This window comes from Zhengella sedimenti, from assembly GCF_046506625.1.
Lineage (GTDB): Bacteria > Pseudomonadota > Alphaproteobacteria > Rhizobiales > Rhizobiaceae > Zhengella > Zhengella sedimenti.
Genome location: NZ_JBKFFP010000002.1, coordinates 496,699 through 726,235, shown reverse-complemented (window position 1 = coordinate 726,235; position 229,537 = coordinate 496,699). Strand labels below are relative to the sequence as shown.

At 64.6% G+C, this 229,537-nt stretch carries 207 protein-coding genes, 1 tRNA gene and 1 pseudogene (2 of these 209 running past the window's edge); 115 read left to right on the top strand and 94 right to left on the bottom strand.

Going from position 1 to position 229,537, the window contains the following annotated elements; genetic code table 11:
* On the bottom strand, positions 1–320 hold the start of the coding sequence (katG, locus tag ACLB6G_RS09090) for a catalase/peroxidase HPI (RefSeq protein WP_410355823.1). Its footprint begins 1,858 nt before the window's first position; the window shows 320 of its 2,178 coding nt (coding positions 1–320); its start codon is at positions 318–320; its stop codon lies off the left edge, out of view.
* A 272-nt stretch (positions 321–592) separates the two neighbouring features.
* Between katG and ACLB6G_RS09085 the strand changes: the two genes are divergently transcribed.
* The gene (locus tag ACLB6G_RS09085; RefSeq protein WP_410355822.1) at positions 593–1,558 is read left to right on the top strand and encodes a LysR substrate-binding domain-containing protein; all 966 of its coding nucleotides are present in this window, start codon (positions 593–595) and stop codon (positions 1,556–1,558) included.
* Here ACLB6G_RS09085 and ACLB6G_RS09080 read toward each other — a convergent pair.
* The 6 genes from ACLB6G_RS09080 to eutB form a co-directional block, all read right to left on the bottom strand.
* Entirely contained in the window at positions 1,542–3,047 is a 1,506-nt protein-coding gene (locus tag ACLB6G_RS09080; RefSeq protein ID WP_458543557.1) for a thymidine phosphorylase family protein, read from the bottom strand. The genes ACLB6G_RS09085 and ACLB6G_RS09080 overlap by 17 nt on opposite strands.
* A gap of 89 nt (positions 3,048–3,136) precedes the next feature.
* The gene (locus tag ACLB6G_RS09075; protein WP_410355821.1) at positions 3,137–4,507 is read right to left on the bottom strand and encodes an aspartate aminotransferase family protein; all 1,371 of its coding nucleotides are present in this window, start codon (positions 4,505–4,507) and stop codon (positions 3,137–3,139) included.
* A 22-nt stretch (positions 4,508–4,529) separates the two neighbouring features.
* Positions 4,530–6,008 carry an NAD-dependent succinate-semialdehyde dehydrogenase gene (locus tag ACLB6G_RS09070; protein WP_410355820.1) on the bottom strand — a complete coding sequence of 493 codons (1,479 nt, stop codon included), beginning with the start codon at positions 6,006–6,008 and terminating at the stop codon, positions 4,530–4,532.
* Positions 6,009–6,127: 119 nt separating this feature from the next.
* The gene (locus ACLB6G_RS09065; protein ID WP_410355819.1) at positions 6,128–6,625 is read right to left on the bottom strand and encodes an Lrp/AsnC family transcriptional regulator; all 498 of its coding nucleotides are present in this window, start codon (positions 6,623–6,625) and stop codon (positions 6,128–6,130) included.
* Between the two features lie 15 nt (positions 6,626–6,640).
* The gene (locus ACLB6G_RS09060; RefSeq protein ID WP_410355818.1) at positions 6,641–7,633 is read right to left on the bottom strand and encodes a cyclodeaminase; all 993 of its coding nucleotides are present in this window, start codon (positions 7,631–7,633) and stop codon (positions 6,641–6,643) included.
* Positions 7,623–8,630 (bottom strand): hydroxyectoine utilization dehydratase EutB, encoded by a 1,008-nt coding sequence (eutB, locus tag ACLB6G_RS09055; protein ID WP_410355817.1) that lies wholly within the window; start codon positions 8,628–8,630, stop codon positions 7,623–7,625. Before eutB ends, ACLB6G_RS09060 begins: the two co-directional genes overlap by 11 nt.
* Positions 8,631–8,890: 260 nt before the next feature.
* Here eutB and doeA point away from each other — a divergent pair, with 260 nt between their 5' ends.
* Both doeA and argE read left to right on the top strand, forming a co-directional pair.
* A complete protein-coding gene (gene doeA, locus ACLB6G_RS09050) occupies positions 8,891–10,075 on the top strand; it encodes an ectoine hydrolase DoeA (RefSeq protein WP_410355816.1) in 1,185 nt (394 codons plus the stop codon).
* 4 nt (positions 10,076–10,079) lie between these two features.
* On the top strand, positions 10,080–11,240 hold the full coding sequence (argE, locus tag ACLB6G_RS09045) for an acetylornithine deacetylase (protein WP_410355815.1): 1,161 nt from the start codon (positions 10,080–10,082) through the stop codon (positions 11,238–11,240).
* Positions 11,241–11,261: 21 nt separating this feature from the next.
* On the opposite strand, the gene ACLB6G_RS09040 is transcribed toward argE, so the two are convergent.
* Together ACLB6G_RS09040 and ACLB6G_RS09035 are read right to left on the bottom strand one after the other, a co-directional pair.
* Entirely contained in the window at positions 11,262–11,642 is a 381-nt protein-coding gene (locus ACLB6G_RS09040) for a VOC family protein (RefSeq protein WP_410355814.1), read from the bottom strand.
* A gap of 64 nt (positions 11,643–11,706) precedes the next feature.
* Entirely contained in the window at positions 11,707–12,930 is a 1,224-nt protein-coding gene (locus tag ACLB6G_RS09035) for an MFS transporter (protein WP_410355813.1), read from the bottom strand.
* Positions 12,931–13,117: 187 nt separating this feature from the next.
* Here ACLB6G_RS09035 and ACLB6G_RS09030 point away from each other — a divergent pair, with 187 nt between their 5' ends.
* The 3 genes from ACLB6G_RS09030 (at position 13,118) to ACLB6G_RS09020 (ending at position 16,336) form a co-directional block, all read left to right on the top strand.
* Entirely contained in the window at positions 13,118–14,098 is a 981-nt protein-coding gene (locus ACLB6G_RS09030; RefSeq protein ID WP_410355812.1) for an MBL fold metallo-hydrolase, read from the top strand.
* Positions 14,099–14,307: 209 nt separating this feature from the next.
* Entirely contained in the window at positions 14,308–15,810 is a 1,503-nt protein-coding gene (gene guaB, locus ACLB6G_RS09025; protein ID WP_410355811.1) for an IMP dehydrogenase, read from the top strand.
* A 106-nt stretch (positions 15,811–15,916) separates the two neighbouring features.
* The gene (locus ACLB6G_RS09020) at positions 15,917–16,336 is read left to right on the top strand and encodes an MAPEG family protein (RefSeq protein WP_410355810.1); all 420 of its coding nucleotides are present in this window, start codon (positions 15,917–15,919) and stop codon (positions 16,334–16,336) included.
* Positions 16,337–16,346: 10 nt separating this feature from the next.
* Here the strand turns inward: ACLB6G_RS09020 and ACLB6G_RS09015 are convergent, their stop codons facing one another.
* Complete coding sequence (locus ACLB6G_RS09015) at positions 16,347–17,669, bottom strand: adenylate/guanylate cyclase domain-containing protein (RefSeq protein WP_410355809.1); 1,323 nt, start codon at positions 17,667–17,669, stop codon at positions 16,347–16,349.
* A 158-nt stretch (positions 17,670–17,827) separates the two neighbouring features.
* On the opposite strand from ACLB6G_RS09015, the gene ACLB6G_RS09010 reads away from it, so the two are divergent.
* The 4 genes from ACLB6G_RS09010 to ACLB6G_RS08995 all read left to right on the top strand — a co-directional run bounded on the left by ACLB6G_RS09010 (position 17,828) and on the right by ACLB6G_RS08995 (position 20,873).
* A complete protein-coding gene (locus ACLB6G_RS09010; RefSeq protein ID WP_410355808.1) occupies positions 17,828–19,117 on the top strand; it encodes an RsmB/NOP family class I SAM-dependent RNA methyltransferase in 1,290 nt (429 codons plus the stop codon).
* 96 nt (positions 19,118–19,213) lie between these two features.
* Positions 19,214–19,666, top strand: a complete 453-nt coding sequence (locus ACLB6G_RS09005; RefSeq protein ID WP_410355807.1) for a TspO/MBR family protein — start codon at positions 19,214–19,216, stop codon at positions 19,664–19,666.
* A gap of 85 nt (positions 19,667–19,751) precedes the next feature.
* Positions 19,752–20,210 (top strand): PaaI family thioesterase, encoded by a 459-nt coding sequence (locus tag ACLB6G_RS09000; RefSeq protein ID WP_410355920.1) that lies wholly within the window; start codon positions 19,752–19,754, stop codon positions 20,208–20,210.
* A gap of 24 nt (positions 20,211–20,234) precedes the next feature.
* Entirely contained in the window at positions 20,235–20,873 is a 639-nt protein-coding gene (locus ACLB6G_RS08995) for a 5'-methylthioadenosine/S-adenosylhomocysteine nucleosidase (protein WP_410355806.1), read from the top strand.
* 244 nt (positions 20,874–21,117) lie between these two features.
* On the opposite strand, the gene ACLB6G_RS08990 is transcribed toward ACLB6G_RS08995, so the two are convergent.
* Both ACLB6G_RS08990 and ACLB6G_RS08985 read right to left on the bottom strand, forming a co-directional pair.
* Positions 21,118–21,849, bottom strand: a complete 732-nt coding sequence (locus tag ACLB6G_RS08990; RefSeq protein WP_410355805.1) for a cytochrome b/b6 domain-containing protein — start codon at positions 21,847–21,849, stop codon at positions 21,118–21,120.
* A complete protein-coding gene (locus ACLB6G_RS08985; protein WP_410355804.1) occupies positions 21,849–23,489 on the bottom strand; it encodes a tetrathionate reductase family octaheme c-type cytochrome in 1,641 nt (546 codons plus the stop codon). The genes ACLB6G_RS08990 and ACLB6G_RS08985 overlap by 1 nt, the downstream gene beginning before the upstream one ends.
* Positions 23,490–23,677: 188 nt before the next feature.
* Between ACLB6G_RS08985 and guaA the strand changes: the two genes are divergently transcribed.
* A complete protein-coding gene (gene guaA, locus ACLB6G_RS08980) occupies positions 23,678–25,240 on the top strand; it encodes a glutamine-hydrolyzing GMP synthase (RefSeq protein ID WP_410355803.1) in 1,563 nt (520 codons plus the stop codon).
* Between the two features lie 202 nt (positions 25,241–25,442).
* Here guaA and ACLB6G_RS08975 read toward each other — a convergent pair whose 3' ends face one another.
* The 9 genes from ACLB6G_RS08975 to ACLB6G_RS08935 form a co-directional block, all read right to left on the bottom strand.
* The gene (locus tag ACLB6G_RS08975; protein WP_410355802.1) at positions 25,443–26,204 is read right to left on the bottom strand and encodes an SDR family oxidoreductase; all 762 of its coding nucleotides are present in this window, start codon (positions 26,202–26,204) and stop codon (positions 25,443–25,445) included.
* Between the two features lie 7 nt (positions 26,205–26,211).
* On the bottom strand, positions 26,212–27,102 hold the full coding sequence (locus tag ACLB6G_RS08970) for a 2-oxo acid dehydrogenase subunit E2 (RefSeq protein ID WP_410355801.1): 891 nt from the start codon (positions 27,100–27,102) through the stop codon (positions 26,212–26,214).
* Position 27,103: 1 nt separating this feature from the next.
* Positions 27,104–28,534: an NAD-dependent succinate-semialdehyde dehydrogenase gene (locus tag ACLB6G_RS08965; RefSeq protein WP_410355800.1), complete on the bottom strand. Its 1,431-nt coding sequence runs from the start codon at positions 28,532–28,534 to the stop codon at positions 27,104–27,106.
* Positions 28,535–28,549: 15 nt separating this feature from the next.
* A complete protein-coding gene (locus ACLB6G_RS08960; protein WP_410355799.1) occupies positions 28,550–29,899 on the bottom strand; it encodes a biotin/lipoyl-containing protein in 1,350 nt (449 codons plus the stop codon).
* Complete coding sequence (locus tag ACLB6G_RS08955) at positions 29,889–30,887, bottom strand: alpha-ketoacid dehydrogenase subunit beta (RefSeq protein ID WP_410355798.1); 999 nt, start codon at positions 30,885–30,887, stop codon at positions 29,889–29,891. The genes ACLB6G_RS08960 and ACLB6G_RS08955 overlap by 11 nt, the downstream gene beginning before the upstream one ends.
* Positions 30,884–31,918: a thiamine pyrophosphate-dependent dehydrogenase E1 component subunit alpha gene (locus ACLB6G_RS08950; protein ID WP_410355797.1), complete on the bottom strand. Its 1,035-nt coding sequence runs from the start codon at positions 31,916–31,918 to the stop codon at positions 30,884–30,886. Before ACLB6G_RS08950 ends, ACLB6G_RS08955 begins: the two co-directional genes overlap by 4 nt.
* A 70-nt stretch (positions 31,919–31,988) precedes the next feature.
* A complete protein-coding gene (locus tag ACLB6G_RS08945; RefSeq protein ID WP_410355796.1) occupies positions 31,989–33,287 on the bottom strand; it encodes a M24 family metallopeptidase in 1,299 nt (432 codons plus the stop codon).
* A 68-nt stretch (positions 33,288–33,355) separates the two neighbouring features.
* On the bottom strand, positions 33,356–34,165 hold the full coding sequence (locus ACLB6G_RS08940; protein ID WP_410355795.1) for an SDR family NAD(P)-dependent oxidoreductase: 810 nt from the start codon (positions 34,163–34,165) through the stop codon (positions 33,356–33,358).
* 21 nt (positions 34,166–34,186) lie between these two features.
* Positions 34,187–35,923: an ABC transporter substrate-binding protein gene (locus ACLB6G_RS08935; protein ID WP_410355794.1), complete on the bottom strand. Its 1,737-nt coding sequence runs from the start codon at positions 35,921–35,923 to the stop codon at positions 34,187–34,189.
* Between the two features lie 323 nt (positions 35,924–36,246).
* Between ACLB6G_RS08935 and ACLB6G_RS08930 the strand changes: the two genes are divergently transcribed.
* From ACLB6G_RS08930 to ACLB6G_RS08900, 7 genes are all read left to right on the top strand, one after another.
* Positions 36,247–37,203, top strand: coding sequence for a sugar ABC transporter substrate-binding protein (locus ACLB6G_RS08930; RefSeq protein ID WP_410355793.1), 957 nt, complete (start codon positions 36,247–36,249; stop codon positions 37,201–37,203).
* An 83-nt stretch (positions 37,204–37,286) separates the two neighbouring features.
* A complete protein-coding gene (locus tag ACLB6G_RS08925; protein ID WP_410355792.1) occupies positions 37,287–38,084 on the top strand; it encodes an SDR family NAD(P)-dependent oxidoreductase in 798 nt (265 codons plus the stop codon).
* Between the two features lie 64 nt (positions 38,085–38,148).
* Entirely contained in the window at positions 38,149–39,123 is a 975-nt protein-coding gene (locus ACLB6G_RS08920) for an ABC transporter permease (RefSeq protein WP_410355791.1), read from the top strand.
* Between the two features lie 10 nt (positions 39,124–39,133).
* Entirely contained in the window at positions 39,134–40,135 is a 1,002-nt protein-coding gene (locus tag ACLB6G_RS08915) for an ABC transporter permease (protein ID WP_410355790.1), read from the top strand.
* Positions 40,132–41,649, top strand: a complete 1,518-nt coding sequence (locus ACLB6G_RS08910) for a sugar ABC transporter ATP-binding protein (RefSeq protein ID WP_410355789.1) — start codon at positions 40,132–40,134, stop codon at positions 41,647–41,649. Before ACLB6G_RS08915 ends, ACLB6G_RS08910 begins: the two co-directional genes overlap by 4 nt.
* Before the next feature lies 1 nt (position 41,650).
* Positions 41,651–42,520, top strand: coding sequence for an NAD(P)-dependent oxidoreductase (locus tag ACLB6G_RS08905; RefSeq protein ID WP_410355788.1), 870 nt, complete (start codon positions 41,651–41,653; stop codon positions 42,518–42,520).
* Positions 42,517–43,227 (top strand): ThuA domain-containing protein, encoded by a 711-nt coding sequence (locus ACLB6G_RS08900; protein ID WP_410355787.1) that lies wholly within the window; start codon positions 42,517–42,519, stop codon positions 43,225–43,227. The genes ACLB6G_RS08905 and ACLB6G_RS08900 overlap by 4 nt, the downstream gene beginning before the upstream one ends.
* 5 nt (positions 43,228–43,232) lie before the next feature.
* Here ACLB6G_RS08900 and ACLB6G_RS08895 read toward each other — a convergent pair whose 3' ends face one another.
* The 7 genes from ACLB6G_RS08895 to ACLB6G_RS08865 form a co-directional block, all read right to left on the bottom strand.
* Entirely contained in the window at positions 43,233–43,577 is a 345-nt protein-coding gene (locus tag ACLB6G_RS08895) for a hypothetical protein (RefSeq protein ID WP_410355786.1), read from the bottom strand.
* Positions 43,578–43,678: 101 nt separating this feature from the next.
* On the bottom strand, positions 43,679–44,485 hold the full coding sequence (otsB, locus tag ACLB6G_RS08890; protein ID WP_410355785.1) for a trehalose-phosphatase: 807 nt from the start codon (positions 44,483–44,485) through the stop codon (positions 43,679–43,681).
* Complete coding sequence (locus ACLB6G_RS08885) at positions 44,482–45,135, bottom strand: hypothetical protein (protein ID WP_410355784.1); 654 nt, start codon at positions 45,133–45,135, stop codon at positions 44,482–44,484. Before ACLB6G_RS08885 ends, otsB begins: the two co-directional genes overlap by 4 nt.
* Before the next feature lie 191 nt (positions 45,136–45,326).
* Complete coding sequence (locus ACLB6G_RS08880) at positions 45,327–45,512, bottom strand: DUF3008 family protein (RefSeq protein ID WP_410355919.1); 186 nt, start codon at positions 45,510–45,512, stop codon at positions 45,327–45,329.
* A 16-nt stretch (positions 45,513–45,528) separates the two neighbouring features.
* Positions 45,529–45,990: a BON domain-containing protein gene (locus ACLB6G_RS08875; RefSeq protein ID WP_410355783.1), complete on the bottom strand. Its 462-nt coding sequence runs from the start codon at positions 45,988–45,990 to the stop codon at positions 45,529–45,531.
* Between the two features lie 243 nt (positions 45,991–46,233).
* Entirely contained in the window at positions 46,234–46,485 is a 252-nt protein-coding gene (locus ACLB6G_RS08870) for a hypothetical protein (protein ID WP_410355782.1), read from the bottom strand.
* 104 nt (positions 46,486–46,589) lie between these two features.
* The gene (locus ACLB6G_RS08865) at positions 46,590–48,068 is read right to left on the bottom strand and encodes an alpha,alpha-trehalose-phosphate synthase (UDP-forming) (RefSeq protein WP_410355781.1); all 1,479 of its coding nucleotides are present in this window, start codon (positions 48,066–48,068) and stop codon (positions 46,590–46,592) included.
* Positions 48,069–48,339: 271 nt separating this feature from the next.
* On the opposite strand from ACLB6G_RS08865, the gene ACLB6G_RS08860 reads away from it, so the two are divergent.
* The 4 genes from ACLB6G_RS08860 (at position 48,340) to ACLB6G_RS08845 (ending at position 51,183) form a co-directional block, all read left to right on the top strand.
* Positions 48,340–48,582 carry a hypothetical protein gene (locus tag ACLB6G_RS08860; protein WP_410355780.1) on the top strand — a complete coding sequence of 81 codons (243 nt, stop codon included), beginning with the start codon at positions 48,340–48,342 and terminating at the stop codon, positions 48,580–48,582.
* 63 nt (positions 48,583–48,645) lie between these two features.
* The gene (locus tag ACLB6G_RS08855) at positions 48,646–49,035 is read left to right on the top strand and encodes a DUF427 domain-containing protein (RefSeq protein WP_410355779.1); all 390 of its coding nucleotides are present in this window, start codon (positions 48,646–48,648) and stop codon (positions 49,033–49,035) included.
* A gap of 91 nt (positions 49,036–49,126) precedes the next feature.
* Entirely contained in the window at positions 49,127–50,203 is a 1,077-nt protein-coding gene (locus ACLB6G_RS08850) for an AI-2E family transporter (RefSeq protein WP_410355778.1), read from the top strand.
* Positions 50,200–51,183, top strand: a complete 984-nt coding sequence (locus ACLB6G_RS08845; protein ID WP_410355777.1) for a putative bifunctional lysylphosphatidylglycerol flippase/synthetase — start codon at positions 50,200–50,202, stop codon at positions 51,181–51,183. The genes ACLB6G_RS08850 and ACLB6G_RS08845 overlap by 4 nt, the downstream gene beginning before the upstream one ends.
* On the opposite strand, the gene ACLB6G_RS08840 is transcribed toward ACLB6G_RS08845, so the two are convergent.
* From ACLB6G_RS08840 to ACLB6G_RS08820, 5 genes are all read right to left on the bottom strand, one after another.
* Positions 51,133–52,626, bottom strand: coding sequence for a phospholipase D-like domain-containing protein (locus ACLB6G_RS08840; protein ID WP_410355776.1), 1,494 nt, complete (start codon positions 52,624–52,626; stop codon positions 51,133–51,135). The genes ACLB6G_RS08845 and ACLB6G_RS08840 overlap by 51 nt on opposite strands.
* Positions 52,627–52,718: 92 nt before the next feature.
* On the bottom strand, positions 52,719–53,492 hold the full coding sequence (locus ACLB6G_RS08835) for an endonuclease/exonuclease/phosphatase family protein (protein WP_410355775.1): 774 nt from the start codon (positions 53,490–53,492) through the stop codon (positions 52,719–52,721).
* 147 nt (positions 53,493–53,639) lie between these two features.
* Positions 53,640–53,882 (bottom strand): hypothetical protein, encoded by a 243-nt coding sequence (locus ACLB6G_RS08830; RefSeq protein ID WP_410355774.1) that lies wholly within the window; start codon positions 53,880–53,882, stop codon positions 53,640–53,642.
* Positions 53,883–53,955: 73 nt separating this feature from the next.
* Entirely contained in the window at positions 53,956–54,534 is a 579-nt protein-coding gene (locus ACLB6G_RS08825) for an exopolysaccharide biosynthesis protein (protein WP_410355773.1), read from the bottom strand.
* An 86-nt stretch (positions 54,535–54,620) separates the two neighbouring features.
* Positions 54,621–54,872, bottom strand: a complete 252-nt coding sequence (locus ACLB6G_RS08820; protein WP_410355772.1) for a YMGG-like glycine zipper-containing protein — start codon at positions 54,870–54,872, stop codon at positions 54,621–54,623.
* Between the two features lie 169 nt (positions 54,873–55,041).
* On the opposite strand from ACLB6G_RS08820, the gene ku reads away from it, so the two are divergent.
* From ku to ACLB6G_RS08775, 9 genes are all read left to right on the top strand, one after another.
* The gene (gene ku / locus ACLB6G_RS08815; protein WP_410355770.1) at positions 55,042–55,896 is read left to right on the top strand and encodes a non-homologous end joining protein Ku; all 855 of its coding nucleotides are present in this window, start codon (positions 55,042–55,044) and stop codon (positions 55,894–55,896) included.
* A 178-nt stretch (positions 55,897–56,074) separates the two neighbouring features.
* On the top strand, positions 56,075–56,554 hold the full coding sequence (locus ACLB6G_RS08810; protein ID WP_410355768.1) for a formate dehydrogenase subunit gamma: 480 nt from the start codon (positions 56,075–56,077) through the stop codon (positions 56,552–56,554).
* The gene (locus tag ACLB6G_RS08805; protein WP_410355767.1) at positions 56,551–58,107 is read left to right on the top strand and encodes a formate dehydrogenase beta subunit; all 1,557 of its coding nucleotides are present in this window, start codon (positions 56,551–56,553) and stop codon (positions 58,105–58,107) included. Before ACLB6G_RS08810 ends, ACLB6G_RS08805 begins: the two co-directional genes overlap by 4 nt.
* A gap of 38 nt (positions 58,108–58,145) precedes the next feature.
* Positions 58,146–61,016, top strand: a complete 2,871-nt coding sequence (fdhF, locus tag ACLB6G_RS08800) for a formate dehydrogenase subunit alpha (RefSeq protein WP_410355766.1) — start codon at positions 58,146–58,148, stop codon at positions 61,014–61,016.
* 1 nt (position 61,017) lies between these two features.
* Entirely contained in the window at positions 61,018–61,827 is an 810-nt protein-coding gene (gene fdhD, locus ACLB6G_RS08795) for a formate dehydrogenase accessory sulfurtransferase FdhD (protein ID WP_410355765.1), read from the top strand.
* Positions 61,817–62,035, top strand: a complete 219-nt coding sequence (locus tag ACLB6G_RS08790) for a formate dehydrogenase subunit delta (RefSeq protein ID WP_410355764.1) — start codon at positions 61,817–61,819, stop codon at positions 62,033–62,035. The genes fdhD and ACLB6G_RS08790 overlap by 11 nt, the downstream gene beginning before the upstream one ends.
* Positions 62,036–62,130: 95 nt before the next feature.
* Positions 62,131–63,252 (top strand): fumarylacetoacetate hydrolase family protein, encoded by a 1,122-nt coding sequence (locus ACLB6G_RS08785; protein WP_410355763.1) that lies wholly within the window; start codon positions 62,131–62,133, stop codon positions 63,250–63,252.
* 115 nt (positions 63,253–63,367) lie between these two features.
* Positions 63,368–64,294, top strand: coding sequence for an ABC transporter ATP-binding protein (locus tag ACLB6G_RS08780; RefSeq protein ID WP_410355762.1), 927 nt, complete (start codon positions 63,368–63,370; stop codon positions 64,292–64,294).
* Entirely contained in the window at positions 64,291–65,052 is a 762-nt protein-coding gene (locus ACLB6G_RS08775; RefSeq protein WP_410355761.1) for an ABC transporter permease, read from the top strand. Before ACLB6G_RS08780 ends, ACLB6G_RS08775 begins: the two co-directional genes overlap by 4 nt.
* Positions 65,053–65,066: 14 nt before the next feature.
* Here the strand turns inward: ACLB6G_RS08775 and ACLB6G_RS08770 are convergent, their stop codons facing one another.
* Together ACLB6G_RS08770 and ACLB6G_RS08765 are read right to left on the bottom strand one after the other, a co-directional pair.
* Positions 65,067–65,303 (bottom strand): hypothetical protein, encoded by a 237-nt coding sequence (locus ACLB6G_RS08770; RefSeq protein ID WP_410355760.1) that lies wholly within the window; start codon positions 65,301–65,303, stop codon positions 65,067–65,069.
* Positions 65,304–65,405: 102 nt separating this feature from the next.
* A complete protein-coding gene (locus ACLB6G_RS08765) occupies positions 65,406–66,503 on the bottom strand; it encodes a YeeE/YedE family protein (RefSeq protein ID WP_410355758.1) in 1,098 nt (365 codons plus the stop codon).
* Between the two features lie 297 nt (positions 66,504–66,800).
* Between ACLB6G_RS08765 and ACLB6G_RS08760 the strand changes: the two genes are divergently transcribed.
* Positions 66,801–68,426 (top strand): BCCT family transporter, encoded by a 1,626-nt coding sequence (locus tag ACLB6G_RS08760; RefSeq protein ID WP_410355757.1) that lies wholly within the window; start codon positions 66,801–66,803, stop codon positions 68,424–68,426.
* A gap of 85 nt (positions 68,427–68,511) precedes the next feature.
* Here the strand turns inward: ACLB6G_RS08760 and ACLB6G_RS08755 are convergent, their stop codons facing one another.
* On the bottom strand, positions 68,512–68,922 hold the full coding sequence (locus ACLB6G_RS08755; protein WP_410355756.1) for an MAPEG family protein: 411 nt from the start codon (positions 68,920–68,922) through the stop codon (positions 68,512–68,514).
* 157 nt (positions 68,923–69,079) lie between these two features.
* Here ACLB6G_RS08755 and ACLB6G_RS08750 point away from each other — a divergent pair, with 157 nt between their 5' ends.
* Entirely contained in the window at positions 69,080–70,246 is a 1,167-nt protein-coding gene (locus tag ACLB6G_RS08750; RefSeq protein ID WP_410355755.1) for a YbfB/YjiJ family MFS transporter, read from the top strand.
* A gap of 13 nt (positions 70,247–70,259) precedes the next feature.
* Here the strand turns inward: ACLB6G_RS08750 and ACLB6G_RS08745 are convergent, their stop codons facing one another.
* On the bottom strand, positions 70,260–71,249 hold the full coding sequence (locus ACLB6G_RS08745; protein ID WP_410355754.1) for a polysaccharide deacetylase family protein: 990 nt from the start codon (positions 71,247–71,249) through the stop codon (positions 70,260–70,262).
* Positions 71,250–71,352: 103 nt separating this feature from the next.
* Positions 71,353–71,688 (bottom strand): TraR/DksA family transcriptional regulator, encoded by a 336-nt coding sequence (locus ACLB6G_RS08740; protein WP_410355753.1) that lies wholly within the window; start codon positions 71,686–71,688, stop codon positions 71,353–71,355.
* 85 nt (positions 71,689–71,773) lie between these two features.
* Here ACLB6G_RS08740 and ACLB6G_RS08735 point away from each other — a divergent pair, with 85 nt between their 5' ends.
* From ACLB6G_RS08735 to ACLB6G_RS08695, 9 genes are all read left to right on the top strand, one after another.
* The gene (locus ACLB6G_RS08735) at positions 71,774–72,349 is read left to right on the top strand and encodes an NnrU family protein (RefSeq protein WP_410355752.1); all 576 of its coding nucleotides are present in this window, start codon (positions 71,774–71,776) and stop codon (positions 72,347–72,349) included.
* A gap of 136 nt (positions 72,350–72,485) precedes the next feature.
* On the top strand, positions 72,486–73,151 hold the full coding sequence (locus ACLB6G_RS08730) for a tetratricopeptide repeat protein (protein ID WP_410355751.1): 666 nt from the start codon (positions 72,486–72,488) through the stop codon (positions 73,149–73,151).
* A gap of 17 nt (positions 73,152–73,168) precedes the next feature.
* Positions 73,169–74,611 carry a ribosome biogenesis GTPase Der gene (gene der, locus ACLB6G_RS08725; protein ID WP_410355750.1) on the top strand — a complete coding sequence of 481 codons (1,443 nt, stop codon included), beginning with the start codon at positions 73,169–73,171 and terminating at the stop codon, positions 74,609–74,611.
* A gap of 166 nt (positions 74,612–74,777) precedes the next feature.
* Complete coding sequence (locus ACLB6G_RS08720; RefSeq protein WP_410355749.1) at positions 74,778–75,959, top strand: cell wall hydrolase; 1,182 nt, start codon at positions 74,778–74,780, stop codon at positions 75,957–75,959.
* A gap of 270 nt (positions 75,960–76,229) precedes the next feature.
* Positions 76,230–76,622, top strand: a complete 393-nt coding sequence (locus tag ACLB6G_RS08715) for an AtpZ/AtpI family protein (protein WP_410355748.1) — start codon at positions 76,230–76,232, stop codon at positions 76,620–76,622.
* An 84-nt stretch (positions 76,623–76,706) separates the two neighbouring features.
* The gene (locus tag ACLB6G_RS08710; RefSeq protein WP_410355747.1) at positions 76,707–77,468 is read left to right on the top strand and encodes a F0F1 ATP synthase subunit A; all 762 of its coding nucleotides are present in this window, start codon (positions 76,707–76,709) and stop codon (positions 77,466–77,468) included.
* A 75-nt stretch (positions 77,469–77,543) separates the two neighbouring features.
* A complete protein-coding gene (locus ACLB6G_RS08705) occupies positions 77,544–77,768 on the top strand; it encodes a F0F1 ATP synthase subunit C (protein ID WP_099306389.1) in 225 nt (74 codons plus the stop codon).
* An 82-nt stretch (positions 77,769–77,850) separates the two neighbouring features.
* Complete coding sequence (locus ACLB6G_RS08700) at positions 77,851–78,441, top strand: F0F1 ATP synthase subunit B (protein ID WP_410355746.1); 591 nt, start codon at positions 77,851–77,853, stop codon at positions 78,439–78,441.
* A 12-nt stretch (positions 78,442–78,453) separates the two neighbouring features.
* Positions 78,454–78,945 carry a F0F1 ATP synthase subunit B gene (locus ACLB6G_RS08695; protein ID WP_410355745.1) on the top strand — a complete coding sequence of 164 codons (492 nt, stop codon included), beginning with the start codon at positions 78,454–78,456 and terminating at the stop codon, positions 78,943–78,945.
* A 165-nt stretch (positions 78,946–79,110) separates the two neighbouring features.
* On the opposite strand, the gene ACLB6G_RS08690 is transcribed toward ACLB6G_RS08695, so the two are convergent.
* Together ACLB6G_RS08690 and ACLB6G_RS08685 are read right to left on the bottom strand one after the other, a co-directional pair.
* The gene (locus tag ACLB6G_RS08690) at positions 79,111–79,767 is read right to left on the bottom strand and encodes a ribonuclease HII (protein WP_410355744.1); all 657 of its coding nucleotides are present in this window, start codon (positions 79,765–79,767) and stop codon (positions 79,111–79,113) included.
* Between the two features lie 148 nt (positions 79,768–79,915).
* Positions 79,916–81,070, bottom strand: a complete 1,155-nt coding sequence (locus ACLB6G_RS08685) for a PA0069 family radical SAM protein (protein ID WP_410355743.1) — start codon at positions 81,068–81,070, stop codon at positions 79,916–79,918.
* A gap of 204 nt (positions 81,071–81,274) precedes the next feature.
* Between ACLB6G_RS08685 and ACLB6G_RS08680 the strand changes: the two genes are divergently transcribed.
* The gene (locus ACLB6G_RS08680; RefSeq protein ID WP_410355742.1) at positions 81,275–81,817 is read left to right on the top strand and encodes a glycosyl transferase family 2; all 543 of its coding nucleotides are present in this window, start codon (positions 81,275–81,277) and stop codon (positions 81,815–81,817) included.
* A 10-nt stretch (positions 81,818–81,827) separates the two neighbouring features.
* Here ACLB6G_RS08680 and moaB read toward each other — a convergent pair whose 3' ends face one another.
* The 6 genes from moaB to ACLB6G_RS08650 all read right to left on the bottom strand — a co-directional run bounded on the left by moaB (position 81,828) and on the right by ACLB6G_RS08650 (position 85,471).
* Positions 81,828–82,388, bottom strand: coding sequence for a molybdenum cofactor biosynthesis protein B (moaB, locus tag ACLB6G_RS08675; RefSeq protein ID WP_410355741.1), 561 nt, complete (start codon positions 82,386–82,388; stop codon positions 81,828–81,830).
* Entirely contained in the window at positions 82,375–83,277 is a 903-nt protein-coding gene (locus ACLB6G_RS08670; protein ID WP_410355740.1) for a 4-(cytidine 5'-diphospho)-2-C-methyl-D-erythritol kinase, read from the bottom strand. The genes moaB and ACLB6G_RS08670 overlap by 14 nt, the downstream gene beginning before the upstream one ends.
* A gap of 6 nt (positions 83,278–83,283) precedes the next feature.
* Positions 83,284–83,469 carry a hypothetical protein gene (locus ACLB6G_RS08665; RefSeq protein ID WP_410355739.1) on the bottom strand — a complete coding sequence of 62 codons (186 nt, stop codon included), beginning with the start codon at positions 83,467–83,469 and terminating at the stop codon, positions 83,284–83,286.
* A 76-nt stretch (positions 83,470–83,545) separates the two neighbouring features.
* On the bottom strand, positions 83,546–84,397 hold the full coding sequence (locus tag ACLB6G_RS08660) for a S49 family peptidase (protein WP_410355738.1): 852 nt from the start codon (positions 84,395–84,397) through the stop codon (positions 83,546–83,548).
* 74 nt (positions 84,398–84,471) lie between these two features.
* Positions 84,472–85,281, bottom strand: coding sequence for a methyltransferase (locus tag ACLB6G_RS08655; protein ID WP_410355737.1), 810 nt, complete (start codon positions 85,279–85,281; stop codon positions 84,472–84,474).
* A complete protein-coding gene (locus ACLB6G_RS08650; RefSeq protein WP_410355736.1) occupies positions 85,247–85,471 on the bottom strand; it encodes a putative signal transducing protein in 225 nt (74 codons plus the stop codon). Before ACLB6G_RS08650 ends, ACLB6G_RS08655 begins: the two co-directional genes overlap by 35 nt.
* Positions 85,472–85,710: 239 nt before the next feature.
* Between ACLB6G_RS08650 and ACLB6G_RS08645 the strand changes: the two genes are divergently transcribed.
* The 5 genes from ACLB6G_RS08645 to ACLB6G_RS08625 all read left to right on the top strand — a co-directional run bounded on the left by ACLB6G_RS08645 (position 85,711) and on the right by ACLB6G_RS08625 (position 92,962).
* Positions 85,711–86,667, top strand: a complete 957-nt coding sequence (locus tag ACLB6G_RS08645; RefSeq protein WP_410355918.1) for a polyprenyl synthetase family protein — start codon at positions 85,711–85,713, stop codon at positions 86,665–86,667.
* 150 nt (positions 86,668–86,817) lie between these two features.
* Positions 86,818–88,593 (top strand): tetratricopeptide repeat protein, encoded by a 1,776-nt coding sequence (locus tag ACLB6G_RS08640; protein WP_410355735.1) that lies wholly within the window; start codon positions 86,818–86,820, stop codon positions 88,591–88,593.
* 93 nt (positions 88,594–88,686) lie between these two features.
* A complete protein-coding gene (locus ACLB6G_RS08635) occupies positions 88,687–89,394 on the top strand; it encodes an ABC transporter ATP-binding protein (RefSeq protein ID WP_410355734.1) in 708 nt (235 codons plus the stop codon).
* The gene (locus tag ACLB6G_RS08630; protein WP_410355733.1) at positions 89,388–91,760 is read left to right on the top strand and encodes an ABC transporter permease; all 2,373 of its coding nucleotides are present in this window, start codon (positions 89,388–89,390) and stop codon (positions 91,758–91,760) included. Before ACLB6G_RS08635 ends, ACLB6G_RS08630 begins: the two co-directional genes overlap by 7 nt.
* Before the next feature lie 5 nt (positions 91,761–91,765).
* Positions 91,766–92,962: an efflux RND transporter periplasmic adaptor subunit gene (locus tag ACLB6G_RS08625; RefSeq protein ID WP_410355732.1), complete on the top strand. Its 1,197-nt coding sequence runs from the start codon at positions 91,766–91,768 to the stop codon at positions 92,960–92,962.
* 4 nt (positions 92,963–92,966) lie between these two features.
* Here the strand turns inward: ACLB6G_RS08625 and ACLB6G_RS08620 are convergent, their stop codons facing one another.
* The 6 genes from ACLB6G_RS08620 to purD form a co-directional block, all read right to left on the bottom strand.
* Positions 92,967–93,329: a SpoIIAA family protein gene (locus ACLB6G_RS08620; RefSeq protein ID WP_410355731.1), complete on the bottom strand. Its 363-nt coding sequence runs from the start codon at positions 93,327–93,329 to the stop codon at positions 92,967–92,969.
* A 61-nt stretch (positions 93,330–93,390) separates the two neighbouring features.
* Positions 93,391–94,155: an enoyl-CoA hydratase/isomerase family protein gene (locus ACLB6G_RS08615; protein ID WP_410355730.1), complete on the bottom strand. Its 765-nt coding sequence runs from the start codon at positions 94,153–94,155 to the stop codon at positions 93,391–93,393.
* A complete protein-coding gene (locus tag ACLB6G_RS08610) occupies positions 94,152–95,462 on the bottom strand; it encodes a phenylacetate--CoA ligase family protein (RefSeq protein WP_410355729.1) in 1,311 nt (436 codons plus the stop codon). The genes ACLB6G_RS08615 and ACLB6G_RS08610 overlap by 4 nt, the downstream gene beginning before the upstream one ends.
* Positions 95,459–96,175: a TetR/AcrR family transcriptional regulator gene (locus ACLB6G_RS08605; RefSeq protein WP_410355728.1), complete on the bottom strand. Its 717-nt coding sequence runs from the start codon at positions 96,173–96,175 to the stop codon at positions 95,459–95,461. The genes ACLB6G_RS08610 and ACLB6G_RS08605 overlap by 4 nt, the downstream gene beginning before the upstream one ends.
* A 101-nt stretch (positions 96,176–96,276) precedes the next feature.
* A complete protein-coding gene (gene arsC / locus ACLB6G_RS08600) occupies positions 96,277–96,624 on the bottom strand; it encodes an arsenate reductase (glutaredoxin) (protein WP_410355727.1) in 348 nt (115 codons plus the stop codon).
* 5 nt (positions 96,625–96,629) lie between these two features.
* Positions 96,630–97,913 carry a phosphoribosylamine--glycine ligase gene (gene purD / locus ACLB6G_RS08595; RefSeq protein ID WP_410355726.1) on the bottom strand — a complete coding sequence of 428 codons (1,284 nt, stop codon included), beginning with the start codon at positions 97,911–97,913 and terminating at the stop codon, positions 96,630–96,632.
* Positions 97,914–98,050: 137 nt separating this feature from the next.
* Between purD and ubiA the strand changes: the two genes are divergently transcribed.
* Entirely contained in the window at positions 98,051–99,034 is a 984-nt protein-coding gene (gene ubiA / locus ACLB6G_RS08590) for a 4-hydroxybenzoate octaprenyltransferase (protein WP_410355725.1), read from the top strand.
* 12 nt (positions 99,035–99,046) lie between these two features.
* Here the strand turns inward: ubiA and ACLB6G_RS08585 are convergent, their stop codons facing one another.
* From ACLB6G_RS08585 to ACLB6G_RS08575, 3 genes are all read right to left on the bottom strand, one after another.
* Positions 99,047–99,607: a DUF6101 family protein gene (locus tag ACLB6G_RS08585; RefSeq protein ID WP_410355724.1), complete on the bottom strand. Its 561-nt coding sequence runs from the start codon at positions 99,605–99,607 to the stop codon at positions 99,047–99,049.
* Between the two features lie 222 nt (positions 99,608–99,829).
* Positions 99,830–101,236: an FAD-binding oxidoreductase gene (locus tag ACLB6G_RS08580; RefSeq protein WP_410355723.1), complete on the bottom strand. Its 1,407-nt coding sequence runs from the start codon at positions 101,234–101,236 to the stop codon at positions 99,830–99,832.
* Between the two features lie 6 nt (positions 101,237–101,242).
* Positions 101,243–102,232 carry an L-threonylcarbamoyladenylate synthase gene (locus tag ACLB6G_RS08575; protein WP_410355722.1) on the bottom strand — a complete coding sequence of 330 codons (990 nt, stop codon included), beginning with the start codon at positions 102,230–102,232 and terminating at the stop codon, positions 101,243–101,245.
* A 158-nt stretch (positions 102,233–102,390) separates the two neighbouring features.
* Between ACLB6G_RS08575 and ACLB6G_RS08570 the strand changes: the two genes are divergently transcribed.
* Positions 102,391–102,840, top strand: a complete 450-nt coding sequence (locus ACLB6G_RS08570; RefSeq protein WP_410355721.1) for a hypothetical protein — start codon at positions 102,391–102,393, stop codon at positions 102,838–102,840.
* Positions 102,841–102,927: 87 nt separating this feature from the next.
* Here ACLB6G_RS08570 and glyS read toward each other — a convergent pair whose 3' ends face one another.
* The 3 genes from glyS to ACLB6G_RS08555 all read right to left on the bottom strand — a co-directional run bounded on the left by glyS (position 102,928) and on the right by ACLB6G_RS08555 (position 106,283).
* Positions 102,928–105,204: a glycine--tRNA ligase subunit beta gene (gene glyS, locus ACLB6G_RS08565; protein WP_410355720.1), complete on the bottom strand. Its 2,277-nt coding sequence runs from the start codon at positions 105,202–105,204 to the stop codon at positions 102,928–102,930.
* Entirely contained in the window at positions 105,204–105,704 is a 501-nt protein-coding gene (locus ACLB6G_RS08560) for an endonuclease domain-containing protein (protein ID WP_410355719.1), read from the bottom strand. The genes glyS and ACLB6G_RS08560 overlap by 1 nt, the downstream gene beginning before the upstream one ends.
* Positions 105,705–105,794: 90 nt before the next feature.
* A complete protein-coding gene (locus tag ACLB6G_RS08555) occupies positions 105,795–106,283 on the bottom strand; it encodes a fasciclin domain-containing protein (RefSeq protein WP_410355718.1) in 489 nt (162 codons plus the stop codon).
* Positions 106,284–106,647: 364 nt separating this feature from the next.
* Here ACLB6G_RS08555 and ACLB6G_RS08550 point away from each other — a divergent pair, with 364 nt between their 5' ends.
* Positions 106,648–106,818: a hypothetical protein gene (locus tag ACLB6G_RS08550; protein WP_410355717.1), complete on the top strand. Its 171-nt coding sequence runs from the start codon at positions 106,648–106,650 to the stop codon at positions 106,816–106,818.
* A 53-nt stretch (positions 106,819–106,871) separates the two neighbouring features.
* Here the strand turns inward: ACLB6G_RS08550 and ACLB6G_RS08545 are convergent, their stop codons facing one another.
* Entirely contained in the window at positions 106,872–107,801 is a 930-nt protein-coding gene (locus ACLB6G_RS08545; protein WP_410355917.1) for a glycine--tRNA ligase subunit alpha, read from the bottom strand.
* A 76-nt stretch (positions 107,802–107,877) separates the two neighbouring features.
* Positions 107,878–109,278: a GH25 family lysozyme gene (locus ACLB6G_RS08540; protein WP_410355716.1), complete on the bottom strand. Its 1,401-nt coding sequence runs from the start codon at positions 109,276–109,278 to the stop codon at positions 107,878–107,880.
* Positions 109,279–109,525: 247 nt separating this feature from the next.
* Between ACLB6G_RS08540 and ACLB6G_RS08535 the strand changes: the two genes are divergently transcribed.
* Positions 109,526–111,298 (top strand): acyl-CoA dehydrogenase, encoded by a 1,773-nt coding sequence (locus ACLB6G_RS08535; RefSeq protein WP_410355715.1) that lies wholly within the window; start codon positions 109,526–109,528, stop codon positions 111,296–111,298.
* A gap of 89 nt (positions 111,299–111,387) precedes the next feature.
* Positions 111,388–112,140, top strand: a complete 753-nt coding sequence (locus ACLB6G_RS08530) for a crotonase/enoyl-CoA hydratase family protein (RefSeq protein WP_410355714.1) — start codon at positions 111,388–111,390, stop codon at positions 112,138–112,140.
* Between the two features lie 54 nt (positions 112,141–112,194).
* Here the strand turns inward: ACLB6G_RS08530 and ACLB6G_RS08525 are convergent, their stop codons facing one another.
* Together ACLB6G_RS08525 and pdxH are read right to left on the bottom strand one after the other, a co-directional pair.
* Positions 112,195–113,634 carry a DEAD/DEAH box helicase gene (locus tag ACLB6G_RS08525; protein ID WP_410355713.1) on the bottom strand — a complete coding sequence of 480 codons (1,440 nt, stop codon included), beginning with the start codon at positions 113,632–113,634 and terminating at the stop codon, positions 112,195–112,197.
* A 287-nt stretch (positions 113,635–113,921) separates the two neighbouring features.
* Positions 113,922–114,539 (bottom strand): pyridoxamine 5'-phosphate oxidase, encoded by a 618-nt coding sequence (gene pdxH / locus ACLB6G_RS08520; protein WP_410355916.1) that lies wholly within the window; start codon positions 114,537–114,539, stop codon positions 113,922–113,924.
* Between the two features lie 81 nt (positions 114,540–114,620).
* Here pdxH and ACLB6G_RS08515 point away from each other — a divergent pair, with 81 nt between their 5' ends.
* From ACLB6G_RS08515 to ACLB6G_RS08500, 4 genes are all read left to right on the top strand, one after another.
* Positions 114,621–115,028: an RT0821/Lpp0805 family surface protein gene (locus tag ACLB6G_RS08515; RefSeq protein ID WP_410355712.1), complete on the top strand. Its 408-nt coding sequence runs from the start codon at positions 114,621–114,623 to the stop codon at positions 115,026–115,028.
* 84 nt (positions 115,029–115,112) lie between these two features.
* Positions 115,113–116,051 carry a DnaJ C-terminal domain-containing protein gene (locus ACLB6G_RS08510; RefSeq protein WP_410355711.1) on the top strand — a complete coding sequence of 313 codons (939 nt, stop codon included), beginning with the start codon at positions 115,113–115,115 and terminating at the stop codon, positions 116,049–116,051.
* Between the two features lie 99 nt (positions 116,052–116,150).
* Positions 116,151–116,963, top strand: a complete 813-nt coding sequence (fabI, locus tag ACLB6G_RS08505; RefSeq protein ID WP_410355710.1) for an enoyl-ACP reductase FabI — start codon at positions 116,151–116,153, stop codon at positions 116,961–116,963.
* A 65-nt stretch (positions 116,964–117,028) separates the two neighbouring features.
* Entirely contained in the window at positions 117,029–117,619 is a 591-nt protein-coding gene (locus ACLB6G_RS08500) for a histidine phosphatase family protein (protein WP_410355709.1), read from the top strand.
* A gap of 64 nt (positions 117,620–117,683) precedes the next feature.
* On the opposite strand, the gene ACLB6G_RS08495 is transcribed toward ACLB6G_RS08500, so the two are convergent.
* Positions 117,684–117,944 (bottom strand): DUF1344 domain-containing protein, encoded by a 261-nt coding sequence (locus ACLB6G_RS08495; protein WP_410355708.1) that lies wholly within the window; start codon positions 117,942–117,944, stop codon positions 117,684–117,686.
* 215 nt (positions 117,945–118,159) lie between these two features.
* Between ACLB6G_RS08495 and aroC the strand changes: the two genes are divergently transcribed.
* From aroC to ACLB6G_RS08455, 8 genes are all read left to right on the top strand, one after another.
* Positions 118,160–119,260: a chorismate synthase gene (gene aroC, locus ACLB6G_RS08490; protein ID WP_410355707.1), complete on the top strand. Its 1,101-nt coding sequence runs from the start codon at positions 118,160–118,162 to the stop codon at positions 119,258–119,260.
* Positions 119,261–119,295: 35 nt separating this feature from the next.
* Positions 119,296–120,222 carry a hypothetical protein gene (locus ACLB6G_RS08485; protein WP_410355706.1) on the top strand — a complete coding sequence of 309 codons (927 nt, stop codon included), beginning with the start codon at positions 119,296–119,298 and terminating at the stop codon, positions 120,220–120,222.
* 72 nt (positions 120,223–120,294) lie between these two features.
* Positions 120,295–121,221 carry a histone deacetylase family protein gene (locus ACLB6G_RS08480; protein WP_410355705.1) on the top strand — a complete coding sequence of 309 codons (927 nt, stop codon included), beginning with the start codon at positions 120,295–120,297 and terminating at the stop codon, positions 121,219–121,221.
* Positions 121,222–121,223: 2 nt separating this feature from the next.
* Complete coding sequence (locus ACLB6G_RS08475) at positions 121,224–121,478, top strand: exodeoxyribonuclease VII small subunit (RefSeq protein WP_410355704.1); 255 nt, start codon at positions 121,224–121,226, stop codon at positions 121,476–121,478.
* A gap of 116 nt (positions 121,479–121,594) precedes the next feature.
* Positions 121,595–122,515 (top strand): pirin family protein, encoded by a 921-nt coding sequence (locus tag ACLB6G_RS08470; protein WP_410355703.1) that lies wholly within the window; start codon positions 121,595–121,597, stop codon positions 122,513–122,515.
* A gap of 147 nt (positions 122,516–122,662) precedes the next feature.
* The gene (locus ACLB6G_RS08465) at positions 122,663–122,989 is read left to right on the top strand and encodes a hypothetical protein (protein ID WP_410355702.1); all 327 of its coding nucleotides are present in this window, start codon (positions 122,663–122,665) and stop codon (positions 122,987–122,989) included.
* A 45-nt stretch (positions 122,990–123,034) separates the two neighbouring features.
* Complete coding sequence (locus ACLB6G_RS08460; RefSeq protein WP_410355701.1) at positions 123,035–123,802, top strand: TlyA family RNA methyltransferase; 768 nt, start codon at positions 123,035–123,037, stop codon at positions 123,800–123,802.
* Positions 123,799–125,040, top strand: coding sequence for a class I SAM-dependent RNA methyltransferase (locus ACLB6G_RS08455; RefSeq protein ID WP_410355700.1), 1,242 nt, complete (start codon positions 123,799–123,801; stop codon positions 125,038–125,040). Before ACLB6G_RS08460 ends, ACLB6G_RS08455 begins: the two co-directional genes overlap by 4 nt.
* A gap of 6 nt (positions 125,041–125,046) precedes the next feature.
* Here the strand turns inward: ACLB6G_RS08455 and ACLB6G_RS08450 are convergent, their stop codons facing one another.
* The 4 genes from ACLB6G_RS08450 to ACLB6G_RS08435 all read right to left on the bottom strand — a co-directional run bounded on the left by ACLB6G_RS08450 (position 125,047) and on the right by ACLB6G_RS08435 (position 128,199).
* The gene (locus ACLB6G_RS08450) at positions 125,047–125,748 is read right to left on the bottom strand and encodes an NAD-dependent deacylase (RefSeq protein WP_410355699.1); all 702 of its coding nucleotides are present in this window, start codon (positions 125,746–125,748) and stop codon (positions 125,047–125,049) included.
* 12 nt (positions 125,749–125,760) lie between these two features.
* Complete coding sequence (locus tag ACLB6G_RS08445; protein ID WP_410355698.1) at positions 125,761–126,147, bottom strand: DUF302 domain-containing protein; 387 nt, start codon at positions 126,145–126,147, stop codon at positions 125,761–125,763.
* A 77-nt stretch (positions 126,148–126,224) separates the two neighbouring features.
* On the bottom strand, positions 126,225–127,640 hold the full coding sequence (gene tldD / locus ACLB6G_RS08440; protein ID WP_410355697.1) for a metalloprotease TldD: 1,416 nt from the start codon (positions 127,638–127,640) through the stop codon (positions 126,225–126,227).
* 82 nt (positions 127,641–127,722) lie between these two features.
* Positions 127,723–128,199 (bottom strand): invasion associated locus B family protein, encoded by a 477-nt coding sequence (locus ACLB6G_RS08435; RefSeq protein WP_410355915.1) that lies wholly within the window; start codon positions 128,197–128,199, stop codon positions 127,723–127,725.
* 420 nt (positions 128,200–128,619) lie between these two features.
* On the opposite strand from ACLB6G_RS08435, the gene coxB reads away from it, so the two are divergent.
* From coxB to ACLB6G_RS08375, 12 genes are all read left to right on the top strand, one after another.
* Positions 128,620–129,504 (top strand): cytochrome c oxidase subunit II, encoded by an 885-nt coding sequence (coxB, locus tag ACLB6G_RS08430; RefSeq protein WP_410355696.1) that lies wholly within the window; start codon positions 128,620–128,622, stop codon positions 129,502–129,504.
* A gap of 26 nt (positions 129,505–129,530) precedes the next feature.
* Complete coding sequence (ctaD, locus tag ACLB6G_RS08425) at positions 129,531–131,183, top strand: cytochrome c oxidase subunit I (protein WP_410355695.1); 1,653 nt, start codon at positions 129,531–129,533, stop codon at positions 131,181–131,183.
* 109 nt (positions 131,184–131,292) lie between these two features.
* On the top strand, positions 131,293–132,243 hold the full coding sequence (locus ACLB6G_RS08420) for a heme o synthase (RefSeq protein WP_410355914.1): 951 nt from the start codon (positions 131,293–131,295) through the stop codon (positions 132,241–132,243).
* Positions 132,240–132,392 carry a hypothetical protein gene (locus ACLB6G_RS08415; RefSeq protein ID WP_410355694.1) on the top strand — a complete coding sequence of 51 codons (153 nt, stop codon included), beginning with the start codon at positions 132,240–132,242 and terminating at the stop codon, positions 132,390–132,392. The genes ACLB6G_RS08420 and ACLB6G_RS08415 overlap by 4 nt, the downstream gene beginning before the upstream one ends.
* Before the next feature lie 8 nt (positions 132,393–132,400).
* A complete protein-coding gene (locus ACLB6G_RS08410) occupies positions 132,401–133,003 on the top strand; it encodes a cytochrome c oxidase assembly protein (RefSeq protein WP_410355693.1) in 603 nt (200 codons plus the stop codon).
* 18 nt (positions 133,004–133,021) lie between these two features.
* Positions 133,022–133,906, top strand: coding sequence for a cytochrome c oxidase subunit 3 (locus ACLB6G_RS08405; protein ID WP_410355692.1), 885 nt, complete (start codon positions 133,022–133,024; stop codon positions 133,904–133,906).
* Between the two features lie 107 nt (positions 133,907–134,013).
* Positions 134,014–134,400, top strand: coding sequence for a DUF983 domain-containing protein (locus ACLB6G_RS08400; RefSeq protein WP_410355691.1), 387 nt, complete (start codon positions 134,014–134,016; stop codon positions 134,398–134,400).
* On the top strand, positions 134,397–135,143 hold the full coding sequence (locus ACLB6G_RS08395; protein WP_410355690.1) for an SURF1 family protein: 747 nt from the start codon (positions 134,397–134,399) through the stop codon (positions 135,141–135,143). Before ACLB6G_RS08400 ends, ACLB6G_RS08395 begins: the two co-directional genes overlap by 4 nt.
* Positions 135,144–135,197: 54 nt before the next feature.
* Positions 135,198–136,199 (top strand): 4-hydroxy-3-methylbut-2-enyl diphosphate reductase, encoded by a 1,002-nt coding sequence (gene ispH / locus ACLB6G_RS08390; protein WP_410355689.1) that lies wholly within the window; start codon positions 135,198–135,200, stop codon positions 136,197–136,199.
* Positions 136,199–137,167 (top strand): homoserine kinase, encoded by a 969-nt coding sequence (locus ACLB6G_RS08385; RefSeq protein WP_410355688.1) that lies wholly within the window; start codon positions 136,199–136,201, stop codon positions 137,165–137,167. The genes ispH and ACLB6G_RS08385 overlap by 1 nt, the downstream gene beginning before the upstream one ends.
* Positions 137,164–137,646 (top strand): ribonuclease HI, encoded by a 483-nt coding sequence (gene rnhA / locus ACLB6G_RS08380; RefSeq protein WP_410355687.1) that lies wholly within the window; start codon positions 137,164–137,166, stop codon positions 137,644–137,646. The genes ACLB6G_RS08385 and rnhA overlap by 4 nt, the downstream gene beginning before the upstream one ends.
* On the top strand, positions 137,630–137,827 hold the full coding sequence (locus ACLB6G_RS08375) for a hypothetical protein (RefSeq protein ID WP_410355686.1): 198 nt from the start codon (positions 137,630–137,632) through the stop codon (positions 137,825–137,827). Before rnhA ends, ACLB6G_RS08375 begins: the two co-directional genes overlap by 17 nt.
* 198 nt (positions 137,828–138,025) lie before the next feature.
* Here ACLB6G_RS08375 and ACLB6G_RS08370 read toward each other — a convergent pair whose 3' ends face one another.
* Together ACLB6G_RS08370 and ACLB6G_RS08365 are read right to left on the bottom strand one after the other, a co-directional pair.
* Positions 138,026–138,529 carry a peroxiredoxin gene (locus ACLB6G_RS08370; protein ID WP_410355685.1) on the bottom strand — a complete coding sequence of 168 codons (504 nt, stop codon included), beginning with the start codon at positions 138,527–138,529 and terminating at the stop codon, positions 138,026–138,028.
* 92 nt (positions 138,530–138,621) lie between these two features.
* A complete protein-coding gene (locus ACLB6G_RS08365; RefSeq protein WP_410355684.1) occupies positions 138,622–139,374 on the bottom strand; it encodes a protein-disulfide reductase DsbD domain-containing protein in 753 nt (250 codons plus the stop codon).
* Positions 139,375–139,622: 248 nt separating this feature from the next.
* Here ACLB6G_RS08365 and ACLB6G_RS08360 point away from each other — a divergent pair, with 248 nt between their 5' ends.
* Positions 139,623–140,201, top strand: a complete 579-nt coding sequence (locus ACLB6G_RS08360) for a YqgE/AlgH family protein (RefSeq protein WP_410355683.1) — start codon at positions 139,623–139,625, stop codon at positions 140,199–140,201.
* 44 nt (positions 140,202–140,245) lie between these two features.
* Here the strand turns inward: ACLB6G_RS08360 and ACLB6G_RS08355 are convergent, their stop codons facing one another.
* The 4 genes from ACLB6G_RS08355 to thrC form a co-directional block, all read right to left on the bottom strand.
* Entirely contained in the window at positions 140,246–143,095 is a 2,850-nt protein-coding gene (locus tag ACLB6G_RS08355; RefSeq protein WP_410355913.1) for an EAL domain-containing protein, read from the bottom strand.
* Between the two features lie 32 nt (positions 143,096–143,127).
* A complete protein-coding gene (locus ACLB6G_RS08350) occupies positions 143,128–143,727 on the bottom strand; it encodes a GNAT family N-acetyltransferase (RefSeq protein WP_410355682.1) in 600 nt (199 codons plus the stop codon).
* 11 nt (positions 143,728–143,738) lie between these two features.
* Entirely contained in the window at positions 143,739–145,034 is a 1,296-nt protein-coding gene (locus ACLB6G_RS08345) for a M16 family metallopeptidase (protein ID WP_410355681.1), read from the bottom strand.
* 114 nt (positions 145,035–145,148) lie between these two features.
* Complete coding sequence (gene thrC / locus ACLB6G_RS08340; RefSeq protein WP_410355912.1) at positions 145,149–146,546, bottom strand: threonine synthase; 1,398 nt, start codon at positions 146,544–146,546, stop codon at positions 145,149–145,151.
* 144 nt (positions 146,547–146,690) lie between these two features.
* On the opposite strand from thrC, the gene ACLB6G_RS08335 reads away from it, so the two are divergent.
* Complete coding sequence (locus tag ACLB6G_RS08335; protein WP_410355680.1) at positions 146,691–147,248, top strand: hypothetical protein; 558 nt, start codon at positions 146,691–146,693, stop codon at positions 147,246–147,248.
* A 45-nt stretch (positions 147,249–147,293) separates the two neighbouring features.
* On the opposite strand, the gene ACLB6G_RS08330 is transcribed toward ACLB6G_RS08335, so the two are convergent.
* The gene (locus ACLB6G_RS08330) at positions 147,294–147,983 is read right to left on the bottom strand and encodes an HAD family hydrolase (RefSeq protein WP_410355679.1); all 690 of its coding nucleotides are present in this window, start codon (positions 147,981–147,983) and stop codon (positions 147,294–147,296) included.
* Positions 147,984–148,201: 218 nt separating this feature from the next.
* Between ACLB6G_RS08330 and ACLB6G_RS08325 the strand changes: the two genes are divergently transcribed.
* On the top strand, positions 148,202–149,335 hold the full coding sequence (locus ACLB6G_RS08325; RefSeq protein WP_410355678.1) for a site-specific DNA-methyltransferase: 1,134 nt from the start codon (positions 148,202–148,204) through the stop codon (positions 149,333–149,335).
* Between the two features lie 97 nt (positions 149,336–149,432).
* On the opposite strand, the gene ACLB6G_RS08320 is transcribed toward ACLB6G_RS08325, so the two are convergent.
* Together ACLB6G_RS08320 and mutY are read right to left on the bottom strand one after the other, a co-directional pair.
* Entirely contained in the window at positions 149,433–150,044 is a 612-nt protein-coding gene (locus ACLB6G_RS08320; RefSeq protein ID WP_410355677.1) for an HAD family hydrolase, read from the bottom strand.
* Between the two features lie 8 nt (positions 150,045–150,052).
* Positions 150,053–151,171: an A/G-specific adenine glycosylase gene (gene mutY / locus ACLB6G_RS08315; protein WP_410355676.1), complete on the bottom strand. Its 1,119-nt coding sequence runs from the start codon at positions 151,169–151,171 to the stop codon at positions 150,053–150,055.
* 63 nt (positions 151,172–151,234) lie between these two features.
* Between mutY and ACLB6G_RS08310 the strand changes: the two genes are divergently transcribed.
* The 5 genes from ACLB6G_RS08310 to ppdK all read left to right on the top strand — a co-directional run bounded on the left by ACLB6G_RS08310 (position 151,235) and on the right by ppdK (position 160,325).
* On the top strand, positions 151,235–151,732 hold the full coding sequence (locus tag ACLB6G_RS08310) for a DUF721 domain-containing protein (protein WP_410355675.1): 498 nt from the start codon (positions 151,235–151,237) through the stop codon (positions 151,730–151,732).
* A 163-nt stretch (positions 151,733–151,895) separates the two neighbouring features.
* Positions 151,896–152,654 carry a DsbA family protein gene (locus ACLB6G_RS08305; protein WP_410355674.1) on the top strand — a complete coding sequence of 253 codons (759 nt, stop codon included), beginning with the start codon at positions 151,896–151,898 and terminating at the stop codon, positions 152,652–152,654.
* 78 nt (positions 152,655–152,732) lie between these two features.
* A complete protein-coding gene (gene smc / locus ACLB6G_RS08300) occupies positions 152,733–156,191 on the top strand; it encodes a chromosome segregation protein SMC (RefSeq protein ID WP_410355673.1) in 3,459 nt (1,152 codons plus the stop codon).
* A gap of 119 nt (positions 156,192–156,310) precedes the next feature.
* Entirely contained in the window at positions 156,311–157,489 is a 1,179-nt protein-coding gene (gene ubiM / locus ACLB6G_RS08295) for a 5-demethoxyubiquinol-8 5-hydroxylase UbiM (RefSeq protein WP_410355672.1), read from the top strand.
* A 166-nt stretch (positions 157,490–157,655) separates the two neighbouring features.
* A complete protein-coding gene (gene ppdK / locus ACLB6G_RS08290; RefSeq protein ID WP_410355911.1) occupies positions 157,656–160,325 on the top strand; it encodes a pyruvate, phosphate dikinase in 2,670 nt (889 codons plus the stop codon).
* Positions 160,326–160,375: 50 nt separating this feature from the next.
* Here ppdK and ACLB6G_RS08285 read toward each other — a convergent pair whose 3' ends face one another.
* On the bottom strand, positions 160,376–160,759 hold the full coding sequence (locus ACLB6G_RS08285; RefSeq protein ID WP_410355671.1) for a hypothetical protein: 384 nt from the start codon (positions 160,757–160,759) through the stop codon (positions 160,376–160,378).
* Between the two features lie 181 nt (positions 160,760–160,940).
* Here ACLB6G_RS08285 and ACLB6G_RS08280 point away from each other — a divergent pair, with 181 nt between their 5' ends.
* A complete protein-coding gene (locus ACLB6G_RS08280; RefSeq protein ID WP_410355670.1) occupies positions 160,941–162,566 on the top strand; it encodes a long-chain-fatty-acid--CoA ligase in 1,626 nt (541 codons plus the stop codon).
* A gap of 90 nt (positions 162,567–162,656) precedes the next feature.
* Entirely contained in the window at positions 162,657–163,436 is a 780-nt protein-coding gene (locus ACLB6G_RS08275) for a DUF1499 domain-containing protein (RefSeq protein ID WP_410355669.1), read from the top strand.
* A 6-nt stretch (positions 163,437–163,442) separates the two neighbouring features.
* On the opposite strand, the gene ACLB6G_RS08270 is transcribed toward ACLB6G_RS08275, so the two are convergent.
* Positions 163,443–164,348, bottom strand: a complete 906-nt coding sequence (locus ACLB6G_RS08270; RefSeq protein ID WP_410355668.1) for an MBL fold metallo-hydrolase — start codon at positions 164,346–164,348, stop codon at positions 163,443–163,445.
* A gap of 132 nt (positions 164,349–164,480) precedes the next feature.
* Between ACLB6G_RS08270 and ACLB6G_RS08265 the strand changes: the two genes are divergently transcribed.
* The gene (locus ACLB6G_RS08265) at positions 164,481–165,062 is read left to right on the top strand and encodes a biotin transporter BioY (protein ID WP_410355667.1); all 582 of its coding nucleotides are present in this window, start codon (positions 164,481–164,483) and stop codon (positions 165,060–165,062) included.
* Positions 165,063–165,154: 92 nt separating this feature from the next.
* Here ACLB6G_RS08265 and ACLB6G_RS08260 read toward each other — a convergent pair whose 3' ends face one another.
* Both ACLB6G_RS08260 and ACLB6G_RS08255 read right to left on the bottom strand, forming a co-directional pair.
* Positions 165,155–165,838, bottom strand: coding sequence for a hypothetical protein (locus ACLB6G_RS08260; RefSeq protein WP_410355666.1), 684 nt, complete (start codon positions 165,836–165,838; stop codon positions 165,155–165,157).
* Between the two features lie 116 nt (positions 165,839–165,954).
* Complete coding sequence (locus tag ACLB6G_RS08255; RefSeq protein WP_410355665.1) at positions 165,955–166,950, bottom strand: MraY family glycosyltransferase; 996 nt, start codon at positions 166,948–166,950, stop codon at positions 165,955–165,957.
* Between the two features lie 117 nt (positions 166,951–167,067).
* Here ACLB6G_RS08255 and ACLB6G_RS08250 point away from each other — a divergent pair, with 117 nt between their 5' ends.
* Positions 167,068–168,021, top strand: coding sequence for an NAD-dependent epimerase/dehydratase family protein (locus ACLB6G_RS08250; protein ID WP_410355664.1), 954 nt, complete (start codon positions 167,068–167,070; stop codon positions 168,019–168,021).
* A gap of 11 nt (positions 168,022–168,032) precedes the next feature.
* Here the strand turns inward: ACLB6G_RS08250 and ACLB6G_RS08245 are convergent, their stop codons facing one another.
* Positions 168,033–169,958 carry a polysaccharide biosynthesis protein gene (locus ACLB6G_RS08245; RefSeq protein WP_410355663.1) on the bottom strand — a complete coding sequence of 642 codons (1,926 nt, stop codon included), beginning with the start codon at positions 169,956–169,958 and terminating at the stop codon, positions 168,033–168,035.
* Positions 169,959–170,330: 372 nt separating this feature from the next.
* Between ACLB6G_RS08245 and ACLB6G_RS08240 the strand changes: the two genes are divergently transcribed.
* On the top strand, positions 170,331–171,110 hold the full coding sequence (locus ACLB6G_RS08240; RefSeq protein WP_410355662.1) for a hypothetical protein: 780 nt from the start codon (positions 170,331–170,333) through the stop codon (positions 171,108–171,110).
* A 32-nt stretch (positions 171,111–171,142) separates the two neighbouring features.
* On the opposite strand, the gene ACLB6G_RS08235 is transcribed toward ACLB6G_RS08240, so the two are convergent.
* Positions 171,143–171,217 (bottom strand) — tRNA-Gln (locus tag ACLB6G_RS08235).
* Positions 171,218–171,498: 281 nt separating this feature from the next.
* Here ACLB6G_RS08235 and ACLB6G_RS08230 point away from each other — a divergent pair.
* From ACLB6G_RS08230 to ACLB6G_RS08200, 7 genes and pseudogenes are all read left to right on the top strand, one after another.
* A complete protein-coding gene (locus ACLB6G_RS08230) occupies positions 171,499–171,828 on the top strand; it encodes a hypothetical protein (protein ID WP_410355661.1) in 330 nt (109 codons plus the stop codon).
* A gap of 228 nt (positions 171,829–172,056) precedes the next feature.
* Positions 172,057–174,036, top strand: coding sequence for a M10 family metallopeptidase C-terminal domain-containing protein (locus ACLB6G_RS08225; RefSeq protein ID WP_410355660.1), 1,980 nt, complete (start codon positions 172,057–172,059; stop codon positions 174,034–174,036).
* Positions 174,037–174,303: 267 nt separating this feature from the next.
* A complete protein-coding gene (locus ACLB6G_RS08220; protein WP_410355659.1) occupies positions 174,304–178,284 on the top strand; it encodes a M10 family metallopeptidase C-terminal domain-containing protein in 3,981 nt (1,326 codons plus the stop codon).
* Positions 178,285–178,489: 205 nt separating this feature from the next.
* Positions 178,490–178,624: pseudogene (locus ACLB6G_RS08215) on the top strand (protease); the annotation flags it as partial.
* A gap of 360 nt (positions 178,625–178,984) precedes the next feature.
* The gene (locus ACLB6G_RS08210; RefSeq protein WP_410355910.1) at positions 178,985–180,706 is read left to right on the top strand and encodes a calcium-binding protein; all 1,722 of its coding nucleotides are present in this window, start codon (positions 178,985–178,987) and stop codon (positions 180,704–180,706) included.
* Between the two features lie 257 nt (positions 180,707–180,963).
* A complete protein-coding gene (locus ACLB6G_RS08205; protein WP_410355658.1) occupies positions 180,964–185,571 on the top strand; it encodes a M10 family metallopeptidase C-terminal domain-containing protein in 4,608 nt (1,535 codons plus the stop codon).
* Positions 185,572–185,677: 106 nt separating this feature from the next.
* Positions 185,678–188,539: a M10 family metallopeptidase C-terminal domain-containing protein gene (locus tag ACLB6G_RS08200; RefSeq protein ID WP_410355657.1), complete on the top strand. Its 2,862-nt coding sequence runs from the start codon at positions 185,678–185,680 to the stop codon at positions 188,537–188,539.
* A 245-nt stretch (positions 188,540–188,784) separates the two neighbouring features.
* Here ACLB6G_RS08200 and ACLB6G_RS08195 read toward each other — a convergent pair whose 3' ends face one another.
* Together ACLB6G_RS08195 and ACLB6G_RS08190 are read right to left on the bottom strand one after the other, a co-directional pair.
* Positions 188,785–189,837 (bottom strand): glycosyltransferase, encoded by a 1,053-nt coding sequence (locus ACLB6G_RS08195; RefSeq protein WP_410355656.1) that lies wholly within the window; start codon positions 189,835–189,837, stop codon positions 188,785–188,787.
* A 147-nt stretch (positions 189,838–189,984) separates the two neighbouring features.
* Entirely contained in the window at positions 189,985–190,914 is a 930-nt protein-coding gene (locus tag ACLB6G_RS08190; protein WP_410355655.1) for a hypothetical protein, read from the bottom strand.
* Between the two features lie 306 nt (positions 190,915–191,220).
* On the opposite strand from ACLB6G_RS08190, the gene ACLB6G_RS08185 reads away from it, so the two are divergent.
* The 12 genes from ACLB6G_RS08185 (at position 191,221) to ACLB6G_RS08130 (ending at position 203,961) form a co-directional block, all read left to right on the top strand.
* Complete coding sequence (locus tag ACLB6G_RS08185) at positions 191,221–192,015, top strand: ABC transporter permease (protein ID WP_410355654.1); 795 nt, start codon at positions 191,221–191,223, stop codon at positions 192,013–192,015.
* Between the two features lie 9 nt (positions 192,016–192,024).
* Positions 192,025–192,759 (top strand): ABC transporter ATP-binding protein, encoded by a 735-nt coding sequence (locus tag ACLB6G_RS08180; RefSeq protein WP_410355653.1) that lies wholly within the window; start codon positions 192,025–192,027, stop codon positions 192,757–192,759.
* A gap of 78 nt (positions 192,760–192,837) precedes the next feature.
* Positions 192,838–193,884, top strand: a complete 1,047-nt coding sequence (locus ACLB6G_RS08175; protein ID WP_410355652.1) for a DUF2793 domain-containing protein — start codon at positions 192,838–192,840, stop codon at positions 193,882–193,884.
* A gap of 165 nt (positions 193,885–194,049) precedes the next feature.
* Positions 194,050–195,648: an MBOAT family O-acyltransferase gene (locus ACLB6G_RS08170; RefSeq protein ID WP_410355651.1), complete on the top strand. Its 1,599-nt coding sequence runs from the start codon at positions 194,050–194,052 to the stop codon at positions 195,646–195,648.
* 28 nt (positions 195,649–195,676) lie between these two features.
* Positions 195,677–196,609 carry a hypothetical protein gene (locus ACLB6G_RS08165; RefSeq protein ID WP_410355650.1) on the top strand — a complete coding sequence of 311 codons (933 nt, stop codon included), beginning with the start codon at positions 195,677–195,679 and terminating at the stop codon, positions 196,607–196,609.
* A gap of 116 nt (positions 196,610–196,725) precedes the next feature.
* Positions 196,726–197,787, top strand: a complete 1,062-nt coding sequence (locus tag ACLB6G_RS08160; RefSeq protein WP_410355649.1) for an NAD-dependent epimerase/dehydratase family protein — start codon at positions 196,726–196,728, stop codon at positions 197,785–197,787.
* Positions 197,788–197,839: 52 nt separating this feature from the next.
* Positions 197,840–198,616 (top strand): SGNH/GDSL hydrolase family protein, encoded by a 777-nt coding sequence (locus ACLB6G_RS08155; RefSeq protein ID WP_410355648.1) that lies wholly within the window; start codon positions 197,840–197,842, stop codon positions 198,614–198,616.
* A gap of 5 nt (positions 198,617–198,621) precedes the next feature.
* Positions 198,622–199,710 (top strand): GSCFA domain-containing protein, encoded by a 1,089-nt coding sequence (locus tag ACLB6G_RS08150; RefSeq protein ID WP_410355647.1) that lies wholly within the window; start codon positions 198,622–198,624, stop codon positions 199,708–199,710.
* Between the two features lie 39 nt (positions 199,711–199,749).
* Positions 199,750–199,917: a hypothetical protein gene (locus tag ACLB6G_RS08145; protein WP_410355646.1), complete on the top strand. Its 168-nt coding sequence runs from the start codon at positions 199,750–199,752 to the stop codon at positions 199,915–199,917.
* An 8-nt stretch (positions 199,918–199,925) separates the two neighbouring features.
* Positions 199,926–200,945 carry a hypothetical protein gene (locus tag ACLB6G_RS08140; RefSeq protein WP_410355645.1) on the top strand — a complete coding sequence of 340 codons (1,020 nt, stop codon included), beginning with the start codon at positions 199,926–199,928 and terminating at the stop codon, positions 200,943–200,945.
* An 80-nt stretch (positions 200,946–201,025) separates the two neighbouring features.
* Positions 201,026–202,036 carry a hypothetical protein gene (locus tag ACLB6G_RS08135; protein WP_410355644.1) on the top strand — a complete coding sequence of 337 codons (1,011 nt, stop codon included), beginning with the start codon at positions 201,026–201,028 and terminating at the stop codon, positions 202,034–202,036.
* Positions 202,037–202,098: 62 nt separating this feature from the next.
* A complete protein-coding gene (locus ACLB6G_RS08130; RefSeq protein ID WP_410355643.1) occupies positions 202,099–203,961 on the top strand; it encodes a rhamnan synthesis F family protein in 1,863 nt (620 codons plus the stop codon).
* A gap of 101 nt (positions 203,962–204,062) precedes the next feature.
* Here the strand turns inward: ACLB6G_RS08130 and rfbD are convergent, their stop codons facing one another.
* The 9 genes from rfbD to ACLB6G_RS08085 form a co-directional block, all read right to left on the bottom strand.
* Entirely contained in the window at positions 204,063–204,950 is an 888-nt protein-coding gene (gene rfbD, locus ACLB6G_RS08125; RefSeq protein ID WP_410355642.1) for a dTDP-4-dehydrorhamnose reductase, read from the bottom strand.
* Positions 204,947–206,011, bottom strand: coding sequence for a dTDP-glucose 4,6-dehydratase (gene rfbB / locus ACLB6G_RS08120; RefSeq protein ID WP_410355641.1), 1,065 nt, complete (start codon positions 206,009–206,011; stop codon positions 204,947–204,949). The genes rfbD and rfbB overlap by 4 nt, the downstream gene beginning before the upstream one ends.
* 3 nt (positions 206,012–206,014) lie before the next feature.
* Positions 206,015–206,584 carry a dTDP-4-dehydrorhamnose 3,5-epimerase gene (gene rfbC, locus ACLB6G_RS08115; RefSeq protein WP_410355640.1) on the bottom strand — a complete coding sequence of 190 codons (570 nt, stop codon included), beginning with the start codon at positions 206,582–206,584 and terminating at the stop codon, positions 206,015–206,017.
* Complete coding sequence (rfbA, locus tag ACLB6G_RS08110) at positions 206,584–207,459, bottom strand: glucose-1-phosphate thymidylyltransferase RfbA (RefSeq protein WP_410355639.1); 876 nt, start codon at positions 207,457–207,459, stop codon at positions 206,584–206,586. The genes rfbC and rfbA overlap by 1 nt, the downstream gene beginning before the upstream one ends.
* A gap of 202 nt (positions 207,460–207,661) precedes the next feature.
* Positions 207,662–207,868 (bottom strand): hypothetical protein, encoded by a 207-nt coding sequence (locus ACLB6G_RS08105; RefSeq protein ID WP_410355638.1) that lies wholly within the window; start codon positions 207,866–207,868, stop codon positions 207,662–207,664.
* Between the two features lie 261 nt (positions 207,869–208,129).
* Positions 208,130–210,415 carry a calcium-binding protein gene (locus tag ACLB6G_RS08100; RefSeq protein ID WP_410355637.1) on the bottom strand — a complete coding sequence of 762 codons (2,286 nt, stop codon included), beginning with the start codon at positions 210,413–210,415 and terminating at the stop codon, positions 208,130–208,132.
* A 359-nt stretch (positions 210,416–210,774) separates the two neighbouring features.
* Positions 210,775–213,222 (bottom strand): calcium-binding protein, encoded by a 2,448-nt coding sequence (locus ACLB6G_RS08095; RefSeq protein ID WP_410355636.1) that lies wholly within the window; start codon positions 213,220–213,222, stop codon positions 210,775–210,777.
* A gap of 401 nt (positions 213,223–213,623) precedes the next feature.
* Positions 213,624–214,628, bottom strand: a complete 1,005-nt coding sequence (locus tag ACLB6G_RS08090; protein WP_410355635.1) for a hypothetical protein — start codon at positions 214,626–214,628, stop codon at positions 213,624–213,626.
* A gap of 111 nt (positions 214,629–214,739) precedes the next feature.
* Complete coding sequence (locus ACLB6G_RS08085; protein WP_410355634.1) at positions 214,740–217,640, bottom strand: beta strand repeat-containing protein; 2,901 nt, start codon at positions 217,638–217,640, stop codon at positions 214,740–214,742.
* A gap of 403 nt (positions 217,641–218,043) precedes the next feature.
* Here ACLB6G_RS08085 and ACLB6G_RS08080 point away from each other — a divergent pair, with 403 nt between their 5' ends.
* The 6 genes from ACLB6G_RS08080 (at position 218,044) to cysQ (ending at position 229,066) form a co-directional block, all read left to right on the top strand.
* Complete coding sequence (locus ACLB6G_RS08080; protein ID WP_410355633.1) at positions 218,044–220,968, top strand: hypothetical protein; 2,925 nt, start codon at positions 218,044–218,046, stop codon at positions 220,966–220,968.
* Positions 220,969–220,995: 27 nt separating this feature from the next.
* Positions 220,996–222,720: a calcium-binding protein gene (locus ACLB6G_RS08075; protein WP_410355632.1), complete on the top strand. Its 1,725-nt coding sequence runs from the start codon at positions 220,996–220,998 to the stop codon at positions 222,718–222,720.
* Positions 222,721–222,817: 97 nt separating this feature from the next.
* A complete protein-coding gene (locus ACLB6G_RS08070; RefSeq protein WP_410355631.1) occupies positions 222,818–225,112 on the top strand; it encodes a calcium-binding protein in 2,295 nt (764 codons plus the stop codon).
* Positions 225,113–225,411: 299 nt separating this feature from the next.
* Positions 225,412–226,317, top strand: coding sequence for a sulfate adenylyltransferase subunit CysD (cysD, locus tag ACLB6G_RS08065; RefSeq protein ID WP_410355630.1), 906 nt, complete (start codon positions 225,412–225,414; stop codon positions 226,315–226,317).
* The gene (gene cysN / locus ACLB6G_RS08060; RefSeq protein ID WP_410355629.1) at positions 226,317–228,230 is read left to right on the top strand and encodes a sulfate adenylyltransferase subunit CysN; all 1,914 of its coding nucleotides are present in this window, start codon (positions 226,317–226,319) and stop codon (positions 228,228–228,230) included. The genes cysD and cysN overlap by 1 nt, the downstream gene beginning before the upstream one ends.
* Complete coding sequence (gene cysQ, locus ACLB6G_RS08055; RefSeq protein WP_410355628.1) at positions 228,224–229,066, top strand: 3'(2'),5'-bisphosphate nucleotidase CysQ; 843 nt, start codon at positions 228,224–228,226, stop codon at positions 229,064–229,066. Before cysN ends, cysQ begins: the two co-directional genes overlap by 7 nt.
* Here the strand turns inward: cysQ and ACLB6G_RS08050 are convergent.
* Positions 229,053–229,537, bottom strand: the final stretch of a protein-coding gene (locus ACLB6G_RS08050) for an HlyD family type I secretion periplasmic adaptor subunit (RefSeq protein ID WP_410355627.1). The gene runs 877 nt beyond the window's last position; the window shows 485 of its 1,362 coding nt (coding positions 878–1,362); the start codon falls outside the window, past its right edge; the stop codon is at positions 229,053–229,055. The genes cysQ and ACLB6G_RS08050 overlap by 14 nt on opposite strands.

The following is a 229,537-nucleotide window of genomic DNA, read 5'->3' as shown; positions in this document are numbered from 1 at the left end:
GCCAGGCGGTAGGTGCCGGCCGAATGCCAGGCCATGCGGATGAACAGGCCGCCATAGTGTCCCCAGTCGGCCGGCCACCAGTCCTGGCTCTCCGTCATCAGGGCATGCAGGTCCTTCTTGAGCGCATCGTAGTCGAGCGACTTGACCGCCTCGCGGTAGTTGAAGTCCTTGCCCAGCGGATTGGTCTTCGTGTCGTGCTGGTGGAGGATGTCGAAGTTCAGCGCATTCGGCCACCAGTGCATGTTCGACGTTGCCACGGCGGTCATGCCGCCATGCATCACCGGGCAGCCGCCCGCTTTTTCTGTGTTCTTCACGTCCATGTTTGTCTCCGGTCGTGCTCGTGTTCGAAGGGAAGTCACTGGTCAACAGCGATGAGAAAGCACGAAGGCAATCCGTCTCCCGTTTCGGTCCATCCTTGCTGCGATGCCATGAAACAGGCATACCAGCCGGACCGGACGCTGTCCTCCGCGCGGTTTCAGGCCGCCGGAGATCAGACGGAATGCCGTTGTCGGTTCCTCCTCATTTGGGACCATACCAAAGTGCGGCGATTAAATTAAGTTGTATTTCCTGATTGGAATGATAATTTCAGCTTATGAGAAACGTGACGCTCAAGCAGTTCCGTTATTTCGAGGCCCTGGCCCGCCACGGCCATTTCGGCCGCGCGGCCGAGGCCTGTTCCATCTCGCAGCCCGCATTGTCGATGCAGATCAGGGAACTGGAGGAATCGCTGGGCACCGAGCTTTTCGAGCGCCACGCGCGCCAGATACGGCTGACCAGTTTCGGCGAGGAATTCGCCGTTCGAGTGCGGGAAATCCTGCGCTCCGTCGATGAACTGGGCGATCTGGCCCGCGCGTCGCGCGAACGCCTCGTCGGCCGCCTGCGCATCGGGATCATTCCCACCATCGCGCCCTATCTCCTGCCATGCATCATCGCCGAGCTTTCGCGCCTCAACGAGGGCCTGGAAATCCAGGTTCGCGAAACGCTGACCTCGCGGCTCGTCGAGGAACTGGCAGCCGGGCGAATCGACACGGCCATCGTCGCGCTTCCCGTTTCGGAACCGGCCCTGACGGAAGTGGCGCTCTTTTCCGAGACCTTCGTTCTTGTCCGGCCGGCTGCTGACGAGGACAAGCCGGTGCCCGATCGCGAGGGTCTGCGCGAAATGCGCCTGCTGCTTCTGGAAGAGGGCCATTGTTTCCGTGACCAGGCGCTCTCGTTTTGCAACCTGCACACCACGCGTCCGCGCGAATTGCTGGACGGAAGCGCGCTCTCGACGCTGGTGCAGATGGTCGGCGCGGGGATCGGCGTGACGCTGATCCCGGAGATGGCGGTGCCTGTCGAGACCGGATCGGCCGCGGTATCGGTCGCCCGTTTCAGGGATCCGCAGCCCTCGCGCACCATCGGCATGATCTGGCGCAAGTCCAGCCCGCTGACCCGGCAGTTGCACCAGATCGCAGGGGCGGTTCGCCTTTGCGGGGAGGCGGCGCTGGAAAGGGTGCGCGCAACGGAAGGGCCGGGCAGTGCACGCCGGGCGCCGTCGCGTCTTACGACCGCAGGGTGATGATCCCGTCGTGACCCTGGACGAAGGCGAGGGCCTGGGCCAGTTCGCCGACCGACTGCGAATGCAGCGTCAGGAGCGGCTGCCCTTCCTCGACGATGTCGCCGGCCCGCACATGCAGGTCGAGGCCTGCCGCCTTTTCCTCGGGCGCGCCGGCAAGGATCGCCGCGCGCGAAAGAAGCCGGTTGTCGAAGGCGTTGACGCGGCCGGGGGCCTGCGCATGGACGGTCTGGCGATGGCGCGCGGACGGGGGCTCGGACATGCCGCCCTGGGCCGCGCAGATCGCCTGGAATTTCATCCAGGCCCGGCCGCTGGCCAGCGTCCGCTCCGCCAGTCCTTCGCCGTCGCCTTCCGCAGCCTTTCCTGCCAGTTCCAGCAGTGCACCGGCAAGCATCAGGGCCTTCGCGCGCAGATCCCCCGGCGCCTCCGCCTCGTTGCGCAGCACTTGCAGCACGTCGCGTGCTTCCAGCGCGGGACCGATGCCCCGCCCGACCGGATGGGCGCCATTGGTCCTCAATACGCGCAGATGCAGCCCGAAACGCCGGGCGACGTCCAGCAGCGTCCGCGTCAGCGTCTCCGCTTCGCCGGCACTGCGGATCTTCGCCGACGGTCCGACGGGAAGGTCGATCACCACGTGGGTCGCGCCCGCCGCGATCTTCTTGGAGAGCACCGAGGCGATGAGCTGGCCGTGGCTGTCGAGGCCCAGCGCCCGTTCGATGCGGATCAGGATGTCGTCGGTCGGGCTGAGATCCACCGCTCCGCCCCAGGCGATGCAGCCGCCCTCGCTTTCCACCACCCGGCGCATGTGGTCCAGCGTCAGGTTCACCGGCGCCAGCGTCTCCATCATGTCGGCCGTGCCGGCAGGCGAGGTGATGGCGCGCGAGGAGGTCTTGGGTATCGTCAGGCCGCAGGCCGCCGCAATCGCGACGACGATCGGTGTCGTGCGGTTTCCCGGGAGCCCGCCGACGCAGTGCTTGTCGGCGATGACGCCTGGCGGCCAGGTCATTCGCGCACCGGTGTCGACCATGGCCGCTGTCATCGCCGCGATCTCGTCCGTGTCAAGTGTCCGGGCCGCGCAGGCGGTGACGAAGGCGGCAAGCTGGATGTCGGAATAGCGCCCGGCAACGATGTCGCAGAGAATGGCCTCCATCGGCACGGCGTCGAGCCGGTGACCGAAGACTTTCGCCCGCACATGCGACATGGAATCGATGGTCTCGTCCTTGCGGATCGAGGCCAGCCCTCCGTCCTTTGCCCTGATGCCGTGCCAGGCGGCTTCGGAAAGGCCGGCCTCGTCCGGCCCGATCAGGCCGCCGGAGACCAGGTTGAGGCGCGCGGTGATGGCCTTGCCGCGATGGCTGACCAGCAGGCGGTCCGGCGCCGCAAGGCCCAGCGTTCGGCAGGCCGGGCTCGCGCCGTCGAGATAGACGATTGCCTCCCCGGCTGCATCGATGCCCGGCCGTCTGAGCCTGAGTTCCACGTCCATCCCGGTCATGCCCGTTGCTGCCAATGCCGATTCGGACCGGCAAGGTGTGACCGTTCCCGCCGCCGGTCAAGCGCGCCGGGGTGGACGCCGGCGCCCTGTCAGCCGAGCACGGCCTTCACCGCGTCGGCGGTTTTGGACACCACCTCGTCGGCCTCGGCGCGGGTCAGGCAGAGCGGAGGCGCGAAACCCAGTATGTCGCCCTGCGGCATCGTCCGTCCGATGACGCCGCGTTCCAGGAGCGCGGCGGTGACGGAAGGCGTGATCTTGCGCGACGCATCGAAGAAGCGCCGGTCATCCTTGTCCTCGACGAATTCGACGGCGCAGAGCATGCCTTCGCCGCGCACGTCGCCCACATGGGGATGGCCGGCAAGCGCGTCCTTCATGGCCGCGTTGAACCAGGCGCCGGTCTCGCCGGCATTGGCCACCAGGTTCAGGCTGTCGATGAGCTTGAGATTGGCAACGCCCGCCGCCGCGCCGATGGGATGGGCCGAATAGGTCCAGCCATGGCCGATGGGGCCGTTCTCGTCAGTGCCCTTTTCCAGCACCGCCCAGACCTTGTCGGAGACGATGGAGCCGGACAGTGGCGCATAGGCGGACGTCAGGCCCTTGGCGATGGTGATGATGTCCGGCCGGATGCCGTAATGGGTGGAGCCGAACATGGTGCCGAGCCGTCCGAAACCGGTCACCACCTCGTCGGCGATCAGCAGGATGTCATGCCTTTCCAGAACCGCCTGGATGGCCTCCCAGTAACCGGCCGGCGGCGGCACGATGCCGCCCGTCCCCAGCATCGGCTCGCCGATGAAGGCGGCGATCGTGTCGGCGCCCTCGCGTTCGATCAGGGCTTCCAGTTCAGCCGCGCAATGGGCGGTGAAGGCCTGCTCGTCCATCGAGCGGTCGGCGCGGCGATAGAAATAGGGCGCTTCCGTGTGCAGCACCTGCGCCAGCGGCAGGTCGAACTTCTTGTGGAACAGGTCGAGGCCTGTCAGCGAACCGGTCATCAGGCCGGAGCCGTGATAGCCGCGCCAGCGCGAGATGATCTTCTTCTTTTCCGGCCGGCCGAGGATGTTGTTGTAGTACCAGACCAGCTTGATGTTGGTCTCGTTGGCATCCGACCCGCCAAGCCCGAAATAGACCTTGGACATGTTCTCCGGTGCCCGGTCGATCACCATCTTTGCCAGCGTGATCGAGGCTTCCGTGCCATGGCCGACATAGGCGTGGTAGTAGGCAAGTTCTTTCGCCTGCGCGGCAATGGCCTCGGCGATCTCGGTGCGCCCGTAGCCGACATTGACGCAATAGAGACCGGCAAAGGCATCCAGCAGCCGGTTGCCGTCGCGGTCCTCGATGAAGACGCCGGATCCGCCGCTGATGATGCGGTTCGGGCTTTCGCCCCGCGCGTGCTGGGCGAGATGGGTGGACGGATGGAAGAAGTTCTCCCGGTCCCACTGGTCAAGCTGGTCGTTCTTCAGCATCAGTCTTTCCTTCCGGTTTCGGTCATGCCCAGTCGCGGCAGACATATTTGACGTCCATGAACGCGGCCATGCCGAGCCGCGCGCCTTCTCGGCCCACGCCAGACTGCTTCATGCCGCCGAAGGGTATGGGCGCGCCGGTCACCTTTGTCCGGTTTACCGCCACCATGCCATATTGCAAGGCGCGGCTCGCGCGGTAAATCCTGCGCGGATCGCTCGTATGCAGATAGGCGATCAATCCGTATTCGCTGTCATTGGCCCGCGCGAAGGCTTCTTCTTCCGTGTCGAAGGCGGCGATGGCCGCCACCGGCCCGAAGGTTTCCTCCCGCATGATCAGCGCGTCGGCCGGCACGTCGGCCAGCACCGTCGGCTGAAAGAACAGCGGCCCGGCATCATGGCGCTTGCCGCCGCAAACGAGCCGTGCGCCGCGATCAAGGGCGTCCGCCACATGCTCTTCCTGCTTGGCCACCGCCTTACCGTTCATCAGCGGCCCGATATCCGGATCGCAAAGGCCCGGGCCGATGGTCAGGGTCTTTGCACGCTCGGCAAACCGGGTGCAGAAATCCTCACAGGCGCTGCGCTCGACCAGGAAACGGTTCGCGCCGAGGCAATCCTGGCCCGAAGTCGCGAACTTGGCTTTGATGGCCTCTTCAACGGCATGGTCCATGTCCGCGTCAGCGAACAGGATGAAGGGCGCATGCCCGCCCAGTTCCATGACGATGCGCTTCACCGTGTCGGCCGATTGCCGGTAGAGCAGCCGTCCGACTTCCGTGGAACCGGTGAACGACAGCGCGCGCACGCGCCTGTCCGCCGTCCAGGCCGGCACGATGTCCGTGGCATGACCTGTAACGACGTTGAACACGCCCGGCGGAAAACCGGCCCGCTCGGCCAGTTCCGCCAGCGCGGTCGCGGAAAGCGGTGTCTCGTGCGACGGGTGGATGACCACGGTGCAGCCCGCCGCCAGCGCGGCGGCAGCCTTTCGCACGATCATCGCATTGGGAAAGTTCCACGGCGTGACGAGCGCGGCCACGCCGACCGGCTCCAGCCAGACCTCGACCTCCGCGTCAGGCAGATGCGACGTCACGCTCTCGATGTTGGGGCGCTTGGCTTCTTCGGCATAGAATTCGGCAAAGGAGGCGCCATAGTCGATCTCGCCGCGCGCTTCGGACAGGGGCTTGCCCTGTTCCAGCACCATCAGCGCCGCCAGGTCCTCGCGCCGCTCGCGCATCAGTTCGAACCAGCGTTTCAGGCAGGCCGAGCGCTGCTGCGGCAGCAGGCCGGCCCAGGCCGGAAACGCGGCGTGCGCGGCATCGGCGGCTTGCCGTGCCTCGTCCGTGCCCATGGCCGCGACATGGGCGATGATGGCGCCATCGGCCGGATTACGCACCTCCATCGTCGCGCCGCCTTGCGCCGAGACCCAGGCCCCGTTCACGTAGGAAAACGTGCGCAGGAGCTTGGGATCGCCGAGCCGGACCGGCAGCAGTCTCTTGTCGCTGTCCTTCATGAAGCGCCTCCTTGTGCCTTGATATGGCGTGACGGGCTCCACGATAGGGGCGAAAGCGGCGGCGTTTTCACCGCAATCAGATTGTGCGGCAGTGGTTCTTGCCGGATTTGCGGCCGTTTTCAGCGTTTTTCACTGTTGCCCGGTGATGCAGGTCCGGCCGGCAGCGGCGGCACGGTGTTTTTCACCGCCTTGGTGACGATGTAGCCGAAATAGCGCTCGATCCCCACGCTCGCATCCAGAAGCCCGTCCATCAGCCGCTGATAGGCATCGACATCGGCCACCACCGCTTTCATCACGTAGTCGATGCCGCCGCCCGTCGCCGCGCATTCCACTATTTCAGGAAGGTCCATGACAGCGGCCTCGAAGCGCCGGAAATCGGCGGCCTGGTGGTTGGCAAGCGTCACCTCGACAATCACCTCCGTCACGGGACCCAGCCTGCGCAGGTCCACCATGGCCCGGTAGCCGGTGATGTAGCCGGCCTTTTCCAGCTTCTTCAGCCGTTCCACGCAAGGGCTGGGCGACAGGTTGACCGCCTGCGCCAATGCCACCTTGGTCATCCGCCCGTTGGCTTGCAGCGCCTTCAGGATGGCGAGATCGAAGGCATCCAGCCTGCTCATGCGTTATCCGCCAACTTAGGTGCTGATCGCGGTGCCGCTGCCCGCGGCGCGGGTGACGGCAAGCGCATGGGTGGCAATCGCCGTGTCCTGCGCGCCGGTGCCGGTCAGGTCGCAGATCGTGACCTGGTCCTGCGATGTGCGCCCCCGCGCCTTGCCCGAGACCACGTCGCCCAGTTCCACCGGTGCCATGGATCCGCCGAGGCCGGCGGCAAGCACGCTGCGCCATTCGCCCAGTTTCTCGCACTGGGACAGCCGGTCGCAGACATAAGCGTCCGCCTTCGCGATGGCCTGCGGGTCGATCTCGTTCTTGCCTTCCTGGTCCGACCCCATGGCGGTCACGTGCAGGCCCGGATGCAGCCATTCGGCCTTGAGCACCGGTTCGCGCGCCGGCGTCGTCGTCACGACAAGCTGCGATTGCGCAACCAGCGAAGCCGGATCGGCTACCGTTTCCGCCGTGATGCCGAGGCGCTCGGAGAGGTCCTTCGCGCAGTCGCCGGCCTTGCCGGCATCGCGGCCCCAGACCAGTACACGCCGGTACGGGCGCACGAGATGCGCTGCTTCCATCTGCAGGCGCGCCTGCACGCCCGTGCCGAACACGCCGGCCGTCTCGACCTTCTCCGGCGCCAGGTGGCGCGCGGCCACCGCACCCGCTGCTGCCGTGCGCACGTCCGTCAGGTAGCCATTGTCGAGGAACACGGCCCTGACGAGGCCCGTCGTGGCGTCGAGCAGCACCATCAGCCCGTTGAGGCTGGCCAGACCCTTGGACGGATTGTCGAAGAAACCGGGGCTGACCTTGATGGCGAAGCCCTCGAAATCCGGTATCCAGGCCGTCTTGACGTCCACCTCGCCATGCACGGCCGGCAGGTCCATGGAAAGGACCGGCGGCATGACGACCCCGCCGGACGCCAGCGCCGCGAAGGCCTGCGACACGACGTCGACCGCCGTGAGGTCCAGTTTCACCGCCGCGCGCAGTTCCGTCTCGGTCACGATGCGGATTTCATGAGCCATAGGCACCTTCTCCTGTCCTGATGCCGCCGAGATCCACTGGTTCGCCGGCCATGACGGCCATGAACTGGGCCATGTCCACGTTGCGGCCCGTGATGAGCGTCGCCACCGGTCCGGCAAGCCGACCCGCCTTGCCGCTCATGATGGCGGCGAGGCCAACGACACTGGCGCCTTCCGCCACAAGCCGGTCCTCGAAGAACAGCGCCTGCATGGCGCGGTAGATCTCGTCTTCCGAAACAAGGATCACATCGTCGAGCAGATCGCGGCAAAGCGCAAAGGTGAAGCGGTTGGAAAGCCCGATGCCACCGCCGAGTGAATCGGCCAGGCTCGCCACTTCCTCCACCTCCACCGGCTTGCCCGCCGCGATGGACGCATGCATGGCCGCACCGCGCTCCATCGTCACCCCGATCACCCGGACCGACGGCTTGATCGCCCGGGCCGCCAGCGCCACGCCCGCCGCCAGACCGCCGCCCGAAAGCGGAACGAGGAGCGTGGCGATGTCCGGGCGCTCCGCCAGCATTTCCAGGGCCGCCGTGCCCTGTCCGGCAATCACCGCCTCGTGGTCGAAGGGCGGGATTTCCACCAGGCCTTCTTCCTGCGCCAGCCGCCGGCTTTCAAGCCCCGCCTCGTCCTGGCTGCGACCGGCAATGTGCGTTTCCGCGCCCAGGGCTCCAATGGCTTCCACCTTGTTGGACGGCACCAGCGACGACATGCAGATGACGGCGCGAAGCCCCCGCAGGCGGGCGGCGTAGGCAACGGCACGGCCGTGATTGCCGGTCGAGCAACAGGTGACGCCCGCCACGTCTCCAGGCAGTTGCGCGATGGCGTTTGCCGCGCCGCGCAGCTTGAAGGCACCTGTCGGCTGGCAGGTTTCAAGCTTCATCAGGAATTCCGTCCCCGCCACGCCGCTCATGAAGGGCGAGGGGATCATCGGCGTCTGCACCGCCATGCCGGCAATGCGGTTCGCCGCCGCCATCACATCCGCCAGCGAAAGGCTCATGCCGCGACACGCCCAAGGCGGCGCGGACGTTGGAAGCGGGTGGCAAAGACACGCAAATGTCGCATCCGGAACTCCTCTGGTGCATCCTGTCGGTGTTTTCTGGCAGGGTCCGGAACCTGCGGCTGCAAGGCATCATGCGCGGCCGCCCCTGTCAACTTTCCCGGCTCTGTTTTTCGCTTGTCCCCGGCGCTAGGGTCAGGCGGAGGCGCAGTGCTGACAACGCGGCAAGACAAAGACGAGAAACCTGGAGGGGAAACGCAATGCCGGCAAGTCATCTGCCATTTGAGAAGGCCGAATATGAACGCCGCCTTGCCCGCGTGCGCGAGGCCATGGCCGCCCAGCAGCTTGACCTCCTGTTCATCGAGGACCCGTCCAACATGGCCTGGCTGACCGGCTATGATGGCTGGTCCTTCTACGTCCACCAGGGCGTGCTCGTCTTCCTCGACGAGGACCCGGTCTGGTGGGGCCGCTCGCAGGATGCCAACGGCGCGCTGCGCACGGTGTGGATGGATGACGCCAACGTGGCCTGGTATCCGGACCACTACGTGCAGTCCACGCTCTGCCATCCCATGGAACTGCTCGCCGCGATGATCCGGGACCGGGGCTACGGGTCGAGTCGCATCGGCGTGGAGCTGGAGAATTACTATTTCTCCGCCAAGGCCTTCCTGGTGCTCCAGCACGAATTGCCCGACGCCATTCTCGCCGATGCCACGGCGCTGGTGAACTGGCAGCGCGCGGTCAAGAGCGAGCCGGAAATCGCCTTCATGCGCAAGGCGGCGCGGATTTCCGAGAAGATCATCGACTACGTGATCGAGCGCGTCGAGCCGGGCGTTCGCAAGTCGGAGGTCGTGGCCGAGATCTACGGCAAGGCCATACGCGGCACGGACGAGGACTGGGGCGATTATCCGGCCATCGTGCCGCTTCTGCCCTCCGGTTCCGATGCGGCCGCCCCGCACCTGACCTGGGACGGACGCATTTTCGAGAAGGACATGGCCACCTTCTTCGAGATCGCCGGCTGCTACCGCCGCTACCACGCGCCGTTCTGCCGCACCATTTTCCTGGGCACGCCGCCCGATCATTTCCGCCGCGCCGAGGCTGCCCTTGTCGAAGGCCTGGAAGCCGGGCTTCAGGCCGCGCAACCCGGCAACACCGCCGCCGACATTGCCCGCGCACTGGCCCTGCCGCTGGAGCGCGCCGGCATCGAGCGGTCCGCGCGCGCGGGCTATCCCATCGGCCTGTCCTACCCGCCCGACTGGGGCGAGCGCACGATCTCCATCCGCGAGGGCGACGATACCGTGCTCGAACCCGGCATGACCTTCCATTTCATGCCGGGCCTGTGGATGAACGACTGGGGCCTGGAAATCACAGAGAGCATCCTGATCCGCGAGAAAGGCCCGGCCGAATGCCTTTGCGACCGGCCGCGCCAGCTCTTCGTCAAGGAATGAGCCGATGAGCCCGCTGGACCGGACCGTCGCCATTCTCGCCGACCTGATCGCCTATCCGACGGTTTCCGCCGATTCCAACCTGGCGCTCATCGCCCATGCCGCCGAGCGGCTCGGCGATGCCGGCGCGGCCATCCAGATCCACCGCGATCCGACCGGGGAGAAGGCGAACCTGTTTGCCACCATCGGCCCCGACAGGCCCGGCGGCGTTGTGCTGTCAGGCCACACCGATGTCGTGCCGGCGCTGGAACCGGAATGGGAAGGCGATCCCTTCGCCATGCGCCAGGACGGCGGGCGCCTCTACGGGCGGGGGACATGCGACATGAAGGGCTTCATCGCCTGTATGCTGGCGATGGCTCAAACCTTCGCCGCCCGTGACCTGGCGCGCCCGGTCCATTTTGCGCTCACCTATGACGAGGAAGTGGGGTGCCTCGGCGCCCGGCAACTGGTGCAGGACCTGGCGGCCGCCGGCATCCGGCCTTCCGCCGCCATCATCGGCGAGCCGACGAACATGCGCATGATCGAGGGCCACAAGGGCTGCTGTGAATACACCACCCGTTTCAAGGGGCTGGAGGGCCATGGCTCCGACCCGGACGCCGGCGTCAACGCCATCGAATATGCGGTGCGCTATGCCGCCCGCCTTGCCGAACTGGGCCGCGGCCTGCGCGCCGAACCGGTGGAAGGGTCGCGCTTCCGCCCGCCCTTCACCACGGTCCAGATCGGCCGCATCGAGGGCGGCGCGGCGCGCAACGTGATTGCCGGCGACTGCATGATCGAATGGGAAATGCGCCCCGTCCGTCCGGACGACGCGGGAAAGGTCAAGCGCGCCTTGCAGCTTTTCTGCGACGAGGTGCTGCTGCCGGAAATGCGCAGCGTCTCGCCCGGCTGCTCCATCGAGACCGAGGTGATCGGCGAGGTCGCCGGGCTCGAGCCGGTGGCCGACAACGAGGCCCGCGACATCGTCGCGCGGTTGACCGGCGCCAATGACTGCGATGTCGTGGCGTTCGGCACAGAGGCCGGATTGTTCCAGGAGTTCGGAATGTCGGCCATCGTCTGCGGTCCCGGCTCCATCGAACAGGCCCACAAGCCGAACGAATATGTGGCCGTTTCCGAACTGGAGAAATGCCTCTCCATGCTGGACGGCCTTGCGGGGACATTGTCGCGTTGAGTGTGGCGCAGTGGTGCCGGCCTATTGGGTCGCCACCCACCAGGTATTGCCGTCAGGGTCGCGGAACCCGCCGCGCAGGTCGTCGTCGTCGTTTTTGCGCACCGGTTCCTGTACGCTGGGCGCATCAAACGCCATGGCGCGTTCATGGGCCGCCTGTGCGTCCTCGACATAAACATGCAGGTGGGTGTCGCCGGAGCGCCAGTCACTTGCGCCGCCGCCGATCATGACCACGGAATCGCCAATTCTCACTTCCGCGTGCATCAGTGTTCCGTCCGGCCGGTCGAAGCGGCGCAGAAGTGTTGCGCCGAACACGTTTCCCAGGAAATTGATCAGTCCCTGCGTGTCCGCACTGATGAGATAAGGGCTCACGCAGGTATAGCCTTCGGGCTTCCAGCCGGGCATGGCGGCACTCCTCTGCTGCTTTTCTCCACGGTGACACGGGACGGCAACCCAGGCCAGCCATTCCTCAACGCAAGCCGCCGGCCATGCGGGCGGCTTCCGGCAATCGCCGCAATTTCAGCATCGCCATGGCACCGAACACCGGGCCGGGCACGAGCACGAGAAACACCCAGCGCCAGCTTCCCGCCCATTGCGCGACCAGCGGTATGAGCCAGATGGCCCCGATGGTGATGGCAAAGCCCACGCCCATCTGCAGCGCCAGTGCCGATCCCACCCAGCCGGGTTCCGACAATTCGGTCACGGCGGCGGAAAACTGGGCGCTGTCGGCGATCACGCTCACGCCCCAGACAAGCGCGACGGTCGTGAACAGCCAGGCCGGGCCGTCAAAGGTGAAGCCGATGGCGATGGCGCATGTGCCGGACAGGGCGAGTGCCAGCGCCGTCGTGTGACAGCGCCCGATCCGGTCGGCAAGCCACCCACCGGCGGCAGCGCCTGCAAATCCGATGGCGATGACGGCGAATGTCAGCGCCGAGGCATTGCCGCCGGCAAGCGGGTTGCCTGCCGCCTGTGCCGCCTGCGCATAGGCAAGGAACCAGCCCCAGACCGCATAGAGTTCCCACATGTGGCCGAAATAGCCGCCATTGGCGAGCATGACCGGCCGGTTGCGCAGGATCTCGCCGATCTGGCCGAGGCGGGCCGGCGCGCGCGGAAACGGGTAGGGGCCTTCCTTCAGCGCGAAGGCGAAGATCAGCGCGGCGGCGAGCGCGAAAACGGAACTGGCCAGCACGACCAGCCGCCAGTCGACCCCGCCGCCAAGCGCCCGGACCAGATGGGGCAGGGCGGAACCGACCGTCAGCGCGCCGATCATCACGCCCATTGCGAGGCCCCGCCCGGTGCGGAACCAGGTGGCGATCAGCTTGACCGCCGGCGGATAGACGCCGGCCAGTGCCACGCCGGTCAGGATGCGTGCAGCGATGGCAAGCGCTATCCCCGGTTCTGCCAGCAGGAGGAGATTGGCGGCGCATGCAAGCGCCGCCGCGCCTGCCATCATGGCCCCGTGCGGCCAGCGGTCACCCAGTCCCAGGAATGCCGACAGCAGCGCGCCGGTCACGAAACCGGCCTGCACGCCGTTGGTGAGCCAGGCCGCGGCGCTTGTCCCGAGCGCCCACCGGTCGATGAGCACCGGCAGCACCGCCGTGGCCGAAAACCACGTCGTCAGCGACATCAGCGTCGCCGCGCAGATCAGCGCCAGGAAGCGCCAGCGCCCCTCGGCCGCCATGTCACCGGCCATGTGTTCCCCTCCCGGTTTCCTGCCTGCCTTGGTGTCACGGGTCACGGATCGGGGCAAGTCCGTCAAGCATGGTGAAACGCTGCGTTCATTCACGTTCACGATCACAAAACGCGTGATAGCCTTGCCGCCCTGAATTCCTTTGCCATTCTAGCTCGTGCTGAATGCACCAGCCAAAGGGAGATCGTTGATGACCGCAAAGACCGACCGCCGTACCCTGTTCAAGCTGGCCGGCCTCACGGCTGCCGCCACGCTTGCAGCCCCTCAAATCATGGTTCGCAAGGCTTTCGCCGAAACGGCCGCCATGCCGGCGGCGACCGCGTTCAACCAGTTCAGGCTGGGTGATTTCACGGTTACCACCGTCAATGACGGCACCACCGTGATGGAGAATCCCCAGGGCACGTTCGGCACCGACCAGTCCGTCGAGACAGTCTCCGAACTGCTCCAGGCGCACTATCTGCCCACCGACAAGCTGGTCAACGGCTTCGCGCCCACCGTCGTCAATACCGGTTCCGATGTCGTCCTGTTCGACACCGGCCTTGGCGAAGGAGCGCGCGGAAACGGCATGGGACAATTGTCGGCCCGCATGGCCGCCGCCGGCATCGCGCCCGAGGACGTGACGGTGGTCGTCATCACCCACATGCACCCCGACCACATCGGCGGCCTGATGGAAGGCGACAAGCCGGCCTTCCCGAATGCCCGCTATGTGACCGGCCAGACCGAATACGACTTCTGGGCCGACGATGCGCGCGCCGGGACGCCGGGCGAGCGGGTCCACAATCTCGTCAAGGCCAAGGTCGTGCCGCTGTCCGACAAGATGACATTCATCGGCGACGGTGGCGAGGTTGTGCCGGGCATCACCGGCATGGCCGCGGCGGGCCACACGCCGGGCCACATGGTCTACCGTCTTGAATCCGGTGGCCGTCAGCTTGTCGTCACCGCCGACACGGCCAACCATTTCGTCCTTTCGCTGCAACGCCCGGAATGGGAAGTGCGCTTCGACATGGACAAGGCGATGGCGGCCAAGAGCCGGAAAATGGTGTTCGACATGATCGCCGCCGACCGGCTGCCGTTCATCGGCTACCACATGCCGTTCCCCTCGGTCGGTTTCGTGGAGAAGATGGACACCGGCTACCGCTTCATCCCCGAGACCTACCAGTTCGATATCTGATCACGGGCAGTCTGTCATGGAGGCTCCGGCACCGCTCTGCCGGAGCCTCTTTTTTGTGCAAGGCACAATACGCCGCTCTGTACGTCTTTCCATTGCCGCAAAGACGTGTTACCAGCCAGCGCCAATCCTGAAAGGGACTTCTTGAAACGAGTCGGCCTTGAACCGTATCCGGGCAAGCGCCGCCTCTCCGCTATTTGCAGGAATTGGCCATGGTGAAAATCATCGAAACCGCGACGGGCGCGATGGCGCTGACCTTTGACGACGTGCTGCTGCAGCCCGGCCATTCGGACGTCATGCCCGGCCAGGTCGATATCCGCACGACGATCGCCCGCGACATCGAGTTGAATCTCCCGATCCTCTCTGCGGCCATGGACACGGTCACCGAAAGCCGGCTAGCCATCGCCATGGCGCAGGCGGGCGGCATCGGTGTCATTCACCGCAATTTTACGCCGGAGGAGCAGGCCGAGGAGGTCCGCCAGGTCAAGAAGTTCGAGAGCGGCATGGTCGTCAATCCGGTCACCATCGGCCCGGATGCCACCCTTGCCGACGCCCAGGCAGTGATGCGCGCGCATGGCATTTCCGGCATCCCCGTGGTCGAGAACGGCGGCACGGGAGGCCACCGGACCGGGCGCCTCGTCGGCATCCTGACGAACCGCGACGTCCGCTTCGCCTCCGATCCGGGCCAGAAGGTCTATGAACTGATGACGCGGGAAAACCTCGTCACGGTGAAGGAGAACGTGGAACAGGAAGAGGCAAAGCGCCTGCTGCACCAGCACCGGATCGAGAAGCTTCTCGTGGTGGATGGCGAGGGGCATTGCGTCGGCCTTGTCACCGTCAAGGACATCGAGAAATCCCAGTTGAACCCCAATGCGACGAAGGATGCGCAGGGCCGCCTGCGCGCCGCCGCCGCGACCACGGTGGGGGATGACGGCTATGAACGCGCCGAGCGGCTGATCGATGCCGGCGTCGACCTGCTGGTCATCGACACCGCCCACGGCCATTCCCAGCGTGTGCTTGATGCCGTCACGCGGGCCAAGAAGCTGTCCAATTCCGTGCGCATCCTGGCCGGCAATGTCGCCACCGGTGACGGCACGAAGGCGCTGATCGATGCAGGCGCGGATGCCGTGAAGGTCGGAATTGGTCCCGGCTCCATCTGCACCACGCGCATCGTCGCCGGCGTCGGCGTTCCCCAGCTTTCCGCCATCATGTCGGCGGTGGAGGTCGCGCGCGCCCAGGGTATTACCGTCATCGCCGATGGCGGCATCAAGTTTTCCGGCGACCTGGCCAAGGCGCTTGCCGCCGGTGCCAATGGCGCGATGGTCGGCTCGCTGCTCGCCGGTACCGACGAAAGCCCCGGCGAGGTCTATCTGCACCAGGGCCGCTCCTTCAAGGCCTATCGCGGCATGGGCTCCGTCGGCGCCATGGCGCGCGGTTCCGCGGACCGCTATTTCCAGGCGGAAGTGCGCGACACGCTCAAGCTCGTGCCGGAAGGCATCGAGGGCCAGGTGCCCTACAAGGGCCCGGTTTCCGGTGTCCTCCACCAGCTTGCCGGCGGCCTCAAGGCGGCGATGGGCTATGTCGGCGCCGCCACGCTGGCCGAGTTCAACGAGCGCGCCACCTTCGTGCGCATTTCAAACGCCGGCCTGCGCGAAAGCCACGCCCACGACGTGACGATCACGCGTGAAAGCCCGAATTATCCGGGCGGCGCCTGACGCGCCATCTCCGCCGTTCCAGGCCCCCTTGACGGGGGCTTGTCCTTCTCCGCCCGCCCGGTCTAGCGTGCAGCAAGGGGCAGGCAGATCACGGCAAGGATGACGAATGAACCAGGCTCTCATCTTCTGGCCCATGCTGGCCCAGGTGGCGCTCGTCTACGGCGTCTATGTCCTCATCTCGCGCCGCCGTATCGCCGCCGTCGAATCGGGAAGCGCCAAGCCGTCGCAGTTCCGCGAGAACCAGGTCGAGCCGCCCGAAAGCCTTTTCGTGCGCAACAACCTCACCAACCAGTATGAACTGCCGGTCCTCTTCTATGCCTGCTGCCTGTCCTTCTATGTGACGGACGGCGTCGGCGCCGTACCGCTGGCGCTGGCCTGGGTCTTCGCGGCCTCGCGCTATGCCCACGCCTGGATCCACATCACCACGAACCGCATCCGCCATCGCCGCGCCATGTTCATCATGGGCTTCTTCGTGCTGGGCGCCATGTGGCTGTGGTTCGCCGCGCATATCGCGGGGCTTGTCTGACAGGGGCCGGTCAGGCTTTTCCGGGCACGATGCCGCGCAGGTAGTGGCAGTCGGTCTTTCCGATGCCCTTCATGTCCACTAGGCCGCGATGCTCGAACGCGAAACGTCCCTGCAGCGCGCTGGCCACGGCCGCGCTGGCCTGGATGGCGCCGGGCACGGAATATTCCTCCAGCCGCGCGGCGATGTTCACCGTGTCGCCCCAGACGTCATAGGCATATTTCCTGGTGCCGATCACGCCGGCCACCACCGGGCCGCAGTGAATGCCGATACGCAGTTCGATCGTCTCGCCGGTTTCGTTGCCGATCAGCCGCACCGCTTCCATCATGTCGAGCGCCATGCGCGCCGAGGCCGCCACGTGGTCTGTCTGCGGATCGGGCAGGCCGCCGGCCACCATGTAGGCGTCGCCCACGGTCTTGATCTTCTCCAGCCCGTGACGGGCCGCCAGGTCGTCGAAGGCGGAGAAGATGCGGTTGAGGAACTTGACCGTTTCGGCCGCCGGGAGCCTTCCCGCGCGCGGCGAGAAACCCACCACGTCGGCAAACAGGATGGTCACCGTTGGAAGCCCGTCGGCGATCATCCGGTCAGGGCGAGCCTTCAGCCTCTGGGCGATGGAGCCCGGCAGGATGTTGGCCAGCAGCCGTTCGGAGCGCTGGTGCTCCATCTCCAGCGCGTCCTCTGCCCGCGCGGCTTCCCGGAACGCGTACAGCACCGTGGCATAGACGAGGAAGAAGGAGAACGGCACCGTGATGAAGAACATGATGTCGGCGAACACGGGGTCGTTTGGAATGAACGGGGCCGGTTTCGTGAAGAATTGTTCGGTCAGCACGAAGCCGGCAAAGGCGATCAGGGTGACGGTCGCCGACAGGCGCAGCCGGTCCGCGCCGAAGACCAGCATGGAAGCGGCAACGCCCGGCAGGAAATAGAAATGCAGCCCGGAATCGCGGCCGAAATACCAAGTGTAGAGCACGGCGAACAGAAGCCAGACGATACAAAGGTGAAAGCCGGAGGCCCAGTCGTTCACCCGATTCCATAGCGGCGTGACGGCGAACAGCACGATCTGCGGGGAAAGCGTGACGGCAGGCAGCCACAGCGCCTTGGCGTCCCAGGCAAGATAGAGCGCAATATAGGGAATGGTCATCAGCGAGACCATCGCCGACAGGACATTGATCACCGCCAGGCGTCTGGCGACGCGCGGCGGATAGCCGCCGGTGCCATAGACCGCCCAGGCGCGGGCGAAACGCCAGAAGGCGCCTGTCGTCCTGCCCGGCAAGAAGCCGGGCAGGTGGACGGGCTGCGCAACTTTCGAATAGGCGTTGCCTTTCTGATGCTCCAAGCCGTCATGCCCCTTTTGGCTGCAAGCGCCACCATAGACGCAATATGACCATGCGTCACGTTTCAATTGAATGACGCTTCAACGGGGCGGCGGCAAGCCTTGCATTTGGCCGGTCCGGCCTGTAGCGAGTCGGCGTGAGACAGGAAGGCGGGCAACCCATGCGACTGGGCGGACGGCTGGCTGCGGCCATCGAGATACTTGACGACATGAACGCGCGGCGCCGTCCGGCGGCCGATGCCTTGCGCGACTGGGGCATTTCCCACCGCTTCGCCGGTTCGGGCGACCGCGCCGCCATCGGCAATATCGTCTACGATGCACTGCGCTGGCGGGCGTCATCGCGCTGGCGTTTCGAGGCGGAAACCGCGCGTGCGGAAGCCTTCGGCGCTCTCGTCAGCGGCTTCGGCATGACGCTTGCCGCCATCAATGCCGAACTGGAAGGCGACCGGTTCGCGCCCGAACCGCTGTCCGGCGAGGAATGCAGCGCCTGGGAATCCCGGCCGCTGGAATCCGCGCCCGATCACGTGCGCGCCGAATGCCCGCAATGGTGCGCGCCGCTGTTTGCGGAGGCCTTCGGCGATGACTGGATCGGCGAAGCGAGGGCGCTTGCCGGAAGGCCGCCGCTGGATCTGCGCGTCAACACGCTGAAGGCGTCGCCGGACAAGGTGGCGCGCGCGCTGGCCAAGGTGGATGCCGCGCCTTTCGAGGGACTTGCCGGCGCCTTGCGCATTCCGCCCGTCGAAGGGCATGGCCGCCATCCCAACATCACCGCCGAACCGGCTTTCCAGAAAGGCTGGTTCGAAGTGCAGGACTGCGGCAGCCAGATCGTTGCGGCGCTGGCCGCGCCGGACGGGCCGGGGCAGGTCTTCGACCTGTGTGCCGGTGGCGGCGGCAAGACGCTGGCGCTGGCGGCCAGCCAGGGCAACAAGGGCCAGGTCCATGCCTGGGATGCGGACAAGACGCGCCTTGCCCCGATCTTCGAGCGACTGCGCCGCGCCGGCACGCGCAATGTCCAGGTTCACGCCGCCGATGCGGACCTGACACCGTTGGAAGGACAGATGGACCTCGTTCTCGTCGATGCGCCGTGCACCGGATCGGGTACGTGGCGCCGCCGCCCCGACACGAAATGGCGGCTGGCCGAATCCTCGCTGGAAAGCCGGATCGGCGAACAGGCCGGCGTGCTCGACAATGCCGTCCGGTTCGTGCGTCCTGGCGGACGGATCGCCTATGTGACATGCTCGCTGTTTCCGCAGGAAAACACCCGCCAGGCAAGGGCATTCCTGGAGCGGCATCCCGGCTTTTCGGCCATGGACGCAATGGCCGCTGCAGCGGTTCGCCTTCCCTTGCTCGCCCCGGCGACGCGGCCGGACGGCAATGGCGGCCTGTTGCTCACACCCGCGCGCACCGCGACCGACGGGTTCTTCCTCGCCCTGTTCGAGCGGCGCGCCTGAGGCAGCCTGACGGGCGCCCGAAACAGGGTGCAGACGGAACCGTGCCGGGCCGTCCTGCGTATGAGCATTGGTTGCAACGAAGATTGCCGGTGAACCATGGCCCGTTACCTGACCCTTGCGCTCTTCCTGTTCTTCGTCCTCGGCGGCGGAACGCTGGTCGGTGTGTCCTCTCCGCCCGGCGATTGGTTTGCCGCGCTCGAAAAGCCGGCCTTCCAGCCGCCTGGCTGGCTGTTCGGGCCGGTCTGGACCTTTCTCTACATCCTGATCGCCTTCGCCGGCTGGCGGACGTGGCAGCGCCGCGCGGAGGGACCGGCCATGCAGATATGGTTCGGCCAGATGGCGCTGAACTTCATCTGGCCCCCGGTCTTCTTCGTCATGCATCTCCCGGGTCTGGCTCTGGTCGTCCTTCTTCTTCTGGTGGTCCTGGTCGCAGCCTTCATTTCGCTGACCTGGAACCGGGACCGGACATCGGCCATCCTGTTCATGCCCTACCTCGCATGGGTCAGCTTCGCATCGCTGCTCAACGCCGCCGTCTGGTGGCTGAACTGATCCCTGTTGCGCTGCACAACTTCCTTTGCCATGATCGCGCCCGGATGTGCCTTCGGGCACGCAAGCGAGGGAATATGGCATGCGCATGCCGGGTGGCGATGAGGTGAATCCCGAGTACGAGACGCGCGTGCGTGAGAGTTTCGCCCGCCAGCAGGCCATGGCGACCATCGGTGCCGAACTGACACGCGTCTCGCCCGGTGTCATCGAGATCGAGATGCCATTCTCCGATCACCTCACGCAACAGCACGGGTTCCTGCATGCGGGCGTGATCTCGACGGCGCTGGATTCGGCCTGCGGCTATGCCGCCTATTCGATGATGCCCGCCGACGCCGCCATCCTGACCATCGAATTCAAGCTGAACCTGCTGTCGCCTGGCCGCGGCGAACGCTTCCTGTTTCGCGGCGAGGTGACAAAGCCAGGCCGGACGATCATGGTCACCGACGGGCGCGCCTATGCCTTCGACGCGGAAGGCGAGGTCCGCCTCATCGCCACCATGACCGGCACCATGATGACCGTGCGGGGCCGCGAGGGTCTTGCCGGCTGAACCGCGAAAGGGCAGGGGGACTTCGTGCCACATCGCTTGCTGAAGCCCGTTGCGGGCAGACACGTGCTCTATGTCATGGCGGCCGAACCCGAATACGGTCCGCATCTGCAGTCCCGTTTCACCCCGCTCGTCACGGGTGTCGGCCCGGTGGAGGCCGGGACCCGCATGGGCGTGGCGCTGGCCCGCCTCGAGGCGCGAGAGGCCCTGCCGGATCTTGTCGTCTGCCTTGGGTCCGCCGGTTCGGCGACACTGGAGCAGACCGAAGTCTACCAGGCGTGCTCCGTCGCCTATCGCGACATGGATGCCACGCCGCTGGGCTTTGAAAAGGGCTACACGCCCTTTCTCGACCTGCCGCCGGTACTGCCGCTTCCCCATCATGTCGCGGGCCTGCCCGACGCCCGCCTCTCCACCGGCGCCAACGTCGTGTCCGGCGCGGCCTATGACGCCATCGATGCCGACATGGTGGACATGGAAACCTTCGCCGTGCTGCGCGCCTGCATGGCCTTCGAAATCCCGCTGATCGGCCTGCGCGGCATTTCCGACGGGACGGCGGAGTTGAAGCATGTCGATGACTGGACGCAATATCTCCACGTCATCGACGAGAAACTGGCCGATGCGGTGGACCGTGTCGAGCGCGCGCTCGACGCCGGGCTTCTGGATTGAGACCGTTGCAACCTGCCGCCCGCGATCCGGGTGGTTGAAGAACATCAACCATTGTCTCAAGGCGTCGCCAGGATGCCTGAACTGTTTGGCGCAATTGCGCGGCAGCTGCCATCAACGCTTTGAAAAACGACAGCAAAGCCGTCTTGTGCGGACATGATGCCGGCCTGTCCCGCAAGGCCCGCCACAGGCAGGGCGTGACAAGCCGGCCCGCGGCCCGGACCGGCTTGTCCGCTCCCCCGGCCCGTCAGTGCGTTCCGGGAGAAGGCTCGAGCGGCGCGCCCTGCCGTTCTTCCAGATAGGCGGCTTCGGCTGCGGTAAGCTCCACGTCGTCCCGGCCGGTGATCATCGACCGGATATAGTGGGTCCAAGGCGTGCCGGTCGTCGCCATGTAGACATGGATCACGACAAACACTGCCATGGCCCACGCCGCCGCCGTGTGCAGGAACACCACGACGATGAACGCATCCGCCGCCCATGGCTGGTGCTCCCAGAAATTGTAGAGCAGGTAGGCGATGCCCGAGGCCCAGAGCGTGGAGACGATGAACAGGCTCAGCGCCACATAGGTCAGCGCCTGCAGCGGGTTCTGCTTGGAATGCAGGCGCTTGTGATAGGGCTTGGAGGCGCCCTGCAGGATGCCCCATGAGTAATAGGTCATGATCGTCCAGAGGTTCTCGTTCTTCGGGAAGAACTGCTTCCATTCCCCCGTCGTGAACCACCAGAAGATGGTGAAGACCCAAAGCGCGATGAGCAGTAGCGCCGCGCCGGTGTGCAGCGTGACCGCGAGACCGAAGGGCAAGAGGCCGTGCAGTCCGTGCAGGCCGAAGCCTGTGAACAGCAGCGACAGGATCAGGAAGGCCTGGCTCCAGTGCCAGAACCGCTCGTAGCCCTTGTAGATGGTGATGCGGTAACTCCTGACCGTGTCGCTGTCCTTGCGCTCGGGAGCGTCCTTGAGGTCATTGCTGAACATGTCGGTCATCAGGCTTTCCTCCGCGAACTCATGACAATTCTCAGCAGGCCGTGCCCGGCGACGCCGAGCGCCGCAGCGCCGACGGCCAGAAGCCCGATCAGGTCCATCCATGCAAAGCCGTCGCGTCCCGGCATGTAGAAGCCGGCGACATTGGCGAGCCTGCCTTCCTTCGCGTGGCAGGAATCGCATTTCAACGCCTCGTCGGCCGGAGCGACCATGTGCGTGATCGGCCAGTACATGTAGGTGTCGACGAAATCGAACGACCCGGAATACTCCTTGCCGGCTGCCGTCATGCCCGCGTCGATGGCCTTGCCCCAGTCGAAATTGGTCCAGAAGGCGGTGTCCGATTCGGGGCCGAAGACATTGGTCATCACCAGCCGCTTCAACTGCGCATCATAGGCCTGGCGGCCTTCCATGCGCTTGAACGGCCAGATGCGTGAATCCGGGTCGGCGGGCGAGCCGGGGATGCGGTTGATCTCCACCACGCCCGAAGGGTCGATCGTGTCTTCCTGCTTGGTGTACTCAACCTGTCCATTGAACCAGGCGTAATGCGGCGTCACGTCCTCGCCCCACTCGAAATCTCCCTTGGTCGACAGGTAGGTGTGCAAGTGGCCCCCGTCGCCCTGGGTGTAGTTCTCCTCGCCGTAGGGCTTGCCGTCCTTCATCTTTCCCGCCGTCGACCAGTCCCATCTTGTCTTGGTGGCGATGCCGCCCTTGGCGAATTCGGGAATGTGACAGGTCTGGCAGGCCACGCGGTCGGTATGGTCGTTCAGCTTGATCGCCAGCAGCGGGTTCGGCCCTTCATGCGGCGCCGTGCCGTGGCAGGATTGGCATGTGGCGACATCGCGCCGCTCTCCGGGCTTGCGCATCGCACCATGGCCCTTCGATGTCTCGTCGCCGGCCGCGTTCACATGGTAGCGGCTGCCTGCCCAGCTATGCGCCTCCGAGACATGACAGGTCGAGCATTGCATGTCCGCCCCGTCCGCCGCCATGTGCACGTCGACATGCTTCGACGGGTCGAACAGCGCCGAGGACAGGTCGCCATGCTTCACGTTGTCGCCGCCGCCGCCATAGAAATGGCATTGGCCGCAATTTTCCGCCTTGGGCAGGCCGACGCTCATGGCGGCCTTCGACAGGTCGACAGCCCAGGCCTTGGCGCCGGTGATGGTGGTGCCCTTGACCGGGTCCGGCCCGGTGGCGACATGACCGGCCGCCGTGGCGAGCTTCGTGTATTGTCCGCTCTGGTCGTGGCAGATCAGGCAGTCGACGGCCGTTTCCTGCTGCGGCGGCCCGGCCTTCATGTCAGTCCAGCCATAGCCGGCATGGCAACTGGTGCAACGCGGCTCGTTGGAGGCCACATTGCCGCAGAACGAATTGATGACCTCGGACTTGCCCAGCACCTGCCCGGTGACGGGATGCTGGTATTTCCAGGTCCAGTGGATCGAGCCCATCACCTGCTTCGATGCTTCGGTATGGCAGGCCAGGCAGGCCTTGGTGACCTCCGGCCCCGAGGCGAATGCCTGTTTCAGCGCCTCGAACTTCGAGTGATCGGCCGTCGCCGAGTTTCCTTTCTCTGCCGCGGGAGCCGAAACGGCCGCCGCCACCAATACAAGGAATCCGAGGAATGCCTGTACGATTGTCTTCCGCATGAAACCCTCCCTCCATGCCCGCCAAGACCGCGAACATGAACACATTGAGAGGTGGGCATGGAAAAAGCGTCTTGATCCTGGTCAAAACATTAGCCGAGTTGGGCGCGGCGAATTGATGCATCCGCGATGGCTCTTTGCGGGTGAGCAATTCCATTGCGCCGCAGCAAGAATCCCACTAAAGCCTTGCCATGACACACACAGCCCATCCTGACACCGTTCTCATCATCGACTTCGGCTCCCAGGTCACGCAGCTGATTGCCCGGCGCGTGCGCGAAGCCGGGGTCTATTGCGAAATCGTTCCCTTCCAGTCGGCCGAGGAGGGCTTCCTCCGGCTGAAGCCGAAGGCGGTGATCCTGTCCGGCGGCCCTGCCTCGACGACCGAGATGGGCAGTCCGCGCGCCCCCCGGATGGTCTTCGACAGCGGCCTGCCGGTTCTGGGCATCTGCTACGGCCAGCAGACCATGTGCGGGCAACTGGGCGGCAAGGTGGAGAGCGGCCACCATCGCGAATTCGGCCGCGCCTATCTGGAGGTGCAGAAGCCCTGCGCGCTCTATGAAGGCGTCTGGGAGGTGGGCACCCGCCATCAGGTGTGGATGAGCCATGGCGACCGCGTGACGGCGCTGCCGGAGGGCTTCGAGGTGGTGGCGACGTCGCCCAACGCGCCCTTCGCGGTCATCGCCGACGAGGAGCGCCGCTACTATGCGGTGCAATTCCATCCGGAAGTGGTGCATACCCCCGATGGCGCGAAGCTCCTGTCCAACTTCGTCCACCGGATCGCCGGACTGAAGGGCGACTGGTCCATGGCAGCCTACAAGGATCAGGCCATTGCCGCCATCCGCGAACAGGTGGGGGACGGAAGGGTGATCTGCGGCCTGTCGGGCGGGGTCGATTCCTCCGTTGCCGCGCTGCTGATCCATGAAGCCATCGGCGACCAGCTGACCTGCATCCTCGTCGACCACGGCCTGATGCGCAAGAACGAGGCGGCCGAGGTGGTCGCCATGTTCCGCGAGCACTACAATATCCCGCTGGTGCACGTGGATGCGTCCGATACCTTCATTTCCGCGCTCGAAGGCGAGGCCGACCCGGAGGTCAAGCGCAAGACCATCGGCCGGCTTTTCATCGATGTCTTCGAGGCCGAGGCGAAGAAGCTGGGCGGGGCGGATTTCCTGGCCCAGGGCACGCTCTACCCCGACGTGATCGAGAGCGTCTCCTTCACCGGCGGCCCGTCCGTGACGATCAAGAGCCACCACAATGTCGGCGGCCTGCCGGAACGCATGAACATGAAGCTGGTCGAGCCGCTGCGTGAACTGTTCAAGGACGAGGTGCGCAAGCTTGGCAAGGAATTGGGCCTGCCGGACCATTTTATCGGCCGCCATCCTTTCCCGGGTCCGGGCCTTGCCATCCGCTGCCCCGGCGGTGTGACGCGCGAGAAGCTGCGCATCCTCCAGGAAGCCGACGCCATCTATCTCGACGAGATTCGCAAGGCCGGCCTCTATGATGCCATCTGGCAGGCTTTCGCCGTCCTGCTCCCCGTCCAGACGGTGGGCGTCATGGGCGACGGGCGCACCTATGAATTCGTCTGCGCGCTTCGCGCGGTCACATCGGTGGACGGCATGACGGCCGATTTCTACCACTACGACATGGAATTCCTCGGCCGCGCCGCCACCCGCATCATCAACGAGGTGCGCGGCATCAACCGCGTCGTCTACGACGTCACCTCCAAGCCCCCCGGCACGATCGAATGGGAGTGAGCGTGTGGTTGCCGTGAGGCAACCGAAAGCCAACGATTTGGCTTTCGGAACACGCGAACGCGCGGAGCCATGGCGAAGCGCAGAAAAGCGGTCGACGCGAAGCGGCGATCAATCGTGAACGATTTCACGATTTAAGCGACGAACGCGCGGGACGCCCAAGCGCAGCGCAGGAACCCCGGTCGGCACATGAGCGCCGGCAGCCCTAACGCGCCAGCCATCCCCCGTCCGCGGGAAGGATGGCACCGTGGATGAACCGGGCCATGTCGCTGCACAGGAAGGCGACCGGCCGGGCGATTTCCTCCGGCTTGCCCCAGCGGCCGGCAGGAACGCGCGCCATCAGCGCCGCCTCGCGCGCGGCATCCTTCTGCAGGGCCTCGGTGTTGTCGGTGGCGATGTAACCCGGTGCGACGCCGTTCACGTTGACGCCGTGCGCGGCCCATTCGTTGGCAAAGGCGCGCACAAGCTGCGCCACGGCACCCTTGCTGGCCGCGTAGCCCGGCACCAGGATGCCGCCCTGGAAGCTGAGCACGGATGCCACGAAGACGATATGGCCATTCCCGCGCGCCAGCATGGACCGGCCAAGGGCCTGGGTGAGGATGAAGGGCGCGTCGCAATTCACCGCCATCACCGCGTCCCAGTCGGCAAGCGGATGCTCGGCCGCCGGCGCACGCCGGATCGTGCCGGCATTGTTGACGAGGATGGAAATGTCCTGACGTGCGGCCAACTGTTCTGCGAGCGCAGTCACGGCGTCCCGGCTGGCAAAGTCGCAGGCCTCGCTTGTAAACGAGCGGCCGGTTTTGGTCACCTGGCGCGCGGTTTCGCTTTCCGGCGGAAGGCCGGCTGAACTGACGCCGACAATGTCGGCGCCGGCCTCGGCCAGTGTGCGGCAGATCGCCTGGCCGATGCCGCGCGAAGCGCCGGTGACGACGGCGGTCCGGCCCGAAAGATCGATGGCGAGGCTCATGGCATCCTCACAGCATCCGGCGCGGATCGGCGAGCAGATGCGTGTAGCGGGCCAGGAAGCGCGCCGCATCCGCGCCATTGATCACGCGGTGGTCATAGGAAAGGTCGAGCGGCGCCATGGGCACCGGCTGCCAGGCCTCGTCTTCCCATACCGGCACGGTTTCGGTGCGGGTGATGCCGAGGATCGCGACTTCCGGCGGGTTGACGATGGGTGTGAACGCCGTTCCGCCAATACCGCCGAGATTGGAGATCGACATGGACGCCCCGCCCATTTCCTCCGGGCGCAGCTTGCGCGCCTGCGCCTTGCCGGCCAGGTCGGCGATGTCGGCTGCTATGGCCCACAGGCCCTTTCGCCGGGCGTGACGGATGACCGGAACCATGAGGCCATGCGGCGTATCGACCGCGATGCCGACATGAACATAGTGCTTGCGCACCAGCCGTTCGCCGTCCGCGCTCAGCGACGTGTTGAAGCGCGGAAAGTCCTCGAGACAGAGAGCCAGCGCCTTCACATGGAAGGCCAGTGCCGTCAGCCGCAGGCCGCGTGCGTCCGCCTCGGGGCGAAGCCGCTTGCGCAAGGCCTCGACCGCGCGCATGTCGGCGCGGTCGTGATGGGTCACCTGCGGGATCATCCGGTTGGCCGCCGAAAGGTTGTCGGCGGCAACGCGCGCGATCCGCGGCAATGCTTCCTCGCTCACGGGTCCGGACGCGGCATGGTCCACAGCCCAGTACCGGCTGTCATCCTGTCTGGCAGGGCTTGCCGCGCCATCGAGAAAGTAGTCCACATCCTCGCGCGCCAGGGTGGTCCGGCCTGTCTGCTTGGCGATGTCCGCCAGGTCGACGCCCTTGCGCCCGGCATAGGAGATCACGGAAGGACTGGCGATGAAGTCGCTCGCGCCCATGTCACCACTCCGCCGAGATATACTGGGTTTCCATGAATTCGAGCATGCCCTCATGCCCGCCCTCGCGGCCGAGACCCGATTGCTTGACCCCGCCGAAGGGGGCGGCCGGGTCCGAGACGAGCCCGCGATTGAGGCCGACCATGCCGTATTCGAGCCGCTCGCAGACGCGCATCGCCCGCTTCATGTCCTGCGAGAACACATAGGCGACAAGCCCGTATTCGGTGTCGTTGGCGCGCCGGATGACGTCGGCCTCGTCCGTGAAGGTCTGCAGCGCGGCAACCGGGCCGAAGATCTCGTCATGCACGCAATCGGCTGTTTCCTGGACATCGGTCAGCACTGTTGGCGGATAGAAGAACCCCTTGCCATTGGGCCGCGTTCCGCCCAGCGTGATGCGGGCGCCCTTCGCAACCGCGTCGTCCACGAAGGCCGCCACCTTGTCGCGCGTATCGGCATTGACCAGCGGGCCGACGTCAACGCCCTCATCGAGGCCATTGCCCATTTTCAGCTTCGCCATGGCGCCGGTGAATTTCGCGGTGAATTCATCGGCAACGCGTTCGTGAATGTAGAAGCGGTTTGCAGCGGTACACGCCTCGCCAAGATTGCGCATCTTGGCCAGCATGGCCCCGGCGACCGCCGTGTCGATGTCGGCATCCTCGAAGACGATCAGCGGCGCATTGCCGCCCAGTTCCATGGCCGGCTTGACGATCTGGTCTGCGGCCGAGCGCAACAGCTTGCGGCCCACATCCGTCGAGCCGGTGAAGGAGACGACGCGCACGCGCGGATCGTGCAGCATGTGGTCGACCAGCCGGCCCGCGCTTTTCGAGGGCAGCACGTTGACGAGGCCTTTCGGCACGCCGGCCTCTTCCAGCAGCGGCATCAGCGCCAGCATGGTCAGCGGCGTTTCCGAGGCCGGCTTGATGATGACCGGGCAACCGGCCGCCAGCGCCGGGGCGATCTTGCGCGTCCCCATCGCCGCCGGATAGTTCCACGGCGTGACCAGAACCGCGATACCCGCCGGCTTGTGCTGAACCACGATGCGCGCGCCGGAGGAGGGCGCATGGGTGACCATCCCGTCGGCGCGAACCGCTTCCTCGGCGAACCAGCGGAAGAATTCCGCCGCATAGGTCGCTTCACCGATGGCATCGGCCCGTGCCTTGCCGTTCTCCAGCGTGATAAGCCGGGCGAAATGGTCGAGACGCGCGGTCATCAGTTCCCAGCAGCGGCGCAGGATTTCCGAGCGTTCGCGCGGCTTGCGGGCGGCCCAGTCGGCGAATGCGCCCTCGGCCGCGTCCAGCGCGGCATCGGCATCCGCGGTTTCCGCAGAGGCAACGGAAGCGATCACCTCTTCGGTGGCGGGGTTGACGACATCGAAACGTTCCCCCCTGGCACCAGCGCGCCATTCGCCGTCAATGTAGAGATCGGTGTGGTCCATGGGTCTTTCTCCGGGTCACAGGAGGTGGCGCAGCGGATCGGCAAGCCGGCCTGCGAATGTATCGACAAGGCTGAAGGCTTGCGCCTCGGACAGCCGGTCTTCGCGATAATCGAGGGTGATGGTGTGGCTGCCGCCGTCCCTGCTGACCGTCAGCACAGGCGCGGCGCCGGCGCGGGCACTGGTGGCAAGCACCGCTGTGCCGGTGAAATCGCGCATCACGAGGTCCGGAGCGCTACCGTCTGCCTCTGCCGGTCGGCTCGCAATACGCACATGGTCAGGATCGGCAAATCGCCCTTCCGGCGCCTGCCCGTTCCGCAACTCGACGACGATCGTGTCATCTTCCATCCCGGTCGCATCGCGCAGCGCCGCGCCGGCGAATCTGAGCCAGGCAAGCCGCGGCGCGATCTTCGTTCCACCATCATGATCCAGCCAGGCGATGAAATCGTCGAAGCCTTCGGCGGATACGCGCGCACTGACGTTCAGGATGGCGCCGGAAACACCGGGGCCGGTGGCCGCGAGCTGGCTTGTGGCAAGCGCGCGCAGCTTTTCCAGATCCGCGACATGAAACGGTTGCGGCACGCCGTGGGCGGCAAGCAATGCCAGGTCCAGCCCTTCTTCCACCGCGATCCGCCGCGCCTTGGGCGAGGCGAGGATACGCCCGCCAGCCTGTGGTGCGGCGGCTGCCGGCGCTCTCGGAGACGGGGCTGCCGGAACTGGCTGGGGGGGCGGCACCGGCGCAGCATCCTGTTCCGGCGCTGCCGCGGGTTTCTCCGAAAGGCGGCGCTGCAAGGGAGCCGAAGGCCTGGCTTGCGAGATGACCGCGATGACCGAGCCGACCGGGACGGCCTGTTGCGCTTCCGCCAGGATCGCGGCGACGAAGCCGTCGTGTCCGGCTGTCACCTCCATGACCGACTTGTCGGTCTCCACTTCCAGCAGGATGTCGTCGGCGGCGACCGGATCGCCCGGCTGTTTCGCCCAGGAGACGATCAGTCCCGTATCCTGCGCCATGCCGAGCGCCGGCATGATGACGTTTTCTCCCTCCGGCAGACTGTCACCGTCCGCCCCTTCCGGTTCGGCTTGTGCGGAAGCCGGCGCCGCCGCTGACCCGGCGGCGGCCGCTTCCTCGGCACTGTCGGCGATGATCGCCACGACCTGGCCGACCGGCACATCCTCGCCCGCCGACGCGCTGACCTGCCCCAGGAAGCCGTCCGCCTGCGCCTCGACCTCCATCGCGGCCTTGTCCGTCTCCACCTCGAACAGCGGATCGCCCTCGGCCACGGCGTCGCCCGGCTGTTTCAGCCATGCGATGATCTTGCCGGTCTCCTGGGCCATGCCCAGCGCCGGCATGATGACATCATGCGGCATGGAACAGCTCCCCGCGCACCGCCTTGCGTGCCTGCTCGGCAAGCCTGTCCGGCGTCGGCACGGTCATGTCTTCCAGCGCTGGCGAGAACGGCACCGGCACATCCATGGCGCCCATGCGCTGCACCGGCGCATCGAGATGGTAGAAGGCCTTCTCGGTGATGCGCGAGGCGATTTCGCCGGTCACGCCGTAATTCAGGTGGCCCTCGTCGATGACGATGGCGCGCGACGTCTTGCGCACCGAGGCAAGGATCGTCTCCTCGTCTAGCGGCACGATGGTTCGCGGATCGATCACCTCGGCGGAAATGCCTTCCGCGGCGAGCGTCTCGGCGGCCTTCAATGCAACCTGAACCATGGAGGACGTCGCAATGAAGGTGATGTCCGAGCCCTCGCGCAGCACGGCCGCCTCGCCGAAGGGGATCAGGTATTCCTCCTCCGGCACCGGCGCCTTGTCGTTGTACATCAGCTTGTCTTCGAAGATGACGACCGGGTTGTCGTCGCGGATGGCCGTCTTCATCAGCCCCTTGGCCTCGTAGGCGGAGGAGGGCAGGGCGACCTTCAGTCCGGGAATATGCGCCACGAGCGCGTGCAGCGATTGCGAATGCTGGGCCGCCGAGCGCCGCGTGGCGCCGAGATTGGTGCGCAGCACCAGCGGCACCTTCAGCTTGCCGCCCGACATGTAATGCGTCTTGGCCGCCTGGTTGCACAACTGGTCCATGACGAGGAAGAGGAAATCGCCGAACATCAGGTCGACGATCGGCCGTGATCCGGTCATGGCCGCGCCGACCGCCAGCCCCATGAAGCCCGGCTCCGCGATCGGCGTGTCGATCACCCGGTCCGTACCGAATTCCTCCACCAGTCCCGACAGCACCTTGAACGGCGTGCCGGCCTCCGCCACGTCCTCGCCGATCAGGAAGATCGTTTCGTCGCGGCGCATCTCCTCGGCAATCGCCTCGTTGACCGCCTTGGAAAGCGTGATCTCGCGGGTCATGTCCGGGCTCCTCGAATATAGCCGAGTGCGTGCGGCACGCCGGCAAAGACATGCATGTCGACCTCGGACGCGTCCGGGTAGGGCGCCTTCTCGGCATAGGCGACGGCCGCCTTGGCCTCGTCCCTGATCTCGTTGTTGATTGCGACAAGTTCGTCCGCGGTGACGATCTTCTGTTCTTCCAGCCACTTGCCGAAATTGGTGATCGGGTCGCGCCGGGTCTTCCAGTCCGCTTCCTCGTCCTTCGAGCGGTAATAGTCGCGGTTGATGTCGCCCACGTGATGGCCGTGATAGCGGTAGGTCATCAGTTCGATGAAGAACGGGCCTTCGCCCTTGCGCGCCCTGTTGACCAGTTCATCCGCCAGCTTGTTGACGGCGAGCACGTCCTGACCGTCCACCTGGTGGCTCTCGATGCCGAAGGCCTGCGCGCGCGCCAGGATGGACCCGGCGGCGATCTCGTCGGTCTTCGTATATTCCGAATAGCCGTTGTTCTCGCAGGCATAGATGACCGGCAGTTTCCACAGCGCGGCCATGTTCATCACCTCGTACCACAGGCCCTGTGCGGTGGCGCCATCGCCGAAGAAGCATACGGCGACATCGTCGCGGCCGAGCCGCCTGGCCGAAAGCGCCGCGCCCGTCGCGATACCCATGGAGCCGCCGACAATGGCGTTGGCGCCGAGATTTCCATTGCCCTGGTCGGCGATGTGCATGGAGCCGCCCTTGCCGCGGCAATAGCCTTCCGCCTTGCCGAGAAGCTCGCAGAACATCTCCCTGAATTCCGCGCCCTTGGCCACGCAATGGCCATGACCGCGATGGGTCGAGGTGATCTTGTCGGTGACGCGCAGGGCCTCGCATATGCCGACCGCGACCGCTTCCTGGCCGGAATACATATGCGTCAGCCCCGGCATCTTGGCCGACAGGTAAAGCTGGTTGGCATTGTCCTCGAAGGCCCGGATGCGCACCATCTGGCGATACATGCGCAGATAGTCCTCCGTGTTCCGCTTCGGTTTCGATGACGCTTTTGCAGCGTTCATGGCTGGGCTCCAGAATGGTTTGGGCCGGTCCGGCGCCCTTGTGCGGGCTGTCCGGACCGGCCCGGGAGGATCAGTAACGGTTGGCGATGGGCAGTTCCTCGGCCGGGAACAGCGAGATGACCTCGACGCCCGTATCGGTCACCACGACCTCTTCCTCGATGCGTGCGGCCGAGAAGCCGTCTGCGGCCGGGCAATAGGTCTCCAGCGCGAAGACCATGCCGGTCTGGATTTCCATGGGATGATCGAGCGAAACGGCGCGGCTGATGATCGGCCGCTCGTGCAGGGCAAGGCCGAGCCCGTGGCCGAATTGCAGGCCGAAGGCGGCGTCCTCGTTCGGGAAGCCGAATTCCTCGGCCTTCGGCCAGACGGCGGCCACCTTGTCGGTCGTCACGCCCGGCTTGATCATGGAAATGGAGGCGTCGATCCATTCGCGCGCCTTCACATAGGCGTCGCGCTGGGCCGGCGTCGCCCGTCCGATGTTGAAGGTGCGGTAATAGCAGGTGCGATAGCCCTGGTAGGACTGCAGGATGTCGAAGAAGGCCTGGTCGCCGGGCCGGAAATACCGGTCGGTGAAATTGTGCGGATGCGGATTGCAGCGCTCGCCGGAGATCGCGTTGATCGCCTCCACGTCGTCCGAGCCCATCTCGTAGAGCATCTTGTTGGACAGCGCGACGATGTCGTTCTCGCGCACGCCCGGCTTCAGCTCCTCGTAGATCATGTGATAGACGCCATCGACCATGGACGCGGCCTGCGTGAGAAGCTGGATCTCGTCCCAGTTCTTGATCTCGCGTGCCGCCAGCATGATCTGCTGCCCGTCAATGACGTTCAGGCCCTCTTCCTGCAGTGCGTGGAACATGGCCGTCTCGGCATAGTCGACGCCGACCGGCATGTCCGCCATGCCGGCATCGCGGATGAGACCGGCGATCTCGCGGGCATATTTCCGCATCAGGCCGAATTCCGGCGGAATGGTGCCGCGCATGCCGACCACGCCGGCCCGGCAATGATCCGGCTCCAGCCAGTCGGAGAATTTCCGGTGATGCATGGCCGCGGAGCCGAAATCCCAGACGTAAGGGGAATCGTCCCCGGTCAGCAGGCAGAAGCGGCACATCTTGTCCCGTTCCCACTCGCCGATCTTGGTCGCCGAGACATAGCGGATATTGTTGACGTCGAAGAGCAGCAGCGTGCCGGCGGGCGAGTTCTTCATGGCCTGCCGCGTGCGGCTCAGCCGATAGCGGCGCAGCCGGTCGTGGTCGATGCGGCGCTCGAAATCGACGGAGGTGTGACCCCAGGCGGGGAGGCGGCCCTCCCATCGCCAGTTCGGCTCCAGGTCGGCTGGCGTCAGGATGTTGGGTGTCAGTGCGCGGTTCATGACAAACTCCTCGAGGTGCGCCCATGCGCACCCGTTTCAGGACATCGGGGGTGAAGGAATTGCGGGCGCTACTGGATGCACCAGCCGCCGTCGATATGGATCATCTGGCCGGTCATGTAGTCGGAATCGTCGCTGGCCAGGAAGGATGCCGTACCCACGATGTCGTCGGGATAGGACACCCGCTTGATCTGCAGCGCATCGCGCACGATGTCCTCGTAGGCCTGGCCTTCGCGATCCTTGAAGCCGATATCCACGAGGTCCTTGTCGAGCTGTTCCCACAGCGGCGTCACCACGACGCCCGGCGCATAGCCGTTGACCGTGATCTTGTGTTCCGCAAGGCCGACTGCGCCGCAATGGGTGAGCGCCAGGCAGCCGTATTTCGAGGTGCAATAGACCGTCACGTCGACCAGCGGCTTGCGCGAGGCGATGGAGCCGACATTGATGAGCTTGTAGGGATGGTCGTCCATCGGCCCCTGGGCGATCATCTGGCGCGCCGTCTCCTGCATGCCGAGCCACATGGCCTTGGTGTTGACGGTCATGATCATGTCCCAGTTGTCTTCATCGATATCCATGAAGAAACGCGGCTTGTTGAGACCGGCATTGAACAGGCCGACATTGATCGAACCGAAGGCGTCCACCGTCGCGGCAACCGCCTGGGCATTGTCCTCGCGTTTGGTCACGTCCATCTTCACCGCGATGGCCTTGCCGTTGCCGGCCGCATTGATGCGATCGGCAACCTTCTGCGCCTCGTTAGGATCGAGGTCGCCCAGGCACACGTTGGCGCCCTGCTGCGCAAACGCCTCGGCATTGGCCGCGCCCATGCCGCGCGCAGCGCCGGTGATGAGGATGTTCTTGCCCTTGAGGCGATTGGGATCCATGTCTTCCTCCCTGGAGTTGCTCTAGTCCCGCAAGGCGCGTTCGGCCCTCTCCTGGGCCCGGCGCAAAGCGTTCTTCGGTGTCACGACGCCTCTCAGCATGTCGTGGAATTCCTCGCCGCAGATGCGGATGAGATCGGAAATCTGCGGGATCGGCGGGCGCGGCCAGAACTGCAGTTCGTCGCGCCACGACATCTGGTCCACCGCCTCGAAGATCGTCGATGAGCGGCGCACGTCGGGGTCCGCACCCACGGAATAGCGCGGATTGGTGCGGCTGCCGTTCTGCACGTAGAGCTTTTGCGCCTCTGGCGACGTGAAAACCGTCAACGCCTTGGCCGCCGCCTCCAGCCGCTCCGGCTGGATGTTGCGCGGGATGCCCAGCGCATATCCGCCCACCGGCGCGACCGGCCGTGCATCCGGCCCCGCCGGGTGCGGCAGATAGCCGGTCTGGCCATGGGCCGGAGAGGAGGGATCCAGCTCGAAATACGGCGCCAGCAGCGTGTAGCCATAGGCCATGGCCACGTCGCCCGCCGCATAGGGACGCACGCGCTCGTACCACGACATCGACAGGATGTAGGGCGGCGAGTATTTCAGCATGTCCATCAGGTATTCGGCGGCGTTCAGCGCGGCTTCGCTGTCGATCATCGGCCGGAAGCCGCCGCGATGGAGCGTGTCCGTGTCATGGCCGCCGGCATTGGGCGGCAGGTCGATGACCGGCTGGCCGAAATCCGCCATGGTCATCAGGAAGGTGTGGCCGAGCGCGGTCCCGCGCGCTGCGTTCCATGCGATCCCGTATTTGCCGTGCAGCGGGTCATGGAACTCGCGCGCGGCGCGGATCACGGCGGTGGTTGTCCGGGGCGGCTCGATGCCGGCTTCCGCGAACAGGTCCTTGCGGTAGAAGAAGAGTTCCGGCGTCGTCTGTGCGGGCACGCCGTAGGACGCTCCGTTCCAGTGGGTCGCCTTCCAGCCGGCCGTGTGGAAGTCGGCCGGATCGAGAACCGCCAGGTCGAGCGCCTCGCCGAGCGGCATCAGGACGCCGCCTTCAACCAGTTCGCCCAGCCAGGGCAGGTCGAAGGCGATGATGTCGTATCGGCTGGCCTTCCGTTCGGCATTCTTGAGGATTTCCTGGTGCAGCCGGTCGATCGAAAAGGCGCGCTGGTGGATGTCGGTGCCCACCACCTGCTCGAACTGCCGCTTGAGATTGTCCATCACCATGAAGGTGGGATCGCCATGGACGAGAACCCGCACGCCGCCCGGTATGCGCAACGGCTCGGGCAGCACCTTGATCGGCGGAATCGCCCGGGCCGCCATGTAGGAGTCGCCAAAGAAGTAGTCGCCCTTGTCCGCCTCCACGTTTCCGGGCGCGAAGCTGGAGGCAGCCAGGCGCTGCAGTCGCCCGGTCATCTGCACCCAGCTTTCCAGCAGCTTGTCGCTGGGATGCAGCGTGAAGGTCTTGCCGCTGCGGGTGCGCGGGCGCTGGTCGATCAGTCCCTTCTCGACCATTTCCTTCATGCGGCGGTTGGCCGTCGCATAGGGCGCGCCGGATGCGCCGATCAGGGAGGTCGGCGTGACGGGCTTTGCTTCCAGATGGCTCTTGACCAGGTGCAGCGTCATGCGGAAATTCGGATTGGGCGCAAACATCTCCATGGCATCCTCGAGTTCCTCACCGAACGCTTCGAGAAACGAGATCACATTGAGCATCTCGTGCTGGTTGCCTCTCGGCACCGGAGCCGCCTGCGCGCCTTCCCCTCCCTTGTTCATGTTGAATGATGCTCCCCCTTCGCGTCCGGCGCCCGTCTGGCGCCTTGCAAGGTTTCGGAAATCATCAGCTTTCTCGTCGGATTTCATCGCGACATCCCTAAAATGTTCAGATTGGCGATCAGTGCATACGGACAATAAATCCGGATCGGACATTTAAATATCCAATTTGGATATAATTTCGGCTCAATTGATGGTCCGGACGCGTCAGTTTGTTGTAGGACGTTCGGGACGCAACCGGACGGCCGTGGGGCAGCGCGGTGGCCTTCTTTCGGGAACAGCCTGGCTTGCTGCCATGAGGAAATTCGTTTTTGGGAGGAATTCAGATGAAACTACGTACGCTGCTTGCGGCAACAACGACCACGGCGCTCGTCGCCATAGCGGGCGCTGCCAGCGCCGCCGACTACAAGATCGGCATCACGCAGAACAATGTCGGCGTCGACAGCTACCAGACGACCTACGAGAAGGCGTTCATCGCGGCCGCCGAGGCCAATGACAAGGTCGAGGCCGTCGTCCTCGACGCCGGCGGTGACGTCGCCCGCCAGATCGCGCAGATGGAAGACCTGATCCAGCAGGAAGTCGATGCAATCATCATCTGGCCGACGAATGGCGAAGCGGTCATTCCCGCGGTCCGCAAGGCGCAGAAGGCGGGCATTCCGGTGATCGTGACCAATTCCAACATCGCCGAGCAGGGTTTCGAGTTCGTCAAGTCCTTCTCCGGTCCCGACAACATCACCCAGGGGTCCCGGTCCGCCGAGATCATGTGCGACAAGTTCAAGGAAATGGGCATCGAGAAAGAGGCGAAGATCGTCCAGATCTCCGGCCAGCCCGGCTACACGACCGCCATCGAGCGCGCCAAGGGCTTCGAGGACCGCCTCCCCGAGGTCTGCCCGGACGTCACGCTGATGGAAACGCAGCCCGGCGACTGGAACCGCGAGAAGTCGCAGAAGGTCATGGAGGCCTTCCTGGTCAAGTATGACGACATCGACGGCGTCTACGCCGGCGATGACAACATGGGCGTCGGTGCGCTCAATGCGGCCAAGGCGGCCGGCCGCGAGGGCATCATCTTCGTCGGCGCGACCAACTTCTCCGTCGGCTACGAAGCCATGGAGCGCGGCGAATACTGGGGCTCGATCTACCAGTCGCCGGTCGACGACGCCGAGGCCGCGCTGCAGACCGCCATCGATGTGCTCGACGGCAAGGACGTTCCCTTCCTGAACTACTTCGATACGCCGAAGATCACCCAGGACAACATGAGCGAGTTCGAAAAGCCGGTTTTCTGACCGGTCCGGCAGAACGCACCCGCCGGAGCGCATCGATGCGCTCCGGCGGGGCTTGCATCGCAAACGCGGTTGGGGAGGCGAAAATGGGCCGTGTAACCGGCCGGTCATGCATTGTGACCGGCGCTGCCAGGGGTATCGGACGGGCCATCGGCGAGGCGCTTGTCGCGGAAGGTGCGGACGTCTGCTTCGCGGACCTAGATGCCGACAGCGTGCAGGCTGTGGCCAGCGCCTGCCAGGCACGCGCGGAGGAGACCGGCGCGAGGGTGACGGCCTGTGCCGTCGACGTGACGCGGCGGGACAAGGTGCGCTCCATGGTCGCCCATGCGGTCGATGCCTTCGGCAAGATCGACGTCGTCTTCAACAATGCCGGTGTCAACAAGCCGATGAACTTTCTCGACGTGACCGAGGAGAACTGGCATTTCATCATGGATGTCAACGGGCTGGGATGCCTCATCGGCATCCAGGAGGCGGCACGCCAGATGATTGCGCAGGGGACCGGCGGAAAGATCATCAACACCGCTTCGATTGCCAGCAGGCAGGGCTTTGACAATGTCGCGCCCTATTGTGCCAGCAAATGGGCTGTGGTCTCGCTGACCCAGTCGGCTGCGCGGGATCTGGCCCGCCACAACATTACCGTGACCGGTTTCGCGCCGGGCGTGGTGGCCACCGAAATGTGGGAAGAGGTGGACCGCGACCTGATGAATATCGGCGCGGCCGAGCGGCCCGGCCAGGCAATGGAGGAGTTCGCCTCCGGCATCCTGAAAGGCCGGGTTGCCAAACCCGCCGATGTCACCGGAACGACGACGTTCCTGGCTTCCGCGGAAAGCGATTACATGACGGGGCAGATCGTCATGATCGACGGGGGCATGGTTCTCGTCTGAGAAAGGTGCCGGCGCCGCTGGCCGTCAGGGCCGGTGGGAGAGGCGTCCGGCAATGGGAGGAATGATGGCGCAGCTGACGAAATCCGGCCTGGGCGGTTTTCTCGCCCGCCAGGGCATCCTGGTGGCCTTTGTGCTGTTCATGGTCGGTTTCACGATCGCGAACGACCGCTTTGTCGATCCCGACAACATCATGGGCGTGATCCGCTCGTCGGCCATTCTGGGCGTCATGGCGCTAGGCGTCACCTTCGTGGTGATCAGCGGCAACCTCGACCTCTCTGTCGGTTCCATGATGTCGTTTTCGACGATTGTCGTCCTCGATCTGCACGACAAGATCGGGCCGACACTGGCCATCCCCGCCATGTTCGCCATGACGCTGTGCCTCGGGGCCCTGATCGGCTTTCTCGTCGGCTATCTCAAGCTCAACTCGCTCATCGTCACGCTCGGCATGCTGTCGGCCATCCACGGGCTTACGCTCACCTATTCCGGCGGCAAGAACATGGATATCGCCGACAAGGAGGGCACCTGGTTCTCCGTGTTCGGGCAGGGCGAGATCGTCGGCATACCCGTTCCCATCATCATTTTCGCCCTGCTCGCCGCAATCCTTGGCGTCGTGCTCGCCAAGACGCCGTTCGGGCGCAAGGTCTATGCCGTTGGCGGCAATGGTACGGCAGCGACCTTTTCGGGCATCCGCCGCGCGCGGGTGGTCTTCACCTGCTACCTTCTGTCCTCCTTCTGTGTGGCGACGGCCGGGCTGATCCAGGCCAGCCGCAGCCTTGGCAGCCAGAACACGGTCGGCCAGGGCCTGGAACTGGAAGTGCTGGCAGCCGTCATCCTCGGCGGCGCGTCGCTGCTCGGCGGATCGGGAACGATCTTCAAGACGGTCATCGGCGTGCTGATCCTCGGCTTCATCCAGAACGGGCTGCTGCTCGTCGGACTGCAGTTCTATGTCCAGTACGTCGTTACCTGGATCATCATCATCCTTGCGGTCTGGCTCGATATCGCGGCCAAGCGCGGCAAGCTCTGGTCATCCATCGCGTGAGGCCCGGATCATGGAAGCTGGTACCCTGAGCAGATTTCTCAAGAGCGGCGCCATCTGGGGCTTCATCGTCCTTGAGCTGATCTTCTTCTCCATCGCTGGCGAATACCTGTCCCTCTCGGACAAGGCCTTCATGGACGTCGACAACATGCTGCTGCTGTTCAAGCAGTCCGCGCCGATCGGCATCATCGCCGTGGGCATGACGATCATCATGATCAACGGCAATATCGACCTGTCGGTCGGCGCCACCTTCGCGCTCAGCGCCATCGTGCTTCTCGACAGCATGACATGGCCGGTCTTTGCAGGTCTCGGCGACTGGGTCATCCCGGTTGCCTGGGTGCTCGCCCTGGCGACGGGTGTCCTGCTCGGCGCGGTCAACGGGCTCATCGTCTGGAAGACCGGCGTCGACGCCTTCATCGTCACGCTCGGCTCCATGCTGGGCTATCGCGGCCTGGTCTTCATGTACAACGGCGAACAGCCGACATCGCACCTGAACTGGACGCTGGTCGACTTCACCGAGGCGCATTTCCTGGGCCTGCACACCGCGACGTGGTTCCTGCTCGGCGTCACGGCGGTCATCTGGTTCGTGATGAACAGGACGGTGCACGGGCGCAATGCCTATGCCATCGGCGACAATCGGGAAGCCGCGGTCAATGCAGGCATCCGGGTCGGCCCGCACATGATGATCAATTTCATGATCATCGGTTTCCTTGCCTCGCTGTCGGCTGTCGTCTTCTACTCCGAATCCGGTTCGGTGAACCCCAATGACGGCGAACTCTACGAGCTATGGGTCATCACCGCCGTTGTGCTTGGCGGCACCAAGCTGACCGGCGGTTCGGGGTCAATCATTTCCACCTTCGGCGGCGTGCTGGCCATCCAGTTGCTCCGGAAGGGCCTGGCCCATATCGGCGCCAACACCGAAACGGTCAATCTGGTCATCGGCCTCATCCTCATCGCCGTCCTGTTTCTCGACAGGCAACTGACCAGGAAGGGCAAGGAGGAGTTGAAGATATGAGCGAGACCGTACCTGCCCTGCGCCTTGAGGGGATCGTCAAGACCTTTCCCGGTGTCCGCGCCCTCGATGGCGTCTCGTTTTCCGTCCTGCCCGGGGAGGTCCATGCGCTGATGGGCGAGAACGGGGCGGGCAAGTCGACCCTGATGAAGGTGCTCGGCGGTATCTACCAGCCGGACGAGGGGCGCATCATCGTTGCCGAGAAGCCGGTGACCATGCGCAACCCGCTGGAGGCCAAGGCAAAGGGCATCGTCTTCATCCACCAGGAACTGAGCCTGGCCGAGGAACTGACCGTTGCCGAGAACATCTATCTGGGCGAACTGCCGAGAAAGCGCTTCGGGCTGGTGGACTGGAAAAGGCTGTTCGAGAAGACCGACGCGATCCTTGAGAAGCTGAAGGTCGGCTTCGATGCCAGGACCATCGTGGGCACGCTGTCGATCGCCAACCAGCAGATGGTGGAAATCGCCCGCGCGCTGACGGTGGATGCCAAGGCGGTCATCTTCGACGAGCCGACGGCATCGCTGACCGACGCCGAAAAGGTCGTGCTCTTCGATGTGATCGCCGACCTGAAGGCACAGGGCGTCGGCATCATCTATATCTCGCATCGCATGGAGGAGATCTTCCGGATCACCGACCGAATCTCCGTGCTGCGCGACGGGCAATACCGCGGTACGCTGAACACGGCCGAGACGAACGAGGACGACATCACGCAACTGATGATCGGCCGCAAGCTCGACCTGTCGCGCAATGCCAGCCACCACGAACTCGGCGACATCGCCATCGAGGTGCGCAACCTGTCCTGCGGGCATCTCTTCCAGGACATCAGCTTCCATGTGCGCCGGGGCGAGGTCGTCGGTTTCTACGGCCTTGTCGGCGCCGGCCGGACCGAGATCGCCGAAACCCTGTTCGGCCTGCGCACGCCTTCCGCCGGCACCATCCTGCTCGACGGCCAGGAGGTCGCGATCCATTCCCCCGCCGATGCCATTGCCAGGGGCATTTCGCTGGTGCCGGAGGATCGCAAGGGACAGGGCCTGGTCCTCGGCATGAATTGCCGCGACAACATGACCCTTCCGCAGGTGGACGACCTGAAAGCCGGTCCCTTCGTTGCGGAAGGCTCCGAGATCGCCATCTTCGACCAGTATCGCGACAGGCTGGATATCCGGACGCCGGGCTGGAAGCAGACGGTGGGCAACCTGTCTGGCGGCAATCAGCAGAAGATCGTCATCGGCAAGTGGCTGTCCATGCATCCAAACGTCCTGATCGTGGACGAACCCACGCGCGGCATCGACGTCGGCTCCAAGTCGGAGATCCACAACCTGATCCGCGAACTCGCTGCCCAAGGCTATGCGGTGATCGTCATAAGTTCCGAAATGCCGGAAGTGCTGCACGTGTCCGACCGAATCGTCGCCATGTTCGGCGGGCGCATCATTCGCACCTTCACATCGGAGGAAGTGACGGAGGACAACCTGATCCAGGCGATTTCCGGGATTGGCAACGGGGACCGGGATGTCGCCTGACATGCGCGTCGGCTTCGCCGGCCTGGGGCGGATGGGCACGGAGATGGCACGCAATCTCGCCCGCGCCGGCCACGATCTGCTCCTGTGGAACCGGTCTGCGGCAAAGGCATTGGAACTGGCCGCCGAACTGGACTGCGGGACCGCCGCAACCCCGCGCGAACTGGCCACGGCCTGCGATGTGGTCATCACCATGCTGGCCGATGACGAAGCCTCTGCGCGGGTCCATTGGGGCGACGACGGGCTTTTCGCCGGGGCGGGAACGCTGACCCTCGTGGAAATGGGCACGATGAGCCCGGACCATGTCGCCGCGCTCGCCAGGAAAGCGCCGCAGGGCGTGCAGGTCATCGACGCGCCGGTCTCCGGCTCCACGCAGGCCGCCCGCGACGCATCGCTGATGATCATGGCCGGTTGCGGCCCGGCGGATTCCGCGCCGCTCATGCCGCTCTTCGACGCGATGGGCCGCCAGACGATCTGCCTCGGCAGGCCCGGAGCGGGCGCGGTGATGAAACTGGCGGTCAATGCCATGATCCACGGCATCAACCAGACCTTTGCCGAAGCCATGACGCTGGCCGAGGCCGCCGGCATCGGGACCAAGACGGCCTTCGACGTCATCGAGGCGAGCGCGGCCTGCGCGCCCATGCTGAAATACCGCCGTCCGCTTTATCTGGAAGAGGCTGCCCACGAGGTCACCTTCACGGTCGCATTGGCGCGAAAGGACATGGCGGCCATGGCGGCGCTGGCCGGCACGCTCGGCGTGGCCATGCCGCAAGGCGCGGTGACGCTGGCCAGGCTGCGCGAGGCCGAAGCGCGCGGATACGCCGCGCGGGACATGGCGTCGATCCTACAATTCATGCGTGAGGAAAACCAATGAAGGCAGCACTCTTCGTCGGTGGCTGGGAAGGCCATGCGCCGACGCAATTCAGTGACTGGTACGCCGATTTGCTGAAGGCCAACGGCTTTTCAGTCGATGTTCACGAGACGCTGGAACCGCTGGAACATCCAGGCGATCTTGCCGATGTCGATCTCATAACGCCCATCTGGTCGTCTGCGCGGTCGGGCCACCGCGAGGAATTCGGCAACATGACCAAGCCGCAGGAGGACGGGCTGCTGAAGCTGATTGGCGAGGGGTGCGGCATCGCCGGCTGGCATGGCCACATGGGCGACGCCTTTCGCGACCGTCCGACCTATCATTTCCTGATCGGCGGGCAGTTCGTCGCCCATCCGCCCGGCTGGCCGGACAATCTCCAGCCCGCGGAGGATTACATCGATTACGATGTCACCATCTGCAAGCCCGATGATCCTGTCGTCGAGGGCATCCGCAGTTTCCGGATCCGCTCCGAACAATATTACATGCTCGTTGATCCATCCAACGAGGTGCTTGCGACGACCACCTTCTCCGGCGATCACCTCTGGTGGATCGAGGGAACCGTCATTCCGGTGGTCTGGAAACGCCGCTGGGACAAGGGCCGCGTCTTTTACTGCTCCATCGGCCATGAACTGGACGACCTGAAGGTGCCGCAGGTCACCGAGATCATCCGCCGTGGCGCCTTGTGGGCGGCGCGGCAAGATCGCATCTAGGCTGGTCAGTCATCATCCGGCCGGTCGCCCGCGGACGGGTCAGTCTTGAGCGGATTGCCGATTCTGCCCTCCAGCACCGCGCGCGGCCCTTCGGCGGCATGAGCGGCATCTGCCATTTCAAGCACCTCGTAGAGCTTTTCGTCGCGAAACGCGCTGGCAAAGCGGGTCGAGACGCCGTCTCCGGGCTTGGCATCGCTTTCGAGGAAATCGTTCTCGGCCTCGCTGGCCACGATGCGCGCATCGGCGGGGGAAAGCGCCCGGACCAGGACCTCGCCCTGGTTCGGCGCGCGGTCCCAGTTCGGGTCATAGTTCGCTGCCGCGGGGCGCAGTCTGTAGATTGCGGTTTTCATGGAAGACAAACCCGCGCGGGCGCAAAAAGGTTCCCGCGCTGGCCAATCCCTGGCGGCGTGTCGGCTCTCATGAACCTGGCATCGCGAACTGCCCCCCCCTGTCAGCAGGGCTCGCACGCGCCCTTGGCAAGGCCGGCGAGCCAGTCGTGGAGAGCGGCGGGATGCATCAGCCGATAGCGGGCGCGGGTCGCCCCGCTGCCGATCTTGATGGAGATGCCGTTCCAGGCATCGATCTGCGAAAACCCTGCCTCATCGGTGGTGTCATCGCCGGCAAAGACCGGCAGGCGCCCCGCGAACGGAGGCCGCGCCATGAAGGAAGCCAGGGCATCGCCCTTCGTCCGGGCGCTTGCCTTGAATTCCACCACCATCTTTCCCTCGACGACATGGATGGAAGGGAAACGCTGGCGGATGTCATGGGCGAAGGCAAGGCTGACGGGAGCCATGTCCGGACACATGCGGTAATGGAGGGAAAGCGAACCGCTCTTGACTTCCAGGACCATGCCCGCGTGCCGTGACGCGATGCGACCTGCCTCGCCGTGCACGTCCGCCAGAGCGCCATCATCTGTTTTGGCCCGCGAGATCAAGCCGTCCGGCATGCGCCATTCAAGACCATGAACCCCGGCGGCGGCCATGCGAAGCGGAGAAAGGCGGCGGTCCAGGTCGGCGATTTCCCGGCCCGAGACGATGGCCAGTGCGCCGCCGCAAAGGTCCTGCAGAGTGGCAAGGACGGAAAGCACGCCGTCGTCCACGCGCGCGGTGGCCGGATCGTCGACAATTTCCGCCAGCGTTCCGTCGAAGTCGAGAAAGAACGCGGCACGGGTCGCGTCGATATCGTCCGGAGGTGCCGGAAGCCGGGTTTCGCGCACGGTTTGCTTGCCTTGCTTTTCGCGGATGGTGAGACGGGTCAACGGCGTTTACCGGCGCAAGGTTCCTGGCGGCCTTGCGGCTTACGCTGCATGTACGCGCCGATGGACCGCAGCGCGGCGCGCGAACGTATCTGTTCGGCCGTATAGGTTCGTGGCTCCAGGTGCACACCCCGCTGCGTATGTCGCAAGTCGAACGAACGCCGCGCGGCAACAGGCGTATCGCGTGCGGTATAGGTCGCGACGATCGTCACGGTCAGTTCATCGACGGTCTTCACGATGTGACCCTTGTCGGTTGTCCGGTCGATCAATTGCCCATAGGAGCCGATATCGATGAACTCGCTGCTGCCGAGCGGTCCCTGCATCCATTGCGGGCGGCGGTCAACCTGATCGCTGACCTCGACATCCAGATCGCTCAGCGAGCAGCGCGACCGCCGATACGTGGTTTCATCGCCGGATCGGTAGCCGATATCGGTAATGACCGCTTCGATATAGATGGGTTCGGCGCTCATGTTGGCGATCAGGCAATGGGCCTGAAGACTGTCCCCGGCACCTTGGTTGATCAGGATCTTGGGCCTGATCCTGTGGCGAAAATTGCTGAGCAGAAGCTGGAAATAGAGCGTCCAGACCACCAGGGTCGCGATGCTTGCAATCGCGCTGACGGCCCCGTGGTTATCCTGCAGCCAGTTCCACATGGTTCCTTCCGGATGCTTTGCCTCGGCCCGTTGCTGTGCCGGGACCGGGAGGCTGGTTTCTGCCGGGTCGATGCCCGGGCCTGCGGACGTGGCTTGAAAAGGGACCGGCCACGCCGGAGACCGGTCCCACCGCAGCGGATATACGAAGGGGGCCACGAAGATCCGCTGCGGTTTCTGGAGAGATTTCCGGGCTAATCGCCTTTCCGCTCCGGTTCTGCCTTGCGCTTCCCCGAAGCCATCTCCTCAAGCTCCTTTCGCGACATGGAATCCGCCATGTCCTTCGAAGCGCCTTTCAACTCGCTTTTCTTCATCTCGCCGCGCTTGGCTGCGAGTGCAGCACCTGCTGCCATCTGCTGTGCCTTGGATTTGGCGGGCATGAGCCGCTCCATTCCGTCACGGGTTTCCGGTTTCGCCCGGCGTCTCCCGAATCCGCAGATTGTTCTGCGTATGCCTCACGCCGCTGACCGAATCGGCGCAATCCTCCGCCCGCCGCTTCTCGAAGCGGTCGGACACCAGACCGGACAGCGTAACCTCGCCATCCTTCACCGAGACTTCGATGTCACTGGCATTCAAAGCGCCATCATCTGTCATCCGGTCGCTGACATCCTCGAGGATCCGGTCATCGGAGCGCCGGTAACCTTTCGGTCCCTTGCCCCTGTGCTTGTCGCGTTCGCGGCGCCTTTCGGCCTCCTCGTCACCGAACCAGGAACTGACCTCGTCGCTCGCCCGGTCCCAGAAATCCCGGCCCTCGGCACCATGGCGAGGCGCCCGCCGGTCCCAGTGTCCACGCGGATGGCCGCCCTCGCGCGGTTGTCCGTACCAACCGCCGATGTATGGAATTCCGTAACCGGGCATCGGCCGGTCTGCGTAGTGCTCCCCCCACCAGGCGGTGGACCTCGGCTCACCGCGTCGGCGATCTTCCCGGAAGCGGGGGTCCGGGTAATCCTGCTCCGGTGCTTCTGCCCATGGACGGTCAAATCCGGGGCGTTGTCCTCTTGGACGGTCATGGGCCATGGCTTGCTCCTCTGCATTCTGGCTTTCGTCTTCATTCCCGACCGGAAACCGCGCGCATGGTCCGTGGACACGCCGCACGCTGCGTCAATCCGGCTGCGGTTGCCCTTCCTCGCCCGGTATCCGTCCGCCCGTGGCTGCCTGCGGGTGGACGGTCCGCATTGTCGCGGTGTGGTCCTCGTCGCGAACGCCTTCGGTGATCTTTTCCGGCGGACGCTCGGCGATCGCGTCATTGTCGGCTTCGGAACAGCCGCCCAGCGCCAGAAGAGGAAAGGCGACGGCAAGCGCCATCGCGGCGCGGCCGGCATGTGAAATGCCGATTTCATGCAACATGGTCATGTCCTTCTCATCCGGTTCCGGTGGTTGGCCATCGGTCCGGCCTGTCCGGTCAACCCCCGGGCCGGGGGCCGGGTTCCAGACCCGTGCGATTTCCGGCAGAACGCCTAGGGCAGGAACGCTGCCCTTGACGCTGGAGGCGTGGTCCCTGCGCCCGCCGTCTGGTCCGTCTCGCCCGTTGCGGATGCCGCATCCTCGCCGTCCCTGCCGTCCCTCGACGTGCCTTCGTCCTGCAGGACGGCCAGGAACCCGGCTGCCCAATCGTCCGCGTCCGTTGCGCTGACACGGTCCATGAGCGCGCGATGGCGGGCGACCCGTTCCGGGCGCGGCATCCGTATCGCGCGATGGAGGCTGCGCGCCATCTCGTCGGTGTCGTGCGGGTTGACGATCAGCGCTTCCGGCATGTCTTCGGCTGCCCCGGCGAAGCGCGACAGCACGAGCACGCCGGGATCGTCGGGATCCTGCGCCGCGACATACTCCTTGGCGACGAGATTCATGCCGTCGCGCAACGGTGTCACCAATCCGATTTCGCTTCGCCGGAAAATCGCCGCCAGACGGTCGCGCGCGACTGACCGGTGGATGTACTTGATCGGCGTCCAGTTGAAATCGGCGAACCGGCCGTTGATCGCCCCGGCCAGCCCTTCGGTCTGGCGGCGGATCGCATCATAGGCGCCAATGCCTTCGCGCGTTGGCGGCGCGATCTGCAGCAGCGAAACCCGGCTTTCCAGTTCCGGGTGGGTATCGAGCAGCTTTTCGAATGCCTCGAACCGCGCCGGAATGCCCTTGGAATAGTCGAGCCGGTCGACGCCGACGATCTGCTTGCGCTTCAGCAATTGCCGTCGCATGTCGTCGATACGGATATCCTCATCGGCGCGCCGGGCCATCGCCTGGAAGTTCTCGAAGTCGATCGCGATGGGAAAGCGGTCGCATTGGATGTGGCGATCGCCAGAGCGGAGGACTGTCCGCGAGATCCGGTCGGCCAGTCCCTGGCTTTCGATATTGCTGAAGAAATTCTCCAGGTCCCGCGATGTCTGGAAGCCGACGACGTCATGGTCGAGAAGCGATTCCAGCAGCCGGCGATGGCCGGGCAGGGCGGCCAGCACCTCCGGCGGCGGGAAGGGAATGTGCAGGAAGAAGCCGATCCGCGTTGGCCGGTCGCTGGCCTGGCGCAGGAACCGCGCAAAGGGCAGAAGGTGATAGTCGTGCACCCAGACCAGATCGCCGTCCCTCAGCAAGGGCGCCAGTTCTTCCGCAAGCCGCCTGTTGACATCGAGATAGCCGGAAAATTCCTGTTCGTGATAGTCGATCAGGTCCGTCCTATAGTGAAAGAGCGGCCACAGGACGCTGTTGGAAAAACCGGCATAGTGGGACTGGTATTCCTGGTCCGACAACGGCACCGTGATCTGCCGCACGCTGCCACTGCCGGCCACCGAGTTGCGCGCCCGGCTGCCCGGCTCGCTCGTCCCGAACCAGATGCCGCCGCGTTTTCTGAGCGTATCGGCAATGGCCACGGCCAGTCCGCCGGTCTGGGTCGACCTGTCGATGTCGCCTACGCGGTTGGATACGATCACGAGTCTGTTCTTCACACGGCTGGCTCCCGGCTGGATGGCGGCAATCGGCTGGATGGCGGCAATAGGAGAACCGGGCGGTATCTGGTTTTGTTCCTGCCGGACTGATCAAAACCGCGCCGGCAGGCATGTGCCCGGGCGCTTCGGCAAGCAAGCGCCGGCAGCAGGAACAAGGCGGAAGCAGGCGTTTTCGCGGCGTTGGCGATCGGCAGGGCATCGTCTTCGAATCGTGCACGGGCATGGAACGGTTTGGCGCCCTGCGCCGTTCGCCCTGCGAAAGGAGACCGACATGAACCAGGGAAAAGACAAACGCCCCGAAGACCTGCGGGAAAGCGATTTCGCCGAAGAGCGCATGGGCAACAACCGCTTGCAGGGGAATGACCAGGAATCGGTCCACAATCAGCGCCATGCCGTGCCCGAGGTGAAGCAGGAGGCCGACGATGTGATGGAAAGTTTCGAAAAGCTCGACAAGGACAAGCGTGCCCGTGACGATCTCAACAAGGGCGTGCGCAAGGATGGCGGCAATGCCTGAGGCTGACCGCCGGAACCTTTTGGCCGGCATTTCGATTTCGATTGATCAGCAGGGAGTGTGGACATGGTCGAGGAGACGGACGACCGGATAACGGCAGAACCTTTCGACGGCATCGTGAACGTTCGCTTCGTCGACGCCATGCTCGCGTCGACCGACAGGGCGCTCGTGCTCAGGGAGAGAGGGCACGATCCCGTCTTCTACATCCCGTTCGACGACATCTATTTCGAGATGATGCACGAGTCCGGAACGCGAACGCATTGTCCATGGAAAGGCGAGGCGCGCTACTGGAGCACCGGTGCGGCGGGCGAGGCCGCTGCCGATGTCATGTGGGCCTACGACGAACCGCATGGCGCGGCACGGGCAATTGCGGGCCACGGTGCCTTCTATCCGGACAAGGTGACGATCGACGTCACGCCGCACGACAGCCCCCGCCGCGTGGTGACCAGGGGATGAGCACGGCCGATGCCCGGGTTTCGCGGCGTAAGGATCGCATGCCGGCAAGATGCGCGGCCGGCCGCATCAGCCTGGCCTGGTGCTGTCCGGCATGACCCCTGACATCAAGCATGGCGAGCGCCTGCTGGTGCGCATGGTGGCCTTGATCGCAGCGATCCTGGTCTTTGCCGTCCTGCATGTGACCAGTTGGGTCACCTCGACCCTGGCGCTTGCCTTTTTCGTGACCGTTGCCGTGTGGCCCGTGGATTCGTTCCTTCGACGCCGCCTGCCCGGGCGCTTGCGCTGGATCGGCCATCTTGCCGCCCTTGCCCTTGTCATCCTGCTGTTTTCGCTTTTTCTCGGCGGCGTGTTCCTTGCCGCAAGCCAGATCATGGCGGGCCTGCCAGCCTATGAGGACGTCATTGCGCAGACGTTGCAGCAGGCGTCCGAACGGGTCGGCTTTCCGCAAATGGCCGACGAGGCGCAAAGCATGGGATCCGGCCGGCTGTTCGAGCGATTGATGGGCATGGTGACGGGCGTTGTGCGGTCCACCTCGAATCTGGCCGGCATCCTGTCACTCATCTTTTTCCTGGTTCTGCTGATGCTGGTCGAGACCCCGGTCTGGGCCGGCAAGCTGAAGTCGATCACCGGCCGGCGCGACGGGGAAACTTTCCGCTCCGCCATGGACGCCATTGCCACCCGCATTCGCTGGTATTTCGCCGTCCGTACCTTGATGGGCCTCGCAACAGGGATTCTCTACGCCTTGTGGAGCTGGGCCTGGAATCTCGATTTCGTGTTTGTCTGGGGGCTGCTCGCCTTCTTGCTGAGCTACGTTCCCAATGTCGGTTCGCTCGTGGCCGGTGTTCTTGCCGCGGCCTTCGCCTTTCTCCAACTCGATCCCTTCCCGGCCGGCCTCTACGGGTTCGGGCTGCTGCTGATCGAGCAGGTCATGGGCAATTACGCCGATCCGAAACTGCAGGGCCGTGAACTGTCCCTTTCGCCTCTGGTCATCCTTGTCGCGCTGATGCTCTGGAGCTGGGTCTGGGGCATTGCAGGAACGCTTGTCGCCGTTCCGATGACGCTGGTGATCATGATCGTGTTCGCGCGGGTGCCGGCCTTGCGGTCTTTCGCCCTGTTCCTTTCGAACCACCGTGATGTGGACGAACTGATGCGGTCGGTGGACGCATGAACGCCCCCTTGCACGACCCCGGGCAGACCCATCCGCGCGCCGATGGCGAGGCTGGCCGCCGAAGGACAGCGGGCGTGAACTGGCGCCGCTGGATCATCAACGGTTTCGTGCTCGCGGCTGCGGCCCTCGCCGTCTATTTCATCGTGCGCACCGTCCGCCGCCACGGTATCGACACCATCCTCGATGCGCTGGCACAGATGCCGGCGGCAAACCTGGCCGCGGCGGGCGGCTTTGCCGCCGCCTCATACCTGTGCCTGTCCGGTTTCGACTATTTCGGTGCCCGCTATGTGGGCCGGCCGCTGTCCTGGCCCCGCGCCTTGCTCGGCTCCTTCACCAGCCTTTCCATCGGCCACAATGTGGGCTTTGCCGGATTCAGCAGCGGCGGCCTGCGCTATTACTTCTATTCGCACTGGGGCATGCGCGCTGCGGATGTGGCGCGGCTGGTCGTCTTCTCCGGCATCGGTGTGGCCATCGGGATTTCGACGATAGCCGGAACCGGCCTCCTGTTCTATCCGCGGCAGGCCGAAAGCCTGGTCGGCCCGAACAGGGCCGTCATCCTTGCCATTGCCGGCCTTTGCCTCGCCTGGCCCTGGCTTTACCTTCTGGCCACGGCACGATTTCGCAGCGCAATTCGTCTCTGGAAATGGCATCTGACCTTGCCGCAGCCGCGGCTCGCCCTGTGGCAGATCCTGCTTGGCAGCGCGAATTTCGCCTCTGTCGCCGCATGCCTTCACCAGCTCATCACCGGTCTGAAGGCGACGCCCTATTTCGAGGTTCTGGCCGTTTACGCTCTCTCACAGGCCGCAGCCCTCGTCAGCCATGTGCCCGGCGGACTGGGCGTCCTGGAAGCCTCGGTGCTGTTCCTGCTTCCCGGGATACTGTCACTGGCAGCCGTGATTGCCTTCCGCATCGTCTACTTCTTCTTGCCGTTACCCCTTGGTCTGGCCGCGCTCGGCCTCACTGCCTTTTTCAGGCGCTGAAGCCCCTTCGATGCCCAGCCATGAAAGGAAGCGCTGCCATGGCCGGGCAGGGCCGCGCGGATCGAACAGGCCGGTTCCCGGCAGCGGCGTCACCTTGCCCTCCGGCGATGGCCGGTCGAGCTCGTGAAGGTCGCGCCGCCCGCCGGAGAACCGGTCGACAACGGCAAACAGCGAGCCGCTTGCCGCGATCTCCCGCGCCACCGCCTCGGCCGTTGTGTCCAGATGTTCGGCCAGCAAGTCGTTGCGAAGGGTTGCGATTGCCTGGCGATGGCCGGCCTGCGCGGCCTCGAAGCCCAGGTCGCATTCCGTGTCCAGCCCCTCTGAGCGGTTGTTGAGGTTTGACGAGCCGATCCGCGCGAAGACGTCGTCGACGATGATGATCTTGGCGTGAACCAGCACTTCCCTGCGGCTGCCATCGGCGGCTTGCGTGCTCGCGCACATGACACGCAGCCGACCGTGAACGTCCGCCCGGCGCAGCCGCCGCAGCAACCGCTTCCGGTTGTATTCCATGACGATGCGCTCCAGCATGCCGCGCGAACTGCGGGTCACGACGATGAGGATTTCCGGGCCCTCATCGCGCCGCAGCGATGCCTCCAGACGCCTCGCAACCCTGAACGAGGCCAGGTACTGGGTCTCGATGTAGAGTGAGGTCCGGGCGGCCAGGATGGCGTCGTCGGTCAGCTTCGCCGTCTCGTGGCGCCGGCGGCGGCCGAAGCCCGGCGGAACCGTCCGTGCAATGGCCACGGGACAATCGCGAAGGGCCGGCGCGATGAAATCTGGCCATTCGGCCTGTGTGCCATCCGGCGGCCGCAGCGTTTCGCCTGTCGCGCGCCGCCACCGGTCGGCCGCAACGTCGCATATCGCCCCGGCGGCGGGGCCGGAGACCAATGCCTGCGCATCGTGAACCGGACCGTAGGCCGACCCCGACGGCGAGCGGCGCAGATCCTGTTCGGCCAGGTGGCGCCGGTCGTCCCATCGCTCCGACGTCAGGTCCATGCCGCCCGCAAAGGCCAGCGTCCCGTCGACGCAGATGATCTTCTGGTGCTGTGAGGCGCGCAGCGAGTGCCTTCGGTCGAAGGCCAGCGCAATGCGCGGGTGATCCGCCCATTCATGGTCCCGGAACACATCGAGGGTCTTGCGGGCATAGACGGGTCCGAGTGCCCAGATGAGGATTTTCAGCTCCAGGGCCGGATTGCGTTCCACAAGATCGCGCAGGAAGGGTCCGAGTTCGCGGGATTCTTCGTCGTCCGGTGTCAGGTCGATCTTCGGATCGAGATCCCAGCCGACGATCACGATCCGTTGCCGGGCAAGCGGCAGGATGCGGACAAGGGCGTCGTAATAGGCCTTGGCGTCGATCAGGAAGGCCGACCGGTCACTGTTGCGAATGACCTGGCAGTTCCTGCCTTCCCGCGCTATGGGCGCGGGTCGATTTCCCGTTCTCATTGTCGGCATCCGGTCCGGCTGCTCCTGTTCAAGAGGTGGTTGCGCTAGCCAAACTCCGGAACGGCAGCAAAGGTTTCGTTGCCGCTCCTGTCTCAGCCGATGGCACTGCGCCGGTCCACGCCCGGATGGATCTCGATGTCGGCGACCAGCGGCAGGTGATCGGACGCGACCGCCGTTGCGGCATTGCGCACGGGCGCGATGGAATGAACGGTCATGTTTCCGCTCATGAAGATGTGGTCGAGACGCAGGAAGGGAAATCGGCTGGGAAAGGTGGCGCCGTGTTTTCGCCCGGCATTGGCATCCTTGAGATTGCGGGCAAGCCGGCGATAGGCACGCGAGCGCGGCACCGCGTTGAAATCCCCCATCAGCAGCACAGGCTTGTGGCAGAGCGGATCGCCGAGCCATTCATGTCCAAGCAGCGCGTCGACCTGGATCGAGCGCTCGATGGCCAGAAGGCCCAGATGGGTGTTGACCACCTGCAGGCTGGCGGCCGGCGTTTCCACTTCCACCCACAGCGCGCCGCGCCGTTCCAGTTCGCGCCGGCGAATGGGCGCGGGCAGGCCGCCGCGCCGGACAAGCCGGTTGGGCAGCGCGGTGAGGATGGCATCGCCGAAATGTTCGTCCTGCACCTGGTAGGCCGGGTGAAAATGCATCTCCATGCCCAGCATCCGGGCGATTTCGGCGGCCTGGTCCACGCCGCCCGTGCGCGCCCGCCGCACATCCAGTTCCTGCAGCGAGACGATATCGGGCTTGCAGGCGGAAATCACCTTCGCGATGCGTTCGGGTGAAAGGACCCGGTCGGTGCCCACACAGCGGTGAACATTGTAGCTCATGACGCGGATGGTGCGCGGCCCGTGCCTTTCCAATCCCGGCTCCTTCGGCTGGTTGAACTGTCAATCGTCGCAATGGTGCTTTGGTTCTGGTCTTCATTGCAAGCGTTCAGGTCCATCCCGCCGCGTCATGCTGCCGTTATTGCGCGCGGCCACGTGCCTTCGGAAAGTCTGCCGGCTTTTTCAGCGGCGATTGTCCTTGGCGAACAGGTGCGGATAGTAGTCGTTGCGCAACCTCAGCCGTGGCGCCAGAAGCCAGGCCACGGGGACCGTGAGGACGAGTGCCGCCGCGATCACCGCCGGCAGCGCATATTCCAGATAAGGGCGCAGGGCCGGGATCGACAGGACAAGCGTGGCAAGGCTGCCGAAAAGGACGGCATTGACGGGAAGGGCGAGCATGACGGTCATGAATGTGCGTGTACGCATGTCGGTCTCCGTTCTGTTGTCCCGATGAAACGTCCGGCCCGCCTGACGGGTTCCGGCGACGGTATCCTTGATGTCAATTGAATGCTGCCGCCACGAGCGCCACCGCTCCGCCGGCCAGCAGCAGCCCGAGGCTGGCCAGCACCCCGTCACGCGCGAGGATGGCCGTGGCGAAGGCTGCCACCGCAGCGCCCAGCACGGATGACGAAAACGGCACGATTTCGAGGAACGGCATGGCGAAGCCGCAAAGCATGCAGAGGACTTGAAGCAGGATGCGCGCCGGCGGCCGCACCATGAACGCCAGCCTCTGCCGCGTGAGCCGGTCCGCGAACTGCGCCGGACGTCTGAGCTGCCGCAGGGTTTTCACCAGTTTGCGGCTGCTTACCTTCTGCCTCAGGATCCATTCCGGCAGCCACAATCGCCGGCGCCCGACGATCATCTGAAGCGAGAGCAGGCCGATGGCGATGCCCATCACGCTGGACAGTCCCGGAATGCCGCTGAGCGGTGTGACCACCACCAGCGCCGGAAGCAGGATCAGGGCCGCATGGGATGTATGGCCGAATCCGTCCAGCACCTCGCGAACCGTCGTTGTCTCGCCGGTAGCAGCGGCGCTGGTGCTGTCGATGATGTGCAGGAGGGGCTGTGAATTGTTCATGACCGCCTTGTCAGCCGGCCAGGACCGGACAGGGTTGCTTGCGGCCGGGCAGGATGGTTCAGGCCCGCCCGGCCGCAGGGGCGTTTTCAGCATTCGGCGCGATAACGCCGCCCGTAACGGTCCTCGTAGATGCACATGCCGGGCTCGCTGGCGCGTCCGATCAGCGCGCCCGCCGCGGCGCCGACCACGCCGCCGACGACCGCCCCTTCAACCGCATCGTCGTTGACCGCGGCGCCGATTGCTGCTCCCGACGCGCCGCCGACCGCCGCGCCGCGTTCCGTCGCGGTGCATCCGGCGAGCGCAAGCACGCCGAGCGCTGCAAACAGGGCATTCTTCATGTCGCAAACTCCTCTTTCTGTGACATGGCGACCAACACCGCAGGGCGGGAAATGTTTCATTCGGCTTTTCACGAGGGGCGACCGGCATGCGGAACCCCGGCGCGGCACCGGCATTGAATGGACATGAACCGCGCCGCCTTCCGGCGCGGCCTGCAAGGGAGCAAGGCTGATGGCGTCAAGACCGGTCTGGAAAGGGCAGTTGCGTTTGTCGCTGGTCTCGATTCCGGTTGAACTGTTTTCGGCAAGAAAGACCGCGTCGAAAATCTCTTTCCGCCAGATCCACGAACCGAGCGGCAAGCCCGTGCGCTACCGGAAGGTCGTCTCCGGCGTCGGTCCGGTGAAGAACGAGGACATCGTCAAGGGATACGAATACGGCGACGGGAAATACCTGCTGATCGATCCCGAGGATGTCAGCGAGATCCGCCTGGAGACGAAGAAGACGCTCGAACTCGTGCAGTTCGTCGATGCGTGCGAAATCCCGCCGATCTATTTCGACAAGCCCTATTACATGGTTTCCGCCGATGAACTGGCCGAGGACGCCTACCGGGTGGTCCGCGACGCGCTGCGCGAGACCGGGATGGCGGGACTTGGCCAGTTGACCATGCGGGGCCGCGAATATCTCGTCGCCGTTCGTCCCTGCGGCGACGGCATGCTGCTGGAAACCCTGCACTATGCCGAGGAGATCCGCGATGCCGAACCGATGTTCGCACAGGTCGAGGACGTGAAGGCCGATGACGAACTGCTGGAGGTCGCCACGACGCTGATCGAGCGCAAGTCCGCTCCCTTTGACGCCACGGCCTTTCGCGACAATTACGCCGAGGCACTGCGCGATCTCATAGACCGCAAGACGAAGAGCAAGACGACCGGACGGGTGGAACTGGAGAAGGGCGGCGGCGAGGGTAGCGCGCGCGAGAACGTCGTCGACCTGATGGCGGCGCTCAAGCAGAGCGTCGAGAAGACCGGCAACAAGGGCAAATCATCCTCCGGCAAGGGCAGCAGCCGCTCGCGCAGGAAGTCCGCCTGAGACCGCCGTCAGCCAGGCCGGGCGCCGGACGTCATATCCGAAGCCGCTTATGTCGCAAACAGGCCCACATTCCATGTCACTTTGGCATTGATAGGATTTTCCAATCGCCTGACGGAACACCGTTATTGATCCGGCAGGACGATCCCGCGACAATCGTCGCCCCAAAGGGAGGAATCCGATGCCAGAGCCCGGTCCGGCCAGCGATATTGTGGAACGCACGCGCAAGATCGTCACCGGTCATGCCGGGCGTCTCGGGCCGCTCCTGCCGATCCTGCATGACGTGCAGCACGCTTTCGGCCACCTGCCGGACGAGGCGCTGCGCACCGTCGCCGACGGATTGAACCTGAGCCGGGCGGAAGTCCACGGCGTGGCCAGTTTCTACCATGATTTCCGTGACGCGCCCGCCGGCCGTCATGTCCTGAAGATCTGCCGGGCCGAGGCCTGCCAGGCATCCGGTGGCGATGCCATCGCCGAGCGTGCCGCGTCGCGGCTGAAGATCGCCTTCGGCGAGACCACGGCTGATGGCGCGGTCACGTTGGAAGCCGTCTATTGCCTTGGCCTGTGCGCCTGCGGCCCTGCCGCCATGATCGACGGACGGGTTGCCGGGCGCCTCGATGACGCCAGGTTGGACGCATTGCTCGCGGAGGCAGGCCAATGACCGTGACGGTTTACATACCCCGCGATGCCGCCGCCCTGGCCCTGGGCGCCGACGAGATCGCCGAAACCGTCGCACGCGAGGCGAAAGCCCGAGGCGCGGAAGTCGCGATCGTGCGCAACGGTTCGCGCGGCATGGTATGGCTGGAGCCGCTGGTCGAGGTGGAGACGGCCCGCGGCCGGGTCGCCTATGGGCCGGTTGCCGCCGGTGACGTGGCGGAGCTGTTCGATTCGGGCTTTCTTGAAGGCGGCGATCACCCGCTCGGCCACGGGCTGACCGAGGAAATTCCCTTCTTCAAGCGCCAGACGCGGCTGACCTTTGCACGGTGCGGCCTCATCGATCCGCTGTCGCTGGCCGATTACGAGGCCCATGGCGGTCTGGCCGGGCTGAGGAATGCACTGGACATGGACCCGGCGGCCATTGTCGCGCAGGTGACCGAATCCGGCCTGCGTGGGCGCGGCGGCGCGGGCTTTCCCACCGGTATCAAGTGGAAGACCGTGCTGGAGGCGCCGGCCGACCGCAAGTTCATCGTCTGCAATGCCGATGAGGGCGACAGCGGCACCTTCGCCGACCGAATGATCATGGAAGGCGATCCCTTCGTGCTGATCGAGGGCATGGCGATTGCCGGGATTGCCACCGGCGCGACCATGGGCTTCGTCTATCTGCGCTCCGAATATCCCCAGGCCATCGAGGTGATGAACGAGGCGGTGCGCCTGGCCCGCGCCGCCGGCATCCTGGGGCCGGACGTGCTTGGCTCGGGGCGGGCCTTCGACATGGAAATCCGCATCGGCGCGGGCGCCTATGTCTGTGGCGAGGAAACCTCTCTTCTCAATTCATTGGAAGGCAAGCGCGGCGTGGTGCGCGCCAAGCCGCCGCTTCCCGCCATCGAGGGCCTGTTCGGCAAGCCGACGGTCGTCAACAACGTCATTTCGCTGGCGTCCGTGCCGGTCATCATGGACAAGGGCGCGGCATTCTACCGCGACTTCGGCATGGGCCGGTCGCGCGGCACAATTCCGCTGCAGATTGCCGGCAACGTGAAGCATGGCGGCCTGTTCGAGACCGCCTTCGGCCTGACGCTGGGCGAGATCGTCGACGATCTGGCCGGTGGCACGGCTTCCGGACGCCCGGTCAAGGCGGTGCAGGTGGGTGGTCCGCTCGGCGCCTATTTCCCCCGCGCGCTGTTCGACACGCCGTTTGACTACGAGGCCTTCGCCGCGAAGGACGGACTGATAGGCCATGCCGGCATCGTCGTCTTCGACGACACCGCCGACATGCTGAAACAGGCCCGCTTCGCCTTCGAGTTCTGCGCCATCGAAAGCTGCGGCAAGTGCACGCCCTGCCGCATCGGCGCGGTGCGTGGCGTCGAGACGCTGGACAAGCTGGCCGCGGGCGTCGAACCGGAGGCGCAGAAGGAACTGGCCGAGGATCTCTGCAACACGATGAAATTCGGCTCGCTTTGCGCGCTGGGCGGTTTCACGCCCTATCCGGTGATGAGCGCGATGACGCATTTTCCGGACGACTTTTCGCCGCGAAGCATGAAGGAGGCCGCGGAATGACCGCGCCCCGCAAAACGACATCCGGGAGGTTCTGAACCATGGGACTGGTCCACGAAATCGACTACGGAACGCCGGAATCGAAGTCTGAAAAGCAGGTCACGCTGACCATTGACGGCTTCGAGGTCACCGTGCCGGAGGGCACCTCCGTCATGCGCGCGTCCATGGAGGCCGGCATCCAGATCCCGAAACTGTGCGCCACCGACATGGTCGACGCCTTCGGGTCCTGCCGGCTCTGCCTCGTCGAGGTGGAAGGGCGCAACGGCACGCCGTCCTCCTGCACGCTTCCGGTCGCCGACGGCATGGTCGTCCATACCCAGACCGGCCGGCTGAAGCGCCTGCGCAAGGGCGTGATGGAACTCTACATCTCCGACCACCCGCTCGACTGCCTGACCTGCGCGGCCAATGGCGATTGCGAATTGCAGGACATGGCCGGCGCCGTGGGCCTGCGCGACGTGCGCTACGGCTACGAAGGCGAGAACCACGTCAAGGCGCGCGACACGTCCGGCGGCATCAACATGCGCTGGATGCCAAAGGACGAATCCAATCCCTATTTCACCTACGATCCGTCCAAGTGCATCGTCTGCTCGCGCTGCGTGCGCGCCTGCGAGGAAGTGCAGGGCACCTTCGCGCTGACCATCGAGGGCAGGGGGTTCGAAAGCCGTGTTTCGGCCGGCATGCATGAAGCATTTCTCGAATCCGAATGCGTGTCCTGCGGCGCCTGCGTCCAGGCCTGCCCGACGGCCACGCTTCAGGAGAAGTCGGTCATCGAGATCGGCCAGCCGGAACATTCCGTGGTCACGACCTGCGCCTATTGCGGCGTCGGTTGCTCCTTCAAGGCGGAGATGCGCGGTGACGAACTGGTGCGCATGGTGCCGTGGAAGGACGGCAAGGCCAATCGCGGCCATTCCTGCGTCAAGGGCCGCTTCGCCTGGGGTTATGCAAACCATCAGGATCGCATTCTCAACCCGATGATCCGCGACAGCATCGACGAGCCCTGGCGCGAGGTCTCCTGGGGCGAGGCGCTGACCTTCGCCGGATCGCGCCTGCGCGCTCTGCAGGAGAAGCACGGCAAGGAGTCCGTCGGCGTCATCACGTCGTCGCGCTGCACCAACGAGGAAACCTACCTGGTGCAGAAACTGGCCCGCGCCGTCTTCGGCAACAACAACACCGACACCTGCGCCCGCGTCTGCCATTCGCCGACCGGCTACGGCCTCGGCCAGACCTTCGGCACGTCCGCTGGCACGCAGGATTTCGACAGCGTCGAGCACAGCGATGTCGTCATCGTCATGGGCGCCAACCCGACCGACGGCCATCCGGTCTTCGCCTCGCGGCTGAAGAAGCGCCTGCGCAAGGGCGCGAAGCTGATCGTCATCGATCCGCGCCGCATCGACCTGGTGAAGTCGCCGCACATTCGCGCCGCCCATCACCTCGCGCTGAAGCCCGGCACGAATGTCGCCGTGGTCACCGCGCTCGCCCATGTCATTGTCACCGAGGGCCTCTATGACGAGGCCTTCATCCGCGAGCGCTGCGACTGGAACGAGTTCCAGGACTATGCCGAATTCGTCGCCGATCCGGCCCACGGCCCGGAAGCCGTGGAAGCGCTGACCGGTGTCCCGGCAGAAGAAATGCGCGCGGCCGCAAGGCTCTACGCACGTGGCGGCAACGGCGCGATCTACTACGGCCTCGGCGTCACCGAGCACAGCCAGGGTTCGACCACGGTCATCGGCATCGCCAATCTCGCCATGCTGACCGGCAATATCGGCCGGCCGGGCGTCGGCGTGAACCCGTTGCGGGGCCAGAACAACGTGCAGGGCTCCTGCGACATGGGCTCCTTCCCGCACGAACTGCCGGGCTATCGCCATGTGAAGAACGCCGATGTGCGCCGGCTTTACGAGGAGCTTTGGAACGTCACCATTTCCGACGAGCCGGGCCTGCGCATTCCCAACATGCTGGACGCCGCCGTGGAAGGCACGTTCAAGGGTATCTACATCCAGGGCGAGGACATCCTGCAGTCCGATCCCGACACGAAGCATGTCTCGGCCGGCCTTGCCGCCATGGACTGCGTCATCGTCCACGATCTCTTCCTGAACGAGACGGCGAACTACGCCCATGTCTTCCTGCCGGGCTCGACCTTCCTGGAAAAGGACGGCACCTTCACCAATGCCGAGCGCCGCATCAACCGCGTGCGCAGGGTGATGGCCCCGCGCAACGGTTACGCAGACTGGGAGATCACCCAGATGCTGGCCAATGCCATGGGCGCCGGCTGGGCCTACACGCATCCCTCCGAAATCATGGCGGAAATCGCGGCCACCACGCCGAGCTTCGCCAATGTGACCTATGACCTGCTCGACCGGAAGGGGTCGGTGCAATGGCCCTGCAACGACAAGACGCCGGATGGTTCGCCGGTCATGCATGTGGACGGTTTCGTGCGCGGCAAGGGCCGCTTCATCCGCACCGACTACGTGGCGACCGACGAGAAGACCGGCCCGCGTTTCCCGCTTCTGCTGACCACCGGGCGCATCCTCAGCCAGTACAATGTCGGCGCGCAGACCCGGCGCACGGCCAACACCGTCTGGCATGGCGAGGACCGTCTGGAGATCCACCCGCATGACGCCGAGCAGCGCGGCATCAAGGACGGCGACTGGGTGAAGCTCGCCAGCCGATCCGGCGAGACCAGCCTGCGCGCGGAGATCACCGACCGCGTGGCGCCGGGCGTGGTCTACACCACGTTCCACCATCCCGGCACGCAGGCCAATGTCATCACCACCGACTATTCCGACTGGGCGACCAATTGCCCGGAATACAAGGTGACGGCGGTGCAGGTGTCGCCCTCCAACGGCCCGACCGATTGGCAGCGGACCTACGAGGACTTTTCCGAACGGTCGCGGCGCATCGAGGCGGCGGAATAGGATGGAGCCGGCGCGCGCATTCCCGGCACTCGCCTGGCGGCAGGGCCGCTACGAGACGGCGTCGCGCAATCTCGCCGCCGAGGCCGCCGTCGCGATCAGTTACAACGGCACCTCCCATGCCGTGCTGATGGCCTCGCCGGCCGATCTGGAGGACCTGGCGCTCGGTTTTTCCATTTCCGAGGGCATCGCCACGCGCGATGAGGTCGAGGCGGTGGACGTGCTGGCCGATGACCGGGGCTTCGATGTACAGGTGCGCCTGGCGACCGATGCCGAAAGCCGTCTGGCCGCGCGCCGCCGCGCCATGGCCGGGCCGGTCGGCTGCGGCATGTGCGGGCTGGAGAGCATTGACGCGGCATTGCGCGAACCGCCACGGGTGGATGCGACGGCCCGCCTGCGCCCCGGCGATGTGGCGGAAGCCTGCGCCGCATTGACCCGCGCCCAGGCGCTCAACCAGTCCACCCGCTCCGTGCACGGTTCCGGCTACTATGTCGCCGGCCGCGGCCTCGTCGCCATTCGCGAGGATGTCGGACGCCACAACGCGCTCGACAAGCTGGTCGGGGCCATGGCCCGCGCGGGTGGCATGGGCGAGGGCGCGGTGGTGACCTCGAGCCGCGTTTCCATCGAACTGATCCAGAAGACCGCCGCGTCCGGTTGCGGCATTCTCATCGCCGTCTCCGCACCCACGCTGCTCGCCGTCGAGATGGCTGAGCGCGCCGGCATCACGCTCGCGGCCATCGCCCGCGGCGACGAATTCGAGATTTTCACCCATCCCGACAGGATCAAGGAGGGAGCCCTCCCGCATGTCGCCTGACAAGCTTGCCCGCATGGCCAACCAGATTGCCGCCTTCTTCCGTACGCGTCCGCACGCCGAGGCGGTGGAAGGGATTGCCGGTCACCTGAGCGATTTCTGGGAGCCGCGCATGCGCGCCCAGTTCTTCCAATTGCTGGCCGAAAAGCCGGACCTGTTCGATCCGCTTGTGCGCGAGGCGTCCGGCAAGGTGCGCCCGGTTTCCGGATAATCCTCTTGAAAATCAGGCGTCCAACTGGACGCCGCCCCGCCTTCCCGCTAGCGTCCCGGCCCTTGTGAAGGATTGAAGGCGCCGGGAGGAACGGGATGCTGGACGGCAGTGAAATGAACGGCCTGTGGCTTGGCCGCGTCTGGCGTGATGGGGTTGGGCCGGCGGTCGTCACGCTGCGCGAGGGCCAAGTGGTGGACATCACCTCGCGCGCCGCGCCGACCACCCGCGACATTCTCGAATTCGACGATGCGGCGGCCTATGTGCGCGAGGCCCCGGGTGAGGCGATCGGCCCGCTGGATGGCCTGGCGGGAGCGGGCGCGCGCCTGCTCGCCCCCTGTGACCTGCAGCCGGTCAAGGCGTGCGGCGTCACCTTCGCCCGTTCCATGGTGGAGCGTGTTATCGAGGAACAGGCCGCCGGCGATCCCGACAAGGCCCAGGCGATCCGCGTCCGCATTTCCGGGAAGATCGGCGACACGCTGGACAATATCGAGGCCGGATCCGAACAGGCCGCGAAGGTGAAGCAGGAACTGATCGCGCTCGGCGTCTGGTCGCAATACCTGGAAGTCGGCATCGGCCCGGATGCCGAGGTCTTTTCCAAGGCACAGGCCCTGTCATCCGTCGGCGACGGCGCGGACGTGGGCCTGCACCCGGTTTCGCGCTGGAACAATCCGGAGCCCGAAGTGGTGCTTGCGGTCGACAGCCAGGGCCGCATCCGGGGCGCGACGCTCGGAAACGACGTGAACCTGCGCGACGTGGAAGGCCGCTCCGCGCTGCTGCTGTCCAAGGCAAAGGACAACAACGCCTCGTGCGCGATTGGCCCGATGATCCGCCTGTTTGACGAGACCTATTCGCTCGATGACGTGCGCAAGGCGGAACTGACGCTGACGGTGGAAGGCGAGGACGGCTTTGTGCTCAATGGCCGTTCCTCCATGCGCGAGATCAGCCGCGACCCGGAAAACCTCGTTGCCCAGACCATCGGCAGGCACCATCAGTATCCCGATGGCCTCATGCTCTTTCTCGGCACGCTGTTCGCGCCGACCGAGGACCGCGACCATCCCGGCCAGGGTTTCACGCACAAGCTGGGAGACCGGGTCGCCATTGCCTGCCCGGGGCTGGGAACCCTGCGCAACACGGTCCGCCTGTCGACCGAATGCAAGCCCTGGACCTTTGGCGTGGCGGCGCTGATGCGCAATCTGGCTGGCCGGGGCTTGTTGTGACAGGGGCGTGGGGGCAGGGTGGTTTCCATCTTGCCCTTTCCCTTTTCGTGCCTCGCCCCATCTGCTACGCCGTGCCACAGGCTGGAAAACGCACAGCAACAACACGGGACGGCTCATGACCCCGATTGTCGAAGTCGAAAATCTTTCCAAGGTCTATGACGGCGGATTCGAAGCCCTCAAGGGCGTGGACCTGACGATCCGCGACGGCGAGATTCTTGCGTTGCTCGGTCCCAACGGCGCCGGCAAGACGACGCTGATCTCGATCATCTGCGGCATCGTCACGGCCACGTCCGGCAGCGTGCGCGTCGGCGGACACGACATCGAGCGCGACTACCGCGCCGCCCGCTCCATGATCGGCCTGGTGCCGCAGGAGGTGGCGCTGGAGCCGTTCGAGACGGTGCTTTCCACCGTCCGCCTGACGCGTGGCCTGTTCGGCAAGAAGCGCGACGACGCCTATATCGAGAAGGTGCTGACCAGCCTTTCGCTGTGGGACAAGCGCGACACGCCGACCAAGGCACTGTCGGGCGGCATGAAGCGCCGCGTGCTGATCGCCAAGGCGCTGTCGCATGAGCCGCGCGTCATCTTCCTCGACGAGCCGACAGCCGGCGTGGATGTGGAATTGCGCAAGGGCATGTGGGACATCGTTCGCCAGCTCAAGGCCGACGGCGCCACCATCATCCTGACGACGCACTACATCGAGGAGGCCGAGGCCATGGCCGACCGGGTCGGCGTCATCAACGGCGGCAAGGTGTTGCTGGTGGAGGACAAGGACAGCCTCATCCGCGATCTCGGCCGCAAGGACCTGACGCTGACGCTTGCCGAACCGCTCGCCAGCCTGCCGCCCGCCCTGTCGGGCCATGGTCTGGCGCTGGTCGAGGATGGCTGCAAGCTGCGCTATTCCTTCGACAGCGCGGCCGGAAAGACCGGCGTCACCCGCCTGCTGAATGATCTCGCCACGGCCGGCCTGACCGTGACCGATCTCGACACGCGCCAGAGCTCGCTGGAGGAAATCTTCGTCGGGCTGGTCAAGGAGACGGCATGAACCTCACCGCCATCGCGGCCATCTACCGCTTCGAGATGGCGCGCACCGCGCGCACGCTGCTGCAATCCATCATTTCGCCGGTGCTCTCCACCGCGCTCTATTTCATTGTCTTCGGCGCCGCCATCGGCTCGCGCATCCAGCAGGTCGACGGCATCGACTACGGTGCCTTCATCGTGCCGGGCCTCATCATGCTGACCGTTCTCACGCAGTCGGTGACAAATGCCGCCTTCGGCATTTACTTCCCGAAATTCATCGGCACGGTCTACGAATTGCTGTCCGCGCCGGTCTCCTTCGTGGAGATCGTGATCGGCTATGTCGGCGCGGCGGCGACCAAATCCTTCATCATCGGTTCGATCATCTTCGCCACGGCCCATCTCTTCGTCACGCTGCCGGTCGCCCACCCGGTCTGGGCGCTGGCCTTCCTCGTCGCCACCTGCATCAGCTTCGCGCTGCTTGGCTTCATCATCGGCATCTGGGCTGGCAATTTCGAGCAGTTGCAGCTTGTGCCGCTGCTCATCATCTCGCCGCTGGTCTTCCTGGGCGGAAGCTTCTACTCGATCTCCATGCTGCCGCCCTTCTGGCAGACGGTTTCGCTGTTCAACCCGGTCGTCTACCTGATCTCGGGCTTCCGCTGGGCCTTCTTCGGCCTGTCGGATGTGCCCGTTGCCGCCAGCCTGGCGGCGATCCTTCTCTTCATGACGCTGTGCCTGACCGTCATCTGGCTCATTTTCCGCACCGGCTGGCGGCTGCGAGCATGACGGGCAGGGCGTCCTCAGGCCTTCACGAACAGGATGTCGGCGATATCGCCATGGTCGTAGACCCAGGCCGAACGGTCCCCGCGCTCCACGATCATGTCCGGCGGGCAGGTGTCGGCGTCCAGGTCGCCTGCATCGAACAGGAACTCGTCCGGCAGAAGGTCCAGCGGTGGCAGGTCTTCCGGCGCCAGCGGCGGCGTGTTGACGATCTGGATACGGGCACGCGGGTCTGACTCGTCACGGACTGGCAACACGGCTTGGGACTCCTGCTTTTCGATGGTTGGCCGGAACGAATCGCCTGGCCCGTCGAAAGGGAGCATTTTCCCGCGCTGGTATCGGAAGCGTTAACGACGCCCTCAGGTGCCGAGCATGGCCGGCGCGGCCTCCGGCCGGTCGGCAGGCAGCGCCGTCTCGCGGTGGTAGTCGAGCAGGCGGTCGGTGATGCCGGCCGAAAGCCACATGGCGCCGAGCGTTACCCAGGCCGTCAATGCAAAGACCGAACCGCCGGTCACGCCCGCGCCCACGGCGCAGCCGCCGGCCAGCATTCCGCCGAAACCCATCAGTGCCGCGCCGAGAATGTAGCGGCGCATCGAATAGCCGTCCTGCCAGCCCTGGATCTTCAGTTCGCCCGAAAGCCATGCGGCGGTAAACGAGCCGAGGAAGACGCCCGGAACGAGCCCGACATCGAAATCAAGCTCCGAGGCTTCCAGGAAGAACATCAGCGTCTTGGCCGAAGGGCCGGTGAAGGTGAGGCTGGTCATGTTGACCGGATCGAAGGCGATGGCCGAAAGCTGGGCCGTATACCACCATGCGGCCGGGACCATGAGCCCGGTGAGAACGGATGCAAGCGCGATCACCATGCGGGTGCGCTGGCGCCAGGCGAACCAGAGGCCGGCGCCAAGCCAGATGGCGGAGAAGGCGATGGCGGCGCCCGTGGAGGCGCCGAAGCGTTCCAGCAGGTCGTTGCCGCCAATGGCGTTGCTCGTCATGCCGCCGGCGATCCAGTTGCGCAGCGGCGACAGGAAGCCGTGCAGGCTGGCCTGCGCCACCACGGCGAAGACGAGGCCGGACAGCAGCGCGCGCAGGTTTCCCGTGGCCGAGAGCACCAGCAGGCGGGAAGCGCATCCGCGCGCCATGACCATGCCCGCCCCGAACAGCAACCCGCCGATGGCCGCGCCGGAGACGGATTGCGGCGAGGCAAGCTGGCGGGCTTCCTTGATGTTCACGTCTGCCAGCAGGTAGAGCGCCTGCGTTCCGATCAGCGCCGTGGCGAAGACAAGCAGCCAGACCGCGACCTTGGAAGTGATGTGGCCACGGGCAAAGTCCACCGTCGCGGCGCGCAGGCAGAAACGGCTCTTCTGGGCAAAGGCACCGAAGAGAAAACCGATGGCAAGCGCCCCAGCCAACGCCAGCGTAGGCTCGCCATACCGGTCGGCAAGCGCGATCAGGTCCATGCTGCACCCCCGTCAGATCCAATTAATCGTGATTTTTGCATGTGATGGCACGGCACGTCTTGATTGAAATCAACCGACCGCCACGGACCGGATATTTCGTTTTTTTCTTGGGAACTGAAGCGTTCCCCGGGCATTGAAAGGGCGCGGGGTTTGTCCCAAACGCGACAACTGCGCGCCCGGCATGTCGCGAGCAGGAGACCATCGCATGCGGGATGCGTTCAGTCTTTCCGGTCAGGGAGAAACAGGTCCGGGCGATGTCCTGCCGCGTCCGGAGCATGAAAAGGGGAGGGTATTCTCATGGCAGACGCTTTGCCAGAAGCCGCGAATCCGGTTGAGACCGACTACGAGATCGGTCAGGACAACGTACAGGTTCTCGGCCTCGACATTCACAATCCGGTCTTCTTCGTTTCCGCCGTCATCATCATCGCCTTCGTCATCCTGTCGCTGATGTTCCAGGAAGGCACGGCGGCGTTCTTCGGCTGGCTGCGCCCGGCCCTGACGGAGACCTTTGACTGGCCACTGCTGATGTCGGCCAATCTCTTCGTTCTGTTCAGCCTGTTCCTCATTGTCAGCCCGCTCGGCAATGTCCGCCTCGGCGGCCAGGACGCACGTCCGGACTACGGTTATGCCGGCTGGTTCGCCATGCTGTTCGCCGCCGGCATGGGCATTGGCCTGATGTTCTTCGGCGTGTCGGAACCCTTGTCGCACTACGCTTCGTCCTTTGGCGGAACGGCGGTGGAAAACGGCCTGCGCACGGACTGGGCGCCGCTCGGCGCGGCTGCCGGGAACACCGAGGCTGCCCGCGAACTGGCGATGGCTGCGACCATCTTCCACTGGGGCCTGCATCCTTGGGCGATCTATGCCATCGTCGCTCTGGCGCTGGCCTTCTTCTCCTACAATCGCGGCCTGCCGCTGACGCTGCGCTCGGCCTTCTACCCGATCCTCGGTGAGCGCGTCTGGGGCTGGCCGGGGCACGTCATCGACACGATGGCGGTCTTCGCCACGCTCTTCGGCCTGGCCACATCGCTCGGTTTCGGTGCCGAACAGGCCATGGCCGGACTCGATTTCCTCTTCGGCCTCGGCGTTTCGGACGTCGCCAAGGTGATCCTGATCATGGCCATCACCGGCATTGCGCTGCTGTCCGTGGTCGCCGGGCTCGATGCCGGTGTGAAGCGCCTGTCGGAAATCAACATGGTTCTGGCGGCCGCGCTGCTGCTGTTCATCCTGTTGGCCGGACCGACGGCGGTGATCGTCACCGGTCTGCTCGACAATACGGTCGCCTATGTCAAGGAACTCGTCCCGCTCTCCAATCCGTTCGGTCGCGAGGATACCAACTTCATGCAGGGCTGGACCGCCTTCTACTGGGCCTGGTGGATTTCCTGGTCGCCCTTCGTCGGCATGTTCATCGCCCGCGTCTCGCGGGGGCGCACGGTGCGTGAATTCATCACCTGCGTCATCCTGATCCCGACGGCCGTCTGCATCCTGTGGATGTCGACCTTCGGCGGCGCGGCAATCCACGAAACCGTTTCGGCCGGCCACCAGGAAATCGTCGATGCCGCGCAGGAGCTCAAGCTCTTCGTGATGGCGGAATATTTCCCGCTGACCTCGATCATCTCCTTCGTCGGCATCGTGCTGGTGATCGTCTTCTTCGTCACCTCGTCGGACTCCGGTTCGCTGGTCATCGACACCATCACCGCCGGCGGCAAGGTGGATGCACCCGTCGCCCAGCGCGTGTTCTGGGCGCTGTTCGAGGGCCTTGTCGCCATTGTCCTGCTGCTGGGCGGCGGCCTTGGCGCGCTTCAGGCGGCGGCGGTGGCGACGGGCATTCCCTTCGCCCTCGTCCTGCTGGTGATGATGGTCGCGACCTACATGGGCCTGCGGCGTGAACGGCTGATCGACACCGGCAAGGTGAAGACCGCCTGACACGGCCTGTCTTCAACGGGCAACCGAAAGGGCGGCGCAGAGATTGCGCCGCCCTTTTCATGTCCAGGCGCCACCCTTTTCACGATCAGGCAATGAGCAGGCGCGCCGCATGGGCCAGAAGGCCGACCGTCAGGACGATGAAGGCGAGGAAGGACAGCGCGAAGCCGAGCCCGCGCTGCCAGGCAGGGGCGTCGGGCTGGATGAAATGCCACGCATGCAGCGCCCGCCCGATGGTGAAGGGCAGGCCGATCGCGTGAATTGCGAAGGCGGGCGCGCCTAGCAGGGCGGCGGTGGCCAGCATCACGAAGAACATCGGCATGGCCTCGATGGCGTTGGCATGACCGCGCAAAAGGCGGATGAGATGCAGGTCGCCGCCGTCACCCATCATGATCCGCGTCCGGACGCGATGGCGGCCGGTCGCGCCTGTCAGGACAAGCAGGACAAGGGCATTGAGCGCGGCATAGAGGGCCGTCGCGGCAAGGGCGCTGGTCGCCATGATGATCTCCAGTTGATGACGAGAGGGTACGGGTTGCGAACGCGCCGGATCATTCCCGCCACATGTCTCCCGCGCAATCGGAAAAAATGCCGCGTTGAAGCGACGCGTCAAAAAGGTGCAATTGTCCGGACGCCCGCCGACCTGCTAAGGGGCTGGCATGACCGCGACACTCTCCACCGGCCGTCGTCCGGATATCCTCTATGGCATTGGCGGGATGGCCGGCATGGCCGCCGGCATGGGCATGTCGCGGTTCGTCTATACGCCGATCCTGCCCTCGATGATGGATTCGCTGGGCCTGTCCGCCTCCGACGCGGGCCTGATCGCTTCGGCGAACTATCTCGGCTATCTGGCTGGCGCGCTCATGGCGGCGGTCGGCAGCCGCCGGGGCGGCGAACGCGCCATCGCGCTCACCTCGCTCGTCGCTTCGGCCGTGCTGTGCGCCGCCATGGCCTTTTCCGGCAGCCTCGTCGCCTTCCTGGCCGTCCGGTTCCTTGCCGGTGTCGCCAGCGCCTATACCATGGTCTTCCTGTCCGCCATCGTGCTGGGAAAGGCCGCCAGCGCCGGCCGGCCAGGCATCCAGGCGCTCCATTTCGCAGGGGTGGGCATTGGCATCGGCCTGTCCGGCCTCATCACCGGCGCGGTTTTCCTGGCTGGACTCGGCTGGCGCGAAAGCTGGCTGGCCGCCGGGATCGTCTCGGCGGTGCTCGCCGCAGCCGCATTGCTGATCGAGCGCGCCCCGAAGGCCGCGCCGCGCCCGGCGCCCGAACCCCGTTTCAAATGGACCACGCCGTTCGCGCGCATCATCGTGGCCTACGGCCTGTTCGGCGGGGGCTACATCGTCACCGCCACCTTCCTCGTCGCCATCGTTCGCCAGAGCGAAGGCGGGCCGCTGTTCGAATCGGCGGTCTGGCTTGCGACCGGCATCGCGGCAGCCCCGGCTGTCTGGGCCTGGGGCTATGTCCAGCGCCGGCTTGGCCTGACCGCGACATTTGCGGTCGGATGCGTCGTCGAGGCCATCGGCGTCGGCGCCTCGGTTTCCCTTGGCGGCCATGCCGGGCCGCTGATTGGCGGCATCCTGCTGGGCGGCACCTTCGTTGCGATCACGGCATTCGGACTTCAGGCCGGACGGGCGCTCGCCGGCGATGCGCCGCGCCGTGCCTTCGCCTACATGACGGTCGCCTTCGGCACCGGCCAGATCATCGGCCCGCTGCTGGCCGGCTACGCCGCCGACTGGACCGGCAGTTTCACGGTTCCGTCGCTCGGTGCTTCCGCCGTGCTGCTGCTGGCTGCCGCCGCGGCGTTGAGCGCGGGGAAGATCCGGTAGAAAACAGAGCGGGTCAGTAGCGCAATTCCGCGATGGCCGAATCGGCATTGCGCATCGCCACATGCGCGCCGATCGGCCGGCAGGTCACGTCGGCCTTGCCGCAGACTTCGCGGGCGAAACGTTCCAGCGCCCGCCAATAGGCGCCGTCATTCATCAGCGTGAAATGGAAGCCGGCCTGGACGGGCTTGCGGCTCGCCCCGTGCGCGCGGTCGAACTGCCCCATCATCGCCCGGTAGGCCCGCTCCTCGTAGGCCTGCGCATTGGCGGCGTCTTCCTTGGCGCCGGAATGGCGGGCAAACCAGTTGTAGTCCATGGCGATGATGCGCCTGGCCCTCGGTCCCTCCGGAATCATCGGCAGCGGCAGGCGCCACAGGCCGTCTTTTTCCACCGCCGGTTCGGGGTCCCGGCCAACGGTCGAGGCGTCATAGCGAAAGCCCCGGGCCTTCAATGCCGTGAACAGGGCCGCGTTCGTCGACAGGTAGGGTGCGCGAAAACCCGAGACGGCGGCCGCCATGCCGGACCACCCTTCCGGCGCCGGACCGAAGCCGTTGATCGTCCAGGCATCGCGCAGGATGCGGGCGAAATTGTCGAATTCCTGCTCCCAGTCGGACTGCGTCCAGGCCTTCCCGTCAAAATGGCCGCAGCCATGGCTGGCGATCTCGTGGCCCTCGCGCCAGGCCGTGAGGATATGGGTCAGGCGCGTGTGCACCTCCTGCGCCGTCTGCCCGAAACCCACATTCGAGGCCGCGTGCCCGCGACGCGGTGCGCTGTAGGCTGCCTTGGTATCCGGTGTCAGCAGGAAGGTGCAGGACAGGAAAAACGTGAAGCGTGCCCCGGTCTGGCGTCCCAGCGCCAGCGCGCGGTCCCATTGCGCATTGTCATGCGCCCCGTCGAAGGAAATCAGCACCTCCTGCAGTTTCGGCCCTTGGCTCGCGCCCGATGCGCTGCCGGTTGCGAGAGCGAGAAGGGAGAGGGCGGACAGAAGGAGAGAGATGGGACGCATGAACGGGGTAACGAAGGACAATGGGAAAGGGTTGCGGACGAATCGGTGAACCGTATCTGTCGCCGCCAAATATGGCGTCCATGCGGTCGTGTGCCGTCGGGCGTCAGCGGCCTGCGCAACGGACGCATTTCTCCGCCATGGGATCGATGGCCAGGCGGCCGTCCGGGATCTCCTCGCCGCATTCGGTGCACCAGCCATAGTCGCCCTCGCGCAGCCGCCGTTCGGCCAGTTCGATGCGCGTCAGTTCGCGCTGGCGGGAACGCTCCGCGGCCTGCGCAATGGCCTGTTGCTGCATCGCGTCCATCCGGCTCAGGCGCCCGACCGATTGCTGGTCGAGTTCCACGGGCCGGCGGGCCTCCGATGCCAGCAAGGATTGCGCTTCGAGTTCCGCCCTTTTGCCATCGAGGCGCGTCCGGGCTTTTTCCGTGTCGATGGTCATGGAAGTCAGGCTATGACTGCATTAAGTATCCGGCAAGTGGGCACCGGCCGCTGCGGCGGGTGGAACATGCGTGAAGGGGCCTTCCATGCTTTATCTCGTTCTGGGACTTGTCCTGTTTCTCGGCGTGCATTCGGTGCGCATCGTCGCGCCTGCCTGGGCAGAGGCGAAGAAAGCCTCCATGGGCGAGGGGCCGTGGAAAGGGGTTTATTCCATCGTCTCCGTCATCGGCTTCGTGCTGATCGTCTGGGGATATGGCGAGGCCCGCTGGTCCGCGCCCGTCCTGTGGTCCCCACCCTTCTGGCTGGGCCATGTCACGGCGCTGCTCATGGTGTTCGCCATGATCGCGCTGGCCGCCTACATGCTCCCCGCCGGGCGTATCAAGGCAGCGTTGAAGCATCCCATGCTGGTGGCCGTGAAGATCTGGGCGCTTGGCCATCTCCTGATCAACGGGGATCTGGCCTCCATCCTGCTCTTCGGCGGCTTCCTCGTCTGGGCGGTGTTCGATCGCATCTCCGTCAAGCGCCGCGGCGTGGCCGTGCCCGCCGCCGGGCCTGTCCAGTGGGATATCGCCACCGTCTTGCTCGGCCTGGCGATTTACGCATTGTTCGTCTGGAAACTGCATCTCTGGCTGTTCGGCGTGCTGCCCCTGACCACCCCATGAGCCGATTGCGCCTTAAAAAGGCCATTCGCCCCCTTACATGGGCTTCAAAATCCGCTAGAACGCGGCAGCTTTTCCCGCGTGGGCGCCAGGCAGAGGCCGGGCAGCCCGCCGCTTGTCAGCAGGTGTGATACCGGCCATGTCAGACGACAGTTTCATTCGCGAGGTCAACGAGGAACTTCGCCAGGACCAGCTCAAGGCGATCTGGACCCGCTTCGGAGGCATCCTGATTGCGGCCGTGGTCGTCATCGTCGCCGCCACGGCGGCATGGCGTGGCTATGGCTGGTATACCGAAAGCCAAGCCAATGCCTCCGGCGACCGTTTCCTGGCGGCCCTGAACCTGGCAGCGCAGGGAAACACCGGGGAGGCGATGGCCGCGCTGGAGACGCTCCAGGCCGACGGTTACGGTTCCTATCCGCTTCTGGCCCGCATGCGCGCCGCCACGCTCATGGCCCAGGACGGAAAAACGGACGAAGCCGTCGCGGCCTTCGACGCCGTTGCGGCTGACGGCTCCGTGCCGCAATCGATCCGTGACATGGCGCGCCTGCGTGCCGCATTCCTGCTCGTCGACCACGGCTCCTACGCCGATGTCGCCCAGCGTGCAGAGCCCCTGTCCGCGGACAGCAACGAATTGCGCCATTCCGCCCGCGAGGCCCTTGGCCTGGCCGCTTGGAAGGCCGGCGACGCGGCCGACGCGCTCAAGCTTTTCGAACAGATTGCCGCCGACCAGCAGGCGCCCGCCGGCCTGCGCCAGCGCGCCCAGGTCATGTCCGAACTCATCGCCGGTTCCGGCGAGGCATCCTGAGAGCGTCAAACGCCGCCATGGGTTTCACCGTCGCCATCATCGGCCGTCCCAATGTCGGCAAGTCCACGCTCTTCAACCGGCTGGCCGGGCAGAAACTGGCGCTCGTCGACGACACGCCGGGCGTAACCCGCGACCGGCGCATCCATGCCGCACGGCTCTTTGACCTGAAGTTCGACGTGATCGACACGGCGGGACTTGAAGAGGCGGGGCCGGCGACGCTGGAAGGGCGAATGCGCGCCCAGACCGAGACGGCGATGGACGAGGCCGACCTGATCCTGTTCGTCGTCGACGCCAAGTCCGGCGTCATGCCCGCAGACCGCACATTCGCCGATCTGGCGCGCCGTTCCGGCAAGCCGACTGTCCTCGTCGCCAACAAGGCCGAGGCACGCGACGCGCTGGGCGGCATGCTGGAGGCCTGGGAACTGGGTCTCGGCGAGCCGTGCCCCATCTCCGCCGAGCACGGACAGGGCCTGCCCGACCTGCGCGAGGCCATGATCGAGGCCATTGGCGAGGAGCGTGCATTCGCCGCCGACCCGGTGGAGACCGTGCTGGAGACCGCGCCGCCGCGCGATGGGCTGATCGGCGACGACATCGAGGACCCGGATGCCGAGGACGTGCCGGGTTATGACGAGACGAAACCGCTGAAGATCGCCGTCGTCGGCCGTCCCAATGCCGGCAAGTCCACGCTGATCAATGCCCTCGTCGGCGAGGAACGCCTGCTGACCGGGCCGGAAGCCGGCATCACCCGCGATTCCATCTCCGTCGACTGGGAATGGCAAGGCCGCCGCATCCGCCTGTTCGACACGGCCGGTATGCGCCGCAAGTCGCGCGTCCAGGAGAAGCTGGAAAAGCTGTCGGTGGCCGACGGCCTGCGCGCCGTCCGTTTCGCCGAGGTGGTCGTGATCGTGCTCGACGTGACCATCCCCTTCGAGAAGCAGGACCTGCAGATCGCCGACCTCATCATTCGCGAGGGCAGGGCGCCTGTCATCGCTTTCAACAAGTGGGACCTGGTGGAAAACAAGCAGGAACTGCTGGCAGAATTGCGCGAGAAGACCGAACGCCTGCTGCCGCAGGTGCGCGGCATCCGCGCCGTCACGATCTCGGCGGAATCCGGCAAGGGCCTGGACAAGCTGATGGAAGCGATCGCGCTCACCCACCGGGTCTGGAACACGCGCATTTCCACCGGCCGTCTCAACCGCTGGCTGGAAGGCGTGCTGACCCGCCATCCGCCTCCGGCGGTGGCCGGGCGCCGGCTGAAGATCAAGTACATCACCCAGGTGAAGACGCGGCCTCCGGGTTTCGTGGTTTCCTGTTCCAGGCCGGACGCCATGCCCGCTTCCTACGTGCGTTACCTGACCAATGCGTTGCGCGAGAGCTTCGCCATGCCCGGCGTGCCGATCCGTCTTGCGTTGCGCGCGCCCGACAACCCCTTCGCACCCAAGGCCAAGAAGCGGAAATAGCCGTTCCGGGTATCCTGCTTTCCATCCTTTGCGGACAAGGCCTGCGCAGGGTCTTGCGCCGGCCCTCGCCTTTTTCTTGACATGACAAGGCGCATTAACGGGCTGTCAAGGTTAATCCTTCATTGTGGCGTTCAGTCGAGTTTGTACGCGTTTCCGGAGTCCCGTCTTGCGCCGTCCCCGTTCGAAGCACGCCAGCCTTTCGCGCTCCCGCCAGTCACTCCTCACACCGTTTGTTCTGGGCCTTGCCGCCTGGGTCGCCTTTCCCGCCACCGCCGCACGTCAGGATGTGACAGCCTTCGTGTCGGGCCTGGAAGGCGGTAGGACCCAATGGAGCGCCGTCGTGGAGAAGGCGGTCGCCGGCTCCACACACGCCGCGGAACTGCCCTTCTCCGCCGACGGCCTGATGACCGGCTCCATTTCGGGGGCGGGACTGAATGCCCGGGGCATTGGCGAGGTGGCCTTCCGCGGCAAGGGCGGCCACGCGCCGGCGACGCCGGACGAGGCCCGCATCAACCGCACCGAGAAGCAGGGCAGGCTCGTCCAGGTCGTGCCCGTCGCGCCGCCAAGGGCCTTCAACGCCGGGACGGTCAACGACCGCACCTCCTCGCTCCTGCGGCCGGCCATCGACACCGGCGTGCGGATGGCGTTTGCCCATCCCGAGATTGCCGGCAAGGAACTGCGCCTGGCGTCCACCTTCTTCCCGAAGAAGGAGAAGAAGGCCGCCCCCGACCTGCCGGTGATGATTGCCGCGCTCGTCAACAACGACACGCCCGATGTTCTGGCAACCGCCTATGCCCCCGCCAAGCCGGACTATGCGCGCCAGTCGCCCTTCGCCAGTCTTCTCAAGGAGGAGAAGAAGGAGGCCGGCCGGTTCGTGCCGCCCGTGCCGAGCAACGATCACAACTGGGCCGCCCGCCCGCTTCCCGCCCACGTCTTCACCGACCGCGAGCAGCAATGCCTCGCCGCCGGCATCTATTTCGAGGCGCGCGGCGAACCGGTGAAGGGCCAGGCCGCGGTCGCGCAGGTGATTCTCAACCGCGTCCGCAATCCCCAGTATCCGAACACGATCTGCGGCGTGGTCTACCAGAACGAAAGCTGGCGCAACCGCTGCCAGTTCTCCTTTGCCTGCGATGGCATTCGCGACCGGATCGCCAGCCCCGCCCACTGGCAGACGGCCAAGGAAGTGGGCATGGCGGTAACGGCCGGGCGCATCTGGCTGGACGGGGTCGGGTCCTCGACCCACTACCACGCCACCTATGTCAATCCGCGCTGGGCCCATACCATGAAGCGCATGAAGAAGATCGGCAGGCACATCTTCTACCGCACCTATGGTGGCGGCTGGAGCTGAAGCGGCTGATCCGGTCATGGAACAGGGCGCGGCACGACCGCGCCCTTTCCACTTTTTGGCCCCCGTTTCGGGGATTCGCCCGCCTGGCCCTACAACTTCCGTGCTAAATCCGGCAGAGCGAATTCCCAAGCAATTGTTTTTGTTGAAAAAAGCAGTTCGTTTTGCACTGCGCAAGGCGTCTTGACTGGCAGGGGTCCCGTCACTATGGTGCGCCCGACTTTGGAGCGGGCGGCCAGATGTGGCCGGACCTGACGGGAGCGCGCAGCAGCCATGGTGCAGGATCACGGCGAAAGCGGACGCACACCGCAGGAAGACGGCAGCAGGACTGCCCGCGATGAAGGCCTGGACCACCGCCTGCGGACGCTGGAGGAGAAACTCTCCACGCGCCGTGTTGCGGAGCAGGAAAGGGAAGCCGCCCGGGCAGGCAAGAACACCGGCTGGGGCAATGCGTTGCGGTTGTCGAGCGAGTTCATCGCTGCGGTGATCGTGGGTGCGGCGCTCGGCTGGGTGCTGGACCGGTGGGCCGGAACGTCGCCCTGGGGGCTGATCGTCTTCCTGCTGCTCGGTTTCGCGGCCGGCGTCGTGAACGTCATGCGGACGACGGGCCAGATGGCCGAGTTCGGCCAGCAGGGCGGTTCCGGGCGCGACGGACCCGGCAAATGAAGGTTTCGGCGCTTCGGCAACGGGCGCGGGTTATGGTTGAAACGGGTGCGGGGAACCGCGCCGGCGATAACGGGGTTACGAGACGTGGCTGATCCGAACAAGGTCGATCCGATCCACCAGTTCCATATCAACAAGCTGATCGATCTCCAGATTGGCGGCCTTGATTTCTCCTTCACCAATTCGTCGTTGTTCATGGTGGTGACCGTGGTGCTTGCCGGCGCCTTCCTGGTGCTGACGACCTCCAGCCGCGGGCTGGTTCCTGGCCGGATGCAGTCGGTTTCCGAGATGGCCTACGAGTTCGTCGCCAACATGCTGCGCGATGCGTCCGGCTCTCACGGGATGAAGTTCTTCCCGCTGGTCTTCTCGCTCTTCATGTTCGTGCTGGTTGCCAACCTGCTGGGCATGTTCCCCTACTTCTTCACCGTGACATCGCACATCATCGTCACCTTCGCGCTGGCCATGCTGGTGATCCTGACGGTGGTGATCTACGGCTTCATGAAGCATGGCTTCGGCTTCCTGAAACTCTTCGTTCCCTCCGGCGTTCCCGCCGTTCTCACCCCGCTGGTCGTCGCGATCGAGGTCATTTCCTTCCTCTCGCGCCCGGTCAGCCTCTCCGTCCGTCTTTTCGCCAACATGCTGGCAGGTCACATCACGCTGAAGGTGTTCGCCGGCTTCGTGGTGTCGCTCGGCGCCATGGGCGGCATCGGCATCGCCGGCGCGGTTCTGCCGCTGCTCATGGCGGTGGCGCTGACGGGCCTGGAATTCCTCGTGGCCTTCCTGCAGGCATACGTCTTTGCCGTCCTGACCTGCATGTATCTCAACGACGCCCTTCACCCGGGCCACTAGGACATCACTTAACCGGCGGGCCTGTCCCGCCAGTCAGCCAACCGCATCAATACGATCCAACAAGGAGTTCTCAAAATGGACGCGGAAGCAGCAAAGTACATCGGCGCCGGTATCGCTTGCCTCGGCATGGGCGGCGCGGGCATTGGCCTCGGCACCATCTTCGGCAACTACCTGGCGGGCGCCCTGCGCAACCCGTCGGCTGCCGACGGCCAGTTTGGCCGCCTGATCTTCGGCTTCGCCGTGACGGAAGCCCTGGGCATCTTCTCGCTGCTGATCGCCCTGCTGGCCCTGTTCGGCTGATCTGCCCGTTTCCGGGTAGTCGAGAACCTGCCGGCCGCCACGCATTCCGCCAGCGGCCGGCCCGAGTTTCAGGGAAAAGATCATGTTCGTGACCACCGCTTTCGCGGCCCCGGCGGGCGATGCCCAGAATGCCGCGGCCGGAGAAACACATACCGAGACCGGCGTTCCGAACGCCGACGGCCATTCGGGCATGTTCCCGCCTTTCGATTCCAGCACCTTCCCGTCACAGATCCTGTGGCTGGCCATTACCTTCGGCCTCTTCTACCTGTTCCTGAAGAACGCCGTGGTGCCCCGCATCGCCGGCATCCTGGAAGTCCGGCATGACCGGATCGCCCAGGATCTGGACCAGGCTGCCCGTATGAAGCAGGAGGCCGACGAGGCCATCGCGGCATACGAGCAGGAACTGGCCGATGCACGGGCCAAGGCCAACCAGATCGGCCAGGAGGCGCGCGACGCCGCCAAGGCCGAGGCCGACGCCGAGCGCAAGGAAACCGAGGCCGCGCTTGAAAAGAAGCTGGCCGACGCCGAATCGCGCATCGCGTCCATCAAGTCCGATGCGATGAAGGAAGTCGGGACGATCGCCGAGGACACGGCCATGGCGCTGGTCGAACAGCTTGTCGGCAAGGCCACGAAGTCCGAGATCGCCCAGGCGGTCAAGGCCGTCAACGGATAAGGATCACAGGTCATGGACGCTACATCCCTTGCATCCGTATGGGCTCTGGTTGCCCTCGTCATCTTCCTCGGCCTGCTGGTCTGGCTGAAGGTGCCCGCGGTCATCGCCAAGTCGCTTGATGCGCGCGCCGACAAGATCCGCAATGACCTCGACGAGGCGCGCAAGCTGCGTGAGGAAGCCCAGCAGGTGCTTGCCGAATATCAGCGCAAGCGTAAGGAAGCCGAGGAGGAGGCCGAGACCATCGTCGCGGCCGCCAAGCGGGATGCGGAGCTTCTCAAGGCCGAAGCCAAGCAGAAGGCTGAGGAATATGTCACCCGCCGGACCGCCGTGGCAGAACAGAAGATTGCCCAGGCCGAGCGCGATGCCGTCAACGAGGTGCGCGCCACGGCTGTCGATCTGGCGGTCGAGGCGGCACGCACGGTTCTCGCCGGCAAGGTCGATACCGCGACAGCGGGCGATCTCTTCAAGTCTTCGCTGGCCGAGGTCAAGAACCGGATGAACTGATCCGTTTCCGGCAGGAATTCAGAACCGGAACGCCGCGAGGGTCATCCTTCGCGGCGTTTCTCGTTTGTGCCGGGCACGCGGCCGGATGTTGCTTCGGTTGCCATGCGCCCGTGCCGGGGCCTGTCCGGACAGCAGGCGATCAGGCGACAGCCGCGTCTGGAACCGCTAGGATTTCCTCAAGGGAGCGAAGCTGAACCGGTGCAGCCGCATCACGCCGCCATGGATCGCGATCGCTTCACGGTGGCGCCTGGTGGCATAGCCGGCATGCATCGACAGTCCGTAGGCGGGATGAGCCGGGCAGGTCCGCGCCATCATGCGGTCACGGGTGACCTTGGCGAGGATCGATGCCGCGGCAATCGACATGGAGCGCTGGTCGCCCTTGATCAGGGCCCGGCCGGGGCAGGGCATGTCGGGCGGCACGTCACGGCCGTCGACGAGCGCGTGACGGGGTGCCACGGACAAGGCATGCGCCGCGCGGCTCATCGCTTCCAGGCTCGCCACGCGTATGTCGGTCCTGTCGATGCTCTCGGCGCAAACCGAGACAATGGCAGTGGCGACCGCTTTTTCGAGGATGACGCCGAAAAGGCGGTCACGGTCGTCCGCCCCGAGGCGTTTCGAATCGTCGAGCCGTTCGGGAAGATCGTGCGGATCGAGGATGACTGCCGCCGCCACGACCGGGCCGGCGAGCGGGCCGCGGCCGGCTTCATCCAGTCCGGCGACAGGGAACTGGCCGTCCCGCATGAGCGCCGCTTCGAAGCTGAAGTCCGGCGCGGGTGGAACCAGGTCGAAAAGAAGCGGGGAATCGGACGGGGTGCGAGCCATGAGCGGCATGCTTGCACCGCGCACCGATTCCCCGCAAGGCCTTAGCCGGGAATGTTGCGGCGAACCCGGCAAGGCAGCCGCCGGACGGGGACAGGGGATTGACCGGCGGAAATCGGAATTGGGTGTGCGGCGGTATTCCGCCGCGATGTCAGAGCAGGGACAATTGCTGGCCCTCCGGCTGTGGCGGCGTGAACAGGTCGGTTCTCAGGCGGAGCTTCTGCGTGTTGAGGCCGAGCCGTCGCGCCGCGATCTCGAAGCGCCGCCCGATCTGCCAGGCATAGGGCCCGCTGCCCTTCATGCGGCGTCCCCATTCCGCGTCGTAGTCCTTTCCGCCCCGCATGGAACGGATGAGGGAAATGACGTGGCGGTAGCGGTCCGGATAATGGCGCAGCAGCCATTCCTTGAACACCGGCGCCACCTCCAGCGGCAGGCGCAGGATGATGAAACCCGCCTCAGTGGCGCCCGCGGCCGAAGCGGAATCGAGGATACGTTCCACTTCGTGGTCGTTCAGGCCCGGGATCAGCGGCGCAGCCATCACCGAGACCGGTATGCCGGCATCCGAAAGCCGCTTCATGGTTTCCAGCCGCCGGGTCGGCGATGCCGCGCGCGGCTCCATCGTCCGCGACAGGCGGTGATCGAGCGTGGTAACCGAGAGCGCCACCTTGACGAGGCCCTTGGCGGCCATGCGCTGGAGAATGTCGACGTCGCGCGCCACCAGCGCCGACTTGGTGACGATGCCGACCGGATGATTGGCCGCTTCCAGCACTTCCAGAACCTCGCGCATGATCCGCCAGGTCTTCTCGACCGGCTGGTAAGGGTCGGTATTGGTGCCGATGGCAATGGTGCGCGGCTCGTAACCCTTCCTTGCCAGTTCGCGCGCCAGCAGTTTCGGCGCATCGGGCTTGGCGAAAAGCTTCGATTCGAAGTCGAGGCCCGCCGAAAGACCCATATAGGCATGGGTCGGTCGCGCGAAACAGTAAACGCAGCCATGCTCGCATCCGCGATACGGATTGATCGAGCGGTCGAAGGAAATGTCGGGCGAATCGTTGCGCGTGATGATCGTGCGCGGCTTCTCCACCTGCGTCACCGTCTTGAACGGCGCCAGTTCCTCTTCAAGGTCCCAGCCATCGTCGAAGACATGACGGCTCAGGGCCTCGAAACGTCCCGATGGATTGATGGCCGAGGCCCGTCCGCGCCGGCGGCTTTCCTCCAGCCTGATGCCGCTGGCATTGACAAGCGCGTTGGCCATGTCCGGGCCTCCTTCGGCAAAGGCCGAGCGGTCTGCTTTTGCGATCTGTTCCATGACGATGCCTCCGGCTTCTCGCGACTCCCGTCCACGACAATATTCCTAATGCCGTAAAACGAACAAAGCAAGAACATTTATGCGGATCCCGGCCGGCCATCCGCCGGTTCCTGGCTGGCAATGGCGTGACGAAATGGGCAATTGCCTCGAAAAAGTGCTTTGAAATCCGATGATTGGAGCAATAACCCGTCTGGATTTGCATTCATGCATCGGCTAAATGTCTTTGTCATGCTGACTGTCCTGATCGAGACCCACAATGACGAGGAGCCCCTTGCGCGGACGCTCGCCGCCCTTGTTCCGGCGGCCGTCGAAGGCGTTGTCCGCGATGTGGTCGTCTGTGACCGGCATTCGGTGGATCATACCCACAAGGTCGCCGACCAGGCCGGTTGTGTCTTCGTCGCGGGCGGGGACCTTCAGGCGGCGCTGCGCCGGGCGCGCTGCGAATGGATCCTGTTCCTGGAACCGGGGGCCCGGCCGGTTGAGGGCTGGATGGATCCGGTCATCGCCCATACCGGGAAACTGGCGTCGCCGGCCCGCTTCACCCGCGTGAAGGAGGACCGGCCGGGTTTCTTCACCCGCGTCTTTACTGCCCGCCGCCCGCTTGCCGACGGGCTGGTCATGACACGGCGCCAGGCACTGGCGCTCGGCAAGTCGGCGCGGACGGCCGAAGCCATGGCGCGCGGACTGTCGGCGCGCAGGCTGTCCGGCCTGATCAGCCCCGCGCCGGTGCGCCGGGCGGCTGACTGACCCCGGCGGATCAGGCGCTCTTGGCGCCACCGCCGCGTTTCAGGTGCTCGTCCAGTCGCGGCATGATCTCCACGAAGTTGCACGGCATGTGCCGGTAGTCGAACTGCGCCTTGAGGATACCGTCCCACGCGTCCTTGCAGGCACCGGGCGATCCCGGCAGCACGAACACGAAGGTCTGGTCGATAACGCCGGCGGTCGCCCGCGACTGGATCGTGGATGTGCCGATCTTGTCGAAGGAAATGCGGTGGAAAACCTCCGAAAACCCGTCCATCCGCTTGTCGAACAGCGGTTCCAGGGCTTCCGGCGTCACGTCGCGGCCGGTGAAGCCCGTGCCGCCGGTGGTGATCACGGCGTCCACCGTGCTGCCCTGTGTCCATGCCTTCACGCGCGCACGGATGGCGTCGACGTCGTCCGTCACGATGGCCCGGTCCGCCAACTGGTGGCCGGCCTCGGCGATACGTTCCGCCAGCGTCCGCCCGGACCTGTCTTCGTCCAGTGAGCGCGTGTCGGAAACGGTCAGCACCGCGAAGCGGACGGGAATGAAGGGCCTTGTCTCGTCAATCCGGCTCATGGCTTTCTCCGTTGCTGGCAAGGGTTCCGGTCGCCACGACGAACCATGCCGGATGCGCCGTGGCTATTCGCCCGGCCGCGCGTCGCGCCTCCGCCAGGCTCGAAAACAGGGCGAAGCAGGTTGCGCCGGAACCCGACATGCGGGCAAGCAGCGGCCTTTCGGCGGCCAGTGCGGTCAGGGTTTCGCCGATGACCGGGCAGAGGCTGGCGGCCGCGTCCTGCATGTCATTGCGCGTCTGTGCCAGCCAGCCTGCGATTGCCGCGGCGCCGCCGCCACGTGGCGGCGCGGGCAGGGGCGGGTTGTCGCGCCGTGCCAGGGCCCTGAAGACCGCCGGCGTCGCCACCTGTTCGCCCGGATTGGCCAGCACCATGGCGAGGCCCGCAAAGCCGGGGAGCGGTTCGATCGCTTCGCCGATTCCGCGCGCGCGCAGCGGCACGCCATGCACGCACATCGGCAGGTCGGCGCCCAGCGGCAGTGACAGCGCGGCGAGTGCCGGCCTGTCCAGCCCGAGACCGAAAGCGGCGTTGAGCGCGCGCAGCGTGGCCGCGGCGTCGGAGGATCCCCCGCCGATCCCGGAAGAGACCGGCAGATGCTTCTCCAGATGGATCGCGACGGGCCCGAAACCGTGCGCCTTGCGCAGCAGGTCGCGCGCGCCGGTCACCAGGTTGGGCGCGTGGGGGTCGAGGCCGCCGGCCATCGGACCGGAGATCGTGAAACGGTCGTCATCCGCCGGTTCCAGCGTGATCCGGTCGCCGAAGTCGGTGAACACGGCCAGCGTGTCGAGATCGTGGTATCCGTCGGGCCTCCGGCCGGTGACGTGCAGCGCAAGGTTGACCTTCGCCGGAGCACGGACATGCCAGCGCCCGCCGGCGTCCTGGACAGGATGCAAGCGCGATCAGTCCTTCTTGATGCGGTACTCGCCGGTTTCGGGATCCTGGACGAGCGTGCCATGGGCGCGGTTCCGGAGCTCCGCTTCCTCCCGGCGCACCTTGGCAGAGACGCGTTCGGCCTCCCTGACGAAGGACCGGTAGCCGTACCAGGCGACGAGACCGACTGCGCCCAACAGGAATATCTGGGCCATCTTTTCCTCCTTCCGGCGATGGATGGGTCTTCGCCGGCTGTTCATGAGCGCCATTCTACCCCTCTTGGCGCCGCGCTCAAAGGCCCAACCTGCCCCACCACGCGCGTTCATCCGCCGCATCTGCAAGCGCATGCACCATCTCGCCACCGCGCCCGGCGTCGAAACCGAACATGCCGCGCCGTCCGAAAAGTCCGCGTGGAGGGCTGATGAGCTTGAGGCTGGTCTTTTCGCCGTAGCGATCCTTCAGGAAGGAGCGCATGTCGCCCAGCCCGTCGACAAGGCCGCGTTGCAGCGCGCCCTCGCCGGCCCAGAAGGCGCCGGTGAACAGTTCCGGGTCGTCGGCCAGCCGGTCGCCGCGCCGTGTTTTCACCAGGTCGATGAAGGTCTTGTGCACGTCCAGTTGCAGGCGTTTCAGCCGCTCGATGTCATCTGCCTTTTCCGGCTGGAAGGGATCGAGCACCGCCTTGTTCTCTCCGGCGGTGTAGACACGGCGTTCCACGCCGATCTTCTTGAGGAGTTCGGGAAATCCGAAACCGGCCGAAATGACGCCGATGGACCCGACGATGGAGGACGGGTCGGCGATGATCTCGTCGCCGGCGCAGGCGATCATGTAGCCGCCCGACGCTGCCGCATCCTCGACGAAAACGATGACCTTCTTGTCCTTTTCCTTCGCCAGGTCGCGAATGCGCCGGAAGATCAGGCGCGACTGCACCGGCGATCCGCCCGGCGAATTGACCGAGACGGCGATGGCGGGCGCATCGCGGTAGGCGAAGGCCTTCTCCAGGACGCCCGCCACGCTGGCAAGGTTGAGCGCGGGCCGGCCGAGCGATCCCCCCGAGGCGATCACGCCATGCAGGCGGATGACGGGGATGGTCTTGCCTTCCGGGCGCAGTTTCTTCGGAAGCAGGCGGGTCAGCGCATTGGCCACGTGTCTCTCCGGTCGTGTCGTGTCTGGAATGCAATGTAAGAAGGAAAGGGCAGCGCACAATGGGCCATGGCCGCTCAGTCGCCGAAAAGCGACGCCCTGCCGTTGTTGATGGCATCGGCCGGCGGCGAGAACAGGTCGCTGCCAGCCTCGTGCAGGAAGAGCGGCGGAGCGAAGGAAAGCCGCTTGCGTGAGGCCCGCACGCCGCGAATGACGATGCGGATGGCCGCGCTATCGCCGCGCGGATGGATCGGCTTGACCTCCAGGGCGCCGAAGCGCCCTTCCAGCGCGTCCAGCGCCGCGCGGATCGCCTCGGGACGGATGATCAGCGCGACGAGACCGCGCGAGCGGGTGATCGCGGCGGCGGTACGGATCCATGCCTCCAGCAGGCCGTCCTCCATCACATGCGCTTCCGCCTTCAGTCCGTCGGGCGTCTGGCGGTCATGCCCGGCATTGAAGGGCGGGTTCATCAGCGTGGCGTCGAAGCCGTTGTCGCTCAGCCCCGCTTGTGCCCGCGCGCTTCCGCGCAGCGTCACGTCCGTCTCCACCACGCAGGCGCGTTGCGCCAGCCAGGCGTTTTGCGGCAGGTCCAGCGTCTGGCGGGCAAAACTGGCCATGTCGGCGGAGCGTTCGAACAGGACGGTGCTGGCGGAACGGCAGCGCGCGATGGCAGCTAGGCCGGCCCCGCCGGCGCCCGCGCCCAGATCGGCGATCCGCCCGGCAAAAGCCGATGGCAGGGCAGCGGCCAGCATCATGGCGTCCATGCCGGCCCGGTGGCCGCGCCGCGCCGGCTGCTTCAGCCAGAAGTCGCCCCGGTGAAAGGCGTCGACGGTGAAATCGGCCGCGGAAATCTTAGCCGTCACGCGCTTCGGTTCCGATGCCCGCATCGGCCAGCAGGCGGCGTGCCTCGTCGATCCGGTCGTCCTCCACCATCAGCCGCCGGGGCAGCACGCCGAGCGAGCCTTCCATGATGCTCATGTTGCCGTCGGCCACGAAGAAGCGGATTCCGGCATCGCGCATCAGGGATTCTGCGAACGAAATGACGACGAGGTCGTTGGTGCGGATGAGTTCCTTCATGCCCGTGACTATGGCGTCCTGCCATGCCGGCGTAAAGACGCCGGCGGTTCGCCGCGCCGCTATCCCGCGACGATTTGCTTGCCGGCGCTGCCGGTCCAGCCTTGCGGCATGGTTCACAAGCGATTATCAGACGGGAAATCGTGCGGGAGACCGTCAACAGGCATGAACGGAGTATCGCCGTGGGAGTAGTGGTGTCGATTGACGAGCGCAAGAGGACGGCGGCCTCGGTCAAGCCGTTGATGGATCTGACGACTGCGGGCATGGCCCGCGTCAACGAGCTCATCCTTTCCAAGGCCGGCTCGGACGTGGAACTGATCCCGGAGATCTCGCGCCATCTGGTGGCGGCGGGCGGCAAGCGCCTTCGCCCCATGCTGACCTTGGCGGCAGCGGAGGCCTTCGGCTATGCCGGCGACGGCCACGTCAAGCTCGCCACGGCGGTCGAGTTCATGCACACCGCCACGCTTCTTCATGACGACGTGGTCGATGAGAGCAATCTGCGGCGCGGGTCGGAGACGGCGCGGGTGATCTGGGGCAACCAGGCCTCCGTCCTCGTCGGCGATTTCCTGCTCGGCCAGGCCTTCCGCATGATGGTCGATGTCGGCTCGCTGGCCGCGCTTGACGTGCTCTCGTCTGCGGCAGCAGTCATCGCTGAAGGCGAGGTCTGGCAATTGTCCGCGGCCAAGGATCTGGAAACCACCGAGGACGATTATCTCGGCGTCATCAATGCCAAGACGGCGGCGCTCTTCTCCGCAGCCGCCGAAGTCGGGCCGATCATCGCGGGCAAGGGCAAGGCCGAACGCGCGGCCCTGAGGTCCTACGGCACCAATCTCGGCCTTGCCTTCCAGCTTGTCGACGATGCGCTCGACTACGGCGGCTCGTCCGCCGACCTGGGCAAGAACGTCGGCGACGATTTCCGCGAGGGCAAGGTGACGCTGCCCGTCATCCTCGCCTATCGCCGCGGCACGCAAGCCGAGCGCGCCTTCTGGAAGCGGTCCATCGAGGCCGGGGAGAACTCCGACGCCAACCTGGAAATCGCGCTTGCGCACCTTCAGGGCCACGGCGCCATCGCGGACACCATCCAGCGTGCCCGCCATTATGGCGAAATCGCCCGCGATGCGCTGGCACCGCTGCCCGCAGGCGCCCACAAGGACGCGATGATTGAGGTGATCGACTTCTGCATCTCCCGCGTCGTCTGAGCGCGGTTGGCGGGGCGGGTGCGTCACCTGGACGTGTCACCCTGCATTGCGCCGTGACCGTAAAAAGGCCATCCTTTGATGGATTGAGTCACGCTCCGTGGCGCGCCGGGCAGGGCGCGGTCGCGAACTCGTGCAGCGGGAAGGGAAAACATGCGATTGGGTTGGAAATCCGCGGTGTCGGTCGTGTCGGTCCTTGCGGGCCTTTCATTGGCATCGACGCAGGCAATGACGAAGGAATCGGCTATCCAGCCGGAAAAGCCCGTCTTCGCAACCTCGCTTGCCGGTGCATTCCTGGCGGCCCGCACGGCCGAAGCCGACAACGACTTCGATGACGCGATCGCCTTCTACAGCCGGGCGCTGGTCTTCGATCCCGCCAATGAAGCCATGCAGCAATCGCTGTTGCTCGCCCTCGTCGCCTCCGGACGGTTCAACGATGCGCTGCCCGTTGCCGAAAAACTGAAGACCGTGGCCGAGGCCGAGCGTTATTCGCGCCTTGCCCTTGGCGTGGATGCCATCCGCTCGAAGCAGTACCGTTCGGCGACCAATTATTTCAAGCTGGCGCTGTCTTCCGATCTCGACAATCTGATCACCGGAATTCTCACGGGCTGGGCGATGGCCGGGTCAGGGGACGCCAAGGGCGCCATCGACCATGTCGTCCGGCTCGACGGCCCGCCCTGGTTCGAGGTGTTCCGCAATTTCCACGCCGCGCTGATCGCAGACATGACGGGAAATCCGTCGGCGGGCGAACGCTACCAGAAAGTGATCGACGATCGCGCTTCGGCGGGCGCCGCACCCGATACATGGCTGCGCGCCGTCGATGCTTACGCCGCCTGGGCAGCCCGCAACGGGCGCCAGCAGCAGGCGCTTGAAATCGCCGGACTGGGCCTGGAAGTCTCGTCCGGCCGGCCTTCCACCGTTGCGCTGAAACAGGCCATCGCAAATGGCACGGCCGTTCCCGCCCTTGTCCGCAATCCGCAGGAGGGTGGCGCGGAAGTCCTGCTCAATGTCGCGGCCGCCCTCAACAGGAGCGGCGGCGAGAGCTTTGTCAGGCTCTACCTGCAATATGCGCTGGCGCTCGATCCCGACAACGATCTCGCGCTGGCGACGCTGGGGTCGGTGGCCGAGAAGCTGGGCGAATCGCAGATCGCCATCGATACCTATTCGAAAGTGCCCGCCACGTCGCCGTACAGGCGTCTGGCCGAATTGCAGATGGGCCTGAACCTGGCCGACCTCGACCGTTTCGACGAGGCGGTCGACCATCTCAAGGCGGCCATTGCCAGCGACGAGACCGATACGCGTGCCTGGCTGTCGCTGGGCGGCGTCTATGCCGCGAAGGAGGATTTTGCCGCCGCCGCCAACCTGTTCGACGAGGCGGTCACCAAGATCGGCGAACCGGAAGCGGAGGACTGGACGCTCTTCTACCGGCGCGGCATCGCCTATGAGCGCACCAAGCAGTGGGACAAGGCCGAACCGAATTTCCGCAAGGCGCTGGAGCTTCATCCGGACCAGCCGCAGGTGCTGAACTATCTCGGCTATTCCTGGGTCGACATGAACCGGAACCTCGAGGAGGGTCTCGAGATGATCCGCAAGGCCGTCGATCTGCGTCCGCAGGACGGTTACATCGTCGATTCGCTGGGCTGGGCCTATTATCGCCTGGGCCGGTTCGACGAGGCGGTCGAGGAACTGGAAAAGGCGGTCCGCCTGCGTCCGGAGGACCCGACCATCAACGACCATCTGGGCGATGCCTACTGGCGTGTCGGCCGGCGCCTCGAGGCCACCTTCCAGTGGTCGCACGCGCTTTCCCTCGATCCGGACGAGGAGCTTCGTCCCAAGGTCGAGGCCAAGTTGCGCAGTGGCCTGGCCGACGAGACGAAGGAAGGCATCGCCGAACCGGCGACGGCCATGCCAGACGGCGACAAGGGCTGACGGCACGCGCCGATTGACCCTCGTCAAGGCCGTTTCGCGGAGAAAACTGCACGCTGGCCCGGCTTTACGGAATGGCGAGGGCAGATAGGAACCATGGCCGATCCGGTCTTCATTGCCGATGACGTGACAAAGGTCTACCGGACCGAGAGCGTGACCGTTCATGCCCTGCGCGGCGTGGACATGAAGCTCCATGAAGGCGAGATGGCCGTTCTGCTGGGGCCGTCCGGATCGGGAAAATCGACGCTTCTCAATATCCTCGGCGGGCTGGATACGGCCACGTCCGGCAGCGTCCTGTTTCGAGGCACCGAGCTGACGAAATGCAGCGAACGGGAGCTGACCCGCTACCGGCGCGACCATGTCGGCTTCGTCTTCCAGTTCTACAACCTCATCCCGAGCCTCTCGGCCTGGGAGAATGTCGCGCTGGTCACCGAGATAGCCCGCGATCCGATGAGCCCGTCGGAGGCGCTTGAAATGGTCGGGCTCCACGAGCGCCAGCGCCATTTCCCGGCCGAACTGTCGGGCGGCGAACAGCAGCGCGTCGCCATTGCCCGCGCCATCGCCAAGCGTCCCGATGTCCTGCTGTGCGATGAACCCACCGGCGCGCTCGATTCCGCAACCGGGGTCAAGGTTCTCGAGGCGCTGCAGCGCATCAATGCCGATCTCGGCACCACCACGGCCATCATCACCCACAATGCCGCCATTCAGGCCATGGCGCATCGTGTGTTCAATTTCCATGACGGGCGCATCGCCTCCGAACACGAGAACGAAACGCGCCTCGCCGCCGCGGAGGTCGAATGGTGAGGCTCGCCATGCTTGACCGCAAGGTGCTGCGCGACCTCGCGCGCCTTTGGGCGCAGGCACTGGCCATCGCCCTCGTCATGGCCTGCGGCGTGATGACCATCGTGCTGGCTGTCGGCGCCGCGCGTTCACTGGAAGAGACCCGCCAGGCCTATTACGACCGCTACCGTTTCGGTCATGTCTTTGCCGCGGCCAGCCGCGCGCCTCTCACGCTCGGCCGCGAGATCGCGCGTATCGACGGCGTTTCAGCCGTCGGCATGCGCATCGTCAAGCCCGCCGTGCTCGACATTCCCGGCATGGCGGTGCCAGCGACCGGCCTGGCGGTTTCGCTGCCGCGGTCGGGCGAAGCGCCGGTCAATGCGCTCTACCTGCGCGAAGGCCGTCTGCCGCGCGCCGGTTCCACCCGTGAGATCGCCGTGGACGAACGCTTCGCCCGCGCCCACGGTTTCAAGCCGGGCGACGGCTTTTCCGCCATCCTCGGCGGTCACAAGCTCACGCTGACGATCACCGCCATCGTTCTCTCGCCCGAATATGTCTATGCCATCGGGCCCGGTGACATGGTGCCCGATGACCGCCGTTTCGCCGTTTTCTGGATGCCGCGCCCCGCCATGGAGGGTCTGTTCGACATGGCCGGTGCCTTCAACGACCTGTCGGTGATTCTGCTGCGCGGGGCTTCCGAAGCGCGCGTGATCGACGCGGTGGACCGCCTGCTCGAACCCTATGGCGGGCGCGGGGCCTATGACCGCGAGGAGCAGACGTCGAATGCCTTCCTGTCGGCCGAACTGACCCAGCTGAACGCCATGGCGCGTGTCATTCCGCCGGTCTTTCTCTTCGTCTCGGCGTTCCTGGTCAACATGATCCTGTCACGCCTCGTGGCGCTGGAGCGCGAGCAGATCGGCCTGCTGAAGGCCTGCGGTTATTCATCCGCTTCCGTCGCCTGGCATTATGCGAAGCTGGTCATCGCCATCGCCCTTGTCGGGCTGGCCATCGGCGGCATTGCCGGCAACTGGCTCGGCCAGGCGCTGACGCGCCTTTACGCGGATTTCTTCTCCTTTCCCTTTCTCATCTTCCGCCAGAGCATCGACCTTTACCTGCTGGCGGCCATTGTTTCCGTCGCCGCCGCGCTGGCCGGTGCCGCAAGGGCCATCTGGACCGCGGTCAGCCTGCCGCCGGCTGTCGCCATGCGCCCGCCCGCGCCGGCGCGCTACCGCTCCGTCCTGGCGGGCCGCGAGGGCGTGCCGCAATTGATGTCGCGCCTGACGACGATGGCGCTGCGCCAGATGGTGCACCGCCCCCTGCGCACGGCATTGACGACGCTCGGCCTGTCCTTTTCCGTGGCTCTCCTCGTCACCGCACTGTTTTCCAACGATTCCATAGAGGTGATGATCGATACGGTCTTCTTCCGGGCCGAACGCGCCGATGCCCGCCTGTCCTTCGGCCAGGAACAGGCGCCCGGGATCATCCACGATGTCGCCCGCCTGCCGGGCGTGCTGCGCGCCGAGACGTTCCGCTCCGTCCCGGTCATCATCCGCAATGCAGGCACGGAAAAGCGCGTCGCCATCACCGGCATCGCGCCGGGAACACGGCTGTCGCAGGTGCTCGATCTCGACGGCAGTCCGGCCGCCATGCCGGATCGCGGGCTCCTGCTCACGGACCGGCTGGCCCGCCAGCTTCAGGCGCCGCCGGGAACGCTGGTCGCCGTCGAACTGATCGGCCAGGGCCGGCGGGTGGCCGAGGTTCCCGTCACGGCCATCGTGGAAAGCTATGTCGGTCTCGGCGCCCATATGCATCTGGATGCGCTCGACCGGCTGGCTGGTCCCGGTCCCCGTGTCTCGGGCGCATGGGTGGAAGTGGATGCAACCCGGCTGGATGACCTCTACGAGAAGATCAAGACGCTGCCCGCGCTGGGCTCCATCGCGCTCCAGAATGTCTCGCGCGAGAAGTTCCGCGAAACCATCGGCGACAATATCCTGACCATGATGACGGTTTACGTGTCCATTGCCGTGATCGTCGCCTTTGGCGTGGTCTACAATTCGGCCCGTATCCAGTTGTCCGAAAGGGCGCGCGAACTGGCCAGCCTGCGTGTGCTGGGTTTCACCCGCGCCGAGGTCAGCCGGGTCCTGCTCACCGAGATGGTCATCGTGGCGCTGGCCGCCCAGCCGCTCGGATGGGCGATCGGCTACGGGTTTTCGCTGTCCGTGATCGAAGGCTTTGCAAGCGACCTTTTCCGCGTGCCCTTCGTCATCTATCCCTCAACCTATGCCTTTGCGAGCCTGGTGGTCCTGCTGGCCGCCGGCGCATCGGCCCTGATCGTGCGCCGCCGGGTCAACCGGCTGGACATGATCCGTGTCCTGAAAACCAGGGAGTAGTCCCCATGTCCGGTCACTGGCTGCGCAACGCCGTCATCCTCGCCGTCCTTGCCGCTCTGGGCGCCGGTTTCTGGTGGGCCTTCAAGCCCCGCCCGGTGCCCGCCGACATGGAGACCGTTGCGCGCGGCCCGATGACCGTGACCGTCGAGGAAGACGGCGAGACCCGTGTGCGCGAGATCTACCGCATTTCCGCGCCCGTCGCCGGCAATGTCGGCCGCTCCCTCCTGGAAGTGGGCGACCCCGTGGTCGCGGGCCAAACGGTGGTGGCAACCATCAATCCGGTCACCCCGCCGATCATCGACGAACGCACACGCGCGGAAGCCCGCGCCCGGGTGGAGGCCGCCCGGGCAGCCGTCACCGTGGCCGAGGCGCAGGCCGAAAGCGCCCGCGCCGCGCTCGACCTCGCGACATCCGAGCAGGATCGCGCCATGCGGCTGGCCCGGCAGGGCACGATTTCGGAAAGCCGGCTGGAAAGCGCGCGCATCGACGTGGATGTGAAAAAGGCCGCCGTGCAGAGTGCCGAAGCCCAGGTGGTGCTCAGGAAAAGCGAACTGGCCAGCGCCCGCGCCGCGCTCATCCAGCCCGGTGACGAGGTAATGAAGGAGCCGGACGACAATTGCTGCTACCGGGTCCGTTCGCCCGCCGATGGCGTCATCCTGTCGCTGGCCGTGAAGAGCGAGCAGGTGGTGCAGGCCGGAATGGAACTGGCCACGGTCGGCGATCCGTCGAAGCTGGAAGTGGTGGCCGAACTCCTGTCCTCCGACGCCACCCGCCTGAAGCCCGGCGTTCGCGCCACCATTCGCGGCTGGGGCGGCGACCCGGTGCCGGCCACGCTGCGCAGGGTCGATCCGGCCGGCTTCACCAAGGTCTCCGCGCTCGGCATCGAGGAGAAGCGCGTCAATGCCGTGCTCGACCTGGACCGGCCGGAACCGGCGCTTGGTCACGGCTTCCGCGTCCGCGTGGCGCTGGAAACCTGGAGCGAGCCCGACGTGCTGGCCGTGCCCATCGCGGCCCTCTTCCGCACCGGCGGCGACTGGACCGTCTTCGTGGTGGAGGAAGGCCGCGCCGTGGTGCGCAAGGTGGAACTCGGCCAGATGAATGACGAGAAGGCGCAGGTGCTTTCCGGCCTTCAGGCCGGCGACACCGTCATCGTCTATCCCGGCGACCAGGTGGCCGACGGCGTGCTGGTGGAACCGCGGTGAGGCGTCATTTCGACGACTGCGAAAGCACCCATTGCTTTGCCTCTTCTCGCTCTCCGGCATCGAAATGGCGCATGGGCTCCTTGAAAAACGCCTTGGAGAGCTTTGTCGCCCACTCCTTCCAGCCGCCATCGCTGATGATGGCCGCAGGGCCGATCTGCTCGCGATGGGTCGTGTCGAATTTCATGTCGCTCCAGAGGGCAGCCGGTTCGTAGCCCTCCAGCCTGGTCGCGTCGATGACCATGGGCACCTTGCCCTGCATCTCGGCGAATTGCTCGAACACCGGTTCGAACGCCTCGATGTCGGCCGCGGAGATCTGGCCGGAAGCATCCAGGATCATGACGCCGTTTTCCCGTTCGATTGTCAGCATGTGTGCCTCCTGTTTTCCGCATAACGGAAGGCTGCCGGGGAATGTTTCAAATATCGGCCGGTCAGAACGCCTTGAGCAGCCGCGTCGTCTCCGGGTCCATGAAACCCGCGACGGTGGCTTCCGTTTCGAGGTCCAGCGCCCGGCGGATATCGGCCATCGCCGACTGGTTCAGCACCCGCTTCATGGCGCGCACCGAAAGCGGCGGCAATTGCGCCAGCCTCGACGCCATTTCCTCTGCCACGTCCATCACCACGTCGTCGCCCACCACCCTGTTGGCAAGGCCGAGACCATGCAGGGTTTCGGCGTCGTAGCGCTCGCCGAGGAACAGCATTTCGCGCGCCTTGGACAGTCCCACCAGTGCCGGCAGCATGGACGTGACGGCGCCGGTGACGAACAGGTTCAGCGAGACCTCGGGGAAGAAACCCTTGGCGCTCTTGCCCCAGACGGAGAAGTCGCAATTGATCGCCCACTCGAACCCGCCGCCGACAGCCCAGCCCTTGATGGCGCCCACCACGGGCTTGGCCCCGAACACGATGGCCACCGTTGCCCGCTGGATGGCGTCCACCAGGTCGCGGGCCTGTTCCGCGCTTTCCGGGTGGACGTGGTCGCGCCGGTCGTCGCCCGCGCAGAAGGCGCGGCCTTCGCCGGTGAAAACGATGGCCCGCGTGCCGGGATCCGCATTGGCATCGTCGAAGGCGCGCGCCACGTCGTCGATCAGCGCCCGGTTCATGGCGTTCAGGCTCTCCGGGCGGTTGAGCGCGATGATGCGCACGCCGTCATGCTTGCCCATGCGGCTGTTGATCGTGGCATAGGTGAAATCGCTCATGAATGGCTCCTGATCACGCGTTTCGTCTTGCCCTCGGTGACGGGGAAATGGCCTGGCGGCACGATCTCCACCCGCGCGCTCGCACCGAGTGTGCGCTTGATGGCGTCTTCCACCGCCCGCGCCAGTGCGCCGGTATCGGCCACGTCGGCGCCCTGTTTCATCTCCGCCTGTACAGGCAGGTGGTCGTGGGGCGGCGGCGTGTCGAGCACGATGCGGTAATCGCCGGACAATTCACTGAAGCCGCCGATCACCGCGGCAACCATGGTGGGAAACATGTTCAGCCCGCGCACCACCACCATGTCGTCGGACCGGCCGACGACGCGGAACCGGAAGCCGTGCCGCCCGCAGGCACACGGCGCGGTCTCGTCCACGGCGATGATGTCGCCGGTGCGGAAGCGCACCAGCGGCTGGCATTCCTTCAGCAGATGGGTCAGCACCAGTTCGCCCTCCACCCCCGGCTCGAAGGCGAGCGCTGCGCCGCTTTCCGGGTCGATGATCTCGGGGAACAGGATGTCGGAGGCCATGAAATGCAGCCGCGTGTCATGGGTGCATTGCGCCGCGAAATTCGACAGCACGTCCGATACGCCGTAATTCGCATTGCGCGCCGCCATGCCCCAGGTGTTTTCGACGCGGGTGCGGAAGGCCGGATCGTCCAGCCCCGGCTCGCCGCCGAACAGGCCGAGCTTCAAGCCGAGGTCACGCGGGTCAAGGCCGGGATGGCGCTCGCGGATCACCTTTTCCAGGACGGAAGGGTAGGACGGCGTGCAGGAAATGGCGTTGATGCCGGTCTCGCGGATGGTGCGGATCAGGAGATCGGTGGAGCCGGTGCCGAAGGGCACCACTGCGGCGCCCGTCGCCTCCAGCGTCATGTGATCGCTAACCCCGCCCATCCACATCTGGTAGTTCAGGCAGTGGACGACCATATGCGACGGCGTCAGCCCCGCCGCACGGTGGCTGCGCCCGCCCACTTGCGCGGTCACATGGGCGTCCAGCGCCGAAAGCGCGATGTTCATCGCCTGGCCGGTCGTGCCGGACGTGCGGTGCAGTCGGTTGACCGTTTCCAGCCCGGTGGAAAGGTAATCGCCGAAGGGCGGATGCGCAGCTTGCGACAGGCGCAGTCCTGCCTTGTCGCAAAAGGGCAGGGCGGCAAGGTCGGCCAGTTTCTCAGGGGGCGACGCGCCGGCCCAATGTGCGTTGAGGAAAGGGGAATGCGCCATCACGTGCCGGCGCTGTTTCTCCCAGGCCGCCTGCTGGTGCGGCGCAAGTTCCGCCGCGCTCATCCGCTCGGCATTCTCGATCAGGCTCATGGCTCCATGCCCTTTTTCCACAGCGTGGTCAGCGTTTCGATGACCGTCTCCTCATCGGTCGAAAGGCGCCCGAGCGCCGCGTCCTCCAGCAGCAGCCATTGCACAAGGTATTGATCCACCATGCCGCCCAGCGCATAGGCGCGCCGCGTGATCTCGTCCGGGGCCAGGGAGAGGGGACCGGCCTTGCGGCGCATCGCTCCGGCCACGGTCGCCGCCCACTGCGCGTTGAGCGCCTGGAACGCTGCGCGGCATTGCGGCATGGCGTCGAGCCCGCCGGCCATGTGGCGCATCAGCCCGGCATGGCTCCGGAACAGGCGCACATAGGCGGCGGTGGCGCCCTTCACCGGATCGCCGCCGGGCTCTGCGGATGCCGAATGCATGCGCTCTCTCAGGAAGTCCGCAAAGCCGCTCAGCACCGCGCCCGCGCAATCGGCCCGGTCGGCGAAATGCAGGTAGAACGTGCCATGGGCCACGCCCGCCGCCTTGCAGATGGCCGCGACGGTCGGCACCGGCGCGCCCGATCGCTCCATCAGCCGGGCACAGGCGGCAAGCAGACGCGCGCGCGTCCGCTCCGCCTTGCCGCCTTCGCCGGTCGCCGCGTCCAGCACGGCAGCATAGGCCGCCGGCCGTTTGCCAACCGGATGAGGACCGGGGCTGGCCGCCCGGGTATCAGGGCGGTCATCCGCCACGGCATTTGCACCCTGTTTCGCCATTCACGGTCCGCTCTTCAAAAATGAAACTGATATCAGTGTCATTTCTGGATGAAAGTCAAGGCCACCCTGTCTGCCGTGAACAGCTGGCCAGGCGGATTGAATCAGAGGATTTCGAGGATGCGTTCCGTGGGCCGGCCGAGCCGTGCGCCCTTTTCCGTCACCACGACCGGCCGGTTCAAGAGGGAAGGGTGCCCGGCCATGAAGTCGAGAAGCTCATCGTCGCTCCATTTCTCATCGTCGAGGCCGAGTTCCTCGTAGGGCGAACCCTGCTTGCGCAGAAGCGCGCGCACCGGTTCGCCTGTCGCCTTGACCAGCGCGGCCAGTTCGTCGCGTGTCGGCGGTGTTTTCAGATACTCGACCACACGCGGCTCAATGCCCTTTTCCTGCAGCAGGGCCAGCGCCTGGCGCGACTTGGAGCAGCGCGGATTGTGGTAGATCGTCACGTCCATGGTGGTCAGACCTTTGCCTGTTCGCGCGCAATCGCCCGCCAGCCAATGTCCGAACGTGTGAAGCCGTCCGCCCAGCGGATACGGCTGACAGCGTCATAGGCCCTGTCGCGCGCTTCTGTCACGCTCGCGCCCGTGGCGGTGACGTTCAGCACGCGTCCGCCATTGCCGACGATCCGCCCGTCCTTCTCCGCCGTTCCGGCATGGAAGACCTTGACCTCCTCCAGCGCGTCGGCCTCTTCCAGCCCTTCGATCACGCCGCCCTTTTTCGGTGTCCCGGGATAGCCGGCCCCGGCCATCACCACCGTCAGCGCCACATCGTCTTTCCATTCAATCCTCTTTCCGGCCAGATCGCCGGTCGCGGCCGCCATCAGCAGCGGCAGCAGGTCGCTTTCCATGCGCATCATCAGCACCTGGCATTCCGGATCGCCGAAGCGCACGTTGTATTCGATCAGCTTGGGCCCCTGATCCGTGATCATCAGCCCGGCATAGAGCACGCCGGCAAACGGCATGCCCGCTTCCGCCATGCCGGTCATTGTCGGCGCGATGATGGTTTCCATCACGGCGGCGACCAGCGCGTCGCTCATCACCGGTGCCGGCGAATAGGCGCCCATGCCGCCCGTGTTCGGCCCTGTGTCGCCGTCACCCACCCGCTTGTGATCCTGCGCCGTCGTGAGCGGCAGCGCCGTGGCGCCATCGCACAGGCAGAAGAAGCTTGCTTCCTCGCCGATAAGGCATTCCTCGATGACGACACTTGCGCCGGCCTCGCCGAAGGCGCCCTCGAAACAGTCGTCGATGGCTGCGCAGGCCTCGTCCACCGTTTCGGCGACCGTGACGCCCTTGCCCGCGGCAAGCCCGTCGGCCTTGACGACGATGGGCGCGCCCTGCGCCCGCACGTAAGCCTTGGCCTTGGGCGCATTGTTGAACGAGGCCCAGGCCGCCGTGGGAATGGCCTTGCGGTCGCACAGCGCCTTGGTGAACTCCTTGGAGCCTTCCAGTTGCGCGGCATCCTTGGAAGCGCCGAACACGGCGATCCCGGCCGCCTTGAGATCGTCGGCCAGGCCGGTCACCAGCGGCGCTTCAGGCCCGACAACCACCAGCGCGATAGCCTTCTCCTTGCAGAATGCGGCAACCGCATCGTGATCGCTGACATCCAGTGCGACGCAGGTCGCTTCCTGTGCGATGCCCGGATTGCCCGGCGCGGCATAGAGCGCATCCAGATGCGGCGATTGCGCGATCTTCCATGCAAGGGCGTGCTCGCGCCCGCCCGATCCGATCAGCAGCACATTCATGCGGTCCACTCCGTTGCAAGCCGTGTGCGGCGGGTTTGCCCCCCGCACGCGTTCGCGTCAAGCGCGCCCGCCCGCGATCAACCGGATTCCGCCCCGCCTGCTTGACGCGCCGCCGCCTGCCTGTCACTCAGGCGGGCATGGAAACAGTGCAGTCAAGAGACAAGCAGGGCAGGGTGGCCGACGCGCCGTCGGGCCATTGGGTCTATCGCATCCTTCCGCGCGGCCTGTGGCCCTATGCGCAACTGGCCCGGTGGGACAGACCCATCGGCTGGTGGCTGCTGCTGTGGCCGTGCTGGTGGTCGGCTGCGATGGCTGCGTCGGCTGGCGGCAGGCTGGGTGCGCCGTTGATGGACATGCTGCCGTCGCCTCTCGTGCTGGCGCTGTTTCTCATCGGCGCGGTGGCCATGCGCGGCGCGGGCTGCACCTATAACGACCTGGTGGACCAGGGCATCGACGAGCAGGTGGCGCGCACGCGCTCGCGGCCCTTGCCCTCCGGCCAGGTGAGCCGGAAACAGGCCTGGGTCTTTCTCGCCCTCCAGGCGCTGGCGGGCCTTCTCGTGCTTGTCCAGTTCAATGGCTTCGCCATCCTGCTCGGCATCGCCTCGCTGGCCGTGGTCGCCATCTACCCCTTTGCCAAGCGCTTTACCAACTGGCCGCAATTCTTTCTGGGACTTGCCTTTTCCTGGGGTGCGCTGATGGGCTGGGCGGTGGAATTCGGCTCGCTCGCCGCGCCCGCCTTGCTGCTCTACTGCGGCGCGATCCTGTGGACCATCGGCTACGACACCATCTATGCCCACCAGGACAAGGAGGACGACGCGCTGGTCGGCGTGAAGTCCACCGCGCGCCTGTTCGGCAGCCGCACGAAGTTCGCGCTGACCATGCTCTATTCGGGCGCTCTCCTGTTCTTCGCCATGGCGTTCATGGAGGCGGATGTGCCGTTTCCGGCGCTGGCGGGGCTCGTCGCCGCTGCCTTTCACATGGTGCGCCAGATCCGCGTGCTCGACATCGACGATCCCGACCAGTGCCTGCGGCTGTTCAAGTCGAACAGCCATCTGGGCTGGCTTGTTTTCCTCGGCCTGCTCGGCGGCGCTGTCTGGGCGGGTGTCTCGTCCGGGTTCTGAGGGCCGGGCCTGTCACGAACGGGCGATAATCTCCTCGCCCTCGATGACGAGGCGGAGCGCGCTGTCGCCGACCTGCCTGCGCATCAGGAACCGGGCGCGCGGCCGGCGCGGGGTCCGGCGTGGCCGCCGTTCCTGCGGTTCGCCGGTTTTCACCGCGCCGAGGCTTTCCTCCAGCGAACGGGCCACGCCGTCGGCCTCGAACAGCAGCATGGGCAGCTTGCAGCGCTCCGACCAAGCCCGCCAGTCAGCCGCGATGTCGTAGAGATCGCCGGCCACCAGCAGCGGCACGCACAGCGCCGGGTCCGCATGCAGCAGTTCCAGCGTCACGGTCACTTCGCCATATTCGTCCTCGATGGCCCGCGCCGCCACCCCGCGATAGGCCTTGTAGGGCAGGGCCAGCGAACACGGCAGCCCCGACCGGGAAAGGACCTTGCGTACCGAAACGCCGGTGGCATGGATCGTGAACGTCACATCACTGTCGTCCGGCGCCGCATAGCTGGCGATCTGGGGCAATCGGGCCGGGTCGAGACGCATGTCGCGTCCGGCCCATGCGGGCTTGGTGTTGGTCTGCATTTCACGCCTTCCTGTAAGACTTCCCGGGCCGCTTCTTTCTGGCTCCGGCGGACCGGTTTTCCGGTCTCGTTGGAAGGGGATATTAGCGACCGCTGTTTCCGGTCCGCTTAAGGAAGACGGTTAAATTTTACTCGCTGCGACGGAGGGTTAGCGCTTCGTCACCCGGTGTAACGAAGTCTCAGGAAATCTTTCCAGTCCCTTGATAATAGAATGAGCAAAGGCTCATATCACCTTGCCGGGATTCATGATTCCGGCCGGATCGAAAGCGGCCTTGATGCGGCGCATGAGGTCGATGCCGACCGGCGGCGCGGTTTCAAGAAGCTCGGCGCGCTTCATCTGGCCGATGCCGTGCTCGGCCGATATGGAGCCGTCCATGGTCCGCACGACATCGTGAACAGCCTTGTTCATCGGTTTGTAAAGGCTGAGGAAATCCGGATCGCCGTCGGCCGGTTCGGAGATGTTGTAATGCAGGTTGCCGTCGCCCATGTGGCCGAAGCAGACAACCCGCGCCTTCGGGCTGACGCTCCTGACCGCCTTCTCGGCCTCGCGGATGAAGGCCGGAATTGCCGCGACGGGCACCGAAATGTCGTGCTTGATGGAGGCGCCGGCCGGCTTCTGCGCATCCGACAGGGTCTCGCGCAGACGCCAGAAGGCTTGCGCCTGGGCCAGCGACGCGGCCAGCACGGCGTCCTGCACCAGGCCCTGTTCGTACGCGGTTTCGAGGATGGATTCGGTCACCGTCCGCGCATCCTCCGGCGAACGTCCCGACGAGACCTCCATGAGCACCAGCCAGGGGTGATGACCTTCGAGCGGCGCCATGTTGCCAGGAATGTTGGTGACGGCGAAATCCATGGCCATGTCGCGCACGAGTTCAAACGCGGTCAGCCCGCTGCCGGCCCGCGCCGTGGCGAGGTTGAAGAGCGCCAGCGCCGACTCGGGACTGTCGAGCCCGATCCAGGCAACCTCCTGCCCCCTGGGTTTGGGAAACAGCTTCATCACCGCGGCGGTGATGACGCCCAGCGTACCTTCCGCCCCGACGAAGAGATTCTTCAGGTCGTAGCCGGTATTGTCCTTTTTCAGCTTGCGCAGGTCGTCCAGCACCTCGCCGGTCGGCAGAACCACCTCCACCCCGAGGCAAAGTTCGCGCGCATTGCCATAGGCGAGCACGCCGGTGCCGCCGGCATTGGAGGAAAGGTTGCCGCCGATCTGGCAGGAACCCTGGCTGCCCAGCGAAAGCGGGAACAGCAGCCCGGCCGCATCGGCGGCTTCCTGGATGGTCTGCAACACCGTGCCTGCCTCCACGGTGATGGTGGCGCTGTCGCGGTCCAGTTCGCGAATGCGGTTCAGGCGCGACAGCGACAGGATGATGGCCTTGCCGCTCGGGTCGGGCATCTGGCCGCCGACGAGGCCCGTATTGCCGCCCTGCGGCACGACAGGGGTGCCGGTCTCGCTGGCAAGTGCCATGATGGCGGAAACCTCCTCCACGCTGCCCGGCTTGAGCACCATGGCCGCCTTGCCGCCCCAGAGCCCGCGCGGCTCCTTCAGGTGCGGCGCCATGGCATCGTCGCCGGTCAGCGCGTGGGCGGCGCCGACGATGCTCGCGAAGCGGTTCCTGAGCGTGTTGTCCATGATGTCTCAGTCCTTGTCGTCACGCGATCCCGCGCCTTTACGCGGCGCCGCCGCGCGGGCCAGCCGGTCGTTGATCGCCTCGCCAAGCCCCGTCATGGGCACGGGTTCTACCGCGATCCGCGCCACGCCGGTGGCGTCCAGCGCATGCATGTGGGCAAAGAGATTTGCGGCCGCTTGCCCGAGGTCGCCCGCGGGCGAAAGGTTGAGGAGGGCGGCAGCCGCCTCGTGGCCGGCGATGCGGTCCGGTCCGAAGGCCAGCAGCGCTTCGCCCGGTTCCACGCTTTCGGCATTGAGACGCATCGTCGCGCGCGGTGCGTAATGCGAGGCCAGCATGCCGGGCGCTTCCACCGCCACGCCGGGCCGGTTGCGAATGACGGACAGCCCCATGGCTTCGATATCGTCTGCCGTGACGCCGCCGGGCCTGAGCAGGCGCACCACGCCATCCTCCACCTTCACGATGGTCGATTCCACGCCCACTGGCGCCGGTCCCGCATCAACGATGAGCGGAACCCGCTCGCCGAGATCGGCTGCGACATTGGCCGCGCTGGTTGGCGAAATGCGGCCCGAGCGATTGGCCGATGGCGCGGCAACGGGCCGCCCGAGCAGGGCGACGACATCCGCGCCAAAACCGCGCGGCATCCGCAGCGCCACCGTTTGCTGCCCGGCCGTGACCAGCGGATGGACGAAGGATTGCGGGGCGAGCGGCACCACGATTGTCAACGGACCGGGCCAGAACCGTTTGGCCAGCGCCAGCGAAATGGCGTCGAACATGCCGGTTTCGCGCGCCATCGCGAGCGATGCCACATGCGCGATGAGCGGGTTGAATCGCGGCCTGCCCTTGGCGGCGAAGATCGCGGCCACGGCTTCACCGTTCGTCGCGTCTGCGGCGAGGCCATAGACGGTCTCGGTGGGAATGGCGACGAGCTGGCCCGCGTCGAGCGCCGCCGCAGCCAGCCGCAATGTCTCCGGATCGTCAGCGTTCAGGATCTGCGCCACGGGCCTTTTCCGTCCAAGAAGCCCCGTTCCCTAGCCTTTGGCGGCATGCTCCGCAAGCACTGGCACGATCCGTCAAATTTGATCTTTTTCCAAAACGGCATTTTCAACCGCCTTTGCTAGGTTCGGGTCGAAATACGGGTAGGAATGGGGTTTGTGAAATGAAAATTCTCTTTCTGACAGGCGGATTGCTGCTGGCGGCAACGGGTGTGCAGGCCGAAACGCTGCCGAACGGGACCCCGATCCAGCAGATCTCGGCATCGGTCTTCCTTTTGGGCGCGCCGGCAGAGCCGGAGGCGGAACCCGCCCCGCTGGCCTCGTCCGCCGAAACGGTCAAGGTGGCCGCTGTTCCCACAGTGGACATGACGCTTGACGAGATCATCGGCGAACGCCCCGAAATCATGAACCAGCCGCGCAGCCTCGCCGATATCGGGGCGCCGGGCGGACAGGACGGGTTCCCGGGTGATGGTGCGGACATTGCCGCTGCCGCCGCCGCAGGCGGTGCGGCTGTGCCCGAAACGCGTCCCGCCGAAATCGACACCGGCCGCACAGCCGCCGTCAATCCGCCGGCCGCGCCCGAATTCCCGGGCATGGAACTGCGCCGCGAGTAAGTGCCGTGCGGCGGGTCCTGACCTCGGCCCGCTGGCACGTTCGGGAGGCGGATGGTCGGTGAGGCCGTCTGCCTTCTCCTTTTTCAATCAGCCCGCGATGCGCGAGAAGTCGGCCACCTGGCCGGTCGCCGCGCGGATGCGCGCCAGCAGCGCCAGCCGGTTGGCGCGCACCTTGTCATCCTCGGCATTCACAAGGACGGCTTCGAAGAAAGCATCGACCGGTTGACGCAGGCGCGCCATGGCACCCAGCGCCGTCTCGTAGTCCTCCGCCGCGATGGCTTGCGCGGCCAGGCGTTCGGCTTCTTCCAGGCTGTCGAAGAGCGCGCGTTCCTCGTCCGTCCCGAACAGCGACGAATCGATGGCGGAAGCGATGGCGGTGCCCTTCTTTTCCTCCGCGGCCAGGATATTGGCCGCCCGCTTGGTGCCGGCCAGCAGGTTCGTGCCGTCCTCGGTGCCGAGAAAGGCGCCCAGCGCCTCCACGCGGCGGATGATGAGCAGGATATCGTCACTGTCCGGCGAGATGACCGCGTCGATGAGATCGTGGCGCGCGCCTGAATCCTTCAGATAGACCTTCAGCCGGTCATGGAAGAAGGACAGCAGGTCGGCGGCGATCCCCCGCGCATCGTTGGCGGCGGCCACATGCGCGAGGTCATTGACCCACTGGTGCTCGAAGTTTTCCGCCACGCGCTGTTCATGCGGCACATGGGTCTCGATGAGGTGGTCGCGGAAGGCTTCGTCCCCGAAGGCACGGTCTTCCAGGGTGTGTTGAAGATGGTCTGCGGCCACCTGGGCGAGCCCCATGCGCACGCCGTTCTCCGCCACGATGCGGATCACGCCGAGCGCGGCGCGGCGCAGCGCGTAGGGGTCCTTGGAGCCGGTCGGCTTCTCGTCGATGGCCCAGAAACCTGTCAGCGTGTCCAGCTTGTCGGCCAGCGCCACAGCGATTGAAACGGGAGCGGCGGGCACCGCGTCGGACGGACCCTGCGGCTTGTAATGCTCCTCGATGGCCGCGGCCACGGCGCTGTCCTCGCCTTGCAGGGCCGCGTAGGTGCGCCCCATGGCGCCTTGCACTTCCGGGAATTCCTGCACCACTTCCGTTTGCAGGTCGGCCTTGGCCAGCAGCGCCGCGCGCCGTGCCAGCGCGGCATCGGCGTCAATGATCGGCGCCAGCGTCTCCGCCAGCTTGGCAATGCGCTCCACCCGTTCGCCCTGTGTGCCGAGCTTCGCGTGGAAGGTCACACCGAGATGATCGAGGCGGGCCATGCGCTGGTCCAGCGGCTTGGCGAGATCGAGCCCGAACGTCGCCGCGCTGCCCTTCAATGTGTCGAGATCGGGCAGGTCGGCCTGGTCGGTATGCCAGAAATAGAGGGCGTCGGAGAGGCGTGCGCGCACCACCTTGCCGTTGCCATAGGCGATTTCCCTGCCGCCATCGCGCGCCTCGATGTTGGCGACGAGGATGAAGCGGTTGGAAAGCGCGCCATCCTTTCGGGTGACGAAGCATTTCTGGTTGGTCTTGATGGTCAGCCGGGTGACCTCGTCCGGGATTTCAAGGAACGCTTCCTCGAATTCGCCCATCAGCACCACCGGCCATTCGACAAGGCCCGAGACCTCTTCGGCCAGACCCTCGTCCTCCACCAGTTCCAGCCCGTTGGCGAAAGCCAGGTTGCGCGCGTCCTCCAGGATGATCCGCTTGCGCCGTTCGGCGTCGAGGATCACCTTCGCCTTTTCGAGGCTTGCCACGTAGTCGTCGAAACGGCGCACCGTGAAGGCATCGGGCGCATGGAAGCGGTGGCCGCGCGTCTGGTTGCCGGCGCGGATGCCGTCGACCTCGAAATCCACGACCCTTGTTTCCTCGGTCTCCGGTCCGAAGGTGCACAGGATGGATTGCAGCGGACGCACCCAGCGCAGCGAACCGGATTCGGCGGATGCCGCGCCCCAGCGCATCGATTTCGGCCACGGGAAGCCGCGGATGATTCCCGGCATGATGTCGGCGATGATGGCCTCCGCATCGCGGCCGGGCGTCTGGATCACGGCGACGTAGAAATCGCCCTTCTTGGGGTCGGAACGGATCTCCGCCTGGTCGATGGAGGCAAGGCCCGCGCCGCGCAGGAAGCCCTCGATGGCCTTTTCCGGGGCATCGGTGCGCGGACCCTTGCGTTCCTCGCGAACATCCTTCGAGCGGGCCGTCAGGCCCCGGATGTCGAGTGCCAGCCGGCGCGGCGTCCAGTATTCCCGCGCTGCCTCGTAGGTCAGGCCCGCCTCGACAAGGCCGTCGGTCACCAGCTTCTTCAGATCGCCGGCAGCCTTGCGCTGCATGCGGGCCGGGATTTCCTCGGAGCGGAGTTCAAGCAGAAGATCGGGCATCAAGGGCTCCTCGCCCTCCCCTTGATGGGGAGGGTCGGCGCGTCAGCGCCGGGGTGGGGTGTTGCTTCCTGCTCACCCCCACCCGCGCCGTCGGCGCGACCTCCCCCATTGAGGGGGAGGTGGGAGCGCGCGTCCTCGACGGCGCAATAAATCGTATCGAGCACGGAATCCAGTTCATATTTGACGTCATCGGTCCAAAATCGCAAAACACGGTACCCTTGGCTGCTGAGCCAGGCATCCCTGCGGGCATCGTGCCGCATCTGCATTTCTTCGCCGTGCTGCCTTCCGTCTATCTCGACGATGATCCGCAATTTGTGGCAGGCAAAGTCCGCGCAGTCGGGCCCTATCGGCACCTGACGCCGGAAATGGGTTCCTTCAAGCGGGATTCGCCAGAGGTGCCGCCAGAGCCGGGCCTCCATGTCCTGCATGCCGTTTCTCAGTGTCCGGGCGGATTGGATGCGAAAGCGCTTCATGCGCGCGATGATTGCATCACCCCGCACGTCTTGTCACCCGCCGCGCCAATGAAAAAGGGCGCGCCCGGAAAAGGCGCGCCCCGTCCTGCCACGGACAGTCAGAGGAGAGGGTTCGGGTCAGTCCTGCGGCAGAATGACAGTGTCGATCACGTGGATGACGCCATTGTCGGCGGCGACATCGGCGGTCACCACCTTGGCGCCGTCAACCATGACGCCGTCGGCGCCCTTGGTCACTTCGATCGTGGTGTCGCCGGCGGTCTTCAGCGTGGTGACCTCGGTGGTTCCGTCGGCGATGTCGCCGGCCATGATCTTGGAGGGGACGACGTGATACTGCAGGATCGCGACGAGCTTGTCCTTGTTCTCCGGCTTCAGCAGGTCCTCCACCGTGCCAGCGGGCAGCTTGGCGAAGGCTTCGTCGGTCGGCGCGAAGACGGTGAGGTTTTCGCCGGTGGCCAGCGCATCGGCAAGGCCCGCGGCCTGGGCAGCAGCCAGCAGCGTGGTGAAGGAACCGGCCGACTGGGCCGTCTCGACGATGTTGGCGGCGGCAGCCGGCGTGGCGGCGGCGGCGCCAATCGCGATGGCGGAGGCAAAGGCATGAATGCGCATGTATACTTCTCCCGATGGTGAATGACTGATCGGCAGCCCTTGTCTTTCAGCGGGGGCGGGCTGGCCGGCGACAGGTTCTGTTTGCGCCCTGTCCCCCGCTTACACGCCGGCTCCCGGCTGCCGGTTCAGTCAAAACCGGCCCGCCAGTTTTCCATCACGCCTGCGTGAAACCGGTGATCCGGCAACGCTTCGCCACAATCGGCTTCGCCAGAAAAAAACCGGTGGGCGTGAACCTCGACGGCCTCTGGCGACACAAAGGGACATGCCTGTCCCGTCCGGGTGAACGCCGGCTGAACGGCCCCGTCAGCACCGGTTCAAGCGCGGCGGGGCAGGCTGCCTGGAATGCCCTTCAAGCGAGGCCGCCATGTCCATCTCCGCCATGCTTCATTCGATCCTGCTGATGGCCTGTCTCGCCAGCCATGTGCAGGCCGATGTGTTTCACATGGCCGGAATGCGCCGTGCCGTGGAAGCAACCGCCAAGGAGCCGCACAAGCCGCCGCGGCTGGCGCGGGGGATCATGGTCGCCCGGTCATGATTTTGGAAATGGGACGCGCCGGCCGCCTTGTCAGTCCACCCTGCAGAATGTTCTCAGGCGGTTTCTGCCGCCATCGAAGCGCCGCCGGCTTCCGTCAGCAGGAAGGCCTCGCCGCACTGGCGTGCAAGGTTGCGCACCCGCAGGATGTAGCTCTGGCGCTCGGTGACCGAGATCACGCCGCGCGCATCCAGCAGGTTGAACACGTGCGAGGCCTTGATGCACTGGTCATAGGCCGGCAGCACGCATTTGTGCAGGTGGCCCGGCTGGTCCGGCGCGCCGGCGGCCAGGAGCGCGGCGCATTCCTTTTCGGCGTCGATGAAGTGCTGGTGCAGCATGGCGGTGTTGGCATATTCGAAATTGTGCCGTGAATATTCCTGCTCGGCCTGCAGGAAGACGTCGCCATAGGTCACCTTTTCGGCGCCCTCGCGCCCGTTGAAGTTCAGGTCATAGACATTGTCCACGCCCTGCACATACATGGCGATGCGCTCCAGCCCGTAGGTCAGTTCCCCGGAAACCGGTGCGCACTCGATGCCGCAGACCTGCTGGAAATAGGTGAACTGCGAAACCTCCATGCCGTCGCACCAGCATTCCCAGCCAAGCCCCCAGGCGCCCAGTGTCGGGCTTTCCCAGTCGTCCTCGACGAAGCGGATGTCATGGACGAGCGGGTCGAGCCCGATGGCCTCCAGCGATCCGAGGTAAAGTTCCTGCAGGTTGGACGGATTGGGCTTCAGGATAACCTGGTACTGGTAATAGTGCTGCAGCCGGTTCGGGTTTTCGCCATAGCGCCCGTCCTTCGGCCGCCGCGACGGCTGCACATAGGCCGCGTTCCACGGCTTCGGCCCCAGCGAGCGCAGCGTCGTGGCCGGATGGAACGTGCCGGCACCCACTTCCATGTCATAGGGCTGCAGGATGGCGCAGCCGTAATCGGCCCAGTAGTTGTGCAGGGCGAGGATCAGCCCCTGGAAGGAACGCTTCGGGCTCATGTGATCGGCGGTCATGGCGGCCTTGCTCGTCTGGAAACGGTCGATGCCGCTGCTTAGACCCGGCAGCGGAGCGCGGTCAAGGCGCCAGCTTCGCGGGCCCGCCGGTGCCGGTCCGCTTCGCGGCCGTCTCCGGCCGTTCCGGTCCCTGCAAGGCATGCTCGGCGAGGCTGACATCCACGAGCGGCAGGCCGCCTGCCATTGCCGGCCGGAAAACGATGCCCCTTGGCCGCAGATGCGCCGGAACACGGCCGAGGAAGGCCAGCGGACGCTGTGCGGTCGCGGACCGGCCGGGCGCGAAGCGCTGCGCCGTTCCCGCGGCCAGCATTGCGGAAGTGGAGCCGGTCGCCATCATGTCGAGCATTTCACGCGCCTTGTCGCGGCTGCCCATCGGCGCGTAGGCGGCCAGTATGGAGGGTCCGGCGGGCGGGGCGCTGTCGGCGGAACGCAGCGGGAGCGCTGCGGCGGCCACCATCCTGTAGGAGGCGGCGAGCCGGTCCTTCAGCGGCGCCAGCACCGCACGGGCAAAACGCACCCGCGCGCCCTCGTTCAGCGCGCTCGCCCGCGACAGCGGCAGCGGCACGCGCTCGCCGGCGGGCGGAGGCACGGTGGCCGAAACCCGCACGCCATCCTCGCCGGATGGCGGATCCTGCACCGGAACGAGCCCCGGGAATGGCCACGCCCTTTCCAGTTCACCGCGCGTCATGGCGGCGACGTTGACGTCGATGTCGTCGGGCGTGCCGGGCGGCCGGTAGGGGCACGACCGGCGCGAGCAATTGACCTGGGTGGCGAACTGCCACAGCGCATAGCCGGTCCAGTTCCCTTTCGGAAAATGATCGCCGATGGCCGGCTTGTAGCGCGCATACCAGAGGTTCAGCCGCGACAGCACCGGGTAGGCGTCCCGGTTGTCCGCGATATGCCGGGAGGTGTTGCCGTTGGTGTAGAGCACCGGCCAGCGTCCGAGCCGGGCATGAATGTGGCGGACGAAGATTTCCGCGTCCTCCAGCGACATCCACTCGTCCGAATTGTCCTCGATGTCGAGCGCGATCAGGTCGTCCGGACCGGGCTGGGCAAAATCGATGAAGTGGTTGGCCTGGTCGATCGGATTGCCCGGCCGGCCGAGATGATAGGCGCCCCACAGCATGCCGAGCGACTTCGCCATCATCCGGCGCGTGTGGTAGAGTTCCTTTGCCACCGAATAGCGCTTCCACAGCGCGCTGCACAGCCGCTTTTCCGTCTCGCCGCCGGAGCAACGGTATTTCGGCGGCAGGCCGTCGGAGGCCTTGTTGATGAAACCAGCGATCCGTTTGTCCCTGGCCAGTTCATGCCAGTCGATCGGGTTGTATTCGTAGGCGTCGATGACCAGCGCATTGGCCGGGTTTTCCCAGGGCCGCGTGAAACCGGCCGCCTGGGCCGGCACGGCAAGGGCCATCGCGGCGGCCAGCGCCGCGCCTCCAAACCATGAGATGTGTGCCCGCATCGTCTGCTCCCGGATCCCCCGGCATCCGGTCAGGGTGCCGTTTCATGTTTAACGAAGGTTGAACGGGGTCTGGCCCCATGGCCGGATGCCATCCGATCATGGCCCGGTCGTGCCCGCCGTGCGGCGCGAAGGAGGCAATTGCACGGCAGCTTTTCCTCTCAAATGTCATCTGGAAAACAGTGCGGGCTTGAAAAACCGGGCAGGAAAGTCAAGAAATCGCTTCCAACGCACGATCCGGAGAGACCCCATGTATCGCAGCCCCGTCGCGGAGATCGCCTTCACGCTCAAGCATGTCGCCGGTGTCGGCAAGGCCATGGACGAGGGCCTGCTCGGCGACCTGTCGGAGGATCTGCTGGACGCGATCCTTGAAGAGGCGGGCAAGTTCGCCTCCGAGGAGATCGCGCCGCTTTACAAGGTGGGTGACACCCAGGGCTGCACCCATGCCGACGGCAAGGTGACGCTGCCCGACGGCTGGGCCGATCTCTACCGGCGCTGGGCGGCCGGCGGCTGGAACGCCATTTCCGGCCCCGTCGATTTCGGCGGGCAGGGCCTGCCGGTCTCGCTCAACACGGCCACCCAGGAAATGTGGAACTCCGCCTCCATGGGCTTCGCGCTCGGGCCGATGCTGACCATGGGGGCCATCGAGGCGCTGGAGGCCCACGGCTCCGACAGCCTCAAGGCGAAGTTCCTCGAAAAGCTGGTGTCAGGCGAATGGACCGGCACCATGAACCTGACCGAGCCGCAGGCCGGTTCCGATCTCAATGCGTTGCGCGCCCGTGCCGAACCGGCTGGCGATGGCACCTACCGCATCTTCGGCCAGAAGATCTTCATCACCTGGGGCGAGCATGACGCCGCCGACAACATCATCCACCTTGTTCTGGCGCGCCTGCCCGACGCACCGGCCGGCACGCGCGGCATTTCGCTCTTCCTCGTGCCGAAATTCCTCGTCAACGACGATGGCAGCCTCGGCGCGCGAAATGACGCCGTCTGCCACTCCATCGAGCACAAGCTCGGCATCCATGGCTCGCCCACCTGCACCATGATCTATGGCGACGGCAAGCACGGCGATGCGCCCGGCGCCATCGGCTACCTGATCGGCGAGGAAAATCGCGGTCTGGCCTGCATGTTCACCATGATGAACAATGCCCGCCTGAACGTCGGCATCCAGGGCGTCTCCGTGGCCGAGGCCGCCTACCAGCATGCGCTCGCCTATGCGCTGGACCGCCGGCAGGGCAAGGCGCCCGGCCATGACGGCGAGGGCATGGCGCCCATCGTCCACCATGCTGATATCCGCCGCACCCTGCTGACCATGAAGGCGCTGACCCAGGCCGCGCGCGCCATCTGCTACAATTGCGCCCATGCCATTGACATGGGCCGCGCAGGCGGGGAGGGGGCCGCGCACTGGCGCGACCGCGCCGGCCTGCTGACCCCCGTCGCCAAGGCCTTCTCCACCGATATCGGCGTCGATGTCGCCTCCATGGGCATCCAGGTGCATGGCGGCATGGGATTCATCGAGGAGACGGGCGCGGCCGCCTATCTGCGCGATGCCCGCATCGCCCCCATCTACGAGGGCACCAACGGCATCCAGGCCATCGACCTCGTCACCCGCAAGCTGCCGCTAGGCGGCGGCGAACAGGTGCACGGCTACATCGCGGAACTGCGCGGCGATGCCGAAACCGCGCGGACGTCCAACGATCCGGCGCTCGGCGAGACCGGCGCACGCCTTGACGCCGCGCTCGACGACCTCGACGCCGCGACCCGCTTCCTGCAGGATGCCTTGTCCGGCGGGCGCATGGAGGAGGCGCTGGCCGGTGCCACGCCCTATCTGCGCCTGTTCGCGCTGGCCGCTGGCGGCTGCTACCTGGCCCGCGCGGCGGCAACCGGGGAAGGCGAGGGCCGCGCCGCTCTGGCCCGCTTCTTCGCCGAGAATCTCGTCGGCGAAACATCGGCGCTCAAGGACCGCGTCATGGCGGGCGCGGCCAGCCTGGAAGCCGCTTCCGCCGCCTTGCTCGCCTCATGACGGATTTCCCCTTACGTAAACGGAAATAATCCTTGCGCTCGCGCCGGGCCTGACGCAATGATCGCCCGGCACGCCAGGGAGGAAACGGAATGAGCGATCACGTGATTGTCGGGCGGGACGGCCCGGTCATGACCATCCGGATGAACCGTCCGGACAAGAAGAACGCGCTGACGCGCGCCATGTATGCCACGATGGCATCCGCGCTCACCGAATCCGACGACGATCCGGAAATCCGCTGCCGCGTCATCCTGGGCGTTCCGGGCGCTTTCACATCGGGCAACGATCTCGCCGATTTCCTCGCCATTTCCATGGGCGGGGAAGGCGGCATGGAGGTCTATGATTTCCTGATGGCGCTGGCGACGGCGAAGAAGCCCGTCCTCTCGGCCGCGGACGGGATCGCGGTCGGCATCGGCACGACCATTCATTTCCATTGCGACCTGACATTTGCCACGCCGCGCACGGTCTTTCACACGCCCTTCGTCAGCCTCGGCCTTGTCCCGGAAGCTGGCTCCAGCCTGCTGGGTCCCGAGATCATGGGCCGCCAGCGCGCCTTCGCCATGCTGGGCATGAGCCGCGGCTTCAAGGCCGAGGAAGCAAGGGATGCCGGCATGATCTGGTCCGTGACCGGCGAGGATGAACTGGAAGCGCGCGTCATGGAGGCGGCAGCCGACATCGCGGCCAGACCGCCGGAAGCCCTCAGGATCGCCCGTGACCTGATGCTGGGCGACCGCACCGCGCTCGTCGAACGCATCCGCGAGGAGGGCAAGCTGTTCCGCGCCCGCCTGAAATCCGACGAGGCAAAGGCCGCCTTCATGGCCTTCATGAACCGCAAGAAGGCCTGAAACGGATCGGGGCCGGCAGATTGTGCCGGCCCCGTTCTTCGTTTGTCGGCCTGTTCAGGCGCCGATACCGATATTGCCCAGCATGCGCTGCAGGCCGGCCTCGTGGGCCTGCGTGCTGGCGGCCGGCTTGCGCCGGCGCCGCTTGCGGCTCTTGGCGCCCGCCTCGCCTGCGGTCTTGGCCGGAGCAGGCTTGGCGCCTGGCGCACGGTCCGCCGTCGCGTTCCGCCCTTCGCCTGCCGGGCGCGCGTTGGTCCGGTTGCGCCGGCGCTGGCGGCCTTCCCCGTTCGAACCCGGCCTGCCTGCATTCTGCGGCCGGCCTTCACGCCGTCCGGCATTCGCCTCCGCCTCGTCGCCGGGCGCCGGTGCGCCCAGGTCGTGCGCGGCGACCGGCAGCTTGAGGCCGGTCAGCTTCTCGATGTCACGCAGCAGCGGGCGTTCGCTGGTATCGCAGAAGGCGACGGCCTGGCCGCTGCGCCCGGCGCGGGCCGTTCGGCCGATCCGGTGGACATACACCTCTGCCACATTCGGCAGGTCGTAATTGTAGACATGCGAGACGTCGTCGATGTCGATGCCGCGCGCGGCGATATCGGTTGCCACGAGCACGGAGAGCGAACCGTCCCGGAAGGCGGCAAGCGTCTTCTCGCGCTGGTTCTGGCTCTTGTTGCCGTGGATCGGCTGCGCCGCGATGCCCGACCGGTCGAGCTGCTGGCACAGCCGGTTGGCGCCATGCTTGGTGCGGGTGAAGACGATGGCGCGCTTCTCGCCGCCGTCCTTCAGCAGCTTCGCCAGCAGGCGCGGCTTGGCCGTCTTGTCGACGAACACGACCGATTGCTCGATGCGCTCGATCGGCTTGGAGACCGGCGCGACCGAGATTTCCGCCGGATTGCGCAGGAATTCGCTCGCCAGCTTGCGAATGAGCTTCGGCATGGTGGCCGAGAAGAGCAGCATCTGGCGCTGGGCGGGCAGCTTTTCCAGGATCTTGCGCAGGGCCGGCATGAAGCCGAGATCCAGCATCTGGTCGGCTTCGTCGAGGACCACCGTCTTCACGCCCGAAAGCGTGATGGCGCCGGTCTGCATGTGGTCGAGCAGGCGCCCGGGTGTCGCCACCAGGAAGTCTGCGCCGCGCGCCATGGCGCGGACCTGCGGCCCCGCCTTCACGCCGCCGATCACGGTGACGACAGAGGGTTTGAGCGCACGGCCATAGGTCTCGATCGCTTCGGCGATCTGCGCGGCCAGTTCGCGCGTCGGTGCCAGGATGAGCACCGTGGCGCTGCGCGCCGGCGCGTTTTTCCGGCCGGCCGCAATGGCGTTGAGTTGCGGCAGCACGAAGGCGGCGGTCTTGCCGGTGCCGGTCTGGGCAATGCCGAGCACATCGCGTCCGCTCATCGTGACGGGGATGGTTTCCACCTGGATCGGGGTGGGTGTTTCATAGCCTTCGGCCAGAAGGGCATCGAGAATGGAACTGGCCAGGCCAAGGTCTTTGAATGTTGTCAACTTATGTCGTTTCCGGCCGCGCCCAGTCTTCCGACATGGCAAGCGCGGCACTTCCTTCGAGTTCGGGAGAGAAACCAGCGTAGATCGGCAGCCCTGTTTATGGCGCCTCATGGCGCGGCGTGCTGGCAACGATCTTGTGGGACAATTGCGAGATCGATCACTGCCGCTGGCCGGTGAGGCCATCTACGCGCGGCAGGAGACGTGATCCAGATGGCACCGGATCGCGGCAAATGCAAGGCATTTCAAAAACTTTTCACGCGAAGGGCCGCCCCCGCGCCCTTTCCCGTTCAGGGATAAAGCCGCGTCTTGTCCCATCCGCCATGGCCGTCGGGCGTGAAGACCACCCGGTCGTGCAGGCGGAAAGGCCGGTCGTGCCAGAACTCGATCTGCTGCGGGCGGATGCGGAAACCGGACCAGTAGGGCGGTCGCGGAATGTCGCCGACGGCATGGCGCGCGGTCTGTTCCGCAACCGCCTTCTCCAGCGCGAAACGGCTTTCCAGCGGCCGCGACTGCTTCGATGCCCAGGCGCCGATCCGGCTGCCGCGCGGCCGCGATGCGTAGTATTCGTCGGCTTCCGAGTCGGAAACGATCTCCACCGGTCCGCGCACACGCACCTGCCGGCGCAGGCTCTTCCAGTGAAAGCAGAGCGCCGCCTTGCGGGTCGTCAGGATCTCGCGGCCCTTGGCGCTCTCGAAGTTCGTGTAGAAGACGAAGCCGTCCGCGTCGAACCCCTTGAGCAGGACCATGCGCACATCGGGCAGGCCGTCCTCGTCCACCGTGGCAAGCGCCATGGCGTTCGGGTCGTTGATCTCCGATTTGGTGGCATCCTCCAGCCATTCCGAAAACAGCTTCAGCGGTTCGCCGGCCAGCGTGAAGTCACTGCTTGTTAACCCTGTTTCGCCAATAGTCATGCGTGTAATTCCTGATTGGTCCCGAGGGAGGGATGCGTCTTGCACCGTGTGGTGTCTTGCCTGTGTGAAGGGATAGTGCGGTTCGCCCGGCTTGGCCAGACGCTTGCGTTCATTCCGCTTCTGGCCGTGCTCGTGACGGGCTGCGCCTCCAGCAACATCGTCGCCGAAGCCGAGGTCGACCGCTCGATCCTGACATCGTCGGTGGGCCGCGCCGACGTGGTCAACACCGACGAGATGACCGTTCGCAATGCCGTGACCTCGACGGACATCGAAGGCCTGGCCGGCAAGCCCATTCCCTTCGCCAATCTCGACACCGGCGCCAGCGGGCTGATCACCGCCGTCACCGAGGTCAAGACGCGCGGCGTCGTCTGCCGCCGCTTCGCCGGCACGATGGAGCGCTTCGACGGAGTTTCGGCGATCCGCGGCGAGGCCTGCCTCGGCGATGACGGCGGCTGGTTCATGCGCACCTTCGAGCGCAGTTGAGGCCGGACGCCGCAGGGACTGGCAGAGCGCCCGCTTCGCCCCCATATTGAGGACAACTGTTCACGAAACCGTGATGGAAGACCCATGACGCGCGATCCCTATGATGTGCTGGGCGTGGCGAGGTCCGCGTCCGCCAAGGACATAAAGTCGGCTTACCGCAAGCTGGCCAAGAAATACCACCCGGACCAGAATCCGGACGACCCGAAGGCCAAGGAGCGTTTTGCCGAGGCCTCGGCTGCCTATGACATTGTCGGCGACGAGACGAAGCGCAAGCAGTTCGATTCCGGCGAGATCGACGCCGACGGCAAGCCGCGTTTCGCCGGATTCGAGGGTGGCGATCCGTTCGGACCAGGCGGCCCCTTTGCCGGAGGCGGCGGCGCCCGCGGCCCGCATGGCGCGCGCTTCGAATTCCGTTCCGCAGGTCCTGGCGGTCCGGGCGGCTTCGAGGCCGGCGACATTTTCTCCGACATTTTCGGCCATGCCTTTTCCTCCGGCGGGCGCACGCGGCCGCGCGGGCCGGCGGCGCAGAAGGGAGAGGACCTGAAGGCGACGCTTGCCGTTTCGCTGGAGGACGTGGCCGCCGCCGCGAAGGTCAATGCGGTCTTCCCCGATGGCCGCAAACTGGCGATCAAGCTGCCGCAGGGCGTGGAAAACGGCCAGGTGATCCGCCTCAAGGGCCAGGGCGCCGACAGCCCGTTCGGCCAGCCCGGCGATGCGCTGGTCACGGTGAAGTTCAAGCCGCATCCCCTCTTCAGGGTTGAGGGTGCCGATATCCATGCCGATCTGCCTGTCAGCCTGCGCGACGCCGTCAAGGGCGCCAAGGTGGCGCTCCAGACGCTGTCCGGCCGGATCGCCGTCACGGTTCCGCCCTGGTCGAGTTCCGACAAGGTTCTGCGCCTGAAGGGGCGCGGCCTGCCGGTCAAGGGCGGCGGGCATGGCGATCTGTTCGCCCATGTGCGCATCATGCTGCCCGAAGGCGGCGATGCGGAACTGGAAGCCTTCCTGACCCGCGAAAAGGCGTGAAACACGCCCTTTTTGCGTGGAACTTTGGCTTGAAGCCTCCGGGTGCCTGTGCGATAGGCAGGCTCCCGTTTGCTGAGGCTTTGCAGGAGACCAGACAGCATGACCGCGACCAATGGATTGATGGCTGGCAAGCGCGGCCTCATCATGGGCCTTGCCAACAACCGTTCGATCGCGTGGGGCATCGCGCGTTCGCTGAGCAATGCAGGCGCCGAGATCGCCCTGACCTATCAGGGCGACGCCATGAAGAAGCGTGTCGAGCCGCTGGGCAACGAACTGGGCGCCTGGACGGTCGGCCATTGCGACGTCTCCGACCCCGCGAGCATCGCCGCTACCTTCGATGCCATCGAGGCCAGGTGGGGCAAGATCGATTTCATCGTCCATGCCATCGGTTTCTCCAACAAGGATGAACTCGACGGACGCTACATCGAGACCACGCGCGACAATTTCCTGATGACGATGGACATTTCGGTCTATTCGTTCACCGCCGTCGCCAAGGCTGCCGAAGCCATCATGAACGATGGCGGCTCGATGCTGACGCTGACCTACTACGGCGCCGAGAAGGTCATGCCGCATTACAACGTCATGGGTGTGGCCAAGGCCGCGCTGGAGGCTTCGGTGCGCTATCTGGCCGTCGACCTGGGCGCACGCGGCATCCGCTGCAACGCCATTTCCGCCGGGCCGATCAAGACGCTCGCGGCTTCCGGCATCGGCGATTTCCGCTACATCCTGAAATGGAACGAGTACAATTCGCCGCTCAAGCGCACCACGACGATCGACGAGGTGGGCGATTCCGCGCTCTACCTGATTTCCGATCTCGGCCGGGGCACGACCGGCGAAGTGCTGCATGTCGATTCCGGTTACCATGTCGTCGGCATGAAGGCGGTGGACGCCCCGGACATCTCGACCGTGTAACCGGTCTCAGTTGGACTTCCGGGCCGTCATGCGCCTGTCGTGTCAGGCAGTGAAAGACAAGGATCATGTATCCGCTGACCTATATCGCCCGGCACGGGCAGACGGACTGGAATGCCGAGAAGCGGCTCCAGGGGCAGACCGATACCCTTCTCAATGACACTGGCCGCCGGCAGGCCGACCATAACGGCCGGCTTCTGGCAGGCCTGATCGGCGGCGGCCATGGCGCGTTCCGCTTTGTTTCCAGCCCGATGCGCCGTGCCCGCGAGACGATGGAGCGGATGCGCATGGCGCTGGGTCTTGACGCGGACGGCTACGACACCGATCCGCTTCTCAAGGAACTGTCCTTCGGCGATTGGGAGCGGCACACGTTCGAGGAACTCGACGCGCTCAATCCCGGCACGTCACTGGAGCGGGCCGGCCGCAAGTGGACATTCGTCCCGCCAGGTGAAGGGGCCGAAAGCTACGAGATCCTGGCGTCGCGGGTCGCCCGCTGGCTGGAAACGCTGGACCGTCCCACCGTCTGCGTCGCCCATGGCGGCACGATCCGCGCCTTGTTTCATCTCGTCAACGGACTGCCGGGCGACAAGGCCGCCGAGATGGAGGTCCACCAGGGCCGCCTCCTGAAACTCGAAGGCCGCCGGATCGACTGGATCTGATCTTTCGGCCCGTGGGATTGCCTGTTGAGGAAGCCGGGCGGACACGCCGCCCGGTGCGCTAGGTTCACTCCTCGATGTCCATGTCGGTGACGATGTTCTCGCCATTGATCTCGTTGTAGGACAGGTAGACTTCCATGCCTTCCTTGAGGGCCGACACGTTGATCTCGGAATTGAGCTTGTAGGACGCGCCGTCATCGAGCGTCAGCGTCATCGCTTCGGGATCGACGGAGACGATCGTGCCGCCTGTAACCTCGGCGAGTGCCGGCGTCGCAAGAAGCGATGTGGCGAGCAGGACAGCGGCGATCCGCGAAATGGTGGTCATCATGTGTGTTCCTTGACTGAACGGCCGGGCATACCGGTTGCCGGCCATGTCCCTGATCCCGGGAAGCGGCATTATTATGTCCCCGCCGTCGCCGCGCCAGAAGAAATTTCACATTCGCGATACCGCATCAAGCGTGGCGATCACGAAACCGGGGCTTCTGTCTTGCGGCGGTTTGCACTAAGAGGCGGGTCAGGCTTGGCGTCAACGGAACGAGGCACATGTCGCACAACACGTTCGGACATCTTTTTCGCGTGACCACCTGGGGTGAGAGCCACGGGCCCGCGCTCGGCTGCGTGATCGACGGCTGCCCGCCCGGCATCCGCTTCACCCGCGGCCAGATCCAGGCCGAACTGGACAAGCGCCGGCCCGGCACGTCGCGCTTTGTGACCCAGCGCCAGGAGCCAGACCAGGTGCGGATCCTGTCCGGCGTGATGACCGATGAGGACGGCGAAACCTTGGTCACCACGGGCACGCCGGTCTCCATGATGATCGAGAACACCGACCAGCGCTCGAAGGACTATTCCGAGATTGCCCGGCGCTACCGGCCCGGCCATGCCGACTATACCTATGACGTGAAATACGGCATCCGCGACTACCGCGGCGGCGGCCGGTCGTCGGCCCGCGAAACAGCCGCGCGCGTGGCCGCCGGCGCGCTGGCGCGCCTGGTCGTTCCGGGCCTGAAGGTGCGCGGCGCACTCGTCGCAATGGGCGAGAAGGCGATCGACCGCACCCGCTGGGACTGGGATGTGATCGGCCGCGAGGACAACCCGTTCTTCACCCCGGACGAGACGTCGATTCCCGTCTTCTCCGACTATCTCGGCGCCATCCACAAGGCGGGATCGTCGGTCGGCGCCATCATCGAGATCGTGGCCGAAGGCGTGCCGGCCGGCCTTGGCGCGCCGATCTATGCCAAGCTCGACCAGGACATCGCCTCCAACCTCATGTCGATCAACGCCGTCAAGGGCGTGGAAATCGGCAACGGCTTCCAGGCTGCCCGCCTGACCGGCGAGGACAATGCCGACCAGATGCGCATCGGGCCGGACGGCAAGCCGCATTTCCTGTCCAACCAGGCCGGCGGCATCCTCGGCGGCATTTCGACCGGCCAGCCGGTCATCGCCCGCTTCGCCGTCAAGCCGACATCGTCGATCCTCACCCCGCGCCAGTCGGTCGATGCTGACGGCAACGAGGTGGAGGTGCGCACCAAGGGCCGGCACGACCCCTGCGTGGGTATCCGCGCCGTGCCCATCGGGGAGGCGATGATGGCCTGCGCCATAGCCGATCATTATCTCAGGCACAGGGGACAGACAGGGAGAATCTGATGCGGACAGCGGGGGCGCTTCTTGCATTTTTTACAATGGCCGCAAATGTGGCGGCGGCCGACATCGTGACCATCGAAACGCAGACGCCGGTGACGGCGATCGAGCAGACGGCTGACGGCGTTTTCGTGACCACGCGCGCCGCGTCGTTCCGGCTCGATGCCTGCGGCGGCGCGGTGCCTTTCTGCCTTGCGCCTGCGCCGGTGAGCGGCCGGCTCGCGCCGGCTCCCCACGGCGCGCTGCCGGACGGGCGTGTTGCTGCCGTGCCATCGGGTGACATTCGCCGCGCCTGGTATGCCGAACCGACCGGACGCTACCGCCATGGCGTGCTGGGCGACCGGATCGAGGGCGGTGCACTGGCGGTCAGCGATGCCGCCGGCAATCCGCATTATTTCCGTCTGCCGCAAACCCATGTCTTCGAGGACATCACGCCGCGCATCGCGGACCTTGACGGCGACGGCACCAACGATGTCGTCACGATCCGCGCCGCGCTGGATGCCGGCGCGGCCATCGCGATCTACGGCTTGCGCGACGGGCAGCTCGTCGAACTGGCCGCGACGCCGGAGATCGGAACGCCGAACCGCTGGCTCAACATCGCGGCAATCGTCCCGGGCGACCGGGGCGGCAAGGTCATTCATGCAGTTCGCACGCCGCATCTGCGCGGCACGCTCTTCTCCGTGGCATGGGATGGCAAGCGGTTGCGGATGATCGATGATGTGGCCACCGATGTCTCCAACCACGTCATCGGCTCGCGCGAACTGGACCTGTCCTGGGCAGGCATCCTCGAAGCCGGGCGGCCCGGCGTCCTTGTCCTGCCGTCGCAGGATCGCCGGCGGCTGCGCTTCGCCCTTGCCAGCCACGCCGATATCCGCCTTCCCGGCGCCATCGACAAGGCGATCGTGAGCAAGGATGGCTGGCTAATCACGGCCACGGAGAACGGACGCCTGCTCGCCATCCGCCGCTGATGCTGGGGATGGCCGCGGATCATCCCCACCGACCCCGTAGCCAAGCGGGCGCCGGACGCCTAGAGTGAGCCCATGACAACGCGCCTTTATTCCCATCCCGTCCATGCCGAGCACCTCGTGCCGGCCGGCCATCCCGAACGGCCCGACCGCATGAAGGCGGTCGCCGAAGCCCTTGCAGGCGAGGATTTCGCCGCGCTTGATCGCGTCGAATCGCCGCTCGGCCGCGAGGAGGATATCCTGCTCGCCCATCCGGAGGACTATCTTCGCCGCGTCGAATACGCCATGCCCGAGGAAGGCATCGTGCGCATCGACGCCGACACGGCGGCCAGTCCCAGGAGCTGGGAAGCCGCGCTCACCGCCTTCGGCGGCGCCACCGCCGCGGTCGATGCGGTGATGACAGGTGCGGCGGACAACGCCTTCGTCGCCGCCCGTCCCCCCGGTCACCATGCGGAGAAAAACAAGGCGATGGGCTTCTGCCTGTTCAACAATGCCGCCATCGCCGCGCGTCATGCCCAGAAGGTGCATGGCGTCGAACGCGTCGCCATCGTCGACTGGGATGTCCATCACGGCAACGGGACCCAGGACATCTTCTGGTCGGACCCGACGGTGCTCTACTGCTCCACCCACCAGATGCCGCTCTATCCCGGCACCGGCGCGCGCGACGAGACCGGTGCCGGCAATATCGTCAACGCGCCGCTTTCGGCGGGTGCCCAGGGGGCGGACTTCCGCGAGGCTTTCCAGAGCCGCGTCCTTCCCGCCATCGACAATTTCCGCCCCGATCTGATCATCATTTCGGCCGGTTTCGACGCCCATTGGCGCGATCCTCTGGCTGAAGTGGAACTGACCGAGGACGATTTCGACTGGGCGACGGGCAAGCTGATGGACAGGGCAGGGCGCTACGCCGAGAACCGTCTCGTCAGCCTTCTGGAAGGCGGCTACGATCTCAGGGGACTGGCCGATTCCACCGCCGCCCACGTTCGACGCCTGATGAGGGGATGATCATGTCTGCCACAGGGGACAATGCCGATATCCGGGCGATGAACTTCGAGGCGGCGCTGGCCGAACTGGAGAGGATCGTGGAAAACCTGGAGCGTGGCGACGTGCCGCTCGACCAGTCGATTGCCATTTACGAACGCGGCGAGGCTCTGAAAAAGCACTGCGCCGAACTGCTCAAGGCTGCGGAGGACAAGGTGGAGAAGATCCGCCTCACGCGGGATGGTGAACCGGCAGGCACCGAACCGCTCGATACCGAGTGAACGTCAGCTTCCTCCTTGTCTCTGTCTGGTTGACAGTCCATCCCGCCTGGAGGGGCTGCGCCATCCGGTTCCCTGGCCTTATCTGTCGGTGACGGAAACCAGAAGGGAGCATCGCCATGAGCTTTTTCCCCGGCAAGGACCCAAACCCGCGTGATGTCGCGGCCATCGACGCGATTGAACTGATGGTCGTGCCGAATGCGAAGGATATTGGCGGATTCGAGGTGCGCCGCGCGCTGCCGTCGGCGCGCCGCCGGATGGTCGGCCCCTTCATCTTCTTCGACCGCATGGGGCCGGCGGTCCTGCGCGACGGCATCGCCATGGATGTGCGCCCGCATCCCCATATCGGGCTTTCCACGGTCACCTATCTGTTTGACGGCCAGATCCGCCATCGCGATTCGCTGGGCACGGAAATGGTGATCGTGCCGGGCGACGTGAACCTGATGACCGCCGGGCGCGGTATCGTGCATTCCGAGCGCACGCCGGAGGAAATGCGCACATCCACCATGGACATGCACGGCTTGCAGACCTGGCTCGCCCTGCCCGAGGGACTGGAGGAAACGGATCCGGCCTTCGCGCATACCACCGCCGCCGACCTGCCTGAACTCGACGGCGAGGGCGCCCATGCCCGCGTCGTCATGGGGACCTTCTACGGCGCCACATCGCCGGTGCGCCAGCATCACGAAACGCTCTACGCGGATCTGCGGCTGGAACCGGGCGCGACGGTGACCATTCCGGCAGAGGCCGAGGAACGCGCCCTCTATACGCTGGAAGGCGAGATCACGATTGCCGGTGACACATTCCCGCCCGACCGCCTGTTGGTGTTGCGTCCTGGCGACGTGATCGACGTGCACGCCGCGCGCGGCGCGCGATTCATGCTCTTCGGCGGCGCCTCCATGGGATCGCGGCGCTATATCTGGTGGAACTTCGTTTCGTCCTCCAAGGAGCGGATCGAACAGGCCAAGGAAGAGTGGAAGACCGGCCGGTTCGACATCGTTCCGGGCGACGAGGAAGACTTCATACCGCTGCCGGACGCCTGACGGGCCGGCCGTACTGCCTTCAGGCCTTCTTTACTGTCTTGGTTGACGCGAAATTCACCAATGAATTTCGTATTTTACACACTTTGTCTGTTCCCTGAATATTAGCCCGGACCGGTTAGGTTCCCTGCAAGGACAGGGAGCCAAAAAATGAAAAGAACACTGATCGCAGTCTTGGCCATGCAATGCGCCTGGCTTGCCCATGGCAACGCCGCGCCGGTTTATGACCGCAACCTGGAGGAAGCCGCGAAGCGGATGGTGGCCGAGCGCATCGGCGATGTCGCCGCCGTCCTGCGCGGCACATTCGATACGGGGCAGAAGCCGGAATACTCCCTGCCGCAACCCCGGCCGGAATTGCGGCACGGGCCTTCGTTCCGCCCGGTCCGTGGTCTTCCCCCTGCTGCCAGGCCCCTTCGGTCCGGGCAGGTTTCGGTGGACCGGGTGATCCTGACAGGTTCGGTCATTCCGCAAGACTGAAGCCCAAGCCTTGCCAATGCCGCTGACATGCGCCTATCAGGGCGCATGAATGCTGCCGTCACCACTTCCGAACGGATCCGCCTCGACCAGCTTCTGGCCGAGCGTGGCCTGTTTGCCTCGCGCTCGCGCGCCCGCGACGCCATTGCGCGCGGCACCGTGGCGGTCGACGGCGTGACCGCCGCCAAGCCCGGCCAGATGGTCGAGGCCGGTGCCGCCATAACCGTCACCGACCCGGCACGGGCCTATGTCTCGCGCGCAGCCCTGAAGCTGGCGCCGGCGCTCGATCATTTCGGCTTCGACGCAAGGGGCGCCCATGCGCTCGATGTGGGCGCCTCGACCGGCGGCTTCACGCAGGTCCTGCTGGAACGCGGCGCTGCCCGTGTCACCGCCATCGATGTCGGCCACGGCCAGCTTCACCCCGATATCGCGGCCGATCCGCGCGTGACCTCAATCGAGGGGCTGAACGCGCGCGACCTCACCGCCGACCATCTTTCCCATGACGCGCCCGACCTGATCGTCTGCGACGTTTCCTTCATCTCGCTGAAGCTGGCCATGCCGCCGGCGCTGGCACTGGCCGCGCCGGGCGCGCGCTGCCTGCTGCTCGTCAAGCCGCAATTCGAGGCCGGCCGCCAGGCCATCGGCAAGGGCGGCCTTCTGAAAGACCCCGCGCAGGGACCGGCGATTGCCGAAGACCTCCGCCGCTGGCTTGACGGCCAGCCCGGATGGCGCGCCCTCGGCATCGCGCCCTCCGCCATCGAGGGCGCGGACGGCAATCGCGAATTCCTCCTCGCCGGCATCAGGGACCGCGCATGACCATCAAGGCAACCATCGACCATCTCGGCGCCCAGGGCGACGGCATCGCCAACACGCCGCAAGGACAGGTCTTCGTGCCCTTCACCCTGCCCGGCGAAACGGTCAATGCCCAGCCGGCCGGCAAGAAGCACGAGGTGCTGGCTGTGCTTGAGGCTTCGCCCGAACGCATCGATCCGGTCTGCCGTCATTTCACCGCTTGCGGCGGCTGCCAGTTCCAGCACTGGCAGGCAGAACCCTATCGCGCGTGGAAGCGCGCCCTCGTCACCGATGCGCTGAAGGCGCGCGGCATCGAGGCGCCGGTCGGCGACCTCGTGACCTGCGGTCCGGGCGAGCGCCGCCGCGTGCAATTGTCGGCCAAGCATGGCGAGGGCGGCGCCGTGCTCGGCTTTCACGGCCCCTATTCCTACAGCCTGTTCCAGGTGGAGGAGTGCCCGGTCACCGACCCGCGCATCGTCTCCGCCCTGCCGCAATTGCGCCGCTTGGCGGCTGTCATTGCGGGCCTGTCCAAACCCTTCCACATGATCGTGACGGTGACGGACACCGGCCTCGACATCGCCATCCGCAAGTCCGGCAAGCTGCCGGAAGCCGAGCGCAAGCGCGCCGCCCAACTCGTGCTGGAAAACGGCTGGGCGCGCCTGTCCGTCGATGGCGAGATCGTGCTGGAACCGGTCAAGCCGCAGATCCGCTTCGCCACGGCCACGGTCGTGCCGCCGCCCGGCGGCTTCCTGCAGGCCGTGCCGGCCATCGAGGCGGCCATGGCCGGTGAAGTGATCGCCCATCTTGGCAAGGCGAAACAGGCCGCCGACCTGTTTGCCGGGGCAGGGGCCTTTGCCCTGCGCATGGCGGAACGGATGCAGGTCCACGCCGTTGAAGGCGACGGCCCGGCGCTGGCCGCCCTCGATGGCGGTTTCCGTTCGACGGCCGGCCTGAAAAAGGTGACGGTCGAGCGGCGCGACCTGTTCCAGCGCCCGCTCCTGCCGCGCGAACTCATCGGTATTGACGCGCTGGTCTTCGATCCGCCGCGCGCCGGCGCGGAAGCCCAGGCACGCCATCTGGCCAAGGCCGATGTCCGCAAGGTCGCCGCCGTGTCCTGCAATCCGGTCACGCTGGCGCGCGACCTGGAGATCCTGATCTCCGGGGGCTACCGGCTTCTCTCGGTCACGCCCTATGACCAGTTCCTGTATACCGCCCATGTCGAGGCGGTCGCATTGCTAGAAAAGCCGGTCAGGCGGCGCTGAGCAGGGTCAGCCCGCCAGCAGCCGGTCGACCCACCGCGGCACGATGGTGCCGGCCGGCCCATGCTCGGCTTCGGCGAAATCGGAAAAGCCGAGCGAGGGCTCAAGATTGAGTTCCAGCGTATGGGCGCCGGCCCGCCCGGCTTCCTGCACGAATTGCGCCGCCGGATAGACATTGCCGCTGGTGCCGATGGAAACGAACAGGTCGCAGGCATTCAGCGCCGCGTAGATCCGCTCCATCTGGTAGGGCATTTCGCCGAACCACACGACATCGGGCCGCATGAAGCCCCTCGAGCCGCAAGCGCCGCAGACCGAAACGGCGGAAAGCGCGTCTCCCGCGTCGCAGCGGATGTTGCAATTGGCGCAGAAGGCGCGCGTCAGTTCGCCATGCATGTGGATGAGCTTTTTCGACCCCGCCCGCTCGTGGAGGTCGTCGATATTCTGCGTTACCAGCAGGAAATCGCCACCGAATTCCCGCTCCAGCCGCGCAAGGGCCTCATGCGCCGGGTTCGGCTTCACCGTGGCCAGGCCCGCCCGGCGCTGGTTGTAGAAGTCATGCACAAGGGCGGGATTGCGGGCAAAGCCCTCCGGCGTGGCGACATCGTTCAGGTCGTATTTCGACCAGATACCGTCCTTGTCGCGAAACGTGTCGACGCCGCTTTCCGCCGAGATTCCGGCCCCGGTCAGGATGACGATGGACGATGGCGTCATGCGTGGCCCACCTCAGATCGCCTCGACGGCCTTGGCGAGCATGGTGCGCACGGTCCCCGCCACCGCCGAAAGGCCCTCGTTCCCGACCGCCTGCATGGAGGCGACCGGATCGACGGCGCTCACCGTCACCCCCTCATCCGTGGCGCGGACGATGACATTGCACGGGAGCATGGCGCCGATCCTCGGCTCCAGCTTGATCGCCTCGTTGGCCATGCCGGGATTGCAGGCGCCGAGGATCAGGTAGTCCGGCATGTCGACGTCTATCTTCTTCTTCATCGTCGCCTTGACGTCGATCTCCGTCAGGACGCCGAAGCCGGCATCCGCCAGCGCCGACCTCGTGCGCTCGACAATGGCGTCAAAGTCGCTGCCGGTGAAGGTGCGGTCGATCGTATAGGCCATGGAAAGCTCCTCTCAGGATTGCATCACCCCGTGAATACATGAACCGCAATGGCGGTTCCCGCGGGGCATCTGCCCGTTCAGTGTTCGGTGCCACCCACCGTCATCGCGTTCATGCGCAGGTGCGGCTGTCCGACGCCCACCGGCACGCCCTGTCCGGCCTTGCCGCACATGCCGATACCGGTGTCGAGCGCGGGGTCGTTGCCGATCATGGTGATGCGCTTCATCGCCTCCGGCCCGTTGCCGATCAGCATCGCGCCCTTGACCGGATAGGTCACCTTGCCGTTCTCGATCATGTAGGCCTCTGTGCAGCCGAACACGAACTTGCCCGATGTGATGTCGACCTGCCCGCCGCCGAAGGAAACGGCATAGAGGCCCCGGTCCACAGACGCGATGATTTCCTCGGGCGTCCTGTCGCCGCCGGCCATGAACGTGTTGGTCATGCGCGGCATCGGCTGGTGGGCATAGCTCTCGCGACGCCCGTTGCCCGTCGGCTTCATGCCCATCAGGCGCGCGTTCTGCCGGTCCTGCATGTAGCCGACAAGGATGCCGTCCTCGATCAGCACGTTGTGTCCCGAGGGCGTGCCCTCGTCATCAACGGTCAGCGAACCGCGCCGTTCGGCGATCGTGCCGTCATCGATCACGGTGACGCCCTTTGCCGCCACCTGCTGCCCCATGAGGCCCGAAAACGCCGAGGTCTGCTTGCGGTTGAAATCGCCTTCCAGCCCGTGGCCGACCGCCTCGTGCAGCATGACGCCGGGCCATCCGTTGCCCAGCACCACGTCCAGCGTGCCCGCCGGGGCAGGGCGCGCCTCCAGGTTGACAAGCGCCTGGCGCAGCGCCTCGCTGGCCGCCGTCTGCCAGGATTCCTCGGCCAGGAATTCGCCGAAGCCCTTGCGGCCGCCCATGCCGTGGCTGCCGGTCTCCTGCCGGTCGCCATCCCCGGCGACGACAGATATGCTGAGCCGCACAAGCGGGCGGATGTCGCGCACCAGGTGGCCGTCGGCGCGCAGGATCTCCACATGCTGCCAGCTCGCCGCCAGCGAAGCCGTCACCTGGCGCACCCGCGGATCCTTCGCGCGCAGCCAGGCGTCGATGGTCTCAAGCAGGCGGGCCTTCTCGCCGAACGCCGGGGATTCGATTGGATTGAGGTCGCCGTAGAGCTTCACATTGGTGCCGGCCGGCGCCACGTCCGCCGTGCCGCGGTAACCCCGCGTGACCGCCGAAACGGCATCGGCGGCATGGGAAAGCGCCTTGCCGGTCAGTTCCGAGGCATGGGCGTAGCCGGTTGCCTCACCGGCAACAGCGCGCAGGCCGAACCCGGTCTCGGTGTTGAAATTCCCCGTCTTGAGCCGCCCGTTGTCGAAAACGAGCGCCTCGCCTTCGCGATATTCGAGATAGAGTTCACCGTCATCGGCCAGGGCGAGGCTGTCCGATACAACCCGCCTGACGGCGGCCTCGTCGATGTCGAAACGGCTGATCAGGCTGTCGGTCATGCAATGGTCCTTTCCGCGCGGTCTGCCGACCATATAGGAAAGGGCGGCGGCACTGTCACGGGCGCCGTGAGCCCTGCACCCGTCAGGGCAGGGCGGCGAAGCCTTCGGTGAAACCGGAAAGTTCCACGGGGATGCCGATGCCCTCCTCGGGCGTCTGGAACACGATGAAGGTCGCCGATTCGCCTTCCTTCAGCGTGGAAACCAGCGGTTCCTCAAGGATGACCTCGGCATAGCAGCCATCCTGGAAGCACTTGGCGAAATAGGCCTTGCCGATGTCCTTGCCATCCACATAGAGACCCAGCCCGTTGGGGAGCAAAACGCCGAGCGGCACCAGCACGCGCATGATTTCCGCCTTCTTGTCGGCCGTGCGCAGCACGATGACCGAAAGGCCCAGGTCCGGCCTGTCTTCCGCGACCACATTCTGGATAAGCGCGCATTGTTCGGTCGCCGCGCCGGGCGGCGTGTCGCAGATCATCTTCCACGCGCCATGGGTCGACCGGACGATTCCCGTCTGCTGGGCTGCGGCCGGCCCGCTGCCGGCGGCCATGGTGGCGAACATGACCAGCAATGCGGCCGACTTTCTGGACAAGTGGAACAAGGCTGAAGCTCCGCTGCGAATCACGAGGGACTACAATGCGACGGCGCGCGGCAATTGCAAACCCGCTGCAACTGCGCATGCCCGCGACACCTGCCGCCCATGCCGTCCGATTTGGCCGGAAATGGGGCCGCCGCCCGCACATCCCGGACATAGGTCAAACCCGGCTCTTATGCGACAAAATGCAAATGCCATGAAAAACAGGGGTTTGCGAAAGGGTGCGACAAAATGCGCACATCAAACGAACCCCTGCCGGATGCGGCAATTCCTTGCGCGCGGCTGGGGAATATGGTTTGACCTAGATCAAACCGGCCCGCGCCCGCACGGGCCGCGCTTGGTGCAAGAATGTACGGCCTTTCGGGCCGATGGGGAGACAGGAACGGTATGAAACGGATTGCCGCCAGCTTTGCCGCCGCAACCGCCGCGTTTTTCGCGACGGCTGCATTTGCAGACCAGCCCAGGCCCTGGCAGATGACGCTCCAGGATGCCGCAACCCCGATCATGCGGGAAGTGCGCTGGTTCGAGCAGTACACGCTCTGGTTCATTGTTCCGATCACGCTGCTGGTGCTCGCGCTGCTTGTCTGGGTGTCGCTGAAATACCGCGCCAGCGCCAACCCGAACCCGTCGCGCACCAGCCACAACACGCTGATCGAGGTGATCTGGACGGTCGGTCCGGTCGTCATCCTGCTGTTCATCGCGGTGCCGTCCTTCAGCTTGCTGACCGCGCAGTACACGCCGCCGGAAGAGCCTGCGCTGACCGTCAAGGCGACGGGTTACCAGTGGTACTGGGGTTATGAGTACCAGAACGAGGAAGGGGCGGTGACCTTCGATTCGGTCATGCTCCAGGAAGCCGACAGGGAGCAGTACGGCAAGCAGGATGTGGCGGCCTATCCGCGCCTTCTGGCCGTCGACAACGATGTTGTCGTGCCGGTCGACACCACCGTGCGTCTTCTCGTCACGGCTGCCGACGTCATTCATTCCTTTGCGATGCCGTCTTTTGGCGTCAAGGTGGATGCCGTGCCCGGCCGCGTGAACGAGACCTGGTTCAAGGCTGAGAAGGAAGGCGTCTATTACGGACAGTGTTCCGAGCTTTGCGGCAAGGACCACGCCTACATGCCGATCGCCATCCGGGTCGTCAGCCAGCAGCAATACGACACCTGGATTACCGCCGCCGCCAACGACCTGGCCGGCGCCAATCGCGCCCTGATGGCATCCTTGGCGGGCGGGACGAAAGTCGCCGACGCCGGCGCGGCCGAGGCCGCCGAGTAAGAATTTGAAGGAACGGAGTGGGATCCATGGCTGAATCTGCAGCGCACGACGCCCATCACGACCACAAGCCGACAGGCTGGGTCCGGTGGGTTTATTCGACCAATCACAAGGATATCGGGACGCTGTACCTGATCTTTGCGATCATCGCGGGCATCGTCGGCGGGCTCCTGTCCGTCGGCATGCGCATCGAGCTTCAGGAGCCGGGCATCCAGTTCTTCGACGGCCTGGCCACCATGGTCTATGGCACGCCGGAAGCTGCCGCGCTGGATGCCGGCAAGCAGATGTACAACGTGTTCACCACGGCGCACGGCCTCATCATGATCTTCTTCATGGTCATGCCCGCGCTCATCGGCGGTTTCGCCAACTGGATGGTGCCGATCATGATCGGTGCGCCGGACATGGCCTTCCCGCGCATGAACAACATCTCCTTCTGGCTCGTTCCGCCGGCCTTCATCCTTCTGGTCCTCTCCATGTTCGTTCCCGGTCCTGCCGGCGGATATGGCGTGGGTGGCGGCTGGACCATCTATCCGCCGCTGTCGACCTCGGGCACGCCGGGGCCGGCCGTTGATCTGGCGATCCTTGCCCTTCACATCGCCGGTGCATCCTCCATCCTGGGTGCGATCAACTTCATCACCACGATCTTCAACATGCGTGCGCCCGGCATGACCCTGCACAAGATGCCGCTGTTTGCCTGGTCGGTGCTGATCACGGCCTTCCTGCTGCTGCTCTCGCTGCCCGTGCTCGCCGGCGCCATCACGATGCTTCTCACCGACCGCAATTTCGGCACGGCCTTCTTCTCTCCGGAAGGCGGTGGCGACCCGATCCTGTTCCAGCACCTGTTCTGGTTCTTCGGTCACCCGGAGGTCTACATCCTGATTCTGCCGGCCTTCGGCATCATCAGCCACATCGTGTCGACCTTCTCGCGCAAGCCCGTCTTCGGCTACCTCGGCATGGCCTATGCCATGGTCGCCATCGGCGTGGTCGGCTTCATCGTTTGGGCGCACCACATGTACACGACCGGCATCTCGCTGGACGCGCAGCGTTATTTCGTGTTCGCCACGATGGTGATCGCGGTCCCGACGGGTGTGAAGATCTTCTCGTGGATCGCAACCATGTGGGGCGGGTCCATTTCCTTCCGCACGCCCATGCTCTGGGCGATCGGCTTCATCTTCCTGTTCACCGTTGGCGGTGTCACCGGTGTCCAGCTCGCCAATGCCGGCCTCGACCGCGCCATGCACGACACCTACTACGTGGTGGCACACTTCCACTACGTCCTGTCGCTGGGCGCCGTCTTCGCCATCTTCGCCGCCTGGTACTACTGGTTCCCGAAGATGACCGGCTACATGTACAACTCGACCGTGGCGCGCGCCCATTTCTGGGTCACCTTCATCGGCGTGAACCTTGTCTTCTTCCCGCAGCACTTCCTGGGTCTGGCCGGCATGCCGCGCCGCTATATCGACTACCCGGATGCCTTCGCGGGCTGGAACTACGTGTCGTCGATCGGCTCCTACCTCTCCGCCTTTGCGGTGCTGATCTTCCTCTACGGCGTTTGGGAAGCCTTCTCGCGCAAGCGTGAGGCCGGCGCCAATCCGTGGGGCGAGGGCGCCACGACGCTGGAATGGCAGCTGCCTTCGCCGCCGCCCTTCCACCAGTGGGAGCAACTGCCGCGCATCAAGTGACGGCGGATGCCCTGAACAACGAAATGGCCTGCCGCCGCCCGCCGGCGGCAGGCCTTGAGACAACACAACGACAACGGCGTGCAAGCCGGGAATGACAGGTCGGGAAGAAATGGCGCTCATCGAGGATACCGCAGGCAGGGACGTCTACCGCATCTCGGAGGCGACGGCAGGCGACTACATCGAACTGCTGAAGCCGCGCGTCATGTCGCTGGTGGTCTTCACGGCGATTGTCGGGCTCGTGGCCGCGCCCGGTGCCGTGAATCCTTTCATCGCCATCGTCGCGATCCTCTGCATTGCCGTGGGCGCCGGCGCCTCGGGCGCGCTGAACATGTGGTATGACGCCGATATCGACGCGGTGATGAGCCGCACGGCGAAGCGGCCCGTGCCGTCCGGCCGTGTCCGGCCGCAGGAGGCGCTGAGCTTCGGCCTGATCCTTTCCTTCCTGTCGGTCCTGACGCTCGGCGTCCTGGTCAACTGGCTTTCCGCGGCGATCCTCGCTTTCACGATCTTCTTCTATGTCGTCGTCTACACCATGTGGCTGAAGCGTTCGACGCCGCAGAACATCGTCATCGGCGGCGCGGCTGGCGCCTTCCCGCCCATGCTCGGCTGGGCTGCCGCGACCGGGGAAATCGGCATCGAAAGCGTCGTCCTCTTCTCCATCATCTTCCTTTGGACCCCGCCGCATTTCTGGGCGCTCGCATTGTTCAAGTGCAAGGACTATGGCGCCGCCGGCATTCCCATGCTTCCCAATGTTCGTGGTGAAAGGTCCACACGTCGCCAGATCCTCGTCTACAGCCTCATCCTCGCTCCGGTGGGCGTGGCGCCCTGGCTCCTGGGTTTCGCCAGCGCCGGCTACGGCCTGTTCGCGGCCGTCATGGGTGCCGTCTTCGTCTGGTATGCCTTTGGCGTTTTCCGCATGAAGGATGGCGACGAGCGCATGATACCGGCAAAGAAGCTGTTCGGCTTTTCCATCCTTTATCTTTTTGCCTTGTTCGCAGCCATCCTGGTTGATGTTCTGGCCGCCGACATGCTCCGCCTGATCGCCGGGGGCATGGCATGAAGGATGACGGCGTGGAACTGACGGAAAAGCAACGCAAGGCGCGCCGCAGCCGCTCGATTGCGATCGCTCTGGCATTGGGGGCGCTGGTCATCGTCTTTTACGTGGTGACCTTCATCAAGGGCGGCGCCATCGTGAACAGGCCGTTGTGAGGCAGGACATGGAACAGGACAGCAGGAACAAGCGGGCAAATGTGAAAGTGGCAATGTTCGGGGCCGGTATGGCCCTGACGATGGTCGGGGCCGCCTATGCCGCCGTTCCGCTCTATGACCTGTTCTGCCGCGTCACCGGCTATGGTGGCACCACCCAGCGGGTGGATACCTATTCCGACCGCGTTCTGGACCGTGACATCACCGTGCGCTTCGATGCGAACACCTCCGGTGTACCCTGGGATTTCCAACCTCAGAAACGCTCGGTGACGCTCAAGATCGGTGAAACCACGCAGATCAGTTACCTGGCACACAACCGCACTGATCGAACGGTCACGGGTTCCGCCACATTCAACGTCTCGCCGTCGCTGGCAGGTGCCTATTTCAACAAGGTGCAGTGTTTCTGCTTCACCGAGACCACGCTCAAGCCGGGCGAGTCGCTTGACATGCCGGTCGTCTTCTATGTCGATCCCGACATCGTCGACCAGCAGGAACTCAAGGACTTACGAACCATCACGCTTTCCTATACCTTCTTCCCGGTCGATGCCGAGGGGTCTCCGGTCGCGTCAGCGCCGGTTGACAGCACGACCACAACCAACAGCATTGAAGAATAAGCAACCGCGGGGATCGACATGGCGGACCAACACGCAAAGCATCACGACTACCACATCATCGACCCGAGCCCGTGGCCGGCTCTCGCCTCGCTGGGCGCTTTCATCACGGCCCTTGGCGCCATTGCCTGGATGCGGGCCATCAACAATTCCGAGTTCTCGCTCTTCGGCCTGACCCTGTCCAACCTGAATTGGGGTCTCTTCGCTGTCGGCATGCTCATCATCCTCTATGTGATGTATGCCTGGTGGTCCGATACGATCAAGGAAGCCCATGAGGGGCACCACACCCGCGTCGTGTCGCTTCACCTGCGCTATGGCATGATCATGTTCATCGCCTCGGAGGTGATGTTCTTCGTTGCATGGTTCTGGGCCTTCTTCGATGCCAGCCTCTATCCGAACGACGCGAGCCAGGTCATGCGCGCCGAATATACCGGGGGGCAGTGGCCGCCGCAGGGCATCGAGGTGCTCGATCCGCTGCACCTGCCGCTCTACAACACCATCATCCTGCTGCTTTCGGGCACCACGGTGACCTGGGCGCACCACGCGCTGTTGCACAATGACCGCAAGGGCCTCGTCTGGGGGCTGGTGATGACCGTCGCCCTCGGTGTCCTGTTCTCCTTCGTGCAGGTTTACGAGTATTCCGTTGCGCCGTTCGACTTCAAGAACTCCATTTACGGCGCGACCTTCTTCATGGCGACCGGCTTTCACGGCTTCCACGTGTTCGTCGGCACGATCTTCCTGCTCGTCTGCCTGATCCGGGCGTTGAAGGGCGATTTCACGCCAAAACAGCACTTCGGTTTCGAGGCGGCTGCCTGGTACTGGCACTTTGTCGACGTGGTGTGGCTCTTCCTCTTCTTCTGCATCTATGTCTGGGCATCCTGGGGAGCGCCGATCGCGCATCACTGATCGCGCTGGCGCGGGAGTGCCGCGCTGCCACTTGTCGCATTGGGAAATGGGGGGCGGTCATGGCAATCATGGCCGCCCCCTGTTCGTGAATTGCAAAAGGAACTGTCATGAATGACGACCAGGCCCATTATCCGCCCGTCGATCCGGTCCAGGCGGGCGTGCGCGCGCGTTGTCCGCGCTGCGGCGAGGGCAGGCTTTTCGCAGGCTACCTGAACCTCAAGGATCGCTGCGGCGTTTGCGGGCTCGACTATTCCTTCGCCGACGCGGGAGACGGACCTGCCATCTTCGTCATGCTGATTGTCGGCTTCATCGTCGTCGGTCTCGCCCTGTGGATGGAGGTGAACTACGGACCGCCGATCTGGGTCCACATGCTGTTGTGGATCCCGCTAACCCTTGTCCTCTGCCTGACGGCGCTCAGGGTCATCAAGGGCGTGCTGATCACGCTCCAATACGCCAACAAGGCGGCCGAAGGGCGCATCGAGGGCCGCGAATGACGGATGGAAAGCCGGCTGTGGCAGGACGCCATCGTCGTGGCGGCTTCTGGCTGCTCACGGCGCTGGCGCTGGTGGCGCTCGTCATCCTTGTCGGGCTCGGCAACTGGCAGGTCCGCCGGCTGGCCTGGAAGGAAGGGCTCATCGACAGGATCGCCGAGCGCATGGCATCGGCGCCGCTGCCGCTCGCCGGAGTCGAGACGCTCTTCGCCGGGACGGGAGACGTGGACTACCTTCCGGCCATGGCCACCGGCACTTTCGAGCACGGCGGCGAGCAGCATTTCTTTGCCACGCATCAGGGGTCTTCCGGCTACTATGTCTATACGCCGTTGCGCCTTGCCGATGGCCGCGTTTTGTTCGTCAATCGCGGATTCGTGCCGTTTGACCGCAAGGATCCGGCAACGCGCGAGGCGGGACAGACCGCCGGCGTCGTCACCGTCACCGGTCTTGCCCGCAACCCGCTCGCCGAAAAGCCGGGAGGCGTCTATGAAAACGATCTCGCGGCGAACATCTATTACTGGAAGGACCTGGAGGCGATGGCCGCCAGTGCGGGGCTCGACCCGGACAAGGTGCTGCCCTTCTTCCTCGATGCCGATGACACGGCCAATCCGGGCGGCCTGCCGGTCGGAGGCGTGACACTGGTCAACCTGCCCAACAACCATCTGCAATACGCCATCACCTGGTACGGGCTTGCCGTCGCGCTTGCCGGCGTGTGGATCGCCTTTGCCATAAGGCGGCGCCCTTGACAGGAGCGGCCCTGGCAGCCACTTGGACAGACATGTCCCCGAACCGGTGAAGCCATGCCTGCCAAGCCCCCATTGACCCTGAGACTGTGCGAGCCGCGCGGCTTCTGCGCCGGCGTCGACCGGGCCATCCAGATCGTCGTCCTGGCGCTGAAGAAATACGGCGCGCCCGTCTATGTCCGCCACGAGATCGTGCACAACAAGTTCGTGGTCGAGGGCCTGCGCGCCCGCGGCGCGGTCTTCATCGAGGAACTGGACGAAATCCCCGCGGATCACCGCGACGCGCCGGTGGTGTTTTCCGCCCATGGCGTTCCGAAATCCGTGCCCGCCCATGCCGAGGCGCTCAACCTTTTATACCTCGATGCCACATGCCCTCTGGTCTCCAAGGTGCACAAGCAGGCCATGCGGCACCAGCGTCTTGGCCGTCACGTCCTGCTCATCGGCCATGCCGGCCATCCGGAGGTCATCGGCACGATGGGCCAGTTGCCCGAAGGCGCCGTGTCGCTGATCGAGACGGAAGACGATGCCCGTGGTTTCCGTGTTCCGGAAGGCACCGCGCTCGGCTTCGTCACGCAGACCACGCTTTCGGTGGACGATACCGCCGGCATCATCGCCGCCCTGGAAGAGACCTTTCCCGGCATCCATGCACCTGCGGCCGAGAGCATCTGCTATGCCACGACGAACCGCCAGGAAGCGGTCAAGCAGGCCGCGCCCGGTTGCGGCCTGTTCCTGGTCGTCGGCGCGCCCAACTCGTCCAATTCCCGCCGCCTGGTGGAGGTTGCAGAGCGGGCCGGCGCCAGCCGTGCAACGCTTGTCCAGCGCGCCGCCGAGATCGACTGGACCTTGCTGGAAGGGGTTGCGACGGTCGGCATATCGGCTGGCGCCTCGGCGCCGGAGATCATCGTCGACGAGATCATCGCCGCCTTCCGCCAGCGTTTCGACGTCACGCTCGACATCGCGCTGACGGCAGAGGAAAACGAAACCTTCCCGGTCATGCGGACCTTGCGCGACGTGGAACTGACCGCCGCCGACATGGCCTTTGTGAACGGGGACCGGTAATGGCCGTCTACACCGACATTTCCGAGGAAGAGCTGTCCGCCTTTCTCGCCGATTATCCGGTCGGCGGCCTGCTCTCCTACAAGGGCATTGCCGAGGGGGTGGAGAATTCGAACTTCCTCCTTCACACGAGCGAAGGCCACTTCATTCTCACCCTTTACGAAAAGCGCGTGAACCCGGACGACCTGCCCTTCTTCATCGGCCTTATGGAGCATCTGGCGGCAGGCGGGGTAACCTGTCCGCAGCCGGTCAAGCGCGCCGACGGCGGCGCCATCGGCAGGCTTGCCGGACGTCCCGCGGCAATCGTCACCTTCCTGGAAGGCATGTGGCCGCGCCGGCCCAATGCCGGCCATTGCCGCGCCGTGGGGGCGGCGCTGGCGCGCATGCACCTGGCCGGCGAGGGCTTTGACCTGGCCCGGGCGAACGCGCTCGGCGTTGACGGCTGGCGCCCGCTCTTCGACCTGGCCGCAGCGCGCGCCGACGAGGTGGAACCGGGCCTGCATGCCGAAATTGCCGGCGAACTCGATATCCTGGAAGCAACCTGGCCGAAGGACTTGCCAGCCGGTGTCATCCATGCGGACCTTTTCCCGGACAATGTCTTTTTCCTCGGTGCGGAACTTTCCGGCCTGATCGACTTCTATTTCGCCTGCAACGATCTGCTCGCCTATGACGTGGCGATCTGCCTGAACGCCTGGTGTTTCGAGCGCGATTTCTCCTTCAACATCACCAAGGGGCAGGCACTGCTCGCCGGCTACCAGACGGTGCGCGCGCTTTCGCCTGCCGAACGCGATGCCCTACCGCTGCTGGCGCGCGGCGCGGCGCTGCGCTTCCTGCTGACACGGCTTTACGACTGGCTGAACACGCCGGAAGGCGCGGTGGTCACCAAGAAGGATCCGAAGGAATATCTGCGCCGCCTGCGCTTCCATGCCCAGGTGCGCGACGCCAGGGACTATGGCCTGGAGGCGATATGAAGGCGGTCGAGATCTTTACTGACGGCGCCTGTTCCGGCAATCCCGGCCCCGGCGGCTGGGGCGCGCTTCTCCGGTTCAATGGCCATGTCAGGGAACTGAATGGCGGCGAGCCCGAGACGACGAACAACCGCATGGAACTCATGGCCGCCATTGCGGGTCTGGGCGCCCTGAAAGAGCGTTGCAAGGTCGATCTCTATACCGACAGCGTTTATGTGCGCGACGGTATCAAGGGCTGGATTCACGGCTGGAAGAAGAACGGGTGGAAGACGGCGGCCAAGAAGCCCGTGAAGAACGCTGAACTGTGGCAGGCGCTGGACGAGGCGCGCAACCGCCATGACGTGACCTGGCACTGGATCAAGGGCCATGCCGGCCACCCGGAAAACGAACGTGCCGACGAACTGGCGCGCCAGGGGATGGAGCCGTTCAAGACAAAGCGGCCCGGCGCGCGGCGGGAACAGGGCGATGGCAAGACGGCCTGACGATCCGCTCGCCCGCCTTGCGGCCTATGCCCTGCTCGGAGCGATGATCGGCGGGGCGACGGTCTGGTTCGTTGCAGACAGCTTCTCGCTGGCCACGTTCGGCTCCGGCCTTGCCGGCGGCGCCATCGCCGGGCTGCTGGCCGGCTTCATCCGTTCGCGCGCGGGAATGGATCGGGACTAGAAGCAATCCCAGTAAAAGTGGTCGCCGGTTTTCCGTCCGGGATTGCGCAGGGGAAACCCGATCCCGGGAAAAGTGGTCGCCGGTTTTCCGTCCGGGATTGTGCACGGGAAACCCAATCCCGGGAAAAGTGGGAGCCGGTTTTCCGTCCTGTAGAGGGAAAAGCCCGCAGCATGGCGCCGCGGGCTTTTTGTACTGCAATCAGGCAGCGCGTTCCTCGCCAAGCTGGGCCAGGATGCCAAGCGCACTGGAGGCTTCGGCCTTGCCCGGCGTGTCCTCGATGTTGAGCGCGCTCACCTTGCCGTCCTCGACGATCATGGAAAAGCGCTTGCAGCGAATGCCGAGGCCGGCCGCACTGAGGTCGATGTCAAGGCCGGTGGCCTTGGCAAAGGCGCCGCTGCCGTCGGCGAGGTAGAGGATCTTGTCCTTGCCGCCGGTCGCATTCTCCCAGGCCTTCATGACGAACACATCATTGACTGCCACCACGGCGATCGTGTCCACGCCCTTGGCCTTGATCGCATCGTGATGTTCGATGAAACCCGGCAAGTGATTCATGGAACAGGTGGGCGTGAACGCGCCCGGAACACCGAACAGCACAACCGTCTTGCCCGCGAACACGTCGTCAGTGCTCAGCTGGGCCGGGCCGTCTGCCATGGACACGGTAAACTTGGCGTCCGGCAGTTTTTCGCCGACCGAAATCGTCATGAAGAACCTCCTTGCTGGAAAAAACCCGCCATGGACAGGCGCGGCCGACTGACATTTAGGACGCTTGCAGATCCAGTAAAGGGGTGGCGCGATTATTGCGCCTGTATTTGGCCGTTTACCGCCTCACCCTTGCGGACGAGTGTGTAGTCGATGTCAGGAGGCGCAGCGCCTTTGGGTGTGGACAGGATGACGGCACGAAACACCGAAACCCCTTTGCCAGCCTCGACGCGCTCCGCGACGTCGAGTGCCCAGCCGCCTGCCGGAGCCAGGAAAAGTTCTGCCTCGTCGCCATCGCCCGGCACGGTGGCCTCGAGGATCACGGCTCCCTCTTCCATGCTGGCTTCCGTGAGTGAGAAACCCTCATGGGCGGCGTCTGGAAGCGCTGCAAAAGCATCTGTGACGGCCGGTTCGCTGCCGGTGCGTGCAGGATCCGTTTCCAGCATGAACGACATCTGGACGGGGATGCATATATCCTCGCAGATCCCCAGGAAGGCCGTCGCATTCACCGTCACGGGTTCGGATGGCCGCGGCGTCGCAAATTCCAGCGCGATCGCCATCGACACATCGTATCCCGCCCAGGTCGACCATTCGTCGGTGAACCGCACGGGTGCGGGAAAGCGCATCGCGACGCCGTCGACGTTCGAACTGCCTTCGAGCGACAGTTGCGGTGGAACGCCGGCATCGCCGGGTTCGCGCCAATAGGTTTTCCAGCCTGGTGCAAGCTGGATCTCCAGCGCCCCGCGCAGGGTCCCGCCGGCATCTGGCCGGTCTTCGACAACGAGACGCAGCCTTGCCCCCTCGGTGTCCTGCCACGCGGTGGAGGCCGCGCCGGCGCGGCCGCCCATGGCGAGGGTTGCGGCAATCAGGACCAGGGCTAGCGCGGATCGGGTCATTTCGGCATCAGGGTTTTCCGTTTCTGTCCGGAACTTGATGCCCGCCCGGAGGCTTACATGCAAGGCCGCGCCTGATGACGAATTGATGAGCCGGCCGTGAAGGCCACCGCGCATGGGCGGCAAATCTGTTACCGTCATCGTCGGCGGGGGCTTTCGGACCGGCCGGTTTGGCGCTACGTTTCAAGGGATGGAGGCAAGCAATGAGCGGAAACTGGCTTGATGGACAATTCCTGATCGCCATGCCGGGCATGGCGGACACGCGGTTTGAAAAGACCGTGATCTACATGTGCGCGCATTCTGCCGACGGCGCCATGGGGCTGGTGATCAACAAGCGCCAGGACATGGTTTTTCCCGATCTGCTGGTACAACTCGGCATCATCGGCGAGGCCGACGCGATCCGGCTGCCGCCCTCGGCCCGCGACATGATCGTACGCGACGGCGGACCGGTCGAGCGAAGCCGCGGCTTCGTGCTTCATACCGGCGATTACGCAGCCGATTCATCAATGGAAATCGGCACGGGCCTCTGCCTGACGGCCACCATTGATGTTCTTCGCGCCATTTCCAGGGGCTACGGTCCGCAACAGGCCATCATGGCGCTGGGCTATGCGGGATGGGCGCCCGGCCAGCTTGAACAGGAAATCGGCTCGAATGGATGGCTTACCTGTCCGGCCTCCGCCGATCTGGTCTTCGAGGCGGATATCGACCGGCTCTATGAACTCGCCCTCGACAGTCTCGGCATTGACCCGGTCTTTCTCAGCATGGATGCCGGGCACGCGTGACCATGCCTTCACCGGTCGACGCCACCGGCAACCGCTTGCGCGTGTCAGGCCGCGACGAGGGGGTTCTGTTCCTTGATCGCCTGGAGCGCGGCCTGGGGCTCCATCGGTTCGCCGAACATGAAGCTCTGCACATAGTCGCAGCCGGCCTCGGCGAGATCCTCGGCGACCTGCGCGTCTGACACGCCTTCCGCCACGACCTTGAGACCGAGGTCGCGGGCCATGTTGACGATGGAGCGCAACAGGACAATGCGTTGCGGCGAATCGGAGTCCAGGAAGCTTCTGTCGATCTTCAGCGTGTCGAAGGGGAAGCGGGTGAGGTAGGAGAGCGACGAGAAACCGGTGCCGAAGTCGTCGAGCGAAAGGCCGATGCCGGTCTGGCGCAGCCGCTTGAGCACCGAGGCCGCCTGTTCCGGATTGCTCATGACGAGGGATTCGGTCAGTTCCAACCGGAAATTCGATGGCGGCAGATTGGTGCGCGACAGCACCGAGCGCACATCCGCGACGAGATCCTGGCGCATAAGCTGGCGGCTGGAGAGGTTGACGGAGACGAAAAGGTCATCCTTCGCCGTCTCGCCGAGCCATGCCTTGAGATCGCCCGCGGCCGCCTGCATGGCGAACAGGCCGATGGGAACGATGAGCCCGGACGTCTCGGCGATGGGAATGAAGTCGCTGGGCGGGATCGTGCCGCGTCGGGGATGCTCCCAGCGCACCAGTGCCTCGAAGCCGGCAATGGCGCCGTCCTTCAGGCTGACGATCGGCTGATAGGCCAGCGCCAGTTCCTGTCGCTCGATGGCGCGCCGCAGGTCGGCCTCCAGCGTCAGCTTGTCGGTGCCGATGGTGCGGAATGCCGGCCGGAACGGTTCGATCCGGTCGCCGCCGAAGCGCTTGGCCTGGTGCAGCGCCAATTCCGCGTCCTTGACCAGTTCCTCCGCGGTCTGCTGCGTTCCGTTCCAGGTGACGAGCCCCATGGAGGCGGTCAGCACGATCTCCCGCTTGGCGAAGGTGATCGGCGCGCTGATCGCCTTGCGCACGGCATCGGCGAACGCGGCAATCCGTGCCGGGTTCTGTTCGGAAAGCAGGGCCAGCGCGAACTGGTCGCCGGAAAAGCGCGCAAGCGTGTCCTTCTGCTTGAGCAGCCGCGAAAGCCGCCGCGCCAGCGTCAGCAGGATGGTGTCTCCCGCCGAAATGCCGAGACCCTCGTTGACCTGCTTGAAGCGGTCCACGTCGATCACGAAGATCGTGGGCTTCACCTTCTCCTCGGTCTGGGCGATGGCGATGATCCCCTCCAGGCGGCTCATGAAGAGTTCGCGTGTCGGCAGTCCTGTCAGGTTGTCATGCACCGCGTCGTGCAGCAGCCGTTCCTCGGCCTTCTTCTGTTCCGTGACATCGGCAAGCGTGCCGACGCAGCGGATCACCTCGCCGTCGGAGCCGATGACCGGGCGCGCGCGCAGCACGAAATACTGGTAGTGGCCGTCGGCCCCGCGCAGGCGGAACGCCTGGTGGATGCGCCCGCGCCGGTGTTCGAGCACCATGTCGAGCGTGGTCCGGAAATGGTCGCGGTCATCCGGGTGGAGCACCGGCAGCCAGTTGCGCGCCGGCCCGCGCAGCGTGCCGGAGGCCAGGCCCAGTTGCCTGCATACGTCCGGCCGGGTCACGACACGGTCGCGCGCCACATCCCAGTCGAAGACCATGTAGCCCGAGCCCGAAATTGCCAGCGCCTGCCTTTCCATGTCGGAAAACAGCCCCTGGTGCAGGGCGCCACCGGCAAAGGCATGCTGCATGACGGTGAAGCCGATCAGCAGCACGATCAGGATCAGCCCGCCGCCGAGCGCCGGCTGGATGATGTCGTTGTCGATCATGCCGGTCACGGTCATCCAGCCGCCCGCCAGCCAGGCCAGCGTCAGCAGCCAGCTCGGGATCAGCATGATGGCGCGGTCATAGGCCTGGAACGACAGGTAGATGATGAGGCCCAGTCCGACAGCCGCCGTGAGCGCGAAGGAGAAGCGCGAAATGCCCGCCGCCACGGGCGGGTCGAACACAGCCACGCCCGCCAGGCCCATCAGCAGCAGCACCCACAGGACCGCGCCATAGGCGAAATGCATGTGCCACCGGTTGAGGTTCAGATAGCTGAACAGGAAGAGCACCAGCGTCAGCGCAAGCGCCACCTCCGATCCGGCCCTCCATACCTGCTCGCTGCCGGGCGATATCTCGATGACCCGGTTCAGGAAGCCGAAGTCGATCGAGACATAGGCAAGCACCGCCCATGCCAGCGCCGCCGTGGCGGGAAAGAGTGTGGTGCCCTTGACCACGAACAGGATGGTGAGAAACAGCGCCAGCAGGCCGGCGATGCCGATGACGATGCCGCGGAACAGCGTGAACGAATTGACGGTGTCCTTGTACGCCTCGGGTTCCCAAAGATAGACCTGCGGCAGGCGCGCCGATGCCAGTTCCGCCACGAAGGTCACCACCGCGCCGGGATTGATGGTCACGCGGAACACATCGGCGTCGGGGGCTTCCTCCCGGTCGAGCGCGAAGCCTTCCGACGGCGTGATGTTGACGATGCGCCGCGACCCGAGATCCGGCCAGAACAGCCCCGAACCGGGCAGCCGGTAATGCGGCGCCACGATGATCCGGTCAAGCTGCTGGTCGGTCGGGTTGGCGATGGCGAACACGGCCCAGTCATTGCTGGTTTCCGGCTCCAGCGCCTCCACCTCGATGCGCCGCACGATGCCGTCGGCGCCGGGCGCCGTCGATGTCTGGAAATTGGCCCCGCGGCCGCGATAGATGTCGACCGCGCGCGACAGGTCGAGCGCCACGTCGTCGCGGCTGATCTTGATCGCCTCGAAGGCGTTGGCGCCGGGAACCGCAAGCGCCAGCACCATGGCCAGCGCCATGACCACATGCACGAAGATGGCTCTTGCCCCGTTCACCCGTCCCAAGCCCCGCTGGTTTTTGCGCCATCGTTGATGCGCGCATAGAGAAGATGGTCCCGCCATTCGCCGGCAATCTTGAGATAGGACCGAAGCAGTCCTTCGCGCTGAAATCCGGCTTTTTCAAGCACGCCGACCGACCGCTTGTTGTCCGGAATACAGGCGGCCTCGAGCCGGTGCAAGCCGAGTTCGCCGAAGGCATGGGGAATGAGGGCGCCAAGCGCTTCGCTCATGAGCCCTTGCCCCGCATGGCGTGCGCCCATCCAGTAGCCGATCTGGCCCGATTGCGCGACGCCGCGCCGGATGTGGCCTATGCTGATGCCGCCGGCCAGCACCGATCCGCCGTCGATGAAGATGAAGAAGGGCATCCCGGTTCCCTGTGACACATCGGCGCGATAGCGCCGCATCCGTTCCTTCCAGGCCGGCCGGGTCAGGTCGTCGGGCGGCCATTCAGGCTCCCAGGGTTCGAGGAACGCCCGGCTTTCGGCCCTCAGTGCCACCCAGGCGGCGTGATCGGAAAAGGCAGGCCGGCGAAGCAGCACGCGCCGGTGAACAAGGACAGGACCGTAAAGCCGCAATCCGGGCAGCGTCAGCATGGTCCCCGGGATCAGACGGCAAGCCGCCGCAATTCGCCGGTTCCCGAACCGAGCGCGCTGGCGACCGCCTCGTAATGCGGCAAGGTGTCGATCGGACCGATGGCCGCGACCGTCGGCTGGAGGCCGCCGAACAGCCGCTGGGCGAGATCGGTCAGCCGGTCCACGGTGATCTTGGACAGCCGGTCCATCAGTTCCTCGCTGTCGATGGGGCGCCCGAACAGCAGCATCTGGCGGGCGATCTGGCTGGCCCGGCTGGTCGCGCTTTCCCGGCTCATCGCCAGCGCCGCCCGGTATTGCGCCCGCGCCCGGTCCAGCTCGTCCTGGCCGATATGTTCGCCCGTCTTGCGCAGTTCCGACAGCAGAACCGGCACGAGTTCGGCGATGTCGTCCGCCCCGGTCGCGGCATGGACGCCGAAGACGCCGGTGTCCGAGAAGCCCCAGTGGAAGGCGTAGACCGAATAGCACAGGCCGCGATTCTCCCGCACTTCCTGGAACAGCCGCGACGACATGCCGCCGCCCAGGATGGAGGACAGGATCTGCGAGGCGTAGAAATCGCGCACGTGATAGGCGCGGCCCTCGAAGCCGAGCAGGATCTGCGCATCCATGAGCTTCCGGCTTTCGCGGTAGTCGCCGCCGACGTAATGGGCATAGGGCGGGAAGGGTGCGGCGGCCTTGGCGCGGAAATGGCCGAATTTCCTTTCCGCCTCGCGCACGAACTTCTCGTGGTCCAGGCCGCCGGCCGCCACCAGGATCATGCGGTCTGCGCCATACTGGCGCTCCATGTAGTCGCGCAGGTGCTGCGAGGTGAAGCTTTCCACCGTTTCCGGCGTGCCCAGGATGGAGCGGCCGATGGTCTGGTGCCGGAACGCCGTCTCCGTGAAACGGTCGAACACGATGTCATCGGGCGTGTCGTGCGCCGCGCCGATCTCCTGCAGGATGACATGCTGCTCGCGCTCCAGTTCCTGCGGGTCGAAACGCGAATCCGTCAGGATGTCGGCCAGGATGTCGATGGCCAGCGGCACGTCGTCCTTGAGAACGCGGGCATAGAAGGAAGTGGTTTCCACGCTGGTCGCCGCGTTGATCTCGCCGCCCACATCCTCGATGTCGGTGGCGATCTGCCGGGCGGTCCGGCTGCCCGTTCCCTTGAAGGCCATGTGCTCCAGGAGGTGCGCGATGCCGTGTTCGTCGTCGCGCTCGTTGCGCGAGCCCGACTTGATCCACACACCCAGCGTGACGCTTTCCAGATGCGGCATGGTTTCGGTGGCAACGACGAGGCCGTTCGACAGACGGCTGACTTCCACACCCATGAAAAACCTTTCTCCCAGGGACATTCGCGCAAATGATCTATCGCGCAAATGCTCCGTCAGTTTGTTGTCGCGCAATCCCGGACACGAAACCTGTTCTCCCTGTGCCGGGACCGGCTAATGTGCCGCTCTGGTGTGGCGGCTGACATGATCTTCCAACATTTTCTGGTCCGATGGAAGGACGGTGAAGGTCTCTTTTCTGTCCATCAGGTCCGCAAGCCACGCAGGCAGGGCCGGTGTCACGCCGCAGGCGGCCTCCACCGCGGCCGGAAACTTGGCCGGATGGGCGGTCGCGAGCACCACCATCGGCACGGCCGGGTCGCCATGCTCGCGCGCCACCTTCATGCCCGCCGCCGAATGCGGATCGAGCAGGTAGCCGGACCGTTCCAGCACACCGGCGATCGTGGCCGCCGTCTCCGACTCGCCGGACCGTCCGGCCGAGAAGTCCTGCCGGATCGCTGCCAGCGTGGCGGGCGCGATGTCGAAGGCGCCGGACTGCTTGAGGCTGTCCATGGCCGCCCGCACGGCGCCCGCGTCGCGGCCGCCGGCCTCGAACAGCAGGCGCTCGAAGTTCGACGAGATCTGGATGTCCATGGATGGCGAGGTGGTCGCGTGGACGCCGCGCATCTCGTAGCGCCCGGTGGCAAGCGCCCGCGCAAGGATGTCGTTGTCATTGGTGGCGATCACGAGACGCTCGACCGGCAGGCCCATCCGCTTGGCGCCGTAGCCGGCGAAGATGTCGCCGAAATTGCCTGTCGGAACGGTGAAGCTGACCGGCCTGTCGGGCGCGCCCAGCGAGATGGCCGACGAGAAATAGTAGACGATCTGGGCCATGATGCGCGCCCAGTTTATCGAGTTGACGCCCGAAAGCTGCATGGCATCGCGGAAGGCGTGATGGTTGAACATCGCCTTCACCTGGTTCTGGCAATCGTCGAAATTGCCCTGGATGGCCAGCGCATGGACGTTCGCGGCCGCCGACGTCGTCATCTGCCGCTGTTGCACCGGCGAGACCCGGCCGTCGGGGAAGAGGATGAAGATGTCGGTGCGCTCCCGCCCGGCAAAGGCGTCGATCGCCGCGCCGCCCGTGTCGCCCGACGTCGCGCCGACGATGGTCGCCCGTTCGCCGCGCTTCGCCAGCACATGGTCCATCAGACGCGCCAGCAATTGCATCGCCACGTCCTTGAACGCCAGCGTCGGCCCGTGGAAGAGTTCCAGCACGAACTCGTTGCCGCCGGTCTGCACGATGGGGCAGACGGCCTCGTGGCGGAAGGTCGCATAGGCTTCGCGCACGATGGCCTCGAACTCGTCGCGGTCGATCTCGCCGCCCGTGAACGGCCACAAGACCCGGATGGCGAGTTCGGCATAGGAGAGGCCGCGCATGGCGCGGATGTCGTCGGCGGAAAACTGCGGCCAGTCTTGCGGCACGTAAAGCCCGCCGTCACGGGCGAGCCCCGCCAGCAGCGCGTCGCTGAAACCGAGAACGGGCGCATTGCCCCGCGTGCTGACATATTGCATCGTCACCGCCGTCGTCCTTTCCTGTGGGCGCCTTGCCACGGGGCGAGGGACTTGACGCCGCGCCCTGTCGCATTTTCGCTGCGGCGCTGGTATAGAGCATGTCGTTCACGACATGGAAGTGTGATTGAAGGGTTTTTGCCGGTGATGTTGAAGCGTTTTCTCCCTCAGGCCGCCATTTTCGCGACTGCCGTCATCCTTTCGGCCTGCCAGTCCTCCGACACGGCCGGCACGATGGACGTTGCGGGCACTCAAGGGCAGCCCCCCGCCGGGACCGTCACCCAGGCGGAACTGGAAGCCTATTGCCCGCGGGTCTCGCTGCGCGAGGGCACGGCCTATTTCTCCACCTATGAGAAAGGTGGCGAGGGCCAGCAGGACAAGGTGCGCTACCAGGCGTCCATCAACAACGTCACGCGTTCGTGCAACTATGCCGACCAGGGCCTCGTTATGACGGTCGGCGCGGCCGGGCGCGTGGTGCTGGGGCCGAAGGGGTCGGCGGGCACGATCACCATGCCGATCCGGGTTGCCGTCGTCGAGGGCGACACGGTGCTCTATTCGCAATTGCACCAGCATACGGTCCAGGTGGGCCAGACCGGCGCCACGCAGTTCATCTTCACCGATCCCGGCGTCAACCTGCCAAGGCCGTCCGGTCCCAACTACATCGTCTTCGTCGGCTATGACGAGGGTCCCTACAACACGCAATGATGCCCGGCCACGGTGCCGGGTGGGCCTTTATGGCGGTCCCGGCGCTTACTCCAGCATGCCGAATTCGCCGAGCGCGGCCACGATGCCGGCGAAATCGGCCAGGCGGTTGATCACGGTCTCGGCACCTGCCTCGATCAGCTTGTCGCCATGGCCGGGATAGCTGTGTGACGCACCGGTGAAGCCGATCACCCGCATGCCTGCCGTGCGCGCGCCGGAAACGCCGTGGATGCTGTCCTCGAGCACGAAACAGTTCGCCGGGTCGGCCCCGGCCTGCCGGGCGGCATGAAGATAGACGTCCGGCGCGGGCTTCTCGCGCACCCCGTCAAGGCTCTTGGCCGAGAAGACCGGTCCGCCGACAAAGGGCGCGAGACCGGTCTTTTTCAGGGCCAAAGCCAACCGCTCCTCGCTGGAATTGGAGCAAAGACAGCGTTTCGGTCCGGCTGCCAGCAGGGCCTCGCGGGCGCCCTCCACCGCCTTCAGTTCGCGCGCCAGGCGCTCGTCGATCAGCTTGTCGGCGCGCGCGACGATGGAAAGCTGGAAGGGGATGCCTGTTTCGCGCTCGATCTCCTGCAGCGTCTGGGTGAAGGTCAGCCCGGCGAAGCGTTCGGCCATCGCCTCCGCCTCGATCGGATAGCCGGCTTCGGTCAGCAATTGCGCATCGACGCGCGCGGCGATGATTTCGGAATCGACGAGCACGCCGTCGCAGTCGAAGATCACGAGATCGGGGGCAGGCATGGCAGGTCCGTTCCTGGTTCCGCAAAAACAATCGTCCGGGCGCTGCGGCAGCCCGGACTTGGGCGGGTTATAGGGTTCCCGCCTTCCTTGTTCAAGCATCCGCCAGCCATGCCGGCGCGTCCGGTGCCATCGCGTTTGACCGTTTGCCTTAACCGGATGTTCACCACGACAGGTAACCATGGCGCCAGTTCTTGCGTAATGCGTAACCGGGTGCGTTCATGACCGCTATTCGCCTTGTCGACGACTTGTCTTCCTCTTCCAAGAAAGCCGACTGGATCGACACGATCCTGAAGGGCGACTGCGTGGCCGCGCTTGACCGCCTGCCGGAAAAATCGGTCGACATGATCTTCGCCGATCCACCCTACAACCTACAGCTTGAAGGCGCGCTTCATCGCCCCGACCAGTCGCGCGTCGACGCCGTGGACGACCATTGGGACCAGTTTGACAGCTTCCAGGCCTATGACGCCTTCACCCGCGCCTGGCTGCTGGCCGCACGCCGCGTGCTCAAGCCCAGCGGCACGCTCTGGGTCATCGGCTCCTATCACAACATCTTCCGCGTCGGCGCCACGCTGCAGGATCTGGGCTTCTGGATTCTCAACGACGTGATCTGGCGCAAGGCCAACCCGATGCCGAATTTCCGCGGCAAGCGGTTCCAGAATGCCCATGAGACGCTGATCTGGGCGACCCGCGACCAGAACGCAAAGGGCTATACCTTCAACTACGAGGCCATGAAGGCGGCCAATGACGACGTGCAGATGCGCTCCGACTGGCTGTTTCCCATCTGCAATGGCGGCGAACGACTGAAGGACGGCGACGGCAACAAGGTTCACCCCACGCAGAAGCCCGAGGCCTTGCTGGCGCGCATCCTCAGCGCCACCACCAAGCCCGGCGACGTGGTGCTCGATCCCTTCTTCGGCACGGGGACCACCGGCGCCGTGGCCCGCATGCTCGGCCGCCATTTCGTCGGCATCGAACGGGAACAGGATTACATCGACGCCGCATCCGCGCGCATCGCCGGTGTGCGCCGCCTCGATGGAGCCGAATTGAAGCAGCTTCAGCCGAAGCGCGCTGCGCCGCGCGTTGCCTTCCTGTCGCTGCTGGAATCGGGCCTTGTCGCGCCCGGCCAGACCTTGACCGACCAGAAGCGGCGCTGGACCGCCACGGTCCGTGCCGATGGAACGCTGTCCTGCGGCACCCATGAGGGTTCAATCCACCGGACCGGCGCACTGGTTCAAGGCTTCGAAGCCTGCAATGGCTGGACTTTCTGGCACTTCGAGAGGAACGGAGAGCTTCAGCCCATCGATGCGCTGCGCGAGGAAGTGCGCGCTGCGATGGCCGCTGCCGGCGCCTGACACGTCCGCCACGCGCAAAACGGAACACATCCGCCGTTACCCTCCAGTCGCGCGCGGACCGTCTTCGCCCGGAGCGTCCTGCTCCGGGCGAATTTTTTCAGGGCATCATGCCAAGCGCCCGCAGGTCGTTGCGCAAGCGGTCTGCGCCGGTGAAATGCAGGGCCTGCCATCCGGCCGTCCTGGCGCCCTCCACGTTCTTCTCGCTGTCATCGATGAACAGGCTGGCAGCAGGGTCGAGGCCGAAGGTATTCGCGTGATGGTCGTAGATCTCGCGGTCGGGCTTGATGAGGCCGATGAGTCCCGACACGGTGACGCCGCGCGTCTCGGTCAGGAAGTCGAAGCGGCGGCTTGCCTCGGCGAAGGTGTCGGCGGCGAAATTCGTCAGCATGGTCACGTCATGTCCAGCGGAAAGAAGATCGCGCAGGATTTCGACACTGTCGCCATACGCATGCGGGACCATGGCGTTCCAGTTTTCCCGGAAGGCGCGGATTTCCGCTTCCCACTCCGGGTGGAGCGCTATGAGTTCGTCTTCCGCTTCGCGCCAGCCGCGGCCGCGGTCCTGCTCCACGTTCCATGCGCCGGTGCAGACATTGTCGAAGAACCACGCGCGCCTCTCGGCGTCGGGGATGATCGTGCGGTAGGGCAGGTCGGGATCGTAGTGGATCAGCACGCGGCCGATGTCGAAGACGATATGCCGGATGTCGGGCATGAGGGGTCTCACTGCTTGCGTTTCGTGAGGCCGGGTATCGCCGATTCCAGTGCCTTTTTCATGACGGTCGGCAAGGCCTCGCCGGCAATCGCATGCGGCGACGACCACCATTGCCCTTCGCTCGCCTCTTCGTCCACGCCATCGGCGCGCCAGACGCTGAGCCGCAATTCGAAATGCGTGAACACATGCGTGATGGTGCCGGCGGGCTTCCAGTCCGCCTTGAACGGCGCTGCCTGCGCGCCGGTCTCCCCGTTAATGCGCGCGGTCCAGCCTGTCGTGGGCAGGCCGGTCATGCCGCCGAGCAGGCCGCTGCCGGGCCGCTGTTCCAGCAGAACCGCGCCGTCGGCCCGCACCGCCACGAAAGCGGCGCCCTGGCGCACGGGCCGTTCCTTCTTCGCCGCCTTGACCGGGTAGAACTCGGGATCATCGCCCCGGATGAGCGCCATGCAGTCCTCCCTGACCGGACAGAGCACGCAGGCCGGCCGCCTGGGCGTGCAGACGGTGGCGCCCAGATCCATCATCGCCTGCGCGAAATCGCCCGGCCGGTCGCCCGGCACATCGTCCGCCAGCCCCGCCTTCACCGCCGCCTTGGCCGCGGGCATGACCGTCGCGATGGCGCGGTGGCGCGTCATCACCCGCTCCACATTGCCGTCGACCACCGGTTCGGCGCGGTTGAAGGCGATGGCCGCGATGGCCGCGGCGGTGTAGTCGCCTATGCCGGGCAGGGCGCGAAGCGCGGCTGCGGTGTCGGGGAAAACCCCGTCATGGCGCTCCGCCACGAGGTCGGCGCAGGCCTTGAGGTTGCGCGCCCGCGAATAATAGCCGAGCCCGGCCCAGGCCTTCATGATGTCGTCGTTTTGCGCAGCGGCCAGCGCCGTGACCGTGGGCCAGCGCGCGGTGAAGGCCATGAAATAGGGTTTGACGGCCTGCACGGTCGTCTGCTGCAGCATGACTTCCGACAGCCATACCCGGTAGGGATCTGGCCGTTGACCCTGCGCGGCAAGGCCAGGCGGCACGCGCCAGGGCAGGTCGCGGTGATGCCGGTCGTACCAGGCAAGCAGACGCTGCGCGAAGGATGTATCGGCAGCAATGGATGGCAAGACATTCATGTCGGTGATATGGGTCATGGATCGTTCAGTGGCCAGCCGGCTCCTGTCGAGTCAAGTCACCTGCCGGAAGGGCGCCAAGCCATGCCAGCCAGACCGCGCCAGCGCAATGCCGAACCGGTGGCCGATCTCGTTTCGGCCATCGTCGATCCCGTGCTGCGCCGCCGCGCCGGCATTTCGCTCGGCCTGATCCAGAGCTGGGAGGAAATCGCCGGCGCGCGTCTTGCCGCCGGGTCCCGGCCCGAGAAGATCGTCTGGCCGCGCCGCATGAGCGAGGACGATCCCTTCGAACCCGCGACACTGCTCGTCGCCTGCGAAGGCTTCGCCGCCCTGGCGCTTCAGCATGAGACATCCGAGGTCATCGCCCGCATCAACGCCTTTCTGGGCTTTGCCGCCATTGGCCGTATCAGGATCGTCCAGAAGCCGGTGCTGCGCATGGAGCCCGAGCGGCCGCGCGGGCCGCGCAAGCTGACCGGCGCGGAAGAGGCGCGGCTGAAAGGCACGACGGCGCGCATCGAGGACGAGGGACTGCGCGCCGCGCTCGAGCGCCTCGGCCGGGGCGTCATCGGCGACCGGCGGTGACAGCGGGCAGGTGAGCGAGGGCGGCAAACGCGATTGTGAACACGCCGCCTCTCGTTTCGGGGTGCACATGCGCGGTCCTTGCCATAATTTGCCCCTTCGCCGCGTTTAGTGGCATGACAGGCTCGCCCTATAAACCGCAACGACCGCCCGACAGGTGATTCGCATGAAATCCATCTCCATCCGCACCCTCGCAAGCCTCGTGGCCGTTCCGGCTCTGGCCCTGACGCTTTCTGCCTGTTCGGACAGCGGTGACGGCAACCGGACCTCATCGTCCGGCGCTGCCCCGCAGGCTGTCGCGGCCGGGGACGCGTCACCGGCCATCGACATGACCACCACATCCGCGGCGGAAGTGAAGGTGCCCGATCCGGACGGCTCATATGATGCCGCCAAGGTGGCCGAAGAGGGCGCGCTGCCGGACCTGTGGCTTGGCGACGAAAATGCGCCGGTCACGATTGTCGAATATGCATCAGCGACTTGCGGCCATTGCGCGACCTTCCACAACGACACATGGCCGGAACTGAAGAAGCGCTATGTCGAGACCGGCAAGGTGCGTTTCGTGCTGCGCGAATTCCCCTTCGATCCGCGTGCGACGGCGGCCTTCATGCTGGCCCGCTGTTCCGGCGACAATTACCATCCGCTGATCGACGTTCTCTTCAAGACGCAGCGCAACTGGGCCGGCGCGCCTGGAGACCAATTCCTCGCGACGCTGTACAATACCGTCAAGATTGCCGGTTTTTCACAGGAAGACTTTAACGCTTGCTTGCGGGATCAGGAACTTCTCGACAAGGTGAATGCGGTGAGAAACCGGGCGGCTGATGAATATGGGGTGCAGGCGACGCCCACGTTCCTCATCAACGGCAAGAAATACGCGGGAGCCATGCCGATTGAGCAATTCGCGGCGATCATCGACAGCATGGAGTAAACCGGGCCTGCGCGCACCGGTCATTCCGCTGCGCGCCCGGTGCCGTTCGGCGATGCGTTTGGCGGGGGAGGCGTCCTGATGCGCTTCTCCCGTTTGCGTGTCCTGGGCTTCAAGTCCTTCGTCGAGCCGGCCGAATTCCTGATAGAAGGCGGACTGACCGGCGTGGTCGGCCCCAATGGTTGCGGCAAGTCCAATCTCGTCGAGGCCCTTCGCTGGGTCATGGGCGAGAACTCCTACAAGAACATGCGCGCATCCGGCATGGACGATGTCATCTTCTCCGGCTCGTCCACCCGGCCCTCGCGCAACACCGCCGAAGTCACGCTCTTCCTCGACAATCGCGACCGCACCGCGCCGCCGCAATGGAATGACCAGGAGGAAATCCAGGTGTCGCGCCGCATCGAGCGCGAGGCGGGTTCCGTCTATCGCATCAACGGCAAGGAAGCCCGCGCCCGGGACGTGCAGCTTCTCTTTGCCGACCAGTCCACCGGCGCGCGCTCGCCATCCATGGTCGGGCAGGGCCGCATCGGCGAACTGATCCAGGCCAAGCCGCAGGCCCGGCGGCAATTGCTGGAAGAGGCGGCCGGCATTTCCGGCCTGCATACCCGCCGCCACGAGGCCGAACTGCGCCTGCGCGCCGCGGAGGGCAATCTGGAACGGCTCGACGATGTGGTCGGCGAACTGGAAAGCCAGATCGAGAGCCTGAAACGCCAGGCCCGCCAGGCCAACCGCTTCAAGTCGCTGTCGGCCGACATCCGCGCCGCCGAGGCCATTCTCCTGCACCTGCGCTGGAGCCAGGCCAAGTCCCAGGAAGCGGAAGCCCAGAGCCAGCTTTCCACCGCCACGGCCGCCGTGGGCGAATTGGCCGCCCGCCAGATGAACGCCGCCAAGGATCAGGCCGTCGGCGCGTCCGCCCTTCCGGCGCTGCGCGAGGCCGAGGCGGGCGCCGCTGCCGCGCTGCAACGCCTGACCATCGCCCGCACGCAACTGGACGAGGAAGCCGGACGGCTGAAGAACCGGCAGGCGGAACTGGACAAGCGGCTGGCGCAGCTTGCCGCCGATATCGAGCGCGAACGGCGCATGGTTTCCGACAATGCCGAGGTTCTTGCCCGCCTTGACGAGGAGGAGCGGCGCCTCAATGCCGAGACGGCAAGCGCACATGAACGCGAGATCGAGGCCCATGCTGCCCATGAGGAAGCGGCTGCCCGGCTGAAGGAAAGCGAGGCGGCGCTGACCGCGCTGACCACCGAGAAGGCCGATGCTTCCGCTGCCCGTCAGGCGATCGAACGGCGCCTGCGCGAGGGCCGCGAACGGCGCGAAAGGATCGCCCGCCAGATCGCCGGCGTGGACCAGGAACTGGCCGGGATCGCCAGCAAGCTGGCCGCGCTGCCCGATCCGGCCGCCTGCCAGGCTGCGCTCGACAGTGCCGAATCAGCGCGCGCCGAGGCGGAAACGGCAAGCCAGGCGGCCGAAGAGGCTGTCGAGACCGCCCGCGAGGCCGAGGCCGCGGCCCGCACGCCGCTGAATGCCGCACGGTCCGAATTGAACCGGATCGACACCGAGGCCCGGACGCTGCGCAAGATCATCAATGCCGGCGGCTCCGGCCTGTTTCCGGCCGTCGTGGAGAAGATGAAGGTCGAACGCGGCTTCGAGACAGCGCTCGGGGCGGCGCTCGGCGAGGACCTCGATGCGCCGCTGGATGCGGCAGCGCCTGCCCATTGGGGCGCGGCGATCGACGGGACTGGCGATCCCGCCCTGCCGGACGGTGCGCGCCCGTTGTCGGACGTGGTGGATGCCCCGCCGCAACTGGCCCGCAGGCTTGCCCAGACCGGCATCGTGGAGCAGGCGGATGGTCCGCGCCTGCAAGCCCTGTTGAATCCCGGCCAGCGGCTCGTCTCGAAGGCCGGCGCGCTGTGGCGCTGGGACGGTTTCGTGGCTTCCGCCGATGCGCCCACCGCGGCCGCCATCCGGCTGGAACAGAAGAACCGGCTGGCCGAACTGGACGCGGAGGCGCTGGCGGCCACGAAGGCGGTGCGTGCCGCCGAGGAGGCGTTCAAGGCCGCCGAGGCGCGCCTGCGGGACGCCATCGACGCCGCGAAGTCCGCCCGTGAAGCCGTGCGCGTCAGGGTTCAGGCGGTCGGCGAGGCGCGCGCCGCGCTCGACAAGGCCCGCAAGGCCGCCGGCGAGGTCGCCACGCGCAAGGCCGCGCAGGAGGAGGCGCGTGCCCGCCTGGCCGAGGCCCTGGCCGAAGCCGAGGCGATGATCGCTGAAGCGGAAACGCAAATGGGCGAGGCGCCCGATCTTTCCGATCTCCAGATGCGTCTTGACCGCCTTTCCCGCGACGTTGCTGCCGGGCGGACCCGGCTGGCCGAAACCCGCGCCGCCCATGACGGGATGAAGCGTGAGGCCGAGGCCCGCGCCCGCCGCTTGCAGGCCATCGCGGTGGAGCGCAAGGGCTGGATCGAACGCGCCGGCAATGCCGAACGGCAGATCGCCGCGCTCGCCGAACGCGAGGCCGAGGCGCGCGCCGAGCGCGAGACGATCGAGGGCGGGCCGGAAGAGATGGAAGGCCGCCGCCGCCAGCTTGTCCGCCAGATCGAGGAGGCCGAGGCCTTGCGCAAGCAGGCCGCCGACAAGTTGCAGGCATCGGAAAACCGTCAGCGCGACCTCGACAAGGCGGCGACCGACGCCATCACCGCGCTGGCCCAGGGCCGCGAGGCGCGCGCCCGCGCCGAGGAGCGCATGACCGCCGCGCAGGAGCGGCGCGAGGAAGCCGAGGCGCGCATCCGCGAGGCGCTGAACTGCCCCCCGCACCTGGTCATCCGCCATACCGGCCTGGCCGCCGATGCGCCGATGCCGGACATGGGCGACACCGAACGCCGGCTCGAGCGCCTGAAGATCGAGCGCGAGCGCCTTGGCGCGGTCAACCTGCGTGCCGAGGAGGAAAGCCGCGAACTGGCCGAAAGGCTGGAAACCATCGTCACCGAGCGCGAGGACGTGATCGAGGCCATCAAGAAATTGCGGGCCGCCATCCAGAGCCTCAACAGGGAAGGGCGCGAGCGCCTGCTGGACGCCTTCGACAAGGTGAACGACCAGTTCCAGCGGCTCTTCACCCATCTCTTCGGCGGCGGCACGGCCGAATTGCAGTTGGTCGAGAGCGAGGACCCGCTGGACGCGGGACTGGAAATCCTCGCCCGTCCGCCCGGCAAGAAACCGCAGACCATGACGCTGCTTTCGGGCGGCGAGCAGGCGCTGACCGCCATGGCGCTGATCTTCGCCGTCTTCCTGACCAATCCCGCGCCGATCTGCGTTCTGGACGAGGTGGATGCGCCGCTCGACGACCACAATGTCGAGCGCTTCTGCAACCTGATGGAGGAAATGGCGAAGTCCACCGCCACGCGCTTCGTCATCATCACCCACAACCCCATCACCATGGCGCGCATGAACCGGCTGTTCGGCGTCACCATGGCCGAGCAGGGCGTCTCGACACTGGTCAGCGTCGACCTGGAAACCGCCGAACAGTTGCGCGAGGCGGTGTAGGCCGAACCCGGCCGGCGCGTCCTGTCGCGGGAAAGCCCTCGCGCTTGACCTTCGTCAACATGCCGCCGCTCCCGCCGCGCTATGGTCATTGCCGCCGACAGACGTGAGGAGACGCGGCAATGACGATGTCCTGTGATGTCATGATCGTTGGAGCCGGCCCGGTGGGGCTGGCCTTCGCCCGCTCGCTCGCCGAGAGCGGCCTGGAAATCCTGATCGTGGAGCAGGCGGAGCTTGCCACGTTGAAGGCGCCGCCGCCCGACGGGCGCGCCATCGCGCTCAACCACCGCTCGATGGGCATCCTGGAACGGCTCGATGTCGCCGGCCGCTTCGCGCCAGAGCATCGATCCTACCTTCGCCGCGCCGAGGTGCTGGACGGCGCATCGCCCTTCGCCCTTGTCTTCGACGCCGCTGCCCGCAATGCCGCCACGCTGGGCTGGCTTGTGCCCAACCACGCCATCCGCAAGGCGGTCTTCGAATCCTTTTCCCATCATGGCGGCGCGCGCCTCATGGCGGGCGTGAAGGCTGGCGCTGTGCGCCGTGTGGAGGATGGCGTCGCCGTTTCCCTGTCGGACGGAACGGTGGTCGAGACGCGGCTGCTGGTGGCCGCCGACACGCGCTTCTCCGCCCTGCGCCGCCAGATGGGCATCTCCGCCTTCATGCACGATTTCGGCCGCTCGATGATCGTCTGCGACATGGCCCACGAGGCCGAACATGGCGACACCGCGCTGGAAGGCTTCTTCCATGGCGTCACCATCGCGACGCTTCCGCTGACCGGCCGGCGCTCCTCCATCGTCGTGACCCTGCCCTCGCACGAGGCAGAGCCGCTCATGGCCGATGGAACCGATGCGATCGCCGCCATGGCCGAGCGCGAGATGAAGGGCAGGCTCGGCCGTCTCACGCCATTGGCCGACGCGCATCTCTATCCGCTCGTCGCCGTCTATGCCCACGCCTTCCATGCCGACCGTTTCGCGCTGATCGGAGACGCGGCCGTCGGAATGCATCCGGTCACCGCCCACGGTTTCAATTTCGGCCTGCTGAGCCAGCACCTGCTGGCAAGCGAGATCCTGTCCGCGCTGCGCGAGGATCGCGACATCGCCGCCACGGAGGGCCTGGCCCGCTATGCGCGCGCCCACCGCCGTGAAACCTTCCCGCTTTTCCATGCCACCAACGGCATTGCCAGCCTCTATGCCAACGAGACCGCGCCGGCCCGCCTGCTGCGCTCCGCAGGTCTGCGCCTGGCCCATGCGCTGCCGCCTTTCCGCGACCTGGTCGTCGCCCGCCTGACCGCCAGCATGTAGAAAAGACATCTGGACAAGGTCCCGGCCGCCGGTTTTCAGGTTCCCGCGTCCCACCTGAAACGTTTGAAAAGACAAATGCTTGTCCTGCGCCAAATTGGTCATGGCAATGGACTGGCAGAATCGCTATCACCTTCGCGACTGCAACAAGCCGGCAAGGGACGAGGCGATGGCGAAGTGGGTCTACACCTTCGGTGACGGAGCCGCCGAAGGCAGGGCGGACGACAAGGCGCTGCTCGGCGGCAAGGGTGCGAACCTGGCGGAAATGTGCGCGCTTGGCCTGCCGGTGCCGCCCGGCTTCACCATCACCACCGAAGCCTGCAACCACTTCTATGCCCATGGGCGCAAGTATCCGGCCGAACTCGACGCCCAGGTGCGCGCCGCACTCGACCATGTCGGCCGCATCACCGGGCGTGTCTTTGGCGACAAGTCCAACGCGCTTCTCCTGTCGGTGCGTTCCGGCGCCCGCGCCTCCATGCCCGGCATGATGGACACGGTCCTCAATCTGGGCCTCAACGACGAGACGGTGGAAACGCTCGCCGCCGAATCGGGCGACGAACGCTTTGCCTGGGACAGCTACCGGCGCTTCATCACCATGTATTCCGACGTGGTGATGGGCCTCGACCACGAGGTGTTCGAGGAAATCCTCGACGAGGAGAAGGGACGTCTCGGCGCCGATCTCGACACCGAGATCACCGCCGACCAGTGGAAGCACATCGTCGAGTTGTACAAGGCCCGCGTGATGGAGGAACTGGAGCAACCCTTCCCGCAGGACCCCGCCGAACAGCTCTGGGGCGCCATCGGCGCGGTTTTCTCAAGCTGGATGAACCATCGCGCCATCACCTACCGCCGCCTGCATGACATCCCGGAAGCCTGGGGGACGGCGGTCAACGTGCAGGCCATGGTCTTCGGCAACATGGGCGAGACGTCGGCCACCGGCGTTGCCTTCTCGCGCAACCCGTCGACGGGCGAGAACAAGCTCTACGGGGAATTCCTGGTCAACGCGCAGGGCGAGGATGTCGTCGCGGGCATCCGCACGCCCCAGGCAATCACCGAGGAGGGACGCATCGCCGGCGGTTCCGACAAGCCGTCGCTGGAAAAGCTGATGCCGGAACTGTTCGCCGAGTTCGCCGGCTTCGCCCGCAGGCTCGAAGCCCATTACCGCGACATGCAGGACATGGAATTCACCATCGAGCGCGGCAAGCTGTGGATGCTGCAGACCCGTAACGGCAAGCGCACCGCCAAGGCCGCCATGAAGATTGCCGTGGACATGGCCGGCGAGGGGCTGATCTCGAAGGAGGAAGCGGTGCAGCGCATCGAGCCTGCCTCGCTCGACCAGCTTCTGCACCCGACCATCGACCCGTCGGCGAAACGCGACGTGATCGCCATGGGCCTGCCGGCGTCGCCGGGCGCGGCCACGGGCGAAGTCGTGTTCAACTCCGAGGAGGCCGAGGAGATGAGTTCGGCCGGCCGCCGCGTCATCCTCGTGCGCGTCGAGACCAGCCCGGAGGACATTCACGGCATGCATGCCGCCCAGGGCATCCTGACCTCGCGCGGCGGCATGACCAGCCACGCCGCGGTGGTGGCGCGCGGCATGGGCAAGCCCTGCGTTTCCGGTGCCGGTTCCGTGCGCATCGACTACCGCAACGAGGTGATGATGGCCATGGGCCAGACCTTCCGCAAGGGCGACGTCATCACCATCGACGGCTCGTCGGGGCAGGTGCTGAAGGGCGCAGTGCCCATGCTGCAGCCGGAACTGTCCGGCGATTTCGCCGCCATCATGGAATGGGCTGACGCCGGGCGGCGCATGAAGGTGCGCACCAATGCCGAGACGCCGGCCGATGCGCGCATGGCCCGCTCCTTCGGTGCCGAGGGCATCGGGCTTTGCCGCACCGAGCACATGTTCTTCGAGGGCGACCGGATCGTCGCCATGCGCGAGATGATCCTGGCCGACACCGAGAGCGGCCGCCGGGCAGCGCTTGCCAAGCTGCTGCCCATGCAGAAGGCCGATTTCGTCGAGCTTTTCGAGATCATGGCCGGCCTGCCGGTGACGATCCGCCTGCTCGATCCGCCGCTGCACGAGTTCCTGCCCAAGACCGAGGAGGAAATCGCCGAGGTTGCCGCTTCGCTGGACGTCAATCCCGATCTCCTGCGCCGGCGCACCGAGGCGCTGCACGAGTTCAACCCCATGCTCGGCCATCGCGGCTGCCGTCTCGCCGTCTCCTATCCGGAAATCGCCGAAATGCAGGCCCGCGCCATTTTCGAGGCCGCCATCGAGGCCGGCAAGGCCACTGGCGCGCAGGTCGTGCCGGAGGTCATGGTGCCGCTTGTCGGGCTGATGAAGGAACTGGAGTTCGTCAAGGAGCGCATCGACGCCGTGGCGAAGGACGTGATGGCCGAATCCGGCACGCGCTTCGACTATCTCGTCGGCACCATGATCGAACTGCCGCGCGCCGCGATCCGCGCCCATGTCATTGCCGAGGTGGCCGAGTTCTTCTCTTTCGGAACCAACGACCTGACCCAGACGACCTTCGGCATCAGCCGCGACGATTCCGCCGGCTTCCTGGAGACCTATCGCCAGAAGGGCATCATCGAGCAGGACCCCTTCGTCTCGCTGGACGTGGAGGGCGTGGGTGAACTGGTGCGCATCGCCGCCGAGAAGGGCAGGGCGACGCGCAAGGGAATCAAGCTCGGCATCTGCGGCGAGCATGGCGGCGATCCCGCCTCCATCCGCTTCTGCGAGGAAACCGGCCTCGACTACGTCTCCTGCTCGCCCTTCCGCGTGCCCATCGCCCGCCTTGCCGCCGCGCAGGCGGCCATTGCCGTCAAGGAAGGCTAGGCCGGATCAATCCGGAAGGCGCAGCGTAGCTGCGGGAAAACGCTGGGGGCCTAAGCGTCCTCCGCCGCGCCGATCGCCAGCCCCGCCAACTGGTCGCTGAGCGCGGCGTGACTCAGCGCGAAGCCGGCAAAGGCGTGGGCCGAGCCGGCGGCGTTCTCGGTCCGGACCGACAGACCGTCTGCCGCCAGGATGACCAGCAGCACCTGTGCCTCGTTGTCCTGTACGGCGACCACGGCCGCGACACGCTGGCACCCCTCGCCTGCCGGGCATGGCAGGTCGAAGAGAACATGGCCTTCGATGTTCGCCGCCGCTTCCGCGAGGGCCGCGGCGAAACCATGGGCGCGGATGTCATGGATCTGCAGCGCCATTTCCAGCTCGACTTCGGCGAGCGGCGGCGCGGATGGGATTGTCACGGAAACGGGAAGCATGGTCATCCTGCTACTCCAATACGACACCGCCCCCCGACCCGTCCCCATGATCGTGGCGGCAGATCGTGGCCGGTTTGTGTCAGTCACCGGCAGAAATGCCGCCATGGCCCGCCGCGCGCTCTGGACAAACCGGATCAGACGGACAAGATGCTGAAAACACGCTCATACCGATCAGGGAGGTAAATATATGTTGGGACTGATGCAGGACTGGCCGCTGACCTGCAGCCGCATTCTGGACCAGGCCGCGCGCCAGCATGGCAAGCAGGAAGTCGTGACGCGCTCGATCGAGGGACCCATCGTCACGACGACCTATGCCGATATCCATGCGCGCGCCCGCAAGGTGGCCCAGGCGCTGACGGCCGAGGGGATCAGGCCCGGCGACCGGGTGGGCACCCTGGCCTGGAACACGGCCCGCCACCTTGAGGCCTGGTACGGCATCATGGGCGCCGGCGGCGTTTATCACACGCTCAATCCGCGCCTGTTTCCCGAACAGATCGCCTGGATCATGAACCATGCCGAAGACCGCATGCTGTTCACGGACCTCACCTTCCTGCCCATAGTCGAGAAGATCGCCGGCGAGGTGCCGAGCCTCGGCAAGGTGATCGTGATGACCGATGCCGCGCACATGCCCGAGACCTCGCTGAAGAACGCGGTCGCCTACGAGGACTGGATCGCCGGTCATGACGGCCAGGTCGAATGGTATCAGAACGCCGAGGCCGACGCTTCGGGCATGTGCTATACCTCCGGCACCACCGGCGACCCCAAGGGCGTGCTCTATTCGCACCGTTCCAACGTGCTTCACGCCCTGATCGCCTGCCAGCGGGATGCGCTCGACCTTGGTGCGTGCGAGGTGGTGCTGCCCGTCGTGCCCATGTTCCATGCCAATGCCTGGGGCATTGCCCATGCCGCGCCCATGGTGGGCGCCAAGCTGGTCATGCCCGGCGGCAAGATGGATGGCGAATCGATCTACGAACTGCTCGACACCCACAAGGTCACCATGTCGGCGGCCGTGCCCACGGTCTGGCTCATGTTGCTGCAATACCTGGAGGAAACGGGCAAGGAACTGCCCCACCTCAACCGGGTCGTGATCGGCGGTTCGGCCTGCCCGCGCGCCATGACGCAGAAGTTCCAGGACAATTACGGCGTCGACGTCATCCACGCCTGGGGCATGACCGAGATGAGCCCGCTGGGCTCGCTGGGCTCGCTCAAGCCGCAATTCTCCGGCCTGAAGGGCGAAGCCCTGCTCGATCTCAAGGCCAAGCAGGGCTACGCGCCCTTCGGCGTCGAGATGAAGATCACCGACGACGACAACAGGGAACTGCCCTGGGACGGCAAGACCTTCGGCCGCCTGAAGGTGCGCGGACCGGCGGTTGCCAAGGGCTATTACGGCGGCGCGGGTGCCGACCAGTTCGACGAGGACGGCTGGTTCGACACGGGCGACGTCGCCCATATCGATGCCGACGGCTACATGCAGATCACCGACCGATCCAAGGATGTCATCAAGTCGGGCGGCGAGTGGATCTCCTCCATCGACCTGGAGAACCTGGCTGTCGGCCATCCGGATGTCGCCGAGGCCGCCGTCATCGGCATCGCGCATCCCAAATGGGACGAGCGCCCGCTGCTCGTGATCGTACCGAAGGCCGGCCGTTCGCCGACGAAGGAGGACATTCTGGGCTTCATGGACGGCAAGATCGCCAAGTGGTGGATGCCCGACGACGTGGCTTTCGTCGACGAGATCCCGCATACGGCGACGGGCAAGATCCAGAAGACCACCCTGCGCGACCAGTTTGCCGCATACAAGCTTCCCGCCTGACCGGGAGACCTCCGCCGGCGCGGCCGTTGAGTGCCGCGCCGCCGGGCGGCGGGGAGGCCATGGGGCGCGGCGCGGCACGAGGCAGCGGACATGACAGGCTATTATGACCGGCCGGCGTCGCCCCTGGGCGAGTGGTCCCGCTTCCTGGCCCGGCTTGCCGTGATGATGTTCCTCATTGCCGGGCTGTCCCATCGCTATGGCCTGATGGAGACGACCGGCTTCTTCTGGGTGCTCGGCGTCATCTGCCTTCTGGCCATTGCCGCGCTGGTGCTCTCGCTTCTGGGGTTCCGGCGGCTCTGGCGCGCCGGCGCGCGTGGCGGCCGTGCGGCCGCGGCAGGTCTCGTGCTTTCGCTTGCCGTGCTGGCGCCCTTTGCCGTCTCGGCCTGGCGTGCCATGGCCCTGCCGGCGCTCAACGACGTTTCGACCGACCGCCGCGATCCGCCGGCCTTCTTCCTCGCGCCCGGCCTTCGCCGGCTGGGCGAGAATGCACTGTCCATGCCGTCCGACGCCGATCTGGAAACCGCCGCGCAAGCCTATCCGGCGGCAACCGGGCGCCGTTACGATGCCGCGCCGGACCGGGTGCTGCGCGCGGTGAACAACGTCGTCGAAGCCTATGGCTGGCGCGTCGTCTCGCGCACGGGCGCGCCGCAGGAAACGTCCGAGATCGTGGTGGAGGCGCGGGCCTGGACCTTCATCTTCGCCTTCCCGGTCGACGTGGTCGTGCGCATTTCGGACGAAAACGAATCGACCTATGTGGACATGCGGTCGGCCTCGGTCTTCGCCCGCCACGACCTGGGCGACAATGCCCGCCGAATCGAGGCCTTCATGGAAGCGCTCGACGCGGAAATGCTGGCGCTGGCGGGAACCTGACCCCGCTCAGGCGGGCACGAAGACGCCGTTGATCGCCGCCGGGCCGTCCGTCTCCACCGCGCCGCGCGCCACCAGGTCTTCCAGATGGGCCAGCACCGACAGGCCGGCCGCCCCATGCAGGCGCGGATCGGTGTCGCGGTAGATCTTGGCGACCATCTCCGGAATGGTGCGGTCTCCGGCCTTCAGCCGTTCCAGGATGGCGCGCTCGCGCATGCGCCGGTGGGTGCGCAAGCCGCGCAGGAATTGCGCCGGCCGCGTGACCGGACCGCCATGGCCGGGCAGGTAGAGCGTGTCGTCGCGCTGCATCAGCGCGTCGAGAGATGTCATGAAATCCGCCATGGCGCCATCGGGCGGCGCGACGATGGTCGTCGCCCAGGCCATGACGTGATCGGCCGAAAACAGGATGCCGGTCCCCTCCAGTGCGAAGGCCACGTGATTGGCCGTGTGGCCGGGCGTGTGAATGGCACGGATGGCCCAGCCGTCGCCCTCGATCACCGCGCCGTCGGCCATGCGGATGTCAGGGTCGAAGTCCGTGTCGGCGCTGGCGTCCAGGGGATTGACCTCGCCGATATTGAGCGGGCGGGCAGGGCGGTGCGGCCCTTCGGCGGCAATCGTGGCGCCGGTCGCGGCGGCCAGGCGGCGGGCCAGCGGCGAATGGTCCTTGTGGGTATGGCTGACGAGGATGTGGCTGACCGGCCGCCCGCCAATGGCCTGCATGAGCGCATGGAAATGCGCCTCGTCCTGCGGGCCGGGATCGATGACGGCCAGCGTATCGCGGCCGACAATGTAGCTGTTGGTGCCATGGAAGGTGAACGGGCCGGGATTGTTGACGGTCACGCGCAGCACGTGTTCCGCCACGGGCACGGCCGCGCCATGGGCCGGTTCGAACTCCCGGTTCAGGTCCAGTTCCATGCGTGCGCGTCCTCCGGAAATGGCGCGGGGGAGAAACCCCCTTGTGCATTGCCGCATAGCACGTAGGATTCTATACGCAAACATGCGAGGTTCATCGCTTCGCTGTCCCCGCAATGCCGAAAAGGAAAATCGATGTCCGCATCCCTGTCCGACCGCTCCCTGGCCGCAGCCGCGCTTCCCGGCGCCGGCGCGTCCCGTCTCGCCGCCCAGGCCGGGCTCGTTGTCGCCGGTTCGCTGCTCATCGCGGCCGCCGCCCATGTCAAGGTTCCCTTCTGGCCCGTGCCGATGACGCTGCAGACGCTGGCCATCTTCGCCATCGCCGCCGCCTATGGCCGCAACCTGGCCGTTGCCACGCTGCTCGCCTACCTGGCGCAGGGCGCCGTCGGCATGCCCGTCTTCACCGGCGGCGCGGGCCTCGCCTACATGGCCGGCCCCACCGGCGGCTATCTGGCCGGCTTCCTCGTCGCAGCCGCGATGATCGGCGCTGCCGCAGACCGTGGCTGGACAGCCCGCCCGGTCGCCCTGTTCGGCGCCATGCTGGCCGGCGAGGTGGTGATCCTGGCGCTGGGCGCAGCCTGGCTCGCCGTGTTGTTCGGTGCTGAAAAGGCGCTGGCCTTCGGCGTCGGCCCCTTCATCGTCGCCGACGTGGTCAAGGCTGCGCTGGCCGCCGCCCTCGTGCCGGCGCTGGGCGCGCTGCTCGCCCGCTTTCGCTGACCGCGCGCCGGCCTGACCGGCAAACGGACAAGGGCCGCGTTCCGGCAAGGAGCGCGGCTTTTTCGTTCGCGCGGCAGCCGATGAAAGAGCGCCTACATGAGAGCTAGAGATCGTGAGAAGCTGACGTGGATCGGCTTGCCCTCGGTTGTGACAATGACTTCTATAACCAGGGGCGGTGGCGGAACTTCCAAAAAGTAAAAGAACGGATCCGCCAGCATGTTGAGAAGAAAAAACGAGAAAGGGCTGAATGGCTCCGGATTCAAGAAGAAAAGCAATGGCACATTTAGATATCCGCGAATGGAAATCACATGATGGGGCGGCCAGGACTGCTCCTTTTTAGTCACGCTAGAGATACGGAAACCTTCGCCCGTTAGCCATTCCTTGATCGCCTGCGGGTCGCGCAGATGGGCAGCTGCATGGTGCAGGCAAAGATAGGCCTGTGTTTCAGTGCGCAACGCCGTCCAGTTGAAGCGCGTCATGTTGACAGGGTTGCGCCCGTCCGGGGTCAGGCACGACTCGAGCGTGGGAAACTTGCGCAAGGCGCGCCAGGTCAACCATTTCTCAAGCAGAAAATAGTCCTGCCAGCCCTGTGCAAGAGTCATGTGCAGGGGGCCATGGAACGATTCGGAGAGCGGCGCCTGTCCCGGCTTGTCCGCCACGTGCAGGCCACCCGTCACGACATAGGGCACGGCCTGCGAGAGCACACCAAGCAGCACAACACCCACCGCCCACCAGCGTTTCTTCCGCCACCACAGCCTTGCCGCCTTGTCCGCCATTGCGCCCTCCGGTTGCGGTCAGGCGTAGCAGTAGAAGAGGGCGAGTCGCAAGCGGAAATACAATTTATAAGTGTTATCTGTATGAGTGCGACACGAAGTGCACGGGCGGCGCTCCGTCAGGCCGGGGCGGCCTGTTTCGCCCGCTTGCGCAGATGCGCGGCCAGCACCACGCCCGCGCCAAGCCCGGCAAGGCCGATGACTGCCGCGGCAAGCCCGCCCGTCGCGATCGCCGCATATCCCGCAAGGCCGCAGGCGAGCGCGCACAGCGCCACGCGGCCGACGATGGCCGTCACGGTCATCCCCGCCCGGAACGCACGCTGATAGGCATGTTCGGAATGGGATTTCAGGATGTTCTTGCCCTCCGCCAGCCGCTGCAAAAGCGTCCAGACGGAATCGGCGAAATGATAGCCGAAGGGGGCCAGCGCGGCCGCCGGGGCCTGTTCGGCCAGCGCCAGCAGTGCCCATCCGGCGAGCAGGCCGAGCGGCAGGCTGCCGCTGTCGCCGAGGAACACCTTCGCCGGCGGGCGGTTGTGCAGCGCGAACCCGGCCAGCGCGCCCGCACCCGCGAGCGCCGCGACCGCCGCATCGTCCGAGCCGCCTGCGACCAGCAGCAGACACCCGCAAAAGGCGAGCGGGATGCCGGCGCCCGCAGCCGTCATCAGGTCCAGCCCGTCCATGAAATTGACCATGTTGATCGTCCAGACGAGGAACAGCACGGCAGCGGCATCGCCCGCCAATGGTGGCACGATGTCCGGCAGGGGCAGGGCGGGGCGCACCAGCGCGACAAGCGCCGCCGCAGCGGCGACCTGCACGCCGAGACGCAGGGCGACGCCGAGCGGGCGATGATCGTCGGCCAGGCCCGCCAGCCACAGCGCCAGGAAGGGCAGGACGATCCAGGCATCCCCGCCATGAACGACGGTCACGGCGAACAGCGCGGCGGGCACGGCGGCCAGACCGCCGATCTGGCGCGCCGCTCCGGCATGGTTCGACCGCTCCGAGCGCCCGGCGGCGAGAAACGCGGCGGGAAGGACGCGGCGCAGGACCGCCAGCATGGCGAAGCAGGCAAGGGAGGCGAGGCTTGCGGCGGAAAGCGCGGTGGTGATCTCTGGCATGCGGCTTCCGGTGGTCCGATCCTCGGTTCCTGTCGTCATTCCCTTACCACGGCTGCGGCGCGATGTGGTATCCGGGATTGCGCCGCCTGACCGGCGCTCAGACAGAACGGACAGGCCATGCGGGTTTTCCTGACAGGGATGGCGGGCTTTTCAGGCGGCGCGGTGGCCACGGCGCTGGCGCGTGCCGGCCATGATGTCACCGCGCTCCTGCGGGCGCCGCGCCCCGGTATGGCAGCGCGCACGGTCTTGGGCGACCTGACCCGGCCGGACGAATGGCGCGCCGCCCTTGACGGCCAGGATGCTGTCATCCACCTGGCCGCGTTCAACCCGCCGCGCTTGTCGCGTGCCGCCCGCGACGAAGCGGCCATGACGGCGGTCAATGTGGAAGCCTCCGTGGCGCTGGCCCGCGTGGCTGTCGCGGCGGGCGTGCCGCGCTTCGTCTTCGCCAGTTCGGTACGCGTTTATGGAATTGGCAACACGGCCCCCTTTCGCGAAGGCGATCCGCTCTCCCCGGACGATCCCTATGCGCGCTCCAAGGCGGCGGCCGAGGCTTCCCTCCGGGAGATCCTTCATGGCCCGGGCCGCGCGCTGGCGATCCTGCGCCTGCCGGTCATCCACGGACCCGGACGCGGCGGCTGGCTCGGCCTTGCCGCGCGTCTGGGACAGCACGGCTGGCTGTTTCCCCCGGTGCTGGGCCAGGCGCCCAAATCGGTTCTTAACCGGGACAACCTCGCCGCTGCCCTTTCCGTGCTGATGCGGAACGACGCGCCGGCTGTGAACGGAATATTCAACCTGGCCGACGATGGCGTCACGTCGCTGGAAGGGATAGGCCGTCTGGCTGGCCAGGCGGCCGGTCATGCCCGGATGAGCGCTCTGCCCGGCCTGCCCGGTGCGCTTCTCGATGCATTGCCGTTCGCCGGCGCCGCTCTTGCCCATGCGCGCCGGCCCTGCGTGGTCGATACCGCGCGGTTCGCGGCGGCAACGGGCTGGACCCCGCCTGTCACGCTGGCCGCCGGGCTTGCCGCCAGCTTCGCAGGCCGGAAGCGGCCAGCCGCCGCTGAAGCGTGTTGAAGCCGTGGGCCTTATTCGGAAATCGCCTCGTTCTCGGCATCGGCAGCCGACCATGGCGTGTAGCTTTGCACGATGTCCTTGAGCAGGACGATGGCCGCCTCCTGGTCCTCGCGGCGGCTGATCTGCTTCATGTCCTGGAGCCAGTCGACCATGGCTTCGCGTTCCACCGTGCGCGTGCGCGCCACGATGAAGCTCTCATGCTTCTGCACGATCTTGTCTTCCAGGCGGCTCAGCAGTTCCTCTTCCAGCTTCTCGCCCGGCCGCCGTCCCGTATACTCGATGCGGATGTCCTTGTCGGGCCGGAAACCGGCAAGCTGGATGAGGCGGCGCGCCAGGTCGGCGATCTTGATCGGCTGGCCCATGTTGAGCACGAGAATGGCGCCGCGCGTCTCGGGCGGCTGCATGGCGCCGTTCATGCCGTGCGACGTCGCCTGCAGGATCAGGTGCACCGCTTCCGGAATGGTCATGAAATAGCGCGTCATGTCGGGATCGGTCACGGTGACCGGACCGCCCTGGGCGATCTGCTTCTGGAACAGCGGCACCACGGAGCCCGCCGAACCGAGCACGTTGCCGAACCGCACGATGCGGAAGCTGGTCGGCGCGTCGTCGAGATCGAGGGCCTGGCAATAGAGTTCGGCCGCCCGCTTGGAGGCACCCATGACACTGGACGGGTTCACCGCCTTGTCGGTGGAGATGAGGACGAAGGCCTTTGCGCCAGCCGCCACGGCGCTTTCGGCGACATTGGCGGTGCCCAGCACATTCGTCTTGATCGCTTCGATCGGATTGGCCTCCACCAGCGGCACATGCTTCAGCGCCGCGGCATGGAAGACGACATCGGGGGCGAAGAAATTCACCACCTCGTCGACGCGGGTCCGGTCACGGATATCCGCGATCACGGGCGCGACGGAAATGTCCGGGAAGCGTGACGAGAATTCCTGCGTTATGTCGTAGAGGTTGCGCTCGCAGGAATCCAGGAAGATCAGCTTGTCGGGCTTGAAGGCGGCGATCTGCCGGCAAAGCTCCGAGCCGATCGAGCCGCCCGCGCCGGTGACCAGCACCGTGTTGTTTTTCAGGAAGGCGGAAATTTCGAGGTTCTCGACGGTCACTTGCGGCCGGCCGAGCAGGTCCTGCAGGCGCACCGGCTTGGGTGACAGGAGGTTCGAATCGCCCGCTTTCGGAAAATCCATCATGTCCGGCAGCCGGGAGATGCCGATGCCGGCGGCATTGCAGGCCTCCAGCAGGTTGGTCATCTCCGTTCCCGAGATCGTCGGGTCGGTGACGATCAGGCCGTTGATCGCGATGCCGCGGGCATGTTTCTGTGCCACGATCGTGGCGATGTGTTCAGGTGTACCGAGCACCTGTAGCGAGTGCATGCCGTTGCGCACGAAGGATATGCGCGGGTCGATGATGCCGGCGAGACGGAACCCTGCGGGATTGAGGCGGCGGATGGCGCGGATGTAGTTCTCGCTGGTGTCGGAGAACGGATAGAGCAGGTAATGCTCGGTCAGGTCGCCGGTGTCGCGCAACTGCGGGAAGAAGCGCGTCTCCTTGATGAAACGGTAGAGCATGCGCCCGGCGCCCAGTCCGAAGACGGAGAACAGCCATATGAGCACGACGGCGAGGCGGGATATGTTCTCCGCGCGCGAGAGCATGAAGTTGCCGATGGTGAAGATCGTCACCGCCAGCGTGACCGCCTTGACGATGGCGACAAGGTCCGGGATCGACGCGTAACGCCACAGGCCCCGGTTCAGCTTCATGGCGTAAAGACAGGCGCCGCCGATCAGCACATAGGCCAGCGTCTTTTCCTGGATGCCGGGAACCCACATGATGCGGTCCGCGCCAAACACCACGAGATGCGCGGATGCGAACGCGATGGCGAGTGCAAGCGCGTCGTGAACCACGACGCCGGATCGCAATATGCGCGGATGGATCTTCATGGTCCCCACGGACTCCGGTCAACGGCTTCGTTCATCTTATCGCACCGGGATATATCAGCGGCAAGGGACATAGTGCGACATGGTTTCCCGCAGCAATGCAACGTTTGGCGAAAATGAAGTGCCGCCCGGCGTTTCCACGGGGTCCTGCGGTTCCTGTGCAGGCGACCGTTTGTGACGGTTGAATCTTGCGGAAAGGCCCCGAAACTGTTTTCTTCGGCACGAAGCGGCAAGGATATGCCTGTTCGGGGCGTCAGGGGCGCTGCTTCGCGGAAGGTCCAACGCATTCCGGCAGGACGGTTGTCCGTCGCCGCGCCTTGCGTTGTCGGTACTTTCAGCAACGGAAACGGGGCCCGGTCAGGCAAGGATTTGACGATGCAACTGTCGGTAACTTTCGAGAATACGCGTGACACTGAGGCATCGAGCGGACCGGTGACGATCGGCTGGTTCATGACGGATTACAAGAGTTCGATCGTCTTCGATCCGCCGACCCGCGTCCGTTCCGTCGAGGTCAACCGCAAGCACGCCAAGTCCGCCTCGCGCTGCCCGGCGGTGATCAACCTGGAAAGCCGTTACTGGGAGATCAAGTGCCCGTTCGACATCCACATGGAGTTCGTGCGCAACCAGCAGGGACAGCCGGGCTTGAAGGACATGCTCGGCGAGGCAAGCCCCGTCCGCTCCAAGAAACTGCGCCAGCATCTGCTCGTCGTGCCCGAACAGGAATGGCGCTACAAGGACCGCCCGACGATCCAGCTTGCGCTGCCCTATGTCTTCATCTCCGACGAACCGGTCTACATTTCGCAGGTCGCGCCGTTCATGCACTACAGCCGCGATCCGATTCCCGGCACGATTTTCGGCGGGCGTTTCCCCATCAATGTCTGGCCGCGCCCGCTGATGTGGGCCTTCGAATGGCATGACATCAAGAAGCCGCTCATCCTGCGGCGTGGCGAACCGCTTTTCTATGCCCTGTTCGAGACGACCCCGCCGGAACGGGCGGTTCAGGTTGTCGAGTGCCAGATGACGCCGGAACTGAAGGAATATACCGACATGATCGGCGGCGCGGTGAACTACGTGAACCAGACGTTCAGCCTGTTCAAGGCCGCCGAGGAACGCAGGCCAGCCAAGCTCGTCGTTCCGGTTGAAAGGAAGAAATAACCCTCCTTCATGGCCGGTGGCCGGAGGAGGAATGGCTGGGGCGGCTGGATTCGAACCAGCGCATGGCGGTACCAAAAACCGCTGCCTTACCGCTTGGCTACGCCCCATCGCGTCGACGGCAGGCGGTGTAACCCAAAGCCGGAGCGGTTGCAACGCCCCGGCGCGCCGCCGCCGCCGCATTTTTGGCCACGCCGCCTGGCTGTGGGGCGTTGCGGTCAGCCATGTTACGCGCTGCCCTCATTTCGCCTGAAGAAGTTCGGACTGTGCTTTTTCAGCAAGGGCTTGAAGGAGAATCGACATGGCGCAGGCGGGCCTATGGCCGGACAGATGGAACTGGCGCATGACAGGTGTCCTGTGCGCCGCAATGGTGTTGGCCGGAGGAATCATCATGACGGACATGACGCGTTCGAGCGCCGGGGAAATCGCGGTCACCTGCAGTCAGGAGGATGCCGGCGAGGCACTGCCCTCCGGCTTCCTGGAGGATTTCTGCCGGCAATTGCGCACGTCGTTGCAAGGCGCAGGCCCCGGAGGCGGCAGTGTCGGCGTGGTGCTGACGAGAACATCCCGCTATGCGATTTCGGCGGCAATCACGACAGAGCGTCAGGGCGCTGGCCGGAAAAACCGGGTGCTCACCCTTTCCATCCGCGATTCCGAATTGCGGCCCTCCATGGCCCAGTCCCTTGCTTTTCCCATCGTGCAGATGCTGGAAGCGGACTAGCCCTGTTCTGGCGGCGCACATTGCCCCAAGGTTAAGATTCTGCTAATGTAGAACGACGGGCCTTGGGGCGTTACTGGCTCGGTACATCCAGAACAGGGAGTATCCAGCATGTGCGCTTTGTGCTCGAACATCTTCAGCGCGCCGACTTGTATTGAAGTGGGCGCGGGAGAGGGGCAGACATCCGTAACACAGGGAACAGGCGATACCGGGGCTTTCGCCGTTCCCCCCGTGTTTCAGCCGACCTATGAGGTCGAGACCGGCGATTTCGCCGGTTCCACGGCGACGACCGGCACGCTTGAACTCGGCGTCACCCACTATGGAACGATCTCGGCCAGCGGCGACGAGGACTGGTATGCCATCGACCTGGTCGCGGGGCAGACCTATGAATTCCGCCTCCACGGTGTCGGGCTGAACCAGAACCCCGACCCTTATCTCTATGTCCGCGACGGGACAGGTAATACGATCGTCGCACAGAATGACGATGCCGGCTCCGCCGTCTGGGGCAATGGCGACTCGCGCGATTCGCGCGTGGTCTTCACGCCCACGACATCGGGCACCTATTACGTTTCCGCTGATTCATACCAAAACTATTTCGGCGACTACATGCTGACCGCGGTCACCTACAATTCCAGCGGCATGGACTTCACGGTTGACGAGATCGCCTGGCAGCTGACCAACAATGGCGGCTTCCTTTTTGGCGATGACGTGCAGGCATTCGACGTCGGCATCGATGGCCAGTTGACCGTCAACATCACCGCGCTGACCGCTGACGGCCAGGCGCTTGCGCGCGCGGCGCTGCGGCAGTGGTCCGATCTCACCGGCATCCAGTTCGTCGAAACGACGGGCACCGCCGAGATCACCTTTGACGACAGCGATTCCGGAACCAACGCCTACGCCAACACCGTGGTATCGGGCACCACGATCACGTCTGCCACGGTCATGGTCACGACCGGCTGGCTGAACCAGTTCGGCACCGGTTTCAACAGCTATTCCTACGAGACCTACGTCCACGAGATCGGCCACGCACTCGGCCTGTTCCATGGCGGCAACTACAACGGCTCGGCGAGCTACGGCACCGACAACTATTACATCAACGATTCGGTCGCTTACACGATCATGTCCTACATGCAGGCCAACGGGGACGAGTTCAGCTCGACATCCTTTGGCTGGAACACCTATGTGGGGGCGGATTTCCGCTACATGCTGACGCCGGTCCTTTCCGACTACATCGCCATCGAGATGCTCTACGGGCGCAGCACCAATACCCGCACCGGCAACACGACCTATGGCTACGGTTCAAACACCGGGAATGCGCAGCTCGACAACGCCGTCAACTACGGTTCGGACGTCAACTTCATGGTTCATGACGATGGCGGCATCGACACGCTGAACTTCTCGCAATCCTCGGCCAACCAGTCGATTTCGCTTGAGGCCGATTCGCTCTCCAGCGTGCTTGGCGGCATCTTCAACATGTCCATCTCGCGCGGAACGGTGATCGAGAACGCCATCGGCGGGTCCGGTCACGACCGGATTTTCGGCAACTCGGTCAACAACACCCAGACCGGCAATGCCGGCAACGACACCATTTTCGGCAGCCTGGGCAACGATACCCTGAACGGCGGGGCCGGTTTCGACACGCTGAGCTATGCATCGTCCAATGCCGCGGTGCAGGTGTTCCTTGGCGGGAACACGGCGACCGGCGGTCATGCCACCGGCGACACGATTTCCGGCTTCGAGAACCTTGTCGGATCGAACTTCAATGACCGGCTTTTCGGTTCCGCTCAGGTCAACCTGATCGACGGCGGCAATGGCGACGACATCATCTTGGGCAACAACGGCAACGATACGCTGCGTGGACGCGAGGGCCGCGACATCATCTATGGCGGCAATCACAGCGATACGTTCGTCTATTTCGCCTTGAGCGACAGCGGCATGCTGTTCGCCGACCGTGACCGCATCCAGGACTTCCAGAACGGTCTCGACCGGTTCGACCTGTCGGCCATCGATGCCAACACGACGCTCGCCGGCAACCAGGCCTTCACCTATGTCGGCTCCTTCTTCTCCGGCACCGCAGGCCAGTTGCGCTCCTTCGAGAATGCCGGCCTGACCTTCATCGAGGGAGACGTGAACGGCGACGGCGTTGCCGATTTCCGCATCGAACTGCTCGGAACGAATCTCGGCATCAACGCCGCCGACTTCATCCTGTGACCTGAACGGCCGCGCCGTTCCATCATTCGACCCGCCGGCTTCCCGCAAGCCGGCGGGTTTTTCATGCGCGAAGGCGTGGAATGAATATCAGAAGTAGCTTTAAAACACTTTTACAATCACAAATGACCCGATCTTAACCCGGCACCCGTAATCTATGCTTCAGACGTCCCATGAGCGCCTTGTGCGGGGTGCTTGTGGAGCGGTGGACGCGCCTTGTGCGGGGCGTGCGAAGCCGTTGTTCAACATTTCAACCGGGGGCGGGATCCGATGGCAATCTTCTTCTTTCGCAATCGCGATGGCATGACGCTGGCAGATGACGGCGTGACCACGCAGACAATCGACACGACGGGAATCGGCGGCAATGTGACCGGCTTGCGCGTCCAGATCGATGATCTGAGCCACACCAATGTCCAGGACCTGGACATGCTGCTGACCGCGCCGGACGGGAGCCATAACCTGCAATTCTGGTCGGATGCGGGCGATGGCGCCGTGACCGGCATTGATGCCGTCATCCGCGACGACTATTCCGGCTTTGGCGGTTCGCTTCTGCCGCAAGGCACGTTGGGATCGAGCGGCGACTATGGCGCGGCCGATTACGGTGAAACGGAAACGGCCGCCGACTACGGGACGACCGGCGGCATCACCACGCCGTCGGGCTCCACGCCCTTCCGGACCGCCTTCACAGGCGCGGCGGCGGGTGGCGAATGGACGCTTTCCATCCATGACGACACGGCCGGAAACACCGGTTCCCTGGGTGGCTGGGCGCTGGTCGTGGAAACTGACTCCGGCAGCGCGACGGTCAACGGGACCGGTTCCGATGATGTTATCGAAGTCAATAATGATGAGGGTTTTGGCGATTGGGACGTGAATGGCCAGTTTGTCGGCTTTTCCTTCGTCGATGATCTGACCGTCGATGGTGGCGCCGGCAACGACACGATCACCCTCTACAGTGATGGCGACACCACGACCCTTGGCGGCGACGGCAATGACACCATCACCGGCAACAGGGGCAATGACACGATTTACGGCGGCGACGGGGCCGACACGATCAATGGCGGCGCGGGCGACGACTGGATCGATGGCGGCGCTGGCGACGACATCATCGACGGCGGCGACGGCGTGGACACGGTCAGCTATGCCAATTTCTCCGGCCCATTCCTGTCTGTAGACCTTTCCACGGGCCGAGGATATGGTGGCGACACGCTCACCAATATCGAGAACGTGATCGGGTCGGCCTTCGTTGATGTAATCACGGGCAATTCATCCGACAATATTCTCATCGGCGGTGCGGGCAACGATATCCTTGTTGACGGTAGCGGCGGTAACGATGAGTTCTATGGTGGTGACGGCGATGACCGGATCGACCTGACCTACAATTACGGTGGCAGCGGCATTGTCGATGGCGGTACGGGGACAGACAAACTCAGGCTATACACAACGATTGACTTGCGTACCTTTACGCTGAGCAGCGTCGAGGTTCTGGAATTCTGGATCGGCGGCGGAACGACCTTGACAGTCGGGGCCAGCCAACTGGCCAGTGGCGTCACCACGCTGGCCGCATACAATCCCTACAATGCGGCAGCCGGCCTTTTCGTCATGATGGACGGCGCGACACAGGCGGATCTCTCCGGCCTGACGCTTTCCGGCTTCGGCATCGAGGGCTCCTCCATCACCATCACCGGCGACGCCGACGCCGAGACCATTGCCGGTTCATCCATCGCCGATTCGATTTATGGCGGCGATGGCGGCGATACCCTGTCGGGCGGACTCGGCAATGACGTGATCGATGGCGGACTGGGCGACGACACGATTTACGGCGGGGATGGCGACGACCGCCTGATCGGCCAGGCGGGCGTCAATGCGCTTCATGGCGGCGCGGGCGACGACCGCCTCTTTGGTGGCATTGACGGTGCGGGCAGCACATTTGACGGCGGCGACGGAACCGACACACTCAGCCTGTCCGGCTTCGGCGCCGACTATGACCTGCGCGCCCACACGGTTTCGGGCATCGAGCGGATCGACCTCGACGTGGCGGGCGATTTCAACCTGCGTGTCAACGCCGCGCAACTGGACGGCGTGACACAGATCGGCGCCAGCACCCGCGAGGGCGATGCGGCCACGCTGACCGTGTCCATGGATGGTGCCAGCGCACTCGATCTCTCCGGCATCACCTCCTTCGGGTTCGGCGGCCAGGGTTCGTCCGTGGTGATCGAGGGCACGGATGGGAGCGAGACGATCACCGGATCGTCCCTGTCGGAACGGATGTCTGGTGGCGCGGGCAATGACGTGCTGCTCGGGCGCGATGGCAATGACCGGCTCGAAGGCGGTGACGGCGACGACCATCTCGAAGGCGGAGCGGGCGACGATTTCCTGATCGGCGGAGCCGGCAACGATTACCTCTCCGGCGGCGATGGCATTGACACCGTGAGTTATGAGACAGCGGCTGGCGGTGTCCAGTTTTCCCTCACCACCGAGTGGACAAGTAGCGTATTGGGCGCCGCCGCGGGCGATCGGCTCAATTCGATCGAGAATGCGATTGGCTCTGCATTCAACGACCAGTTCCAGGGCTCGCAAGTGGGCAATGTGTTCACTGGTGGCGCCGGTAATGACCTGTTCTGGGGAATGGGTGGCGATGACGAACTGTATGGCGGCGAAGACAACGACGTCCTCGACGGCGGCAATGGCAACGACCGGATTTACGGGGGTGAGGGCGACGACAGTGTCGAGGGCGGTGCCGGTGCCGACTCACTCTATGGCGGCGTCGGGAACGACACCCTTGATTATTCCATCTCTTCGGCCGGTGTGGATGTGAGGTTGCACCAGTTCCAAGCCGCTGTGGTTTCTGGCGGCGATGCGGAAGGCGACTATGCGGAGGGTTTCGAGAATATCATGGGCTCGGCCTTTGCCGACAGGCTGCTTGGCGATGCAGGCGCGAACAGGATTGAAGGCGGGGCGGGCGACGACATCATCTTGGGCGGCGCCGGGGCCGATTTACTCCATGGTGGCGACGGAAACGATACCCTCGACTACTCCACATCCTCGGCCAGCGTTGTGGTAAGATTGGCCGGAGCGGGAGTCTCCACCGTTTCCGGCGGCGATGCCGAGGGCGACACGGCAACCGGCTTCGAGAACGTCACCGGCTCGGCATTCAGCGATACGCTCACCGGTGACGCAGGAGCGAACGCGATCTATGGCAGGGCCGGAAATGACATCATGGAGGGCGGCGGGGGCGCCGACACCCTGCACGGTGACAATGGCGACGACCGTTTCAATTCCGCCCATGGCGTGGATACCGGCGAGGTCTGGCATGGTGGCGCCGGCAACGACAGCGCCTTCTTCACCGGCGCGACGGCCGTTGTATTCTCCATGGCCGGCGGCACGATGCAGAACCGCTATGGCGGTGGCGGCGAGGGCACGGTCTCCGGCATCGAGAACGCCTATGGCGGCGAGGGCAATGACCTGCTGATCGGTGACGCAGGCGCCAACATCCTCTCCGGCGGCGACGGCTTTGACGGGCTTTATGGCGGGGCCGGCGACGACACGATTTATGGCGGCGCGCGCGGCGACCTGATCGGCGGCGGGGCAGGCGCGGACACGCTCGACGGCGGCGACGGCTACGACACGCTCTTCTACATGGATTCCGATGCCGGCGTGCGCGTCTGGCTCGGCGGCAACGAGGCCTCCGGCGGCTATGCCGAGGGCGACACAATCGCCAGTTTTGAGAACGTCATGGGCTCAAACCATGACGACCGGCTGATCGGCTCCTACCAGGTCAACCGCATCGAGGGCGGGGCGGGCGACGACGTGATCGCCGGCTACAATGGCAACGACACGCTCATCGGCGGGGATGGCCGCGACATCATCTACGGCAACAATGATGACGACCGCCTTGCGGGCGGCGCCGGCCGGGACGTTCTGTTCGGCGGCGACGGAAACGATGTCTTCGCCTACATGGAACTGTCCGACAACGGCCTGCTGTTCGCCGACCGCGACCGCATCCAGGACTTTGTCCATGGCGAGGACAGGATCGACCTGTCCGCCCTGGATGCCGACACCGGCACGGCGGGCGACCAGGCCTTCGCTTTCTCCGGTCGTTTCTTCACCGGCGAGGCCGGTCAGGTGCGCGCCTATGAGTGGGGCGGGCTGACCTTCATCGAGGGAGACGTGGACGGCGACAGGGCGGCAGACTTCCGCATCGAACTGGCCGGCACCGGCCTCGGCCTCGACGCATCCGACTTCGTGATGTGAGCGGAAGCATCACAAGGCGTATTCACCGCAACGAGCTTGTCCGGCTCAGGAGAGCCGGGCAGGCTTGCCCCTCCGAAAACGCCTTCTGCTTCAATCACAGATGCGTATGCCGGGCATAAATACAATTTTAACGAGCGTCATAACGCAGACTTCAATCCTGTTGGGATAGAATTGTCCCAGTGTGCAAAAAGCATTGGAGGCGGACATGCCAGTAATCAACGGAACCGATTCGAACAATATGCTCGAAGGGAGTGGTGGTAACGATATTATTTATGGATATCTCGGCGATGATACAATATTAGCATATGGTGGAGTGGATCAACTGTATGGAGGCGGAGGAAGGGATTATATCATTCTTCGTGCTCCGAATACATTGCCATCTGCTGGCAGCATTATTGATGGAGGATATGACTACGACAGGCTGTGGATAGAGGATATCGCTGCGGGAGTGGATCTTCGGCAGTATACGATTAGAAATTTTGAGGAAATAGTTCTGCGCGATCTTCGGGGTTGGAACTCGAATTTGACCGATGCGCCGATTTACATGAATGCTGGGCAAATTTCTGGAAATGGAAGTTCGGTTTCCAGAATTCAAATGACGTATGCAACAAAGCTTCATATTGATATGGAGTCGCGGAATGACATTGATCTGTCAAGAATAGACTTTGCATATAATGGAGGGCGAGCGTCCGGGGCAACCGTGTTTGTAACCGGGGACGACGATGCCGAATCGATTACCGGTTCCGCGTTGAACGACGTCATCTACGGCGGCAATGGTAATGATAGCATGTTCGGTTTCGGTGGGGCCGATGAACTTTATGGCGGCGGCGGAAACGACCGGCTGAGCGTCAACAATGTGCAACACATCGCGGCCGGAAGCCTTCTCGATGGTGGAGCCGATACCGACTCATTGCGGGTCGTGTTCACCCGCGATGAGGACGTCAATCTTCGCGACGTCAGCCTGAGCGCCCTGGAGACACTGGAACTGTTCGACAATGGCGGTTCCGGTTCGGTGCGGCTCTCCGCGGACCAGATAACGGGCTTTGATGCCGTAACCGGATCCGGGTCGGTCATGGTCGACATGGAAGGCGCAACAGCGCTCGACTTGTCCGGCGTGACCAACAATGACGGCGTGATCATGATCGCCACCGGATCGGAGGCAGATGATTCGCTGACGGGAACGAATGGCAATGACCGGCTGACCGGCGGCAATGGCAATGATAGCATGTTCGGTTTCGGTGGGGCCGATGAACTTTATGGCGGCGGCGGAAACGACCGGCTGAGCGTCAACAATGTGCAACACATCGCGGCCGGAAGCCTTCTCGATGGTGGAGCCGATACCGACTCATTGCGTGTCGTGTTCACCCGCGATGAGGACGTCAATCTTCGCGACGTCAGCCTGAGCGCCCTGGAGACACTGGAACTGTTCGACAATGGCGGTTCCGGTTCGGTGCGGCTCTCCGCGGACCAGATAACGGGCTTTGATGCCGTAACCGGATCAGGGTCGGTCATGGTCGACATGGAAGGCGCAACAGCGCTCGACTTGTCCGGCGTGACCAACAATGACGGCGTGATCATGATCGCCACCGGATCGGAGGCAGATGATTCGCTGACGGGAACGAATGGCAATGACCGGTTGATCGGCGGTGTCGGCGATGACGCGATCGCCGGCGGCGAGGGCTTCGACGGTCTTTATGGCGGGGAAGGCGACGACACGATTGATGGCGGCGCGCGCGGCGACCTGATCGGCGGCGGGGCAGGCGCAGATACGCTCGACGGCGGCGACGGCTACGACACGCTGTTCTACATGGACTCCGATGCCGGCGTGCAAGTCTGGCTCGGCGGCAACGAGGTGTCGGGCGGCCATGCCGAGGGTGACACGATTGCCAATTTCGAGAATGTCATCGGCTCAGGCTTGGACGACCGGCTGATCGGCTCCTTCCAGGTCAACCGCATCGATGGCGGGGCGGGCGACGACGTCATCGCCGGTTACAACGGCAACGACACGCTGATCGGCGGCGACGGCCGCGACATCATTTATGGCAACAACGATGACGACCGGCTGGTGGGCGGTGTGGGCCGCGATATTCTCTATGGCGGCGACGGAGACGATGTCTTCGCCTACATCGAACTGTCCGACAACGGCCTGCTGTTCGCCGACCGCGACCGGATCCAGGACTTTGTCCATGGCGAGGACAGGATCGACCTGTCGGCGCTGGATGCCGACACCGGCGCAGGCGGCGACCAGGCCTTCGCTTTCTCCGGTCGTTTCTTCACCGGCGAGGCCGGTCAGGTGCGCGCCTATGAGTGGGGCGGCCTGACCTTCATCGAGGGAGACGTGGACGGCGACAGGTCCGCTGACTTCCGCATCGAACTGGCCGGCACCGGCCTTGGCGTCGAGGCTTCCGACTTCGTGCTCTGAGCGCAGGCTTACGTGAACAGGATGCGCACGGCCGGGCGGACCGGCCGTGGCAGATTGTCCGCCAACGCGGCGGAAACCGGTGATTTGATCAAAGGCAGGCTCCCGCGATAACCACTTTGCAACTGTCTGCAATCCAGAATGGGTTCAATGAACCAATAAACGTAAAAATAGTATATCAGAAGGTGTTGATAGGTGCGGGATGTGCGGCCTGCGCCGTTCAGAGGCAGCGGGTGGACCGAAAGCGGGGGTAATCTCGAATGTGTACGTTATGCGCCAACATTCCGGCGGCTCCGACCTGTATCGGCGTTCCGGGCACCGGGCAATATGCGCCCGGAGAGGCCGTGGAGCAGACCGGAATGGCCGGTGGCATCGCGGCCAGTGGTTCCGGCCATGCCGTCGAAGCTGGTGACAGCGGCGAAACCGCGGCAACGGCAGGCAGCCTGGAACTGGGCGTGACCCTTTACGGAACCCTCGACACCTATGAGGATTCCGACTGGTATGCCATCGATCTCGTGGCCGGCCAGACCTACGAGTTCCGGCTGCACGGCGTCGGCCATGATGGCGTCTACGATTCGCTATTGCGCGTTCGCGACAGTTCAGGGGCCGTCCTGGCGGAAAACGACGATGCCGGCATATCCGTCTATGACGGAACCGGGATGAAGGATCCCTGGATCTCGTTCACGGCCGGAACCTCGGGCACTTTCTACATCGAGGCGGACTCGTCCGACTTCAGATCCGGTGACTACATCCTGACAGCCGTCGAAGCCAATGACGCCGGAATGGATTTCACGCTGGACGAGATTGCCTGGCAGCTCAACAACCAGGATGGTTTTCCGGCGCCCTTCGACGTTGGCGATGACGGCCAGGTCAACGTCGACATCACGGCACTGACAGAGGCCGGCCAGAGGCTGGCACGCGCCGCCTTGCAGCAATGGTCGGACCTGACGGGGATCGGGTTCGTGGAGGTCACGGAAGGCGGCGAAATCATCTTCGACGATTCCGAATCCGGTTACTCCGCCTATGCCCGGCGCCAATACAGCGTGGTGGACGGGGACTGGTACGTCTCCCGGGCCAACATCATGGTGACGGCCGATTGGCTCGATGCCTACGGTACCGGCTACGGCAGCTACTCCTTCCAGACCTATATCCACGAGATCGGACATGCGCTGGGCCTGGATCATGCCGGCGACTACAACGGCTCGGCCGTCTACGGCTCCAGCAATTTCTATCTGAATGACTCCAATGTCTATTCGGTCATGTCCTATTTCCAGCCCTCCGGGAACACCTATGTCGGGGGCAGTTTCTACAGCATGCTCACACCGGTCCTCGCAGACTACATCGCGGCAACGAATTTCTATGGCCGCAGCACTGACACGCGCACCGGCGACACCATTTACGGCTTCAATTCCAACACCGGCGACACCGTCCTCGATCTGGCAACGAACTATTCCAGGCCGAACTTCATGGTGCATGACGACGGCGGCACCGATACCATCGACATGTCGCGCGCATTCCAGAGCCAGACCATCGACCTGAACGATGGCACGCTCTCCAGCGTCCTGGGCGGCACCTACAACATGTCGATCTCGCGTGGCACCGTGATCGAAAGCGCCATCGGCGGCACCGGGCCCGACACCATCACCGGCAATGCGGCGGCAAACACGCTCGCGGGCGGCTCGGGTGACGACACGCTCGAAGGCGGCGCGGGCGACGACGTGATCGAAGGCGGCGCGGGCGCGGATGTGCTCGACGGCGGCGATGGCCTGGACACGCTGTCCTACGCGTCCTCTGCGACCGGCGTGACCGTGACGCTGAACGGATCGGCGGCAGCCACCGTTTCCGGTGGCGATGCGGAGGGCGATACCGCCACCGGCTTCGAGAACATTACCGGCTCGGCCTTCGATGATACGCTCACCGGCGACACCGGCGCCAATGTCATCGAAGGTGGCGCCGGCGACGATGTGATCGATGGCGGAGGTGGTGCCGATACGCTGGATGGCGGTACGGGCGAGGACACACTGTCATACGCATTCTCCGCGCAAGGCGTGACCGTAACGCTGAACGGATCGCCTGCGGCCACCGTTTCCGGTGGCGATGCGCAGGGCGATACCGCGACCGGCTTCGAGAATATCGCAGGCTCGGCCTTTGACGACACGCTCACAGGGGACACCGGCGCCAATGTCATTGAAGGCGGCGCGGGCGACGATGTGATCGATGGCGGCGGAGGCGCCGATACGCTGGATGGCGGCGAGGGCGAGGACACACTGAGCTTCACGGGTTCGGTGAGCGGATTGACCGTCGCCTTGCGTACCGGTGCGGCGGCCTTCATTTCAGGCAACGACACGCAAGGGACGACGGCGACCGGCTTCGAGAACGTGACCGGTTCGGCTCATGCCGACCGGATCCTCGGCGATGACGGATCGAACGCGATCGACGGGGGCGCGGGCGATGACCGCATAGCAGGCGGCCTGGGTGCGGACAGGCTCATTGGCGGTGAAGGCAATGACTGGATTTCCGGCAACGCGGGCGCGGACACGCTCGATGGCGGCGAGGGTGAAGACACGCTGTCCTATGCATCCTCGGCTCAAGGTGTGACCGTGACGCTGAACGGATCGGCGGCGGCCACGGTTTCCGGCGGCGATGCGGAAGGCGACACGGCCACCGGTTTCGAGAACGTCGAGGGCTCGGCCTTTAACGACACGCTCACAGGGGACGCCGGCGCGAATGTGATTCTCGGTGACGGCGGTGAAGACTGGCTGAAAGGGATGGACGGCGACGACACGATCGACGGCGGTGCCGGCGGTGACCTGATCGAGGGGGGTGCCGGTGCCGATACGCTGGAAGGCGGCGACGGGTTTGACATACTAAGCTATGCCGCTTCGAACGATTCCGTTGAAGTCACGCTGAACGGTTCGGCTGCAGCCACGGTTTCGGGCGGACATGCCGAGGGCGACACGGCAACCGGCTTCGAGGCCATCAGAGGCTCTGCTTTCAACGATATTCTCACCGGCGACGATGGCATCAACGACATCGAGGGCGGCGGGGGTGACGATGTCATCTTCGGGAGCGCTGGAAATGACACGCTTGCCGGGAATGGTGGCGACGACACGATGGAGGGCGGTTCGGGCAGTGACTTGCTTTTGGGCGGTGACGGCACGGACACGCTGTCCTACGCGTCCTCTGCGGCCGGCGTGACCGTGACATTGAACGGATCGGCGGCGGCCAGTGTTTCCGGTGGTGATGCTGAGGGTGACTCGGCGACCGGATTCGAGAACGTGACCGGCTCGGCCTTCGACGACACGCTCACCGGCGACAGTGGGTCCAATGAACTGAGCGGCGGAGCGGGCCGCGACATGCTCTATGGCGGCGATGGAGATGACGTCCTCGATGGCGGTGCCGGTGACGACATCATCTATGGTGTCAGCGGCACCAACATCCTGCAAGGCGGCGCGGGACTGGATTTCCTTGTAGGCGGATCCGGGACCGATCATTTCCACGCGTATGACCGCAATGGCAGCGGCACCGGCGATCACGGTGCCCGCATGGAAGGCCATGGCGGCGATGACGTCTTCCACATGGTCGGCGGGATTGCCAGTGAATCCGCCTTTGGCGGCGACGGAAACGACACCTTTCACACGACCGAAGGCCTGACGCTGAACGACAGCTACGATGGTGGCGCGGGCGTCGACACGGCCTATTTCTACGGCGATGTGGCCATGGTCTTCATGACCGGTGCGCAAGGCACGGTCCGCCATGTCGAGTTCGATTTCGACGGCGTGCTCGACTTCCGCAATATCGAGATCGTCCATGCCGGCTCGGGCGATGACGTGTTCGTGGGCAGTTCGGAAGCCGATCAGTTCCATGGCAATGACGGCGATGACCGGTTCAATGCCGGCGCCGGAGTGGACGGCGGCGACGCCTGGTATGGCGGCGCGGGTACGAACAGCGCCTATTTCTCGGATGCGGGGGCGGTCATTGTCTCGCTGGCCGGCGGCACCATGCAGAACCGTTATGGCGGCGGCGGCCAGGGCACGCTGTCCGGCTTTGCCAACGTTTATGGCGGGGATGGTTTCGACCTGCTGATCGGTGACGCAGGCGCCAACATCCTGTCCGGCGGCGACGGCTTCGACAGGCTTTATGGCGGTGACGGCGACGACACGATTGACGGCGGCGCGCGCGGCGACCTGATCGGCGGCGGGGCAGGCGCGGACACGCTGGACGGCGGCGACGGCTACGACACGCTGTTCTACATGGATTCCGATGCCGGCGTGCGGGTCTGGCTCGGCGGTAACGAGGTTTCAGGCGGATATGCCGAGGGCGACACCATCGCCAATTTCGAGAACGTCATGGGCTCAAACCATGACGACCGGCTGATCGGTTCCTTCCAGGTCAACCGCATCGAGGGCGGGGCCGGCAACGATGTGCTGGCCGGCTACAACGGCAACGACACGCTGATCGGCGGCGACGGGAACGACATCATCTATGGCAACAACCAGAACGACCGGCTGACCGGCGGGGCGGGGCGCGACATCCTTTATGGCGGCGCGCACAACGACGTCTTCGCCTATGAGGACCTGTCGGACAACGGCCTTTTGTTCGCCGAGCGCGACCGTATCCAGGACTTTGTCCATGGCGAGGACAAGATCGACCTGTCGGCCCTGGATGCCGACACCGGCGCGGGCGGCGACCAGGCCTTCGCCTTCACCGGGCGTTTCTTCACGGGCGAGGCCGGTCAGGTGCGCGCCTATGAGTGGGGCGGCCTGACCTTCATCGAGGGCGACGTGAACGGCGACAGGTCCGCCGACTTCCGCATCGAACTGGCCGGCACCGGCCTCGGCCTCGACGCCTCCGACTTCGTGATGTGAGGCCAAGCAACTGATATTCAAGTCGTAACTGATAGATTTTCACCGGACCTTAAGCCGGTTTCCGTAAGCTGGTCCGGTGTGCTCGATCATGTAACCGGGGGTTTCCATGTGTTCTGTCTGCGCCGGTATTCCGGCAGCACCGACCTGCGTTGGCATCGTTGACCCGACACGGTCCGTGATCTGGGAAGCGGAGAACGGCGATACAGGCGCCACCTTTGCCACCGCGACAACGCTGACGCTGGACGATCATGCGATCGGACAGGCCGGTCGCGGCGACATCGACATGTTTGCCGTCGTCCTCACGGCAGGTGAGACATACACGATCAATTATGCCGGCCTGGGGACTCCGGACCTTGCCCATGGCGATCCGCGCCTGGTGATCCATGGTCCCGGCCGGGAGCCGATCGCCACGGTGGACAATGTTGTCTCCAACGGTGAGACGATCAGCAACACGGCCTTCACGACCTTCACGGCGGAAACCTCCGGCACCTATTATTTCGAGCTTGGCAGCGCCGACCAGCAGACGGTTGGCGGAAACTATTACTTTGAAGTGCGCGGCACGGAAATCGGCGATTCGGGAGCCGATCCGGCGTTTCTCTATGACGGGTTCACGATAGGCGGTACGCTCGAAGCCGGCATGCCCGGCGGCGACGACGACTGGTATCTCACCTTCGTGCAGCCGGATTTCGCCTACACCTTCACCGTCACCGGTTATGGCCTGAGCGGCGGAGCGAACCAGGACATCACGCTCGAACTGTTTGACGGCGATGGCAATTCGCTTGGCATCACGGGCACCAACACGATCCGCTACGAGGCGACGTCGAATACGCCCGTCTACGTGTCGGTGAGCGGCGCGGACCCCGCCGCCACAGGAAACTACCTGCTCTCGACCACGGTCGAGAACAACACCCCCGATCCGAGTCTCAATTTCACGGATCTGGAACCGGGCGACCTGCTCACGTCACTCTACTGGGGCTACAGGGCGCCCTCCGTCATCAATGTCTTCTTTGTCCCGGACGGAGCGGAGGTCGCGGGGCTGTTCAATGTGCAGGCCATCGGCTGGACTGCCGCCGAGCAGTCGATGGCAATGAGTGCCTTTGCCAATTTCGCGGCTGTCGCCAATGTCTCGTTCAATCTTGTCACGGATCTTTCGCAAGCCGATTTCGTCATGACGAAGTCGGCAGTCAACGACTATGCCGGGATTTTTCTGGCTGGCGTGCGGGAGATCACCATCGATGGCGTGACGCAGACCGTCGACGGCGTCGGCAATTTTTCGTCCCTGGTCCTTGAATCGCTCGGCACGACGATCGGCGGAAGCGGGTATGAACTCCTGCTGCACGAGTTCGGCCATGGCATGGGCCTGGCGCACCCCCATGACCGGGGCGGCATTTCCACGGTCATGGACGGGGTGGAAAGCGACTTCTTCGACTACGGAACCAATGGCCTGAACCAGGGCATCTATACCGTGATGACCTACAATTCCGGCTGGCATGAAAGGGACGAGCCGATCAGCCATGAATTCGGCACATCCGGTTCGCTCATGGCGCTCGACATCGCCATGCTGCAGATGATCTACGGTGCCAACACCACCACCAACAGCGGCAACAATACCTATGCCCTGCCGGAGGCCAACCAGATCGGCACCTACTACAGCACGATCTGGGACACCGGCGGCGTGGATGAAATCACCTATGGCGGCAGCGATGACGCGGTGATCAACCTGAATGCCGCGACGTTGCAGAACGCCACCGGCGGCGGCGGTTTCATGTCATATGCCGGAGAAATCCAGGGCGGGTATTCCATCGCCAATGGCGTCGTCATCGAGAACGCGTCCGGGGGCAGCGGCAATGACACCATCACCGGCAGTGCCGCGCACAACCGGCTGTCCGGCAATGCCGGCAACGACACCATGTCCGGCGGCGACGGCAATGATGTGATCGAAGGTGGCGCGGGTGGCGATATGCTGGATGGCGGCGCGGGCTTCGACACGCTGCTCTATGCATCCTCGAACGAAGGCGTCACGGTCACGCTGAATCATGGCGGCGCCGCAAGCGTTTCGGGTGGACACGCCAGCGGCGATTCCGCCACGGGTTTCGAAAACGTGATCGGCTCGGCTCACGCCGATACGCTGAGCGGCGACACTGCCGCCAATCTGCTGTCCGGCGGGTCTGGCAATGACCGCATCTTTGGCAGTGCCGGAAACGACACCCTGTCCGGCGGCGAGGGCTTCGACGGGCTTTACGGCGGCGCGGGCGACGACACGATTGACGGCGGCGCGCGCGGCGACCTGATCGGCGGCAGGGCAGGCGCGGACACGCTGGACGGCGGCGACGGCTACGACACGCTCTTCTACATGGATTCCGATGCCGGCGTGCGCGTCTGGCTCGGCGGTAACGAGGTTTCAGGCGGATATGCCGAGGGCGACACCATCGCCAATTTCGAGAACGTCATGGGCTCAAACCATGACGACCGGCTGATCGGCTCCTTCCAGGTCAACCGCATCGAGGGCGGGGCCGGTAACGATGTGCTGGCCGGCTACAACGGCAACGACACGCTGATCGGCGGCGACGGGAACGACATCATCTATGGCAACAACCAGAACGACCGGCTGACCGGCGGGGCGGGGCGCGACATCCTTTATGGCGGCGCGGAGAATGACGTCTTCGTTTACGAAAGCCTCGCCGACAATGGCCTGCTGTTCGCCGAGCGCGACCGCATCCAGGACTTTGTCCATGGCGAGGACAGGATCGACCTGTCGGCCCTGGATGCCGACACCGGCGCGGGCGGCGACCAGGCCTTCGCCTTCACCGGGCGTTTCTTCACGGGCGAGGCCGGTCAGGTGCGCGCCTATGAGTGGGTCGGCCTGACCTTCATCGAGGGCGACGTGGACGGCGACAGGGCGGCAGACTTCCGCATCGAACTGGCCGGCACCGGCCTTGGCCTCGACGCCTCCGACTTCCTGCTGTGAGCGCCAGAGACCGGTAATGTCATGATATCCTTGCGGCGGGCGGGTGACAGCCCGGGTGGCGGTAAGCCGGCAGAAGAATCCACCAGCCTGACCGGTTGCACGAGCCGGTATGGCGCGCCGGGTTCTTTGCAGGATCGCGGGGAGAACCCGGAAAAACCAACCCCGAATACCCGATACCGCATTCATCGGATGCCGCCGTCGGCTATCGCCGATCCGCCGGGGCATCCGGATCCGTTTGTGCGGAATCAGATCAGGCCGAGCATGCAGGCCAGCACGAGGCCCGCCTGACCCTTGCGGGTCTGGCGGAAAACGCCGGAGCGTTTCAGCGCTTTCAAACGGGCGGCGGGTCGTCCGGTCCGGGCGGCCTTGAATGCGTCGAGTACCTGGCAGGCGTCGTCTGTCAGCAGGTCGCGGCACTTGTCCAGGCCGGCAATGTTGAGATCGCTCCATTGCCGGAAGCGGCCGCTGAAGATGAATTGCAGACGCGTGAAACGGGCAGCCCAGGTGTTGTTGGCGCCGACAAGATTGCCTTCGTGCTGCCGGTAGAGGATGTCGGGGTCCGGATTGTAGCGTACCGTGCCGCCGGCGCCTGCCACGATCATGTAGCTCCACCAGTCGTGGCTGACGAAATCGGTGCGGCGGGCCGCTTCCTGCACGAGGCGGAAGGCCTGCCGGTTCATCACCATCGTGTTCGCCCCGGCGATCGACTGGACGATGGCGTTGCGGAAACAGGGCGGCCGGGAGAAAAGCGGGGAAAACTCGCTGCTCGCCGATGCCGGAAAATTGCGGGTCCTGCCACAATGCAGACCGGGCGTCCCGGCGGGCAGTGTCTCCAGCCAGCCGATGGCCTTTTCCAGTTTCGCCGGATCCCAGATGTCATCCTGGTCGCAGAATGCAACGTAATCCGCCTTTTCCGCGTCATGTGCCAGGATCAGCGAACGGAAATTCGCCGCGAATCCGCGCCCCGGTCCGGCCGTGATCTCGAAGGACCCCTTCGACCAGCCGCTCGCATAGCGCGCCAGTTGCCGCTGGGTCCGGTCCGTCGAGCGATCGTCTGACACGACCACGTTTATCCGTGGCCATGTTTGCTGTGCCAGCGATTCAAGTTGCTCGATCAGATAGTTCTCGCCATTGAACGTTGCCATCAACACGGCGACGCGCCTTGCCGGTGTGGCAAGCCCTGTCGCGTCGGCAAGGGGCGATTCGGTTTGCGTCACGCGGGTATCGTCCGCCAGGGCGGGCATATCCACCAGCCTTGACGCCCGTGTATCGACTGAGATCGGTGTAATCGAGTTCATTCAAACCTGTATTTCCGGCATGATCCTGCCGGTTCCGTCTGGTTTTCTGACCCCTGGCAAGCCTAGGTGATCACAAGCGAATAATCCAGCTTTTTCAGACGATCCGGATATGACCTTCGAGCCCGAAACCGCCAGCCGGGACAGCCTTCAGGGTTCACCCTTGATGACCACGTCCACGCCCGCGACATCGATGGCGCGTCCCTTGCCGTCCGTGTCCGCCCAGATGCCGATGAAGTCGCGTCCCGGAGCACCCTTCGGCGCTGGAACGTCGTAGTCGAAACGATAGGCATTCAGAACCTTTCCGGGCTCGAAGACATGCCAGCCGGAATTGCCGACCGCGGCGGTCGAGTAGGCCACGGCGAAGGACGGAGAGGGATCGCTCGCCGCAGCCTTTGCCCAGACCGTGACCGTGATCGTCTTTCCCCCAACCCGCTGCTCGATTTCCCCGGGAACGATCAGGAAAACGCCGCCGGTCGCACCCCCGGAAACGGCATCCTCCAATGTGCTGCTCATGCGCAGCACATCGCCGGATACGTCCATCGTATTGCCGTCCTGGGCCCTGAAAAGCTGCGCGTCGGCCGGCAGGGCGGAGAAGACGGCGTCCGGCGCGATCATGGCACTGACGGCCGGTTCGGACACGGCTGCCGCCTCGGGCACGGCTGCCGGAGCGGGCACTGCCGCCCGACCGGCAGCGGATGGCTGCGGCGGGTCGCCGGGCGAGAGGTAAACCATTCCCGCAGCCGCGGCGAGCAGGACGGCGACCGCGATCCCGCCGGCCCAGACAAGGCTCCGGCCGCGCGCGCGCTTCCCGCCTGGTGCGGCCACGGCCTCCGGTGCCGGTGCGGGCTCCGGAATTGGCATGTTGGCCGAATAGTCGCTTTCCACACGGACGATCGCCTTGCGCAGTTCCTCCAGCGCGCGCTGCACCTTCGGATGCGCGTGGTCCAGGCCCTGCCTGTTGGCGGACTCCCGAACGTGTCTTTCGATCTCGGAATAGACGGACTGCCTTGCGTCGGGATCCTCTGCCTCCAGCCGCATGATCCTCTCATGGAGCAGCTTCTCGAACCTGAGTTGCATCCGAATGCTTGTCCCTCTTCGCCACCAGGCCGTCCGACCACGTATTAGCGCGTACTTTATTCATCATTCATGCGCTGTTGGCCATGATGAATACACGATTCCCGCGAGAGGAAAGGGGCCGGGCCGTACGGTTTGTTGCGGGTCGTTGTGCATCTGCAACAAATGCCTCGGGCCACACGCGCGGTTCGCGCGCAAGGCGGCACGGCCCGTCCCGTCCGGCGAATGTGGGTTGACGCCTGCTCGCCAATTCATGCTATGGGCTCAATTCGGACCGGCTTCCCGCCCGGCGCGCGAGACCTTGGATCGATGAACAACCTTTCGATGATCGCCGGATTGAACGATATCGGCCATGCACTGCTGCGCCAACGGCTATGTTATGAACTGGCGCTGGAGGATCTGCGTGATCGTTACCGGCGGACGATATTCGGTTTTCTCTGGATCTGCTTGAGTTTCCTGCTCTTTATTCTGGTCAAAAACATCGTCTTCTCGACGCTGAGCGATCGCGATCCTGCTTATTTCTTCACCTACATGACCGCCGGTTTCGCCATCTGGACCTTCATGCAGTCGGTGCTGACGGAAGGCAGCAATTGCTACAACCTGTCGCGTTTCTGGATCCTGGGAACGAATCTGCCCTACTTCCTCTATATCTGCCGGTACATCTACCGCGCCGCAATCGAGTTCCTGCTCGTCATGGTCACCGCACTGGCCGCATGTCTTCTGATCGGCAGGATCGAGCTTGCCGGCCTTGCCTGGTTCGTTCCTGTCCTGGCCTTCTACATGCTGACCGCGGTCGGTGCGATCATGCTGCTGGCGCCGTTGGCCGTGCTGTTTCCCGATGTCGTGCACGCGGTCCGCTCGGTCATGCGAGTCATGTTCTTCGCCACCCCGATCATCTGGGTGCCTGTGGAAGGCACGGTCCTGGAAACAGTGGCGCTCTACAATCCCTTCACCCACTATATCGCGCTTCTGCGCGGCCCGTTGCTGGGCGAGCCTGTCGCCGCGACCAGCCTTGTGGTCTGCGCGGCCGGCACCGGATTCCTGCTCCTGGCTGGCCTTTTCGTCTTCTCCAACAGCCGGCGCTCGATCGCCTACCTGATCTGAGGCTGCGCCATGGAATTCAAGGTCGAGAACGTTTCCGTATATTTCCGTGACCGGTGGATCTTCCGCCTCGGCGCGTCGCGCCGGCGCGGCAACCAGCCGGGCGGGCGCATCGTCAGGGAGAACGGCAAGGCCTATCTGCGCGCCTTGCACGCGGTGAGCTTCAGCTTGAAGGCTGGCGACCGGCTGGCGCTGATCGGTCCCAACGGGGCGGGCAAGTCCACGCTGCTGCGCGTCATGGCCGGGATCTACATGCCGACGACCGGCAGCGTCGAATGTGACGGCACGGTTGGCAGCGCGCTGGACCTGTCCATCGGTTTCCGGCCTGAAGCCACGGGGCGGCGCAATGTCGTCCTGAAGAGCCTGATGGCGGGACGCCGCAGCGAGGACATGGCTGCAATCATGGCCGATATCGAGGAGTTCTCCGAACTCGGCGATTTCATGGACGCGCCGATGCGCACCTATTCCGCCGGCATGCGCGCGCGCCTCGCCTTCGGGCTGATCACCGCCCTTCGGCACGACGTTCTCCTGCTCGACGAATGGATCGGGGTCGGCGACCGGTCATTCCATGCCAAGGCGACGGAGCGGATGAGGAGCTTCGTCAGTGACGCCAACATCCTCGTTCTGGCCTCCCACAATCCCGGCCTGCTGCGCGAAAGCTGCAATCTGGGCCTGGTGATCGACGCGGGCGAGATGAAGTTCTTCGGCCCGGTGGAGGAAGCGCTGGCCTTTTACGACCGGAGCTGAACCAGCCTGCAGCCATGACGTTTTGTCCACGCCGTTCCGCCCGCCGCATAGGATGGGCGAAACGGAAAGGATGCCGCCATGGAAACGACCCCGACGCTCGCACTGCCCCTGATCCAGCCGTCCCAGGCGCAGAAGCACGTGACCCACAATGAGGCGCTGATGCGGCTCGACGCGGTGGTCAACCTGCGTCTCGAATCCCTCGCGGCCACCGAGCCGCCGTCCTCGCCGCAGGAGGGCCGGTGCTGGGCGCTGGGCGAAGGTGCGGTCAATGAGTGGACCGGACGGGACGGTCAGGTTGCCGTCAGGACCGCCGGCGCCTGGGACTTTGTCGAACCGCTCCGCGGCTGGCTTGGCTATGACGTGACCAGCGACCGGATGGTGGTGTTCGACGGCGGGGCATGGCGCCCGCACCGCGGCGAACTGCCGGATGAAGGGTATTTTAGCACGTCGCTTGGCGTCGGCGCGCAGGCTGACGGAGACAACCGCTTGGCTGTTGCCGGCAAGGCCAGCCTGTTCAACCATGCAGGCGATGACCACCGCCTTGTCATCAACCGGGCGGACTCCGGCGCCACGGCATCGGTGGTCTTCCAGACCGGATTTGCCGGCGGCGCGGAAATCGGCCTGGCGGGCTCCGGCAATCTCGCGCTCAAGGTGGCGGATACGGCGGGAAACTGGGCCGATGCGCTGGTCGCGGAACCCGGCGGTCTCGTCACCCTGCCGGAGCGGCCCCTTGCCCGGGCAACCCTCGGCGGCGGCTGGCGCGACATCGCCGACAGCACGCTGGCCGGTTTCAACACGCTGTTCCAGTCGAATGGCGGCGTTTCGCTGGGCTCTGCCATCGCGAACGGGGAGGGGCGCTGGCTGACCGTTCCCCATGCCGGCTTCTACCTGATCCGGCTCAACGTCTTCGCAAGCAATTTCTTCCGGGTGAACCTGGTGCGCAACGATACCCGCGACCTGCTCGGCTTCATGATCTCGGACGGCTCTGCCCAGCGGTCCTATTCCGCCAATGCCGTCTTCATGACCGACCTTGCCGGGGACGATCGACTGGCGCTGGAATTCATCGGGTCCGCACGCTGCGTCTTCCTGAAGGACTATACCGAACTCTCGCTCGTGAGGCTTTGAGAATACCGCCACCAGGTACTCGGTACATGCTGGTCAAAGGCCGGGCTGTTTCCAAACTGCACCAGTTCGGCCGAGACGCACTACACGTGCTCTATCCAACAGACAATACGAATTGCCTAATTAAATAAATTATCATACGCCGTTGCCGCAACTTCCGGAGCGGCCATGCTTTTCAATTCGCCGGTGTTCATGTTCGTCTTCCTGCCGGCGGCACTGGCAGTGTTCCTGCTCTTGCGCCGGTTCCGGCTGGTTCGGACGGCGCAGGCGGCGCTCGTTCTGGCTTCCTTCGTTTTCTACGCCTGGTGGAACCCGAAATATCTCCTTCTGCTGCTGCTGTCGATCGTGGTCAACCTGGCCATGGCCCGAGTTATCGGCAATCTGCGTTCGGGCGACGGCGCCGACAAGGGCCGGCGCCGGGCCGCCGCACGCTCGCTGCTTCTCATCGCCATCACCTTCAATCTCGGCCTGCTCGGCTATTTCAAATACGCCAATTTCTTCCTCGATACGCTGACGGCGCTCGGCGTTTCCGGCTTCGGCCACATCAACGTGCTGCTGCCGCTGGCCATTTCCTTCTTCACCTTCCAGCAGGTCGCCTACCAGGTGGATACCTACCAGGGGAAGATCCAGGATCATGATCCGGTCCGCTACGCGCTCTTTGTCACCTTCTTCCCGCAGCTGATCGCCGGCCCGATCGTCCACCATTCGGAAATGATGCCGCAGTTCCGCGAGGAGGTGCAGCATGGCCGCGACCGGCTGTCCGATTTCCAGCTCGGCCTGTTCATCTTCGCCATCGGCCTGTTCAAGAAGGTGCTGATCGCCGACACGATCGCGCAGTTCTCCTCGCCCATCTACAGCCAGGCGCTGAACGGCGTGCAGCCGGATTTCTTCGCCGCCTGGCTGGCCGCGCTTGGCTACACGGTGCAGATCTATTTCGATTTCTCCGGCTATTGCGACATGGCGACGGGCGCGGCCCGCATGTTCGGCATCAAGCTCCCGGCCAATTTCTTCTCGCCCTACAAGTCGCTGTCCATCGTCGAGTTCTGGCGGCGATGGCACATCACGCTGTCGCGGTTCCTGCGCGATTATCTCTACATACCGCTGGGCGGAAACCGCCGTGGCAGGGTCCGGCGTTACTCCAACCTGATGACGACCATGCTGCTCGGCGGCCTGTGGCATGGCGCCGGCTGGACCTTCGTCTTCTGGGGTTTCCTGCATGGTGCCTATCTGGTCGTCAACCATGCCTGGACGGCATTGATGGTGCGCTCCGGACGCCAGGAGCAACTGGCAGGCTCCGGCCTCTACCGTTTCTTCTGCTGGACGGTCACCATGCTCGCCGTCATCGTCGCCTGGGTCTTCTTCCGCGCCGAGAGCTTCCCTGCCGCCATTGCCATCCTGAAGGGCATGGCCGGCATGAACGGCGTCGAGATCAGCCCGACGCTGGCCACGATCATGGCGCGCATCGGCGCGGACTATGCGAGCCTGCGGCCCTATATCTCCGGATCGGCGGTTGCCTTCGAGGACATGGTGGCCGGTTTCCTGCTTGCCGCCATCGCCATCTGGGCTGCCGCGAAATGGCCCAATGTCTATGAAATGACCGCCAATCGCGACCCGCTTGTCGATGCCGGTGCCTGGATCGAAAGGCCGGGGGCCGTGCAATGGTCGCCGACGGTTCTGTGGGCCGTGCTGACGGGTTTCCTGCTGGCGCTTGCCTTCATGAGCGTCTTCAGTGCCGCCCCGTCGGAATTCCTGTATTTCCGGTTCTAGCGGGAAACGCGGAGGAGGAGACAACGTCATGCGCCACGTCTTTCAGGTCGTCTCGGCCACAGTGCTGTCCGTCGTGTTCCTGTTTTTCGCCTCTGCCTACATCCTGCCGCCCACCAGCGACGTGGCCTGGGTGGAAAACCTCTATGCGATGAAGCAATGGCGCGTGGCGAACATGCCGGAGGAGGGCCCGCGCATTTTCGTTGTCGGCGGCTCGGAGGCGCATTTCTCCATTTCCGCCGAGCAGATCGAACGCGAGACTGGCATCCCGGCAGTCAATTTCGCCACCCATGCGGGGCTTGGCTGGGACGGGCACCTCATGATGGTCAACCGGTACCTGCGCCCGGACGACATCGTCATCTATTCCGCCAACTACTATTCGATTGACGACGAGACACCGTCCCAGCTTCACGCCCTTTTCATGCGGCGCAACATGCCGCTTGCGTTCCTTCAGCGTCCCGTCACCGACTGGCCCGCCTATTTCGGCTACGGTATCTTCGACCAGTTTCTGCGCGCCGCACCGTCGGCTTTCACTATGCGCACGGCATCCGCCAATGCTGTGAAGCAGAATGGCTTCGGGGATGAGGCGCAATATATCGTCCGGGCGGATGAAAAACGTACCCCGCCTCCAGGCAATGTGAAACTCGTGCCCTATCTTGAGGAAACGCCCTTCGGCATGCGCAAGCTGGCGGCCTATCGCAACAATTGGCAGCGGCGTGGTATCCGCCTGTTTGTTTACTGGATGGCGCCCCGCGACCGGCCGGAGTTCCATACGCCCGCCGAGAAGGCAAAAATGCGCCGTTACGCCCGTTTCGCCGAAGCCTGGAAACTGCCGCAACTCAACGAACCCTACGAGACGCTGCTGGCCGACGAGGAACTGGCCAACGGCCCGTCGCATGCCAATTCCATCGGCCGCGAGCGCTACACCTCGATCCTGATCGAGCGTCTCAAGCTGAGACTGTGACGCGGACGCAACCATGGGCAACCGGTGAAGACGGTTATCATCGCCATGTCATTGTGCAACTGCGAAACAAAGGTTAAGAACCGGGCGGGGCTAGGCAAGGACAGAGTTCGGACATCATGGCACGAATCTTCATTACCGGCGGCGCCGGCTTCATCGGCAGCAGGCTGGCCCGCGCCCTGCGCGGCGAGCATGCCGTCACCGTCTATGACAACTATCTGCCGCAGGTTCATGCCGGCAACGAGGCGCCCGCCGATTGGCTCGACGGCGTGACAATCGTCCGGGCCGATGTCCGTGACGCGGACGCCCTCAAGCAGGCCATTGCCGCCGCGGATCCTGAGATCGTCTATCACCTGGCCGCCGAGACCGGCACGGGTCAGTCCTTCGACGAACCGGTGCGCTACAACGGCGTCAACATCATGGGTACGGCGAACCTGATCGAGGCCGTGCGCGCCCATGCGCCCAACCTGAAGCGCATCGTGCTGGCCGGCTCCCGCTCCGTCTACGGGGAAGGGGCCTGCGTCGATGCCGACGGCCGGCCGGCCGTCGCCGTCGAGCGCAAGCCGGAACACATGGCTGCCGGCGATTTCGAGCCGCGCGACGCGGCGGGCCGCAAGCTGACGCCGGTGCCGACCAGTTCGCTCAATTGCCCGGTCGAGCCGGCCTCCATCGACGCCTCCACCAAGCTGATGCAGGAATACCTGCTCAAGCAGGCGTTCTGGGGAACGCCGGTGCAAATCGGCATCTTGCGCCTGCAGAATGTCTATGGTCCCGGCCAGTCGCTCAACAATCCCTATACCGGCGTCATTTCCATTTTCCGCCGCCAGATCGAGGAGGGGAAAACCCTCAACATCTTCGAGGATGGCGTGATTACCCGCGATTTCGTTTTCGTGGACGATGTGGTTGCCGCATTCAAGGCCATCGGCCTGGTCGCCGAATGCCCGCGCGATATCGTCGATATCGGCTCGGGCGAAGCGACGACCATCCTGCACATGGCGAAGACCCTGCTGTCGCTGATGGGCCATGATCCAGAAAGGGTGAGGATCACCGGCGATTTCCGCGCAGGCGATATCCGTTACGCCGTCGCCGACATTTCCATGGCAAGGGAAAAGCTGGGCTGGCAGCCGGACTACGATCTCGACCGTGGCCTGCGCGCGTTTCTTGCCTGGTCGGCCGCCTGAGCGCTAGAAGTTCCCGGCGGTATTGCGCCGTTCCGCAAGCAGGAGACGATCGATGTCCAAGCCCAAACTGCTCTGTATCGGGCACAGCCACCTGAACTGCGTTGCCAATTCCATTGAAGGCAGGCGCAAGCATGTGCCCGGTTTTGACGACCGCTACGACATCGAAGTGCTGCAATTGCGCCGCGATCCTTTTCATCCCAACTTCGTCCAGGTGGATGGCGAACGGCGCATCGCGCCCCGCTGTTCAGGCGCGCTTGCCGAGAGCCTCACGCAGTTCAGGCCGGATGCGATCCTGGGCATGATCAACGGCCAGGAATACCAGGTCATATCCATCGTCAATCACCCGGTCCGCTACGACTTTCCTCTGCCGGGCGGCGACGAATGGTTCGACGACACAGCCGAACTCGTTCCCCATGCCGTCATTCGGGCGGAACTCACCCGGCTCACGCAACTGGCGGTGACGATCTTCCTGGATGAACTCAGGCGCCTGACCGATTGCCCCCTCTATCTGGTCACGCCACCGCCGCCGATTCCGGATGAAAACCACATCCTTGCCTATCCCGGCCCCTTTGCCGAGCAGGCGAAAACGTTCGGCATCTCGCCAGCGCCCTTCCGGCGCAAGATGTGGCGGCTCTATCGCGACATCCTCCGCCAGGAGGGAAGAAAGAGCGGTGCGATCGTGCTCGATCCGCCGCGCGTGTCGATGGAGGATGACTATCTCGCGCCCGACTACTGGCCGAAGGACCCGATCCACGGAAACCTGAAATACGGACACGCAGTCTTCGACATGGTCACGCGCCGCGCCTTCCCCGAACTGGTCAAAGGATGAAGTCCATGGGAAAATCACCCTATTCGACGCTTCCCGATCACTGCTTCTGGCGCCGCGCGAACCGGGGTGCCAAGGAGGGCGCCGTCGACCCGGTCGTCCAGGCGGGCTTCCACATCACGCCGGACATGAAGATCGCCACCGCCGGCAGCTGCTTCGCCCAGCATATCGCGCGTCAACTGAGCAAATCGGGCTTCAACTACTTCGTCGCCGAGCGCGCCCACCCGCTGATCCGGGCCGAGGTCGCGCGCCGCATGAACTACGGCACCTTCTCCGCCCGGTTCGGCAATCTCTACACCACGCGCCAACTCTGGCAGCTTGCGCAGCGCGCCTATGGCAGGTTCACGCCGCACGAGGATGCCTGGGAGCATGAGGGCGGCTGGCTGGACCCTTACCGGCCCAACATCCAGCCCGGCGGCTTCGTCACGCTGGAGGAATTGCACGCCGACCGTGCGCAGCATTTCGCCGCGGTGCGCACCATGCTGGAGGAATGCGACGTCTTCGTCTTCACCTTCGGCCTCACCGAGGCCTGGCGGTCGAAAGTCGACGGGGCGGTCTTTCCGCTCTGCCCCGGCACGGCCGGCGGGACCTTCGATCCCGGGCGGCATGAATTCGTCAATTTCACTGTCGACGAGGTGGTCGCCGATTTCTCCGCCTTCACGGATTTCCTGCTGGAGGTCAATCCCGACGTGAACATCCTGATGACGGTCTCGCCGGTGCCGCTCATGGCGACCGCGCGCGCCGATACCAGTGTCATCGTCTCGACCGCCTATTCCAAGGCGGTGCTGCGCGTCGCCACCGAGATGCTGGCGGCGAAATACGAGGAGGCCTTCTATTTTCCCTCCTACGAGGTCATCACCGGCAATCATGCCATGGGCCGGTATTTCGAGGAGGACCTGCGGGAAGTGCATCCTGCGGGCGTGGCGCACGTCATGCGCTTGTTCATGAAGCACTATTGTGGCATTGAGACCGGCGCGCCGCGGCCGCTTCCGGCCAGGGATGACGATTCGGGCGATGCCTTCGCCGAGAAGATGGCCGAGAACATCGGCGTCATCTGCGACGAGGAACTGCTCGACCAGGGGGAATCGGCCGGCTGACACCGCACTGGCGGCCAAGACTTGCGGGGGCATTGAATCATGGAGCAGAAACCGCTTGAGCCCATGGAAAGGCGCCAGAAGGAACTTCGCCTTTACTACATCCAGCAACGCCTCGGCGAATTGCGCCGCGAGACCCAGGCGCTCCACGACGAGCGCCTTCGCCTGATGCACGAACTGGGCCGCGCCACCACGACGATGAAGGATTGAGAGACAGCATGCGTTTTGTCGTTCACATCGGGCCGCACAAGACCGGCACCTCCTACATGCAGATGCGGCTCTTCCAGGGGCGCGAGGAACTGGAGAACCGCGGCTGGGTTTATCCCGACATCGGCACCTATGGCATGGAAGCCCAGCACGACGTGGCTCACAATCCGGCGCTTTTCATCGAGCCCGAGGGCGAATATGCCAAGGATTTCCGCGACATCATCCAGCGCTGCCATGACGAGGGCAAGAACCTGCTCCTGTCGGCCGAAGGCTTCCGCACCTGGGATGCGGAGAAGATGCTGCGGCTGACGGATCTGGTCGGCGCCGAGAAGGCCGAACTGGTCTTCGCCTTCCGCTGTCCCTTCTCGGTCTTCTATTCCTACTGGGCGGAAGAGGTGAAGCAGGGCTTTTCAGGAAGCCTCGCCTTCCGCTTCATGCAGAATTTCATCGACTGGGAAAACTCGCAGATCCTCAATCCCTTCTTCGACCTGAAGCGCTTCGAGGACAATGCCCGTTTCGACATCAACATTCTCTATTTCGATGCGGCGCGGAAGCACAAGATCGACATCTGCGACCTGCTGACCGACGGCATCATGGGCTGCGGTGTCCTGCCGCCGCCGGCGCGCGAGACCGTCAACGAGAGTTTCCCCATCGAACTGACCGAATTCCTGCGTCTCATCACATTCCGCCACACGAAGACCAAGCGCTTCACCAATTCGCGCTACCGGCTGGCCTTCATGCAGCACACCACGCCGGAAGAACGCGCCGAGATCATCCAGACGGTCAAGACGAAGGCCGGCGACGCCTTCCGCGTCTTCCAGCTTCCGCGCGACAACATGTTCTACAACGAACTCAAGCAGCGATTCGCGGCCAAGCCTTATACACGAAAGCTGCCGGAGGGCGGCGAACAGGATCTGCCGGACACGGTGCTCAAGTGGCGCTTCGGCGATCTCGGCATGATGGCGGCGGTGCCCGAGATCATGGCGCTTGTGGAGAAATACGAGGAAAGGCTAAAAGCAGTCGGATTCTGACGATAGACGGGGACACTGAACCGTCCGGCTGTCAGGCCGGCCGGCGCTGAGTACCATAAAAAGAAGAGAAAACGTCCCGAATGCGATTGGTTATCCATGCCGGTCCACACAAGACCGGAACCTCCTACATACAGCAGCGCCTCACCGACAACCGTGATTTCCTGCGCCAGTCCGGCTGGATCTATCCCTCCATCGGAACGATGGGCACCGAGGGACAGCATGTCATCGCCCAAAAGGCCGGTACGAAGCTTGACCTTGACTGGCCGCCGAACCTGGAAATCCTGGAGCTTGGCGAAATCTGCAAGGGTGAAGGTGCCAACCTGATCCTGTCCGCGGAAGGATTCCGCGTCTGGGATGCCGAGCGCCTGCTGCATCTTGCCGATGCGCTGGGTTTTGAAACGGTCGAACTTCTCTACGTGATCCGGGACCCCTATTCGGTCTACCGGTCCTATTGGGCCGAGGAGGTCAAGCAGGGATATGGCAATTCGCTTCCCGCCCGCATGATGTCGTCGTTCATCGCGCCGGAACGGTCGTTTCTCCTCAATCCGATGATCGACATAAGGCGCATGGCAGCCTCGGACCGCATCTCCATGACGCTCATGTACTACGACGCGCTCAAGGCAGCCAGGTTCGACATTTGCGATGTCATCACGGGCGAGATCCTGCGCTTGGGCGTCCTGCCGGAACTCAAACGCGAGCGCGTCAACGAGAGTTTCTCGATCGAACTGACGGAATTCCTCCGTCTGCTGACCGCGCGGCACTACAAGACCAAGCGCCATTGTGGCCCGGCGCTGCGCAATGCCTTCGTCCGTGAAATTCCCCGCGAGGAGGTCGAGCGGATCCAGGCCATCGTGAATGCGCATGGCCAGGAGTGCTTCCGTTCGCTGACCCTGCCGCGCGCCACGCCCTTCTATGAAAACCTGAAGCATGAACTCGCCGAGGTTCCGGTCCATCGCCATCTGCCGGAAGCCGGCTACGAGGGACTGCCGTCCGAACCGGCTGTCTGGACCTTCATGGATATCGGCGAAATGATGAATATTCCGGAGATCGCGCAGATTGTTCTTGAGACGGAACAGCGCCTCAAGCTCTAATATACACTGGGGCGCATGCAAACGCGGACGGGGCATTCCGCGGCTAGAAGCAGGGAAAACCAATGCTGGCCACCATCTACGTCATCCCCAGCATGACGTCCGTCCACGAGTACATGCAGCTGGCGCTGGAAAAGCTGCGCGCGGCATCGCGCGTCCTGATCGTCGTCACGGACACCTATCAGGGAACGCCGGAATGGGAGGCGCTCGCGGGCATCGAGCCTGATGCGCTGGTTCCCTTCGGCGAGGGCGCGCGCAGCGTCTTCAACGGTTACAAGGCCGGTCTCTCCTATTTTCTCGACCGCCATGGGGATGACAGCGGCCCCTTGGTCCTGGCCGAGGGGCTAGCCTTCGGGCCGTTCAGCGATCCGGCCGACTTCGCTTCCCTGGTGGATGACAAGACCGGCCTGATGGCCGCCAACTACATCGCGCCGAAGCTGGACGTGCGCTATGCGAACATGGATTTGCCGCAGCGCATTCCGCTGCTGGATTTCGCGGTGCTGTCGGATTCGCTGTGGAAGCGCCCTGATTTCCGCCAATTCTGGGAAAACCATACGCCGAACGGCGATTATCAGCGCGAGTTGCTGGACAACTATGCGGATTTCGCCCGCTGGCTCGACGACAACGGCATCGAGGTCGCCTATCCCTTCGATATCAGCCGCTACGAGACCTCCGAGCCCGGCCTTTACGAAATGGAGAAGCTGGCCCGCGAGGACCTGCTGGCCATCATTCCGAACCACGGCTTCCTGATCGATCCGCTCCTGTCTGATCTCTATACGCTCAACCAGCGGGCCGCGCTCGATACGTTGCGCCAGCGTTTTCCCCGGGAATACACCGCGATTTCCCGTTTCCTGGTCAAGAACCGTGAACTGCGCGATCTTCACGCCACGGCCGACCAGGTCGAGGTGCTGGACGAGGTGGCCCGCCACCCGCGCAAGAAGAAGTGGAAATTCGGCACGGTCGGCGTCTTCATCCACGCCTTCTATGCCAACATGATGCCCGAGTTCTGGGCACTGATCGAGCGCCTGCCGGACAATTTCCATCTCTACATCACGACGGCAACGGATGAGAACAAGGTTCTCATCGAAGCCTTCCTCGATGAAAAGGGTTTTCCCGCCGATCGCCGCGATGTGCGCGTCGTGGAACAGAATCGCGGCCGCGACATGGGCTCGTTGTTCATCTCCTTCCGTGATGTCATCATGGAGAACCGCCACGAACTCTGCCTGCGCCTGCATTCCAAGCGCACACCGCAGGTCGCCCGCCAGATCGGCGAATCCTTCAAGGCGCACCTGTTCGACAACCTCGTCTATACGAACGGCTATATCCGCAATCTCTACGACATGATCGAGGAACAGCCCGATCTCGGCCTGATCATGCCGCCCACCATTCATATCGGGTTCGGCACGCTCGGCCATGCCTGGTTCAACAACCGCGATCCCTTCTTCAGCCTGGCCCGGGACATGGGGCTGAACGTGCCCTTCGACAGCCACACACCGCTTGCGCCCTACGGCACCATGTACTGGTTCCGGTCAAAGGCGCTGCGCCGCATGTTCGAATGGCGCTGGAAATGGGAGCAGTACAATCCCGAACCGATGCATGTCGATGGCGGCCTGGCCCACGTGCAGGAGCGTCTGATCCCTTATGTCGTCCAGAACGCCGGATACCGGGTCGTTTCCATCATGAATCGCCACGCCGCGGCGCGCAACTACGCCAAGCTTGAATACAAGCTTCAGCGCCTCGCCTCGCAGATCCCGACGGCCAATGTCCACGAGCAGTTTGTCTACCTGCAGAATTCACAGAGACCGGGAACACGCACCTGGCTGGAATTCCTGACCCCGCTCTACCAGAAGCACGTCATGACGCGGCCGGGCCTGCTGCGCATTGTCCGCCCCTTCGCCCAAGGCGTGCGCCGGCGGTTGCTTCGCTAGGCGGGAACATCGCGCAGGGGGCGTCATTCTGGCGGCCTGAAACGAGAAAACCACGCGCCGTAAATTGGCGCGTGGCCGAAAGGCAGGCGAACGCTGCCGGATCAGGCTGCGGACAAGAGCCGTTCAACAACGGCGGCGCTGGAGGTCCGCCATTCGGGGGCACGGTAGCCGAATGTCGCCTCGAACTTGCTGCAATCGAGCCGCGAATTGGACGGACGCCGGGCCTTGGTCGGGAAGTCGGCCGTGGTGATCGGCCTCACGGTGGCTGTCGGGCCGCCGTGGTCTGCGCTGACGGCCATGATGTGGGTGGCGAAGTCGCACCAGCTGCAATGGCCGGTTCCCGCCAGGTGATAGGTTTCGCCGAGGCCCTTGCCAGGTTCGGCCCGCCAGGCGGCAATGCAGGAAAGAAGCCCGTCGGCAATGTCGAGCGCGTTGGTCGGGTTGCCGAACTGGTCGGCCACCACGGTCAGTTCGTCGCGCCCCTCGGCAAGGCGCAGCATCGTCTTGACGAAGTTCTTGCCGAACGGGCTGTAGACCCAGGCCGTGCGCGCGATGACATGCTTGTCCCAGGCGTCCCTGATCGCGTTTTCCCCGTCCAGCTTCGTCTGGCCGTAGACGCCGGTCGGACCGGTCGGGTCCGTTTCCGTCAGCGGTGCGTCGCCGGTACCGGGGAAGACATAGTCGGTTGACAGGTGGATCAGCCGGGCGTCGAGTTCACGGCAGGTTTCGGCGATCACGCCGGGTGCCACGCCGTTGCAGCGGGCGGCCAGGTCCGGCTCGTCCTCCGCAAGATCGACGGCCGTATAGGCCGCCGCGCTGACGACGACATCCGGCGCGGCGCTCCTCAGCGTCTTGCGAATGGTGTCCGGATCGGCAAGGTCGAACTGCGGCCGGCCGGCGAAGACCAGCTCGATATCGCGCGAGCCTGCCCAGCGTTCCGCGATCGATTGCGCGACCTGTCCCTCGCGCCCTGTCACGAGAACCTTCATGGTCTTGCCTTGCCCGTTCCCAGGCGCTCGCCGCCAAGCTTGTTGTGCAAAGGTCGCCACCACCATTCATTGCCCAGATACCAGTCGATCGTGTCGGCCAGCCCGCTTTCGAACGTATGCGCCGCCTTCCATCCCAGTTCGGTCTCGATCTTGGTCGGGTCGATGGCATAGCGCCGGTCATGGCCCGGCCGGTCCGTGACCATGGTGATCAGGTCGCCATAGCTCTTTCCGCCGGTCCTCGGCTTCTTCTCGTCCAGGATGGCGCAGATCGCGCGCACGACCTCGATGTTCTGGCGCTCGGCCCGGCCGCCGATATTGTAGCTTTCGCCAATCCGGCCGCGTGTCGCCACGCATTCCAGCGCCGCGGCATGATCGTCCACGTAAAGCCAGTCGCGGATGTTCTCGCCCTTGCCGTAGACGGGCAGCGGCTTCTCGTCGAGGGCATTGAGGATGACGAGAGGAATGAGCTTTTCGGGGAAGTGGAACGGACCGTAATTGTTCGAGCAGTTCGTCATCACCACCGGCAGGCCGTAGGTGTGGTTCCAGGCCCTGACCAGGTGGTCCGATGCCGCCTTGGAAGCGGAATAGGGCGAGGAGGGCGCGTAGGGCGTTTCCTCGGTGAAGATGCCGCTGTCGAAGGGCAGGTCGCCGAACACCTCGTCGGTGGAGATGTGATGGAAGCGGAACCGCTCCTTCTTTTCCCCCGTGAGGTCCTCCCAGTGCGCCCGGGCGGCCTTGAGCAGGCGGAACGTCCCGACGATATTGGTCTCGATGAAGACTTCCGGCCCGTCGATGGAACGGTCGACGTGGCTTTCCGCGGCCAGGTGCATCAGCACGTCGATCGCTTCCTCGCGCAGCAGGTCGCGGATCTTCGCCTCGTCGCAGATGTCGGCTTCCACGAAGCGGTAATTGTCCTGCGCCTCGATGGATTTCAGCGATGCCAGGTTGCCCGCATAGGTCAGCTTGTCGACATTGACGACCCGGTTGTCCGGGTTGGCGGCCAGGCGCCGGCAGACCGCCGAGCCGATGAAACCGGCACCGCCGGTGATCAGGAAATTCATGGCTCAATCCTTGGAATAGGTGAATCCGGTATCCGTATCGGCCAGCAGGGCCGCGTCCTTGTCTTTCTGGGACAGGATGACGGAGGCGATGTCGACGGGCCACTCGATGCCGATGTCGGGATCGTCGAACCGGATCGACCGGTCATGATCGCGCGAATAGAGAGCGGAGACCTTGTAGAGGAACTGGGTATCGGGTTCCAGCGTCACGAAGCCGTGGGCAAAGCCGGCGGGCAGGTAGAGCTGGTTCCACTTTTCCGCGGACAGTTCGATGCCGACCCATTTGCCGTAGGTCGGCGACCCCTTGCGGATGTCCACGGCGACGTCGAAGACCGAGCCGGAAACCACCCGCACCAGCTTTGCCTGGTCGAAGGGTGGCAACTGGTAGTGAAGGCCGCGCAGGACGCCGACCTGCCTGGAGAAGGAATGGTTGTCCTGCACGAAATCGGCATCGATGCCGTTCGCCTTGTAGACAGTGGCGTTGTAAACCTCGGAGAACCAGCCGCGATCGTCACCGAACTTGTCGGGAACGACCTCGATGACGCCATCGATGGCGAGCGGATTGAAGGTCGGCATCAGGTCATCTCCTTCACGCGGCGGCGCAGGTATTCCGCATAGTCGCCCTTGCCAAGCTCGTTGGCCCGCCGGAGCATTTGTTCCGCGTCAAGCCACTTGTTCTCGAACCCGATCTCTTCCAGGCAGGCGATCTTGTAGCCCTGGCGATGCTCGATCGTGCGCACGAAGGCCGCCGCCTCGTGCAGCGAATCCGGCGTGCCGGTGTCGAGCCATGCATAGCCCCGGCCCATCCGCGCCACGGTCAGGTCGCCGCGCGCCAGGTAGGCGCGGTTGACATCCGTGATTTCCAGTTCGCCGCGGGCCGACGGCTTGACCTCGGCGGCGATGTCCACGACGTCGTTGTCGTAGAAGTAAAGCCCCGTGACCGCCCAGTTGGATTTGGGTTCCTTCGGTTTTTCCTCGATGTCGAGTGCCGTCCCGGTGGTCGCATCGAACTGCACCACGCCGTAGCGTTCCGGATCGTTGACATAATAGGCGAACACGGTCGCACCCTTGGGCTTGGCTGCCGCCTGGCGGCAGAGCGTCGACAAACCCGCGCCATGAAAGATGTTGTCGCCGAGAACCAGCGTGCAATTGTCCTTGCCGATGAAATCCCTGCCGATGATGAAGGCCTGAGCCAGGCCTTCCGGGGCGGGCTGGACGGCATAGCTCAGTTCCACGCCGAAGGCAGAACCGTCGCCAAGCAGTTCCTGGAACACCGGCTTGTCCCGCTCGGTGGAAATCACCAGGATTTCGCGGATGCCGGCCAGCATGAGAACCGACATCGGATAGTAGATCATCGGCTTGTCATAAACCGGCAGGATCTGCTTCGAAGCCGCGATTGTCATGGGAAACAGGCGGGTGCCGCTGCCGCCTGCCAGAATGATACCCTTCATGGGAAAACGCTCTTTCTTTTTGGCCTGCCCGGTTGCGCCGCATTGCCTCTCGTGCACCCTGGACAGGAATAGTGGAAAGCCCCGGCTTTCTTTGGCCCGCGCTCTGGATAGATGAACCCGGCGCGCGTCTCAACCCTTGCCCCTGTGCGCCGGATTTCGTTTCTTCTGCTCCTGGCCGGATCTCGCCCTGGCGGCCGTCCCTTTACTTGGCCTTGAGAGACATGCCCGCGATTTCAGCCGCAGCAAAGCGGTATATCGCCTGGCCATTGGCTGAGAGGTCGCCCATCAGGTTGACGCCCTTCTGGTCCCAGTTGTTGGTGAAGTCGCCCAGCAGGATGCCGGCCTTTCTCTCGTCTGCGGGCAGTTCGAGGACCGCTCCGCTCTTGAATACGATGACGACGGTAACCATGGAATTCTGCTTCCTTCTTCTTCGGATGGTTTGTGCGTGAATGCCTAATTCAATAATTGCTTAACCCAAGGGCAGGTCTTTGTGAACAAAACCGCAGACGCACGTGTGATGACTGGCACAATTTGGCTGGGGCCATGTTGTTGCACTGCAACACAATGGTGTCTGCCTGGCCTTTCGCCATGCGGTTCCACGGTGCGCAAAAAACTCCCGCCCGGTTGCCCGGACGGGAGCCTCGATTCGACCGCATCCGTTTACCCCGACCTACAGGACGAAGTCGCCGGATGAAATGCCGAGGCTGGTGCCCAGCAGTTCAATGCGGAAGTCGGCCAGTCCGTCCCCGTTCACATCGCCTTCGATGAATGTCAGGCCAAGATACTCGAATGACCGCAACTGCCCGGCGGAACCTGTGAAGAAGCTGCCGACATAGGTGAAGGCCTGGTTTCCGGCCAACCCGGTATTCGCGTCGATGGCCGAAACATCGAAGAGATCAAGCCCGTTCTGGAAGTCCTGGATCCGGTCTCGATCCGCATAGAGCAAGCCGGAATCCTGTATCGCAAGGTATGTGAACCGGTCACTGTGGTTGCCGCCATAGATGACGTCCCTGCCTTCGCGGCCGCGTAGCGTGTCGTTGCCGTTGTTGCCGAGCAGGATGTCGTCGCCATCCGCCCCGTCGAGCAGGTTCACCTGCGCCGAGCCGATCAGCCAGTCGTCATGATTGGACCCGAGCACGTTCTCGAAGCCGCTGATCGTGTCCCCGGTGGCATAGCCGCCATTGGCAGTGTTGCCGCCCAGGAAGATGTCAACGCCGGCATTGGAGTCGGTGTAGTAGAGCGTGTCGAAACCGGCGCCGCCATAGAGGTCGTCGGCACCCGCGCCGCCGCCCATGGTGTCGTTGTTGTTGCCGCCGTAGAGGCTGTCGTCACCGCCGCCGCCATAGACGCCGTCATTGCCGTCGCCGCCATAGATGGTATTGGCGGTCGAGCCGCCCTCGAACAGGTCATTGCCCGAATTGCCGTAGATGTTCTCGAAGCCGTAGAAGTCGCCGGCCGCACCGCCATAGCGGTTCTGCATGTAGCCGTCGGTGATGGAGGCCTCGATCGCAGTCGAACCGTAGAAGTAGATGCTGTCGGTGTCATTGCCGCCATAGAAGTCGTCGAACGTGTTCAGGCCGCCATAGACATAGACAAGGTCGTTCCCGGCATCGCCATGGAAATCTTCGCTGTCCTGGGTGCCGCCGGAGTAGAAGTAGTCCGCTGCATCGCCGCCATAGGCAACGCCGCCACCGTCGCCGACGGCGAGGAAATCGGTATCGGCTCCGCCGTAGATATAGTCAAATCCGCCGCCAGAATAGAGCGTGTCGGAACCGCTGTTGCCGTAGAAGTTCTCTGAACCGGTGCCGCCATAGAACAGATCGTTTCCGGAACCCGCATAGATGTTCTCGAAGTCCTGGAATGCCAGGTCCGTGGCGAAACCGCCATACCGGTTGTCGACTGTCCCGCTGGTGCCGTTGAAATAGAGCGGCGTCGATCCATAGAAATAGGCGGTATCCGTTCCGGTTCCGCCATAATAATCGTCGTACTGGTTGATGCCGCCATAGGTGTAGACGGTGTCGTTGTCCGCACCGCCATACACGTATTCGCTGTCGGTACTGCCATAGAGATAGAAATAGTCGGAACCGCTATTGCCGGACATATAGGCGCCGTCACTGCCGCCATAGAGGTAGTCGGTGCCGGTGCCGCCATAGAGACCGTCATAGCCGGAGCCGCCATAAAGATAGTTGGTATTGCCACCGCCATAGAGGAGATCGCCGCCGTCATTGCCGTAGAGTGAATTGGAGGCGCCGGTATCGCCGTAGACGGCATCCCCGCCGCTGCCGCCGAAAACGGTTTCGATGTCATAGAATTGCAGGTCGGAGGCGAAGCCCCCGTAGCGGTGGTTGAGCGTGTTGTTATTCATGTCGATGAGGACGGCGGTTGAGCCGAAGAAATAGGCATAATCGGTGCCCCCTCCGCCATAGTAGTCGTCGTCGATATCCAGCCCGCCATAGGTGCGGAACGAGTCGTTCCCGGTGCCGCCATAGGCGTTCTCGTTGTTGTAGCCGGAATAGAAGTACATGGTGTCGCCGTCATCGCCACCATACATGCTGCCGCCATCGGCGCCCGCAGCGAGCGTGTCGTTGCCTGCGCTGCCGTAGAGGTAGTCGAAGCCGCCGCCGCCATAGGCGGAATCGGAGCCGCCATTGCCGGTAAAGGTGTTGCTGTTGGAATCCCCGTAGAACAGGTCATCACCCGATCCGGCATAGATGACCTCGATGTTCCAGAAGTCGAGTGCCGTCGAGTAGCCGCCATAGCGGTAGTTCAGGGTTCCAAGCGAGCCGGCAACGAATGTCAGCGACGAACTGCCATAGAAGTAGGCATAGTCCGTGCCCCCGGAACCATAGTAGTCATCGAACTCGTCGATTCCGCCATAGGTGTAGAAGTAGTCGGTCGATGCACCGCCAAATCCGTCTTCGTTGTTGGTGCCGCCGTAGTAATAGAAATTGGTCATGATGGTCGCCTTTCCTGTCATCCCGTCCCGCCGTTTCTGCGTTGGGCGCGGGGGAGGTGTGGCGAACCGACAGGTCCTTCAGTCCAGTAGGCGAATGCTCAAGAAGCCTGGAAAAAAGCATTTACCGGTACCGGACGCTTGTCCGGTACGGCTTGCGTGTGTTCCAATTCTATCCTGATGTCGTGGCGGGGCTGCTTGGCATTTCGCACCTGCCGGTCGCTGCGTGGATAGCCCCTTTAATTATCATACCATAAATCACGGAAATTTCAAACGACGCCGGATGCCCTGCGAAAATGCCCGCCCGGTCATCCCGGGCGGGCACTGTTCACGACGATGGTGGGCGGCCTTTCGGTCCGGGATTACAGGATGAAGTCGCCGGCCGAAATGCCCAGTCCGGTTCCCAGCAGTTCGATGCGGAAGTCGGCGGCACCATCCCCGTCCACATCCCCCTCGATGAAGGTCAGGCCGGAGAACTCGTAGGACCGCAATTCGCCCGCGGTGCCGGAGAACGAGCCGCCGACATAGGTGAATGCCTGGTCGCCGACCGTTCCGGTATCGGCGTCGAGCGCCGCGAGGTTGAAGCGGTCGAGTCCGTTCTGGAAGTCCTGGATGCGGTCGCGGTCGGCAAACAGCAGGCCGGTATCCGACATGGACAGGTAGACGAACGTGTCGCTGTCGTTGCCGCCATAGATGATGTCCCTGCCTTCCCGGCCACGCAGCGTGTCGTTGCCGTTGTTGCCGAGCAGGATGTCGTCGCCATCCGCCCCGTCGAGCAGGTTCACCTGGGCCGATCCGATCAGGAAGTCATCGTAATTGGATCCCAGGACGTTCTCGAACCCGTTGATGGTGTCGCCCGTGGCATAGCCGCCATTGGCGGTGTTGCCGCCAAGGAAGATGTCAACGCCGGCATTGGAGTCGGTGTAGTAGAGCGTGTCATAGCCTGCGCCGCCATAGAGATCGTCGGCACCGGCGCCGCCGCCCATGGTGTCGTTGTTGTCGCCGCCATACAGGATGTCGTCGCCTTCGCCGCCATAGACGCCGTCATTGCCGGACCCGCCATAGATGGTATTGGCGGTGGTGCCACCCTCGAACAGGTCGTTGCCGGTTCCGCCATAAATGTTCTCGAAGCCGTAGAAGTCGCCGGCCGCGCCGCCGTAGCGGTTCTGCATGTAGCCGTCGGCGACGGAGGCCTCGATTGCCGTCGAACCGTAGAAATAGATGCTGTCGGTGTCGCCGCCGCCATAGAAGTCGTCAAACGTGTTCAGGCCGCCATAGACATAGAAGAAGTCGTTGCCGGCATCGCCATAGAGGTCTTCGTTGTCCTGGGTTCCGCCGGAATAGAATGCGTCGCCGTCATCTCCGCCATAGGCAGCGCCGCCGCCCGCGCCGACGCCGAAGTAGTCAGTGCCCGAGCCGCCGTAGAGATAGTCGTAGCCGTCACCCGAATACATCTGGTCGACGCCGTCATTGCCATAGAAATTGTCCGAGACCGCGCCGCCATAAAGGATGTCGTCGCCGGAACCGGCATAGACATTCTCGATGCTCGAGAAGTTCGGGTCGGTGGCGAAGCCGCCATAACGGTGATCGACAGTGGCGGTGTCGCTGTTGAAGATCATGGCCGTCGACCCGTAGAAATAGGCGGTGTCGGTGCCCGAGCTTCCATAGTAGTCGTCGGTCTCGTTCAGCCCGCCATAGGTCGTGAACGTGTCGTTGTCGAGACCGCCATAGCCGTATTCGCTCCCATAGGAACCGTAGAAATAGATCATGTCGTTGCCGCTGCCGCCCGACATGTAGGCACCATCGGCTCCGGCGTAGAGGTAATCCGTGCCGGTGCCGCCGTAGAACGCGTCATAGCCGTCGCCGCCATAGAGATAATTCGTGCCGCCGACGCCATACAGGGTATCCGAACCACTGTTGCCGCTCAGCACGTTGTCGGCCGTGCTGGCGCCATACATCAGGTCCGCGCTGGAACCGCCATAGACATTCTCGATGTCCTGGAAGTCGAGCGTGCTGGCAAAACCGCCGTAACGCAGGTTCAGCGTCTCGTTGGCCAGGTTGACGTTGACTGCATACGACCCGTAGAAATAAGCGGCGTCGGTACCCGTGCTGCCATAGTAGTCGTCGTTGATGTCGAGGCCGCCGTAGGTGTAGAAATAGTCGTTGCCGGCGCCGCCGTAACCGTTTTCGTTGTCCGTTCCCGAATAGAAATACATGCGGTCGTTATCATTGCCGCCATACATGTTGCCGCCATCGGTGCTGGCATAAAGATAGTCGTCGTCGTCGCCGCCATAGAGATAGTCGTAGCCGGCAGCACCATACAGCGAGTCGCTGCCGTCATTGCCGTAGAGATAGTTGTTCGAGGCATCGCCGTAGAACAGGTCGTTGCCGGAACCGGCATAGACGCGCTCGATGTCCTGGAAGTCCGGAGCGGTCGTGTGGCCGCCATAGCGCTGGTTCACCGTCCCGCTCGCCCCGATGGTGAAGGTCATCGCCGTCGAGCCGTAGAAATAGGCGTAGTCGGTTCCCGCGCCACCGTAGTAGTCGTCGAATTCGTCGACGGCGCCATAGGTGTAGAAGGTGTCGTTGTCGTTACCGCCATAGGCGTCCTCGGCGTCGTAGCCGCCATACAGGTAGAGGTAATCGCCGCCGTTGCCGCCATACATGCCGGCGCCGTCCGGACCGGCATAGAAATAGTCCGCGCCGTCATTGCCGTAGAGGTTGTCGTAGGCGCCGGCGCCATAGAAGGTGTCTGTGGACGATGTGCCGTAATAGGTGTCGGCGCTGACGCCGCCATAGAAGATTGTCATGGTCAAGTCTCCCAACCCGATTGCATCGCAGTCGCGAAGTTATCGTTCCAGGTCGGGAATCCGGGCTTTTTCTCGGTCAGGCGTTGCCGCCCCCCGATTTCAGCCACGACGCAGGTAAACAGGCCCGATCATCGCCAAAATGACGCTGTCGGCATGTATGCCCAGCACCGCGGCAAGACCGTTCCACCGAACCTGTCTTTCCGCTTCAAGTGGCCCCATGACGTGACGTTAGCATCTCATTGAGTGAATGCAACTAATTTAAGAAATACACCTTTTAGGGCTGTGCGCGCCGTCACAGGACGCGTTCTCCAATATTTTCCGGTTCTGTTCCATGCCCCGCCTTTTTCATTCAGCTTTGCTTGCGGCGAGCAGGAAAGGTGCGCCCGCTGTTCGGTCACCTGTCAATAGCCGTGGGCGCGCCAGTCAACCTGCGGGTCCAGCGTCGCGATTTCCTCGTTGATCCGGGAAACATGCGCGTCGAGCATGCGTTGCAGCGGTTCGGGCAGGGCATGAAGATTGTTCTCGTCGATGCCCGCGCGGCGTTTCTCGATGGCCCCTGGCGCCTGCATGCGCTGTTCCATGGCGGTCAGCGCCTGCATGACGCTGCGCCCGAAGGGTGTTGTCACCGGGCGATAGGCATAGATATCGGGATATTGGGACTGCGCCAGCCAGTCCCATTGCGAGGCGAAATGGACGGGGTGGCGCCCCCGCAGCCGCCGCGCGATCTCCGCGTCGTCCATTGCTGGCCGGCTGTGCGTCTGCCCGAGAAGATCGGCGATATCGCCGACGCTAAGTGCAGCAAGGCGTTCGCCGCGATAGTCGCTGTCCTTTGTCGGCGCCTCGAAGCACAGCACGTGAACGGCGGGCACGATCCCTTGCAGGGCGCGCACGAGGTTCACGTAGTTGAGAATGGGAAACAGGAAACGGTCCCGCCGCAGGAAGATCAGGCGGATGAAGTCCTCGAAGGTTTCGGCCGATCCCCACTGGACCCATTGCCGGAAATAGGACCGCAGAAGGCTGTGCTGGTTGCGCACGACGATCACCGGCTCGACCTCGGCGGGCGCGATACGCTTGAAGTTCTCCAGGATTTGCGGCAGCGAGTTGGACTGGCCAAAGGCGACGAAGCCGGCCGACGACAGAACTTCGTCGCTGAGCCAGACCGTGTCGTGCGGGCATTCCTCGAAGGCCTCTTGCAACGCGGCCCGGTGCGGCGCGCAATTGCGCAGCCGGACATCGCCGAAAACCGCGATGACGCGGGTGAACTCCGCGATCAGCGGATCGGCAAAGGCGCCACCCGTGGTCTTGCCGAGGTAGCCGATGTGTCTTGCATGGACCAGCGTGTCCTGCAGCGATGTCGAGGCGCACTTCGGCAACCCCATGTGAAGGATGAAACGTTTCCGGGTCATGTCCACTCCGCCCCCGGCGCCCTGACTGGCGCCCGCACTGTCGTGGCAGAAAGACTTGCCCGCCCGGCCGCGTGGCCGGACGGGCATCATCTGCCGTCGCAAACACCAAGCTTAAAGGATGAAGTCCGAGGCGTCGATGCCCAGTCCCGTCCCGAGCAGTTCGATCCGGAAGTCGGCCGCGCCGTCGCCGTCGATATCGCCCTCGATGAAGGTCAGGCCGACATTTTCATAGGAACGGATCTCCCCGGCCGTCCCCGAGAAGAACGATCCCACATAGGTGAAGGCCTGGTCGCCGGCCGTGCCGGTGTCGGCATCGAGAAGGGACAGGTCGAAGACGTCGTCGCCGTCTGTAAAGTCCTGGATGCGGTCACGGTCGGCGAACAGGAGGCCGGTGTCCGACAGCGACAGGTAGACAAAGACATCGTCGTCATTGCCGCCATAGATGATGTCGCGCCCGGCACGCCCGCGCAGGGTGTCGTTGCCGTTGTTTCCGAGCAGGATGTCGCTGCCCGCGCCGCCGTCGAGCAGGTTGACCTGCGCCGAACCGAAAAGGCGGTCATCGTAATTGGAACCGACCACGTTCTCGAAGCCGGAGATCGTGTCGCCGGTGGCATGCCCCCCGGTTGCCGTGTTGCCGCCGAGGAAGACCTGCACCGCGCCATCCGAGTCGGCATAGTTCAACGTGTCGAAACCCGCCCCGCCCGAAAGCGTGTCCGCCCCCGCGCCGCCGCGGATCGTGTCATTGCCGCCTTCGCCCGAAAGCGTGTCGTCGCCATCGCCGCCGAAGAACATGTTGTGACCGCTGTCGCCGGTCAGCGTGTCGCCATAGGCGGTGCCCAGGACGTTCTCGATGTTGCGCACCGTGTCCGTCTCGAAACTGGCGACCGCAGAGGCATCGCTCGATCCCGCCAGCGTCAGGGTGACGCCCGTGAACAGGTCGGAGAAGTCGGCCCAGTCGCCGGTGCCCTCGCCACCGTCGAGGATATCATCACCCCGCCCGCCGCGCAGCGTGTCGTTGCCGCCGCCGCCGGCCAGGTGGTTGTCCTCGTTCGACCCGTAGAGGCGGTCGTCGCCGGATCCCGCATAGACATTCTCGAAATTCAGGATTTCGGCACCGAGCGCCCCGTCCGAGATCCGCGTGAAGGTCTCGGCGGCAAGATCGGCCTCGAAGCCGGTGGTGAACAGCTCGAACACGAAGGTGTCGGCATAGCCGTAGCTGATGTCGTAAACGTCGCCGCCATCGAAGACGTGTCCGGCGGTCGGTACGCTCACGCCCTCCGCGCCGTATCCGAAGCCGATGATGTCGCTGCCTTCGCCGCCGAAGAACTGGTCGGATCCGGTCACCGTGCCGGTCGAGCCGACAAGGATGATGTCGTCGCCGTTGCCGCCCTCGATCCGGTTCGACGCATTGTTGCCGATCAGCGTGTCGTCGTGGTCGGAGCCGATGATGCCCTCGAAGCCGATGATGGTGTCGATGCCGGCGCCGAGGGTGTCCTGTGCCGTTGTCAGGCGCAGGTCGACGCTGACCCCGCTGCCAGCACTTACATAGGAGACGATGTCCTGCGAACCGCCCGCGCCGTTCAGCACGTCGTTGCCGCCGCCGCCTTCGATCGTGTTGTTCAGGCCGTCGCCGGTCAGGGTGTCGGCATGGGCGGACCCGATGATGTTCTCCACCGAGTTGATGATGTCGGTCCCGTCGCCGGTGGCAGTGGCATCGGTGGCGCCATTGAGCGTCAGCGTCACGCCGGAGAAGCTTCCCGCAAAGCTCACCGTGTCGTTGCCGCCGCCGCCGATGATCGTGTCGTCACCCGCTCCGCCGACAATGAAATCGTCGTCGTCGCCCGCGTCGATGGTGTCGTTGCCCTCATTGCCGTGGATGGTGTCATTGCCGCCGCCGGCGTAAATGATGTCATTGCCGCCGGAGATGATCACGGCGCCGATTTCGGCGGTTTCATAGTCGCCGTAGATGAAATCGTCGCCGTCGCCCGATGTGATCGTGTCGTTGCCGCCGGCGAGCGAGTTCGTGGTTTCGATCTCTTCGATGTCACCCCAGATCCGGTTCGCCCCGTCGCCCGCCACGATCGTGTCGTCGCCGCCGTAAAGCAGGTTGTTGACGCCCTGTGTCGTGAAATTGAGGACCTGCCGGAAATCGCCGTGTATCTGTGCGCCCGTCCCGTTGGTCACGGTGATGTCGTCATCACCGCCATGATAGGTGCTGTTGTTGGTATAGACGTTGCCGCTGTCACCATACACATAGGTGGCGAACGTCGACGTGGAGTGCGACACCACGATGTCGTCCCCCCCGTACATAATCATCTGGTCGCCATATGGGGATTCGATGTCGCCGGTGATGAACAGGTAGTCGCTGCGTGTCGTGGTGTTGTCGGTGAAGGTGTCGCCGGCGTAGTTGACGGTCTGGCCGGACACCGTGATGAATTCGCGGTCCGCGTCGCCGGTAAGATCGATCCGGCCGGTCGCATTGTCGATGATGAAGGTGTCTGAGGCTGTGTCGCCGGTTTCGCGGTAGAAGAAATCACCGCTGTAGCTGCCGGCACCGGTGATGGTGATCGTGTCGGACTGCGCGGTGACGCCCGTGCCGCGATGCGCATCGGCTGAAAACGTGCCGAGTACGTCGGATGACGCAAAGGTCATGGTGTCGGCGCCAAGGAAGTAGCCGCGAAGGAATTGCGATGTCGTCCCGGAAGCCATGAGCGGCGAATAGGCGATCGGTGCGGCGCTGTAGTCGACCGTCATGTCGGCGGAGCCGTCGCCGCCCGTGTCGAAGCGGGCCTGGGTTATGGTGCTTGTGATGTCCGGTTCGGTGCCGGGGCCGCCCGAATAGGTGAAGGAACCGATCAGCGTGACGATATGACCGTCCGACCCCTGCCAGGAGAATATGCTTGCGTTGGAAATGAGGATGGTTCCGCTACCCAGTCCGGTAAGGCCCCAACCGACAGAACTGGTGGAAAGGCCGGGAATCGTTCCCCCGGTCAAGGTCGTTACGACAGCCATGCAGGCCTCCTAGTGCAACATGTTGTGTTTCGTCGGGGCCCACCTGACTAATTCAGTAGTTTATGGTAATAAATGAGGAAGTCAATTTGAACATCCTCAAGGTCTGGCATGTCTTGTGTCAAGACACGAGGCGATATGGTGTCCGTCCTCGGCAAGGGTCGGACCCCTCAAGGTCATCGACAGCATCCATATTGCCGGAAAATCACCGCTCGCGTTGATGCCTGACAATGCGGACCCTGACTGTTTCGTTTGACATCTGACGATGCCGCTTCGATGGGGCGGGCAAGCCGGGGCGCGGCGTGAACGATCGCAGCCGCACCGCATCAGCCACCCTTTCGGCAATACCGGGCGCGGGAATCGTGGCGCGCCGGGTAATCGTACTGGATAGGCAAGGGAGGTTTCCATGCCACTGATCGAAGGCAATGACAGCGCCAACGTCCTCAGCGATACGGCGGGCAACGACACCATCTTCGCCTATGGCGGAAACGACACGGTCACGGTCACCAATGGCGTGGATTTCGCCGATGGCGGAAACGGCGTCGATACCCTTGTGATCAACTGGTCCGGTGCGTGGCAGGCGACCTATGTCTACAGCTACGGCGGTACCTACGCCTATGTGAACACCAACACCAATTTCACGGATTCGACCCGGAGCGTTGACTACCAGTATTTCGAGCATCTCAATGTGACCACGGGGTCGGGCAACGATGTCCTGGAAGGCATCCACAATGCCTGGGACATCCTGAACGGCGGTGCAGGGGCCGATGAATGGCGCGACTCCTTCTCCAGCCTCACGACCGGCCTGTCCATCGACATGGCGCTCGTTTCCTCCTCGGGCGGGCAGAGCTATGGCGACGGCACCACGGTGCGCAATCTTGAAATCGCATCGCTGACCCTCACCCAGGGCAATGACGTCTTCCGCGATGACGGTGCCTATGACGATACCATCTTCGGCTATAGTGGCGACGATGACATCGGCACGTCCGGAGGCGTGGATTTCGTCGACGGCGGCAATGGCGAGGACACGCTGACCATCGACTGGTCCGATGCGACGCAATCGGCCTATGTCTATGCCTACAATGCGTCCTACGGCTATGTGAACACCAACACCAATTTCACCGATTCCACCCGAAGCGTGGATTTCCAGTATATCGAGCATCTCGATGTCACCACCGGTTCCGGGAGTGACATCATAGAGGGTGTCCACAACGCATGGGACATGATCGATGGCGGCGCCGGCGTCGATCTCTGGCGCGATTCCTTCAGCAGCCTCACCACCGCCGTCACGGTCTTCATGTCATCGACGGCAACAGGCGCCGGGCAGACGCTCGTCGACGGATCGCACATCAGCAATATCGAACGCGCGGAACTGACACTGTCCCAGGGCAACGACATCTTCCGCGACTACGGCCCGCGCGACGACATCATCTTCGGCTACAACGGCAACGACAATCTCGGCACCACCAACGGCCGTGACTTCATCGACGGCGGCAACGGCACCGACACGCTTGTCATCAACTGGTCGGATGCGACACAGCAGATCTATGTCGATGCCTATAGCGGCTCGTCCGCCTATGTGAACACCAACACCAATTTCACCGACTCCACCCGGCGCGTCGACTTCCAGTATATCGAGCATCTCGTGGTGACGGCGGGATCGGCCGACGACGATATCGAGGGGGTCTACAACGCCTGGGACATCCTTGATGGCGGCGCCGGAACGGATATCTGGCGCGATTCCTTCCACAGCCGGACGGCCGGCCTGACGATCAACATGTCGAGCGTGTCCTCCGCCGGCGGCCAGAGCTATGCCGATGGCACCACGGTGCGCAACCTGGAGGTCGCCCGCCTGACGCTGACACAGGGCAATGACGTTTTCACCGATCATGGCGCCCATGACGATGTCATCTTCGCCATCGATGGCAGCGACAATATCGGCACGTCGAACGGCCGGGATTTCGTGGACGGCGGCAATGGCGAGGACACGCTGACCATCGACTGGTCGGACGCGACGCAATCGGCCTATGTCTACGCCTACAACGCGTCCTACGGCTATGTGAACACCAACACCAATTTCACCGACTCCACCCGGCGCGTCGACTTCCAGTATGTCGAGCATCTCGATGTCACCACCGGCTCCGGCAACGACCTGATCGAGGGCGTCTACAACGCCTTTGACAGGATCGACGGGGGCGCCGGCGTGGACCTGTGGCGCGACTCATTCTCCAGCCTGACGTCCGGCATATCCGTCTACATGGCCAATGCCTCTTCATCGGCAGGCCAGTATCTCGCCGACGGATCGCAGGTCCGCAACATCGAGCGGGCCCAGCTCACGCTGTCCCAGGGCAACGACATCTTCCGCGACCATGGCGCCCATGACGACACCATCTACGGGGGAGATGGCAACGACAATCTCGGTTCCTCCAACGGCGTCGATTTCATCGACGGCGGCAATGGCACGGATACGCTGGTCATCGACTGGTCCGACGCCACCGACGAGATATTCGTCTATTCCAGCTATGCCTATGTGAACACCAACACCAACTTCACCGATTCCACCCGCAGCGTGGACTTCCAGTATGTCGAGAATGTCGTGGTCTATCTCGGCAGCGGCGCGGACACCGTCAACGGCTCCAGCGGAAACGACGTGCTCAACGGCGGTGGCGGCAATGACACCATCACAGGCTATGCCGGAAACGACACGATCAATGGCGGTGCGGGCGCCGATACCCTCGACGGAGGCACCGGCTTCGACACGCTGAGTTATGAAGGCTCCAGCGCCGGCGTCCAGGTCTTCCTCGGCGGCAACACGGCCACCGGCGGCGACGCGACGGGCGACACCATTGCCGGCTTCGAGAACGTCTTCGGCTCCGCCCACAACGACCGGCTGTATGGTTCCGCCCAGGTCAACCTGATCGATGGCGGCGCGGGCAGCGACATCATTCTCGGCAACAACGGCAACGATACCCTGCGCGGGCGCGAGGGCCGAGACATCATCTATGGCGGCAACCACGCCGACACCTTCGTCTATCTCGCGCTGTCCGATTCAGGCCTGCTGTTCGCCGACCGCGATCGGATCCAGGACTTCCAGAATGGTCTCGACCGCTTCGACCTTTCTGCGCTCGATGCCAACACGAATGTCGCGGGCAACCAGGCCTTCACCTATGCCGGTGGAACCTTCACCGGCGTGGCCGGCCAGTTGCGCTCGTGGGAATTCGGCGGCCTGACCTTCATCGAGGGCGATGTCGACGGCAACGGCTACGCCGATTTCCGCATCGAACTGCTGGGCACGGGTCTCGGTATCGACGCGAGCGACTTCGTACTTTGACCAGACATTTTACGGCAGGAGACCGCCATGACGTCCGTTAGCGCCCAACTCAACGACGGGGTCCTCGATTTCATAGACCCCGGTTTCATCGGCGTGTCGACTGTGACCACGAGGGCTACCGACCGGTTCAGCTGGAACAGCGCCGGTGGCAGCGAGATCTACCTTTATGGCGAGGGGTTCGTCTATGACGCCGATGGAAACCCGGTATCCGGGACCGTAAGCCGGATCGAAATCCTGGTGCCCGGGAACATGATGCTTCCGGACATCATCGTCACGCTCGATGTCAGCATAACGGATCTGTTCGACCCGGACGCGCCCAATCAGTCCGTCCGGTTCTGGGATGCCGTGTTCGACGGCGAGACGTCCTTCCGGCTGATGCACTGGGCCGACTATTTCAATGGTTACGGTGACCGGGCCTATATCGGTGCCGGTGAAACGGTGACCTGCGCGGATGACGTGGCCAGCGCGCAAAGTCAGGAAGGGTCGTTCTACGGCGACTTCATCGAAGCGTCCGGGGCCGTGGTCTATGGCGGAGCGGACATCATCACGTCGAAGGGCAGCGTGGTGTGGGGCGACGGTGGAACGGTCGCCAATGGGTCGCAAGCCTATGGCGGCGCCGACACGTTCACCGCCTACACCTTCTACACCTATGCCGACCATGTGGACTGGACAGGTGACTTTGGCACGGTCTCCGACAGCGATGCGACCGGCGGCGACGATATTCTTCATGGAGCCACGGAAGAGACCGCCGTGACATGCGAAATGGTCGGGGATTTCGGCACGGTGGAGGGAACCGGGACCGCGCGCGGCGGCGACGACGAGATCACGGGTTCAGGCGGCAACGACGATCTGGTTGGCGATGCAGGGAGCAATTCCGCCACGCTGATTGGCGGGAACGACACCATCCGCGGCCATGGTGGGGACGATGTGATTTACGGCGATGCCCGCTCGAGTTCCGGTTCCGGTTCATCCGTCGATTGCGGAAACGACATCCTGTACGGCGGCGACGGCAACGACACCATTTACGGCGATGTCGGAATATCGGGCGGCATGGTTTCCGGTGGAAATGACGTCATCCAGGGCGGGGCGGGCGCCGACGCGCTGTTCGGCGGCGACGGTTACGATCTGCTGTCCTACGTGGATTCCACAGCCGGTGTGCAGGTGTCCCTGGCCACCAACACGGCGGCCGGTGGCGATGCGGCAGGCGACACCTTCTCGGGATTTGAAAACCTGGTCGGGTCGGGCCACGCCGATTTCCTCGTCGGAAGCGGCGGCGCCAATCACATCAACGGGCGGGCGGGGGATGACACGGTCGCGGGCGGAGCGGGAAACGACACGCTCATCGGCGATGCGGGAGACGATCTCCTCCTCGGAAACAACGGCAATGACACGCTGATCGGCGGGCAGGGTCGTGACGTCCTGCATGGCGGCAACCATGCCGACACGTTCGTCTATCGCGCGCTGTCCGATTCAGGCGTGCTCTATGCCGGCCGAGACCGCATTCAGGATTTCCTTTCGGGCACGGATGTCATCGACCTGTCGGCCCTCGACGCCGATACCGGAACGGCGGGCGACCAGGCGTTCACGCTTGTCGGCGGGGCGTTTACCGGTGCGGCCGGCCAGTTGCGCATCTGGGAAGCCGCCGGCCTGACCTTCATCGAGGGCGATGTCGACGGCAACGGCCATGCTGATTTCCGCATCGAACTGCTGGGCACGGGCCTCGGCATCGACGCAGGTGACTTCGTACTTTGATGAGATACTTTCTCGTTGGAAAAAACGGATGGCGTTTTAGATGAGAAGGTAATAATTTATATATTCTCAATCCCGACCGAAAAAGGGAAATCCCAAAATGACGGTATTTATTGGTGGCTCGCTTTCTGACATTTTTTACGGAACATCTAGTAGCGATGAATTTTTTGGCGGTGGTGGACTAGATACATTCTACGGTTATGGCGGAAACGACTATTTTTACGGAGGTGCAGACGGCGCAATTATGTATGGCGGTTTGGATGACGATCATTTTTTTATGTACAGTGGAAATATTAATGAATTATCTTATGGAGATGAAGGTAACGATATTTTTTATACATACGGAAACATTAATGTTCTAGATGGGTATTATGGGGGATCGGGCGAAGATGAGGCGTATTTCTTTGGGAGTGCCGGATATTTCTATATCCAAAACAACACAATTCGATCAATAATCGGCGGAGTTTGGGTGACGACCGACTTTGCCGATATCGAGGTAGTCTATGCAGGTAATGGAAATGACGTTTTTTATGGGGGGCAACGGCTTGGACAAAGTTTTTTCGGAAACGGTGGGCTTGACGTTATTTACGATAGTGAGAACGACGATACACTAAATGGTGGGGCTGATCAAGATACAATTTATTCTTACAATGGAATTGATAATATAGATGGTGGAGATGGAACCGATACTTTATGGATATACAGATATAATAGCTCCACGAATGAGACTTTAGACTTTTCAGATCCGAATATAGCAACTCAATTCGCTGATGGATCGAGTGTTATTGGGATAGAAATATTGAGAATATGGAGTGGATCGGGTGATGATAATATTACAGGAACGGAGCGCGATGATTACATTTTTTCGGGATTGGGCGATGATGTCTTGATTGGAGGAAATGGAAGAGATCTACTTAAAGGAAATAACGGACAGGATCGTCTATTTGGTGGGGATGATAATGATAGCGTATATGGGGAAGACGGAAATGATTATGTATACGGTGGTGTAGGAAATGATAGTCTATATGGCGGTGTAGGTGATGATTGGCTGGAGGGTGGCGAGGACAGTGATACAATCCTCGGAGATTGGGGAAATGATCAAATATTTGGAGGTTCGGGACGTGACGTATTACATGGTGGTGCAGGGAACGATAATATTTTTAGCATAGATCAGGACGAGTTATATGGAGGATCTGATATAGATACGATATTTTTGGACAGAAGAACATATAGTAATGATTTTATATTCAATTTAGAAAACAGCAGTGGATCGACATTGGTAGATGGGACATATATTGAAGGATTTGAAATAATTGAATTTGTAGGAGGGTCTGGTGATGATTACATAGGTGGTGGAGAATTTGATGATGTTTTTTACGGTGGCGCAGGGAGCGATCGTTTCTATGGTGGAGATGGTGATGATGTTTTGAATGGCGATGCCGGTAATGATTTTCTTATAGGTGGCGCCGGTGCCGATATACTGGTTGGAGGAACGGGTTACGATACAATAAATTACGAAGAATCTTTCGCTTCTGTTATAGTGAATTTGGGTCAAGGGACTGGAGTGGGTGGAGACGCAGAGGGAGATTCCATTCAAACAATAGAAAATATTGTAGGGTCTATGTATAATGATATTGTAATTGGTAATGCACAAGTAAACTGGTTGGTTGGCAATGCGGGTTCGGATAGGCTGTATGGTAACGACGGGCATGATCGTCTGGAGGGTGGGTCCGGAGATGATTATCTTTTTGGGGGAAACGGAAACGATGGCTTTATCGGTGGTGACGGTGGGGATGTCATAGATGGCGGTGCCGGATTTGATACATTGAGTTATTCAGACTCTTCGGCTGGAGTATATGTTTTCTTGGGTCTTAATAGAGTGTCAGGAGGAGATGCCGAAGGGGATATAATTTCCGGAATCGAAAACGTATTTGGTTCCGAATACAGCGATTATTTAATTGGTTCAGCTCAAGTAAATAGATTAGAGGGTCGGGGTGAAGACGACATAATATGCGGAAACAATGGAAGTGATACGTTAATAGGAGGCGAAGGGCGGGATGTATTGTATGGCGGAAATGATAATGATAGATTTGTTTTTCAATTCTTGAACGATTCAGGACTGATGTACTTTGAGCGCGACCGCATCCAGGATTTCCTTTCGGGCACGGATGTCATCGACCTGTCGGCGCTCGACGCCGATACCGGAATGGCGGGCGACCAGGCGTTCACGCTTGTCGGCGGGGCGTTTACCGGTGCGGCCGGCCAGTTGCGCATCTGGGAAGCCGCCGGCCTGACCTTCATCGAGGGCGATGTCGACGGCAACGGCCATGCCGATTTCCGCATCGAACTGCTGGGCACGAGCCTCGGCATCGACGCGGGTGACTTCATCCTCTAGGCCGCGTTTTCCTTCCTTTGCAAGCAGATGCTGATACGGGTTTGCTTGCCGGGCCGCCGGTGCTAAGAGGCAAGTCGCTTGAAGCGCCGCCGTTTGTCCGCTCCTTTGCCATGCGGGCAGCGGGCGCGCGCGGATCAGCGAATGGTAATTTTGCCATAGAAGGGTAATTTTTCGCAGGCGTGGCTGTATTGGCGCAAGGGAATTTCTTGCGCAGTGCAGCATGGACTGCGAAATGGAGGTCAATCCGGGCCAAGGCCTGGCGCCGCCATCATGCCGAACAAATCTGCTCAGGAAAAAACATGACGAGACCGATGACCCATCTGGAGAAGCTGGAGGCCGAGGCCATCCACATTTTCCGCGAGGTCGCCGCGACCTTCTCCAAGCCGGTCATGCTCTATTCGATCGGCAAGGATTCATCCGTGATGCTGCATCTCGCGATGAAGGCCTTCTACCCCGCCAAGCCGCCATTCCCGTTCCTGCATGTCGATACGGGCTGGAAGTTCCGCGAAATGATCGCCTTTCGCGACAGGATGGCCAGCGAACTCGGCTTCGACCTGCTGGTTCACACCAACCAGGATGGCGTGCGCGAGGGCGTCGGCCCGTTCACCCACGGCTCCAGCGCCCATACCCACATCATGAAGACCGTCGCACTGCGCCAGGCGCTGGACAAGTACGGCTTCGATGCGGCCTTTGGCGGCGCCCGGCGTGACGAGGAGAAATCCCGCGCCAAGGAGCGGATCTTTTCCTTCCGCAATGCGAGCCATGGCTGGGACCCGAAGAACCAGCGCCCGGAAATGTGGAAGATCTACAACACGCGCGTCGGGCAGGGCGAATCCATCCGCGTCTTCCCGTTGTCCAACTGGACCGAACTGGATATCTGGCAGTACATCTACCAGGAAAACATCCCCATCGTTCCGCTTTACTTCGCGGCCCGGCGGCCGGTCGTCGAACGCGACGGCATGCTCATCATGAAGGATGACGACCGCATGGAACTGAGGCCGGACGAGACGCTGGAGGACCGTTTGGTCAGGTTCCGGACGCTGGGATGCTATCCGCTGACCGGCGCACTGGAATCCGGCGCGGATACGCTGGAGGCGATCATCAAGGAAATGCTGATCGCACGTACCTCCGAACGCCAGGGCCGCCTGATCGACCATGACGAATCCGGCTCGATGGAAAAGAAGAAGCGCGAAGGCTATTTCTGATGACCGTCAATTCCCAATCCCTTTCGCCCGAGCAGATTGCCGAGGATGTGCGCACCTTCCTGGCCGAGCAGGAGCAGAAGTCGCTGTTGCGCTTCCTGACCTGCGGTTCTGTCGATGATGGCAAGTCGACGCTGATCGGCCGGCTTCTCTATGACACCAAGCTGATCTTCGAGGATCAGCTTGCCGCGCTGGAACGCGATTCCCGCAAGCACGGCACGGTGGGCGAGGACATCGATTTCGCGCTGCTCGTCGACGGGCTGGAAGCCGAGCGCGAGCAGGGCATCACCATCGATGTCGCCTACCGTTTCTTCGCCACGTCGAAACGCAAGTTCATCGTGGCCGACACGCCCGGCCACGAGCAGTATACGCGCAACATGGCCACCGGCGCCTCGACGGCCGACGTCGCCGTCGTGCTGATCGATGCGCGCAAGGGCGTGCTCCAGCAGACGCGCCGGCATTCCTTCATCGCCTCGCTGCTCGGCATCAGGCAGATCGTGCTGGCGGTCAACAAGATCGACCTGATGGACCATGACCAGGCGGTGTTCGACCGGATCGTTGCCGACTACCGCGCCTTTTCGGCCACGCTCGGTTTCGAGGGCATACAGGCGATCCCCATGTCGGCGCGCTTTGGCGACAACGTCACCATGAAGTCCGACCGCATGGCCTGGTATGACGGGCCGACGCTGCTTGAGTATCTGGAAACCGTGAAGGTGGATGACGGCCTGTCCGAAAAGCCGTTCCGGTTCCCGGTCCAGTATGTCAACCGGCCCAATCTCGACTTCCGCGGCTTCTGCGGCACCGTGGCCTCCGGCCTTGTCAGGAAGGGCGATCCCGTGGTGGTCGCCAAGTCCGGCAAGCCTTCCAGGGTCAAGCGCATCGTCACCATGACCGGCGACCTGGAGGAAGCCCAGGCCGGCCAGGCGGTCACGCTCGTGCTCGAGGACGAGATCGAGGTGTCACGGGGCAACATGCTCGTGGCCCCCGAACACCGCCCGGATGTCGCCGACCAGTTCGAGGCCCGGCTGGTCTGGTTCGACGACAATGCGATGATCCCCGGCCGGTCCTATGTCCTGCGCACCGAATGCGACCAAGCGCCCGCCACGATCACGGCGCTCAAGCACCGCATCGATGTCAACACCTTCGCACATGAGGCGGCCAAGCACCTCGACCTGAACGAGGTCGGCGTTGTGAACATCTCCGCCCAGGCGCCTTTCGCCTTCGATGCCTATGCGGCCAACCGGGTGACGGGCGCCTTCGTGCTGATCGACCGGCTGAGCAACGCCACGGTCGGCGCCGGCATGATCACGCATCCCTTGCGCCGCGCCATGAACGTGCACTGGCAGGCGCTGGACGTGAACAAGAAGGCACGCGCCGAGCAGAAGCACCAGAAGCCGGCCGTGCTCTGGTTCACCGGCCTTTCGGGTTCGGGCAAGTCCACCGTGGCGAACCTTCTGGAAAAGCGCCTGCATGCCGAAGGCCGCCATACCTACATCCTGGATGGCGACAATGTCCGCCACGGCCTCAACCGCGATCTCGGCTTTACCGAGGACGACCGCGTGGAGAACATTCGCCGCGTCGGCGAGGTGGCCAGGCTGATGGTGGATGCGGGCCTCATCGTGCTCGTCTCCTTCATCTCGCCCTTCCGGGCAGAGCGCCGCATGGTGCGCGAGATGATGGGCGAGGGCGAGTTCGTCGAGATCTTCGTCGACACGCCTTTCGAGGAATGCGCCCGCCGCGATCCCAAGGGCCTCTACGCCAAGGCGCTCAAGGGTGAGATCAAGAACTTCACCGGCGTCGATTCCCCGTACGAGGAACCGCAAAACGCCGACATCCATCTCAAGACCGTCGGCCTGACGCCCGAGGAACTCGCCGACGAGATCGAAAGCTGGCTGAAGGAGCGTGGCTATTGCTGAATGACCTGAAGACCGCGGGGATCGCCGATCCGGCAGCCATGCTTTCGGTGTTCGAGGCATTGGCGCTGGCCGCCGGGGCCGAGATCATGGATGTTCGCGGCAAGGGCGTCACGGCCGAGACCAAGGCCGACGCGTCTCCGGTCACCGAAGCCGACAGGCGGGCCGAGGCCGTGATCCTCAAGGGGCTGGCGCAATCCTCTCCGCACATCCCTGTCGTTGCCGAGGAGGAGGTTTCCGCCGGGCGGGTGCCGGCAATCGGCGACGGCCCTTTCATCCTGGTCGATCCGCTTGACGGCACGAAGGAATTCGTCGGCGGAAAGACCGATTTCACGGTCAATATCGCCCTGGTCGCCGGTGGCGTGCCGCTGGTCGGCGTGGTCTATGCCCCGGCGCGCGGCCGCATGTGGACGGGCAGGCCCGGCCTTGCGGAAACCGCAACCGTCGAAGGGGGAAGGACCGGCGCGCGGCGCGCGATTTCAGGCGCGTCCTGTCCGGACCGGGTTCGCATGGTCGCTTCCAAGTCCCACCGCACAGCCGAAACCGATGCCTTCATCGCCCGCCACGGCGATTGCGAGACGGTCTCTGTCGGTTCGTCCCTGAAGTTCTGCCTGCTGGCCGATGGCTCCGCGGACATCTATCCGCGTTTCGGCCGCACGATGGAATGGGACACGGCGGCAGGCGACGCGGTGCTGCGCGCCGCCGGCGGGACGGTCCTGCGCCCCGATGGCACACCGCTCACCTATGGCAAGCGCAATCAGGCGGACGACACCGACTTCGCAAACCCGCACTTCATCGCCGCGTCCGCACAGGCCCGCGACCGGCTTACTCTTCCCTGAAGGCGCGGTTGATGGAGTCGAGCAAGGGCTTGACGAGATATTCCGCGAATGTCCGGGAATCGGTTCCTATGAAGGCTTCCACCGGCATGCCCGGATAGACCTGCTCCTGGTAGAGGTCGTCGGCGGCCTCGTCATCGATCTTCAGCCTGGCCACGAAGAAGGAAACTTCCTGCGCCTTGTCGGTGATGCGGTCGGCCGAAAGATAGACGACCTTCGCCGGATATTCCGGTGTCGTGCGTGAATTCAGCCCCGAGAAGCGCAGTACCGCCTCCTGGCCGATATGCAGGTTGTCGATGTCGCGCGGGTTGATCTGGGTCTCGACGATCAGTTCTTCTGTCGTCGGCAGGATTTCCATGATCGGATTCCCGGGTGCGATGACAGTGCCGGGAGCATTGACCAGCTTGCGCACGACGATGCCGTCGACATTGGAGCGGATGGTCGTGCGTTGCAGAACGTCGCGGGCCGCAAGGA

Coding starts and splice junctions, on each gene's coding strand:
- ACLB6G_RS08090 (WP_410355635.1), bottom strand. CDS start 214,628: ATGACCCGGAAACGTTTCATCCTTCACATGGGGTTGCCGAAGTGCGCC.
- ACLB6G_RS08730 (WP_410355751.1), top strand. CDS start 72,486: ATGTCAGACGACAGTTTCATTCGCGAGGTCAACGAGGAACTTCGCCAG.
- ACLB6G_RS08905 (WP_410355788.1), top strand. CDS start 41,651: ATGCGCGTCGGCTTCGCCGGCCTGGGGCGGATGGGCACGGAGATGGCA.
- ACLB6G_RS08775 (WP_410355761.1), top strand. CDS start 64,291: ATGAACCTCACCGCCATCGCGGCCATCTACCGCTTCGAGATGGCGCGC.
- thrC (WP_410355912.1), bottom strand. CDS start 146,546: ATGCAATATGTCAGCACGCGGGGCAATGCGCCCGTTCTCGGTTTCAGC.
- ACLB6G_RS08075 (WP_410355632.1), top strand. CDS start 220,996: ATGACGTCCGTTAGCGCCCAACTCAACGACGGGGTCCTCGATTTCATA.
- ACLB6G_RS08135 (WP_410355644.1), top strand. CDS start 201,026: ATGCGATTGGTTATCCATGCCGGTCCACACAAGACCGGAACCTCCTAC.
- ACLB6G_RS08895 (WP_410355786.1), bottom strand. CDS start 43,577: ATGAAAACCGCAATCTACAGACTGCGCCCCGCGGCAGCGAACTATGAC.
- ACLB6G_RS08690 (WP_410355744.1), bottom strand. CDS start 79,767: ATGGCTCGCACCCCGTCCGATTCCCCGCTTCTTTTCGACCTGGTTCCA.
- ACLB6G_RS08350 (WP_410355682.1), bottom strand. CDS start 143,727: ATGCTGACGCTGCCCGGATTGCGGCTTTACGGTCCTGTCCTTGTTCAC.
- argE (WP_410355815.1), top strand. CDS start 10,080: ATGAGCCCGCTGGACCGGACCGTCGCCATTCTCGCCGACCTGATCGCC.
- ACLB6G_RS08780 (WP_410355762.1), top strand. CDS start 63,368: ATGACCCCGATTGTCGAAGTCGAAAATCTTTCCAAGGTCTATGACGGC.
- ACLB6G_RS08870 (WP_410355782.1), bottom strand. CDS start 46,485: ATGACCATGTTGCATGAAATCGGCATTTCACATGCCGGCCGCGCCGCG.
- ACLB6G_RS08685 (WP_410355743.1), bottom strand. CDS start 81,070: ATGGAACAGATCGCAAAAGCAGACCGCTCGGCCTTTGCCGAAGGAGGC.
- ACLB6G_RS08200 (WP_410355657.1), top strand. CDS start 185,678: ATGTGTTCTGTCTGCGCCGGTATTCCGGCAGCACCGACCTGCGTTGGC.
- ACLB6G_RS08805 (WP_410355767.1), top strand. CDS start 56,551: ATGACCGTGACGGTTTACATACCCCGCGATGCCGCCGCCCTGGCCCTG.
- glyS (WP_410355720.1), bottom strand. CDS start 105,204: ATGCCCGATCTTCTGCTTGAACTCCGCTCCGAGGAAATCCCGGCCCGC.
- smc (WP_410355673.1), top strand. CDS start 152,733: ATGCGCTTCTCCCGTTTGCGTGTCCTGGGCTTCAAGTCCTTCGTCGAG.
- ppdK (WP_410355911.1), top strand. CDS start 157,656: ATGGCGAAGTGGGTCTACACCTTCGGTGACGGAGCCGCCGAAGGCAGG.
- ACLB6G_RS08245 (WP_410355663.1), bottom strand. CDS start 169,958: ATGAAGATCCATCCGCGCATATTGCGATCCGGCGTCGTGGTTCACGAC.
- ACLB6G_RS08250 (WP_410355664.1), top strand. CDS start 167,068: ATGCGGGTTTTCCTGACAGGGATGGCGGGCTTTTCAGGCGGCGCGGTG.
- ACLB6G_RS08785 (WP_410355763.1), top strand. CDS start 62,131: ATGCTGGACGGCAGTGAAATGAACGGCCTGTGGCTTGGCCGCGTCTGG.
- ACLB6G_RS08485 (WP_410355706.1), top strand. CDS start 119,296: ATGGCCGCAAATGTGGCGGCGGCCGACATCGTGACCATCGAAACGCAG.
- cysD (WP_410355630.1), top strand. CDS start 225,412: ATGACGAGACCGATGACCCATCTGGAGAAGCTGGAGGCCGAGGCCATC.
- cysN (WP_410355629.1), top strand. CDS start 226,317: ATGACCGTCAATTCCCAATCCCTTTCGCCCGAGCAGATTGCCGAGGAT.
- ACLB6G_RS09030 (WP_410355812.1), top strand. CDS start 13,118: ATGACCGCAAAGACCGACCGCCGTACCCTGTTCAAGCTGGCCGGCCTC.
- ACLB6G_RS08965 (WP_410355800.1), bottom strand. CDS start 28,534: ATGGACCACACCGATCTCTACATTGACGGCGAATGGCGCGCTGGTGCC.
- ACLB6G_RS08405 (WP_410355692.1), top strand. CDS start 133,022: ATGGCGGACCAACACGCAAAGCATCACGACTACCACATCATCGACCCG.
- ctaD (WP_410355695.1), top strand. CDS start 129,531: ATGGCTGAATCTGCAGCGCACGACGCCCATCACGACCACAAGCCGACA.
- ACLB6G_RS08665 (WP_410355739.1), bottom strand. CDS start 83,469: ATGGCCCAGATATTCCTGTTGGGCGCAGTCGGTCTCGTCGCCTGGTAC.
- ACLB6G_RS08620 (WP_410355731.1), bottom strand. CDS start 93,329: ATGCTGACAATCGAACGGGAAAACGGCGTCATGATCCTGGATGCTTCC.
- ACLB6G_RS08955 (WP_410355798.1), bottom strand. CDS start 30,887: ATGACCCGCGAGATCACGCTTTCCAAGGCGGTCAACGAGGCGATTGCC.
- ACLB6G_RS08475 (WP_410355704.1), top strand. CDS start 121,224: ATGTCTGCCACAGGGGACAATGCCGATATCCGGGCGATGAACTTCGAG.
- rnhA (WP_410355687.1), top strand. CDS start 137,164: ATGAAGGCGGTCGAGATCTTTACTGACGGCGCCTGTTCCGGCAATCCC.
- ACLB6G_RS08855 (WP_410355779.1), top strand. CDS start 48,646: ATGGTCGAGGAGACGGACGACCGGATAACGGCAGAACCTTTCGACGGC.
- ACLB6G_RS08365 (WP_410355684.1), bottom strand. CDS start 139,374: ATGGGCGGCCGCGCCGGCGCGGCCTCCACCGCGTGGCAGGACACCGAG.
- ACLB6G_RS08945 (WP_410355796.1), bottom strand. CDS start 33,287: ATGAACCGCGCACTGACACCCAACATCCTGACGCCAGCCGACCTGGAG.
- ACLB6G_RS08355 (WP_410355913.1), bottom strand. CDS start 143,095: ATGGCGCTGGCCATGGTGCTGGCGCTTGCGGTTCCCGGCGCCAACGCC.
- ACLB6G_RS08085 (WP_410355634.1), bottom strand. CDS start 217,640: ATGGCTGTCGTAACGACCTTGACCGGGGGAACGATTCCCGGCCTTTCC.
- ACLB6G_RS08755 (WP_410355756.1), bottom strand. CDS start 68,922: ATGGCGACCAGCGCCCTTGCCGCGACGGCCCTCTATGCCGCGCTCAAT.
- ACLB6G_RS08530 (WP_410355714.1), top strand. CDS start 111,388: ATGAGCGATCACGTGATTGTCGGGCGGGACGGCCCGGTCATGACCATC.
- ACLB6G_RS08680 (WP_410355742.1), top strand. CDS start 81,275: ATGCATCGGCTAAATGTCTTTGTCATGCTGACTGTCCTGATCGAGACC.
- ACLB6G_RS08265 (WP_410355667.1), top strand. CDS start 164,481: ATGTCCGCATCCCTGTCCGACCGCTCCCTGGCCGCAGCCGCGCTTCCC.
- ACLB6G_RS08145 (WP_410355646.1), top strand. CDS start 199,750: ATGGAGCAGAAACCGCTTGAGCCCATGGAAAGGCGCCAGAAGGAACTT.
- ACLB6G_RS08140 (WP_410355645.1), top strand. CDS start 199,926: ATGCGTTTTGTCGTTCACATCGGGCCGCACAAGACCGGCACCTCCTAC.
- fdhD (WP_410355765.1), top strand. CDS start 61,018: ATGGAGCCGGCGCGCGCATTCCCGGCACTCGCCTGGCGGCAGGGCCGC.
- ACLB6G_RS08555 (WP_410355718.1), bottom strand. CDS start 106,283: ATGCGCATTCATGCCTTTGCCTCCGCCATCGCGATTGGCGCCGCCGCC.
- ACLB6G_RS09080 (WP_458543557.1), bottom strand. CDS start 3,047: ATGACCGGGATGGACGTGGAACTCAGGCTCAGACGGCCGGGCATCGAT.
- ACLB6G_RS08155 (WP_410355648.1), top strand. CDS start 197,840: ATGTCCAAGCCCAAACTGCTCTGTATCGGGCACAGCCACCTGAACTGC.
- ACLB6G_RS08510 (WP_410355711.1), top strand. CDS start 115,113: ATGACGCGCGATCCCTATGATGTGCTGGGCGTGGCGAGGTCCGCGTCC.
- ACLB6G_RS08305 (WP_410355674.1), top strand. CDS start 151,896: ATGAAATCCATCTCCATCCGCACCCTCGCAAGCCTCGTGGCCGTTCCG.
- moaB (WP_410355741.1), bottom strand. CDS start 82,388: ATGAGCCGGATTGACGAGACAAGGCCCTTCATTCCCGTCCGCTTCGCG.
- ACLB6G_RS08400 (WP_410355691.1), top strand. CDS start 134,014: ATGAATGACGACCAGGCCCATTATCCGCCCGTCGATCCGGTCCAGGCG.
- ACLB6G_RS08455 (WP_410355700.1), top strand. CDS start 123,799: ATGACCATCAAGGCAACCATCGACCATCTCGGCGCCCAGGGCGACGGC.
- ACLB6G_RS08255 (WP_410355665.1), bottom strand. CDS start 166,950: ATGCCAGAGATCACCACCGCGCTTTCCGCCGCAAGCCTCGCCTCCCTT.
- ACLB6G_RS08435 (WP_410355915.1), bottom strand. CDS start 128,199: ATGTTCGCCACCATGGCCGCCGGCAGCGGGCCGGCCGCAGCCCAGCAG.
- guaB (WP_410355811.1), top strand. CDS start 14,308: ATGGTGAAAATCATCGAAACCGCGACGGGCGCGATGGCGCTGACCTTT.
- ACLB6G_RS09060 (WP_410355818.1), bottom strand. CDS start 7,633: ATGGCTCATGAAATCCGCATCGTGACCGAGACGGAACTGCGCGCGGCG.
- ACLB6G_RS08105 (WP_410355638.1), bottom strand. CDS start 207,868: ATGGTTACCGTCGTCATCGTATTCAAGAGCGGAGCGGTCCTCGAACTG.
- ACLB6G_RS08165 (WP_410355650.1), top strand. CDS start 195,677: ATGCGCCACGTCTTTCAGGTCGTCTCGGCCACAGTGCTGTCCGTCGTG.
- ACLB6G_RS08810 (WP_410355768.1), top strand. CDS start 56,075: ATGCCAGAGCCCGGTCCGGCCAGCGATATTGTGGAACGCACGCGCAAG.
- ACLB6G_RS08950 (WP_410355797.1), bottom strand. CDS start 31,918: ATGAACGCTGCAAAAGCGTCATCGAAACCGAAGCGGAACACGGAGGAC.
- rfbA (WP_410355639.1), bottom strand. CDS start 207,459: ATGAAGGGTATCATTCTGGCAGGCGGCAGCGGCACCCGCCTGTTTCCC.
- ACLB6G_RS08195 (WP_410355656.1), bottom strand. CDS start 189,837: ATGAACTCGATTACACCGATCTCAGTCGATACACGGGCGTCAAGGCTG.
- ACLB6G_RS08790 (WP_410355764.1), top strand. CDS start 61,817: ATGTCGCCTGACAAGCTTGCCCGCATGGCCAACCAGATTGCCGCCTTC.
- ACLB6G_RS08975 (WP_410355802.1), bottom strand. CDS start 26,204: ATGAGCCTCGCCATCGATCTTTCGGGCCGGACCGCCGTCGTCACCGGC.
- ACLB6G_RS08860 (WP_410355780.1), top strand. CDS start 48,340: ATGAACCAGGGAAAAGACAAACGCCCCGAAGACCTGCGGGAAAGCGAT.
- ACLB6G_RS08930 (WP_410355793.1), top strand. CDS start 36,247: ATGAAACTACGTACGCTGCTTGCGGCAACAACGACCACGGCGCTCGTC.
- ubiM (WP_410355672.1), top strand. CDS start 156,311: ATGACGATGTCCTGTGATGTCATGATCGTTGGAGCCGGCCCGGTGGGG.
- ACLB6G_RS08570 (WP_410355721.1), top strand. CDS start 102,391: ATGAAAATTCTCTTTCTGACAGGCGGATTGCTGCTGGCGGCAACGGGT.
- ACLB6G_RS08370 (WP_410355685.1), bottom strand. CDS start 138,529: ATGACGATTTCGGTCGGCGAAAAACTGCCGGACGCCAAGTTTACCGTG.
- ACLB6G_RS09020 (WP_410355810.1), top strand. CDS start 15,917: ATGAACCAGGCTCTCATCTTCTGGCCCATGCTGGCCCAGGTGGCGCTC.
- ACLB6G_RS08850 (WP_410355778.1), top strand. CDS start 49,127: ATGACCCCTGACATCAAGCATGGCGAGCGCCTGCTGGTGCGCATGGTG.
- ACLB6G_RS08760 (WP_410355757.1), top strand. CDS start 66,801: ATGGCAGACGCTTTGCCAGAAGCCGCGAATCCGGTTGAGACCGACTAC.
- ACLB6G_RS08695 (WP_410355745.1), top strand. CDS start 78,454: ATGGACGCTACATCCCTTGCATCCGTATGGGCTCTGGTTGCCCTCGTC.
- rfbD (WP_410355642.1), bottom strand. CDS start 204,950: ATGAAGGTTCTCGTGACAGGGCGCGAGGGACAGGTCGCGCAATCGATC.
- ACLB6G_RS09085 (WP_410355822.1), top strand. CDS start 593: ATGAGAAACGTGACGCTCAAGCAGTTCCGTTATTTCGAGGCCCTGGCC.
- ACLB6G_RS09075 (WP_410355821.1), bottom strand. CDS start 4,507: ATGCTGAAGAACGACCAGCTTGACCAGTGGGACCGGGAGAACTTCTTC.
- ACLB6G_RS08410 (WP_410355693.1), top strand. CDS start 132,401: ATGGAACAGGACAGCAGGAACAAGCGGGCAAATGTGAAAGTGGCAATG.
- ACLB6G_RS08630 (WP_410355733.1), top strand. CDS start 89,388: ATGGTGAGGCTCGCCATGCTTGACCGCAAGGTGCTGCGCGACCTCGCG.
- ACLB6G_RS08580 (WP_410355723.1), bottom strand. CDS start 101,236: ATGGACAACACGCTCAGGAACCGCTTCGCGAGCATCGTCGGCGCCGCC.
- ACLB6G_RS08500 (WP_410355709.1), top strand. CDS start 117,029: ATGTATCCGCTGACCTATATCGCCCGGCACGGGCAGACGGACTGGAAT.
- ACLB6G_RS08700 (WP_410355746.1), top strand. CDS start 77,851: ATGTTCGTGACCACCGCTTTCGCGGCCCCGGCGGGCGATGCCCAGAAT.
- der (WP_410355750.1), top strand. CDS start 73,169: ATGGGTTTCACCGTCGCCATCATCGGCCGTCCCAATGTCGGCAAGTCC.
- ACLB6G_RS08970 (WP_410355801.1), bottom strand. CDS start 27,102: ATGGGCGCGAGCGACTTCATCGCCAGTCCTTCCGTGATCTCCTATGCC.
- ACLB6G_RS08985 (WP_410355804.1), bottom strand. CDS start 23,489: ATGCGGAAGACAATCGTACAGGCATTCCTCGGATTCCTTGTATTGGTG.
- ACLB6G_RS08375 (WP_410355686.1), top strand. CDS start 137,630: ATGGCAAGACGGCCTGACGATCCGCTCGCCCGCCTTGCGGCCTATGCC.
- ACLB6G_RS08345 (WP_410355681.1), bottom strand. CDS start 145,034: ATGGGTGTGGAAGTCAGCCGTCTGTCGAACGGCCTCGTCGTTGCCACC.
- ACLB6G_RS08275 (WP_410355669.1), top strand. CDS start 162,657: ATGACAGGCTATTATGACCGGCCGGCGTCGCCCCTGGGCGAGTGGTCC.
- ACLB6G_RS08920 (WP_410355791.1), top strand. CDS start 38,149: ATGGCGCAGCTGACGAAATCCGGCCTGGGCGGTTTTCTCGCCCGCCAG.
- fabI (WP_410355710.1), top strand. CDS start 116,151: ATGACCGCGACCAATGGATTGATGGCTGGCAAGCGCGGCCTCATCATG.
- fdhF (WP_410355766.1), top strand. CDS start 58,146: ATGGGACTGGTCCACGAAATCGACTACGGAACGCCGGAATCGAAGTCT.
- ACLB6G_RS08645 (WP_410355918.1), top strand. CDS start 85,711: ATGGATCTGACGACTGCGGGCATGGCCCGCGTCAACGAGCTCATCCTT.
- ACLB6G_RS08825 (WP_410355773.1), bottom strand. CDS start 54,534: ATGAACAATTCACAGCCCCTCCTGCACATCATCGACAGCACCAGCGCC.
- aroC (WP_410355707.1), top strand. CDS start 118,160: ATGTCGCACAACACGTTCGGACATCTTTTTCGCGTGACCACCTGGGGT.
- ACLB6G_RS08705 (WP_099306389.1), top strand. CDS start 77,544: ATGGACGCGGAAGCAGCAAAGTACATCGGCGCCGGTATCGCTTGCCTC.
- ACLB6G_RS08740 (WP_410355753.1), bottom strand. CDS start 71,688: ATGACCATCGACACGGAAAAAGCCCGGACGCGCCTCGATGGCAAAAGG.
- ACLB6G_RS08840 (WP_410355776.1), bottom strand. CDS start 52,626: ATGAGAACGGGAAATCGACCCGCGCCCATAGCGCGGGAAGGCAGGAAC.
- ACLB6G_RS08990 (WP_410355805.1), bottom strand. CDS start 21,849: ATGACCGACATGTTCAGCAATGACCTCAAGGACGCTCCCGAGCGCAAG.
- ACLB6G_RS08650 (WP_410355736.1), bottom strand. CDS start 85,471: ATGAAGGAACTCATCCGCACCAACGACCTCGTCGTCATTTCGTTCGCA.
- ACLB6G_RS08230 (WP_410355661.1), top strand. CDS start 171,499: ATGACGGACATGACGCGTTCGAGCGCCGGGGAAATCGCGGTCACCTGC.
- ACLB6G_RS08395 (WP_410355690.1), top strand. CDS start 134,397: ATGACGGATGGAAAGCCGGCTGTGGCAGGACGCCATCGTCGTGGCGGC.
- ACLB6G_RS08545 (WP_410355917.1), bottom strand. CDS start 107,801: ATGAGCCCGAAGCGTTCCTTCCAGGGGCTGATCCTCGCCCTGCACAAC.
- ACLB6G_RS08585 (WP_410355724.1), bottom strand. CDS start 99,607: ATGCAGACCAACACCAAGCCCGCATGGGCCGGACGCGACATGCGTCTC.
- ACLB6G_RS08320 (WP_410355677.1), bottom strand. CDS start 150,044: ATGCCCGACATCCGGCATATCGTCTTCGACATCGGCCGCGTGCTGATC.
- rfbB (WP_410355641.1), bottom strand. CDS start 206,011: ATGAATTTCCTGATCACCGGCGGTGCCGGTTTCATCGGCTCGGCGGTC.
- guaA (WP_410355803.1), top strand. CDS start 23,678: ATGACACACACAGCCCATCCTGACACCGTTCTCATCATCGACTTCGGC.
- ACLB6G_RS08715 (WP_410355748.1), top strand. CDS start 76,230: ATGGTGCAGGATCACGGCGAAAGCGGACGCACACCGCAGGAAGACGGC.
- ACLB6G_RS08330 (WP_410355679.1), bottom strand. CDS start 147,983: ATGCCTGCCCCCGATCTCGTGATCTTCGACTGCGACGGCGTGCTCGTC.
- ACLB6G_RS08465 (WP_410355702.1), top strand. CDS start 122,663: ATGAAAAGAACACTGATCGCAGTCTTGGCCATGCAATGCGCCTGGCTT.
- ku (WP_410355770.1), top strand. CDS start 55,042: ATGGCGTCAAGACCGGTCTGGAAAGGGCAGTTGCGTTTGTCGCTGGTC.
- ACLB6G_RS08765 (WP_410355758.1), bottom strand. CDS start 66,503: ATGGACCTGATCGCGCTTGCCGACCGGTATGGCGAGCCTACGCTGGCG.
- ACLB6G_RS08820 (WP_410355772.1), bottom strand. CDS start 54,872: ATGAAGAATGCCCTGTTTGCAGCGCTCGGCGTGCTTGCGCTCGCCGGA.
- ACLB6G_RS08130 (WP_410355643.1), top strand. CDS start 202,099: ATGCTGGCCACCATCTACGTCATCCCCAGCATGACGTCCGTCCACGAG.
- ACLB6G_RS08495 (WP_410355708.1), bottom strand. CDS start 117,944: ATGATGACCACCATTTCGCGGATCGCCGCTGTCCTGCTCGCCACATCG.
- ACLB6G_RS09010 (WP_410355808.1), top strand. CDS start 17,828: ATGCGACTGGGCGGACGGCTGGCTGCGGCCATCGAGATACTTGACGAC.
- rfbC (WP_410355640.1), bottom strand. CDS start 206,584: ATGCCGACCTTCAATCCGCTCGCCATCGATGGCGTCATCGAGGTCGTT.
- ACLB6G_RS09070 (WP_410355820.1), bottom strand. CDS start 6,008: ATGAAGGACAGCGACAAGAGACTGCTGCCGGTCCGGCTCGGCGATCCC.
- ACLB6G_RS08335 (WP_410355680.1), top strand. CDS start 146,691: ATGTTGAAGCGTTTTCTCCCTCAGGCCGCCATTTTCGCGACTGCCGTC.
- ACLB6G_RS08885 (WP_410355784.1), bottom strand. CDS start 45,135: ATGTGGAACTGGCTGCAGGATAACCACGGGGCCGTCAGCGCGATTGCA.
- ACLB6G_RS08470 (WP_410355703.1), top strand. CDS start 121,595: ATGAGCTTTTTCCCCGGCAAGGACCCAAACCCGCGTGATGTCGCGGCC.
- ACLB6G_RS09065 (WP_410355819.1), bottom strand. CDS start 6,625: ATGAGCAGGCTGGATGCCTTCGATCTCGCCATCCTGAAGGCGCTGCAA.
- ACLB6G_RS08535 (WP_410355715.1), top strand. CDS start 109,526: ATGTATCGCAGCCCCGTCGCGGAGATCGCCTTCACGCTCAAGCATGTC.
- ACLB6G_RS08875 (WP_410355783.1), bottom strand. CDS start 45,990: ATGCCCGGTTACGGAATTCCATACATCGGCGGTTGGTACGGACAACCG.
- ACLB6G_RS08185 (WP_410355654.1), top strand. CDS start 191,221: ATGAACAACCTTTCGATGATCGCCGGATTGAACGATATCGGCCATGCA.
- mutY (WP_410355676.1), bottom strand. CDS start 151,171: ATGACCCATATCACCGACATGAATGTCTTGCCATCCATTGCTGCCGAT.
- ACLB6G_RS08615 (WP_410355730.1), bottom strand. CDS start 94,155: ATGAGCGATTTCACCTATGCCACGATCAACAGCCGCATGGGCAAGCAT.
- ACLB6G_RS08480 (WP_410355705.1), top strand. CDS start 120,295: ATGACAACGCGCCTTTATTCCCATCCCGTCCATGCCGAGCACCTCGTG.
- ACLB6G_RS08745 (WP_410355754.1), bottom strand. CDS start 71,249: ATGCGTCCCATCTCTCTCCTTCTGTCCGCCCTCTCCCTTCTCGCTCTC.
- ACLB6G_RS08190 (WP_410355655.1), bottom strand. CDS start 190,914: ATGCAACTCAGGTTCGAGAAGCTGCTCCATGAGAGGATCATGCGGCTG.
- ACLB6G_RS09040 (WP_410355814.1), bottom strand. CDS start 11,642: ATGCCCGGCTGGAAGCCCGAAGGCTATACCTGCGTGAGCCCTTATCTC.
- ACLB6G_RS08735 (WP_410355752.1), top strand. CDS start 71,774: ATGCTTTATCTCGTTCTGGGACTTGTCCTGTTTCTCGGCGTGCATTCG.
- ACLB6G_RS08260 (WP_410355666.1), bottom strand. CDS start 165,838: ATGGCGGACAAGGCGGCAAGGCTGTGGTGGCGGAAGAAACGCTGGTGG.
- ACLB6G_RS08415 (WP_410355694.1), top strand. CDS start 132,240: ATGAAGGATGACGGCGTGGAACTGACGGAAAAGCAACGCAAGGCGCGC.
- ACLB6G_RS08070 (WP_410355631.1), top strand. CDS start 222,818: ATGACGGTATTTATTGGTGGCTCGCTTTCTGACATTTTTTACGGAACA.
- tldD (WP_410355697.1), bottom strand. CDS start 127,640: ATGACCGACAGCCTGATCAGCCGTTTCGACATCGACGAGGCCGCCGTC.
- ACLB6G_RS08750 (WP_410355755.1), top strand. CDS start 69,080: ATGACCGCGACACTCTCCACCGGCCGTCGTCCGGATATCCTCTATGGC.
- ACLB6G_RS08915 (WP_410355790.1), top strand. CDS start 39,134: ATGGAAGCTGGTACCCTGAGCAGATTTCTCAAGAGCGGCGCCATCTGG.
- ACLB6G_RS08845 (WP_410355777.1), top strand. CDS start 50,200: ATGAACGCCCCCTTGCACGACCCCGGGCAGACCCATCCGCGCGCCGAT.
- ACLB6G_RS08270 (WP_410355668.1), bottom strand. CDS start 164,348: ATGGAACTGGACCTGAACCGGGAGTTCGAACCGGCCCATGGCGCGGCC.
- ACLB6G_RS08640 (WP_410355735.1), top strand. CDS start 86,818: ATGCGATTGGGTTGGAAATCCGCGGTGTCGGTCGTGTCGGTCCTTGCG.
- ACLB6G_RS08900 (WP_410355787.1), top strand. CDS start 42,517: ATGAAGGCAGCACTCTTCGTCGGTGGCTGGGAAGGCCATGCGCCGACG.
- ACLB6G_RS08240 (WP_410355662.1), top strand. CDS start 170,331: ATGCAACTGTCGGTAACTTTCGAGAATACGCGTGACACTGAGGCATCG.
- ACLB6G_RS08655 (WP_410355737.1), bottom strand. CDS start 85,281: ATGCGGGCATCGGAACCGAAGCGCGTGACGGCTAAGATTTCCGCGGCC.
- ACLB6G_RS08325 (WP_410355678.1), top strand. CDS start 148,202: ATGACCGCTATTCGCCTTGTCGACGACTTGTCTTCCTCTTCCAAGAAA.
- ACLB6G_RS08310 (WP_410355675.1), top strand. CDS start 151,235: ATGCCAGCCAGACCGCGCCAGCGCAATGCCGAACCGGTGGCCGATCTC.
- ACLB6G_RS08935 (WP_410355794.1), bottom strand. CDS start 35,923: ATGAACAAGGGAGGGGAAGGCGCGCAGGCGGCTCCGGTGCCGAGAGGC.
- ACLB6G_RS08445 (WP_410355698.1), bottom strand. CDS start 126,147: ATGGCCTATACGATCGACCGCACCTTCACCGGCAGCGACTTTGACGCC.
- ACLB6G_RS08285 (WP_410355671.1), bottom strand. CDS start 160,759: ATGACCATGCTTCCCGTTTCCGTGACAATCCCATCCGCGCCGCCGCTC.
- ACLB6G_RS08095 (WP_410355636.1), bottom strand. CDS start 213,222: ATGACAATCTTCTATGGCGGCGTCAGCGCCGACACCTATTACGGCACA.
- arsC (WP_410355727.1), bottom strand. CDS start 96,624: ATGGACGTGACGATCTACCACAATCCGCGCTGCTCCAAGTCGCGCCAG.
- ACLB6G_RS08450 (WP_410355699.1), bottom strand. CDS start 125,748: ATGACGCCATCGTCCATCGTCATCCTGACCGGGGCCGGAATCTCGGCG.
- ACLB6G_RS09000 (WP_410355920.1), top strand. CDS start 19,752: ATGCCGGGTGGCGATGAGGTGAATCCCGAGTACGAGACGCGCGTGCGT.
- ACLB6G_RS09005 (WP_410355807.1), top strand. CDS start 19,214: ATGGCCCGTTACCTGACCCTTGCGCTCTTCCTGTTCTTCGTCCTCGGC.
- ACLB6G_RS08610 (WP_410355729.1), bottom strand. CDS start 95,462: ATGAGCCTGATCGAGAATGCCGAGCGGATGAGCGCGGCGGAACTTGCG.
- ACLB6G_RS09035 (WP_410355813.1), bottom strand. CDS start 12,930: ATGGCCGGTGACATGGCGGCCGAGGGGCGCTGGCGCTTCCTGGCGCTG.
- ACLB6G_RS08160 (WP_410355649.1), top strand. CDS start 196,726: ATGGCACGAATCTTCATTACCGGCGGCGCCGGCTTCATCGGCAGCAGG.
- doeA (WP_410355816.1), top strand. CDS start 8,891: ATGCCGGCAAGTCATCTGCCATTTGAGAAGGCCGAATATGAACGCCGC.
- ACLB6G_RS08940 (WP_410355795.1), bottom strand. CDS start 34,165: ATGGATCCCAATCGCCTCAAGGGCAAGAACATCCTCATCACCGGCGCT.
- ACLB6G_RS08280 (WP_410355670.1), top strand. CDS start 160,941: ATGTTGGGACTGATGCAGGACTGGCCGCTGACCTGCAGCCGCATTCTG.
- ACLB6G_RS08205 (WP_410355658.1), top strand. CDS start 180,964: ATGTGTACGTTATGCGCCAACATTCCGGCGGCTCCGACCTGTATCGGC.
- ACLB6G_RS08540 (WP_410355716.1), bottom strand. CDS start 109,278: ATGCGGGCACACATCTCATGGTTTGGAGGCGCGGCGCTGGCCGCCGCG.
- ispH (WP_410355689.1), top strand. CDS start 135,198: ATGCCTGCCAAGCCCCCATTGACCCTGAGACTGTGCGAGCCGCGCGGC.
- ACLB6G_RS08150 (WP_410355647.1), top strand. CDS start 198,622: ATGGGAAAATCACCCTATTCGACGCTTCCCGATCACTGCTTCTGGCGC.
- ACLB6G_RS08925 (WP_410355792.1), top strand. CDS start 37,287: ATGGGCCGTGTAACCGGCCGGTCATGCATTGTGACCGGCGCTGCCAGG.
- ACLB6G_RS08460 (WP_410355701.1), top strand. CDS start 123,035: ATGAATGCTGCCGTCACCACTTCCGAACGGATCCGCCTCGACCAGCTT.
- ACLB6G_RS08550 (WP_410355717.1), top strand. CDS start 106,648: ATGTCCATCTCCGCCATGCTTCATTCGATCCTGCTGATGGCCTGTCTC.
- ACLB6G_RS08960 (WP_410355799.1), bottom strand. CDS start 29,899: ATGCCGCATGATGTCATCATGCCGGCGCTGGGCATGGCCCAGGAGACC.
- ACLB6G_RS08635 (WP_410355734.1), top strand. CDS start 88,687: ATGGCCGATCCGGTCTTCATTGCCGATGACGTGACAAAGGTCTACCGG.
- ACLB6G_RS08605 (WP_410355728.1), bottom strand. CDS start 96,175: ATGGCGAAACAGGGTGCAAATGCCGTGGCGGATGACCGCCCTGATACC.
- coxB (WP_410355696.1), top strand. CDS start 128,620: ATGAAACGGATTGCCGCCAGCTTTGCCGCCGCAACCGCCGCGTTTTTC.
- ACLB6G_RS08360 (WP_410355683.1), top strand. CDS start 139,623: ATGAGCGGAAACTGGCTTGATGGACAATTCCTGATCGCCATGCCGGGC.
- ACLB6G_RS08180 (WP_410355653.1), top strand. CDS start 192,025: ATGGAATTCAAGGTCGAGAACGTTTCCGTATATTTCCGTGACCGGTGG.
- purD (WP_410355726.1), bottom strand. CDS start 97,913: ATGAATGTGCTGCTGATCGGATCGGGCGGGCGCGAGCACGCCCTTGCA.
- ACLB6G_RS08625 (WP_410355732.1), top strand. CDS start 91,766: ATGTCCGGTCACTGGCTGCGCAACGCCGTCATCCTCGCCGTCCTTGCC.
- ACLB6G_RS08080 (WP_410355633.1), top strand. CDS start 218,044: ATGCCACTGATCGAAGGCAATGACAGCGCCAACGTCCTCAGCGATACG.
- ACLB6G_RS08100 (WP_410355637.1), bottom strand. CDS start 210,415: ATGACCAATTTCTATTACTACGGCGGCACCAACAACGAAGACGGATTT.
- ACLB6G_RS08880 (WP_410355919.1), bottom strand. CDS start 45,512: ATGCCCGCCAAATCCAAGGCACAGCAGATGGCAGCAGGTGCTGCACTC.
- ACLB6G_RS08385 (WP_410355688.1), top strand. CDS start 136,199: ATGGCCGTCTACACCGACATTTCCGAGGAAGAGCTGTCCGCCTTTCTC.
- ACLB6G_RS08420 (WP_410355914.1), top strand. CDS start 131,293: ATGGCGCTCATCGAGGATACCGCAGGCAGGGACGTCTACCGCATCTCG.
- ACLB6G_RS08175 (WP_410355652.1), top strand. CDS start 192,838: ATGGAAACGACCCCGACGCTCGCACTGCCCCTGATCCAGCCGTCCCAG.
- ACLB6G_RS08220 (WP_410355659.1), top strand. CDS start 174,304: ATGGCAATCTTCTTCTTTCGCAATCGCGATGGCATGACGCTGGCAGAT.
- ACLB6G_RS08830 (WP_410355774.1), bottom strand. CDS start 53,882: ATGCGTACACGCACATTCATGACCGTCATGCTCGCCCTTCCCGTCAAT.
- ubiA (WP_410355725.1), top strand. CDS start 98,051: ATGGAAACAGTGCAGTCAAGAGACAAGCAGGGCAGGGTGGCCGACGCG.
- eutB (WP_410355817.1), bottom strand. CDS start 8,630: ATGAGCCTTTCGCTGGCGGATGTGATGGCGGCGGCGAACCGCATTGCC.
- ACLB6G_RS08910 (WP_410355789.1), top strand. CDS start 40,132: ATGAGCGAGACCGTACCTGCCCTGCGCCTTGAGGGGATCGTCAAGACC.
- ACLB6G_RS08170 (WP_410355651.1), top strand. CDS start 194,050: ATGCTTTTCAATTCGCCGGTGTTCATGTTCGTCTTCCTGCCGGCGGCA.